Origin of the sequence: Bradyrhizobium sp. B124 (assembly GCF_038967635.1) — a bacterium.
In the GTDB taxonomy this organism is placed as follows: Bacteria; Pseudomonadota; Alphaproteobacteria; order Rhizobiales; family Xanthobacteraceae; genus Bradyrhizobium.
Map to the genome: position 1 here is coordinate 6792286 of NZ_CP152413.1, position 223981 is coordinate 7016266.

Below are 223981 nucleotides of genomic sequence, written 5' to 3' on the forward strand. Positions count from 1 at the left end.
TCATGCCCGGGCTTGTCCCGGGCATCCACGTCTTGCTTTGCTGCAGAAAAGACGTGGATGGCCGGGACAAGCCCGGCCATGACCGGAGAGTATTTATTGCGTAATATGCAATAATGAAGTGCTGCTGTCAGTGATTATAATGTGAGGTGCAATGGGCCACCTTGAGGTCGCGGCCGGGATGAACCCGTCCAGGACATCAGGAACGGCACCATGAAGCTCTATCACTTTGCTCTCTCCGGTCACGCGCATCGCGCGCGCCTGTTCATTTCCCTGCTCGGAATTCCGCACGAACTGGTCGACGTCGACCTCAAATCCGCGGCGCAGAAGACGCCGGAATTCCTCGCGCTCAATCCGTTCGGTCAGGTGCCGGTGCTCGACGATGACGGCACCATCATTGCCGATTCCAACGCGATCCTGGTCTATCTCGCGACCAAGCTCGGCCGCACCGACTGGCTGCCACAGGATGCGAAGGGCGCCGCCATGGTGCAGCGCTGGCTGTCGGTTGCCGCCGGCGATCTCGCGTTCGGGCCTGCCGCGGCGCGGCTCATCACGGTCTTCGGCGCGAAGCACAATCCGGACGACGTGATCGCGCGCGCCCGTGTGCTGCTGAAGCGGCTCGAAGCCCATCTCGCCGATCGTGACTGGCTGGTCGGCGCGCAGCCGACGATCGCTGATGTGGCGCTCTACAGCTATCTGTCGAGCGCGCCCGAAGGCAATGTCGATCTCTCCGCCTATCCGCGCGTCAACGCGTTCCTGCGCCGGATCGAGGCGCTGCCGGGCTTCGTGCCCTTTGCCAAGACGCGCGCCGGTCTGGTGGCAGCTGCGTGACGTGCTGACCGGGCGTGCCCGCGGGCGCGCCCGTCCAACCCCGAAGGGGAGGGCGATGCGATGAGCGACAGGCGAACCAAGAGCAAGCTCGCGACCTGGCATGCCGGCGAGATGGCGATCCAGCAGAAGGTTGGCGTCGCCGAGAAGATGGCGGGTGTCGGCCAGCGCGCGGTGCGGGACTTCATGCCCGACCAGCATCGCGATTTCTTCGCGCAGATTCCCTTCATCGTGGTCGGCAGCGTGGACCGGAGCGGCGACGCGTGGGCCTCGTTGTTGGCCGGCCGGCCCGGCTTTATCTCGTCGCCGACGCCGCGCAGCCTCGAGATCGATGCGCGGCCTGAGCCCAGCGATCCCGCAAGCGAGGGCATGCTTGACGGCGATGCGATCGGACTGTTGGGGATCGAATTGCACACGCGGCGCCGCAACCGTGCCAACGGGCTGCTCCGTGCATCGTCGGGCAAGGTGCTCAGCTTCGAACTCGACCAGAGTTTTGGCAATTGTCCGCAATACATGCAGCTCCGCGATTTTGCCTTCGTGCGCGAGCCGGACGCAGCTTTCACCGGAGACGTCGAGCAAGGCACGACGCTCGATCAGGCGGCGCGCGACACGATCGCGGCGGCGGATACGTTCTTCGTGGCGTCCTATGCCGAGCGCGAGGACCGTCGCCAGGTCGATGTCTCGCATCGCGGCGGCAGAGCGGGTTTCGTTCGTGTTGGCGATGACGGCACGCTGACTGTCCCCGATTTCGCCGGCAATTTGTTCTTCAACACGCTCGGCAACATCCTCGTCAACGGCAAGGCCGGGCTGGTGTTCGTCGATTTCGAAACCGGCGACATGCTGCAACTGACGGGCGATGCCGAGGTGATCCTGGACTCGCCGGAGATCGCGGCGTTCCAGGGCGCCGAACGGCTCTGGCGCTTCCGCGCCCGCCGCGTGGTGCGCAGGCGCGGCGCGCTGCCGCTGCGCTGGGCGTTCCAGAACGCGGGCTGGTCGCCGAATGCACTGATGACCGGCGACTGGGCGCAGGCCGCCGACCGGCTCCGCGCGGCCGAGCGCGCCACGCAGTGGCGCCCGTTCAAGGTCACCGGGATCGTCGACGAGAGCCGTTCGATCCGCTCGTTTCATCTGCAGCCGGACGATGGCGCCGGGCTGCTGCCGCACCAGGCCGGACAGCATCTGCCGATCCGCCTCACATTGCCCGGCTCCGGCAAGCCGGTCATTCGCACCTACACACTGTCGGTCGCACCGTCGGACGGCATGTACCGCATCAGCGTGAAGCGCGACGGCCTGGTGTCGCGACATCTCCACGACACGATCCATGTCGGCGACATCATCGAGGCGCGGGCGCCGAGCGGCGGCTTCACGATCGATGCGCGCGAGAAGCGGCCCGCCGTGCTGCTTGCCGGCGGCGTCGGCATCACGCCGATGCTCGCGATGTTGCATCACGTGGTCTATGAAGGGCTGCGCACCCGCGGCATCCGGCCGACCTTCCTGTTCCAGGCCGCGCATGCCAAGGCGGAGCGCGCGTTCGGCGGCGAGTTGCAGCAATTGGCCGATGCCGCCGGTGGCGCAGTCCGGATCGTCCGCGTCCTCGGTGACGTCGATGGCGCCGAGCAGGGCACGGACTACGACGCCGCGGGACGGATCGACATGGCACTGCTGTCGCGCATCCTGCCGTTCAACGATTACGATTTCTATCTGTGCGGGCCGCCGCAGTTCACCCAATCGCTCTATGACGCCCTGCGCGGCTACAACATTGCCGACGGCAGGATTCACGCCGAGGCATTTGGTCCGTCGTCGCTGGTGCGGAAGCCGGACGTGGTCACAACAGTGCCGCCGCGCCGGCCGGCTGCGACCACGCCGGTTCCGGTTGCCTTCATCGCATCGATGAAGGAAGCACGCTGGACGCCGGAATCCGGAACGCTGCTCGAACTGGCGGAGCAGCGCGGTCTCAGCCCGGCGTTCAGTTGCCGGGAAGGCAATTGCGGAAGCTGTCGAACCAGGTTGCTGGCAGGCGCCGTAACCTATCTGAAGGAGCCGACTGCCGAGGTCGCTGACGACGAGGTGCTGATCTGCTGCGCTGTCCCGGCGGAGCCGGATGGCGACGGCGAGGATCGAATCCAGCTGGATCTTTGATCAACCGAGTTCGTCGACCCGCGCGGCGTCTTCGCTGACGTTCAGCCCATGCTGCCCGGCATGAAGCAGCGCGGCCGCGGGTGGCCATCGAGGTAATACGGCCAGACCATGGTGCGGCCGGCGCGGTTTGGTCCGGCGACGACGGCGTCCTCGGGAACGTCGACCCACTCACCCTCGAGGCGGACGCGATAGTGGCCGTCCTTGGTGTCCCAATCGGCATCATCCACGCGCTGCGCGTCGCTGCCGTCGCAGCAGGGTCCCTTGCCGCTGTGCAGGCTCTCATACCAGCCGTTCAATTCGGGATGCTGGTGATCATGGGCTTGCACCGGGCCGATCGCCGGCAGCGCCAACAGGCCGGTGATGGCAAAAAGCGTCGCACGCCAAAACGGTTTGTTCATCTGATCCCCAGATCCGGAAAGGCCCAGCAGCCAAATCCGGACATGGTCATCACGCACGCGACATCAATAACATGACGATCGTAATATATTCACATTCTTGCGAGGCACTGTGTGCCGTCGGGCCAGGGCCGGGTGCCGGCAAAATCAGGCGAGCAGGCCCATCACCTGGTCGATCACGGCTTTCACCCGCTTCGAATCCGGCCTTTGGTGCGCGAGCGCCAGCAGTCCGGCATGCACCACCATGATGGTGTGCGCGGTGACGTCGGGATCAAAACCCTTCCTGAACTCGGCGCGGTCGGCGCGCAGCCGCGCGCGCAACAGCTCTTCGAGCCGCCGGTTGTAGCGTTCGATGCTCTTGCGAAGCTCGGCCTGATCGAGCGAGCCGTCGGTCGCGGAATTGATCGACAGGCAGCCGCGCTGTCCCTTCTCGCCCGAGCAGTAGGGGATGAAGCCGGTGAGCCACTGCCTGATCGCCTCACGGGCCGGCCCCGGCTGCGTCAGCACGCGCTCGGCCCAGCCCAGGATGCCGTCGTGATAGCGGTCCAGCACCTTGAGGAACAACGCGTTCTTGTCGCCGAACGCCGCATAGAGGCTGGGCTTCGCGACGCCGCTCGCCGCCGTGATCTCGTCGAGCGAGGTCGCCTGAAAACCCTTCTGCCAGAACACCTGACGGGCGATTTCCAGGACGTCGTCCGGATCGAAGCTGCGCGGCCTTGCCATACCGCCCTTTTATGTACTCCCGCGTCGGATGTGAAGCCTTCACCTTGCTGTGAAGGCGATCGGGGCCATTGACGTCATCCACATTCTGTACTTACTGGTACATAACGAAACCGGGAGATCGTGCCATGAAGGCTGTTCAGGTCGTTGCGTTCGGACGTGCTCAGGATGTGGTCAAGCTCAATGAGGTGCCCGACGTGGGCAGCCCCGGCCCCGACGAGGTCGTGGTCGCCGTCGAGGCTGCGCCGATCAACAACTCGGATTTCATGATCATCGCCGGGCGTTACGGCTATCTGCCGACGCCGCCGGCGACGCTCGGGATCGAGGGTGTCGGGCGGGTGGTCGCCGCGGGATCGCAGGTCAAGAACCTGAAGGTCGACGATCGCACGCTGATTCCGTTCACGGTCCCGACCTGGACCGAACGCGTCAAGTTCACGGCGTCGTGGCAGCGGCCGTTGCCTGAGAAAGCGGACGTCCAGCAACTCTCGATGATCGGGGTCAACCCGGCGACCGCCTATCTGCTGCTGACCGATTTCGTGAAGATCCCGCACGGCGGCTGGGTGATCCAGAACGGCGCCAATTCAGCGACGGCGCGGGCGGTGATCGCCGTCGCCAAATCGCTCGGACTCAAGACGGTCAACGTCGTCCGGCGCGAGGAGGTCGTCGACGAGGTCAAGTCGGTCGGCGGCGATGTCGTGCTGGTCGACGGACCGGATCTCGCCAAGCGTGTCGCCAAGGAGACCGGCGGGGCGCCGATCCTGCTGGCGCTCGACGTCGTCGGCGGCGCGTCCACGTTGAACCTGATGAACTGCCTGGCGCCGAAGGCGGTGCTCGTCATCTACAGCGCGATGAGCGGACAGCCGTTCTCCGGCTCGGCCTTGAGCGTGATTTTCAATGAGGTGTCCGTGCGCGGCTTCTGGCTCGGCCATTGGGGCAAGACTGCAACCGACGAAGCCCTGGCCAGGATGTACGATCATCTCGTGCCGATGGTCGCATCCGGCGCGATCAGCGCACCGGTGGTCGGGAGCTATGGCCTGGCGGATTTCTCGCAGGCGATCGCGCAGGCGTCGGCGTTCAAGGGCAAGGTCATCTTCACGCCAAGCTAGGCCGTGTGCCTGGGCAGCTCGTGGCGTGACACGGCAATGCCATGTCCGCCGCCGGATCGCGACAGGCAGCTAGACGATGGTCGTGAGCACGAATGCGTGCCACGCGCCCCAGTCGATGCCGTCGAACGCGCGCACATACATCGGCTCGGCGCCGGTGGCGGCGCCACCGCGGACCCAGACGTCATCGACGGCCGCGGCGCTGACGTCGATGACGGTGCTGGCCGCCCAATGGGAATTCGCGGAGGTCCAGAAGTAGCCGCTGTCGGCGGTGTTGCCGCCGTCGAAGAACTGATACTCGGTCGCGGGATTTCCGTCGACATCAGAGTAGGACAACAGGTTGCTGACCTGGCTCCACTCATTGACGTGCAAGGTCTGATCGTTGATCGAGGCGACGGGCGCGTGGTTGGGGAGCGAGGTCAGGGTAAAGCTGTCCCAATTGCTCCAGGCGGTACCGTCGAAGGCCCGCACATACATGGTCTCGGAACCGCCGGCGGTGCCGCCTTGCACCCAGACACTGGCCAGATCGGACGCGGCAACGTCGATCACCGTGTTGGCTGCCCAATGTGAATTGGCGGGCGTCCAGAAATAGGCGCTGTTGGCGGCCGAGCCGCCGTCCCAGAACTGGTATTTGGTGATCGCATCGCCGTCGGCGTCGGATGCCGTCGTCCAGTTGACGAGCTGTGCCCACTGCGCGGCGTTCAGCGAATGATCGCCGATCGCAACCGTCGGGGCCGTGTTCGTCGACGTCAGGTTAAAGCTGTCCCAATTGCCCCAGGCGGTACCGTCGAACGCCCTGACCCACATGGTCTCGGAGCTGGTCGCCGAGCCGCCCTGAATCCAGAGATTGTCCAGATCGGACGCCGAAACGTCGATCACGGTGTTGGCATCCCAGTGCGAATTGGTCGGAGTCCAGAAGTAGGCGCTGGTCGCGGCCGTGCCGCTGTCCCAGAACTGATACTTCGTGATCGTATCGCCCTCGGCATCGCTGGTGCTGAGCCAGCCCTCGGGCTTGACCCATTGATTGACGTGAACCGACTGGTCGTTGATGGTCGCGACCGGCGGCGTGTTGACCGTCGACGTCAGCGTGAAAGTATCCCAATTGCTCCACGTGGTGCCGTCGAAGCCCCTGACCCACATCGTCTCCGAACCGGTCGCCGAGCCGCCCTGGATCCAGACATTGGCGAGATCAGCGGCCGAAACGTCGATCACGGTGTTGGCGTCCCAGTGGGAATTGGTCGGCGTCCAGAAATAGGCGCTGGTCGCGGCCGTGCCGCTGTCCCAGAACTGGTACTTCGTGATCGCATCGTTGTCGGCATCCGACGCCGTCAACCAGTTGCCGACGGTCACCCACTGGCCCACGTGGATGGAATGATCACCGATCGTCACGACGGGGGCCGAATTCGTCGACGTCAACGTGAAGGTATCCCAGTTGCTCCAGTCCGTTCCGTCGAACGCCCTGACCCACATGGTCTCGGAGCCGGTCGTGGAGCCGCCCTGGACCCAGACATTGGCGAGATCAGCGGCCGAAACGTCGATCACGGTGTTGGCAGCCCAGTGGGAATTGGTGGGAGTCCAGAAATACGCGCTGGTGGCGGCTGTTCCGCTGTCCCAGAACTGGTACTTGGTCGCGGCATCGCCGTTGGCGTCGGAGTAGTTCAGCCAGTTCGTGACCTGCGCCCATGTGTTGGTGTGCAGCTGCTGGTCGTTGATCGTCGCGACGGGCGGCGTGTTTGGAATCGTCGTGAAGGTGAACGAGGTCCAGGTGCTCCAGTCCGTCCCGTCGAAGGCACGTGCCCAGAGCGTCTCGGAGCCGCCGACCGAACCGGCACGCAGCCAAACATCGGAGAGATCAGACGCTGCAACATCGATGGCGGTGCCGGCATCCCAATGGCTATTGCTGGGAGTCCAGAAATAGCCGCTGGTCGCGGCGGTGCCACCGTCAAAGAACTGAAAGCTCTGCGCGGGATTGCCGTCGGCGTCGAAATAAGTCAGCCATGGCTGCATCTTCTGCCACTGATTGTACAACAGGCTGTGGTTGCCAATCGTGACGACCGGTGCGGTATTGGCCATGGTTTGCGTCCTCGTGGTGCGCCGGTCGAAGCCGGCTAATGTCCAAGGTGCAAGGCAATCAATTTGTGCTCGCGAAACGGGCTGGTGCTGAACCAGCGTCATTGGGCCGAGAGCAGCGCGTCAAAAAAGCAGACAGTATCAAGATCAGGTTCGCAGAATATGCGCGCGGCATCTATGACGGGCGTCACACCCGCTGGCCAAACGAACTGCGGCAAAACGTCCTAGACCTCGCTTTGAACCACCTCACATCGAGGGGCTCCGTTCATGCAGTTCGCGACGGACCATCGACCGCGAACGGATCAATCGCGAGACGATGATCGCGACGCGCCAACCTGCCCGCACTCAGAGAACGATGTCCGGTGCGGCCAGAGGCTTGACGTTCACGCGTGCTCCCCCGCGCGCTGCGGCAGGATGAAGACCAGGGCGGCGATCGCAACGGCGAGAGCGATCGATGCCGTGTAGCGGCTGAGCGCAAGGCCGCCGTGATCCAGCGGCTTGTCAAGGAAATCGCCGACAGTCGCGCCGAGCGGCCTGGTCAGGACGAAGGCGATCCAGAACAGCACCGTGCGCGACACCCTGGTCCAGAGATAGGCGGCGGCAACGATGGCGATGCCGGCGGCGAACACGATGGCGCCGCCGCGATAGCCGAGGCCGGTGGAGTCGGCCATCCAGTCGCCGAGCGCGGTGCCCAGCGTCTGCGAGAACAGGATCGTGATCCAGTAGAAGGTTTCGGCCGCCTTGTTGTCGATCGACGCGATCGAGACCGTTCCCATGGTACGATGCCACGCGGCAAGGGACACAACGAGCAGTCCGGCGAGCAGCGATGAGCCGCCGAGATATCCGATTCCGAGCGAGCGGTCGACGAAGTCGGCAAAGGTCGTGCCGACGGTCGTGGTCGCGATGATCACCGTCCAGTAGAGCAGCGGATGAAAGCGCTTCGCCGCCATCTGCGCCGCGACGGCAACAGCGAAGATGACCGCGAAGATCGCGGTGCCGACGAGATAGCCGAGATTCATCGACATCGTGACGGCGTCGCCGCCGGTCTCGCCGAGCGTCGTGGCGAGAATCTTGATGACCCAGAAGCCGAGCGTGACGGCGGGGACCTTTCCCGCGCGCTCGTCCGCGGCGGTGTCGTGCAACAATAATTCCATGGGTTCTTCGCTCCGGGAGGCCGGTCGCCGGCGGACGATGCCGCCGGCGGTGGTCGAAATGATGGATGGAGAGATCAGGCCTTCATCGAGTCCATGATCGACAGCAGTTCGGCGAGCGCCTTCTTGCATTTGGCGGCATCCGGATTGGTCTCACGCACCGCCTCGAGCGCGCGATCGATCGCCTTGTCGACCGTGTGCCAGTCCGCGGCCGCGCGTGGCTTCAATCCGGCTTCCGCTTCGTCCCATTTGGTCTCGAGATCCTTGATCCGCGTCTTGGCGCCGGCCAGGTCGCCCTTGTCGACCAGTGCCGCGACATCGGCGGCGATGCTGCGAAATGGCATCAGGTCGCCGAGCCTGGCGGCGGCCGTCTGCGTGTGCGGCAGCAGCTTGAGGCCTGCGTTGGCATCGGGGAGCGGCTGGATGACTGCGAGCGCAACGATCGCCGTCGCAAGGCCGAGTGTCGTCTTGTTCATGGGTGGTTCTCCTGTGTGAGGGGCTTCGATGGGTGTCCGTTGGGGCGCGTGTCGCATTCACGCGCCGGGCGACGCCTCGGGCTTTCCGCCGGCGTCGCCTTCGAACGACAGCCAGGCGACCAGCGCGACGATCACCGTCAGGAAGGCGAGGCTGGTGTAGATCGTGCCGAAGCCGAGGCCGCCATACTCGCGGGCCTGGGACAGCAGGTCGCCGAACGATGCTCCGAGCGGACGCGTCAGGATGTAGGCGAGCCAGAAGGTCAGCACCGCATTGGCGCCGAGTGCGTAAGCTGCGGCGATGACCGCGATCAGTGCCGTGAACGCGACCACCCCGACGTTGAAGCCAAGGCCCAGCGCTTCGGTCGCAAGATCGCCCGCAGCCGTGCCGAGCGCGAATGTGAAGAGGATCGCGGCCCAGTAGAACAATTCGCGCCGTTGGGTCACGATGCTGTGGATCGACAGCGTCCGCTCGACCGAAAACCAGATCGCAAAGGTCGCGGCCAGGGCGATCGCGAAGGCGGCCGTGCTGACGTAGAGGCTGATCTCGAGCTTGTCGGTCAGTGCATCGGTGATCTGCGTCCCGACGATGCTGACGAGTACGACCGTCAGCCAGTAGACCCATGGCACGTAACGGTCCATCCGCAGCTGGATGGCCAGCACTGCGGCAAGCAGCGTGATCATCAGCAGCCCGGTCACGCTGGTGCCAAGGCCGACATGGACGGCAAGGTAATCGGCGCCGGTCTCGCCGACCGTGGTCGACATGATCTTGATCAGCCAGAAGACGAGGGTGACTTCGGGGACCTTGTTCAGCATGCTGCGGCCGATGGGTCTGATATCCAGCACGGTGTGAAGCTCCGCTTTGACAGGGTCGGCGGTTCCGCCGAGTTCGAAACGGAGCGTGCCCTGCGAGACTTAGCCCCGGCTTAGGTGGGCGGAGCGGCCGCCATCTGGGCGCCGAAAGCCCCTAAGCCGCGGCTAAGTCGAAACTGATATGATCGCGCAGGCGTCGCGGGTTGTTCGGTGCGACGGAGTTTCGCCGGGCCTACTCCCGGCGCGGATCGGGATGGATTGCCAGGCGATGCGGGTGCTCGTGGTGGAGGACGACAGGATGATCGGCGCCGCCGTCGTCGAGGCGCTGAGGGATGCCGCCTATGCGGTCGACTGGGTGCGCAACGGTGATCTCGCCATCGAAGCCAGCCGCAGCGAGACCTACGACATTGCGCTGCTCGATCTCGGCCTGCCGTTGACTGACGGTCTCGACGTTCTCAAGGCGATCCGGGAGCGCGCCTCGCGGCTTCCCGTGATCATTCTCACCGCACGCGATGCGCTGAATGATCGCATCCGGGGGCTCGATCTCGGCGCCGACGATTACCTGGTCAAGCCGTTCGAGATCGCCGAGTTGCTGGCGCGCATGCGCGCGGTGCTGCGGCGCGAGGGCAGCGGAGCGCCGCCGGTGCTGACGAACGGTGAGCTTCATCTCGACCCGGCCACGCGGGAAGCCACCTTCTGCGGAGAAAAAGCCGTGCTCAGCGCACGCGAGTTCGCCCTGCTGCAGGCGCTGCTGGCGCGGCCGGGGACGATCCTGTCCCGTGCCGAGCTCGAACGCCAGATCTATGGCTGGCGCGAGGAGGTCGAGAGCAACGCGGTCGAGTTCCTGATCCACGCCGTGCGCAGAAAACTCGGCGCCGCGGCGATCAGGAACGTGCGCGGCGTCGGGTGGATGGTGGATCGTTCGAGATGATGAGATCGCTGCGCGGACGCCTGTTCGTCGGACTCACTGCGATCATCCTGTTGACGGGCGCCGTCGGCGGACTCCTGGCCTACCGATGGGCCTACAGCGAAGCGATCGAGATGCAGGACTCGGTCCTGATCCAGATCGGCAGCTTCGCGCTCAGCGCTCCGATCCGGCAAAGCCGTCCGGTCACCGGCGTCGACGCGGAAGCCGAGGTCGCCGTCGTCGAGCTCGGTGAGGCGCCGCGCGGCGCTGCCGACGATCGCCGGCTCTGGGGACTGACGGATGGGCTGCACAATGATGTCTATCACAGCCAGCCGATCCGCGTGCTGCTTCGGACCCGGCCGGACGGCAGCCGCTTTGCGGTGACGCAGCAGACCGAGATTCGCACCGAGATCGCGGGCGATATGGCGGTGCGCACGCTGTTACCCATTGCCGCGCTGGTGCCGTGTCTGCTGCTGATGACAGCATTCGTGATCGCCCGATCGTTCCGGCCGATGTTGCGCCTCGCCGGCGATCTCGATGCGAGCAGGGTGGATGACGTCGGTGCCTTGCCGGCGACGGGCGCGCCGAGCGAGCTGCAGCCGTTCCTTGGCTCGATCAACGGGTTGCTGCGACGGGTGCGCGTCATGATGGACCAGCAGCGGCGTTTCATCGCCGACGCGGCCCATGAACTTCGAACGCCAGTCACCGCGCTCAGCCTGCAGGCGGAAAATCTCGCCTCCCTCGACATGCCGGCGGAGACGCGCGACCGGCTCGATGCGCTGAAGAGCGGCATGCGGCGCACCAAGCATCTGCTCGAGCAACTCCTCGCGCTGGCGCGTCAGGACGCTGCGCCGGCCATCGCGCGTGGACCAGTGGAGCTGGACAAGATCGCAAAAGGCGTCGTCGCCGATCTGCTGCCTGAGGCGGCAGCGCGCAACATCGATCTCGGTTTCACGACGGTCGAGGAGGTCGCGGTGAACGCCGACGAGCTGTCCCTGATCTCGGCGGTCCGGAACCTGGTCGAGAACGCAATCAAGTTCACGCCCAACGGAGGGGCTGTCGATCTTGCCGTCGGTCGGGAGGACGGAATGGCCGTCATCCAGATCGAGGACACCGGGCCGGGGATTCCGCCGCAGGATTTGGCGCGGATCGGCGAGCCGTTCTTTCGCGGCGGTCAGCCGAGCGGCGAGGGCGCCGGGCTCGGGCTCTCGATCGTGAAGCGCATCGTCGATCATGCCGCCGGTTCGGTTCTGTTCGAAAATGTGACCGGTGCCGGACGTTCAGGCCTGCGCGTGACCGTCAAGCTGCCGGCGACCGATCGGTGAGGTCAGGTGGCCAGAAAAATGGCTGCCAGCCGCGCGGCATCATCGCCGTTGCATCTTGAGACCCGCCCGGACTATCGCTACCAGTGCGGTTCGGATGCGGGCTTTGCGAGCCGCCGGTGGCGACCGGTTCGGATGTCGCGGGCCGACGAAAGCAATGCCAGGCGCATTGGAGAAAGGACGTTTCTCATGACAAGCACGACGGCGGAGCTCGAGGCGCTCCTGATGCAGCGGTCGCTGACCGATCCGCAGCTCCTGGCGACGGCGGAGGCGGCATCGAGCTTCCGGATCCTGCCGGATGCCGCGGTGATCAAGATCGGCGGCCAGAGCGTCATCGACCGTGGCCGCGCCGCCGTCTATCCGCTGGTCGACGAGATCGTCGCCGCCCGCAAGGCGCACAAGCTGCTGATCGGGACCGGCGCGGGCACCCGCGCCCGCCATCTCTATTCGATCGCGGCCGGGCTTCGGCTGCCGGCCGGCGTGCTCTCGCAGCTCGGCGCCTCCGTCGCCGATCAGAACGCCGTGATGCTGGGCCAGCTTTTGGCCAAGCACGGCATCTCCGCGGTCAGCGGCGCCGGGCTTTCGGCGGTGCCGCTCTATCTCGCCGAGGTGAACGCGGTGATCTTCAGCGGCATGCCGCCTTACGGGCTGTGGATGCGGCCCGCAGCCGAGGGCATGATCCCGCCCTACCGCACCGACGCCGGATGCTTCCTGGTCGCCGAGCAGTTCGGCTGCAAGTCGATGATCTATGTGAAGGACGAAAACGGCCTCTACACCGCGAACCCGAAGACGTCGAAGGGCGCCACCTTCATTCCGAAGATCTCGGTCGCCGAGATGAAGGCGAAGGGATTGCAGGATTCGATCCTCGAATTTCCGGTGCTCGATCTGCTCGCCACCGCGCGCCATGTCCGCCAGGTGCAGGTCGTCAATGGCCTCGTCCCCGGCAATCTCACCCGCGCGCTCGCGGGCGAGCATGTCGGCACCATCATCACCGCGAACTGAGCAGGGACACGACCATGGATGACACCATCAAGCACGTCGCTTCGCCGCTCGCTCGCCAGACCCTGCTCGACAGCGATCTCACCCGTCCCGTTGCCGGCGGACGCCCGATCCCGCTGCTGCCCTGGGTGCAGGTGGTGAAGATCGGCGGCCGCTCCATCATGGATCGCGGCCATCAAGCGATCCTGCCGATCGTCGACGAGCTGCGCGCGCTGCTGCCAGAGCACCGCATGCTGATCCTGACCGGCGCCGGCATCCGCGCCCGCCATCTCTACAGCGTCGGCCTCGACCTCGGACTGCCGGTCGGCTCGCTCGCGCCGCTCGCCGCAAGCGAGGCCGGCCAGAATGGCCACATTCTGGGTTGCCTGCTCGCGCCGGAGGGCGTGTCCTATATCGAGCATCCGACCATCGCGAGCCAGCTCGCGATCCATCTCTCCGCGGCCCGCGCGGTGGTGGGCAGCGCCTTCCCGCCGTATCACCATCATGAATTCCCGGTCTCGCGCATCCCGTTGCACCGCGCCGACACTGGTGCGTTCCTGATCGCCGATGCGCTCGGCGCCGCCGGCCTCACCATCGTCGAGGACGTCGACGGCTTGTACAGCGACGATCCGAATGGTCCCGACGGCAAGAAGGCCCAGCTGCTGCGCGAGACCAGCTTCGCCGATCTTGCCAAGCTGAAGGGGACGCTGCCGTTCGATCCCGCGCTGCTCGAGGTGATGGCGAACGCACGGCACATCGAACGCGTGCAGGTCGTGAACGGCCTGGTTCCCGGCCGGCTCACCGCGGCGCTGCGCGGCCAGCACGTCGGATCGATCATCCGCACCGGCGCACGGCCGGCGTAGATCGCGCCGCGGACTCCACTTCACCTCGCCCCGCTTGCGGGGAGAGGCATAGGCCGCCCTTGGCGGCCGTCCCCAAGAACGCCGGAGCGGAGCTTCGGCTATGACGCATCGCTAGATGCGTTCCGGGTGAGGGGGAGTCTCTACGGACCCAGCTATCACCATATGTGCGGAGGCAGCCCCTCACCCCAACCCTCTCCCCGTAAGAACGGGGCGAGGGAGCACATCGCCGTTGCGATTACTTGATCGTGGCGCGCACGGTGATGACCGAGGTGCCGGAGGCCTTCGGTCCCTGACCTGTGGCCTTGATGGCAAACGTATCGCTGCCCTTGTACTTGGCCTTCGCCCTGTATTCGAAGGTCGATGCGTTGATCTTCTTCAATTTGCCATAGGCCGGCTTTTGCGAGATCGACGAGTCCGTCACCGTGCCGCGGATCCCGATCGGGATCTGGCAGCTTTCGCCTGCTGCGACGTCGATATCGCCGGTCGAATTCTCGCCCCAATCCGCCAACGTCACCGACATCGAGCATTCCGGCACGGCCGGCGCCGACGACGCCGGCGTGACACTTGATGCCGCAAGGATGAGCGCCAGGAAGGCTGCTCCCGACAATCGCGTCGTAACGATGCTCGTTCTCATGCAAGGCCCACTGCTGAAGGTTTTCGGCAACGGAATCCTGCAACGCCGGAGCAGGGGTGGCAAGGACTTCGGCTCGGATGTGTTGCACGGATTGAAATGGCCCGGGCACCTTGTTGCGCCGTTGCAGCGCGCCCATAGTTATCGCTTTGCGATGCGATCCGAACACAAGCGTTCGCGAGACGAGAAAGGGTTCCAATGGCTGAAGGCAACGAGGGGCAGTCGAACGCCCGGCAAGCCGGGTTTGCCGGCGTCACGCGCAAGACCCTCGAGCGACTGCAACTGCCCGGCGATCAGCGCGAGCTTGTCGTTGCCGAGGTGACCTATCCGCCCGGCGGGGTTGCTCCGCTGCACCGGCATCCTGTCGGCGGCGTGATCTTCATCGTCGAAGGTGTTGCCGAGTCCGCCTATGGCGACGAGGCGCCACGGCAATATCGGGCAGGCGAGACCTTGCAGGATCGGGCCGATGTTCCGCACACGCTATTTCGCAATTGCGACCCGGAACGGCCGCTGCGCTTTCTGACGATCTACGCGCTCGAACCCGGGCGCGCCTACACGATGGAGCCGTAAAGACTAGGCGCTTCCGTCGGCTGTTCAGATCATCGCGAGCTTGATCCGGCCGCCTTCAATGGTTCCCGCCGCAAGGGCATCGCGAGCCATCTTTTCGAAGGTCGGCCAATTCGCGAGAAGATATTTGTGCGCCTGCATCTTCGTCGGGAATGTGGTTTGCAGGATGCAGTCCTGCCGCGCGTTTCCGTTCGCAATCTGAAAGGACACCGCTTGCGGTCCCTCATTGATCTCTTGTTCGGTGGGCTTGGGAAGCTTGCGCATGCTGCTCCTTCACGAAGATTCTCGCGTTCGTCGCGAATGGAATTCGGTCGCATCCCGGGCGGGCGATCCGGTCGCGTGGCGCGCGACTTAATCGACGTCGGCGGCCCCGGCCTCAGCCTTTTTGGCTTTTGCCGGGCGCGGCTTCGACGCCTGGTCCGGGCTCGGCGTGTTACGCACGGCCTCGGTCAGCATCTCGCGCAATTCGGCCTTGGTCTTGGGTGCTTCGCGCTTGCTCGGTTTTTGCCAGTTGGTCATTGACTCTATATGGGGATGCCCGAGGCAAAATGCTACCGCTCTCTCAAGCTTTCGGGTTTACCCCGGCCACCGGCGGCGGAACGGCCAGAAGGAAGCAGACCGATTCCACCAGCAGCTCATGTGCACGGTCGACGATGTCGTCCAGCGACGGCGTCTTCGCGAACATGGCCTGGGCTTCAGCCAACAACTGCTCGCGCGTTGGCATGCTGGGCAGATGCAAATCGGCACGATGCTGCAACAGAAAAAGCGCGTCCCGCACCGACAATCCGGTTTCGTGGATTGAGGATTTGATCGCCTGCGCAATGTGTTCGGGGTTGAAACGGCCGGCAAGCTGCTCAGCCGTCCGCTTGATCACACGCGATCCCAGGCGCTGCTCGTTGCGGAGAACCTGCGCGGGCGGCGCCTTGAGATCCCAGACGACACCGAACCAGGACAAGGCCACCAGGACATAATAGGTCGCGTCGATCTCCCACCGGCGGAAGCCTTGCCGCGCGCTGCTTTGATAGGCGTGGTGATTGTTGTGCCAACCCTCACCCATCGTAACCAGCGCCAGCAGCCAATTGTTGCGGGAGTCATCGCCCGTCACGTATCGCTTGCGTCCGTGAACATGTGCGAGGGAGTTGATGCAAAACGTTGCGTGATACACCAGCACGGTGCTCCAGAAGAAACCGGCCAGGAGCCCCGGCCACCCGGCAATGAGGAAGCACAGGACTGCGACCACGACCGCCGGCAAAACCTCGAATTTGTGCAGCCACATCAACTCCGGATACGCGGCAAAATCCGCAACTTTCGTCAGATCAGTCGCATCGTGCTGTCGATAGAAGATCCAGCCGAGATGACTGTACACGAAGCCTTTGTGCCGGGGTGAATGCACATCCTGCTCGGTATCCGAATGAAGGTGGTGATGTCGATGTTTCGCAGCCCACCAAAGGATACTTTTCTGGGCGCTGCTTTGGGCAAGGAATGCAAGGATGAATTGAAACGCCCGGCTGGTCGAATAAGCCCGGTGCGAGAAGTAGCGATGATACCCGGCCGTGATCGCAAACATGCGCAGCCAATACAGCGCGACGCAAATTGCAATCGCCGGCCATGAGACGCCCGACCAGATCGCCGCCAGACACCCCAAATGGACCAGCACGAACGGCAGGACCTGCGGGTACATGATGTCGTCGTGCTGCGGCGCCGGATCGATACTGGTGGACACGCTCGCGACCTCAGCTGCTTCGATGCGCAGGCCGGTTCGCCGGCAGACGGTTCAAGTCCTGATCCTGGCGGGCATTGCGCGCGGTGTTGATAAAAGAGAACCCCGCGGCCGGGTGACCAGTCGCGGGGTCGCGTAACCAGAGGCTCTGCCAGTTCATCCGTGGTCAAAGCAGCATGGCTAATTGCCGCAGCTTACACCGCGCGCAGATTGTCCGCAGCAGATTTGCCGGTCCGGCGGTCTGCAACGATTTCAAAAGACACCTTCTGACCCTCGTTGAGGGAGCTCATGCCGGCGCGTTCGACGGCGCTGATATGAACGAAAACGTCTTGGCCGCCGTCGTCCGGCTGAATGAAGCCGAAACCCTTCTGGCCGTTAAACCACTTCACAGTTCCCAAGCTCATGGAACATCGTCCTTTAGTATAGATGCGTGTTTGGAGCGGCACCCGAGAGCGCAGCAGGCTAATTCGAAGTTCAGGGGGTGAGGGTCGTCAGTCAGGCACGCTATCAGCGGCGAGGCCAAGTCGTTCGGCCGAAACTCGATCTGAAGTAGATAGCTACGGTTCGGCCATTCCGCAAGTGGCTTGCCCCTTTTCTGACCTCGACCGCTGCGCCCCGCTGGGGCCAGGCGGCCTACCTAATCCTTCTTCGCCGTCAGGCCGTCGACCATCGCCCGCGTCAAAGTGGAGATCTCGCTGCGCAGCGCCCCGATCGGCACCGCGATCAGCTTGTGCTCCAGCCCGAGCGCGACCATGCCGTGGACAGCTGAGAACAGGCTGCGCGCGGTGACGCCGAGCTGCGCCGGCGAGCGCTGCGGAAACAGTGCCGCGAGCGGCTTGTAGATGTGGCGGAACAGTTCCATCTGCTCGGTGATCGCCCATTCCGGCACCGGCTTGCCGGGCTGCATCCGGTGCTCGAACAGCGCGCGCCACAGTTCGAGATTGTCGGCCGCGAAGTCGCAATAGGCGACCGCGATCCGGACCAGCATCTCGCGCGGCGCGGCCGCGCCGCGGATCTCGGCCAGCGACAGCGAAGCATCGAGCCGGGCCAGCGTACGCGAGCCGACGCGCAGGATCAGCTCATCGACATCCTCGACCAGATTGTAGACGCCGCCATTGGCGACGCCGATTTCCTGGGCCAGTTCGCGGGTTTTCAGGCCACCGAGACCCTTTGCCGCAATTGCCCGTTCCGCCGCCTCGATCAGCGCTTCGCGCAGTTTTGCACGTCGTTCCAATGCTTTGGACATGTTTCACCCATCACAGTTGTGAGCGTCGCTCAAATAAATCTTGAGCAGCGCTCATTATATGGTACAAGAGATTCATGAGCGATGCTCATAACAGGGAGTGGCCAAATGTTCAAAACTGTTTTGACGATTTTCCGCGGCAGCGTGGCGGCAGCCGAGGAGGAACTGCAAGATCGGACCGCGCTGGTCGTCCTCGACCAGCAGATGCGCGATGCCGCCGCCGCGGTCGACCGCTCGAAACGGACCCTGGCGCTCGCCATTGCCGGCGACCAGCAGGAGGGCCGGCGGCTCGAGGCGACCAATGCCCGGATCACCGATCTCGAGGTGCGCGCCTCGGCGGCGCTCGAAGGCGGCCGGGACGATCTCGCCCGCGAAGCCGCGCAGGCGATCGCCAACCTGGAAGCCGAACGCGACGCCGCGATGACCGCGCGCACGCTGTTCGCCACCGAGATCACCCGGCTGAAGCGCCACGTCGCCAATGCCGAGGCGCGCATTGCCGAGCTCGATCGCGGCCGGCGCCTTGCCCGTGCCTCGGAAGCGGTGCGTTCGCTGCGCCGAAGCGGCATCGAGGCGGCGCGGCCCTACGAGTCGACGCTGCCGGAAGCGGAAGCCACGCTGAAGCGGTTGCGCGAGCGGCAGATGGAGACCCAGGCGGCCGACGACGCGCTGTTCGAGATCGACACCGCCTCGGGCCCATCAGCCACCGCCGAGAAGCTCGCCGAGCAGGGCTTTGGCCCGCGGATGAAATCGACCGCCGACGACGTGCTGGCGCGCTTGAGAGCCAAGCGCCCGCCTGCCGCCTGAGAACGCAAGCCTGAAACCTCGAGCCTGAAACCGAGCCAACTTCAAATCACCCATTATCAAGGAGACGACCATGAACCAGACCATCCAACCCCACAGCGGCAGCTGGGTTACCTTCACCTACGCGTCCTTCGCAGCCTCTGCCTTCCTCGTCGCCGTCGGCGTGTTCTTTCTGCCGATCGACCTTTGGATGAAGGGCTATCTCACGATGGGCATCGTGATGCTGGTCCAGACCTGCGTCACGCTGACCAAGACGGTGCGCGACAATTACGAGAGCAGCAAGTTCGTGAACCGGATCGAGGACGCCAAGGCCGAGCGCCTGCTGATGGAAGTCTCCAAGGCGGCGTGAGCCGGAGTCAACGGGACGCGGCGGGTGCTTGCACCCGCCGCTTTTAGGACGCTTTGCGCCGATCGGGTCCCGTCATCCCCGCGCAAAGGCTTCGCCTTTGTCGCTGGAGGTGCGAGCCTCTTCGACGAGCCTCGAAGGATGCACGGCCCGGCTGGTGGCCGTCGACCCTTCGAGGCTCGCTCCGCTCGCACCTCAGGGTGACGGAGAAGGAGCACGCACTCTGCCGCTACGAGCTGCGCTCGCAATGACGGTGGATAGGTCGCAGGCCTCTTACGACCAACTTGTTCCGTTTCCGGAAGGCCTTGTTTACCCTGCGGCAAACCGCGCCAGGTTGCGCTCATGGCTCCTTAACAGGCCAAAGTGCAGAGATCGCCCCGAGGGACAGAGAAATGGCGTCCACGGACAATCGCACCCCCGCTTCGCGTGGCAGCAGGAGCCTTGCCAAAGCGCGCGCGGCCTTTGACGGCCTGCGCAGCCATGGCGGCTTCTGGCTGAAGGCGCTGTCGCAACCGACCATCGATCTCACCTTGCGCACCCAGGCCGGCCAGCGCACCCGCATCGTCGAGGCGCCCGGCCTGTCGCTGCCGAAGGACGAGCTCGACGCGCTGGTCGGGCAGCTCCGCGTCGTCGCCGCCAAGACGCTGCCCGAGGAGAGCCTGACTTATGGCATCTTCTCCGGTGAGCCCGAGCGGCTGTCGCGCGCCATCATCACTCTGATCTCCGAGGAAGACACCGGACGGCCGATCGCGTTCAACGCCCTGTCGGTGATGGACGTGCCGCTCGACGGCGAGCCCGCTGAAGTGACCCATCTCGGCCTCGTCATGGTCGATCCTGATGTGCGCGGGCAGGGGCTGTCCTGGGTGCTCTACGGCCTGACCGCGCTGGTGCTGTTCGCCCGCGATGGCTTGCGGCCGAAATGGATCTCCAATGTCACCCAGGTGCCGGCGGTGGTCGGCATGGTCAGCGACACCTTCTCGGACGTGTTTCCGTCGCCGCAGCCGGGGGCGCGGCAGAGCTTTGCGCATCTGCAGCTCGCGCGCGGCATCATGGCGCGGCATCGCGCGGTGTTCGGCGTCGGCGAGGAGGCCGGCTTCGACGAAGCGCGCTCGGTGATCACCAATGCCTATACCGGCGGCTCGGATGCGCTGAAGAAGACTTTCGAGATCGCGCCGAAGCATCGCGATGCCGTCTACAACGAATTTTGCGAGCGCGAGCTGGATTACGGCCGCGGCGACGATGTGCTGCAGATCGGCCGCGTCGATCTTGCCGGCGCGCGCCGCTATCTGATGAGCGAGGTGCCCTCGGGCTCGCTGCCGGCGCTGCTCGCGGCGTCCGCAATGCTGGCATTGCAGCGGCTGGTGCTGCCGGTGGTCTACTGGATGGACGACACCCGCGCCTTCGGCACCTTGCGGCCGCGCAAGCAGGAGAGCGGGACCGCGCGATGAATTTCGATTACTACTCCTTCACCGGCCGCAACATCGGCTTCATCGACGAGCACGAGCAGCAGCTCTTGCGCCAGGCGCGGGTGTTCGTGTGCGGCGTCGGCGGCATGGGCGGCGCGGCCTTCATGGCGCTGGCGCGCGCCGGCGTCGGCAAGTTCGTGATCGCCGACATCGATCGCTTCGAGGTCTCCAACCTCAATCGCCAGGTATTCGCCTTCGCCGACGAGGTCGGCCGCGAGAAGGCCGCCGTCGCCGCCGAAGCCGCCAAACGCATCAACCCGACCATCGAGGTCGAGGTGCTCGGCGAGAACTGGACCAGTGAGCTCGCCGGCATTGCCGAACGCTGCCCGGTGATCGTCAACGGCATGGACGATATCGCCGCCGGCGTGCATCTGTACCGGACCGCCAAGCGCGCCGGTTCAACCGTGATCGACGCCTATATGTCGCCGTTGCCGTCGGTGATCGTGGTGCGCCCGCACGATCCGCGGCCCGAGGAGCGCCTCGGCTTTCCCACGCTGGCCAAGGACTGGACTGATATCACCGAGGACGACCGTCGCGCCGCGATGCGTGCCGAGATCGAGCACGTCATGCTGCATTCCTCGTCGCGCAACTATGTCGACCTCGCGATCGCCGGTGAAGTCGCGGCCGGCCGCCGCAGCCGGATGTCGTTCGCGCCGATGGTGATCTCGACCGGCATGCTGATGGCCTATGAGGCGGTCGCGCTGATCCTCGGCCGCACCTCCGGCACCGACTGCCGCGGCTGGTTCCTCAATCCGCACCGGCCCGCGATCGAGAAGCCGCGCAATGCGCTGATCGCGGCCCTGATGCGCCCGCTGGTGCGGCGGGCGATCGATCAATTGACGGGCGTCGCATGACCTCGGGGGTGATCGCCGATTCCATCGTCAATCTCTGCGGCGCCATCGGCGTCGCGGTGGCGATGATGACGTTCTACCGGCGCGATCCCCGAAGCCCGCTGACGCGCCGCCTGCTGCTCGCGCTCGGCGTGATCGCGACCCTGTTCCTCGATCGTGGCCTCGCGTGGTGGAGCGGAAGCTGGCTGCTCGATCGTCTCTCGGTGATCCCGGCCGCGCTGATTCCGCTCGGCGCGCTGATCGTCACCGAAGGCATCCTGCGCCGCCACGCGCCGCGCGCGGTCAAGATCGCGGCGCTCGCAGGCGGCATCGTGCTCGGCCTCGGCGGCACGTTCGGGCTGCAACGCCTGGTGATGCCCTATGCAATCACGCTGGCGCTGTTCCAGCTGGTTGGCTTTGCGACCTGCGCGCTGCTGCTGGCGACGCGCGACCGCGCCTCGCTGATGGCGTCGGAGAACCGCAGCATCGGCCGCATGGCGGTCGGCGCGCTGGTGGTGATCCCGTTCATCCTGACCGATTTCCGCACGCTGTTTCCCGATATTCCGGTCCGGCTCGGTGCGCTGGGGGCGCTGCTCACGGTCACCGTGATGCTGATCGCCGGTGGCGGCGCCGAGACACGGCGGCATGGGCTTGCGATGATGGCGCTGCGGCTGATTTCTTCGGGTCTGCTCGGCCTCGCCGCCGCCTTCATGGCGCCCGATGTCGATGCCGCGCAGATGATCCGGTTCGTCGCGGTCGCGATTGCCGGCGTGCTGACCATCGGGCTGATGACGGATGCTCTGCGCGCGCTGTTCGAATCGCAGGAGCCCGGCGTGCTCAACTCGGTCGCGGCGTCGCCGGCGCAGACGCGGGAGCAGCTGATCGCCGAGCTCGCACGGCATCCGATCTTTGAGAGCGCGCGGCGCTTCCGCGAAGACGAGCTTGCACCCTACGATCCGCCGCTGCTCCGCGACTTCCTGTCGACGAGGCGCGTGCTGCGCCGCTCCGAGGCGCCGTGGGGACTGGCGCCGACCGACCCCGCCGCCGAGCGCATGGCCTCGCTGATGACTGCGAACAGCGCCTCCCATGTCATCGTGCTCGCGCATGATCCGCTCGACCTGATCGTGCTCGCGGTGCCGGTCACCGCGGCCGATCCCGCCACCGAAACCGCGTTGGCGCTGGTGCGGCGGCTGCTGGCGCTGACCCCGGAGGCCAAATGACGCTGGAGATCCGGGAAGGCGACCGCAAGGCGGCCTTCGACGCCGCGCTCAATGCCTATGGGCCCGACAGCCTCTACGTGCCGCCGCTGTGGAGCGATTTCGACCGGATGTTCGATGCTGCGGAGAACCCGTTCATCACCGAAGGCCATGGCCGCTATGCGCTGTTCTCGGCGCATCGCGACGGCCGCCCGGTCGGCCGCATCGCCGCCTCGATCCACGACGCCTCCAACCGCAAGCACGGCACACGTCACGGCGCGTTCGGTTTCTTCGACTGTATCGACGAGCCTGATGTTGCCGATCTGTTGTTGCGCACTGCCGAGCAGTGGCTGTCCGCGCGCGGCATGACCCGTATCGCCGGCAATTTCAATCTGACGGCGATGCAGCAGATCGGCGTGATGACCGACGGCTTCGACCATGCGCCGTTCACCGACATGATGTGGTCGCCGCCGCATATCGCGCGTCACCTCGAACGCGCCGGTTATGCCGCGACCTTCCCGATGACGACGTTCGAGATCGCGCTCGACGGCGGCAAGCCGGAGCAGCTGCTCGGCGACAAGCAGCGCGCGGTGCTGGCCGACAAGGACTTCGTCTGGCAGCCGATCAAGCGCTCCGCCTTCAAGGTCCGGCTGGAAGATGCGCGCCTGATCCTGAACGACGGCTTTGCCGACAACCCGATGTTCGTGCCGCCGACCGCGGCCGAATATCTGTTCCAGGCCGGCGACATGATGTGGATCATCGACAAGCGGATTTCGACCGTGGTCTATCACCGCGGCCGGCCCGCCGGCGCGATCATCGCGATCCCCGATCTCAACCCGCTGATCAAGGCGATCGGCGGCCGGGTCGGGCTGACCGCGCCGTTCAAATTCGTGCAGCACCGCATGATGAACACCCGCGCCGTGCTGATCTATCAGTCGGTCTGCCGCGACCTGCACAATCGCGGCCTCAACGGCGCGATGCTCTACCGCACCGCGCTGGCGTTGCAGGAGGCCGGCTACCGCACGCTCGGCGGCACCTGGATCGCCGACATCAACGCGCCGTCGCTGCGCCAGGTCGAGAAGGCGGGCGCCACGCCGCTGCACCGGCTGCATCTGTTCACCAAGAGGCTGGCCGCGGCATGAGCGAGCTGACGCCGGACTTGCTGCGCGAGCTGGTCGCCGAGGCGCGGCTGGCGCCGAGCGTCCACAACATCCAGCCGACCCGCTGGCGTTTGCTCGGCGACGGGCGGTTGGCGCTGGTCGACGCGACCTGGGTCCGCGCGCCGGTCGCCGATCCCGCCGGACACGACGTGCTTGTCTCGCACGGCGCGGCGCTGGAGGGCATGAGCCTTGCCCTCAACCGCCGCGGCCTCGCCATCACGGCGATGACCACGATCGAGCAGCCGCTGTCGCCGCAATTTACTGCGCTCTGCAGCTTTGCGATCAGGCAAGGTGTCGCGCCCGATCCGTTGGCCGGCCATGTGGCGCACCGGATGTCGTGGCGCGGCAAGTTCGCGGCGTCGCCGGATGAGCCCGCGCCGCTGGTGCAGCTCGCCGTCGCGTGTGACGATCTGGTCTGCATCGGGGGTCGCCAGGCAATTGCCGATATCGCCGGCTGGGCCGACCAGGCTGAATTCTCCATCGTGCACGGCGACGACTATCGGGCCGAACTGCTCGAATGGATGCGGCTGTCGCCCGACCATCCGCACTATCTGCTCGACGGCCTCAATCGCGAAGCGCTTGCCATGAGCGCGGTCGAGGCCACCGCCGCCCGCTTCGTGCTCGGCAGCCTGTTCAAGCCGCTCGATCGTCTCGGCCTCGCCGCATCGCTGCTCTCAGACAGCGCCAAGACCGCCTCGGCCGCGGCGATCGTGCTGTTCTGTCGTCCGGTCGGTGAGGATCCACTCACGACGGGGCGGCATTTCTACCGGTGCTGGCTGGAGATCGATCGCGCCGGGCTCGTGGCATGCCCGATCTCGGCGCTGGCCGATCACCCTGATTTCAACGACCGGCTGCGCAAGCTCGGCGGGATCGGCACCGATCTGCGCCTCGTCAACGTGTTCCGCATAGGTCGGCCGGCAAAACCACTGGAACCGCGGCATTTCCGGCTGCCGGTCGATCGGCTCATCGTCTAGAGCGTTTTCGAGCGAAGTGGACACCGGTTCGCGTGAAGAAAACGCGTCAAAACAAGAATCTAGAGCTTCGGTTCTGATTCAATCAGAACCGAAAATGCTCTAGGCGCTGACAGATCAGGTGCGATATCCGCTGTCAAAGCTTCATGCGGTCGTGCTATGACGCCGCCCGCTAACCAAAGACCGGTGGAGATGATGTCGAAGCAATCGCTGCGCGAGGAGGCCGAGCGCCTGATCCGCGAGACCATGGAAAAGCGGAACCTGGTCATCAAGCAGGGCACGACCCGGATCGAGGCCGTTTGCGGCAAATGCGGCGCGCCGAACCGGGTGCAGGCGGAAAAGGGCCAGTCCCGCGTCAAGTTCACCTGCAAGAACTGCGACCACAAGCAGGAAACGCTCTGAGCGAGCCTCGCTTCCGTCATCCTGAGAGAATGCGAATGTATTCGGCGTCGTCCTGGCGAAAGCCAGGACCCATTACCCCAACTGCTTATTGTTGTGCGACGCTGGGGCCACTATCGCACTCTCAATCGAATTCGGTGGTTATGGGTCCTGGCTTTCGCCAGGACGACGGCGTGGGAAGGCCGCTCGCTACAATTCTCACACCGTGATCCCCGCGCAAAGGTGAAGCCTTTGCGCGGGGATGACGGTGATGGTCCGCAGGTGGGGTGGCAGAGCGTTACCCCACAAAGCGCCTCTACTTGAACGCTTCGCAGACCGTGGTTGTGATCCGGCGCGATCCGGGCCGCGGTCCGCAGCGAGACGTTGCGCCACCTGGCGTCCAGCGCGTGGCGGTCGCAGGCGAGCTTCACGCTCATGCCGCCGGCGAACTTGATCCAGTCGACAAAGCTTTGGCGTGAGACCGCGATCACGACGGGAATGTCGGCGTCGAGCGCGCGTTCGATCACGAAGCCAAGGCCCTTGCCGTCGCGTTCCCGCTTGCCGAAGCGGTTGACGATGACGAGATCGGCGCCTTCAGCGAGCGCATCGGCGACGCGGACGCCGGCGTCCTGCAGCCGTGACAGATCGAGCTTGCAGCCGGTCGCACCAGAACTTGTCGTACCCGGAGCCGGCGGCTGCGCCAGCAGCAGCGTCTCGCCGCTGTGGACCAGCACTGCCGACAGGCTGGAATCCGCGCATTGGCCTGATTGCACCATGCCGACGACGCGCGCGCCGAGCGCCTTCAGGTCGCCGGCGAAGTCGCGCAGGATGGCGTCGGGATCGTCCTTGTCGTCATAGACCAGGGCGGCAAGGTCGCATTGGGCATCGAACATGATGGGCTCTGTTCGTTGTGGAGGAGAGCGGCGGCCGCGGCGCCAAGGGGAGCCAAGGCGTCGCGGCCGCATGTCTTTCGGATCAGGCGGCCGGCGGGCCGTTGATGATCTGCAGCTGGGTGAATTCAGCGAGACCTTCCTCGGCGAATTCGGTGCCGATGCCCGACTGCTTGGCGCCGCCGAACGGGATGTTCGGGGCCATGTCGAGGTGCTTGTTGATCCACACCGTGCCGGCCTCGATCTGGGTCGCGATCTCATGCGCCCGCTTGATGTCGGACGACCACACCGACGCGCCGAGGCCGTAGGTGGTGGCGTTGGCGCGGCGGATCGCGTCATCCTTGTCGGAGTATTTGATCACGGGCAGCACCGGGCCGAACTGCTCCTCGTCGACCAGCTTGGAGCCTTCCTTGATGTCGCGCACGATGGTCGGCTCGATGAAGTAGCCGGGACGGTCCATCGCGGCGCCGCCGGCGATCACATTGCCGTTCTTGCGGGCGTCGTCGAGGAACGCCTTCACCTTCTCGTACTGCATCTTGTTCTGCAGCGGGCCGAGCTTGGTGCCCTGCTTGGAGCCGTCGTCGACGACGGTGTTCTTCGCAATCGCGACCAGCTCGTTGCAGATCTCGTCATAGACGGATTCGTGCACATAGAGCCGCTTGATGGCGAGGCAGACCTGGCCGGAGTTCTGGAACGCGCCCTCGAAGATGCCGGGCGCCACCTTCTTCGGATCGACGTCGTCGAGCACGATGCCGGCGTCGTTGCCGCCGAGCTCGAGCGTGATCCGCTTTAACGTCTGCGATGCGCTCGCCATCACCTTCTGGCCGGTCGCCGTCGAGCCGGTGAAGGAGATCTTGCGGATGTCAGGGTGCTTGGTCATGTGATCGCCGAGATCGTTGGCGTCGGCGATGAAGTTGAGCACGCCCTTCGGCAGGATGTCCTTGACCAGTTCGGCAAAGCGCAGCGAAGCCAGCGGCGTGGTGGGCGCAGGCTTCACCACCAGGGTGTTGCCGGCGAGCAGCGCCGACGGCAGCTTGAACGCCAGGATCAAGAGTGGATAGTTCCAGGGAATGATCGCGCCGACCACGCCGAGCGGGCGGCGATAGGCCTCGACCTTGCGGTCGCCGGAATTCTCGACCACGCGCATCGGCAGATCGAGCGAGCCGAGGTAGCGGAAGAAGCCCGCCATGCCCATGACTTCGCCGGTGGCATCCGCGAGCGGCTTGCCCTGTTCGCTGGTCAGGATGTGCGCGAGCTCGTTGGTGTTGGCCTCGATCGCCTCGGCCATCTTGATGATGAGCTTGCGGCGCTCTTCCATCGGCGTGGCGGCCCATGCCGGGTAGGCGGCCTTCGCGGCGGCGACGGCCTTGTCGAGCTGGTCCTTGGAGGCGCGGGGGCATTGCGCCACCACCTCTTCGGTCGCCGGATTGAGCACCGGCATGGTCTGGTCGCCGGGTACCATCTTGCCGTCGATGAGAAGCTTGTAATCACTCATAGGCTTTGCTCTCCCTGGTCAAACGGGCCCTTCGCGGGCCTCGCTATATCCTGTCATATATCACGATTGCAGCGGGCGGGCCACGGCCAAAGATGGTCCGCGAATAACGGCTGGACGGCGGCAGGCCGAGAGATATATCTTTACGAATATAACGAAGAAATGATCCGGAGTGCCGATATGCAGATCGAAACCCAGGAGCTCACCACCTGCGAAGTCGCGCCCGACGGCCGCGCGATTTCGCTGGGATTCGTCGACGGCAAGGGTGAGCCCGCAACCATCCGCCTGTCGATCAATCAGGTCGGCGCGCTGGTCATGACGCTGCCCGGGTTGATCAGCAAGGCGCTGCAGACGCGTTTCGGCGACCAGAGCTTGCGCTACGCCTATCCGCTGGATTCATGGGTGCTCGAGCAGTCGACCGATCCGAGCCATGGCATGATGACGCTCAAAACATCGGACGGCTTCAGCGTCTGCTTCTCGATCCCGCGCGCCCAGCAGAGCGAGCTCGGTGAGGCGCTGGTGGCGCAGCCGGCGACGCCGGTGCGGGTGCGGGCGAATTGAGAGTTCGTAGGATGGGTGGAGCGAAGCGATACCCATCAAACAGCGGGCCGCAGGAGAGATGATGGGTTTCGCTTCGCTCTACCCATCCTACGATTCTATTGGCCGCATATACTCCGCTGTCATGCCCCGCTTCATGCGGGGCATCCAGTACGCCGCGGCCCCTCGACTCAAGCACTGCGGCCTCTGGAATACTGGATCGCCCGGTCAAGCCGGGCGATGACAGCACGAATGGGGAAAGGGGTAGCCTATCCTACGTAGCCTACTTCCCCTTCACGAACGCCGCGAATGCGTCGCCGAAATCCGGGTGCCAGCGCGACAACGGCGGGCGGTTCTCGACGATGTCGCCGGCGGCCCACAGGATGCGGCGCTCGTCGAGCGCGCGCGGCACGTCATTGTCGGGGCAGAGGATGTAGAAATCGCCGGCCGTGAGGTGCTCGATCATGAAGTCGACGGTCTGCTCCGATGTCCAGGCGCCGGCCGGCTTCTCGGTGCGGCCGCGCGCGGTCAGCCCGGTGAAGACAAAACCCGGGATCAGGAGATGCGCCGTGATCTTGCAGCCGTCGGTGTTGCGCAGCTCGTGCTGCAGCGCCTCGGTGAACGCCTTCACGCCGGCCTTGGAGACGTTGTAGGCGGGATCGCCGGGTGGCGTGGTGATGCCCTGCTTGGAGCCGGTGTTGATGATCAGCCCGGGCCGGCCGCGCTTGATCATGTTCGGCGCAAACGCCTGCGTGCCGTTGATCACGCCCCACAGATTGACGCCAAGGATGCGCTGCCAATTGTCCGCGGGCCCGAACATCGCGCTGCCGGGCTGGATGCCGGCATTGTTCATCAGGATGTCGGTGCCGCCGAACTTTTTCGCCACGGCGGCCTCAAGGCTTGCGACCTCATCGGCGCGGCTGACGTCGACCGCAGCCGTCATGATGTCGGCGGCGCCGCCGGGTGCGGCAGATGACAGTTTTGCCGCCGCCGCCTTCAGCCTGTCATCGCCGAGATCGGCGATGCAGAGCTTCATGCCGGCTTCGGCAAACCGCGTCGCTGCGGCAAGCCCGATGCCGGATGCGCCTCCGGTGATCACGGCAACATGATTGGCTGATATCACGGGGTGGGGCATCGTCGCTCTCCGGACACATCTGTGGCTGAGGTTAGCATAGCGTTTTCAAGCGAAGTGGTTCCCGGTTCGCGTGAAGAAAACGCGTCAAACAACAAACTCCATTCTAGCATATCGCACCCGGCATGCACGCAGGTGCATGGGAGGTTTTCATGCGCGCCACCCTCGACAACGCTTGCATCGCTTTACGGTTTCGCGGCCGCGCTGTAGAATCACCGATATAACGCTTCCAAAACACCTCAGCCGACATTTTACAGGGAGTGCAACCATGGCTGTTTCGCAGGCTATTCCGATCACGCGCCATCCTTATGCCGATGGCTCCTACAAGAAGATGCTGATCGACGGCAAATGGGTCGACGCCGCCTCCGGCAAGAAATTCGAAACCCACAACCCCGCTACCGGCGAATTGCTCGCATCCGTCGCCGAGGGCGATGCCGAGGACATTAACCGTGCGGTTGCAGCAGCGCGCCGCGCCTTCGAAGGGCCGTGGAGCAAGGTGAAGCCGTTCGAGCGGCAGAACATGCTGCTCAAGCTCGCCGAGCTCGTCGAAGCCAATTTCGAGGAACTGTCCCAGCTCGACACGCTCGACATGGGCGCGCCGATCAGCCGCACCCGCGGCAACCGGCTGCGCGCGCTCGGCATGCTGCGCTACTATGCCGGTCAGGCGACCGCGATCCATGGTGAGACCATCGAGAATTCGCTGCCCGGCGAGATCTTCTCCTACACGCTGAAGGAGCCGATCGGCGTGGTCGGCGCCATCATCCCCTGGAACGGCCCGCTGACCGCATCGATCTGGAAGATCGGCCCGGCGATCGCGACCGGCTGCACCGTGGTGCTGAAGCCGGCCGAGGAATCGCCGCTGACCTCGCTGCGCATCGGCGAGCTCTGCATGGAGGCCGGCATTCCGCCCGGCGTCGTCAACGTCGTGCCGGGCTATGGCGAGACCGCGGGCGCGGCGCTCGCCTCGCATCCCGATGTCGACAAGGTCGCCTTCACCGGCTCGCACGTCACGGGCCAGTCGATCATCCGTGCGTCGGCCGGCAACCTCAAGCGCGTCTCGCTCGAGCTCGGCGGCAAGTCGCCGGACATCGTGTTCGCCGACGCCGACCTCGACGCCGCGGTCCCGGGCGCTGCGATGGCGGTGTTCGCCAATTCCGGCCAGATCTGCAGCGCCGGCACGCGGCTGTTCGTCGAGCAGCAGCTCTATGACGAATTCGTCGGCCGCGTCGCCGAGTTCGGCAAGAAGCTGCAGGTCGGCAACGGCCTCGACCCCAACACCCAGATCGGGCCGTTGGTATCACAGCAGCAGATGGACCGCGTCTCCGGCTATCTCGACATCGGCCAGAAGGAAGGCGCCAAGGCGCTGGCCGGCGGCGGCCGCCTCACCGAGGGCGCGCTGTCGAAGGGCTATTTCGTGCAGCCGACCGTATTCGCGAATGTGCAGGACAATATGCGCATCGCGCAGGAGGAGATCTTCGGCCCGGTGATCTCGGCGATCTCCTTCAAGGATCCGGACGAGCTGATCAAGCGCGCCAATGCCACGACCTTCGGTCTCGGCTCGGGCGTGTGGACCACCAATGTCAGCAAGGCGCACCAGGTCGCCAAGGCGCTGCGCGCCGGCTCGGTCTGGGTCAATTGCTACCAGGCGATGGATCCGGCGGTGCCGTTCGGCGGCTACAAGATGAGCGGCTACGGCCGCGAGTCCGGCAAGCAGCACGTCGAGGAGTATCTCAACGTCAAGGCGGTCTGGATCAAGACGGGCTAGCGCTTGCTTCTTCTCACCTCTCCCCGCCTGCGGGGAGAGGTCGGATTGCATCGACAGATGCAATCCGGGTGAGGGGGGCAGGTCTCAATGTTCGGCGTGCCCGCGGTGGGAAGTCCTCACCCCAATGCTTGCATGATTTCGGAATATTAGAAGAATATCCCTGATTTGCCCGACGCGTCAAGTTGCCTTGTCGAAGGCCGGCCGCCCCCGGCTACTTTGCATGGGGTTGTTTTCGATATTTTCGTAAGCGCCCCTGCGACGGCCGCCGGTTCTTGCTTCTACCGCCCCGCGGCCTTCTTCGGCTTGCCGATGTCGCTGCGCAGGGCCTCGAGGTCCTTGCGCACGGCGGTCGCCGCATCGCGCTCGATCTTGCGGTAGCGCGCCACCAGGGAGAGACCGAACGGGGTCAGCACCGCGCCGCCGCCGTTCTTGCCGCCGGTCTGCCGTTCCACCGCCGCCTGGCGGCAGATGCGGTTGATCTCGTCGACCAGGTCCCAGGCGCGCTTGTAGCTCATGTCCATGGCGCGGCCGGCGGCCGAGATCGAGCCGCATTCCTTGATCTGCTCGAGCAGCAGGATCTTGCCCGGTCCGATGCGGTCTTCGGCATCGAGATCGATGCGGACGCTCAACGAGGGGAGCGATGTGGCGCTCGTTTTCGACATGGCAAGCCTGCTTGTCTGTTCGCTAGATTGCCACTACCTGCTTTTGCGAACAAGATGAACCCGTGACATAACGGGCATGGTCCGGAAAAGTGGTAACCGGCTTTCCGGGGCGGATCATGCCCACTCTATGACGGAAACCACACAAGAATATTTGGGGTAGGCATGAGTTCTCCATCGCTGTTTTCGCCGCTCAAGGTCGGTCCCTATGAGCTGAAGCATCGTGTCGTGATGGCGCCGCTGACGCGGATGCGGGCGGCGCGGCCGAGCCTCGCGCCGCGGCCGATGAACGCGGAATATTACGCGCAGCGCGCCACGCCCGGCGGCCTGCTGATCGCGGAGGCCTCGCCGGTGGTCGCCACCGGCTTCGGCAATCCCGGCGTCCCCGGCATCTATAGCGATACCCAGATCGCGGGCTGGCGCGAGGTGGTGGATGCCGTGCACGCCAAGGGCGGCTTGATCTTCCTGCAGCTCTGGCACGTCGGCCGCGTCTCGCATTCCTCGTTCCAGCCGGATGGCGCGCTTCCGGTGGCGCCGTCGGCAGTCGCGATCCCGCCCGAGTTCAAGTGCATGACGGCGGACGGCAAGGTGGTCGACTACGAGACGCCGCGTGCGCTCGAGACCGGTGAAGTCGCCCTGATGGTCGAGGCGTATCGGCAGGGGGCGAAGAACGCGCTCGCCGCCGGCTTCGACGGCGTCGAGATCCACGGCGCCAATGGCTATTTGATCGAGCAGTTCCTGCAATCGCGCAGCAATCTACGGACCGACCAATATGGCGGCTCGATCGAGAACCGCGTCCGCTTCCTGCTGGAAGTGACGCAGGCGGTGACCGAGGTCTGGGGCGCCAACCGCGTCGGCGTGCGGCTCTCGCCTTACGGCATTGCCAATGGCAGCGGCGAGGCCGACCCGATGCCGCTCTACAGCCACGCCATCAAGGCGCTGGACAAGTTCGGGCTCGCCTATCTGCATTTCATCGAGCCGCGTGCCTCGGGCACCGGTCGCGCCGAGGTCGACTGGCAGAACGTGCCGTCCGCGATGGTGCTGTACCGCCCGATGTGGAGCGGCGTGCTGATCACCGCCGGCAATTTCGTCGGTGACAGCGCGCAGAGCGCGGTCGCGGAAGGTCATGCCGATGCGATCGCGTTCGGCCGCTATTTCATCTCCAACCCGGACCTGCCGCGCCGCCTGCAGCGCGGCTATCCGCTGACCAAGTACAACCGTGCCACCTTCTATGCCGGCGAGGAGAAGGGCTACACGGATTATCCCGCCCACGATGAGATGGCGCAGGCGTGACTTCGTAGCCCGGATGGAGCGCAGCGCAATCCGGGGCCTCTTGTCGGCGGATCAACCGTCCCCGGATTTCGCTTCGCTGCATCCGGGCTACAATGCTTCCTTCCTCGTCATTGCGAGGAGCGGAGCGACGAAGCAATCCATCGCTCCTCACGCGTTGATAGATGGATTGCTTCGCTTCGCTCGCAATGACGGCGGGCAAAGCCGGAGAGCTCCCGATGTTTCCGGACGACGAATTCGAGCCGACGAAGAAGCCGAAGCCGGTGGCGCTGGCGAAGCCCGCGGCCGGCCAATGCCTGTGCGGCAAGGTCCGGTTCGAGATCGATGTGCCGGCGCGCTGGGCCTGGCACGATCACACCGCCGCGAGCCGCCGCGCCCATGGCGCGGTTTATGCGACCTATGTCGGCAGCTGGAAGAAGCGCTTCCGCATCACGCAAGGCGAAAGCGAGCTCTCGCGTTACGAGGACGCGAAAAGCAAGACCGCGCGCAGCTTCTGCGCCAATTGCGGCACGCCTATCATCTACGAGCGCGCACGGTCGCCGCACATGGTGAACATTCCACGCGCACTGTTCTCGGGGCGCACCGGCCGGCAGCCGCTCTACCATATCGCGATCGAGGAATTGCAGGAGTGGGCCTACACCGGCGAGCCGCTGGTGCCGCTGAAGGGCTATCCCGGCGTGGTCTGGCAACGTTCGAAAAAGAAGAAGCGCAGCGAGCGCGAGGGGATGTTCTAGGGCATTTTCGGTGCTGATTGAATCAGGACCGATGCTCTGGCTGCGTCAGCGCTTTGCGTAGATGACCTCTTCCGACCCTACGTATTCCTCGGTCCACCCTCTCTTGTCCACGAGGAACCGCTTCAGAGGTTCGTGCGCCTTCACCCAGAGCACCGTATCGATCTTGTACTTGGTGAGGACGGTGTCCCAGGCGGTCTCGTCGATCTCCCATTTGATCAGGCTGAAATAGTCGCGCAGCAGCTCATCGGGATAGGCGGTGGCCGATCGGCCGTCGACGAACACCGGCACCGCGCCACGTGTGTAGAAGATCAGGAGCCCGCCGACGTTCCAGTGGTTCAGCAGCCGTGCATGCGGAAAATGGGTTTGAAGATAGCGCGCATCCTGCTCCGAGAGCAGCTGCGGAAGCGCGAGAGCCAGTCTGACGTACATCAAGGTCGGCGGCAGCGCGCACATTGCGACGATGCCGGCAACCAAGAGCGAGCTCTGGACCTTGAGGTCGTTCAGCTGCTTGGGCAGCACCCGGTCGATGTGAAGCGCCAGCGGCACCGTTGCGAACATGAAGAAGAACGACATGTACCGGTATTGGTAGAATCCCAGCAGCAGGAACAGCCAGGACAGCAGCCGCGACTCCAGAGGAGCCGGCGAAGCAGCCGGGTGGCGCAGCTCGAACGCGGCAAATATCGCGATATAGACGATGCCGGGAATGCTCCCGGGCACGGTGAAGTTCGCGGAGTAAGACCACCACTCGGTGATGTTCGCCTGCGCAAAATGGCCCAGCGTGGTGGTGACGCCGTCGTAGATGTGCCAGCCGAGCGGATTGATCAGGATCGCGACAAGGCAGCCGGCTGCCGCGAAACTGTAGAGCTTAAGACCCGCCCAGTCCCGCCTGAGCACGGACGTGGCGCCAAAGAGGCCGATGATGAAAAGCCCAAGCACAAAGCCGCCGTGCAGATTGGCCCAAAGCACCATCATCACCGGCAGCAGGAACCATCTGGTTCGCCTCAGGCACTCTGCGTAGAAGACGACGCAGAACAACATGGTGGGGGTGTTTGGCGAAGCGGCGAGATAGGAATTCGGCGCGGTCACGAACGCAGGGTAAAGCAGGCACGCGGCGAGAACGGAAATGCCAACCGCAAGTGTCGAGGCGCCGCTGCGCAGGCAGATCGATGCAAGATATCCGGTGATGACGGCGCCACATGCAACGACTGACAGTGTGAGACCGATATACCCCGTGTATTGAAACACCACGCTGGCAATCACGTCCCAGAGCCAGGACAGATTGTACCATTGCCTGTCGCCGAGGGTGAATGACCATGGATCCTGGAAGGGGACCTTGCCGCGCTCCCTGATCATATCTCCGGCGGCGAGGTGCCATCCGAGATCAAGGTGGCCGAGCAGGAGCGGCCCGTTCGACAGGTAGTACACGGACGTGACTGCGATCAGGAAGACATAGAGACCCGGCTTCTCGAGCCCGATCGTTCCCGGTCCTCTATCGAGCCTGGTTCCGTTCCAGGCCGCCAGCGCGTCCATGACTGAACCCCCGCGATCGAAGCGAGCCAACTGCGGGCCCTGCATGCTTTTCTGTGTGCTTGATGAAGGCAAACCATCGTCGCTTTAGGGCACTCTGGCTAAAGTAGCGTTAAAGTCGGCCGCGCAATTCGATGGCTCCCGTTGAGGTTCACGTCTGCCCCAGCGCCGGCTTTCGCGGGGCTGGCCGACGGAGTGAATGACGAGCGCGTGCCCTGGAGGGCCAGGCGCGCGCCGGCGGAATGCGGCCATGACCGGCCGCTCGATTGCTCCCCAGGCGCAAGTTTGGTCATCTCCACCGGTGCCGTCGGCCAATGCGCCGGCAGGCCTGGAGGGAACATGAAGAATCGCATCACCGGCCGCTCCGCGTTCCTGGCGCTGCTGAAGGACGAGGGCGTCACGCATCTGTTCGGCAATCCCGGCACCACCGAATTGCCGATCATGCATGCGCTGAAGGACCATCCCGACCTCACCTATGTGATGGCGATGCAGGAGAGCCTGGTCGTCGCGATGGCCGACGGCTTCAGCCGCGCCTCCGGCAAGCTCGTCGCCTGCAACGTCCATGTCGCGCCCGGTCTCGGCAATGCGATGGGCTCGCTCTACAATGCGAGCTTCACCGGCACACCGCTGATCCTCACCGCCGGCCAGCAGGAACAGGGCCACGGCTTGACCGAGCCGGTGCTCTATGGCCCGCTGGTGCAGATGGCCACTCCTTTGGTGAAATGGGCCGTCGAGGTGACGCGGCTGGAGGACCTGCCGCGCATCGTGCGCCGCGCCGCCAAGATCGCGACCACGCCGCCCACGGGACCAGTGTTCATCTCGCTGCCCGGCGACATTCTCAACGCTGAGGCCGGCATCGAGCTCGGCCGCTCCACCCGGGTCGACACGCGCGTCCGGCCGTCGGAGGAGTCCTTGAAGGTGCTGGCCGCGCGGATCCTGAAAGCCGAGCGTCCGGTGATCGTCGTCGGCGACGAACTCGTCAAGAGCGACGCGTTGCGCGAGGCGGCCGACCTTGCCGAGGCGCTGGGCTGCCCGGCCTGGCAATCGCCGACGCCCTACGGTTCGCATTTCCTCTCCGAAAGCCTGAGCTTCATGGGCGCCATCGCGCGGCTGCAGAAGGTCGCCCGCGATGTGCTGGCGCCACATGATCTGCTGATCGCGCTCGGCGGCGATCCGCTGCGGATGTCGGTCTATAGCGAGGTCGATCCGCTGCCGGATGGGCTCTCGATCGTGCAGGTCGGCCTGGTCGACAGCGATCTCGCCAGGAACTATGGCGCCGAGATTGTAGTGAAGGCCGACGTCAAGGAGACGCTGCGCGCATTGGTCCCGGCATTGAAGGAGCTCGGCGGCAGCGCGCTGGAGACGCGCGCGAAGCAGGGCCTCGCGGCGCTGTCGACGAAAAACTGGGCGGCGAAGCGCAAGGCGCTGGTCGAGCAGATCTCGAAGGCGAGCCTGAAATCGCCGATCGATCCGGACTGGCTGGCGCTGCAGGTCGTGGAGACGATGCCGGATAACGCGATCCTGGTCGACGAAGGCCTGACCTCGTCGCGGCAGATCCTCGGCTTACGCGCGCATCGCGACCGCTACGGCTATCACGCGCTCGCTTCCGGCGGCATCGGCTGGGGCCTGCCGGCCGCGGTCGGCGTCAGCCTCGCCAATCCGCAGCGCCCGGTGGTGTGCTATTCCGGCGACGGCTCGTCGATGTATTCGATCCAGTCGCTGTGGACCGCGGCCAATCACAAGCTGCCGCTGACCTTCGTCATCGTCAACAATGGCGGCTACCGTATCATCAAGCAGCGCCTGCTCGCCTTCCACGGCGACGACAATTATGTCGGCATGGACTTCATCGATCCGCCGGTTGATTTCACCGGCGTCGCGCGCTCGCTCGGGCTCGAGGCGATCAAGGTCACCGACCCGCAGGAGCTGAAGGGCGTGATGAAGTCGGCATTCAGCCGTCCCGGTGCGAAGCTGATCGAGGTGATGGTGAGCAATTCGGTGAATTGAGCGCACGGCGCGCGCTCCGTCCCGTCATCCTGAGGTGCGAGCGGAGCGAGCCTCGAAGGATGCACGGCCCGGCAGGTGGCCGTCGATCCTTCGAGACGCGCGCAAGAGCGCGCTCCTCAGGATGACGGGAAACGAATCGTAGGGTGGGTTAGCCGAAGGCGTAACCCACCACCGGCCTCTCATCAGCACCGGTGTTTGTTGGACCAAGATGGTGGGTTACGCTTTGCTAACCCACCCTACGCAGGTCACTCCGCCGCCGCGCTCTTCACCCGATACCGCCCCGCCGGATGCGTCGCGTCGAGCCTTGCGCGGCCCGCGCCGAACAGCTTCTCGCGCAAGGTGCCCTTGGCATACTCCCGCTTGTAGCGGCCGCGCTTGACGAGCTCCGGCACCAGCATGTCGGCGATATCCTCGAAATCGCCGGGCGAGATCGCAAAGGCGACGTTGAGGCCGTCGACGTCGGTGTCCTCGAACCATTGCTCGATCTTGTCGGCGACCTGCTCGGGCGAGCCGACCACCACGGGGCCAGCGCCGCCGATGCCGACATGCTCGGCGACCTCGCGCACGGTCCAGACCCGATTGGGGTCGGCGCGGGTGACGTTGTCCATCGCGGAGCGGCCGGCGTCGTTCTGCACGTGCCGCACTTCCTGGTCGAGCGAATAGGTCGAGAAGTCGACACCGGTCCAGCCCGACATCAGCGCCAGCGCGCCCTCGTGGCTGATATGGCTGCGATACTCGGCGTATTTCGCCTTGGCCTCGGCTTCGGTCGGTGCCACGACGACGCACATCATCGAGAACATCAGGATCTCGGCCGCGTTGCGGCCTTTCTCGGCGGCAAGCTCCCGGATTGCCGACACCCGCGGGCCGATCACCTTCGCCGACGGCCCCGACATGAACACGCATTCGGCATGCTCGGCGGCGAACTGCCGGCCGCGCGGCGAGGTGCCGGCCTGGTAGAGCACCGGCGTGCGCTGCGGCGACGGCTCCGACAGATGGATCGCGTTGAGCCGGTAGTTGCTGCCCTCGTGCTGCACACGATGCACCTTCTTTGGATCCGTGAAGATGCCGCGCGCGACGTCGCGGATCGCGGCGTCGTCCTCCCAGCTGCCTTCCCAGAGCTTGTAGACCAGCTCCATATATTCGTCGGCGAGCTCGTAGCGGTCGTCATGCGCGGTCTGCTTGTCCTTGCCGGCCCCGCGCGCCGCGGAATCGAGATAGCCGGTCACCACGTTCCAGCCGACCCGGCCGCCGGTGAGGTGATCGAGCGTCGACATCCGCCGCGCGAACGGGTAGGGCGGTTCAAAGGAGAGGTTGCTGGTGACGCCGAAGCCGAGATTTTCGGTCACCGCGGCCATCGCCGGGATCAGCATCAAGGGCTCATTGGCCGGGGTCTGCGCCGCGTTGCGCAGCGCCGCATCCGGATTGCCCGCATAGACGTCGTAGACGCCGAGCACGTCGGCAAGGAACAGCCCGTCGAACCGGCCGCGCTCCAGCGTCTTCGCCAGATCGGTCCAGTAGGACAGTCTGTTGTAGTCCTTGGTGCGGTCGCGCGGATGGGTCCACAGCCCCGGCGACTGATGCGCCACGCAGTTCATGGCAAAGGCGTTGAGCCGGATTTGTTTTGTCATTGTCGAAACCTTGGTCGAAACCTTGAGCGCCGCTTCGAATGCTGCCCGGTCGAATGCCGGGCGTCCCACGTCAACTTTGTTGCGACTTCCCACGTTTTGGCAAGGCCCCCTTCGCGATTCACACCCTTCCGGTGGCGCGCCGATCCCGATAGGTTGCCGGCCTCCAGAAGCATGATCCGGGCGCAAAGCGTCGCGTTCCGGCGGGGTCATGCCAAGACGCGACCGGACGAAGGAACAATCATGGCGACACGGGCCGACGCAATCGCAAATGTGCGAGAGCATTTTCAATCGGGACAGTTCTTGCAGGAGCTGGACCGCAGGGTCGGCTACCAGACCGAGAGCCTGAATGCCGACAAGGCCGATGCGCTGCGCGCCTATCTGGTCGAGAATCTGCAGCCGGCCTTCGCCGAGCTCGATTTCACGACCCGGCTGATCGAATCGCCGACCGGCCGCGGGCCCTATCTGATCGCCGACTACCAGGAGGATGCGGCGCGGCCGACCGTGCTGACTTATGGCCATGGCGACGTCGTCGACGGCATGGTCGGCGAATGGCGCGACGGGCTCAATCCCTGGCAGACCACGGTCAAGGGCGATCGCGTCTATGGCCGCGGCACCGCCGACAATAAGGGCCAGCATTCGATCAACATGGCCGCGCTGCGCGCGGTGAAGCAGGCGCGCGGCGGCAAGCTCGGCTTCAACGCCAAGTTCATCATCGAGACCGGTGAGGAGATCGGCTCGCCCGATCTGCGCGAGGTCTGCGAGGCGCATCGCGAGGAGCTGAAGGCCGATCTGTTCATTGCCTCGGACGGGCCGCGGCTGTCCGCGGAACGGCCGACCATCTTCCTCGGCTGCCGCGGCGGCAACCGCATCCATCTCGACGTCAATCTGCGCGACGGCGGCAACCATTCCGGCAATTGGGGCGGCGTGCTCGCCAATCCGGCGACGATTCTGGTCAACGCGATCGCGAGCCTGGTCGACGGCAAGGGCCGCATGAAGCTCGAGATCCTCAAACCACCGCCGATCTCCAACCGCGTCCGCGCCGCGCTCGCCGACGTCGAAATCAAGCCGACGGCGGACGAGCCGGCATTGGCGGAGGATTGGGGCGAGGAGGGCCTGACCGCGGCCGAGCGGCTCTATGCCTGGAACACGCTGGAAGTGCTGGCGATGTCATCGGGCAATATCGACAAGCCCGCCAATGCGATCCCCGGCAAGGCGAACGCGGTGCTGCAGCTCCGCTTCGTGGTCGGCACCAGATATCTCGAAGTGATCGATGGGGTGCGCGATTATCTGCACAAGAACGGCTTTCCGATGGTCGAGGTCTCGGGCGCGCAGCGTTTTGGTGCCTCGCGCACCGACATGGACAGCCCGTGGATCGAGTGGGCGGCGAATTCGATCCGCACCACCACCGGCAAGGCGCCGGCGGTGCTGCCGAACTTCGGCGGCTCGCTGCCGAACGACGTGTTCTCCGAGGGCCTCGGCCTGCCGACGATCTGGGTGCCGCATTCCTATCCGGGCTGCTCGCAGCACGCGCCCGACGAGCACATCCTGCTGCCGGTGACCGAGGAGGCGCTGACCATCATGGCCGGGCTGTTCTGGGATCTCGGCGAGGCACAGCTTTAAGATAGAAGGACGGGCTCGCTTTTTCCCCGTCATCCTGAGGCGCGAGCGGAGCGAGCCTCGAAGGATGCACGGCCCCGCTGGTGGCCGTCGATCCTTCGAGGCTCGCCGAAGAGGCTCGCACCTCAGGATGACGGGGAAGATGCGGGTTGCCGGGACAAGCTCGGCCACCGACGCGTTGAGAGAAGAGTGCCGACACGGCCAAGGAAACCTGATGACACTATCGACAGCAACGCCGCTTACCTCCGAAGTCGACGCCACCACCAAGAAAAACATCACCCGCCTGATCGTCGCGACCTCGGTCGGCAATGCGCTCGAATGGTACGACATCTCGGTCTACGCCTATTTCGCGGTCTACCTCTCCAAGGCGTTCTTCCCGGCCAATGATCCGACCACCTCGCTGCTGCTGACCTTCGGCAGCTTCGGCCTGTCGTTCCTGATCCGACCGATCGGCGGCATCGTGCTCGGCGCCTATGCCGATCGTCACGGCCGTAAGGCTTCGCTGATGCTGTCGATCGTGCTGATGACGTTGGGCACGCTGGTGCTGGCCTTGATGCCGACCTATCAGACGATCGGTATCCTGGCGCCGATCGCGGTGATGCTGGCGCGGCTGGTGCAGGGCTTTTCCGCCGGCGGCGAGTTCGGCTCCTCGACCGCGTTCCTGGTCGAGCATATGCCGGAGCGGCGCGGCTTCGTGGCGAGCTGGCAGTTCGCGAGCCAGGGCGTCAGCGGCTTGCTCGGTGCAGGCTTCGGCGCGCTGTTGACCTCGCTGATGAGCCCCGAGGATTTGCAATCCTGGGGCTGGCGGCTGCCGTTCCTGTTCGGCGTGCTGATCGGCCCGGTCGGCATTTATATCCGCAACCATGTCGACGATGCGACGCCGCCGCCGGCGGCCGGGAAGCAGGACTCACCGGTCAAGGAGGTGTTCGCGCGGCAGATGCTCCCCACCATCCTCGCCATCGGTGCGCTCGCGGTGTCGACCGCGGTGAACTATCTGATCGTCTACATGCCGACCTATGTGGTGAAGACGCTGAACCTCGCGCCGTCGGTCGGCTTCATCGCCGCATTCGCCGCGCAGACGGCGGTCGCGCTGCTGGCGCCGATCGCGGGCCTCGTCTCCGACAAGATCGGGCGCACCACGCACATGATCCTGTTTGCGCTGCTGCTCCTGGTCTCGATCTTCCCGGCCTTCCTGCTGCTCACGGGCAGACCGACGCCGACCATCATCCTGATCGGCGTGCTGTGGCTCGGTGTCCTCAAGTCGCTGTATTACGGGCCGCTCGCCGCGCTGATGTCGGAGCTGTTTCCGGCGGCGACGCGTGCGACCGGGCTCGGCCTCAGCTACAATATCGGCGTCACATTGTTCGGCGGCATGGGCCCGGCGATCATGACCTGGATGGGCGGCTTCGCGCCGATCGGTGAGCTCGCACCGGGCTACTACCTCACCGGCGTCTGCCTGCTCAGCCTGTCGGCGCTGTTCACCATCCGCCGGCTGCGGCTGGCTTGATTTCGTGAAGCGAAATTCAAATATCCCTGTTGCTGCACAGCAGCGTAGATAGTCGCAATCAAAGTTTCATCTGACGAAAGTATACGATGTCCGGCGCGCGTCATCCGTTTTAGGATGATGTCCGCCGGCACATCCCTCGTCATGCGCGGCTCAGGATTTGCAATTGAAGGCAAGGAAGACCAGGGCATGAACGCCTCCACGACTGCGACCGCACGGACCAGCCGCAAGAGGCCACCGCCGGAGCCGGGCCAACCCGACAAGTTCAACGCGATCCAGAAGGTCTGCGCGATCCTGCGCGTGCTGGCGCAGCGCTCGCCGCTGCGGCTGACCGATATCGCCGACACCACCTCGCTGAACAAGGCGACCGCGCTGCGCATCCTCAACTCGCTGATCGAAGAGGGGTTCGTCAGCCGGGTCGCCGGCGCCAAGACCTATGAGCTCGGCCAGGAGGCGCGGGTGATGGCGGTCGGCGCGCGCCGCTCGGTCGACATCGCCGAACTGGCGCAGCCGAGCCTGTTGCGGCTGTCGGAGCGCTCCGCCGATACAGCATTGTTGTCGGTGCGCTCCGGCGTCGAGGCGCTGTATCTGGCGCGCTCGGTCGGCAGCCATCCGCTGCAGCCGAACTATCTGCAGATCGGCAGCCGCCGTCCGCTCGGCGTCGGCGCCGGTGCGCTGGCGCTTTTGGTCTGGCTGCCGGACGCCGAGATCGAGGCCGTGATCGAGGTGATCGTGCCGCGGCTGGCGAAATCGCCGCGCATCACGCCGAAATTCCTGCGCGAGCGGATCGCCGTGGCGCGCAAGGCCGGCCACACCGTGCTGCTCGACGCCGCATTCCCCGGCATGGGCGGCGTCGGCGTTCCCGTCCGCGACGATGCCGGCGAGGTGGTCGCCGCGCTCTCGATCGGCGCGGCCACCGACCGCATCCGCCGCCGCGAAAGCGAGCTCGCCGACATGCTGAAGAAGGAAGCCCAGGTGCTGGCCCGCGCGATGGCCCAGGCGCCGAAGAACGGGCGTCCGGCGAAGGCAGGTTGAAATGCTGCCGCGGTCTTCCTCGCCTCTCCCCGCGTGCGGGTGAGGGGGAGCCTCCGCGAACACAGCTATCACCGCTTCCGCGGAGACGGCCCCTCACCCCAACCCTCTCCCCGTAAGAACGGGGAGAGGGAGCGCAGCTTCGACGCGGCCGCAGCTCAACCTCGCCCAATCACCTACTAAGCCCCCTCGTCCAGCGCCACGAGCTCGCGCTTCCTGCGCAGCGACGGCAGTAGCGGGCCGACCAGCAGCACCAGCGCGAAGGCGAGGCAGATCGCCGAGATCGGCCGCTCCACGAAGGTCATGAGATCGCCCTGCGACAGGATCAGCGACTTGCGCAGATTGTTCTCCAGCATCGGCCCGAGCACGAAGGCCAGCACCAGCGGCGCCGGCTCGTAGCCGAGCTTGCGCATGAAATAGCCGATCACGCCGAACGCGATCATGACATGGACGTCGAACACGTTGTTGCTGGAGCAGTAGACGCCGATGATCGTGAACAGGATGATCAGCGGGAACAGCACGTTGTAGGGCAACCGCAGCAGCTGCACCCACATGCCGATCATCGGCAGATTGAGCACGAGCAGCATCAGATTGCCGATATACATGCTGGCGACGATGCCCCAGAACAGCGTCGGGTTCTGCGAGATCATCAGCGGTCCCGGCTGCAGGCCGTGGATCACGAAGGCGCCGAGCAGCAGCGCCATCACCACGTTCGGCGGGATGCCGAGCGTCATCAGCGGAATGAAGGCGCCGCCGGCCGCGGAATTGTTGGCCGATTCCGGCCCCGCGACGCCCTCGATCGCGCCGTGGCCGAACCGCTCCGGATGCTTCGAGAGCCGCTTCTCCAGCGCATAAGAGGCGAACGACGCCACCACGGCGCCGCCGCCGGGCAGGATGCCGAGGAAGAAGCCGAGCACGGTGCCGCGCGCCACCGGCCCGCTGCTGGCCTTCCAGTCCTCCTTGCTCGGCAGCAGCTGGGTGATCCTGGTCTTGATGATGTCGCGCTTGATCGCCTGCTCGGTGTTGAGCAGCACCTCGGCGACGCCGAACAGGCCCATCACCACGGGCACGAGGCCGATGCCGTCGATCAGCTCGATGCGGCCGAAGGTCAGCCGCGGCTGCGCGGTGATGCTGTCGAGCCCGACCAGGCCGAGCACGACGCCGATACAGGCCATCAGCAGCGCCTTGGCCATCGAGCCCTGCGTCAGGAAGGTCAGCACGACGAGGCCGAGCACCATCAGGCTGAAATATTCGGCGGGTCCGAACGCGATCGCGACGCTGGCGAGCGAGGGCGCCACCAGCATCAGGGCGACCAGCGAGAAGGTGCCGGCGATGAACGAGCCGAACGCCGAGATGCCGAGCGCGGGGCCGGCGCGGCCCTGCTTGGCCATCTGGTGGCCGTCGATGCAGGTGACGACGGAGGCGGCTTCACCGGGAATGTTGACCAGGATCGAGGTGGTCGAGCCGCCATACATCGAGCCGTAATAGATGCCGGCCATCATGATGATGCCGGACTCCGGCGTGCCGGACAGCGTGACCGGCAGCAATAGCGACATTGCCGAGATCGGGCCGATGCCGGGCAGCACGCCGACCAGCGTGCCGATGAACACGCCGATGAAGCAATAGAGCAAATTGACCGGCAGCAGCGCGACGCCGAGGCCGTGGGCGACATTGACGAGAGTATCCATGGGCGCTCAACCGATCTCGAAGATGCCGCTCGGCAACTGGATCGCGAGCAGGTGCTTCAGCACCCACCACATCCCGAGCGGAGCAAGGATGGACAGCGGGATCGCCAGCGACCAGCGCACCGGATCGATCACGCGCAGCAGAAACAGCATCAGCGGGATCGCCGACGGCAGGAAGCCCAGGGACTCCAGCGCAAAGGCGAACGCGGCGAGGCAGACGATGACCAGGACCGGCTTGCCCCAGCGCGCATTCTCCCAGCGCGAGGCAAAGGTCGGACCGCCCTCGGTGACCGCCGCGACCATGATCGAGATCGCGAACACGCACATCAGGATGCCGGTGTAGAACAGCACGTAGCCGGAGCCGGGATCGTTGATGGTGCCGAGCTTGAGCTTGAGCCCCGACCAGATCACGAAGGCGCCGAGCCCGAGCCCGATCAGGCCGCCCCAGAGCTCGGAGTTGTTGAGACGGAGTTTGACGTTGGTCTGGTCGCTCATGAAGAATGCCCTTGGAGGTCGCCGATATCGTCATCTTGAGGTAGCGGCGCGGAGCGACGCCCTCGAAGGGTGACGGTGCCTTGGTCCATCCTTCGAGGCGAGCCGCAAGCGCGGCTCGTACCTCAGGATGACGCCGGCGTATGTGGCGGACTTAAACTTTACTTCTTCGCCAGCCCGAGGGTGTTGATCACCTTGCGTTCGGACTCGGTGACCTCGACGACGAACTTCCTGTAGTCCTCGGTGTTCTTGTAGTTCGGCACCATGTCGTATTTGGCCAGCGTTGCGATCACGGCGGGGTCCTCGATCGCCTTCTTGAAGGCGTCGTGCAGCTTGGCGACGATCTTGGGATCCATGCCCTTGGGGCCGGCGATGCCGAACGGCGAGTCATAGATCATGGGATAGCCGAGCTCCTTCAGCGTCGGCACGTCGGGATAGTTCGGCGAGCGTGCGCCGGTCCACACCATCAGCAGGCGGAGCTTGCCGGCGTCGACCAGCGGCCGCCAGCCGGTGGAATCGGCCTGCAGCATGGTGTGCTGGCCGAGCACCGCGGCGTTGGTCTCGGCGCCGCCCTTGAACGGCACCTGGGTCAGCTTGATCCCGCCGGCCATCAAGGCGATCTGCTCCATGCCGATATGCAGCGAGGTGCCGGTGCCCGGCGTCGCATAGGTCACCTTGCCGGGATTCTTCTTGGCGAAGGCGACCACGTCCTGCCAGGTCTTGAACTGCGACTCCGCATTGGTGGTGACGCCGAAGGTGTAGCCGGTGAGGTGGACGATGTAGGAGAAATCCTTCGCCGGATCCCACGACACGTCCTGCATCAAGGGCAGGCGGAACACGGTGATCGGAATCTGCGCGATGGTGTAGCCATCGGGCTTGGCGCCGGCCGCCATGGTCGCGGGGCCCACGGTGCCGCCGCCGCCCGCCTTGTTATCGACCGCGATCGGCTGGCCCAGCACCTTCGAGGCGCTCTCGGCGATCGCGCGCATCGAGATATCGGTCGAGCCGCCCGCCGGCCACGGCACGATCAGCGTGATCGGCTTGGTCGGATAATCCTGCGCCTGCGCCGCTGTCGACAGCAGCATGCCGGCGGCGGCGAGCAGGACCATCAAGGAATTGCGCTGCGACATCTCGATCTCTCCCCGTGTGGCCGCGTTCGCTCGCGGCCGCGTCTTGTTCGGTGTTGGCAATGATCGTCCCTGTCGTCGCAGGGACACGCTGCGCATTGGACAGAACAGGGCGGGCAACGGAAGAGCGAAGGCGCCGACTGCGACAATTGGCCTGCCGCGAGTTGTCGCGACCTGCCGAGCTGCGGAATTCAATCGGCCTTTGGTCTGACGGAGTGGCAGCTCCTGGCAGCATGCGGGGAGGGCGCGCCGCCCCGCGCCCTGACCGGCAAGCGGCGTTTGGTCAAGCGTATAATCCAGGGAACCCAAGGGCATCGGCGTCTTGCGGGATCGTGCCCTTCCGGTCATCATGGGGCGTCCGCCGCAGGAAAACTTCCCCGACAGATGACGCTATCGCCCGACGCCACCGACGACGCTGTGACGACGGCGTTTGCCGGCATTCCCGCATTGCTCGACCAGGCACCGCTCTTGGTCTCGCGCGGGCGGCTGCTCGATTGCGACTGCCTGCTCGGACCAATGGCGCGACCGTTTCACGCCGCGATCCGGGCCGGCCGCATCGTCGAGTTCGTGCCCTCGCCGGTCCTGATGCGCTCGTGGCGCTTTGCCTATCGCGCGACGCCGCAGGCCTGGGCCGCCTATTGGCAGATCGAGCCGAGACCCGGCTGGCACGATCTGCTGGCGCTGACCAAGCGCGGCGAGGCGGTGCTGGAAGGCGATCTGCATCCCTTCATGGCGCACCTGCAATACTTCAAGGACCTGCTGGCGCTGCCGCGGCAGCATTTCGCGGCGGCCGTATCATGAGCGGCGCGATCATGAACGGCCATATCGAGCCGATGGTCGGCCGCTACGTTCACGTCGAGATCGGCGGCGAGCTGCACCGGATCTATTTCGAGGAGAACGGCAAGGGCATTCCGCTGGTCTGCCTGCACACCGCCGGATCAGACGCGCGGCAGTGGCGGCATCTGCTCGCAGATAGCGCGTTTGCCGAAAATTTCCGCGTCATTGCCTTCGATATGCCCTGGCATGGCAAGTCGAATCCGCCGAAAAGCTGGGCCGGCGATGAATACCAACTCACCACCAACAGCTACACCGAGACCATCCGCGCCTTCTGCCGTGCATTGCGGCTGGAGAAGCCTGTCGTGATGGGCTGCTCGATCGGCGGCCGCATCGTGCTCAACCTTGCGATCGAATATGCCGCCGAGTTCCGCGCGCTGATCGGGCTCGAGGCTGCCGATTTCCAGGCGCCGTGGTATGACACCGATTGGCTCAATCGGGCGGACGTTCACGGCGGCGAGGTCTGCGCCGCGCTAGTGTCGGGGCTCGTTGCGCCGCAGAGCCCGGCGCCTGCGCGGATGGAAACGCTGTGGGCCTACAAGCAGGGCGGTCCCGGCGTGTTCAAGGGCGACCTGTATTTCTATCGTGTCGACGGCGACCTGCGCGGCCGGGTCGCGTCAATCGATACTAAAGTATGCAGGCTCTATCTCCTCACGGGCGAGTATGATTTCTCCTGCACGCCTGAGGACACGAGGCGGACGGCAGCGGCAATAGGGGGCGCCAGCGTCACGATCATGGAAAAGCTCGGTCATTTTCCGATGAGCGAGAATCCGGACCAGTTTCGCCGCTACATCGCACCCGTCCTCGCCGACATTCTCACGCAGTAAATCGACGTTTCCACGAAGGAGTAGACGTATGACATCCAAATATCTGATCGGCCTCGCGCTCGCCGCCGCGCTCGGCGCGAGCCAGGCGCAGGCCGAGGAGCTGACGGGAACCCTGAAGAACATCAAGGACACCGGCGCGATCACGCTCGGCTACCGCGATTCCTCGATCCCGTTCTCCTATCTCGACGACAACCAGAAGCCCGTCGGTTATGCGATGGACATCTGCTACAAGATCGTCGATGCCATCAAGAAGGAGCTGAAGCTCGACAAGCTCGAGGTGAAGCTCAACCCGGTGACCTCGGCGACGCGTATTCCGCTGATGGCCAACGGCACCGTCGACCTCGAATGCGGCTCGACCACCAACAATGCCGAGCGTCAGAAGCAGGTCTCCTTCACCAACTCGCACTTCCTGACCGCGAGCCGCTACGTCACCAAGAAGGCGAGCAAGATTAATTCGATCGACGACCTGAAGGGCAAGACGGTGGTCTCGACCGCCGGCACTACCAACATCAAGCAGCTCACCGAGGCCAACCTCGCACGCGGGCTGAGCATCAACATCATCCCGGCCAAGGATCATGCCGAGGCCTTCCTGATGGTCGAGACCGACCGCGCGGTCGCCTTCGTGATGGACGACATCCTGCTCGCGAGCCTCGTCGCCGGCTCGAAGTCGCCGGACGATTACGTGATCTCCAAGGATGCGTTCTCCAAGCCCGAGCCCTACGGCATCATGCTGCGCAAGGATGACGCGCCGTTCAAGAAGGTCGTCGACGCCGCCACCGCGGCGCTCTACACCAGCCCTGAGGGCCAGAAGATCTACGACAAGTGGTTCAACCAGAAGATCCCGCCGAAGGGCCTGAACCTCAATGTGCCGCTCGGGCCGGAGATGAAGAAGCAGCTTGCCAAGCCGTCGGATTCACCCGATCCGGATGCCTATCTGGTGAACTGATTGCAGTGTTGCGCATGACCCGTCGCCGTTCGGCGGCGGGTCCTGAAAATGAACGTGTCCGGCCATTTTGGAGGAGAATGGCCGGACATTTGCATAGACGCCGCCCGTGATGTCGGCGTAATGCGTGATCGGTGCGATGGCGCGGGGGACCCGTGAACTACAATTGGAACTGGCACATCTTTCTTGAGCCGAACCCGATGGGGACCGGCACCTATCTCGACATGTTGCTGGCGGGACTGGTGGTCACCATCAAGGTGTCGGTGCTCGCCTGGATCATCGCGCTGGTCTCCGGCACGGTGATCGGCGTGCTGCGCACGCTGCCGTCGCGGACGGCGTCGTGGATCGGCTTCTGCTGGGTCGAGTTCTTCCGCAACATGCCGCTGCTGGTGCAGCTCTTCCTGTGGTTCTTCGTGCTGCCCGAGCTGCTGCCGAAATCCGCCGGGCTGTGGATGAAGCAGTTGCCGAACGCGCCGTTCTGGACCGCCGCGGTCGGCGTCGGCCTCTTCATGTCGGCGCGCGTCGCCGTGCAATTGCAGGCCGGCATCGGCTCGCTGCCGCGTGGCCAGAAGCAGGCTTCGACCGCGCTCGGCCTCACCACGGTGCAGACCTATCGCTACGTCCTGCTGCCGATGGCGTTCCGCATCATCCTGCCGCCGCTGACCTCCGAATTCCTCAACACCATCAAGAACAGCGCGGTCGCCATCACCATCGGGCTGATCGAATTGACCGGCCAGGCGCGCTCGATGCAGGAGTTCTCGTTCCAGGTGTTCGAGGCGTTCACCGCGGCAACCGTGCTCTATCTTCTCCTCAATTTCGTCGTGGTCACCGCGATGCGCTTGCTCGAGCGCTATGTCGCGATCCCCGGCTACATCACGGGCAAATGACGATGCTCGGCAATCTCGATTTCGACGTCATCCGCCGCTCGCTGCCCTATCTGTTCTTCGAGGGTATGCGCTTCACGCTGACCTTGACGGCGCTCGCCGCGTTCGGCGGCCTCGTGTTCGGCACCCTGATCGCCCTGATGCGGTTGTCGAGCTACAAGGTGCTCGGGCGCATCGCGGGCTTCTATGTCGACTTCATCCGCTCGCTGCCGCTGGTGCTGGTGATCTTCTGGTTCTACTTCCTGGTGCCTTACATCGGGCAGTGGGTGACCGGCGCGTCGCGGCCGATCTCGGTCGGCGCCTTCGCCTCCTCACTGATCACCTTCGTCGCATTCGAGGCGGCCTATTTCTCCGAGATCATGCGCGCCGGCATCCAGTCGATCTCGCGCGGCCAGCCGGCCGCGGCCAGCGCGCTCGGCCTGACCTACGCACAGTCGATGCGCTACGTCGTGCTGCCGCAGGCGTTCCGCAACATGCTGCCGGTGCTGCTGACGCAGACCATCGTGCTGTTCCAGGACACCTCGCTGGTCTACGTGCTGTCGATCCCGGATTTCCTCGGCGCCGCCAGCAAGGTCGCACAACGCGACGGCCGCCTGGTCGAAATGTACCTGTTCGCCGCGCTGGTCTACTTCGTCATTTCCTGTGTCGCGTCCTTTGGCGTGCGTCGCCTGCAGGCGCGAATCGCCATTGTTCGCTGAACAACAAGCTGAGCCATCATGATCGAGATCAATCACGTCAACAAATGGTACGGGCCGAGCTTCCAGGCGCTGAAGGACTGCACCACCAGCGTCGCCAAGGGCGAGGTGGTCGTGGTCTGCGGCCCGTCCGGTTCGGGCAAGTCGACCCTGATCAAATGCGTCAACGCGCTGGAGCCGATCCAGGGCGGTGACATCATCCTCGACGGCATCAAGGTCAACGATCCCAAGACCGATCTGCCGAAGCTGCGCTCCCGCGTCGGCATGGTGTTCCAGCACTTCGAATTGTTTCCGCATCTGCGGATCATCGACAACCTCTGCCTCGCGCAGGAGAAGGTGCTGGGCCGCAAGCATGACGATGCCGTGGTCACGGCCATGAAGCTGCTTGATCGCGTCGGGCTGACGGATCACGCTAAGAAATTCCCGGCCGAATTGTCGGGCGGCCAGCAGCAGCGCGTCGCGATTGCTCGCGCGCTCGCGATGAACCCGATCGCGATCCTGTTCGACGAGCCGACCTCGGCGCTCGACCCCGAGATGATCAGCGAGGTGCTCGACGTGATGGTCGACCTCGCCCGCGAGGGCATGACCATGATGGTGGTCACCCACGAGATGGGCTTTGCCAACAAGGTCGCCGACCGCGTCATCTTCATGGACCGCGGCGAGATCGTCGAGGACGCCAAGAAGGCCGACTTCTTCGGCACGCCGCGCAGCGACCGCGCGCAGAAGTTCCTGTCGAAGATCCTGCAGCATTGAGGCTGGGGCGTCTCTCGGCCTGTCATTCCCCGGTGCGCAATTGCGCACCTGAGGGCGCGCGCAGCGCGAGCCCGGTATCCATCAGGCCGCATCCTCCATGGTGAAATGGATTCCGGGCTCGCGCCAAGCGGCGCGCCCCGGAATGACGGCGGCTTTAGGGTTTTCCCCCGTTAACAATTTGCGTATACGAAGGCCTGAAACTCCCCTTCGTCCGCAGGAGAACTCGCGTGGAAAAGATCGCTTACGTCAACGGCTCGTTCGTGCCGCACTCCGAGGCCAAGGTCTCGGTGTTCGACCGCGGATTCCTGTTCGCCGACGGCATCTACGAGGTGGCGGCGGTGCTCGAGGGCAAGCTGATCGACAACGCTTCGCATCTGGCGCGGCTGAAGCGCTCGGTCGGCGAGATCCAGCTCGCGCTCCCCGAGACGCTGGAGCGGATCGAGGAGATCCAGAAGGAGCTGGTCAAGCGCAACGACCTCGTCAACGGCATGGTCTATCTCGAGGTTACCCGCGGTGCCGACAAGGGACGCGACTTCGCCTTCCCGAAGGCCGACGTCAAGCCGACCCTTGTGATGTTCACCTCGGAAAAGGACATCATCAACGCGCCGTCGGCCAAGACCGGCATCAACGTCATCACGGTGCCCGACATCCGCTGGGAGCGGCGCGACATCAAGAGCGTGGCGCTGCTGGCGCAGGTGCTGGCCAAGCAGGCCGCGGCCGCGGCCGGCGCCGGCGAAGCCTGGATGATCGAGGACGGCAAGGTCACCGAGGGCGGCTCGTCCTCGTCCTTCATCGTCACCCAGGACGACGTCATCGTAACCCGGCAGAACGGCAACGAGATCCTGCCCGGCTGCACCCGCAAGGCCGTCGTCAAACTCGCCGAGGAGCGTCAGCTTCGCATCGAGGAGCGCGCCTTCACGGTCGAGGAAGCGCTCGCCGCCAAGGAAGCCTTCATCACCAGCGCCTCGGTGTTCGTGCAGGGCGTGGTCGCGATCGACGGCAAGAAGGTCGGCAGCGGCAAGGTCGGCCCGATCACCGACCGCCTGCGCGAAATCTATGTCGAGTTCGCCCGCGCGACGGCGGTTTGACACTGCGTAGGGTGGGTTAGCGTAGCGTAACCCACCGACTTTGCTCGCCGCGGATAGAATGGTGGGTTGCGCCTTCGGCTAACCCACCCTACGGTCCGTCATCAAGCCGGGCGATCCAGTATTCCAGAGAGACTGCGGTGCTTGAGCCGAGAAGTCGCGGCGTACTGGATGCCCCGCATGAAGCGGGGCATGACAGCGGAGTATATGGCGGACAGTATCGCCCTCACGCCGCGACCTTCACCTTCACCGGGTGCACCGCGCGGAAGCCGATCGCGATCCGGTTCCAGGCGTTGATGGCGCCGATCAGCGTGGTCAGGTTGACGAGCTCGCTGTCCGTGAACTGCGCGCGCACCGCCTCGTAGTCGGCGTCGGGCGCATGCGTCTCTGCAACTAGCGTCAGCGCTTCGGTCCAGGCCAGCGCCGCGCGCTCGCGCTCGCTGTACAGCGGTGACTCGCGCCAGGCGTTGAGCAGATAGAGCCGCTGCTCGGTCTCGCCATGCTTGCGGGCGTCCTCGGTGTGCATGTTGATGCAGTAGGCGCAGCCGTTGATCTGCGAGGCGCGGGTCTTGACCAGTTCGATCAGCGATTGCTCGAGGCCGCTCGCCGTGATCTGGCTTTCGACCGCAACCAGCGCTTTGATGGTCTCGGGGGCCGCCTGGTAGAAATTCATGCGGGGTTTCATGGTCGTTCTCCTTGGTTATGGGGTTAGTAGAAAGGGTTAGTGTGCACCGCCGCCGCCAGCGAGCTGGCCCGGCTTCTTCAGGAAGAGTGCCGCCACCAGCGCCACGATCAGCGCCACACCGAGCAGATAGAACGTGTCGCTGAAGGCGAGGATGTAGGCCTGCTTCTGCACGACCCTGCCGACCGCCGCGATCGCGCGGTGGGTGGCGTCGGCGTGATCGGCAACGCCGTGGTTCAGGAAATACCGGGTCAATCCCTCAATCCGCGTACGGGTCGCCTGTTCCAGCATGGAGACCGACTGCATCAGCACGTTGGAGTGATATTGCTCGCGCTTGGTCAGCAGTGTCTGCAGCGCGGCAATGCCGATGGCGCCGCCGAGGTTGCGCATCATGTTGAACAACGCTGACGCCGATCCGGCATTCTCCGCCTCAATTCCCGCCGTCGCAACTGCCGACAGCGGAGCGAATGCCAGCGCCTGACCGACGGCACGGACGACGTTCGGCCAAAGCAGTTGATCGGCCGCATAGTCGTTGGTCATGTAGATGTTCATGAAGTTGGAGCCGGCGAACAGCGCAAACCCGACGCCGATGACGATGCGGGGGTCGAAGCGCTGCATCAGCCGCGGCACCAGCGGGATCAGCACGAGCTGCGGCAGGCCGGTCCAGGCCAGCACCATGCCGATCTGCTCGGCGTTGTAACCCTGAATGCGCGACAGATATTGCGGCAGGATGAACACCGAGCCGTACAGCGCGATGCCGAGCAGGAAGTTGGCCAGCATGCCGAAGCCGAAATTGCGGCGGGCGAGCAGGCGCAGATTGAGCAGCGGCTTCTCGACGGTGAATTCGACGATGAGGAAGGCGACCAGCGCCACGGCTGCGATCACCGACAGGCGGACGATGAAGGGCGAGCCGAACCAGTCGTCCTTGTTGCCCTCTTCCAGCACGGTCTGCAGCGCGGCGAGGCCGATCGCCATGGTGATGATGCCGAGCCAGTCGCCCTGACGGATCAGCGACAGCTTCATTGGGCTCGGATCGAGTGAGACGTACAGCATCGCGATCATCACGGCGCCCGGCACCAGATTGACATAGAAGATGTACTGCCAGCCCCAGTTCTCGGTGAGATAGCCGCCGATGGTCGGGCCGATCGCCGGCGCGAACGTCGCCGACAGCGCGAACAGCGCAAGTCCGATCGGCTGCTTCGCCTTCGGCAGCAGCGTGATGATCAGCGTGAATGCCATCGGGATCAGCACGCCGCCGGTGAAGCCTTGCACGGCGCGCAGCGCGATCATCTGCGGCAGGTCCTGCGCCAGCGCGCAGGCGCCAGAGAACACCAGGAACAGGAACGCGTTGGTGAGCAGATAGATGCGCACCGAGAACACCTGCGCGAGCCAGCCGGAGAGCGGGATCACCACGATCTCGGCGATCAAATAGGAGGTCGAGATCCAGCCGCCGTCATCGATGCCCGCGCCGATGCCGCCTTGAATGTCGGCAAGCGAGGCATTGACGATCTGGATGTTGAGCACCGCCATGAACGCGCCGAGCGTGGCGCCGATCACCGTGATCCAGGTCTTGGTCGGGATCGCAGGCGTGGCAGGTGCTGCGGGCGACGGGAGGGCGGCGGCGTTGGCTGTGGGCTGGAGTGCGGTCATCGGGGGGCGTCCTTGCTGCCCCACAACATGGATTAGGCGGCCGGTTTCGATAATCCGGGAAAGACTGGAAGGATTGTCCGGTCGTGCTTGATAATCGTCGCTGAGGACCACGACACGTTCACCGACGCCCGCGGAGAATCTCCGTTTGTACGGCGAGCAGGTCTCGTCGGCTGCGCGGGTAACAAGGATTGCGTCCGACGACCCGCAGTCCACATCATAGTGGACTACGTGACTGATTGCGCAGGAAGCGGAGCGTCGAAAGGCAAATCGATGAACTCGGCGGATTTCGGTAAACTGTCTTTGGCTGACCGCGCCAGATTGGGCATGGCTTACTTTTTTGGCGAATCCATTTTTTGGATTGGCCTTTTTCTGACCGCATGGGCCGCCAGCTACAATATCTACTTGGGAGGGGGCTTATGTTTGAGTTGGGTGCTCATTTTTATCCTGATTGTACGACGAGCACTCCAACGAGACATCGAAGCCCTCAACGATCCTAACGATAATCCCCGTGCGAACCGATTGATACGCGGCGAGCGCTGGTCATACGACCATCGGAGCAACGGGAAAGCCCTTCGATTTACAGTCGAGTTTTTCACATCCGTCGCAATCATCATTGGTGTGACGCTGGCGCTAGGCCTATCGGCCGAATTCACCGCGTTCGCTCTATCTGATCGGGACGTGAACGGCGCATTTGGTTCAGGGGTCGCGGGATTTGTTGGCGGCATGCTTGGCTTGGTCATCGGCATCGTGATCGCGCTTAGGCGAATTGCCGATGGTGGCTCCGACTAACCGGCTTGTGGCATTTGCGCCAAATAGCGCGCGATCGACCTTTCGATCGATCGCGCCAGCCCCTGTCTCTAGCCGCCGCTTGCCCGCGTCGCGGACGCCAGGCGGCGCTTCTCCTCACGCTCGGCCAGCACGGTCGCCTTGGTGTTGACGGTCGGGATCGCCGACATGCCCGGCCGCAGCAGGCCGGTGAGGCTGTGATTGTCGAGCACGATCTTCACCGGCACGCGCTGCACGATCTTGGTGAAGTTGCCGGTGGCGTTGTCGGGCGGCAGCAGCGCGAATTCGAGGCCGCTGGCCGGCGACAGGCTGTCGACATGGCCCTTCAACGTGGTGCCGTGAAAGCTGTCGACGGTGAGCTCGACCGGCTGGCCGTTGCGCACATGGGTCAGCTGGGTCTCCTTGAAATTCGCGACCACATAGACCGCATCGAGCGGCACCACCGCCATCAGCTGGGTGCCGGCCTGCACATATTGGCCGACGCGGAGCGTGCGGGCGCCGACCGTGCCATCGACCGGCGCAGTGATCCGTGCGTAGGACAGGTTCAGTTCGGCCTGCTGCTCGACCGCGCGGGCCCGGTCGGCCTGCGCGACAGCCTGGGCGCGCTGCGTGGTCAGCACGTTGACCTTGCGCTGCGCCGCCGACAACGCCGACTTCGCGTGCTGCAACTGCGCCGTATTGCTGCGCAGCGCCGCGTCGGTCTGCTGCGCGCGTTGAATGGTGCCGGAGCCGGACTTCATCAGCCCGTCGTAGCGGCTCTGCTCTTCCTGGGCGAATTTCAGATTGGCCTCGGCGGCTTCGACGTCGGCGGTGCTCTGGTCGATGATCGGCTGCTGCAGCTCGAGCTGGGCATCGAGGTTGCGTACCGAGGCGTCGGCGGCGTCGACATCGGCCTTGGCCTGGCTGAGCGCCGTGCGGTAGTCGCGGTCGTCGATCTCGGCCAGCAGCTGGCCGGCCTTCACCGGCTGGTTGTCGGTCACCAGCACGCGGGCGATGTAGCCCGACACTTTCGGGGCGATGATCGTGGAGTCCGCCTTCACATAGGCGTCGTCGGTGGATTCGAGGTAGCGGCCGGTGGTGAGGTAGTCGTAGCCAAAGTCGCTGGCCACGGCGATGCCGAGCAGGGCGGCGAGCCCGAGCGCCACCCGCTTGACCGTCCGCCGCGACGGGCGGAGGCCGATTTTTGCCGATTCTTCAGGGATATAGGTCGTAGTCGACATGATTGTCTCCTGGCCGAACATTCGCGTCCTTCCAGAAAGGGCGCCGGATACGGCCCTTAGATGCAATGTCCTCCCCGCTGTGATAATCCCGATAAAATTGGAAGCATTATCAAGCCAGCGCTGATAATCCGGACCTTGTTACATGGATCGCCTGACCAGTTTGACCGCCTTCGTCCGGGTCGTGGATTCCGGCGGCTTTTCCGCCGCCGGCCGAAAGCTCAACATGTCCACGACCATGGTGAGCAATCACGTCCAGTCGCTGGAAGACCGGCTCGGTGCCCGGCTGCTCAACCGCACCACGCGCAAGGTCAGCCTCACCGAAGTCGGCCAGGCCTATTACGAGCGCTGCATCCAGATCCTCGCCGACATCGAGCAGGCCGATGAGGTTGCGGGCGCGCAGCAGTCGGTGCCGCGCGGCACCCTGCGCATCTTCACCAACACCCATCTGGTCCAGTTCCTGTCGTCGACGGTCACCGAGTTCCTGGCGACCTATCCCGAGGTCAAGATTGATCTGATGATCGGCGAACGCTCGGCCGACCTGCTCGACGAAAATTTCGATCTCGCCGTGCAGATGATCCAGCCGCGCGATTCCGCGCTGATCGTGCGCCGGATCGCCACCTGGCGGCACGTGCTGTGCTGCTCGCACGACTACGTCGAGGCGCACGGCAAGCCGGAGCGGCTCGACGACCTCACGACCCTCAACTGCGTTCGCCATATCAACTACCCGTTCGGGGACGAGTGGCACTTCGTCGACCGCAAAGGCGCGCCGGCCGCGGTGAAGGTGGCCGGCAATCTCGTCTCCAACAGCGGCGAGACGCTGAAACTCGCCGCGCTCGCCGGCGTCGGCGTGTTCCTCGCGGCGGGCTTCCTGGTCCGGGACGAACTCGAATCGGGGAAGCTGGTGCGGCTGCTGCCCGAATACCGGCCGGTCGAGCTCACCATGAACGCGATCTACCCGCACCGTCATCACCTCTCGGCGAAGGTGCGTGTCTTCATCGATCTCCTGGTGCATCACGCCACCGAGCAGCAGAAGCTGATCAATCCGTATTCGTGAGGCAGTGCGCAGGATGCGCAATGGCGCGCATGCTTGCGCTCGGCTAACGCCACGCTCCCAATTCTATTCCCGTCATCCTGAGGTGCGAGCTCTCGCGAGCCTCGAAGGATGAATCGGCCCGGCTGCTGGCCGTCCATCCTTCGAGGCTCGCTCCGCTCGCGCCTCAGGATGACGGGACTGGCAGCCCGTAGCGCTTCTGCCACTTGTCATGACCGCCCGGCACTCCACGCATGGCGTTCGCGTGTATGAGAAGAACACCTCATCTGCCGGGGCCTGCCATGCCGCTTCGCGTCCTGACCTCCATCCTGTTCGCGATCGCCGCAAACGTGCTGCTGCACGCGCCGGCGCGCGCCGCCTATCCCGACCATATCGTGAAGATCGTGGTGCCGTTCGCGCCGGGCGGCGGCACCGATGTCGTCGCGCGCACGCTGGCGCAGGAGATGCAGAAGGATCTCGGCGTCACCGTCATCATCGAGAACAAGCCGGGGGCGGGCACCATCATCGGCACGCAGAGCGTCGCCGCCAGCCCGGCCGACGGCTACACGCTGCTGATGGCGACCTTCGCCAACGCCGTCAATCCGAGCCTCTACAGCAAGCTGCCCTACGACGCGCACAAGGATTTTGCCGCGGTGGCGCTGGTGGCGCGCTCGTTCAATGTCGTCGTGGTCAACCCCGCTTCGCCGATCAAGTCGATCGCCGATCTGATCGCGGCTGCGAAGGCCGATCCGGAAAAACTGTCCTACGGGACCTATGGCACTGGCACCTCGGCGCATCTGGCCGGCGAATTGTTCAAGCACATGGCGGGCGTCAATCTGACCACCGTGCCCTACAAGGGCGCGGCGCCCGCCATCACCGACCTCTTGGGCGGCCAGATCCAGGTGATGTTCACGACGGTGGCAAGCTGCGCCTCGCCGGTCGAGGCCGGGCAGCTGCGCGCGATCGGCGTGACCTCGGCCGAGCGTTCGGAGTCGTTCCCGCAATTGCCGACGGTGTCCGAAGCCGGTGTGCCGGGCTACGCCGCGGAATCCTGGTACGGCCTTTACGCACCTGCGAACACGCCGCCCGAGATCATCGACCGGCTCAACAAGTCCGCGGCCAAGGCCGTGCAGGCCGAGGCTTTCAGGAAGCTCAGCATCAATGAGGGCCTCGTGATGGTGGCATCACCCCCGGCCGAACTCGACCGTTACTTCACGGCTGAGGAGGCTCGTTGGCGCAAGGTGGTCCAAGACGCTGGCATCAAGCCGGAGTAGGCTGCCCGCGCGGCACGGCGATCACATCTTTTTGCATCGCCATGCCGCAACCGTGATTCTAGACGCAACAAATGGTTCCTGGGGTCGTCGACGACGGGACGCCGGCAACACCGCCGGTTTTGATCGGACCCTGGGCTGGGGAGTGAGCCATGTGGATTCTGTTGCTGCTGCCGTTCATCGGCTTGCTGTGGGTGCCGTTCTACAATTTCGCCGAGCCCTCGCTGTTCGGCTTTCCCTTCTTCTACTGGTACCAGCTCGCGTGGGTGCCGATCTCCTCGCTGCTGATCTGGCTGGTCTATCGCAGCCGGCGGCCTGACGCCGACGAGCAGCGGTGAGGGGGCAGCCATGACCGACCATATCGCTTGGGTTGCGCTCTCCGTCTTCATCTTCTTCTTCGCCCTCGTCACCGTGATGGGCTTCTTCGCCGCGCGCTGGAAATCCGGCCCGGTCAGCGAGCATCTCGACGAGTGGGGTCTCGGCGGCCGTCAGTTCGGCACCTGGATCACCTGGTTCCTGGTCGGCGGCGATTTCTACACCGCCTACACCGTGATCGCGGTGCCGGCGCTGGTCTACGCGGTCGGCGCTTACGGCTTCTTCGCGCTGCCCTACACCATCATCGTCTATCCCTTCGTATTCGCCGTGATGCCGGTGCTGTGGAAGAAGGCGCATGCCAACGGCTATGTCACCGCCGCGGACGTGGTTCACGGCGCCTATGGCTCGCGCAGTCTCGAACTCGCGGTGGCGCTGACCGGCCTGGTCGCGACCATGCCCTATATCGCGCTGCAGCTGATCGGCATGGAGGTGGTGATCAAGGCGATGGGCCTGACCGGCGAACTGCCGATCATCGCCGCCTTCGTGATCCTCGCGCTGTACACCTATAGCTCCGGCCTGCGCGCGCCGGCGCTGATCGCCTTCGTCAAGGACATCATGATCTACATCGTGGTGCTGACGGCCGTGGTCGTGGTGCCCTCGAAGCTCGGTGGCTATGGCGCGGTGTTCTCCGCCGCCAACGACGCGTTCACGGCGAAGGGCGGCGCCACCGGACTGACGCTGAAGCCCGCTCAGTATCTGCCCTATGCGACGCTGGCGCTCGGCTCGGCGCTCGCCGCCTTCATGTATCCGCACACGCTGACCGGCATCTTCGCCTCGAAGTCGGCGGATACCATTCGCAAGAATGCGATCCTGCTGCCGGCCTATACGCTCTTGCTCGGGCTGATCGCGCTGCTCGGCTACATGGCCTATGCCGCCGGCATCAAGGTGACGTCGCCGAATGACGTGGTGCCGCTGCTGTTCAAGACCTTGTTCCCGGAATGGTTCGCTGGCTTCGCGTTCTCGGCGATCGCAATCGGCGCGCTGGTGCCGGCCGCGGTGATGAGCATCGGCGCCGCCAATTTGTTCACCCGCAATGTCTGGAAGTCCTATGTCGATCCGGACATCTCGCATGCCGGCGAGGCGTCGGTCGCGAAGATCACCTCGCTGGTGGTCAAGGTCGGCGCGCTCGCCTTCATCCTGTTCCTGCCGACGCAATATGCGCTCGACCTGCAACTGCTCGGCGGCCTCTGGATCGTGCAGACGCTGCCGGCGCTGGTGTTCGGCCTGTTCACCGTCTGGTTCCGCGCCGAAGCGCTATTGCTCGGCTGGGCGGTCGGCATCGGCTGGGGCACCTACACGGCGTGGAGCAACGGGCTGAAGCCGCTCGCCAGCATCTCGCTCGGCGATGCCACCTACACCTTCTATGTCGGGCTCGGCGCGCTCCTGCTCAACATCGTGGTGGCCGTGATTGCGACCGTCGTGGTCGGCTTGATCTCACCCGCCAAGCGCGGCGCGGCGGCCTGAGCCGTCGCCTGAATCTGACGGGGCGGAGGTGAGAAGCGCGGTCAGCCGCGCCACCTCCGCCTTGGTCTTCTCGATCGCTTCATCCTTCACCGGGCCATAGCCGCGGATTTCCATCGGCGCCTTTGCAAGTGCGACGAGATCGGGCAGGTGCGTGGCATCGAGCTTGCCGAGCATGGTCTCGATCAGCGCCTCGTACCAGCCGATCAACTCGCGCTCGGCGAGACGCTCCGCGGTGTAGCCGAACACGTCGAACGGCGTGCCGCGCAGTCCCTTGAGCCGCGCCAGCAAGCGGAGTGGCGTCTGGATCCACTGGCCGAACGCGCGCTTGCGTGGCCGGCCGCGTGCATCCAGCCGTGCCGGCAACAGCGGCGGCGCGAGATGGTACTGCACCGTGAAGTCGCCATCGAATTCGTGCTTGAGGGTCTCAAGGAAGCCGGTCTGCATGTGCAACCGCGCCACCTCATACTCGTCCTTGTAGGCCATCAGCTTGAACAGTGAGCGGGCGACGGCGTCGGTCAACGTCTCGCTTCCGAGCGCGGCCTCGGCGCGACGGACGCGGTCGACCGTGGTCCGGTAGCGGGCTGCATAGGCCTCATCCTGATAATCCCGGAGGAAATCCGCGCGCCGCGCGATCATCTGCTCCAGCGTTTCCGGTGCATTGGCCGCTGCACCGTCGGCCTTCAAAAACTCCGGATCGGCGAACGCAATCCGCCCCCAGGCCAGCGCCTGCTTGTTGCGCTCGACCGCGACGCCGTTGAGCTCGATCGCGCGGGTCAATGCATCCAGCGACACCGGCACCAGGCCCTGCTGCCAGGCAAAGCCGAGCATCATGACGTTGGCATAGACGCTGTCGCCGAGCAGCCGCTCGGCCAGCGCGTTGGCGTCGATCGCGGTGAGGTTGCCTGATCCGATCACCCGCTCGATCGCGCGCAAGCGAACCGGCGAGGCGAGGTCGGCGTCGCGGAAGCGCACCACGTCGCCGGTCGGCATCTCAGCGATGTTGACCGCCGCGCGCATGCCCTTGCGGTAGGTGCCGGAGGCCTTGGCCGACGAGCTCACCACGAGGTCGCAGCCGATCAGCGCATCCGCTGCGCCCTGGTCGATCCGCACCTGGTGCAGCGCCTCGGGCGCTGCCGCCAGCCGCAGATAGCTCAGCACCGGGCCGAATTTCTGGGCGAAGCCGGTGAAGTCGAGCACCGAGACGCCGCGGCCCTCGAGATGCGCGGCCATCGCGATCAGCGCGCCGACCGTGATGACGCCGGTGCCGCCGACGCCGGTGACCAGCAGATCGTAGGGCTTGTCCAGTGCCGCAAGCTCCGGCGCCGGAAGCGCGGCGGCGCGTGCCAGCGGGTCGATCGCGCTCGCGCCCTTCGCCCGCCGCGTACCGCCCTCAATGGTGACGAAGCTTGGGCAGAAACCGTTGAGGCAGGAAAAATCCTTGTTGCAGGTCGAGAGGTTGATCTTGCGCTTGCGGCCGAACGGCGTCTCCTTCGGCTCGACGCTGAGGCAGTTCGATTCCACCGAGCAGTCGCCGCAGCCCTCGCAGACGAGGTCGTTGATGTAAGCAAAACGCGCGGGATCCTTGATCGTGCCGCGCTTGCGCCGCCGCCGCTTCTCGGTGGCGCAGGTCTGCTGATAGATCAGCACGGTGACGCCTGAAATCGTGCGCAGCTCGCGCTGCACGGCGTCCATCTCTTCGCGCGGGTGTATGGTGACGCCGGCGGGCAAATCCGCCGGCGAGAACTGCGCGGGATCATCCGACACCAGCGCGATCCGCGCGACGCCCTCGGCGCGGACAGAGTGCGCGATCGCCTGCACGCTGACCGGGCCGTCGACCGGCTGGCCGCCGGTCATCGCCACCGCGTCATTGAACAGGATCTTGTAGGTGATGTTGGCTTTTGCTGCGATCGCCTGGCGGATCGCCATCGAGCCGGAGTGATAATAGGTGCCTTCGCCGAGATTCTGGAACACATGGCTGTTGCCGGTGAATCTTGACGAGGCCGCCCAGTTGACGCCTTCGCCGCCCATCTGGATCAGCGACGAGGTCTCGCGGTCCATCCAGCTCGCCATGAAGTGGCAGCCGATGCCGGCCAGCGCCTTGGAGCCCTCGGGCACTTTGGTCGATGTGTTGTGCGGGCAGCCCGAGCAGAAATATGGCGTGCGTGTCGCGCCCGGCACCACGATCATGCGGTCCTGTTCCGGCCTGAGCGCGGCGACGCGGCGAGCGAGCTGCAATTCCGGAAACATCGGATCGAGCCGCCGGGCCAGCACGTCGGCCAGCATCAGCGGCGATAGTTCACCGGTCCACGAGATCAGCCGCGCGCCGGTTTCGTCGTGCTTGCCGACCATCCGTTCCGGCTTGGAGCCGGGATAGTCGTAGAAATACTCCTTGAACTGGCTCTCGATGATGCCGCGCTTCTCCTCGACCACCAGGATCTCGCGCTTGCCCTTCACGAACTCCATCGCGTCGTGCAGCGCGAGCGGCCACACCATGCCGACCTTGTAGATGTCGATGCCGAAGCGGCGGCATGCGGCCTCGTCGAGCCCTATCAGCCGCAGCGCCTCCATCAGATCGAGATGCGCTTTGCCCGTGGTGACGATGCCGTAGGTGGCGTCTTTGATGTCGTAGATGCGGCGGTCGATCGGATTGGCTTTTGCGAAAGCGTAGACCGCGTGCTTCTTGGCCTCCAGCCGCTCCTCGATCTGCGGGCCCGGCAGATCCGGCCAGCGATAATGCAGGCCGCCCGGCGGCGGCACGAAATCCGGCTGCGCGAAGATCCGCGGCGGCGCAAGCTCGACCGAGGCGCCGGATTCCACGATCTCCGAGATCGCCTTGAAGCCGACCCACATGCCGGAAAATCGACTGAGCGCGTAGCCATATTCGCCGAACGCGAGATATTCGCCGACATCGGCCGGATGCAGCGTCGGCATGAACCAGCTCATGAACGCGACGTCGGATTGGTGCGGCATCGAGGACGACACGCAGCCATGATCGTCGCCCGCCGCGACCAGCACGCCGCCATGCGGCGAGGAGCCATAGGCATTGCCGTGCTTCAGCGCATCGCCGGAGCGGTCGACGCCGGGGCCCTTGCCGTACCACAGCCCGAATACGCCATCGACCTTTCGATCCCTCTGCGTCTCGACCTGCTGCGAGCCGAGCACGGCGGTCGCCGCGAGGTCTTCGTTCACAGCGGGCAGGAATTCGATGCGGCTCTCCTTCAGCCGCTCGCCGATCTTCCACAATTCGAGATCGACGCCGCCGAGCGGCGAGCCGCGATAGCCGGAGATGAAGCCCGCGGTGTTGAGCCCGGCGGCGCGGTCGCGCCTGATCTGGTCGAGCGCGATGCGCACGATCGCCTGCGTGCCGGTGAGGAAGACGCGGCCACGTTCGCGGCTATAGCGCTCGGACAGCTGGTAGGCGTCGAGTTGCGGCATCTGGCCCATGACTGACCCCTCCCGGGAATCGCAATGTCCGATGGGGGCAAGGCTATGCCTGTGTGTCTGGTAGGTCCTACCTATCTGTTCTCCAGAGACCTAAATTTCGGTAGTTTTTTGCGTAAAATGTCGTATTTTGGCATAATCTACCAGACTGGAGCTCTGCGATGATCGAAGAGCAAGACGAAAAAATCCTTGCCGAGCTGCAGAAGGACGGCCGCGCCACCAACCAGCAGCTGGCGGAAACCGTCGGGATGTCGACGTCGGCATGCTGGCGGCGGGTCCGCGCGCTGGAGGAGTCCGGCGTCATTTCAGGTTATTCGGCGCTGGTCGCGCGCGAGCGCGCCGGCTTTGCGACCTCGGCGATTCTGCACGTCTCGCTGGAGCGGCACGACACGAAATTCGTCGACGAGTTCGTCGCGCGGGTGATGCAGCGCCGCGAGGTGCTGGAATGTTTCGCGACGACGGGCGATGCCGACTATCATCTGCGCGTCGTCGTCCGCGACATGGACGCCTACAACAGATTCCTCGACGAGTTCATGTTCCGCATCCCCGGCATCCGCCACGTCCGCACCAACGTGATCCTGAAGGAGATCAAGACCGGCGTGGCGCTGCCGTTTTGATGGAAATGCCGCCGCGATGGCCGCGCGCTCAACTTCTTGTCCCGTCACCCTGAGGAGGCCGCGGAGCGGCCGTCTCGAAGGGCGAACGGCCACCAGCCGGGCCGCGCATCCTTCGAGGCTCGCTGCGCTCGCACCTCCAGCGACAAAGGCGAAGCCTTTGCGCGGGGATGACGGTCGAAGCAATCCGTAGGATGGGTAGAGCGCAGCGAAACCCATCATCGTGCCGCAGATGAATTGATGGGTTTCGCTGCGCTCTACCCATCCTACGGTCACGATGTCGCTTCCGCCGACTTGGCCCGCATCAAGATCATGAACACCATGACATGGCTGACCAGCAGCAGCGGCACGTAGAGCGCCGGGATATAGATGCCGGCGCCGAACAGGCCGGGATCCGCGTTCTTTGTCGCGCCCATGAAGTAGGCGTTGAGAAGATCCAGCGCGCCCCAGATGTTGAAGAACCAGACGATCGGAATGGCCACCGGCCAGCGCCAAGACAGTGCCGCCATCGAGAGCAGCGCGAGAGCTGCGGCGATCAGATCGCCCCAGCCGACCGCGCTGGCAAACACCGGGTTCACCTCCGGCGACACGAAGCCTGTGACCATGAAGTTCATCCCGAGAAACCGGAAAGCATGGAACGCCGCAAGCAGCCGGAGCGCCTCATGGCGCGGCCAGGTGCGGAGCGCCGGCCAGACATAGGTCGCGGCCACCACGGCACTCGTCAGAAATGCTCCGGCGACGCTGAGCAAGAATGGAATGTTGAGACTTACCGGCACGGTCGGCTCCCGTCTGACTGTCGATCCGGAGAGGCCGGACCCGGCGATCGGGTCCGGCCTCGGCGGGGTGCTCAGGGCCCGACGCTTAAGGCTTGCCGACCAGCAGGCGCAGCGGCAGCAGCGGGCCGACCGCGATGTAGTCGTGGTCCATGATATCCAGCTTGGAGAGCGGCAGCCCCTCCATGATCGCGTGCGCCTCGGATGTATCCCTGGCGTCGAGCAGGAGGATGACCCCGCGCCCGTCGGACCGCGAATACCATTCGCGAACCTTGCCGCTGAGATAGAGCTGCACGGTCTGCCGGATTTCATCCGGCATCACGGCCATCACTTGTTCGCGGGTGACGCCCGCCTTGACGGTCAGGATCACCATCACGCCGGTGGTGATGGTGGAGGCGGCTTGCGCCTGTGTTTGGCCTTGGGCCTGGGTTTGGGCGAGGGAGGGAGCGGTCATGGAGGTTAAGCCTGTCGAAGTGAGGGTGAGGGCAAGGAGGGTGTGACGGATTGCTTTCATCGGTCGCAGGTCTCCGTTCACGACTGATGTCGTGATGTCGCGTGGAGCAGCGCGCGTCGCGGTGCTGCTGCCTGTGGCTCCGATGTAGGGCGGCTTCCCGCGCGCGACTATTCGCGATAATGTTGACGGGCCATGAAGCAGAACTTCACAGTCAGGCAGGGGGCGCTCGACGGCGTGGAAGCGTTCCTCAGCGTCGCCCAGCACCGCAGCTTTCGTCGCGCGGCGACCGAGCTCGCGGTGACGCCGTCGGCGATCAGCCAGGCGGTGCGCGCGCTCGAGGCGCGCCTCGGCGCCGTGCTGTTCATCCGCACCACCCGCAGCGTCGGCCTCACCGAAGCCGGCGAACGATTCCTGGCGCGTGCCAGGCCCGCGTTCGAGGAGCTGGTCGCCGCAAGTGGCGCGGCGCGCGAGCTTGGGCAGAAGCCGGCGGGGCTGTTGCGTCTCACCGTGCCGCGCTCGGTGGTGCCGATCCTGCTGGAGCCGCTGATCGCCTCATTCTGCAAGGCCTATCCCGAGATCGAGGTCGAGCTCGCCGCCAGCGAGGAGCTGGTCGACCTCGCGGCCGGAGGTTTTGATGCAGGCATCCGGATGGGCCAGTTCATCAACCCGGACATGATCGCGGTGCGTCTGACCAAGCCGTTCCCTTTCGCTATCGTCGGCAGCCCGGACTATCTCGCGCGCCGCGGCCGGCCCAAGCGCCCGGACGATCTGCGCGAGCACACGTGCCTCAGGTTGCGGCGATCGAATGGCGGGCTGGCGCCGTGGTCGCTCAACGATAACGGCCGTTCGATCGAGCTTGCCGTCTCCGGCTCCTTCATCGGCCATGATTTCCCGACGCTGGTCGGCGCGGCCATCGAAGGCGTCGGATTGGCGCAAGTGCCCGCGCCGCTGGTCGCCGGCGCCGTGAAGGAGAAAAAGCTGGTTCGCGTGCTGGAGCCATTCGCGACGACAACGCCCGGCGTATTTCTCTACTATCCCGGCCACCGCCAGATCATGCCGAAGCTGCGCGCCTTCATCGATCACGTGAAGAGCAGGCCAGCGGCGGCACGCTGAGCTTGATGCGGAATGACGGTGAGGCCTACGCGCGCTTCTGCGGCTGCCAGTCCGGCACCGTCTTGACCATGTGCCAGACCAGCAAATCGAGGGCGCGGGTCATGCTGTCGCGCGACCTGGTATTGGTGAACGCGGACCAGCAGAAGTCTCCATCGGTTCGGACCGAGATCGTCGTCGTTCCGTCGAGCAGCCCGCTGTGCCACCAATTGTTGTTCGCGGTGATGAACAGGCCCTTGGCATAGCGGGGATTGACGGCGCTGGGCGTGCTCATGACGCGGAGGCTGTCGTCGGTGAGCAGCTGCTCGGTGTCCTTGAAGCCGTCGATATGGACGAACAGCGTCGTCAGATCGCTCGGCGTCGCAATCCAGCCGCCGTGCGAATCCATCCGGGCGACGTTCATCCGGTACGGATCGCCGCCGGTCTGGCTGTAGTATTTGACCTCGTTGCTGGCCCGCTCGTGCAGCGTATTGCCGGCAATCTGCATGTCGGTGATGCCGCATCGCCTCAGGACCGCGTCCTTGATGTATTGCTCGTAGCTTTGGCCGTTGAGCTTCTCGATGACGCGCCCGAGGATGCAGTAGCCGAAGTTGGAATAGGCATAGGACTGGCCCGGCGGACTGGTGAGCGGCATGTGCTCCAGCGTCCAGTTGATCAGCTCGCGATGCTTCAAGTCCTGGTTCATGAACATCGGGTCGCGGGACTGGTTGCCCCAGGTCCCGGTGGTGTGGGTCAGCAGATGCTCGATCGTGATCTGCTCGACGAGCGAGCGGGATGCGCCTGACGGCATCAGGCTCTGCAAGGTTGGCGTCGTCGGGTAATCCTTGCCGAGAATGGAGCTTGTGCCGAACACGTAATCGCCGAGCCGCAATTTGCCGGCTTCGACGAGGGTGAAGATCCCGGTCGAGGTCACCGGCTTCGATATGCTCGCGATGCGGAAGCGGTGCTGCGGGGTCAATGCCTCGCCGCTCTCCCGATCCGCAACGCCGAATGCCTCCACATAAGCCGGCTTTCCCTTGATCGAAACCGCGATGGAAAGACCGGGGACGTCGTACTCCGTCATGAAGTCGGCGGCGAGGCCCGCCATCTGTTTGCGTTGCTCCGATGTCGGAAGCTCCGCGGTCGCGTCGGCAAGGGCCGGCCACGGCCTGTAGGCGATCCCGGCAGCGGTGAAGAGCGAACCCTGAAGCAACGTTCGGCGCGAAAGCGGCATGGCTGCCTTGCCTGTGTTGGAGCGAGCGGCCCGCACGGTATTGCGGTTCTCTTGTTTCTGTCACGTTACGAAGTGGTTGTGTGATGACGTCACGATGGCCCGATGGGCAATGTCGCGAGAATGCAGGAGTATGACTCGCAGTTCGCGCAACCTACTCCGCGTCGTCCTGGCGAAAGCCAGGACCCATTACCCCAAATCTCAATTGTTGCGCGACGCTGGGGCCGCGATCCCGTTCATCTCCGAATGCGGTGGTTATGGGTCCTGGCTTTCGCCAGGACGACGATTGGGGAGATCATCCCCTCGTGTCCATCACCGTCATGGTAAGGAGGCCGCGCAGCGGCCGTCTCGGAGCACGACGGCCCGACTGTGGCCGTGCATCCTTCGAGGCTCGCTTCGCTCGCACCTCCAGGATGACGGGTCTGGCAGTGTGCCAGCCCTCACACCCTCTCCTTCACGAACCTGTTCCGCAATGTCCCGATGCCGGTGATGTCGATCTCCACCACGTCACCGTCCTTCAGGTCCGGCGAGGCGCCGTCGGTGCCCATCCAGATCACGTCGCCGGGCGACAGCGTGAAGTATTTCGAAAGCTCGACGAGGAAGGGCACGATGCCGAAGATCATCTCGTTGGTACGGAAGCGGCCGGTCTCCTTGCCGTTGACGCGGATCGCGGTCTCCATGCGGTCGAGATCGACATCGGTCTCGATCCACGGGCCCATCGGCTTGAACGTGTCGGCGTTCTTGGCGCGCCACAGCCCGCGGTCGGCCTTCTGCCAGCTGCGCTCGGAGACGTCGTTGCCGATCGTGTATCCGAACACGCAGTCCAGCGCATTGGCTTCGGTGAGGTGCTTGGCGGTCTTGCCGATCACGACGACCAGTTCGCCCTCGTAATGGATATTCTCGGTCGCACTCGCCGGGATCACGACATCCTCGTCATGGGCGATCAGCGCGTTCTGCGCGCGGTAGCCGATCTCGGGACGATCAGGAACGTTCGGCACGGTGCCGGCCTTGTCGGCGGCCTCCTTGAGATGCTTCAGATAGTTCAGCCCGACGCAGTAGAAGGTGCGCGGGATCAGCGGCAGCTCGATCTTGACGTCCTTCAAGGCGTGGGTCTTCGCCGTCTTGCTCCATTCACCGAATGGATCGCCGTTCACGGTGGTGACGGTGTCGCCCTCGACGAGGCCCCAAGACGTAGTACCCGCGGCGGTGAATTTCAGCCAGCGCATGATGATGTCCCTCTATTCCGCGGCCTGCGCGCGGGTCTTCCAGGCACCCGCGGCGGGGCGCTTCAGCCCGAGATTCTCGCGCAGCGTGGTTCCGGTGTAGTCCTTGTGGAACAGGCCGCGCTTCTGCAACTCGGGTACCACGTGATCGACGAAGTCCGCGTAGGAGCCCGGCACATAGCTCGCCGCGATGACGAAGCCGTCGCAGCCGCGGCCTTCGAACATTTCCTCCAGCCGGTCGGCGATCTCCTTCGGGCCGCCGACCATCGCGTCCTGCACCTGGCCGCGGCCGGAGAAGGTGATGAAGTCGCGGGTCGAGGGATTGGTCTTGCCGGAGGTGCGCAGCACGCCGTCGCGGATGCCGAGCATGCCTTGCATGCCCTGCAGCTCTTCCGTGGTCAGCGGCTCGTCGATCGGTTTGGCGCCGAAATCGAAGTTGAGGCCTTCGGCGAGCAGCGACAGCGCGTCGATCTCGAGCGGCAGCTTCTGGATCACCGCCATCCGGTCCTCGGCCTCGGCCTTGGTCGCGCCGGTGACCGGCGTGATCAGATTGCAGAGGAACATCTGGTCGGGATCGCGGCCGGCCTTGGCGGCTTCGCCCCGGATCGCGTCATAGCCCTGCTTGGCATTGGCCAGGTTGCGCGCCGCGGTGAAGATCACCTCGCCCCAACGTCCCGCAAAGCGCTGGCCGCGCCCGGAGGCGCCGGCCTGGATCACGACGGGATGGCCCTGCGCCGAGCGCGGCACCGTGAACGGGCCGCGCGAGGTGAAGAACGCGCCCTTGTGATCGAGCCGTTTCACCTTGGCCGGATCGGCGAACCGTCCGCTCTTCTTGTCGATCACCAGCGAGCCGTCTTCCCAGGCGTCCCAGTGGCCGAGCACAACCTCCATGAACTCGTCGGCGCGGTCGTAGCGGAGGTCATGCTCGAGATGCTGCGCGCGGCCCATATTGAGCGCCTCGCCGTCATTGACCGACGTCACCACGTTCCAGGCGGCGCGGCCACCCGTCATCAAGTCGAGCGTGGCGAAGCGGCGGGCGACGTCGAACGGCTCGAAATAGGTGGTGGACGCGGTCGAGGCGAGGCCGAGCCTGGTCGTGACCATACCCATCGTGGTCAGCACCACGATCGGGTCCATCTTCACGCAGCGGATGCCGTATTCGACGGTGTGGGCGTGATCGTTGCCGTAACGGTCGGGCATTGCGAGGCGATCGTCGAAGAACGCCATGTGGAACTTGCCGCGCTCCAGGATGCGCGCGATCTCCTGGTAGTAGTCCGCCGACATCGAATCGTCGCGCGACTCCGGGTGGCGCCAGGAGCTCGGCAGGTTGGTGCAGTTCTGCGCCTGCAAAAAGCCAACCAGCGCCATTTGCCGTGTCATGTCGTTCTCCTGTACCTGAATGCGTCAGCGAAGATCGAGGTCGTCGGTGAGCTTGTAGTCGGCTGCGAGCGCCTTCAGCTTGTCCCAGGTCGCATCCTCGATCTCGATGCCGTTCTTGCGCCGTTCGACTTCGCGCAGATGTTCGATCTCGCCGGGATAGAACACGCCGCGGCTCCCTTCCGAGGGCGGCGTCGATTTCAGGTAGCGGGCGAAGTCGGCGACTTCGCGTCTGAAGTCCTGCAAGGGACGGAACGCGGCGACGTTGAACACCGCCATGAAGCAGCCGTCGTTATGCCGGCCGGTCGGCTCGACCCCGAAGCCGAGGCCGGTCAGCAGGCCGCACAGCACCTCGACCATCGCGGCAAGGCCCGAGCCCTTGTAGCCTTCGCTGCCGCCGAGCGGCAGCAGCGCGCCGCCCTTGCGGTAGTCCTTTGGATCAGTGGTGTCGCGCCCTTCGGCGTCGATGATCCAGCCCTTCGGGATGCTTTCGCCACGCGCCACCGCGAGCTGGATCTTGCCGGCCGCGACCGCAGAGGTCGCCATATCAAGATAGAACGGCGCCTCGAGATCGGACGGCACCGCGATCGAGAGCGGATTGGTGCCGAGCCGGGCCTCGCGGCCGCCGAACGGCGCGACATGTTTCGGCGAGCGGCCGGAATCGGCCGCCGCAATCCCGATCATGCCTTCGCGCATCGCCATCAGCGGGTAATGCGCCAGCCGGCCGACATGGCTCTGCCGGAACACGGTGCAGGCCGCGACATTGGCGGTCTTCGCCTTGTTGATGGTCATCTCCATCGCCTTGGCGTTGACGTGGAAGCCGAACCCCCAATGACCGTCGATCACGGTCGTGGTCGGCGTCTCCTGCACCACGGTCCATTTCGCGCCGGGGACGATATGGCCGACCTTGATGCGGTCGATATAGGTCGGGATCGCGATCACGCCGTGGGAGTCGTGGCCGGCGAGGTTGGCGTTGACGCAGCCGGAGGCGACCGCGTTGGCCTCCTCCTCCGATGCGCCGGCGCCCCGGAGCAGCGCCGCGCCGATGCGCGTGAGACGGTCGGCCTGGACGATCGGCATGGGATTTTCCTCGCGGTCCGCCCGCGTGATGCGCGGGTCTTGCTTGCTGTTGTCGGCGTCATGCTCTCAAAGCGCAGCCCGCCGAGCAAGGGGCGGAAAATCCGGTCCGCCATACCGCCAGCAGGGTGCTCCCGGCCGGGATTTCACTGAATGGAACGTGCGCGGTCGCGTTGCGGAATTTGGCTGCGCCCGCGGGGCAAGCCGGGCGGCTATCCGGGTGCCTCGGCCCTCCGCCTCAGCGTGGCACACTGGCGTCCGTAATATCCCGGAAAACGGCCTCCGGCATTCGTCAGCCGTTTACTTTGTCTCACAACTTGCCGGATACACTAACCATCACTTAGGCCTCTCGCGGGCAATGTTCCTCGGCAGATTGAAGGGGGTGGCCCTGGGGCCTTCAGGGATCGTGCAGTCGAGCATCGGGCGTACATTCGCGGCGTTGAATGCCACCAACGAAGCGATCCTGTACGCGAAATCACCAGAAGAATTGTACGGAAAGGTCTGCGAAGCCGCGTTCTCGAGCGGGAGCTTCCTGGCTACAACCGTCTTTTTGCTGGAGCCGGATACCGGCCGGCTGACATTCGCCGCCGGTTGCGGCGACGATGTCGCGCGTCTGCGCAGCATCAGCATCTCCACCCTCGCCAACATTCCGGAAGGCGACGGCGTCGCCGGGCGGGCGTTCCGCGATCAGAGCGCCAGCGTCAGCAACGACTATGTCAACGATGTCCGTTCGGCGGCCTGGCGCAGCGGCCTCGCGGCGGCCGGCGTCGGCGCGGCGGCGGCAATGCCGCTGGTCTGCAACGGGCGCAGCGTCGGCGTCTTCATGGTGACCCGGCGCGAGATCGACTCGCTCGGCGAGGAGATCGTGTCGCTGCTGGAGCGCATTGCGGCGAACGTGTCCTTTGCGCTCGACAATTTCGACCACGAGGCGTCGCGCAAGAGCGGCGAGCGGGCGATGCGCCGGCTCAACCGCATGTTCGGCGCCATCAGCGCAACCAACGAGGCGATCCTTCGCGCCAAGACCGAGCACGATCTCTATCAGCGGGTGTGCGACGCCGCGGTGTTCAGCGGCAAATCCTTCGCCACGGTGGTGCTGCTCGCCGAGCCCGACACGCACTGGCTCGAGCCCGTCGCCGGCACCGGCGAGGCGCTCGACCTGATCACGCAGACGCGCTTTTCGACCGACCCGGACAATCTCTACGGCAAGGGAATCTGCGGCGAGGCGTTCCGGACCAAACGGCCGTGCATCGAGCACGACATTCCGATATCGACGGGCGCGTCGCAGGCGCAAGCCGGTGAGAGCGGTCTGATGGCCTGCGTCGCGCTGCCGCTCACCCGGTTCGGCAGGAGCATCGGCGTCCTGATCTTCTTCATCGGCAATTCCTGGGCCCGCGACGAAGAGATCATCGCGCTGCTGGCAGGCATCGCCGAGAACGTCTCGGTTGCGCTCGATACGTTCGGCCGCGCCACCGAGAAGGCCAAGGCCGATGCCGAACGCGAGCGGCTGTCGCGGATGTTCGCGGCGCTGAGCGCGACCAACGAGGCGATCATGCGCGCGCGGTCGCGGCTCGAGATGTTCGAGCTGGTCTGCGCCGCGGCGGCGCATGGCGGCGGGTTCAACTCCACCAGCATCCTGATCGCGAAACCCGGCGACGATTTTCTGGAGATGATGGCGGTGGCGGGGCCGACCGCCGAGAATGCGCGCCGTCTCAACGTCTCGCGCAGCGAGGCGCGTCCCGAAGGGCGCGGCGTTTGCGGCAGGGCGTTCCGCTCCCGGCGCGCCTGCATCGACAACGATTTTCTCGGCGACGTCGCCAACAACCCGTTCCGCGATATCATCGACCGCGAGGACGCGCGATCGGGCGCGGCGTTTCCGTTGATCGTCGACGACGAGCCGGTCGGCGTGATGCTGTTCATCTCGGCCAAGCGCAACACCTTCTCGGCCGAGTTCGCCGAGCTGCTGCAGCGGCTCGCCGACAACGTCGCCTATGCGCTCGGCAGTTTCGATCGCGCCGACGAGAAGGCGCGCACCGAGGAGCAGAAGGAGCGGCTCAGGCGCATGTTCGCGGCGCTGAGCGCGACCAACGAGGCCATCATGCGGGCGAAGTCCCGTGGCGAGCTGTTCGATCTGGTCTGCGATGCCGCTGCGGTCGGCGGGCAGTTTATTTCGGCCACCATCAGGCTGGTGCGGCCGGGCGAGGCCTTCCTGGAGAACGTGGCTGCTTCCGGCCCCGACCGGGTACGGGCCCGCGAAGTCCAGTTGTCGGCCGATGCGACGCGTCCGGAAGGACAGACGCTGACCGGTGTTGCGATCCGCACCCGCAGACCCTGCATCAGCAACGATTATCTCAGCGACTTCGGCCCCGAGTCGCATGTCTATCCGGCCGTGCGCGACAGCGGCAGCAAGTCCGGCGCGGCCCTGCCGCTGCTCAAGAACGGCGAGGCGATCGGTGCGCTGGTTTTCCTCTCCGGCGAGTTCAACACCTTCAGTCCGGAGATGATGGCGCTGTTGCAGCGGCTCACCGAGAACGTATCGTTCGCGCTGGCCAATTTCGACCGCGCCGACGAGAAGGCCCGGGCCGACGCGCAGAAGGAGCGGCTGTCGCGGATGTTTGCGGCGCTGAGCGCGACCAACGAGGCGATCATGCGGGCGAAGTCCCGCGCCGAGCTCTACCAACTGGTCTGCGAGGCGGCAGCGACCGGCGGCAAGTTCACCTCGACCACCATCGCGCTGGCGCAGCCCGGCAGCGACTATCTCCGCATCGTCGCGATCGCAGGCCCGGCCGCCGACGGCGCGAGCCAGGTGACGCTCTCGACCAGCGAGGCGCACCCCGAGGGACGGGGCGCCTGCGGCAGGGCGTTCCGGTCGGGCAAGGCCTGCATCATCAACGACTATTTCGCCGATACCGGTACCGCGGCGTTCCATGAGCGCGCGCGCCGCGATGGAACGCAGTCCGGTGCCTCGTTTCCGCTGATCGTCAGCGGGGAGGTCGTCGGCGTCATGATCTTCGTCGCGATCGAGAAGGATACGTTCACGCCTGAGTTCGCCGAGCTGCTGCAGCGGCTCGCCGACAATCTTGCGTTCGCGCTCGAAAGCTTCGATCGCGCTGACGAGAAGCACAAGGCCGATGAGCGGATCGAATACCTTGCCTCGCATGACAGCCTGACCAATCTGCCGAACCGCGAAACCTTCAACGAGATGCTGCGTCACGCGATCTCGGCGGCGGACCGCCATCGCCGGCAGCTCGCGGTGCTGTTCATCGATCTCGACCGCTTCAAGGTGATCAACGATTCGCTCGGCCACGACGCCGGCGACATGCTGCTGGTGGCGATCGCCGAGCGGCTGCGCGGTTCGTTGCGGGCGAGCGACGTGGTGGCGCGGCTCGGCGGCGACGAGTTCGTGGTCATCCTGGAGGACACCGCCGAACGTCACGACGTCGAGCGCATCGCCGGCGAACTCCTGATCGCACTGAGCCAGCCGATGCAGCTCAGCGGGCACGAGTGCCACACCACGGCCTCGATCGGGATTGCGACCTATCCCACCGACGGCTCCGACGTGCAGACGCTCACCAAGAATGCCGACATGGCGATGTATCTCGCCAAGGAGGACGGCAAGAACGGCTTCCGCTTCTTCTCCAACGAGGTGAGGGCGCAGTCGATCGAGCGCCTGACGATGGAAAGCGCACTGCGCCGCGCGCTGGAGCGCGACCAGTTCTCGCTCGAGTATCAGCCCAAGGTCGACATGGCGAGCGGTCAGATCAGCGGCGTCGAGGCGCTGTTGCGCTGGACCCATCCCGAGCTCGGCAAGGTCTCGCCGGGGCAGTTCATTCCGCTCGCCGAGGAGATCGGTCTGATCGTGCCGATCGGCCGCTGGGTGCTGAAGGAAGCCTGCGCGCAGAACATGGCGTGGCAGCACCGCGGCCTCAAGGCGGTGACGATGGCGGTCAACCTCTCGCCGCGGCAGTTCGGCGATCCGAACCTGCTCGACGACATCGACGAGGCGCTGGCGGCGAGCGGCATGTCGCCGGCGCTGCTGCAGCTCGAGGTCACCGAGAGCATGGTGATGCGCAACGTGACGCGTGCGGTCCGCGTGCTCGACGCGATCCAGCACCGGGGCATTCGGCTGGCGATCGACGATTTCGGCACCGGCTATTCGTCGATGTCGCTGATGAAGCAGTTCCCGATCGACACCATCAAGATCGATCGCTCCTTCGTGCGCGATCTGCCTGATGATTCCGAGGACGTCGCGATTGCGCAGGCGATCATCAGCATGGGCAAGGCGCTCGGCATGACTATCGTGGCCGAGGGCGTCGAGACCTCCGAGCAGCAGGAGTTCCTGCGCGCCCATGCCTGCGACGAGATGCAGGGTTTCCTGTTCAGCCGGCCGCTGCCGCCGCGCGATCTCGCCGAATTGTTGAAGACGTCGCCGGTGCTGACGTCGCCACCGTTGCAGCCGTCGCTGGACGACGAGGCGATCGGTGAGGCCGGGCCGGATCTAGGGCGGAAACGCGCTGTCGTCTGACGGTTGCACGGGCAGGTCGCGGACATCGGAATCGGTGGATGCGATCACGCGCGAGAAATCATAGGGCCAGGACGGTGTCGCCTGGCCGGCCAAGGTCTGGCGCAGCGCCGCCGACGCCTCCGCAAAACTCGCCCCGTCGGGCAGGCGGAACCGGCGGCACCAATTGGACGGCAGCGGTTCGGCGGCATTGCGCATCTCGAATGCCGGTCCCCACCACCACGCCGGCGCCGGCGGCCGTTCCGGTTCGGCAATGGCGCGCCAGCGCGCGAACTCGTCGGCGATGCGGGCAAATTGCAGCTTGGCGGCGGGATGCATCGGAAGCCCTTCGTTGGGCCGTGATGATAGCATCGCCCCCACTTCGCGCAACGCGGCTACTTCTGTTCCACCTCGGTCGCGGTGGCCGGGCCTTCGCCCATGATCAGCAACACGGCGTCTTCGTCCTTGGCGCCGTCCCAATGCACCTGCTTGCCGAAATGGGTGACGAAGCTTCCGGCCGGCATTGCCACTGTGCCGTGATCGGGATCGAATTTCGGGCCCGAGCCGACCCACCAGGTGCCCTTCAGCACCACGATGTAGCGGTCGTTGGGATGGAAGTGCGGACGGCTGAAGTGATTGCCCTTGGTCCATTTGGTGTAGACCATGTAGAAGCCGGGCTTCGAGGGATCGCCGACCACCACGGCATTCTGCGCGCCGCGCGCGTCGACCGGGCTCCAGGGAATCTGGTCCGGCAGCTTGTAGGTGACGGCGGCCGGATTGAGTTCTGCCGCGGAGCTGACGCTCAGCGTGGCGGCAAGGGCCAGCGGCATCATCAGGTATCGCCAGGACCGGTTCGACGCCGTCATCATATCCTCCCAGGTCAATTCGTTCGGGCGACTGCCGCGCCCGTATGTCGCGTGATGCTAGTCGCTCTCGCTTGCGCCGGACAAGACGCGCTCGCGCATGTCTGCTCTCAAGATTGCGGCATCGGGCCGTGACACAACGCAGTTGCAATATGAAAAACGCATTTACGACGCTGCAGACGATGATAGGTTGCGCGCCAACCAAAAGACGGGAGGATAACCTTGAAGAAGCAACTGTCGATACTGGCGGCGGGACTTGTGATCGGTGCGGCCGCGCTGCAATTTTCCACCGCCGCATCCGGCGATGACGGTTGGGTCACGCTGCTCGACAGCTCCAAGCAGGGCGACTGGGACGAGGTCGGCAAGGCCAATTGGGCGATGAAGGACGGCGCGCTGGTCGCCGACAAGCTCGACGGCAAGGATCTCTCCTATCTCGTCAGCAAGACCCAATACAAGGATTTCCAGATCAGGGCGGAGTTCTGGACCGACGAGGATGCCAACAGCGGCGTCTTCATCCGCTGCGAAGGCAACAAGGTGATCGATTCGAAGGTCTGCTACGAGGTCAACATCTTCGACAAGCGGCCCGATCCGACCTACGGCACCGGCGCGATCGTCGACGTCGGCAAGGTCGATCCGATGCCAAAGGCGGCCGGCAAGTGGAACGTCTACGAGATCACGGCGCAGGGACCGCATTTCGTCGTGACGCTGAACGGTCAGAAGACCGTCGACGCGCAGGATTCCAAGCACGCCAGCGGCTACGTCGCGCTCCAGTATGGTTCCGGCGTGGTCAAGTTCCGCAAGGTGCAGATCAAGCCGCTCTGACAGCGCATGCGGAGGAGAGCCCGGTCGCGGCGCGGCCGGGCTTGATCGCGTGTCATGTGCTATCCGCTGGAGGCCTTCAGATCGTGGCCTTGCGTGCGCAAATGATGACCGATCACGAGCCCGGTCAGACACAGCAACAGCCCGAGCGCCGGCGGCGCAAACAGCGCCTCCTCCTGGAAGATGCCGTTCACCAGCACGACCATCGTGCCGAACGCAGCGAGCCCCTGGATGAGGATTCCGGACGCGGCGTAAAGGCGCCAGGCCTTCAGCGCCACGGCAAAGAAGAAGCCGAGCGGCACCACTGCACCGATGCCCATCTGGTAGAGCAGGACGCCGACGGCGCTCTCCACCGCGCCGTCCATCGTGCCGGCCGCTTGCGCGGCGTTCCAGTCGATCGAGAAGTAACCTTCGGAGAGATTGCCGCCGACGCCGAGGCCGCGGCCGATCGGGTTGTGCAGGAATCCGTCCCAGCCGCCCATGAAGCCGATCACGTGAAAGTCGCCGATCTGGAGTCCGATGTAGATCGCCGCGATGGCATACAGCACGAGTCCGACGAGTGCGACGGCAAGGGTGATGGTGGCGCCGAGCAGCCAGGTCGCCGTCCAGGCCAGGGCCACGAAGATGACCAGGATGAGCGCGCCCTTCACGCTGCAGAGGATCAGCAGCGGGATCGCGGCCAGCGCGAGCCAGCGATACCCGACCGCGAACAGGAACAGGATGGAGAAGGCGATCCCGTAACCGAAGCTGATCGGGCTCATGTTCGGTCCGAAGATGCGCAAGATCGACGACAGTCCGAGATCCTCGAACAGCGGGCTGTTGAGAAAGCTGAAGCGGAAGCGGTCGATCAGATCGACCGGGACATTGCCGGTTTGGCGCATCTCGGCCTCCCAGGCTCCGGAGCGGGTCGCCTTCAGCTCGTCGAAGTGCCAGAACGTGTAGCCATTGGTGATTTCGAGCCAGAAATCGCGAAACAGCAGTTCGACATAGCCGCAGACGATCAGCAGTGTGGCGACGGCCACCAGGAACGGCGTGATGCGGATCTCGAAGGTTGCGGCGGTCAGCAGCGAGAGCTGAAACAGGAACAGCGGAAACGCGATGTTGCGCAGATAGACGAGGGCCGCATGCGCGTCCTGCGTGGCGCCGAGCAGAAAATACGCCCCCACGACTGCGAGGGTCATCAGCCCCCAATTCATGATCCGGTCGATCTCGGGTGAATGCTTGCGCTCGCGCAGCATGTACAGCGCCAGCGTGACCAGCCACATGACCGCGCAGATCAGGAAATTGTAGCCCTTGACGAAATCCATCTCCTGCTCGGTCGTGATGTAAGACGACAGGATCGAGACGAACAGATTCTGGAAGAAGATGATGAAGACGGCGATCGACGGCGCATAGGCCGGCGCCGCGAGCACGATGGCGCAGCCGATCAAGCCTTCGACGACGATCGCGAGCCCTGCATTGGCCGCCTGCATGATCGGCACGAAAGCGATCGATGCCACGGCGATGCCGAGCGCAGGAACGAGGTCGCCGGCCAACAGCGGCCGCGGGGCTATGTCTGCTCGCACAGGCTCTGACCTAAATGACCGGATGGGTGGCGTGCCACACCCGCATCGTCGATCTAGCCGCGCATTGTGTAAGAACCGGTTAACCAGATCGGTCAGCGCGTCCCGAGCAGCGCCCTCAGCACGTCGCGGTCGGCCTTGCCGGTGACGGCGTCGGCCAGGCCAAAGCCCTGCGACAGCTCCCAATGGGTCCAGCCCCAGCACTGCTGCCGGGCGTAGGCCGTGACGCCGGCGAGCCAGCGCAACCGGCTGTCGCGCGGTGCGCCGGCCTTGAGCACGCCAAACTCATTGATGATGATCGGACGGGAGTATTGCCGCTGCCAGGCAGCCGCGGGCTCCAGCCATTGGTCGATGCCGCGGTCGGGGATGGCGCGGTCGACCATCGCAAGCGCCTTGGACTTGTTCAGCGCGGTCAGCTGCTCCCGCAATTGTTGAACCTTCGGATCGTCGGCGCGGATCGGATAGGGCAATCCGACGACGTCGTGGAGCGACTCGTTCCGATCCCAATGGGCCTGATGGGTGAATACCATCGGATCGTAGAAGTGGATGGCATAGACGACATTCGGATCGTCGAGCGGCGTGAAGCCCGGCAGCGAGTCCGCGCGCTGCCAGTTGACCGGACCTGTGATCAGCGTGGTCTGCGGCAGCAATTGGCGAATGAAGCCGGCCAGTTCCCGGACCTCGCCTTGCCATTGCGCGGCATCGACCTCCGGCTCGTTCAGCAGTTCCGCAAACACCCGATCGGAGGGATAGCGCTGCATGACCCGCGCGAGCGCGGTCCAGGCGCTCTTCATTTCAGCCATCGCGCCGGGCGGATCGTCCTTGTGCAGCGCGTTGAAGTGCTGACCCGAATGCAGGTCGATCGATACCGCATAGCCGAGTGCGAGCAGGGTCCTCAGTGCGGCATCGACGGTCTGCAGCCGGCCGTCGATCTCCGCCTTCGTCGCGAAGCGCGGCATGACGAAGTCGGCAGGCACCGGCAGCCGGATGTGGGTCAGGCCGGCCTTGCGCAATTCGAGCAGCAGGCCGCGCGGCGGCGCCGATCGCGGATCGACAATCCAGCCATCGGCATTGACGCCGCGCGACAAGGCCTTGATCCGGTCCGCCGGGACGCCTTCGATCAGGGCAGGGCAGGCCCGCGCGGCGACGGACAGCAGAATGGATGCGGCGAAGACGATGGCGGGGATCGATAGCCGGGCCATCGGAAGATCAGCTCGCGATCGCTGCCGCAGCAGCGAGCCAAAACGCGGCGCGGCTGGCGCGCGGCTCACGCATACTGCCTGTCGTGCTGCTGACCTGCGAAGGTGGACAGCAGTTCGTTGAGCACGACACCGGCAAGCTTGCGCTCAGCGCCACCGAGCGCGGTGATGATGTCTTCCATTGACGCGTTGATGTCGCGATCCACCGGCAGCGCCGCGATCAGCCCGTCGGCCATGTCGAACAGCCGCCGTTCGTCCGCGCCCCACGGCATTGGCGGGCCGTCGAGGATCACGAGATCGTGGCCGCCGGCGGAACGCGCCTGCGCGATCGCCTTCTGGATCGCCTCGCTGGCCTTGGCGGAACTGCCCTGGATCGCCGGCAGGATGGCAATGCCGTTTGCGGTGTTGATGGCGCGGGACGCCTTGCTGCCGATCGTGAGCCAGTCGAGCCGGCTCGGCCTGCTCTGGACGGGATGCGCGACCCTGTCGGTCAGAGCGTGGACGGCAGCGTCGGCGTCGATCAGCAGGACACGCGCGCCGTCGCGCGCGGCGACCAGCGCGATGTTGAGTGCGACAACGCTGCGATCGGGATCGTCGGCGGTGCCGATCACGGCCAGCACCGGAACGGCTTCCGGGGCGGCGCCCGTCGCCAGCGCCGCATGGATCTGCCGCATCGTGTTGGAGAACGGCCCCAGCGCCGAACTGGTCCGCAGCGTCGGCCAGCCGAACCGTGTGACGTCGGCGGGATTGTCGCCGGTCAGGATGCCACCAAGCGTGCGTATGACATCGGATTCCTGCAGCTCGGCGATCAGCGGCTTCTCGATCACGGGCTTGTCGATGAGAGCGGCTGCCGGCTGGATCGCAGGCGGTGCCTGCACCGGCGGCTTGGCCTTGGCGATGACGGGCTGCCGCTCCGGTGCGGCGTCCTGCTTCGGCTGGATCCGGGGACGGATCGGATCGGCGCCGGGCGCCAGCTGGCCGGCCGCAACGATCCAGGCCGCGGCGGCGAGCCCGCCGAACATGAACCCGATCATCGCGAGCAGGGTCATCGGCGGCGGGAAAGTGCGCTGCTGCGGGATCGTCGCATCGCCGATCACGCGCGCGCTCGAGGTGTTGAGGCTCTCCTGCTCCTCGGTCTCGCGCGAGCGCTTGAGGAAGGACTGATAGACGTCGCGGCTGGCATCGACCTCGCGCTCGAGCTCGCGCAGCCGCACCGACGCCTGGCTCATCTGCACGCTCTGGTGCTTCTGAACGTCGAGCGCCTTGTTGAGCGACGCCTCATAGTCGCGCGCCCGGGTCAGATCGTTCTTGGCGGATACCGCAAAGCGGTCGATCTCTTCCTTGATGGTCCGGCGCAGGTCCTCGACCTGCTGCTCGACCTGGCGCAGCGCCGGATGACGCGGCCCGAGCTCGCCCTGCAGTTCGGCCTGGCGCTTCTTGGCATCGGCATATTGCGAGCGCAGATTGGCGATGGTCGGCGACTGCAGCGCTTCGGCGGTCGCGCCCGCGTCCATCGACCCGCGGCGGCTGGCTTCGATCTGGTCATACTTGGCCTGCGCATCGAGCGTGAGCGCCCGCGCCGCCGCCAGCCGCTGGTTGCCGACCGAGAGCTGCTGGTCGGTGAGCAGATTGTCCTGCGAGCCGACGAAGTTGTTCTGCGCCTTGTAGGTCGCGAGCACCTCCTCGGCATTGCGCAGGCGCTGCTGCAGCTCCTTCAGCCGGCCCGACAGGTCGCGGGTGGCGCGCCGCGCGGCCTCGGCCTGCGACTGCTTGGACTCGGTGAGATAGGCCTTGGCGATCGCGTTGGCGAGCATCGCCGCCTTGACCGGATCATGCGACCACACGTCGATGTCGACGATGAAGGTGCGATCGGTCTTCTTGACGTTGATATGCCGGTTCAGCGTGTCGAGCGTCGTCATCTCGATCTGCTGTTGCTGCTCCGCCGTCGTGCGCGGCTCGATGCCGAACAGGCCGAGCAGCGGGGCGAGCAGGCCCGTGCTCGCGGCGCCACCGCCGAACTCGGGATCTTTCACCAGGCTGGTGTCGCGGATCACCTGCAGCAGCACATTGTTTGACGTGATCAGGCGCGACTGGCTCTCGACCACCATCGCGAGGCCGGAGACGTCCTGGGCGCGCGGGGTCAGCTCGCGTTCGACCAGCTGCAGCTCGCGCGGGTCGACATAGAGCTGGGCGCCGGCGGTATATTTCGGTGTCAGGCTCTTGCCGATCACGACCGCGATGCAGGCGCAGAGCAGCGCGACCGAGACGATCGCGACCTTGTGCACCCACAACAGCCGGACCAGCTCGAGCACGTTGAAGCCGGCCGGGATTGCGCCCCGGCGCGGCTCCGGCTTGGCCCGGTTGATCGGCTGGTCATAGCTAAGCATCGACCCCAGCTTCCGTCTGAATGGCCGCACGCATCGGCTGAGGAGCACTCTTTCGGGCCACGCAACGCGCACGAGGCGACGCGAAGGCGCAACACGAAAAATTAACCATACTCATTCGCCGACTATTCACCAGAAAGGCAAACAAAGGGTTTAAGCGCGGGCGCATCGGAACGCCTCCGCCATCGTCAGCACCGGGACATTGCGCCGCGCCGCTGCCTCCAGCGCGTAGGTCATCAGCTCAGGCGTGCAGCCATAAAGGCTCGGCGCGTCGGCGACGTCGTGGCTGTAGAAAATTAACCAGCCGTTGATGTTTGCCGTCTCGGCGAAGGCCATGTCGATCCGGTCGCGGGACATCTGGCGGTCGATGAGCGGCATGGCGCGGAGGAACTGCAGGTCGACCTCGCCGCTGTTCACGCCGGGCACGATGCTGCGGCAGGTGCGAAATTCCGACCTCAACTGGTGCTTCCGCGCGTAGGAGCCGTAGCCGAACGGGTAGGCGAAGCTCTCGACCGGCATGGTCGGATCGAGCGAATGGAAATAGGTCCGGTTGCGCGCGATCTCCGCGGCCAGCGAGGTCTCGTCGAGATCGCAGGCGCGGCGGTGCGAGAACGTGTGGCAGCCGACCTCATGGCCACGGCGATGCAGCGAGACGACGTCGTCGGCGCTGCCGGTAGTCCAGCCCGGGGCGTCCAGTCCAACCAGTCCGCCCGACACGTAGAACGTACCGCGGGCGCCGTAGGATTCCAGGATGTCGGCGCCGAATGTCGCCGCGCTCTTCGGCAGATCGTCAAAGGTGAAGGACACCATCGGCGTGGTATTGTTCAGGCGAAAACGTTCGACCTGCACATGCATCGCCAGCCGGTGGCTGACCTTGACCCTGGCTTCCGACCACAATGCGTTCATGAGCCAAGCTTCCGCAAGATCACGTGGTAGTCGCCGTGCCGGACGTCGATCTTGCCCGGTAGCAACGCGTTCATCGTCTTCGCTACCGCGTCGATCAGCGTGGCCAGCAGCGGCTTGCGCCGGCGCATCTCGGGATAGCGCGGGCTCTCGTATTTCTTGCGGTAGATCACCTGCAGTCCGCGGCCGGCCACGAACGCCTCGAGGTTGCCGAGGGTCACCAGCGGATGGAAATGGGTCGGGAACGGCGCCTCGCCCGGCAGCCCGGCGTGCTTCTCGCCGCGCACATGGCGGTAGAACCAGACGTGAAACCAGTGCGGGGAGTATTTCGTGACGATGCCCGACAGCGACTTCGGGTTCGGTGCGCCGATCAGCAACAGGCCGTTCGGCTTCAGCGCCTCGCAGAACCCGCTCAGCACGGCCTCCACATCGGGGATGTGCTCGATGACGTTGTAGCAGATGATCAGGTCGAAACGCTGCTGCGGCGGGAAGCGATAGGTCTGGATGTCGCCGAGAACGGCTTCCTGCGCATAGCTGTTGTTGCGGATCTGATCGGCGTCGATGTCGACGACGGTCACATGCGAACGGCGCAGCACGCCGAGCGGCAGATAGCTGGTCGAGCCGCCGCCGGCCTCGTAAATCGAGAGCGGACCGGCCGGCAGCCGGGCCTCGAGGATGCTGTGAACCGTGAGCAGGCTCTGCTTGGCCTCGCCGGGCGGCAAGGCCAGCAGCGATTCCGGATGGATTTCAGCGGGGATGGGCATCGAGAGTTCGGTGAGCGGGGCGGGACGCGTAGCAAGCGCGAGGGATCTGTTCATCGGCTCATCCAACGTTGCTGTTTGCGGATCTGGTGTGAAACATGACAAGGCCCCGCTTCAGCCGGCCGCGCAGCCGCGCGATGTCGAACAACCAGCAGAGCGCGGCGTAGACGGCCAACCCCGCTCCAATCAGCACGATGCTGGCGGGGAGATCGGCGAGATCGAGAGCGCGGTCGAGCGCGCCGACGGTGAGCGCCATCGCGAGCGCGGCGATCGCGATCAGCGCGAGCCGGCCGAGCGGGATCGGAATCCGGAAAGCGAAGCGGCTCAGGATCAGAGCACAGACAAAGCCCGTGACGTCGGCGCCGAGCCGCGCCCAGGCCGCGCCGATGGTGCCGTAAAGGCTGACCAGCACGTAGGACAGGATCACATTCGCGGCGATGATCGAGGCGGTGTTGATCAGGTAGAAGGAGTTGCGTCCCGACAGGAGGAAGCTCGCATGCAGATATTGCTGCGTCAGCACCTGGAACAGCACGGCGATCGCGACGATAGGCATGATCTCGCTGGCAACCGCGCGGAAGTCGGCGCCGAGGATGATGTTGGCGACGTGCGGGGCGATCAGCGCGAAGCCGAGACAGGCCGGCAACGTGACGCCGGCAAGCAGCTCGAGGCAATCGGCGAGATGGGTCTTGACCGCGGCGTCGCCTTGCCGGGCATGGATCTGCACGGCCATCGGAAAGAACGCCGCGGCCATGCTCATCGCCGGCATCATCAGGGTCTGGCGCACCAGGTCGAGCGCGGCGACATATTTGCCGGCGTCGGCCGCGCCGACCAGGTTCGCGATCATGAAACGGTCGGTCACGCTCGAGATCGCGAGCAGTGTCAGCGACAGGGTCAGCGGCAGGCCGGTGCGGGCGAGCGAGCGCAGGTCGGCACGGTCGAAATTGACGATGGTGCCGCGCCATGCGCTGCGCGATTGCACGAGCACCGCGACGAGATAGGCCGAGGCGGCCGCGAGCAGCAGCAGCACGCCGGTCGGGCTGGCCAGCGCAACCACGACGCCAAGGCCGAGCAGGGCGGCCGCGCGGACCAGCGTGGCCTTCATGACCGAGAGCGCCTTCAGCCGTGCACGCAGCAGATCCTGCGTCAGCTCGAACAGGCCGATTGCAACAGCGAGGACCACGGCCGCGAGCGCGGCGGCGCCATCGAGGCCGACGAGGCAGGCCAGCAGATAGGCGATCGGCGCGGTGAGGCAGCAGATCAGGTAACCCGACACGACCAGCCCGCGGACGTCGGTGCCGTCGTTGCGGGCGTGGCCGCTCAGGATCAGGTTGCGAAACCAGCCGACCTGGAAGACCGATATGACCGAGGCGAAACCAACGCCAAGCAGAAAGACGCCATAGTCATGCGGTGCGAACAGCCGCGTGAAGGTGAATACGCTGAGCAGTCCAAGCAGTGCCGAGAGCACGTTGGCCGTCAGATTGATGCTGGCCTGTCCGATCAGCATGACGCGGCGAGCTCCGAAAGCCTTGTGGCCGCCGACGACGCCAGGATGGCGTCGCTCTCGGCCACGACCTCACGAATCGTCGCGACCGGCGTCCCCGAGAACGATGCGATCGAGAACGCGACGTCATCCCTGTTGGCGCGCAGCAGCAGCCGGGTGAGCTCGTCCTTGCTCAGGGTCGGATCGTCCCAGTAGCTGACGCATTGCGTTTTCGGCACGTCGGAGTGACGCAATGCGGCGGGCTCGTCGTTCTCGACGAAGAAGCCGTACAGCAAATATTCGGAGAACTCGCGGGTCCGGCACAGCGCCTCGATCCAGCTCATCCCGGTGACGGCCTCGATGCGTTCGGCGAGCGCGCGGGTGGTCTGCTTGTCCCAGAAGATGATGTGTCCGATGAAGTCCGGCGCCGGGAAGGGCGGCGTCGGCAGCCCGATCAGCTGATGGCTGGTCTTGAGCCAGCGTGAATGGCGCGGCTGGTCGGCGGTGACGGCATCGGCCATTTTCAGCAGCGGGATCGTGTTCGGGTACTGGAAGCGCGAAAGGTCGAAATCGCGGAAGAACACGATGTCGGAATCCAGGATGCAGAACCGCTCATAGGGCAACGCGATCGTCGCCGCGATCTTCAGGATCTGTTGCACATGCCAGCCGTTCACCGGCTTGGCGCGCAGCGACCACCAGAACTGGCGGCGCTTGCGCTGGATCATGCGCGGCAGCGGCCGCAGCCAGTCGGGCAGGAAGGAGGAGGCCGGAATGATGATGCGGCGTTCGCTTGCCAGCGGCGCGAACAGCGGCAGGTCGCAATCCGGGACCAGCAGATAATGCCTGGAGAACGACGTGACGTGACGATCCACGCTCTCGCAGAGCAGCGTGCAAATTTCCAGATCGCGCCCATAGGTCGGGGTCAGCAACGCGACAGGGTTCATCTCGTAACTCTCTCCGGCGACACCGTGTCAGGGCGGAACATCGTGGCCGCCAGACTTGTCCTGAACCTCAGTTCAGCAAGATCGGTGCCGAAGCGCTTTGACGGCCCTGCCGGCGGCGGCAATGGTTAAGCATTGGTAAAACAACGGCCCGCCGCGGCCGTTAACGGATCGCAAATCATCGTTCGGCCGCGCGATTTTGACGCTGGACCGGGATGTTGCCCGGATATTGCAGTGCTGGCGTCTCGAATGCCGATGTGGTCGGCGCAGGCGAGTGCACATGCAGATTCGATGGTATTTCCGGCGGGTAAGCGGCGCGGCTGAACGGCGAGCCGCACCATCAGCCCATTTCGAGACATCCGCACTGTCGGCGCTGTGTGCTTTTGGCACGCGCGCTTTGAGCGAGCCGGCCGGAGCGCACGATGCCGACTGATCGCGGAATCACGCGGCGCGGTGCCCTCGCAGTCGCGGCGCTTGCCCTGAGCGGACTGTCGACCGCGCGAGCCGTGCCGTCAGCCCGATCGCAACTGGGTGCGGATTCGGCGCGGTTTGCCGGCGCCTTCGTCAACTGGGGCGAGACCGGCCGCGAGCAAGTGCTGCAGACCTGGGAGAAATGGCTCAATCGGCCGCGGTCGTCGGTGCTCGGCGTCGACTTCTATGGCCAGAACAGCTGGGACGACTTTCACAAGCTCGATTGGGTGCCGGGGCTCTGGAAGAAGCTCAATCCGGCGCGCAATCTGGTGTGGTCGGTGCCGCTCACCATGTCAGGCACACCGCTCGCCGATGTCGCGGGCGGCCCGCACGATGCCGAGTTCGAGGCGGCCGCGCGCGCCATCGGAGCAGCGCATCCCAAGGCGATCATCCGCCTCGGCTGGGAGATGAACATCTCCAACTCGGGCTGGTTCGCCAAGGGCAATGAGGCCGATTACATCAAGGCGTTCCGTCGCGTGGTTGGAATCTTCCGTCGCCATTCCCGCGGTTTCAAATTCGACTGGTGTCCAGGCTGGGGAGCTCAGGACATGCCGGCCGACGCCGCCTATCCCGGCGACGACGTGGTCGATTTCATCGGCCTCGACGTCTACGACTTCAAATCGGACGGCAGCGCCGCGGAGCGCTGGACCAATTCCTGTTTGAAGGCGCCCTTCGGTCTCGAATGGCAGCGCACGTTTGCAGCGAAGCACGGCAAGCTGATGAGCTATCCGGAATGGGGCGTCGGCCAGTCCGGCGACAACGCGTTTTTCGTGCAGCAGATGCACGACTGGTTCGCCGCAAATCAGGCCGCGATCGCCTATGCAGCCTATTTCGATGTCGACGGCCTGTGGCCGACGCAGATCGATAACGGCCAGTTTCCGGAGTCCACGAGCCTGTTCCGCAAGTTGTTCGCGGGCTGAGCCCAACGCGATCAAGCAAAAGCCCGATCGGTCCCGCGGACCGATCGGGCTTTGCTGTTCCTCTCTTGCTGCGTCAGGCGGCCTTGGTGTTGGTCAACAGCGTCAGGCCCATCTTCAGCTTGTCCTGCAGCGTGCGCTGCGCAAGGCAGGTGAACAGGCAGAGCTTGTCGCAGGCGATGGTCTCCTTGCGGCGGGCCTGCGCTTCCTCGCTGTACCAGATCTCGCGCGCCGTCTGGGTACGCACGTTGCCGATCGGTTTGAAGAACCAGCACACTTCGAGACGGCCGTCGGAGCGGATGAAATAATTCCGCATGCCGACGCGGCAGGGCATCACTTCCTTCGGCGCCTTCTCGCGGCGGAAATGGTTCGGCCAGGCGCGCAGCACGGCCTCGCCGTTGAGGATCGGCGCGCCCTCGCGCTTCATCCGCAGCAACTCGTCGCGGACCTTGATGAGATCGTCCAGCTCGTTCTCGCCGATCCATAGCTCGTCCTCGACCTCCTGCGTGCCCTGCTCGACCGGCTGGAAGCTCAGCGCGGTGGCGCCGATCTGCTGGATCCAGTCGACCATTTCGGGCAGGCGGCGGAAGTTCAGTCTGTGCACGACCGGCTTGATGATGATCGGGAAATCCAGACCTTCGGCACGGCGCTGCTCGGCGACGTTGCGGATGCCCTGGACGATGTCGCTCAGCGAGTTCTCAACGCCGCGCGAGTAGTTGTGAATCTTGGGATCGGTGGAATCGATAGAGATGTTGATGTTGAACGGGTGCGCCTCGACGGTTTGCGCCACGATCTTCTTGTTGAGATAGGCGCCGCCGTTGGTGGTGACGCCCCAGTGGATGTCGTTGTCGCGGCAGAACCGCAACAGGTCGAGAAAGCCCTTCTTGATGTAGGGCTCGCCGCCGGCGAATTCGACGTGATAGGCGCCGATGAATTCCTTCAGGCTCGCGAGCGCGCGCTGCCATTCGACGATCGACATCTCGTCGCGATAGTTCGGGCGGCGCCAGTAGTCGCAGTAGCGGCACTTGTAATTGCAGCGTTCGACCACCTCGGCGAAGATCGCGGCCGGGCGGGTGACGTCGCGGCCGGTACGCAAATAGAGCTCTTCCGAGAGGGCGTTGCGGACGTGTTTGGTGCCGAGCGAGACGAGGTCGAGCGCTTTCAAGGTGAACCTCAGGCAGTGTTTTGCGTTGTTGCGATCGGATCGATCGAGGATTTATGGGTTGATCAGCAAATTGAATGCCAACTGCAACGCAAGACGCACAGCACGCGCGCGTGACGGCTCTTAACCCTAAGGATTGGCTAACAGCGTGGCGCCGATCGTGAGGCCGCGCCCCACGCGGCCGTCAATTCCTGCAAATCGCTTTGTTCGACTTCGAATTAACCTTGCGGCGAAGTTGCGGTAACGCGCGGCGCGTCTGGAGCGGATTTTGCCATGAGGTCGCCGTAACGTGTGTTTCGCGTCCGTATTGCCGCCTGTGCCGGTCACTTTGGGACGGCCATGTCCCATTCCGATCCGTGCCGGGATGATGCGTCGCGGATCGCGATTGCCAGGAGGGCATGGAGATGTCGACCGAGCTTGCTGTAGCGGACCGCGCCTGGGTAACCATCTCGCCCGCGCTGGATTGCTCCGTCGAGACCGTCATCTGCATTCCGAGCTTCCGCCGGCCCCAACACTTGCGGCTGACGTTGGAGTCGGTGGCGGCTCAGCGCACCGAGCGCAGCTTTGCGATCGTCGTGGTCGAGAACGATGCCGCGCGCTGCGAGAGCGCGCCGGTCGCGGCCGAGTTTCTCAATTCCGGCAAGCTTCGCGGGATCTGCATCGTCGAGCCGCGGCAGGGCAATTGCCAGGCGATCAACGCGGCGTTCGAGACCGCGCTCGAGACCTTTCCGAACGCGCAGAACTTCCTGATGATCGACGACGACGAGGTCGCCTCGCCGGACTGGCTGGAGCGGATGGTGCAGGCGGCGGAGAGCTCCGGCGCCGAGATCGTCGGCGGCCCGGTGTGGCCGAATTTCGATGACAAGCACAAAGGCAGCCTCAGGCGCCATCCGGCGTTCGCACCGGCCTATCATGCCAGCGGTCCCGTCCCGGTGATCTATGGTTGCGGCAACTGCCTGATCCGGCGCGCGGTGTTCGACAAGCTTGGACAGCCCGCCTTCGACCTGCGCTTCAACTTCCTCGGCGGCGGCGACCACGACTTCTTCGCGCGGGCGCGCCGCGCCGGCTTTCGCTTCTTCTGGGTCACGGACGCCGTCATCAGCGAGACCGTTCCCTCGACCCGGACCAATCTCGGCTGGATCGTGCGGCGCGGATTGCGGATCGGCGCGATCAACTATCACATCGAGCGCAAGGCGGCGCAGACAATGTGGTCGCGCGCGGTCGTCAAGGCCAAGATGTTCGGTCTGGTGCCGTTCTCGCTGTATCGCTTCACGCGCATCGTGCTGCGCGAACATCAGGCGGTGATTGCGATGCACCCGATGGTGGTCGCGGTCGGCAGCGCGCTTGCCGTGCTCGGTATCGAGCCGCAGCCCTACGCAGCTTCCAAGATCGCGTCGTGAGTGAGTTGTCCGTCACCGCGGAAAGCCGGGCGCTGATCGCCGACATTGCGCGCCGGCCGGTGATGGATATCGTCCGCGGCGCATTCTTTGTCGGCATTCTCCTGCTGGTCTGGATATCGCTGCGTCCGTTCGCGGATCTGAGCGGCTTCTATGTCGGTGACGTGGTCACCGGCAAGGATGCGGTGCTTTACGCCCTGTTCGGCGTGTTGACGGTCGCGATGCTGGCGCTGACCTTGCGCGACAATCTGCCGGCGCTGAAATCATTGCTGACGCCAGCTTTCCTGCTGTTCGCGGGCTGGATCTGCGTCACCGTCGTGCTGTCGACCGATCCCGCCACCTCGCTGCGCCGCCTGGCGCTGTCGGTGTTCGTGATCGTGGTGACCGCGACGCTGCTGCTGCTGCCGAAATCGCAGGGCGAATTGATGCGCTGGTTCGGCATTGCCGCACTGGTCCTGCTCGTGACCTGCTATCTCGGCGTCTTCCTGGCGCCGCATCTGTCGATCCACCAGGCCACCGATCCGCAGGAACCGGCGCTTGCCGGCAACTGGCGCGGCGCGTTCGGCCACAAGAACGTCGCGGCCGCGATGATGGCGATGCTGATCTTCCTCGGCATCTATCTGATGCGGGCCGGCGGCTGGCTGTCGGGCATCGCCGTGACCGGGCTCGCCGCGGTGTTCCTGTTCTTCGCCGCCGGCAAGAGCGCGATCGTGCTCTGTGTCGCCGTGCTGATGCTGACCGCGCTGATGCCGATGATCCGCTCGTTTTGGGGCCGCGCGCTGCTGCTGCTGACGCCGCTGCTGCTGCTCAATCTGCTCAGCGTCGGCACCGTGATGAGCGACACGCTCGCCGCGATCGCCGACCGGATGCCGATCGACACCTCCTTCACCGGCCGCGCCGACATCTGGGCCTTCGCGCTGGAATCGCTGCACCAGCGGCTATGGACCGGCTACGGCTTCGAGTCGTTCTGGGGCACCAGCGCGATTCAGAACCTGCAGGAAGGCAAGGAGTGGGCGGGCTACGCCTCGCATAGCCACAATGGCTATCTCGATACCGCGCTCGGGACCGGCCTGCCCGGTCTCGTGCTGCTGATCGCGGCTGTTGTCGTCAAGCCGTTGCGCGACTTCCAGGCTGCGGATGGTGGCGGCAATGATGCGCCGCTGACGATGCTGTTCCTGCGCATCTGGCTGTTCGGCCTCTATCTGTCGTCGATGGAGAGCTTCTTCCTGGATCGCGCCGACACGATCTGGGTGACGTTCCTGATCGCGGTACTCGGGCTGCATTATCTGGCCCGGTTCCGGATGCGCAGCGAGATCTAGAGCTGTGCGCGGACAGCGTTGGCAACGTCCGTCCACCAGCCGTCGAAATCGAACGGCACGGGCACGGTCGGCCGCTTCAGCGCCGTGACGATCCGGTCGGCATAGGCCGCACTGTCGGCGTCGCGCGGCACCAGCAGGATGGCGCCGCGATCGATCAATTCCTTGAAGCGCGGATGGTGGTCGAATTCATCCGGCAGCGCCGGGCCGGTGACGATCAGCGGGCGGCCTGACTGCACGCAGGCCAGGATGCTGGAGCGCCGCGCGGTCAGGCCCTCGGCCAGCGAGTAGCAGAACACGTCGATCTCGCCGAGCAGGCCGAACACCTCGTGATCGGAGGCGACATAGCCGGAAACGATCACATCGCCCTTCAGCCCCAGCTCGGCGACGCGGGCATAGAACTTCTGCTCGATGTTGTCGGTGCCGCGAATGAAGGAGCCGACATAGACGATCAAGGGCTCCAGGCCCCGCTGCTTCAGGATCGCGCCGATCTCGAGCAGCCCGTTCGGCTGCTTGCCCGGATAGATCGAGCCGAAATGCCCGACGATGAGCTGGCCGTTGCTGCGTGCCGCGACGAGCCGCTGCAACAGCATCGAATCCGAAAAGCCGGCCGGCGCCGCGATGTTCGGCGGCAGCGGCGCCAGCACGCATTTCCGCACCATGCCGCGCATGATGCGATCGTCGGCGAGTTCGCGGCGCACCAGCGGCGAGAACATCACGATGGTATTGGCGAGCCACAAAGCGGGGATATAGGTCAGCCGGCGGATGCCGTTGAGGCCGGCCCATTCGTGCTGAATCAAGACAACCTTGCGACGCCGCAGCCGGGCGAACAGCAGCGCGAGCAGCGGGCGTGCGATCACGCGCTTCCAGGCCACGATCGGGAAGTTGCAGACCACGCTGTCCGCGCTGCCGACCGCGCGCCAGATCTCGCCGATCGTGCCGTCGGTCTGGGTCAGGGTTAACGCCGTGCTAGCGCCGGGCTCGAGCTTGTCGATCGCCTCCTGCAGCAGGCGGGTGAATTGCCCGACGCCGCAGTGCATCCGCGGCCCGGCGCCGAGAAACAGCGCGCGATATCGGGGTGGTTCAGTCATTCAGTCCTGTCGGCCACGGCGGCCGGCTCCGGAAACGTCGCGGTTAGCCATATCGGCGAGACTAGCTTTGCGTAACCCGCGCGCATACGCGACGGCACCGTTCTTGCCAATCCCTGCCCAAGAGCTGCCAGCTCGTCCCGGAACGGGACATCGGATGAAGCGAAACGGCGCAGCCAGGAGCGCGACCATGACGACGGGCAAGATCTTTGCGAATTGGGATGACAACCATTCCAGGCTCTGGAGCCGTCAGCCGATCCGGCTCGAGCACACCATGCACAAGCAGCCGGCGTTCTCGATGGACGATCTCGCCAAGCTGATCGAGCACTATCCGCGCGAGCATTACAGCCTGGTCAAGACCGGCGCCAAGGGGTCGAGCCGGGTTTGGCGCGAGGGCGAGATCGGCAGGCTGCGCGGCCATCAGGTGATCGAGGCGATTTCGCGCGGCGGCCTGTGGCTGAACCTGCGCAACGTCACCGCGATCGATCGCCGCTACCGCGACATGATCGAGCGGATGTTCGGCGAGATCGCCACCAAGGTTCCCGGTTTCGATGCGCCGGCCCATCAGGCCGGCATCCTGATTTCGTCGCCCGATGCACAGGTCTATTACCACGCCGATCTGCCGGGGCAGGGCTTGGTCCAGATCGCCGGCCGCAAGCGGGTCTACATCTATCCCAGCACGCAGCCGTTCATCCGGCCCGAGCATCTCGAGAACATCGCGCTGTTCGACGTCGAGGTCGATATCCCCTACGAGCCCTGGTACGATTGGCATGCGCAGGTGATCGATCTCGAACCCGGCCAGATGCTGAACTGGCCGCTCAATGCGCCGCACCGCGTCGAGAACCTCGACACCGTCAACATCTCGATGACGATCTCCTATGTGAACGACGACATCCGCCGCGCCCAGATCCTGCATCTCGCCAACGGCATGCTGCGTCATCGCTTCGGCTACACGCCGCGCAGCCGCAGTATCCGCGGCCCGACCTTCTTCGCCAAGCAGGTGATGCAGAAGCTGCTGCGCGACGGCAAATGGGTGAAGCGCGAACGCGCCGTGCGGCGCGCGATCGACTTCCGCCTCGACGAGAGCGATCTCGGCAAGATCGTCGACCTGCCCAAGGACCCGCCCAAGGCGGCGTTGGAGGCGGCCTAAGCGGGCTTGCCGGTAGCAGGTGCTGGAATGACGGTCTTGACGACAGCGGTTGAGAAATTCGGGGCGCGGGTCGCTTCCTATGCGGTCGGCTATCGCGTCGAATTGGTTTCCGATTGGGCGTATGCCGCCGCCCGCTGGGGGACCTTCGAGCCGCTCACGGCGTTCCAGCATCCGCAATGGTATGCGTCATGGTACCGGGCCTTCGCGTCGACCGACGGTGTCGAGCCGCTGATCGCAATCGTCAGCGATGCCGCGACCGGCGAGCGGGCTGCACTGTTGCCGCTGATCTGTCACCGGCAAGGCAGCCTCCGCGTTGTCGAATTCGCCGACCTCAACCTCACCGACTTCAACGCGCCGATCCTCGGCCCCGCCGCACCGCGCGACGACGTCGCCGCATGGCAGTTTTGGCGTGATTTGCAGGCCGCGCTGCGCAAAGCGCCCGGCGGAGCCGATCTGATCCGTTTTCGCAAGATGCCGGTCAAGCTCGCGACGCGATCCAACCCGCTGGCGCTGCTCGATGGCATCGGACCATCGGTCGTCAACGGCAATCTGCTGACCATCGGTGACGACCACAACGCCTGGCGCTACGAGCTGAACCGGAAGGTTCGCAAGGAATTGGGACGGAGCTGGCGCGTGTTCACGCGTGAGCCGTCCGCGGCGTTCAGGGTCGCCACAGATACCGGCGAGGCGCTGGACCTTCTGTCCATCACGGAAGTGCAGCAGGGCGCGCGGCTGAACGGTCTTGGGCTCAACTACGTACTCGACAATGCGGACTGCGCCGCCTTCTATCGCGACCTGGTGCGCGAAGGCACCGCGCGCGGCTATGCGGTCATGACCGCACTTGCGACCAGCGACGAAGTGGTGGCGACGCTGCTCGGCGTCCGCACCGGCTCGCGCTACGTCATGATCCGCATCAGCAATGCGGGCGAGAAATGGTCGGCCTGTTCGCCGGGCCGGCTGATCATCGATCGCACCATCGAAGCGCTGCACAAGGACGGTGTGCGGGAGTTCGATTTCTCGATCGGCAATTACACCTACAAGCGGCGGTTCAGACCGCAGCGCACGCCGCTGGTCGATCTCAGCGCACCCTTGAGCTGGCGCGGGCAGCCCTACGCGCTGCGGGACCGCGCCGTGCTGGCGCTGCGTCACTATCCGGAGCTCACCGCGCGGCTGAAGCAGGCGCTCGGCAAGTCGATGCCCTCGCGCGAGGACGACTGAGCAAAGGGCGGCATTCCCGAATGAGAATGCCGCCCTGATCGCATTTGCTTCGTAGCAAGCCGCGAAGCTTAGCCGTGCAGCTTTCTGGCAGCCTCCGCGATTGCGCGGCCCTGATAGCGCGCGCCGGCGAGCTCGTTCTCGCTGGGCTGGCGGCTGCCGTCGCCGCCGGTGATCGTGGTGGCGCCGTAGGGCGCGCCGCCGGTGACCTCGTCGAGCTTCATCTGTCCGGCAAAGCCGTAGTTCAGTCCGATCACCGTCATGCCGAAATGCAACAGGTTCGTGATGATCGAGAACAGCGTGGTCTCCTGGCCGCCATGCTGGGTCGCGCTCGAGGTGAAGGCGCCGCCGACCTTGCCGTTCAGCGCGCCACGGGCCCAGAGCCCGCCGGCCTGGTCGAGGAAGTTGGCCATCTGCGAAGCCATGCGGCCGAACCGGGTGCCGGTGCCGACGATGATCGCGTCGTAATTGGGGAGGTCGTTGATCTCTGCGATCGGTGCGGGCTGGTCGAGCTTGTAGTACGAGGCTTTCGCGACTTCGGCCGGCACGAGCTCGGGCACGCGCTTGATATCGACGGTGGCGCCGGCTTCGCGCGCGCCTTCCGCAACGGCATTCGCCATCGCTTCGATGTGACCGTAGGCGGAGTAATAGAGAACGAGAACCTTGGCCATGATGGCCTCCTTTGGGGGTTGAGGTAGGGGAAGATGATTTGGGGGAGGAGCATGCGCGGACGTTCGTCCGCGCATGCAGGGTGAGTGGTGATCAGGCGGCGTCGACGAGCACGAGCTCGGCATCCTCGAGCGCGGTGATCTTCAGCTTGGCTTCATCGCGGATCGCGGCGCCGTCGCGCGCATTGACGCGCACGCCGTTGACCTCGATGCTGCCGGCCGCCGGCACCAGATAGAGGTGGCGGGCCTTGTCGGCGGCGTATTCCGCGCTCTCGCCGGCCCTCAGCGTGGTGGCGAGCACCCGCGCATCGGCGCGGATCGGCAGCGCGTCGTTGTCGCCGTCGATGCCGGAGGCGATGGTGACGAGCTTGCCCGAGCGGTCCGCCTTCGGGAACGGCTTCGAGCCCCAGGTCGGGTGGCCGCCCTTCGTCGTCGGCTCGATCCAGATCTGGAAGATCTTGGTCTTGGACGGTTCCAGATTGTACTCGGAGTGACGGATGCCGCTACCGGCGCTCATCACCTGCACGTCGCCGGCTTCGGTGCGTCCCTTGTTGCCGAGCGAGTCCTGGTGCGTGATCGCACCTTCGCGAACATAGGTGATGATCTCCATGTTGGCATGCGGATGCGCCGGGAAGCCGGAGTTGGGCGCGATCTCGTCGTCGTTCCACACGCGCAGCGCGCCATGGCTGACATTGGCGGGATCGTAGTAGCTCGCGAACGAGAAGTGGTGCTTGGCCTTCAGCCAGCCGTGGTCGGCGCCGCCAAGCTCTGCGAATGGTCTGAGTTCGATCATGTGTTACTCCGCTTGATAGGTTGATTTCGATCTCGTTGACCCTTGGATATGCCTCCGGCTGTGGTATAGAAATAGAAACTATTGAAACTCATTGTTTCCAAATTGAACGATCAGGACAGCGGCCCATGTCGAAACTGCCGGACTTCGAGGCGCTCGCGATCTTCGCAAAAGTCATGGAATTACGGTCGTTTGCGGCGGCCGCGACCGAGCTCTCGCTGTCCAAGGCGACGGTCTCGAAGGCGGTCAGCCGGCTCGAGGAGCGGCTCGGCGCGCGGCTGTTCAACCGCACCTCGCGGCGGCTGGCGCTGACCGATGCCGGCCAGAAATTGTCGGAGCGCGCCGCGCGGCTGCTGGCCGACGGCGAGGCCGCCGAAAGCGAGGCGCTGGCGCAATCGACCACGCCACGTGGCCTGGTGCGGTTCGCGGTGCCCATGACCTTCGGCGTCAAGACGGTGGCGCCGCTGCTGCCGGAATTCATGGAGGCCTATCCGGAGGTCGCGATCGATCTGCACCTGAGCGACGCCACGGTCGATCTGATCGGCGAAGGCTTTGATGCCGGCCTGCGCATCGCGCGGCTGCCGGATTCCTCGCTGATCGCGCGGCGGCTGTGCGGCATGCCGCGCTACACGGTGGCAGCGCCGTCCTATTTGAAGCGCCACGGCCGGCCGACCCATCCGATGCATCTCGCCGAGCACAAATGCTTCGGCTACGCCTATCTCTCGACCCAGGGCGTCTGGCACTACACCAATGCGTCGGGTGAACAGGCGAGCGTGCGTCCCGCCGGCCAGTTGCGCGTCAACAATGGCGAGGCCGTGATGCCCGCGCTGCTCGCCGGTCTCGGCATCGCCGACCTGCCCGACTTCATCGTCGGCGACGCGATCGCACGCGGCGAGGTCGAGGTGATCCTGAAAGGCTGGAAGCAGCCCGAAGGCGCGGTGCATCTCGTCACGCCGCCCGGCGGCCCGCGGCCCGCCCGCGTCGAGGTGCTGGCGGATTTCCTCGCCAGCCATTTCGCCAAAGGCCGCGCCCAGCGGAAGTAAAAGGCCGCGCCCTGCGGAAATAGAGAGCCGCGCTCACCGGAAGTAGTCGGCACCGCACACGCGGCTGAAGGCCGCGCGACCCGTCACATTCGTGTCATCCCTTTTAAATTGTATAAGTTGTGTGAACTAACCCATGATCGTGGGCCGCCGCGATCGTCTATTTCTGCGTCCTGAACCTGTTGCCGCAAAGCGCATTTTCGGAGGAACCAGATGATTGACCTGACCAAGCACGATTTCACGTCATTGTCGGTGAAGGATCTGCTCGATGCCCGCGAGGCCTATCACGTGCATCTGGCCCATCTGCAATCGGTCTACGCCACGGCGATCGGCCGCTATCTGATCCGCGACAGCGACCGCAACGCGACCGAACGGCGGCACCATTCCAAGCCGCAGGCGCTCGGACCGCGCACGCTGTTCAATTCGTCGGTCAAGGACTGGTCGTGGCCCTGCATCCTCGTCTTTGTCCGGGACTGGATGAAGCGCTCCGAGTTGAAGAACCATCCGGAGAAGCAGGACCAGCTGGTGCCGCCATTCCTGTATCTGCCTGACGGGCGCGTCGTGCCGACCTGCGTCGTCAAGGTCGACCCGAACGAGGACAGCCCCGGCGTCGTCGATCCGCCGGTGTTCAAGAGCGATCTGGTTGGCGGCGGCTTTCCGGTCCAGACCATGATCCAGGGCAAGATCCATCGCGGCTCGATCGGCTGTCTCGTCACCAATGGCGAGACCGTGTTTGCGCTCTCCAACCGCCACGTGGTCGGCGCGGCCGGGCGCGAGATCTTCGCCGGCTTCAAGAACACGGAACGGCGTCTCGGCGTCAGCGATGCGCTGCAACTCGGCAAGCGCGCCTTCAGCGACGTCTATCCCGGCTGGCCCGGCGCGCGGGTGGTGGCCAATCTCGATGCCGGATTGATCCGCGTCGATGACGTCAAGGGCTGGACCGCGCAGGTCTACGGCGTCGGACAGGTCGGCGACGTCGTCGATCTCAATGTCGGTACCTTCCGCCTCGAGATCATCGACCAGCCGCTGATCGCCTTCGGTGCGACCAGCGGATTGATGAAGGGCAAGATCATCGGCCTGTTCTATCGCTACAAGACCGTCGGCGGCATGGAATATGTCAGCGATTTCGTGATCGGTCCGCGCGACAGCGACACGCCGCTCAACAACTACCCCGGCGATTCCGGCACGATCTGGTTTCTCGACGATCCGGATGCGAAGAAGAACGCCAGCGGCGCGCGCATCCTAAGTCCCCTGGCGCTGGAATGGGGCGGCCAGGAATTGTTCGGATCGGGCGGCAAGATTCCGATGCAGGTCGCGCTCGGCATCTGCATGGCGACGCTGTGCCGCGAGCTCGATGTCGAGCTGATCGGCGACTGGAATGCCGGCCACACCGAGTATTGGGGCGAATGGGGACACGTCAAGATCGGCGCCTATGCGACCGGCCTGATCGATGCGAAGCTTCCCAAGCTCTCGAGCATGATGGACGCCAACTCCGACAATATCGGCCTCGACGACAAGCTGCTTGCCGACCTCAAGCCATATCAGCGCGGCGCATTCGCGCCGCTGGCCGACGTCGCCGACCTGGTCTGGCGCTTCACCCGGCACACCGACGAGAGCAACCATTTCGCCGACATGGACAAGCCGGGCAAGGATGGCAAGACGCTGCTGGATCTGTGCGCCGAGTCCACGCGCAACGTCGATCCGAAAGTCTGGAATGACTATTACGAAGGGATCGGCGAGGACCGCCGCGGCGCGTTGCCGTTCCGGGTCTGGCAGATCTTCGACGAGATGGTCGAATATGCCGCCGCCAACAAGAAGCTCGAGTTCGTCTGCGCCGCGGGAATCGTCGCCCATTACATCGGTGATGCCTGCCAGCCGCTGCACATCTCGCAATTCCACCATGGCCTCGATCTGAACGACAAGGCACACGCCAAGGTGCACAGCGTGTACGAGACCACGATGATCGGCCGCCACGGCAAGGATCTCATCAAGATGATCCCCGACGCCCGGACCAGCGACGTCGCGGAGATCGTTGCGGGCGGCACGCCGACCGGCCGCGACGCTGCGGTCGCCGTGGTCGCGCTGATGCAGCGAACCGTGAAGCGGCTGCCGCCGATGACGATCGTGAATCTGTTCAACTCGCATATGGGCAACGGCCAGGTCGACGTGATGTGGTCGAAGCTGAAGGATGCTACGGCGGCCTGCATGCAGGACGGCGCCAAGACGCTGGCCCGGGTCTGGGAAGCGGCCTGGCGCGCCGGTGCGGGTGAAGATCGCGGGCAGGGCGGCAAGTTCGATCAGGGCAGTCTGAGCAAGCTCTACAACGATCCGAGTTTCCTTCCTGCGTATCCGCTCCAGCAGCTCACACTCGATGCGGACGACCACATCGTTCCCGTCGGGGGAGGCGGAGCGCGGCGCCGGAGTGTGTCGACGGCGCGGCGCGCGCGCCCGCAAGCCGCGAAGAAGGCAGCCAAGAAAGCGGCCAAGAGTTCGGCGAGGAAGGCGGTCAAGAAGGCCGTGCCGCGCAAGCGTCCCGCAGCCGCCGCCCCGGTCCGCCGCGCAGCCGCCAGCAAGAAGACCGCGACCAAGCGCGGCGCGGCCAGGAAGCGGTCGGTCGGAAAGACGCGTAAGGCGGCGCGCAAGCACTAAAGCATACCGAGATTAGGTCGACCGCGCCGGCACTGCGCTCCCTCTCTCCGCACGCGGGGCGAGGTAAAGCGCATCGGCTGCGACACGCGGGAGCTAGAGTTCAGCATCCCGCTCCTGCATCATGCGGACGGGAACTTGGGCTTATTGGCCTTCACATTTTGTTGTCTGCGCGAACGATCCTTGGCCGCATTCATTTGCCATTTTTGAAGCAAGTCGCCGCGCGGAACCCATGCGCGCGGACGAAATCGAACTCAACGAACCGAACTCAACGAACAAGGGCACTGGGCATGCAGACGGAGCGAATTGTCCTGAGCTTAGCGATCGCGATCAGCGGCCTCGGCACTGCCGCGCCTGCGTTGTCGCAGGAGTATCGCGGCACCTGGGAACAGCAGATGGCATGTACGCCGGACGTGATGCGACTGTGCAGCGATCAAATACCCGACACCAACCGGATCGTCGCCTGCCTGCGGCAGAACACGGCGCTGCTTGGCAGTTCCTGCCGTGCCGTGTTCGAGTCGAATGCGCAACAACAGGCACAGACGCAGGGGCGCGCACCGCAGCCGCAGACGATGCAGCGGCCGCACGCGCCGCAGCAGATGCAGCCGGCCCCGGTTGCGCCGCTGCGGCCCGACAATGATGAGGATTAGTGTCTACGCACTGACTTCTGTCCGAGACCTGACTTCGCAGACATCGACCCATTCGGCCGCGGTCAGTTCGGCCATCCGCTCGGGCGTGATGCGGACCGCGCTGTGGGTCGAGCCCGCGGCCGGCACCACGACGTCGAATGCTTTCAGCGACACATCGCAATACACCGGCAGCGGCGTCTTCAGCCCGAACGGGCAGACGCCGCCGACCTCGTGGCCGGTGATGTCGGCAACCTCGTCGAGGCCGAGCATCTTCGGCTTGCCGCCGAACGCCGCCTTCACCTTCTTGTTGTCCATCCGCGACGTGCCGGCGGCGACGATCAGCACCACGCGGTCGCCGACCCGCAGGCTCAGCGTCTTGGCGATCCGCGCCGGCTCGACGCCATAGGCCTCCGCCGCCAAGGCGACGGTCGCGGAGCTGACGGCGGATTCGATCACGGTGATGTCGGGCGCCTTCTCGGCGAAGAAGGCGCGGACGGAGGCGAGGCTCATACTATTCAGGACCTTGCTAGTCAGGATCTGGCAGACACCAGGGCAGGAAGTTCGGACAGATCGTGGATCCGGTGATCGGGCACCACGCCGAGCTCGTCCATCTGGGTACGCAGGGCCTTGAACATCGTCAATGGGGCGACCGTCTCGCTCTCAACGCAGGCGAGCGCCATCGCCTCCGGCGTCACCCGCTCGATCCAGGCGACATTGAGTCCGAACGCCTTGGCGCCGCAGGCGTCCCACGGATTGGAGGAGATGAACAGGACCTCCGCGGGCGGCACGTTCAGCACCTCCTCGATCAGCGTGTAGGCCTCGGGCGCCGGCTTGAACACCTTGTGGGCATCGACGCTGATGGTCGCATCGAGCAGGCGGTCGAGGCCGGAATTGCGCACCAGCGCATTCAGCATGTCAGGGCTGCCGTTGGAGAGGATCGCGAGCTTCTTGTCCTTCATCGCCTCGAGCGCGGCGACGGCATCCGGATACAGCGCAAGATGCTGATACTTGTCGATGATGCGCCCAAAGGTCGCTTCGTCATATTGCAGGCCGAGGCAGCGCAGCGTGTAGGCGAGGGAATCGCGGGTCGCTGTGGCGAAATCCTGGTAGCGCCGCATCAGCGTGCGCAGCCAGGAGTATTCGAGCTGCTTGATGCGCCAGACCTGGGTGATGATGTCGCCATAGCCAGGGAATGCATCCTCGGTGATTTCGGCCACCGACTGGACATCGTAGAGCGTGCCGTAGGCGTCGAAGACGATCGCTTTGATTGTCATTGTGGTCTCTCTTGCCCGCCGATCGTCGCATACAGGAATTTCCTGAGTGCGTCGATGGACTGATCCCGGGCCGCCGCGTTGAATTCTAGGTGATGGCCGAGCAACTCACCCGGCGTGCTGTAATGCGGTACGTCGAAATCATGGTAGGCGCCGGGATAGACGATCAGTTCGATCGGATAGCCAAGGCCCTGCTGCCGCGAGATGCCGTCATCGTCGCGGCCTTCCGCCAGGTTCCGGCACTCTTGCGCCGGCGTCCAGTCGTCGAGTTCGCCGACCATGATCAGGGTCGGCACGGTCATGTTGCCCTTGATGCCGAGGCAGCGCGGATAGAAGGCGACGGCGGCGCGGAATTTTTCCGTCGCGTTGACCTCGATCGCGCCGTGCTCGACCGAGAACAATGCGAGCCATCCGCCTTGCGAGAAGCCGATCACGGCAATGCGTGTCGGATCGACCATGGATTGTCGGCTCAGGAAGCTCAGCGCGCGGTAGGCGTCGTGAACCGTTGCCGCAGGGACATCGCCGGTGCAGGTGTTGCTGATGCCACGCGGGCCGAACCGGTCCACGGTCAGCGTAACATAGCCCCAGGCCGCGAACCGTTTACCCCAGCGCTCGTCGAGTTCTCGCCACTGCCCGCTGCAGCCATGCAGCAACACCACGGCGGGCAGGAGACCCGGTCGCTCAGGCCGCCGCAACAGGCCCTGCAGTGGCTGCGCGTTGTTGAGCGGGCTTTCGAACTCGACCAGCACAGAGGGCGCTTCGGCTGCCGCCGCAGGCTTGCCGCCCGCGCTCCCGACCAGGAGCACGGCGAGGAGGGTGGCAAGTCCGGCCCGGTTCGTCATCGGCCGCCCCGCAAGCGTGCGGCCGACGATACTCCCTTAAATCATGATGCGCTTCCACGGAATCGCATCATGATCTCATCTCCTTGTTTGAGCATGATCTTTTCGGAAAACCGCTTCGCACTTTTCCGGATCATGCTCTAAATCCCCAAAATCTTGCGCGCGTTGGCCTTCAGGACTTTGGGCCGGATCTCCTCGCGGATGTCGAGCTTGGCGAAGTCGGCGAGCCAGCGGTCCGGCGTGATGACAGGCCAGTCCGAGCCGAACAGCATCTTGTCCTGCAAAATCGAGTTGATGTAGCGCACCAGGATCGGCGGGAAATATTTCGGCGACCAGCCGGACAGGTCGATATAGACGTTCGGCTTGTGGGTCGCGACTGAGAGCGCCTCTTCCTGCCAGGGGAAGGAGGGATGCGCGAGGATGATCTTGAGGTCGGGAAAGTCGGCCGCGACGTCGTCCATGTACATCGGGTTGGAATATTTCAGCCGCATCCCCATGCCGCCGGGCATGCCCGAGCCGACGCCGGTCTGGCCGGTGTGGAACAGCGCGATCGCGCCGCCCTCGTTGATCGCCTCATAGAGCGGATAGGCCATGCGGTCGTTGGCGTAGAAGCCCTGCATGGTCGGATGGAATTTGAAGCCGCGCACGCCGTAGTCCTCGATCAGCTTGCGCGCCTCGCGGACGCCGAGCTTGCCCTTGTGCGGGTCGATCGAGACGAACGGGATCAGCACGTCGAGATGATCGGAGGCGATCTCCAGCATCTCCTCATTTTTGTAGCGGCGGAAACCGGTCTCGCGTTCGGCGTCGACCGGGAAGATCACCGCGGCGATGTTCTTGGCGCGGTAATAGGCCGCGGTCTCCGGCACGGTCGGCGGATGCTTGTGCGGCGACTTGAAATAGTCGGCCATCTGCGCCTGGAAATCGTCGTAGCCGTCGTCGCCATGCATGCCGCACGGCTCCTCGGCATGGGTGTGGATGTCGATCGCTGTGACCTTTTCGATGTCGGGCAGTTTGAGCTTGGGCATTCGGCTTCCCCGGGGGCGTGTTTGTTAGTGATGGAAAATGATTATATGATATAACAATTTTCGCAAGCGGTCTGAGTTGATCGAAGGCGATGGCGGTGCGGGCTCAGTGCGGCCGTGAAGTCGTCCTTCGGTGGGGCGAGCCTACTGCGTGCGAGCACGATTCGGCGGCCGTGAGGCCACCGTCGGGGCGTTGTGGCCGGACGGTGCCTTGGCGCGGATATCGCGGCGGTGGCCGTTTCTGATGTGATCTCAATGGCGTGGCGGGATGACCGACACGGGTTTCACGTCGGGATATGGCCGAAAATCGGCCCATCTCGGTTGACATTTAACGGTCTGATGGCTTAGAACCCGGCCGTCCCGCGCGGTAGGCCGCTTGTCGGGATAATCCCATTTTGCCATCTATTGGCATTGATCAGGTACGGCCTCCAACACGGGCCTTTCGAAGTAACAGGATTGTCCCATGAAGGTCCGTAACTCGCTGAAGTCGCTGCGCGGCCGCCATCGCAACAACCGTCTGGTCCGCCGCAAGGGCCGCGTCTACGTGATCAACAAGGTCCAGCGCCGCTTCAAGGCGCGCCAGGGTTGATCCGGCGCGGGTCGGCCGATTGCGCCGATCCCAACACATCTCTTTCACAGGTCTTTGACGCCGTGCTGCTTTGCAGCGCGGCGTTGTGCGTCTAGACTTCGGGCCATGGGATTCAACTTCCTTGGGCCTACCAACCGCCGCCGGCTGGCGATCCTGATCGCCGCGCTGCTTGCCGTGCCGGTCCTGGCCATGCCTGTCGCGGCCGCCGCGCAGGACGATCCGCGGGTGGTCCCGCCGCCGAAGGCCCAGAAGAAACTGCCCGAAGCCCCGACCAAGCTGCCGAAGGTTCCGGCCGACCGTACCCGAGGGCTGGATTTCCTGTTCGGTGCGCTGAAGGCTGCGCCCGATGAGGACAGCGCCCGCCACGTCGAGGCGCGGATCTGGGCGCTGTGGCTGCAAACCCCGAGCGATACCGCGGCGCTGTTGATGGTGCGCGCCAAGGCCGCGCTCGATGCCCAGAATATCGATGTGGCGCTGAAGCTTCTGGACGCGGTGATCAAGCTCCGGCCCGACTATGTCGAGGCCTGGAACCGGCGCGCGACGATCTATTATCTCAAGAACGACTATGTCCGTTCGCTGGGAGACCTGCAGCAGGTGTTGACCCGTGAGCCCCGCCATTTCGGCGCGCTGGCGGGTGTCGGCATGATCATGCAGGACATGGGCGACGACAAGCGCGCGCTGGACGCCTTCCGCAAGGCGCTGGCTGTCGATCCCTACCTCGAGAAGGTGCCGCAGATCGTCAAGCAACTGACCGAGAAGGTCGAAGGCCGCGACATCTGATTGCGTCCGATTGACGCGAGGGGACGCGTTGCTCGCGAGCTCGATGCTTGCTCGCGATACGGTCCGGCGCAGGAGACTAGTGCAGGAACTTGCCGCGGGATGCGCTGTCCTGGGCGACAGCCGCATAGAATTGCTGAAGCTCCGCCTCCAGGTGCTCATTCACGAGCAACAGTGCCTTCAAGGCGCCGCGCAGGTCGCCATTGCAGCTTGCCACGATCTGATCGATGGCCGCATCGTTAGGGTCGGAAATCATGGTACTCCTCCGATTACTTCCCGTTGAACTCGTCGTGCGGACGCAGGTTCCTGTGGATACAGTGCACAAGCCAAGAAGGATCCCGGGTGCGTCCCGGTTTCGATGAAGCCTCGCCTCTGATGGCGAAATTGCCACCGGCAATCTATGGAATTACTAATGACGGTGGGATGAACCCGCTATCCACAGGCTGGGCGGATTGTGGACAACTGCGCCTTGGGCGCGAACCGGACAACCGAAAATTGGCTTTCCGAACAAGGGCATCCCAGGGCTGCGGGCAAATCGACGCGAAACCTGACTTCGGCTTCGTCGTAATTTTCAGGTGCCCAAGACGCTCCAATTACCCAAGATCTTCCGGATCCCCTCGATGTTAACCGCGATCATCGCGCTGGTGGCCGCCGGGCTGGCGCTGGCCCTGGCGACGCAAATCGGCGCCATCCTCATTCAGGGCGCCTTTCCGCCTCGGGGCCGCATGATCGAGGTATCCGGCGCGCGGCTGCACGTGGTCGAACTCGGCCCGCGCGATGCCGCGGGGCCGCCGGTCGTGATGCTGCACGGCGCAAGCTCCAATCTCCGCGCAATGCAGCCGCTCGGCGAGCGCATTGCCAAAGCACGCCGGGTGATCCTGATCGACCGGCCGGGCCATGGCTGGAGCACGCGCGCGCGCGTCGCGGATTCGACGCCGGCAATCCAGAGCCGGATGATCGCGGAGGCGCTGACGAGGCTCGGTGTCATCAGGGCGATCGTGGTGGCGCATTCCTGGGCCGGCGCGCTCGCCCTGCGCATCGTGCTGGATCATCCGGACCGCGTCGCGGGCCTCGTGCTGCTCGCCCCGGTCGCCTATCCCTGGCGCGGCGGTGCCGGCCGCTACAATGATGTGATCTCGACGCCGCTGATCGGGCCGTTGCTGGCGCACACAATCACGCTGCCGCTCGGCTATCTCGTCACGACATCAGGCGTGCGCGGCGTGTTCGCGCCGCAGCCGATGCCGGCCGACTTCGTCCGCGGCAGCGAGACATTGCTCCTGCTGCGCCCGCGCGAATTCATCGCCAATGCGCGCGACCTCGTCACGCTGAAGGCCGCCGTCGTCGAGCAGGCGCCGCGCTATGCAGAGATCAAGGCGCCGCTGTCAATCATTTCGGGCGACGTCGACAAGACGGTCTCGACCGGAATCCATTCGCGGCCGCTCGCTGCGTCAGCGCCGAACGCGAAGCTCATCGTGCTGCCGGGTGTCGGCCACATGGTGCAGTACGCGGCGCCCGATCTCGTCGCATCCGAGATCGAGGCGATGGCCGACCGGTTGGTCCAACCGGCAGCAACAGCGGACAAGACTGTCCCCGCGAATCTGTGATCCGGTGAGGCTTGCGCGGTTGCAGCCTGCCGAACATCATGCGGCTGCGCGGCTCGACAGATATCACCCAAAGGACAAGCCCCATGCGGATCGACAACATCGCCGACCTCATCGCTGAAACCCTCGCCCAGGCGGGCGTGAAGCGCATCTACGGTGTCGTCGGCGACAGTCTCAACGGCTTGACCGAGGCGCTGCGCAAGCGCGGTACGATCGACTGGCTGCATGTGCGCCATGAGGAGGTCGCGGCCCTCGCGGCCGCGGCCGAATCCCAGATCACGGGCGACCTTGCGGTGTGCGCGGGCTCCTGCGGCCCGGGCAATCTCCATCTCATCAACGGCCTGTTCGACGCGCATCGCAGCCGCACGCCGGTGCTGGCGATCGCGGCACAGATTCCATCGGCCGAGATCGGCGGCGGCTATTTCCAGGAGACCCATCCGCAGGACCTGTTCCGCGAATGCAGCCATTATTGCGAGCTGGTGTCGGATCCGGCGCAGCTGCCCTACATGCTGGAGAATGCGATCCGCGCCGCGGTCGGCAAGCGCGGCGTTGCCGTCCTGGTGCTGCCGGGCGACGTTGCGATGCGGCCGGCGCCGAAGCGCGACATCGCGCCGAACGCCGGCCTGCTGCCGCCTGTGCCGGTGGTGCGCCCGGCCGAGGCCGAATTGAACGCGCTGGCCGCGCTGCTCAATGGCGCAAAGCGCATCACGTTGTTCTGCGGCCGCGGCTGCGCCGGGGCGCATGACGGCCTGATCGAGCTCGCCGAGATGCTGAAGAGCCCGATCGTGCATGCGCTCGGCGGCAAGGAATATGTCGAGTACGACAATCCCTACGATGTCGGCATGACCGGCTTCATCGGCTTTTCCTCCGGCTATGCCGCGATGCACGGTTGCGACGTGCTGCTGATGCTAGGCACCGATTTTCCCTACAAGCAGTTCTTCCCGACCGGCATCAGCATCGCCCAGGTCGATCTCCGTCCGGAAAATCTCGGCCGCCGCTGCAAGCTCGATCTCGGCATCGTCGGCGACGTCGGCGAGACCATCGCCGCGCTGCTGCCGAAGCTCACGGTCAAGACCGAGCGCAAGTTTCTCGACGCCAGCCTCGCGCATTACAAGGACGCCCGCGCCGGGCTCGACGATCTTGCCCGCGGCAAGCCCGGGCAAAAGCCGATCCATCCGCAATATCTGGCGCGCCTGCTCAGCGAGCAGGCCACCGAGGATGCGGTGTTCACCGCCGACGTCGGCACGCCGACGATCTGGGCCGCGCGCTATCTGAAAATGAATGGCCGCCGCCGTCTGGTCGGCTCCTGGGTGCACGGCTCGATGGCCAATGCGATGGCGCATGCGATCGGCGCGCAGGCGGCGCAGCCGGGGCGTCAGGTGGTGTCGATGTCCGGCGACGGCGGCTTTGCGATGCTGATGGGCGATTTGATCACGCTGACGCAGGCGAAGCTGCCGGTGAAGGTCGTGATCTTCAACAACAGCGTGCTCGGCTTCGTCGCGCTGGAGATGAAGGCCGCCGGCTTCATCGAGACCGGCGTCGATCTGAAGAATCCCGATTTCGCGGCGATGGCCCGCGCCATGGGCATTCACGGCGTCAGGGTGGAGGATCCCGGCGAGCTCGAGGGCGCGATCCGCAACGTCTTCGCGCATGACGGCCCGGCCGTGCTCGACGTCGTGACCGCGACGCAGGAATTGTCGATGCCGCCGACCATCACGCTGGAGCAGGTGAAGGGCTTCAGCCTGTGGGTGCTGCGCGCCGTGATGAGCGGCCGCGGCGACGAGGTGGTCGATCTCGCCAAGACCAATCTGTTGCCGCGCTGATCGCGGTAGCAGAGCATGATCCGGAAAAGTGCGCAGCGGTTTTCCGAAAAGATCATGCTCAAATCAGAAAGCCAGAAGGGGATGGCGATTCGAAGAAAGCCATCCCCGTCCGCCCTGGCATTTGGCGCAGGGCGGACGACGTCCGATACCGCCGATTACTTCTGCTTGCCGTCCTTGTCGAACGACGACACGTAGGCCCACAGATTGTTGGCCTCGGTCTCGTTCTTGATGCCGGCGAAGGCCATCTTGGTGCCGGGAATCTTGGCCTTCGGATCCTTGATGTATTCGAGGAAGGTTTCCTTGTTCCAGGTGATGCCGGAATTCTTGTTGGCATCGGAATAACTGTAGTCCGGCGCGGTGCCGGAATGGCGGCCGTCGAGGCCGTTGAGCTCGGGGCCGACCTTGTTCTTGGCGCCTTCGCCGATCGCGTGGCAGGCGAGGCATTTGTTGAACGAGGTCTTGCCGGCGGCGGCATCCTGCGCCAGCGCGGAGGATGCGGTGGCCAGCGATGTGACGACCGCCAGCGCGCTCAAGGTCTTTAGGTTCATGGGGTTCTCTTCGTTTCGTCCCGGGGGGTAGCGTTTGGTTTGTGGCATGTCCGGCTTGGACAGGACAAGCCACGAAACTTTGACAGGTTTCATGGCCGTCCGCTTGTCCGAGAGAGAACTCGGCAATGCGGGGCGGGGCAATCCGACCTTCGGCCGGGTGACTGAAACAGGGCGGCTGAAACAGGATGCAGACGTGCTTGATTTGTCGTAACAAATCCGCAAAGCGCCGAGCGCGCCGAGGGAACACCGATGTCCATCATGATGCCGGCGGCCGATCAAGCCGTCCTTGCCCGCCGCGCCGAAATCGTCGCCGCCTTGCGCGCCATCGTCCCGGGCGAGGGCGTGATCGACAGCGCAGCCGAAATGCTGGCCTATGAATCCGACGGCCTGACCGCCTATCGGCAGCCGCCGATGGTCGTGGTGTTGCCCGATACCACCGAGCAGGTCGCAAAGGTCCTCAAATATTGCCAGCAGCAGGGCATCAAGGTGGTGCCGCGCGGCTCCGGCACCTCGCTGTCCGGCGGCGCGCTGCCGCTGGCTGACGGCGTATTGCTCGGGCTCGGCAAGTTCAAGCGCATTCGCGAGATTGACTTCGACAACCGCGTGGTGGTCACCGAGCCCGGCGTCACCAACCTTGCGATCAGCCAGGCGGTCGCCCATGCCGGCTTCTACTACGCGCCCGATCCGTCGTCGCAGATCGCCTGTTCGATCGGCGGCAATGTCGCGGAGAATTCCGGCGGCGTGCACTGCCTGAAATACGGCATGACCACCAACAACGTGCTGGGCTGCGAGATCGTGCTGATGAGTGGCGAGATCCTGCGCATCGGCGGCAAGTCGGCCGAGAATGCCGGCTACGATCTGATGGGGATCATCACCGGCTCGGAGGGGCTGCTCGGCGTCATCACCGAGATCACGGTGCGCATTTTGCAGAAGCCCGAAACCGCCCGCGCGCTGATGGTCGGTTTCGCCGAGGTCGAGGCGGCCGGCGAATGCGTGGCTGCCATCATCGGCGCCGGCATCATCCCGGGCGGCATGGAGATGATGGATAAGCCGGCGATCCACGCCGCGGAAGCCTTCGTCCATGCCGGCTATCCGCTCGACGTCGAGGCGCTCCTGATCATCGAGCTCGACGGTCCCCAGGTCGAGGTCGACGAGCTGATCAAGCGGGTCGAGGCGATCGCGCAAGGCTGCGGCTCGACCTCCTGCCAGATCTCGACCTCGGAGGCCGAGCGCAATCTGTTCTGGGCCGGCCGCAAGGCGGCATTCCCCGCGGTCGGGCGGATTTCGCCGGACTATCTCTGCATGGACGGCACCATCCCGCGCGGCGCGTTGCCGAAGGCGTTGGCACGGATCCGCGAACTCTCGGAGAAATATGGCCTCGGCGTCGCCAACGTGTTCCACGCCGGCGACGGCAATCTGCACCCGTTGATCCTCTACGACGCCAACAAGCCGGGCGAGATCGAGAAGGCGGAGGCGTTCGGTGCCGATATCCTGCGTTGCTGCGTCGAGCTCGGCGGCGTGCTCACCGGCGAGCATGGCGTCGGCATCGAGAAGCGCGACCTGATGCCGGAAATGTTCACCGAGATCGACCTCAACCAGCAGCAGCGGCTGAAATGCGCCTTCGATGCCCAGGGCCTGCTCAACCCCGGCAAGGTGTTTCCCACCCTGCACCGCTGCGCCGAGCTCGGCCGCGTCCATGTCCATGCCGGCAAGCTGGCTTTCCCGGATATCCCGCGGTTTTAGGGCGATCGATACATTTCGATCGATCGCGCTAGCCAGCCGATAACCTTAACCGATGCTTGCCGCGATGGCTGTGGCAGGTCGTCACGGCTGCCTTTGCGCGTAGCTGCAATTGCGGGCGGCCACCGTTTACACGACCTTCAACTGTTCCTCGGTATTTTCCCAAGATGCATGTCTTCGGGACCACATCGATGCCCAGCCTGGCCGATCAGTTGGCGGTTTCGCGGAATCGGCCCGCAGGTTTCGACTACATGCGGATTGCGCTGGCGGTATCGATCATCTGCCTGCACGGCCTGAACGTGACGCTCGGGCTTGGCCGGGCGCTGGAAATATTGGGCTCGTTCCGCATCGGCATCGCGATGATCCTCGCGCTGTTCTTTGCGCTCAGCGGCTTCCTGGTGACGGCGAGCCTGCAGCGGTGCAAGAGTCTGATCTCCTTCCTCGGCCTGCGCGTGCTTCGGATCGGGCCCGCGCTCGCGGTCGAGACGACGCTGTCGGCCGTCATCATCGGCTCGGTGTTCACCGAACTGCCGTTGGCGCAGTATGTCGCCGACCCGACATTCCACGCCTATTTTCTCAACATGGTCGGCGACATCCATTACGAGCTGCCGGGCGTCTTCCAGCACAATCCGCTGCCGGACGTGGTGAATGCCCAGCTGTGGACGGTGCCGTACGAATTGTGGTGCTACGTCATCCTGGCGCTGCTCGCGGTGACCACGATCTGCTTCAACAGGGTGGCGTACCTTGTGTTCCTGGTGATCGTTCAGGTCGGGCTGGCCAGCTACGACATCTACCGCTGGGAAGAGGTGCCGATCCAGCTTCGCCCGCATCTTCTGGTGTTCTGCTTCCTTGCCGGTGTCGGCTTCTACCTGTGGCGCGACAAGGTGCCGTTCAACCGCACGGCGTGCCTGGTTGCGCTGTTGCTGTGCGCCGCCGGCATGGCCACGGGACGCGGCGACGCGCTGGCTCCGGTGCCGGCCGCCTATGTCGCGTGCTATCTCGGCCTGATGAACCCGCGACGGAGCTGGATCGTGTCGTCAGGCGATTACTCCTACGGGCTCTATCTCTATGGGTTCGTCATCCAGCAGTGCGTTGCCGCGATCGGCCCGCCGGTTCAGCACTGGTATCTGAACATCCTGATCAGCCTGCCGCTTGCCTTCGGCGTCGCCGTCGCGTCCTGGCATCTCGTCGAGAAACATGCGCTGCGGCTCAGAGATGCCGTCGAACGGTTGGAAGCAGCGATGCTCTCCAGGATTTCGATCCTCGGATTCGGGCGCCAGGCCGAGCAGGCCGAACGAGAGGCTGTCGTCCAGCCGGGGCCGATCAATCCGGCTCGACCGATCGTCCTTTCCGGCCGATAACCCTTAACCATTGCTTGCTGCGAATTCGGAGACGCGACGCCTAGATTGCGTCCGTTCCGACATACACGCTATGCGTTCATATCTTGTTAGTTTGTTGCTGGATAGTTTCTGATGATGTAGTTGTCTCGGAAGCGCAATGCAACCTATGTTCAGCCTGGCCGATCAGTTGGCTCTTTCGCGCCATCGGCCCACAGGCTTCGACTATCTGCGGCTCGCGCTGGCGGCCACCATCATCTGCCTGCACAGTGTGAACGTCGTCTTTGGGATCGACCGGGCGATGGAGGTCTTGGGCCACATCCGCATCGGGTGCGCAATGGTCCTTGCGCTCTTCTTCGCCTTGAGCGGGTTTCTGGTGACGGCGAGTTTGCTGAGGTGCAAGAGCCTGATTTCATTTCTCGGCCTGCGCGTGCTTCGCATTGTGCCCGCGCTTGCGGTCGAGACGACACTCTCGGCCATCATCATCGGCCCGATCTTCACTGCGCTTCCCCTCGCGCAGTATTTCGCGGACCCGAAATTTTACGCCTATTTCCACAATATCGTCGGCGACATCCACTATGAGCTTCCGGGCGTGTTTCTCCACAATCCGGTACCTTTTGCGGTGAATGCGCAGCTTTGGACGGTCCCATATGAGCTGTGGTGCTACGTGATCCTGGCGCTGCTTGCCGTGACCACGATCTGCTTCAACAGGGTGCTGTATCTGGCGTTTCTGGTGTTCGCCCAGATCGGTTTCGCCTGGCACGATATCTACCATTCGGACCTACAATTTCTTCACCTTCGTCCGCCGCTGCTCGTGTTCTGCTTCCTTGCAGGTGTCGGCTTCTATCTCTGGCGCGACAAGGTCCCGTTCAACCGTACCGCGTTCCTGCTCGCGCTGATGCTTTGCGCGGCCGGGATGGCCACTGGATACACCGATGCGATTATTGTTGGACCCGCCGCGTATGTCGCGAGCTATCTGGGGCTCATGAACCAGCCGCGAAGCTGGATCGTGTCATCCGGCGACTACTCGTACGGGATGTATCTTTACGGAGTGGTCGTCCAGCAGTGCGTTGCGGCGTTGGGCCCCCCGGTTCAGCATTGGTATCTGAACATCCTGATCAGCCTGCCGATTGCCTTCGGCGTCGCGTTCGTGTCCTGGCATCTCGTCGAGAAGCATGCGCTTCGGCTCAGGGCGCAGGTCGAACAGATCGAGGCGGCGGTGCTCTCCCGGATTTCGATCGCAGCCTTCTGGCGCAAATCGCCCGAGCGGATCGAGTTGGGTGCGACGCTCGACGGCAGCCGCGCGTCGGTCTGATATTGCATCGGAGGGGGAGGACCTGCATCGCAAGCCCTCCCGCGGCACCGTCTTACAGCAGCACGTATTGCGTCCGTTCGCGCTTGGCGAGCAGCGGCAGCGCCTGCTCCGCGATGTAGGTCTTGAAGTAGGCGCTCTCCGCATGCGCCTTGAACGCCGCTTCGTCCTGGAACAATTCGTAGAACAGGAATTGCGCCGGATTGTCCTTGCCGCGGCCGATCAGGAACAGCTTGGTGCCGGGGTCGTTCTGCGCCTCGGGCAGGAAGCCGTCGAGGATTGCCGCGACCTTGTCCGCCTGGCCTTCCTTGGCTTCCCATTGCGCCACCACCAGCAGGCCTGATGTGTTGATCGCATCGCTGATGGTTCTCGTGCTCATAGCATAGTGCTTCATTTGCATTCCTCCGTTGCTTTGCTCCGATCGCGCTTGCGATCCGGTCCATGGCGAGACGCCGGCGATCGTCATGATCGCGGCGAGCGAGCCGATGGCCGATCGTCGGGTGAGCATCATCGTCGTGGTCGTGACATCCGAACGTTTCATGATCGCCTCCAGATGAAGTGCGCCAACCGTCTTGCCGGCCGAACCGCAATGCGACGGATAGGGGATCGCGTTGCGCACTCGGTTAGGTGACGGTCGAAATGTCGATGTCGTGAAAATGGTTCGACGTCGGCCGAAGTGTTACGTCTCCGCCAGCGCAGGAGGCACGATGTGGCCAAAACCTCGAGCAGGGTGGCCCGACCGCCGTTCCCACCATTGTCGGGCGGCAAGCCCCGCTCCCGGGCCATTCCGTCGGCATTGCGACGGTGGGGTTCGTCGCATTTGATTTCGGCGCCGAATTTCGTTACCGCCTAGCGGGTGGAAACGCTGAAAGTCAGAGACGTCCAGGACGTCGAAGAGGTGGTGCGCGCCGCTGTCGCCAGCGAACAGCCGCTCGAGGTCATTGGTCATGGATCGAAACGCGCCGTCGGCCATCCGATGGCGACCAATGCGGTGCTCGACGTCTCGGTGCTGAACGCGGTCAGCTCCTATGAGCCGAACGAGCTGATCATCACCGTGCAGGCCGGCGCGCCGCTCGCCGACGTGCAATCCCTGATCGACGCCAAGAACCAGCAATTCGCCTTCGAGCCGATGGACATGTCCGTGCTGCTCGGCAGCGCGGGAGCCGGCACGATCGGCGGCATGATCGGCGCCGGCCTTGCCGGTCCGCGCCGTATCAAGGCCGGCGGCGCCCGGGATCACCTGCTCGGGGCGCACGCGGTGTCCGGATTCGGCGACAGTTTCAAGACCGGCGGGCGGGTGGTGAAGAACGTCACCGGCTACGATCTCTGCAAGCTGCTCACCGGTTCCTGGGGCACGCTGGCGGTCATGACCGAAGTGACACTCAAGGTCATGCCGAAGCCGGAAGCCGAGCGGACGCTGGTGCTACGCGGGCTCGACGACGTCACCGCCAACAAGGCGATGACGGCAGCGCTGGGTTCGCCCTTCGACGTATCGGGCGCCGCGCACCTGCCCGGTTCGGCGCTGCGGTCGGGGACCGGCGCGCTCGCCGGCCTGGCAGCCTCCGGCCAGCCGGTCACGCTGGTGCGGCTTGAGGGCATTTCGGCGTCGGCGGCGCACCGGGCGGCCTCGCTGAGCCAGACACTGTCGTCCTATGGAACGGTCGACAGCCTCGCTGACGACGCCTCAGCTGCGATCTGGAGCGCGCTGCGCGACGTGCTGCCGTTCGCGGCGAACGGCGCGCTCGGGGCCTGGCCGGTGTGGCGCATCGTTTGCCCGCCGGCTTCAGGCGGCGCGCTGGGCCAGGCGCTGTCGCGCGCCACCGGCGCTGATGTGATCTACGATTGGGGCGGCGGGTTGATCTGGGCCGCGGTGCCGCCCAATGGCGACGCGCAGGCCGCGCTGGTCCGCGGCCAGGTCGAGGCGGTCGCCGGGCACGCGACCCTGATCCGCGCCGTCGAGGATGTGCGCCGTGCGGTCGACGTGTTCCAGCCGCAGCCGGCCGGGCTTGCCGCACTCGGCGAGCGGGTCCGGGCGAGTTTCGATCCGAGATCGGTCCTCAACCGCGGCCGGATGATTCGAGGCGGGGGGGCATGAAGACCGAGTTTACCCTGGCGCAGCTCGCCGATCCCGACATCAAGGAAGCCGACAAGATCCTGCGCGCCTGCGTGCATTGCGGCTTCTGCACCGCGACCTGTCCGACCTATGTGCTGCTCGGCGACGAGCTCGATAGCCCGCGCGGCCGCATCTACCTGATCAAGGAGATGCTGGAGAAGGACAAGCCGCCGACGGCGGACGTGGTCAAGCATATCGACCGCTGCCTGTCGTGCCTCGCCTGCATGACCACCTGTCCCTCGGGCGTGAACTACATGCACCTCGTCGACCAGGCCCGGGTCAGGATCGAGCGGGATTACGAGCGGCCGCTGACCGAGCGGCTGCTGCGGTCGGTACTCGCCTTCGTGCTGCCGCGGCCGGGCCTGTTCCGGATCAGCATGATCCTGGCCGGGCTCGCCCGTCCGTTCACAGCGCTGCTGCCAACGCCTTCGGTTGGTGCGGCGAGCCCGGGCCTGCTGCGGCGGATCAAGGCGATGCTGGCGCTGGCGCCGCACGGCCTGCCGCCGCCGGGTCCGGCTGCCGGAACCGTGTTTGCGGCGACCGGCCGTCGGCGTGGCCGGGTCGCGCTGCTGCAGGGCTGCGCCCAGCAGGTGCTGGCGCCACGCATCAATCAGGCTGCGATCAACGTGCTGACCCGGCACGGCGTCGAGGTGGTGCTGGTCAAGGACGAGCAATGCTGCGGCGCGTTGACCCATCACATGGGACAGGACGCCGACGCGCTGGCGCGCGCGCGGGCCAACGTCACGGTGTGGCAAAGGGAAGCGGATCAGAACGGGCTCGACGCCATTCTGGTGACGACCTCGGGCTGTGGGACAGTCGTCAAGGACTACGGCTACCTGCTGCGCGAGGACAAAACATTCGCCGAGCCGGCCGAGCGAATCTCGGCGCTGGCAAAGGATATCACCGAGTATCTCGCTGGCCTCGAGCTCGCGCCTTCAACGCAGAAAGGCGACATCACCGTCGCCTATCACTCGGCTTGTTCGTTGCAGCATGGACAGAAAATCACTCAACTTCCGAAAGAATTGCTTTCCAAGAATGGATTCGTGGTGAAAGATGTGCCTGAGAGCCATTTGTGTTGCGGTTCGGCGGGGACCTACAACATTCTCCAGCCCGACATTGCGAGCAGATTGCGCGATCGCAAGGTCGCCAATATTGCGCTTGTCAAACCGGACATGATCGCTGCGGGCAATATTGGTTGCATGGTTCAGATTGCCGGCGGTACGTCAGTTCCTGTGGTGCACACGATTGAGCTTCTCGATTGGGCGACAGGAGGTCCCCGGCCAGGATTGAATTGATCGACTGCCATTCGAGCATGATCCGGACCCCAGCCTTGCCCTGACGCAAACTGAAGGACCGGCGCTTCCCTGCCACAGACGCGAAGCGATCGCGCGGCCATCATGCCCGACAAGCGAAGTGGAAGGTGCCTCTCCTCGAGGTGCAGCTGCTGACCGGCAAGCGATCACTTCAATACGCGGTGGACTCAAATCAGCGGCAACAGGAGGACCACGATGGCGAAGTCGAAGAAGGCGAAGAAAAGCAAGAAGGCCAAAAAGGCCAAGAAGGCGGTAGCGGCGAAGAAGAAGTCCGCGAAGAAGTCGGCCAAGAAGACTGCGAAGAAGTCTGCGAAGAAATCGGCGAAGAAGTCAGCCAAGAAGAGCGCCAAGAAGACAGCTAAGAAAGCTGCGAAGAAGGCTGCTCCGAAGAAGGCCGCGCCCGCGAAGCCGGCTGCGAAGAAGGCCGCCAAGAAGAGCGCTCCGAAGAAGGCCGCCGCGCCGAAGCCGGCTGCCCCGGTTGCAGCGTCCCCGGCGCCCGAGCCCGCGCCGCAACCGGCCGCGAGCTGGGCCACGCCGAGCCACGAGCCGGCGCCGAGCTGGGGCACCGACAGCGAGCACCACTAGCCGAACCTGCACCGGTTCACCTGATCGAAGCCGCAGCGGACGCCGCTGCGGCTTTTTCCGTATCGGCCGTCCGTAGTTTTGCGGGGGCGCGATTCGCGTCGATACCGACCGCAGCATGTCGAACTGTTGCTCGAATCCGATTTTGCGTGCCGCTCAACCGGGGCGGGAGCCTTGAGTCTTGTGGTGCAAATGCAACACCCGCCAACCAACGTGTGGCGAGGCGGCCAGAACGCCTAAAAAGTCGGCAGATGCATGTCTTTTCGCCTTCACGGTACCGTGCACCGGCCTCAGATTGATCCCACGCGATTGAGTTGCAGTCCGTTATCGCGCGCCCTGGGGGCCACCGGAGCTGGGCTGTCTTGAAAAGTAGATGGGGATCGTCATGAAGAAACTGGCTTTGTTAGCAACGGCGCTAGCAATGATTTCGAGCTCGGCAATGGCAGCTGACATGGCGGTGAAGGCCGTCAAGGCGCCGCCGCCGGCTCCCTTCGATCCGTGGGATGTCGCCTTCGGCGCCGGCATCATGAGCGACTACATCTTCCGCGGCGTCACCCAGTCCAACCACAATCCGTCGGTCACCGCCTATTTCGAGCCGCGCTACAACGTCAACAAGGACCTGCAGCTCTACATCGGCACCTCGACCGAAAGCATCTCCTTCGCCAACCGCGCTGCGGCCGAAGTCGACGTCTACGGCGGTATCCGCCCGACCTTCGGCGCCTTCGCCTTCGACATCGGTGTCTGGGGTTACCTGTATCCGGGTGGAACCTGCTACTTCGGCGCACCGACCGACACCGCCGGCAAGCTGCTCAGCCCGGAGTGCGCAGCCAACGCCCTGCTGAACGGCAACGTGATGAAGAAGGACGTCTCGTTCTTCGAAGTCTACGGCAAGGCGACCTGGACCATCAACGACAACTGGGCGTTCACCATCAACGAGTACTACTCGCCGAACTTCCTCAACACCGGCGCCTGGGGCAACTACTCCTCGATCATCGGCAAGTACACCGCGCCGAGCACCGTGTTCGGCACCAGCGGCGTCGGCATGTATGTGTCGGGTGAGTTCGGCCGGCAGTGGCTCGGCACCTCGGACAGCTTCTACGGCGTTCCGGCGTTCCCGAACGGCATCAAGTATGCCGACTACAACACCTGGAACATCGGCATCGGCTTCACCTACAAGGTGTTCACGCTCGATCTGCGCTACTCCGACACCGACCTGTCGAAGGGCAATTGCAGCGCCTTCACCAGCGATTTCACCGCGGGCGGAACCACCAACGTCACCCCGATCAATCCGGGCGGCACGGGCTCCAACTGGTGCGGCGCGGCTGGTATCGCCAAGCTCTCGGTCGACCTGACCGCGATGTCCAACCTGAAGTAATTTCCTCTTCCGAGGATCGCGGGGGCGGCAGAGCAATCTGCCGCCCCTTTGTTTTGCGGACTCGGTGATGACGAGGCTGGAGCGGCGGATTGGCTCATCTCTCCCGCTTGCGGGAAGAGGGAGCCGAGTGCCCGCAGCTTGATCCGCTCGCCTACGACGCGGCGGCCTCGACCTTGTCACGCAAGGTGAAGCGGTCGCCGTCGCGGATCAGCGACACGTTGCGCTGGTGGAAGGCGTCGAGCGTCGCGCGGTGGCCGATCGAGACCACCGTGGTGTCGGGCAGCTTCTCGGCGATCAGCCTGTAGAGCGCGGCTTCCGACGGCTCGTCGAGCGAGGCCGTCGCCTCGTCCAGGAACAGGAATTGCGGCGCATGCAACAACGCGCGGGCGATGCCGAGCCGCTGCTGCTCGCCGAGCGACAGCATCCGGTTCCAGTGCGCTTCTTCCTCGAGCCGCGTCGCGAGCTGCGGCAGTCCGACGGCAGCGAGGACCTCGCGGACCCGTGCCGCATCGTAGCTCGCAGCCTGGCCCGGATAGACCACCGCGTCATGCAGCGAGCCGATCGGCAGATAGGGACGTTGCGGCAGCATCATCAGGCTGGCGTTGGCGGGGACCTGGACTGCGCCGCGGCCGAACGGCCAGATGCCGGCCATCGCGCGGAACAGCGTGGACTTGCCGGCGCCCGAGGGACCGGTGACCAGGGTGCGCTCATTGTCGCGAAGGCTGAAGCCGTCCGCGGCGAGCAGCGGCTTGCCGTCGGGCAGCGTGACCAGGAGATCGTCGAGATCGATCGTGTCGCCGGCTGTGGGCTTGACGTGGATGATGTCCTGCCTCTGCGCGAGCGCATCGCCACCGCGGATCGAGTTCTCGAAGCCATCGAGACGCGCGACCACCGATTGCCATTCAGCCAGCGTCCGGTAGGCCGAGATGAAGAACGACAGTGAATCCTGCACGCTGCTGAAGGCGGACGCGGTCTGCATCATGCCACCGAGCTGGATCTTGTTGGCGAAATAGGCCGGTGCGATCAGCACGTAGGGGAAGATCACGGCGGCCTGCGAATAGGTCGCGGTGAACGCGGTCAGCTTCTTGGTTCGTTGCATGATGTCGAGCCAGTTCCCGACCACGAAGCCGAAGCGATCGAGCAATCGCGTGCGCTCGGCCGGTTCACCGTGGAGCAGTGCAATCTGCTCGGCGTTCTCGCGGGTCCGCACCAGGTTGAAGCGAAAATCGGCCTCGAACCGTTGCTGCCGGAAGTTGAGGTCGACCAGCGGCCTGCCGATCAGATGGGTCAAGAGCGTTCCGAGGATCGCGTACACCAGCGCGCCCAGCACCAGATAGCCGGGAATCGCGAGGTCCTGGCCGAACAGATGCAGCGGCGCCTGATTGGAAAGGCCCCACAGGATGAAGACGAAGGAGGCAAGCGTCACGACGGCGCTCAGCAATCCGATCCCGAGCGTCAGGGTCTGTTCGACGAAGCGCTGGGTGTCGTCGGCGATACGCTGGTCCGGGTTATCAGCGGCGTCGCCGAGCAACTGCATGCGGTAGTGGTTGGCATCCTGCAGCCAGCCGCCGAGATAACGCGTGGTCATCCAGCGCCGCCAGCGGATCTGCAGCCATTGATTGAGATAGAGCTGGTAGACTTTCAGGCCGATCCAGAAAGCTGCGAGCACGCAGAAATAGCCGATCTGATAGGTGAAGACCGCTTGATCGCGCTCCTGCAGCGCGTTGTAGAAAACATTGTTCCAGCGGTTGAACAACACGGTCAGAAAGACGGCGGCGAGCTCGAGTATCACCACCGCGGCCAACAGCCCGCGGCCTGCCCATTTGTCGTCGGAGTTGAAATAGGGCGAGGCGATGCGCCACACCGTCGCGAGCGTCGAGCGAATGTTGTTCACAGATTATCGTCTCCGGGGAAGCGGCCGCAACGGCCTGAAGAATCGGGACAATCGCAGTGCACCTCGACTAAAGTCGTAGGTCTGGCATGCAAGCGTTGGCTTGTCCCGGCGATCGAGTCAACCCTAGCATGACGACAACGGCGAGGGGCGGGGGACCTTCGATTTTTCGCGAGGATGTGAGTGATCCTTACCGATCGTTCATTCGCGAGCCGGGGCTGCAATTCTTCCGACGGACTCCCGCAATCGCACCAGCGCGCCTGCCTGCACCGAGGCCGGGGCGCTGCATAAGAATGTGGGAAGGACCCCGAGATGAGCACCTGGAATCAAATCTACAATCCGCTGGGCAATGCGGGGCTGTCGACGCTGGCGGCCGCCATTCCCGTGGTCACGCTGCTGGTGCTGATCGCCAGCGGCAAGGTGAAGGCACATATCGCCGCCATCGTCGCCGTGATCGTGACCAACCTGATCACGATCTTCGTCTTCACGATGCCGGCCGGCATGTCGATCCGCGCATCGATCCTCGGCATCGTCACCGGGTTCTTTCCGATCGGCTGGATCGTGCTCAACGTCATCTTCCTCTACCAGGTCACGGTGAGGTGCGGGAAGTTCGAGCTGCTCAAGCGCGCGGTCGGCGGCGTCACCGAGGATCGCCGCCTGCAGTTGCTCCTGATCGCGTTCTCGTTCGGCGCCTTCTTCGAGGGCGCCTCGGGCTTCGGCACGCCGGTCGCCATCACCGGTGCGGTGCTGATCGGGCTCGGCTTCTCGCCGCTCGCAGCCTCCGGCCTGTCGCTGATCGCCAACACCGCCCCGGTCGCCTTCGGCGCGCTGGGCACGCCGATCCAGGGCCTTGCCTCGGTCACCGGGCTCGATCCCTACCTCCTCGGCGCCATGGTCGGCCGGCAGCTGCCGCTGTTCTCGCTGATCGTGCCGTTCTGGGTGGTATGGGCATTCGCGGGCTGGCGCGGCATGAAGGAAGTGTGGCCGGCGATCCTGGTCACCGGCGTGTCGTTTGCGGTCCCGCAATTCGTGATCTCGAACTACATCAATCCCTGGATCGTCGATATCGGCGCCTCGCTGATCTCGATGGGCGCGCTGATCCTGTTCCTCAAGGTCTGGCAGCCGCGTCAGCTCTGGCTGTCGCCCGCGCTGCGCGGCCGCGATGAATCGGCGGCGACGATGGCGGCCGCCAAGCCGCTCGACAAGACGCCGCTGACCCAGGGCGAATTGTGGAGCGCGCTGCTGCCATGGATCATCGTCTGCATCCTGATGCTGATCTGGGGCAACGGCGCCTTCAAGGCCTGGGCGAATGCCAACTTTGTCTGGAACTATCCGGTGCCCGACCTCGACAAGCTGATCTTCAAGGTGCCGCCGGTGGTGGCCAAGCCGACGCCGGAAGGTGCGGTGTTCGGCTTCACCTATTTGTCGTTCACCGGCACCGGATTGCTGATCGCCGCGATCATCTCGGGTCTCCTGATGGGCTTCTCGCCGCTCAAGCTGATCGCCGAATATGGCCGCACCATCCGCCTGTGCGCGATCTCGCTGATCACGATCTCGGCGATGCTGGCGATCGGTACGCTGACCCGGCTCTCCGGCGTCGACGCCACCCTCGGCCTCGCCTTCGCCGCGACCGGCGTGCTCTACCCGTTCTTCGGCACGCTGCTTGGCTGGCTCGGCGTGGCGCTGACCGGATCGGACACCTCGTCCAACATCCTGTTCGGCAATCTGCAGAAGATCACCTCCGAGCAGCTCGGCCTGCCGCCGATCCTGATGGCGGCCGCGAACTCCTCGGGCGGCGTGATGGGCAAGATGATCGACGCGCAATCGATCGTGGTCGCCTCCACCGCGACCAACTGGTACGGCCACGAGGGTTCGATCCTGCGCTACGTGTTCCTGCACTCGATCGTGCTGGCGTGCCTGGTCGGTCTGTTCGTGACCCTGCAGGCCTATGTCTACCCGTTCACCGCGATGGTTCTGAAATAAAGAGGCGAGGCGTCGCCCAAACGGAGATCCCCGCGGGTGCGAGCCCGCGGGGATTTTGCTTTTCAAGCGCTTTTTCTCGCGCCGCCATTCTGGCCAATCGCAGCCTCGTCCCATACAAGGGCGGCGTCGCAATTCCTGGGAATGGCATGATCTCGATGAAGCGGATTCTGAACGGCGGCATGGCCGCGTTGGTGGTCGTTGCAGCGGCGCTTAGCGCGGGGCCAGTGCAGGCCCAGGAAGAATTCCCGTTCGGCTTCGTGATGACGCTCGATGCCGCGCGCATGCCGGGCTCCAAGCGGATTCCCTCGATCGAGGTCGGCGACAATGGCGAGGTGATCCTCGAGCTGTGGTGCGACGGCGGCAAGGGCCAGTTCTCGGTTGCCGGCAACACCATCGTGTTCGTTCCCGGCACGATGGAGAACCGCAACTGCACGCCGGACCGGGCGCAGGCCGACAAGGATTTGCTCACCGCGCTCGGCGACACGACGAGCTGGCGGCGGCAGGGTGATCAGGTCACGTTCATCGGAAGCAAGTCGCTGCGTTTCGTGATCAACAGCAACTAGGGCATGATCCGGAAAAGTGCGAAGCGGTTTTCCGAAAAGATCATGCCCAAGCAAAAAGTGACGAACTCATCGCGCTGCTGCGTCGAACGCGGGCTCAGGGCGTTGCGACCAATCCGCTTGCGGTGGCAACGATCCAGCGATTGCCCCAGCGCACGATGGAATCGACCCGGCCGAGGCCTGGGACGACGTCGCCGCGTGCGGCCATCTTGACGCCCTCCGGCCCCTCGAGCACGGCGGTGCCGTCGCGGACTTCGACCACCGACCATCCGGGAATGGTGCTCGGCCGGGTCTCCGCCGCCGCTGCGACGGGCGGCTTCGTTCCGAGCGCCGCGGCCTGCGCGTTCAGGGTGGTGGGCGCGGCGCCCAGTGCGAGCGGGCGCGGGCTGGCAGGGGTGTTCTTCGGAATGCTGCCGGTGACAACGGGGTCGGCGTTGGACGCGGTCCGGCGCTCGCCCCTCGATTCGCTTCTTGGGCTCGGCCGCGTCTCGGCAACATGCGGGACAGGCGCTTCCTTCTGGGCCACCGGGACCGGGGCGGGAGTCGCAAAATCGTGCCAGTTGGCGCCGCCGGTCCATCCCAGCACGAAGCTTGCGGCCAGTGCGGTGGCTGCCAGCAGCGCGGTGCCGATGCGGTCGGCGAACGGCTCCCGCAGCAGCAGGGCGGCGTCGTGGTTTTCGCCTGAGACGTCCCAGAGGTCCGCCGTCTGCGCCGGCGAATGACCCTCCGTCACATCCGTTGGCCAGATGCTCCCAGGACTGATCGGCTCGCGGTCTTGCATGGCGTGACCCGTGTTCGGTGACGCAAAGGATGATCCTCGAAACTAAATCGAGCCTTAATTTTCGGTGACCGAACTGCGGCAGCACGAAGTCTTTTGGTCCCAGGGCTCCGTAAATTGACGGGACGGCGAGGGCGGCCGACAATCGCGACGACGACCCTGCATTGGCCGGAGATGCACACGCCTGACATCAGCATCGCCCCCGAAGACCCGCGGCAGCCCGACGTGCGGCAGCTGATCGATCTGTCGGACGCCCACATGCAGGCGCTGTATCCGCCTGATAGCAATCACCGCGCCCCCGTCGAGACGCTAGCCGCCCCGGATACGGTCTTCCTCGTCGCGCGGCGCCATGGCGAGGTGCTCGGGTCGATCGCCTTCCGCCTCATCGCGCCCGGTCATGCCGAGATGAAGCGGATGTTCGTGCGCGCCGATGCGCGCGGACACGGGCTCGGCCGCCGGCTGCTCGACGCGCTGGAGGACGCCGCGCGCGACCGGCAGATCGCGCGCATCAGCCTGGAGACCGGAATCCGGCAGCCGGAGGCGATCGGGCTCTATCGCGCCGCAGGCTATCAGGAGTGCCCGCCGTTCGGCGGCTACGCACCCGATCCGCTCAGCCTGTTCATGACCAAGCGTCTTTAGCTCCAAGCGGTCGTTTCCGGACGCCGTCACCGCAAAGCGGGTCGTCGCGGCGCTTAGGCGTCGCTATAGCGATGGCATGCTCGATTTCGCCGCCCAATATGCAGCCTTCCAGCGCCGCGATCCGGCCTGGGACGGCATCGTGTTCGTCGCGGTCAGGACGACGGGCGTGTATTGCCGTCCGGTGTGCCGGGCGCGCACGCCGCTCGCCCGCAATGTGCGGTTCTACGGCAGCGCCGCGTCGGCCGAGCGCGCCGGCTTCCGGCCCTGCCTGCGCTGCCGTCCCGAGGCGGCGCCGTTCTGCCCGGCATGGAAGGGCACCAGGACCACGGTCGAGCGCGCGCTGGCGCTGATCGAAGCGGGCGCACTCGACCGCGGCAATGTCGCTGCGCTGGCCGATCGGCTCGGCATCGGGGCGCGGCATCTGTCGCGGCTGTTCGCCGAACATCTCGATGCCTCGCCGCTGCAGGTCGCGCTCTCGCTGCGCGTGCAGCGCGCCAAGCGCCTGATCGACGAGAGCGATATTCCGCTCTCCTTGGTGGCGCAGCAAGCCGGCTTCTCCAGCGCAAGGCGCATGAACGCCGCATTCGCAAAACTCTATGGCCGTTCGCCCGTCTCGCTGCGACGGAATCGGCTGCCAAACATCACGATGCAATAATGGAGATCAGCAATGGCCAAGAGCTACGGCACCGTCAGTGCCGAACAGAAACTCAGGATGAGCGGCCTCGAATTCGTGCAAGGGCTCGCCTCGGGCGCCTTGCCGCTCAACACCATCGCGCGGACCCTCGGCTATGACGTCACTGAAGCCGAGCATGGCCGCGTCGTCGTCACGCTGCTGCCGACGGATGCGCATCTCAATCCGGCAGGCACCGTGCATGGCGGGCTCACCGCCACGCTGCTCGACAGCTGCATGGGGCTTGCGGTGCAGTCGACGCTCGATGCCGGAACGAGCCAGACCACGCTCGAATTCAAGATCTCGCTGGTGTGGCCGATCACGCCCGACACCGGCCCGATCCGGGCCGAAGGCCAGGTGCTCAATTGCGGTCGCCGCATCGGGACCGCGGAAGGCAGGGTCACCGACGAGAAAGGGCGGCTGCTCGCGCATGGCACGACGACGTGCCTGATCTTTCCGGCTTGATGAAGAGCCGCTGCGGAGAGACTGCGCCGGCACTGCATCAGGCGATGCGATGCCGGCGCGGTAACATTGGAATACGTCCAGCGAGCCTGCGGATTAGAGCGCTTCGATTTCACCGAGCCGATCGATTGGTCTAACCCGAACGCACGGAAAGTGCGTTCGGGTAGCTGCGATGCGATCGTCGATGAAGCGCCGGTTCACCCGGCGTAGCCACTCTGTTCAGGCAAGCGAATGAGGCCGAGCTGCAGCATGGCGGTGAGCGCATCCTCCTGTCCGAGCTCCTCGGCGATCCGTCCGTCCCGCACGCGCAGCACGGTCGTGCCGGCGAACGTCATCTTGCGGCCGGAGGCCGCAGGTAGCGAGCCGAGGCGGAAGTCGCTGAAGGCAGGCCCAGTGTGCGTGCCGCCACCTTCCCAGCGGCCGACGACGAGATCACCTTCCGCGACGAGATCGCCGACGCCCCAGAACTTGAGATCCGGAAACGCTTCACGAAACTCGGTGATGAATTGCGTGACCGCAGCGCGGCCCATCTTCGCTTCGTGCATCGGGTAGTGCACGACAATGTCCGGTGTCGCGAGCTCATCGATGATGCGCGGATTCCATGGGTTTCCCCAAAAACCCTCGAACCACCGGCCTACGACGCTCTTGTTTTCCTCTGACATCGGATCGTCTCCATTTGCATGTTGCCGGTATCGCGACCGGCGCTGTGTCGATGCACGCATTAGGCATTTTGAGGCGGGTGTCGTGCCACCCGATTCCGGATCGGGCGTGCTGCCGGTGCTCAGGCGAGATTCCGCTTTGTCGATATGGCGCTTAGCGCCGCTTCTCGAACGTCATCGCGCAAACGGGAAGCGGGTGGTTCGCGCAACATCAGCACGAAATCGTTTGCGTCAACACACAGGAGAAAACATCGTGCGCAACTTCGATGCGATCGCCGCGCTGCGCGGCGACGGACTTCGCCTCGAGCTGCGGGCGCTGCTCGATCGCGCTGCGGTCGAGCCTCGTTCCGAATTGTTCGCCAGAAACGACGGGATGCTTCAATCCGGCCCGGACGCAGCTCCCGAGATGGCGCGCGACAACGTCGTGCCGTTGAAGCGCAGGACAGCCTGAATCAGGAGAGCGCCGGCTTCAGCGCCACACCGACTTGTCGGCGTCCCAGCGCTGGCCTTTGAGCTCCTTGACCAGCGCGTCGATCGCGCCGTTGTCGTCCTTGGCCTCGCTGCCTTCCTCGTCGCTGCTGGAATCGTCGGAGAGATTGAGCTTGGCGCCGGCGCTGTCATCCGACGTCGAGACGGTGGGGCTCGAGACCCACAGCATCAGTTTGTCGGAGCTGCCGGGCTTGTCGGGCGCGACGAGGGCGGTGACCTCGTAATTCTGGGTGAGGCCGAGCGCAGGGTAGATCGCGCTCGGCCGCTTCAGCACCAGCTTGAGCTTGCCGGTGTTCGCGTTCCAAGTCGCCGAGGCGGGCTTTGCCGAAAGCGTCTTCGCCAGCACGCCCGCGATCGCGGTTGCGAGCTTGTCCTTGTTGATCTTGTCGCCGCTGGTCCAGTCCGCGGCGGCGAAGCGGATGGTGCGGTCCATCTCGACCACGCCGCTGGTCCAGCCGGCCGCCGTCACGCCGGGCGCTGATTTCGCCTTCGCAAGCAGCGCGCTGGCGTGCTCGGGATCGACGGTGAGGTTGATGGTCTGCTCGCCGGAGCGCATCGCATCGCAGGTCACCGCGAGGCTGGAGGTGCCGATCTCGGCGGCCTCGCCCTTCAGGCTCTTGAGGAATTCGGCCGCCGCATCGAGCTTCACCCGCACCCCGATCGATTCCGGCGAGACGTCGGTGAAGTCCTTTGGCTGTGGCGTGATGCCGTCCTCGGTGGCCTGGTTGTCCTGGAATTCCTTCTCGCTGAGATCGGAATTGTCCGTCGAGGCGACCTCGGTCACGGTCTGGCCGATCGTGATCTGGCCGCGGAACTCAAAGCTGTCGCCGGTCTGCTTGCGGTTCAGCTTGACCGTGATCGGCTGCTTGTCGGCGACGCTCTGGGTGGTGCCGGACAGCGTCTGGCCGTTGACGGCGAGGTTGGCGACGAAGCGGTCCTTGCGGTCGGAGCTCTTGTCGGCGGGATAGCAGACGTCGAGCACGGCCGCGGTCACGGTCTTGCCCTGGCGGGTTTCCTTCAGCACGACGTCGGCATTGCCGTCCATCAGGCCGTCGATCGAGGTGAAATAGCGCGTCTCGGGGCCATTCGACGGTGCCGGCTTCGTTTGCAGCTTCATCTGGGCGAGGGCAGGTGCCGACACGACGGCAAGACCGAGCAGCAGGAGCGGGAGCGCGCGCATACGATGAGTCCTCGAAGGGCAGAATCGGTTCCGTCGTAACTAGCAAACCTCCGTCTCATTGGCCAAAAAAGAAGGCCGCCTAACGGCGGCCGGCTATCGCATACGAGATGATCGGACCTTTTTGGCACCGTCATGGCCGGGCTCGTCCCGGCCATCCACGTCTTTCTTTACGTGGGACCGAAGGCGTGGATGCCCGGGACAAGCCCGGGCATGACGAATGCGGAGACGGCACCGCTTCGATTATGCGTTTTGCGACGAACTTACGCCTGCTCGCGTCATGCGCGGTCGTCGGGTTCCTGTCCGCTCTCCAGCCTGGCGCGCAGCGTGCTGACGACGCGACTCACGGTTTCGATGTCCTTCATCGACAATCCGTCGGAAAGGCCGTTCACCCAAGGTAGCTGCAGGCGCATGGCCGCCTCGAAGGCGTGCCGTCCCTTCTCGGTCAGCACGACGAGCTGGGCCCGGCGATGATGCGGATTGGTCTCGAATGTGACGAGCCCGTCCCGTTGCAGGTCATTGACGATCCGCTGCACGTTCTGTCTGGCAGCGCCGAGGTCGCGCGCCAGCCACGCGACCGGTTGCGGGCGTTCGGCGGTGACGATGGCGCCGAGAATCTGCCAGCGTGCGCTGGTCAGGCCAAGTCCAGCCACCATCCGGTCGCCGGCGGTGAACAGCAGGCTGTTGAGCCTGAACAAGTCGAGAATCAAGTCGCTCAGGGCCTCGCCGGCCGGAGTTCGCTTGGTCTGCGGCATTTGTCACCATAAGTTGATATTGACATCATGATGTCAAATACGTATGTATCCATCTGATCGAAATGACATCATAGCACCATATCAACGGAGCCAGCCATGCCGCAGATGCGCCCCCTCGACCCCGCATTCCCGATCGACCGCCAGCTCGCGGTCGATGCCAGCAACGTCGTGCTCGTCAATCTCTTCACGCTCGACAAGGCGGACGAGGAGATCTTTCTGAAAGCCTGGCAGGGCGACGCCGCCATCATGAAGCGGCAGCCCGGCTTCATCTCGACCCAGCTGCACCGCGCGCTCGGCGACAGCCCGGCCTATCTGAATTATGCGGTGTGGGAGTCGACCGCGGCTTTCCGGGCGGCGTTCGCCAATCCCGAGTTCAGGGTCAAGCTCGCGGCCTATCCGGCCTCGGCGGTGGCGTCGCCGCATCTGTTCCAGAAGGTGGCGGTAGCTGACATCTGCGTCGCGTAGGCAGCCGGTACGGCGGATTAGCCGACTACGTCCGCCGTAGCTCAACGAGCGAAGGCGGAAGGCGAAATCCGTCGATCACGCGCGAGATATCGGCGGATTGCGCTTCGCTAATCCGCCCTACGATCTGCTGGACGTTGGACGTCGCGTCAAACGCTCAACTGTGCACCAGCATGCCAACACCGAGCGTGGCAGCGGCAGCCAGAAAGGCAATGTCCAGAAACCGCAGCGGCGCTGTTGGACGGCGGCCGGCCGAACCGGACATGACGTAATAGATGCAATAACCTGCGCCGAGGACCACAAACGTCAACGTTTGCTTGAACCAGAACGTCAGGACGACCGCAAGATCATCGGTGTTGTCCAGGGCATAGGCACCCAACGCAAGCACCGCGCCGATCGCGTAGAACAGCGCCAGCGTTGACGTCAGGGATTTGGCGTCGCGGGACATCAGATGATCCTTACGGCTCCACCGTAATCAAATCGCAAAAAAGAAGGCCGCCCGGAGGCGGCCTTCGATCTCGGTGCGGATGTGGCGAGGGCTTAGAAGCCGCCCATGCCGCCCATTCCACCCATGCCGCCGCCGCCCGGCATCGCCGGCGCCGCGTCCTTCGGCAGTTCGGCGACCATGGCTTCGGTGGTCACCAAGAGGCCGGCCACGGAGGAGGCGTCCTGCAGCGCGGTGCGCACCACCTTGGCGGGGTCGATGATGCCCTTGTCGACCATGTCGACATACTCCTCGGTCTGGGCGTCGAAGCCGAAGGTCTCCGACTTGTTCTCGAGGATCTTGCCGACCACGATCGAGCCCTCGACACCGGCGTTCTCCGAGATCTGGCGAACCGGAGCTTCGAGCGCCTTGAGCACGATGTTGATGCCGGCCTGGACGTCGGCATTCGGGTTGGTGAGACGGCCGACCGCCTTCTTGGCGCGGAGCAGCGCGACGCCGCCACCGGGCACGATGCCTTCCTGCACCGCGGCGCGGGTCGCGTTCAGCGCGTCCTCGACACGGTCCTTCTTCTCCTTGACCTCGACCTCGGTCGCGCCGCCGACCTTGATCACCGCAACGCCGCCGGCGAGCTTGGCAAGGCGCTCCTGCAGCTTCTCACGGTCGTAGTCCGAGGTGGTCTCCTCGATCTGCGCCTTGATCTGGCCAACGCGGGCGTCGATGTCCTTTTTCTTGCCGGCGCCCTTGACGATCGTGGTGTTCTCCTTGTCGATCACGATCTTGCCGGCGCGGCCGAGCATGTTGACCGTGACGTTCTCGAGCTTCATGCCGAGGTCGTCGGAGATCAGCTGACCGCCGGTCAGGATCGCGATGTCCTCCAGCATCGCCTTGCGGCGATCGCCGAAGCCCGGCGCCTTGACGGCGGCGACCTTGAGGCCGCCGCGCAGGCGGTTGACCACCAGCGTCGCCAGCGCCTCGCCCTCGACGTCCTCGGCGAGGATCAACAGCGGACGGCCCGACTGCACCACGGCTTCCAGCACCGGCAGCATGGACTGCAGGCCGGTCAGCTTCTTCTCGTGCAGCAGGATGTAGGCATCCTCGAGCTCGGCGGTCATCTTCTCGGCATTGGTGATGAAGTAGGGGCTGAGATAGCCGCGGTCGAACTTCATGCCCTCGACGATGTCGACCTCGGTATCGAGCGACTTGTTCTCCTCGACGGTGATGACGCCCTCGTTGCCGACCTTCTGCATCGCCTGCGCGATCATCTTGCCGATCGCGGCATCGCCATTGGCCGAGATGGTGCCGACCTGGGCGACTTCCGAAGAGGAGGCGACCGGCTTGGCGCGCTTCTCGATGTCCTTGATGACGGCGGCGACCGCGGTGTCGATGCCGCGCTTGAGGTCCATCGGGTTCATGCCGGCGGCGACCGCCTTGGCGCCCTCGCGGACGATGGCCTGCGCCAGCACGGTCGCGGTGGTGGTGCCGTCACCGGCGGTGTCGTTGGTCTTGGAAGCGACCTCGCGCAGCATCTGCGCGCCCATGTTCTCGAACTTGTCCTCGAGCTCGATCTCCTTGGCGACGGTGACGCCGTCCTTGGTGATGCGGGGAGCGCCGAAGCTCTTCTCGATGACGACGTTGCGGCCCTTCGGGCCGAGCGTCACCTTCACGGCATTGGCGAGCACGTCGACACCGCGCAACATGCGGTCGCGGGCGTCTCCGGCGAATTTTACGTCCTTGGCAGCCATTGATTTGAACTCCTGGAATGTCTGTGAATTGCTTGCCGCTCGCTTCGCGCGTCATTGCCGGGCAAAAGCACGAAGTGCGTCTTCGTGCTGGGTGACCCGGCAATCCATCGCCCTAGTAAGAGTCTTGGGAAGCGTGATGGATGCCCGGATCAAGTCCGGGCATGACAGCGGAGCGAGCGCCGCGTTTCTCGAATTGGGTCGTGGCCTTACGCCAGCACGCCCATGATGTCGGACTCCTTCATGATCAGGAGCTCCTGGTTGTCGAGCTTGACCTCGGTGCCCGACCACTTGCCGAACAGCACGCGGTCGCCGACCTTGAGGTCGATCGGGATCAGCTTGCCGGCCTCGTCGCGGCCACCCGGGCCGACGGCGACGATCTCGCCCTGGGACGGCTTTTCCTTGGCCGAGTCCGGAATGATGATGCCGCCCTTGGACTTCTCCTCGGCATCGATACGCTTGACCACGACGCGGTCATGCAGTGGGCGGAAGGTGGATTTAGCCATGACGTTCCCTCTTGGAGGCTCGGTTTCAGGTCCGGTTCATCGAGACCGGCGTTGAATGCCGGTCCGGTCGGCGCCAGGCAGGACGCCCGGCGCATTTAGCAATCGTGGTGCGAGAGTGCTAATTGTGCGCCGGGAAATATGGCTTGGCGCAGTTTCTGTCAAGCAAACGGGTTAAGGCCTTGGTGAGGCCAATATAGGATGGTGGACCGGAAACCAAATCGTAGCGATGACGTAATTTTGTCAGACGTCATTGCTCCGCCTTAAGTTTTACGCTTGGCTGCATGACGGGTGCGGCCGGGAGATAGTTCGGGGGATGCATATGATCAGGTCACTCAACGCGCGATTGGTCGCACGGTTCGCGGCTGTCTCGGCGCTGACGACACTTTTGGGGGCATGCGGCAGCATGAGCCTGCCGTCGTTGTCGTCGAACCCCGAGCCGGGGCCGGTCGAACCGGGAGTGGCTCCGGAGATGCCGGCGAGCATCCGCCCCGACGAGATCGTCGGCCGCTGGGGCCTCGCCTCGTTCCAGAATCCCGCCGACCGCGCCCGCACTGAGGCCGCCGCGCGCGGCCAGTGCAAGCAGCCTTACGTGATCGGTGCCGGCCAGAGCGGCGGTGTCATCATGCATCTCGCCGACCAGGCCACCCCGCAGGAACTGCGGCTGAAGGGTTCCCCGAGCGGCAAGAACTATATCGGCCCGCCCGGACCTGTGCCCGGCGAGCAGGACCGCGAGATCATCTCGTTCGACGGCCGGGTCTTGATCACCCGTTTCGTCGACAAGGACGCCGCCACCCGCTACGGCAACATGGTCTACGTCCGCTGCGCCCCGAGGGCGTGACGCGGCTGGCACGTCATTCGGGGTCGATGCGACGCATCGAACCTCAGGTGCGCAACTGCGCACCGGGGAATCTCGACGTCATGGCCTCGCCGTAGGTCAAAACAAAACCGCCGGCCCCGAGGGCCGGCGTTTTTCGTCTGTCCATGAACGAACCGCTGGGAGCACGAACCTTGCCGTGTCGCCCTGGGTTGTGACTTGCAAAGACCTGCTTTATCGCCGGACCCCAACCCGATTGACGCCACCATTCAGGTTGCCGCCCGCGTGATGACGAACCGTAGCCCGCGCCACCGGACGAGGCCTTAGCACGACGCCTGCCCTCGCTACGCAACCGTTCGGATAGCCGACATACTGGCAGTAGACGACCGCCTTGGCCGGTGCCGGATTGAGCGCGACACCTGCTGCCCCCAACAGGAGGCTCGCCACGATCCCGGTAACCGTAACCGACCTGGTCGAAAAAAAGTTCGTCCGATGCATGGTGATCCTCTCCATCGCAAGCGAACCGACGATGATTGCGGCGGTTCAGGCGCGGCTGAAGATTTGGCTGGCAAAGGACAGGCGATGTTGACGTAGATCAACGCTGGGCGCGGCCCGCCACGATGTGCATCGATCTCTTCACATGAAAGAGGGCGGCTCACTGAGCCCGCCCTCTTGTCGTGTGTCGTTGCGCGGATCTCACTGACAGATGTAACTGTGGCCGTCGGCCATCTTCGTCATCGTGCCAGGTTCGCAGGTAATTCCATTGGCTGCCTTGTAGTCTGCCCATCCGGCATAACCGTAATACGGGCTGCCACCATAGTAGGCTCGTGCCGGATAGTAGGGCTGGCCAAAGTGGGGATCCGTCTGGGCGGCGTATGCATCGGTCCAGTTATTTGTGCCCCAGCCAGCATAGACCGGCGCAGTGGCGGCTGCCGTGGCGACCGCGGCCGTGGCGGCAATTCCCGCGCCGACTCCGTACCCGTACGCAGCGCGCCGGGTGTGACGACGTGCAACGCCCGCGACGCTCACGGGCGTCAGCGGTCGGCCCACGCGCGCCTGGGCGCTTTCGACTGACGCCGAAATGCCGCCCTGCTCAGACCATGTGATGGAGAACAGTGTCGCACAAGCGAAAGTCGAGAGCGCAATTGCAGTATTCCTGACATTTCTTCGCGTCATGTTCGATCTCCAGTGTTGAGTAGTCCAGTGGCTCCCCCCAATCAGTGATTCCTCAACAAGCCGCAGGTATCAGCGCCCAAGAAACCCGCCGTGCATCGTCATGGTTTCAATGACGGCCGCGCCCAGGCGAAGCCTGTTCGCCCTTGGATGCGCGCAACGAGTGGCCGGCAAAGCTGTACTGTGTGTTGTGTGAAAGTGCGAAGCCCCGCTCGGGGCGACCGGATTCACTCCGGAAGTCCGGCACCCAATGTTGGCTCCCGGCACACGCATGACAATTTCCTCACATACAGTATGCGCCTGCGACAGCGGACCTGCCAGTAAATTTGCAGGTGTCACAATTGGCACAAACTGCATGCGGTCGAGACAGAGGTTCTGACCGATGTGTCACTTGACGTGCATGCAAGGAAAGCTGCCGTACAGAATTACTCACGCCTTGCAACGCGGCGAGCGATGATCTGGCAACTTTATCTGGTGATCCCTCTCGGGCTCGACCACCGCTCAAACAAAAACGCCGGCCCGAGGGGCCGGCGCTTTTCGTTTTGATCCGACAAATCTCAGTTGAACGTCGCGTCAGTTGAACATAGCGTCGATGTCGTCCTGCGAGGCGTGGCCCGCGTCGCCGTCGAGCTTCGGGCCGTTGAGCAGGCGGGCATCGCCCTCGCGGGTGTCGACGATCGGCGGGACGTGGGTCTTGATGGCGTCGACGCCGCCCCAGATGTTCATCATCTCGTTGATGTGCTGTTCGATGAACTTCATCGTCTGCATCACCTTGCTGATGCGCTGGCCGGTGAGGTCCTGGAAGTTGCAGGCCTCGAAGATCGAGACCACGCGCTCCTGAATATCTTCGCTGAGCCGTTTCTGCTGGTCGGGCGTCACGTTGTTCGCGAGCGCGGTCGCGGCCTGGTCGATCGCTTCCACCGCCTCGAGGATCTGCTGGGTGGCCTGTTCGGTGCCGCCGACCACGGCGCCGAGCTCGCCATTGACCTTGGCCATCTCCTCGCCGTTGAAGCTCTTGCCGTGCAGCACGGCGATCTCGCGCTTGGTGCGGCTGATCGCGTCGTGGATCAGGTCGAGCTCGACCTTGAGCTTCTCGCACTGTTCGACCTGCGCGCGGTAGGTCTCGAGCAGCGCTTGCGTCTCGGCGACTTCGCGGGCGACGGCGGCATCGACGCTGTCGCCGGTGCGCTGCGCCGGTGCCGCGGCCATCTGGGCGCGGATCGAGCGAAGCTCCGCCATGATTTCCCGATGCATCGGACCGAGCTCGCCGCTGCCGGCAACTTCCGGCTCCGGCATCACGACTTCACCCATGGCCTGCTCGACACGAAAACGCTTACGCTTCACTGACATGATTTCATTCCCGCCCCTTCACTGCAGTTCGTTCTAGCGAAAGGTGATTTAACGTCAGGTTCACGCGGGAACAGTTTGCGCCGAGTGCGCGCAACCGCTGCGATACCGGCGATTAACCATGTCGCCGCGGCATTCACGCAAAATAAACGCTGTCAGGCAAAACCGCGCTGCATTGTCGAGATGGTGAATCCAAACCGCGATTCCGTTTACCAAACCGATGCGGTTTTCATTGCTTATTGACCACGTGCAACGGGGCTTGTGCGCTCCGTCCACGTCACACGTCACGACGAAACCAGTACAGAGTACGTCGATGTTCAGGAAAACCACGCTTGCGCTGCTCGCCGGCGCCTCTTCGCTTATCGCCGTTCCCCATCATGCGATGGCGATCGACGCGTCGGCTCAGCCCGAGCCCACCGTGATCTACGCCAACCAGGGCGCACCGCAGCCGCCGATGCGCACCGCCTATGTGCAGCCGCAGCGCTCCAACATGGGCGGCGGCTTCATCGAATTCCTGTTCGGCGATGCGCCGTCGTCGCAGGGTTATTCGCCGCAGCCGATGTATCAGCAGCAGCCTGGTTATTACGGCAACCGCCAGGGGCTGCCGCCGATGGATCCGCAGCAGCAGATGATCCGCCAGCAGGAAGAGGCGGCGGGCGATCCAACGCAGCGTCCGTTCGATTCCAGATATGAAAAGCAGCTGGTCGATTACAGCGGCAAGGAAGGCGTCGGCACCATCGTCGTCGATACGCCGAACAAGTTCCTCTATCTGGTGCAGGGCGACGGCCGCGCGCTGCGCTACGGCATCGGCGTCGGCCGGCCCGGCTTCACCTGGGCCGGCGTCAAGACGATCTCGGCGAAGAAGGAATGGCCGGCCTGGACGCCGCCGCCGGAAATGCTGGCGCGCCGTCCCGACCTGCCGCGGCACATGGAAGGCGGCCCGGAGAATCCGCTCGGCGCCCGCGCGATGTATCTCGGCTCCTCGCTCTATCGTATCCATGGCTCCAACGAGCCCTGGACGATCGGCACCAACGTCTCGTCCGGCTGCATCCGGATGCGCAACGAGGACGTGATCGACCTCTACGGCCGCGTCAATGTCGGCGCCAAGGTCGTCGTGATGTAAGTGTGGTTTTGAAGCAGCTGCTCTAAAGATGGTGTCGCCCCGGCTTTCGCCGGGACGACGGAATCAAAACGGCCGCTCGATTGGAGCGGCCGTTGTCGTTTCAGCGATCGCGCTTACGCGTAATCGCTGTTGTCGTCGCCGCCGTTGTCGTCGAAATCGTCGGCGTCTTGATCATCGTCGCTGTCCTGGTCGGCCTGCGCCTGGTCGAACGCGCCGGCGCGCGAGCCGGAATCACTGTCGCGACCGGACGAACTGACATCGTTGATCCCGGCGTCACGGGCAAGGTTGCTCGACGACTGGTCGCCGCCCCAGGGACGCGAACCACCGCCGAGGCCGCCGGCGTCGGCCAGCGATTGATGGCTTCCGCCACCCATCATGCCGCGAATGCTGGAGAGCAGCAGTCCGCCGCCGACCACGCCGGCCGCGGCCGCAGCCGCAGTGCCGAGGAACGAGCCGCCACCGCCGCCGGGCGCGCCGCCGCCGAAGGGCGGGGGCTGCTGGCCGCCGTAGGGCTGGCCGTATTGGGGCTGGCCGTATTGCTGCGGCGGTTGGCCATAGCCGCCCGCCTGCTGCATCGCCTGGCCCGAGTTCCAGACCGGGCGGCTGCCGCCGACATCCGGCGGGCGCACCGGCGGCACCGAGCCGTGCGGCTGCTGCTGGCCCTGTCCGAAGATCGCATCGCGCATCGAATCGAGGAAGCCGCCGCCCTGCTGCTGTGCCGGCTGTTGCTGGCCGACCGCGGCCTCGAGCTCCTGGATCCGGTCATGGGCGCGCTTCAGCGCCTCGTCCTGCACCAGCGCGGTCTGCACCAGCGTGTAAACCGCATTCGGCGCGCTGCGCAGGCCCTGCATGATCGCGGACATGGCCTCGCCGTCGCGCGGGGCATTCTCCAGCTTGGCGAGCCGGTCGAAGAGATCGTCAATCAGTTGGCGTTCTTGCGGTGTCATGGCGTTCTCCATCGCGTCGATCGAATCGGCGCGCGGCTGATGTAGGACGGGCTTTGTGGCGCAAGGAGTGGGGGCCAGAATTAAATTTCTGTATGCGACAATACGACCGGCGGCTTTTCGTGAACCCAAAGCGTTTTCGAGCGAGGCCTGCCCCGCACTTGATGCGGGGTGGGTCCCGGTTCGCGTGAAGAAAGCGCGTCAAAACAAGGGTCAGCCGAGTGTAACTTTATTCAGGGCCAGCAGCGCGGGGAAATGCTCGCCTGCGAGATAGGCATGCTCGGTCTCGCGCTGCGTCGTCAGCGGGTCGAGGTTCTGTAGTGTTTCATCGACGAAACCGGGATGGCACATCACGAGCCCGTCCTCGGGCAGGCCGTCGAGGAAGCCCTGCATCAGCGCTCCGAATTCGCTGCCACGCGTAAAATCGTAGGCGCCGGCGAAAGCCGGATTGAAGCGCAGGCCCGATCGCTGGGCCTTGATCCGGAATTGGGTGCTGAGCACGTTCAGCACTAAAGCCTTCGGCGCCGTCAGTTGGCGTGCCAGCGGACCTTCGCGTCCGCACTGCCGCACCCAGGCGCCTGGCGCGCGCTCCTTCACGGCGCGCAGGAAGCCGTCGCGGACCTGCGGGAACAGCTGCGCGTGCTGATGGCCGTCGACGAAATCGGGCGCGCGGCCGAACAGATCGTGGAAGGCATCGAGCTGCGCCAGCACCTCGGCATGGACCAGATCGGCGTCGAGCCGGTGCATCAGTCCGGCGCGAAGCAGCCGCGGGAACGGCAGGAACATGTCGCCGTCGAGTGGACGGAAATGCATCGTCAGCGGTCGGAACGGCGCAGTCAGCGTCACATGCAGCCCGATCGCGCAGCGCGGGCTTTTCGCTACCGAAGCCTGCAGCGCGGCCGCAGCCTCGCGGCCGATCGCCGGCGTCACCATCATCACCGACGTCGCATTGAGGCGGCCGCGCTCGATCAGGTCGCGGATCGCGCGGTTGACGCCATCGCTCAAGCCATAATCGTCAGCACACAGCCAGATCCGGCGCGGCAAAACTTCGCTCATTCGGCGGCGGTCCGCTCGGTGGCGCTCTGCGCCGTTCCGCCGTCGGCGTGCTTCTCGGTATGCTCGGCGACGAAGTAGATCGGCCGTGCCTTCAATTCGGAGAGGATCTTGCCGATATATTCGCCGACGATGCCGATCATGATCAGCTGCACGCCGCCGATCGTCATCACGCCGATCATCAGCGAGGGATAGCCGGGGACCTGCTTGCCGGTGGTCAGCACTTCCCACAGGATCGAGAGGCCGAACAGGAAGGCCGCGCCTGCGAGCAGCGCGCCGAGCAGGCTGGCGAAGCGCAGCGGCGCCACCGAGAACGAGGTCAGGCCCTCGATCGACAGGCCGATCAGCCGGCCGGCATTGAAGGTGGTGACGCCATGCGCACGCGGCGCCGGCTCGTAGTCGACGCGGATCTGCCTGAAGCCGATCCAGCTGGCGAGGCCCTTGAAGAAGCGGTTGCGCTCCGGCAATTGCCGCAAGGCCGCGGCCGCGCGCGGCGACAGCAGGCGGAAGTCGCCGGCATCCTCGGGAATCCGCTGCCGCGCGCCCCAGTTGATCAGCGCGTAGAAGCCGCGCACGGAAAGCCGCCGCAACGCCGATTCATTGTCGCGGTGCGCCTTCGCCGTGTAGACCACGTCGTAGCCGTCATCGATCCAGTGCGCGACCAGTTGCTCGACCAGGGTCGGCGGATGCTGGCCGTCGCCGTCCATGAACAGCACCGCGCCGCGGCGGGCGTGGTCGAGGCCGGCCATCAGCGCCGCCTCCTTGCCGAAATTGCGCGACAGCGACACCACCTGGAGGTCGAGCCCGTCGGCGGGCAGGCCGCGCGCGATCGCAAGCGTGTTGTCCTCGCTGCCGTCGTCGACATAGACCACTTCGCAGTTAAGGCCGTAACGGGCGCGCAGTGAGCTGGCGAGGTCGATCAGCCGTTGGTGCAGCGCCACAAGCCCGTCGGCCTCGTTGTAGACGGGCACGACGATGGACAGACCCTGCGCGGCGGCGGTCTTGGCGGTTGTGGTCAGGCTGGAAACGTCAGAGCCCAGCATCATCGGTCAGGTTCCAGAACTAGAGCGTTTTCCAGCGAAATCGGGTTCCGTTCGCGTGAAAGAAAACGCGTCGCAACGAGAGATCATGAACACAATATGGTACCGACGGCCGGCTGTCGCCAACATGAACGGCCCCGCCTGCTCATTGTCGCAGGAATGCCTCGAGCTTGGCGAACAGCGGGTTCTCGCGGTCGAACACGTAGTCCAGCGACACCACCGACACGGTTTCGGCGCCGTGCTCGCGCAGGAAGCTGCCGAGCGCGTAAAGCTTGCCCGGTGGGCAGTGCAGCGTCAGCATGCCCGACGAGGTCGGGCTGCCGAACGGGGCGACCACGCCGAAGCGGGTATGCGCTTCGGACAGCAGCGCGTCGTTGCAGCCGGCGAACCGGGTTCGCACCTCGCGGTACTTGCTGGCGCGAGCGCGCGCGGCGATGTGGTCGAGGATGACGCGCGCGGTCTCGCGGGCGCCGGTCGACCAGTCGGCATCGCGGGAGGCGACGAGGTTGGCCTGGCTGCGCAGCATCACGCCGTCGTCGAGCACCTTGAGGCCGTTGGCCGCGAGCGTCGCGCCGGTCGTCGTGATGTCGACGATCAGCTCGGCGGTGCCGGCCGCGGGTGCGCCTTCGGTGGCGCCGGCGCTCTCCACGATGCGGTAGTCGCCGACGCCGTGCTTGGCAAAGAAGCCGCGCGTCAGGTTGATGTATTTGGTCGCAACCCGCATGCGGTGATTGTGCTGCTCGCGGAAGCCGCTTGCGACGTCGTCGAGATCGGCCATGGTGCGAACGTCGATCCAGGCCTGCGGCACCGCGACCACGACATTGGCATAGCCGAAGCCGAGGCCTTCGATCATCAGCACGCGCTTGTCGGCATCCGGAATGCTCTCGCGCACCAGATCCTCGCCGGTGACGCCGAGATGCACCGAGCCGCGCGCCAGGTTGGCCGCGATCTCGCTGGCCGACAGATAGGCGATCTCGACATTGTCGACGCCGGCGATGGTGCCGCGATAGTCGCGCGCGCCGCCGGCTTTCGACAAGGTCAGCCCGGCGCGGGCGAAGAAGCTCTCCGCGTTTTCCTGCAAGCGCCCCTTGGAGGGAACGGCAACGACGAACGGCGTGCTCATCGGGCGCCTCCGTTGGCGCCGGCCTTGCCATGCCGGGTCATCGCCTCGATCCAGACCGAGAAGCCGACCGCGGGGATCGGACTGGCCGAGCCGAGCTGCGTCATCAGCCCGTCATAGCGGCCGCCCGCGACCAGCGGCTCGGCGCCGTTGCCCTTCGCGTGCAGCTCGAACTCGAAGCCGGTGTAGTAGTCGAGGCCGCGGCCGAACGCGGTCGCGAACCGCGTCTTTTTGAGGTCGATGCCGCGCGCGGCCATGAAGCCGACCCGGCTCTCGAACTGGTCGATTGCCGCGGCAAGGTCGAGCCTGGCGTCGGACGCCAGCGCGCGCAGCTGCGCGATTGCGTCGTCGGGATCGCCCGATATGGCGAGGAAGCGCTTGATGGTGGCGAGCGCATCGCGCGGCAGCGCGCCGCCCTTCAGCGTCGATTGCTCGAGGAAGCGGTCGGCGATCTCGGCGACGGTGCGGCCGCCGACATTGGTGGTGCCGGCGATCGACATCAAATCGGTGACCAGCGCCAGCGCCGCCTTGCGGTCGGATCCGGCCAGCGCTGCGAGCACGCCTTCGTATTCGTTGCGGCCCGGCGCGGTCGCCAAGGTCAGCTGCTCGATGTCGTCGGTCAGCGAAACCTTGCGGTTGAAATCCTTGATCAGCCGGCGCCGCCACACCGGATAGAGCTCGAGAGCATCGATCAGCGCGTTGAACAGCGCGACGTCGCCCGTGCGGATCTCGACATCGGTCAACCCGAAGGCCGTGGTTGCCTCCAACGCCAGCGCCAGCATCTCGGCGTCGGCCGCGGCGCGATCCTGCCGCCCGAAGGATTCGATGCCGGCCTGCAGGAACTGGCTCGGCTGGCCGTCGCGATAGCGGAACACCGGGCCGAGATAGCTGAAGCCGGCCGGCTGGCCGGCGCGGGGCGAGGCGAGGTAGTCGCGCGCCACCGGGATCGTGAGATCCGGCCGCAGGCAGAGTTCCTCGCCGCTCGGGTCGGTCGTCAGATACAGGCTCTTGCGGATGTCCTCGCCGGATAGGTCGAGGAACGGCTCGGCCGGCTGCAGGATCGCGGGTTCGGACCTGAGATAACCGGCCTGCGCGAACGAGGCCAGCAGCGCATCCGCCCAGGAAGCCGCTCCTGGGGCGGATCCGGCGGCGGGTCGTGGTGCGGCAGCTTCGCTCATCTCGACGTCCAAAGGTCCGGATTCGGGTACCGGCACTGGTTCCAAGGGTGGTTCGGGGCAGCCCTTACCATGGCCGTATCACGGTTTCGACAGCGATCGACCAAGTGGCTTAATGATTGCGTGCGTTAACGATTTTACGACGGCTTGGCTAGGTGGAACCGGAACGTTCGATGGCTTATGGCAAACATTGCTAAAGCCTGTGGTCGCTCCCATAATTGGGGAGAGGGTCCCATCATGAATATGAACGTGTCGTTGACCGACGAGTTGAGCGAGTTCGTCAAAACCAAGGTTGCGAGCGGCCGTTACACCTCGGCAAGCGAGGTCGTGCGAGAGGCGCTGCGGATCATGGAGCAGACCGAAGAGGCGCGATTGGCATTCCTCCGCAATGCCTGGGCGGCGGGACAGGCGAGCGGCGACGCGGGTCCGGCTGACTTCGCTGAAATCAAGGCGCAGGGACGAGCCCGGTTGAAGGCAGCGGGCAAGTAAATTGGGAAAGGTTCGCCTTTCTCGGCTCGCGCAAAGCGACCTCGCCGAAATCTGGTTTCTCATCGCATCCGACAAAGGACCCGCGACGGCAGACCATTGGATCGATCGCATTGAAGCGCGCTGCGGCCAGTTGGCGCAATTCCCTGAATCGGGCCCGGCGCGTCCCGACGTTGCCGATGGTGCGAGGATGCTGGTGATTTCGCGGTGGCTGGCGCTTTACGAGATTATCCCAGGCGGCGTGCGCATCATGCGCGTCATCGATGCCGCGCGCTCTCTTGGAGAGCTGGATTTGTCAGGCGAATAGACCGCCGGCCCGCGGGCCGCCGTTCCGGCTAGCCCTTTGCTCCCCAATCCCCCAGCGCCGCCTGCACCAGCGCCAGCGCCGCGACGGCGGCGGTGTCGGCCCGCAGGATGCGCGGCCCGAGTGCGAGACGGAGGATGTTGGGCTGGCGCAGCAGCAGCGCGCGCTCCTCCTCGGCAAAGCCGCCCTCGGGGCCGATCAGCACGTCGATCCCGCCGTTTGCGGCGGTCGTTGCCTGCAGCGCCTGCACCGGGTTCGCCACTTCGGCCGCCTCGTCGCAGAACACCAGGAGCCGTGCCGGATCGCGCCCCGCCAGGAAACGTTCGAGCGGAAGGGGATCGGCGACCTCGGCAAGCGAGATGATCCCGCATTGCTCGGCGGCTTCAACCACATTGGCGCGCATCCGCTCGCTGTTGACCCGCGATACCTGGGTGAAGCGTGTCAGCACCGGCACGAGCCGTGCGGCGCCCATCTCGACCGCCTTCTGCACCATGTAGTCGAGCCGCGCATGTTTCAGCGGCGCGAATACGTAGATGACATCGGGCAGGCGGTCCTGCGGGCGGGTCTGCGCCGTGATCGTCAGCGTGTCGGCCCGCTTGCGGCCGGAAATCTCGGCGCGCCATTCGCCGTCGCGGCCGTTGAACACCAGCACGGTGTCGCCGGCGCCAAGCCGCAGCACGTTGCCGAGATAGTTGCTCTGGTCGCGTTCGAGCGAAACGGTCGCGCCGGCTCCGAGCGGGGCATCGACAAACAGGCGGGGGCTACGAAAATCGAGTTCAGGCATGTCCTAGGTTCCTGAGCCGCGTTCTAGCCCAAAGGTGCTGCCAAGTATTGCCCGCTGCCGTTGATTGCGATCGGAGAGGATCGGCAGACACCGTAATAGGCGTCGGGCGCCGGCGCTAAGGCCGCTTCCATGCGGCGAGGCAAGTTAACCAAGCCGGGCGACACCGTAGTCCCGCGGACTCGTCAGGACCGCTCCGGCCAACTACTACAGGGGTGTCGATATATTGCTTCTGTCACCAAGTCATTTTTGAAGTCCGAGGGGTCGCTTGCACGCGGCCCCTTTTGCGTTTCGGTCGGTGTGGGCCCGCAAATTCGAGCTGAGGCATGACCGAAAATCTCGTTCAGGCACATTTGATGGCCCGGATTTACCGCCGTTCGCGGCCTAAAGGCTTAAAATCGGGGAACAATTTAATGTGGCCGGTGTGGCCCTACGCCGCGCTGTCGCCCAAATCCACGGGTTGTTAAGGGCTCACAGGAATCGTAAAACGCCCCCAAATTTCGTTGCTTCGTTTTGTTGCGCTGGGGTTGCCTGGACCTTTTGCCGGAGAAACACCCTCGATGATCCGCCGACTGATCGTGCTGACCGTTGCCGCGACCGCCCTGTCCGCGGGGTACGCCGCTGCCCAGAGCGCCTTTCCGGCACCGCTGCCCAATCAACAAGGGAAGGCCGGCACCGCCTCGGATCCCGCTTTCCCGCCTGTCAATGGCATGCGTCCAAGCCAGGCCGGCAGCGCTTCGGATCCTGCGTTCCCGCCGGTCAACGGCGCGCCGGCGGCCAGGGTCGGCGCCACGCCGTCGGCATTTCCAACCAATGGTGCGGCTCCCATCGCCGGTGGCGGCCTGTCGTCTCCGCCGCCCCCGCCCGGCGCCGGTGGCGGCGCCGCCGGTGACGCCTGCATGAAGGATTTCGTTCCGCTGCGCGAGGAGACCGAGAAGCGCGGCAAGGCGATCAAGGCGGCGAGCGACCGGCACGCCAGCCCCCAGGAGGCCTGCAAGCTGATCGGCAATTATAGCCAGGCCGAAGTCAGGATGATCAAATACGTCGACACCAACGCGGCGAAGTGCGGGATCCCGCCGCAGATCTCCGATCAGCTCAAGAACGGCCACAAGAATACCGAAGCGCTGCTGAAGAAGGTCTGCAACGTCGCGGAGCAGGCGGCGGCGCAGCCGCGCGGGCCCGCGGGGCCGTCGCTGAGCGACGTGCTCGGCTCGTCCGCCTCGCTGCCGGAAGCGACGCCGACCAAGAAGGGCGGCAGCACCTTCGACACGCTGAACGGCAACGTTCTCACCCGATGATCGAGCGCCCGATGATTGACCGCGCATGAGTGACGTCTCCGCCCGCGTTGCCGACTCCACAGGCAACTGGGTGGATACCCATGCGCCGGTCTGGTCGCGGCCCTATCTGCGGCTTGCGCGCTACGACCGGCCCATCGGCTCCTGGCTGTTGCTGATGCCGTGCTGGTGGTCGGCGGCGCTGGCCGCCGGCGTCGCACATGATGTTCGCTCGCTCCCGCTCGTCGTCCTGCTGTTCTTCATCGGCGCCTTCGTGATGCGCGGCGCGGGCTGCACCTGGAACGACATCACCGATCGCGATCTCGACGCCAGGGTCGAGCGCACGCGGTCGCGGCCGATCCCCGCCGGGCAGGTCACGGTGACGCAGGCGGTGATCTTCATGGTCCTGCAGGCGCTGATCGGGCTCGCGGTGCTTTTGCAGTTCAACCGCTTTGCGATCATGACCGGCATCGCCTCGCTCGTGATCGTCGCGATCTACCCGTTCATGAAGCGGATCACCTGGTGGCCGCAGGTCGTGCTCGGTCTCGCCTTTTCCTACGGCGCCCTGATGGGATTTGCGGTGACGCTCGAGCGCATCGATGCGGCTGCGATCGCGCTTTACGCCGGATCGATCGCCTGGGTGATCGCCTACGACACCATCTACGCCCATCAGGATGCCGAGGATGATGCGCTGATCGGCGTCAAATCCACCGCGCGCCTGTTCGGCGCACGCACCCATCGCGCGCTGGTGATTTTCTATGGTCTCGCCGTGCTGCTGATCGGCGCGGCGTTCGCGCTTGCGGGCGCACGCTGGCCGGCGTGGATCGGCCTTGCGGCGTTCGCGCTGCATCTCGCCTGGCAGGTCCGCCGGCTCGACACCAGCGACCCCGCGCTCTGCCTGCGCATCTTCAAGTCCAACCGCGACGCCGGCTTCATCCTGTTCGCGAGCCTGGTCGTCGATGCGATGCTGCGCGCGGCTTAGGTCGCGAGAATGCGAAGCTGCGTCCCCATCCTCAGCTGTCATCGCCCGGCCTGTGCGCAATTGCGCACATTGACCGGGCGATCCAGTACGCCGCGGCCTCTCGGCTTAAGCACAGCCGTCTCTGGAATACTGGATCACCCGCATGCGCGGGTGATGACACCGCGTGGTGTGGCAACTTGAATCGACAACCATCCTCATCGTCGTCCTGGCGAAAGCCAGGACCCATTACCCAAATCTCGATTGTTGCGCGTCGCCGGGGCCACGATCCCGTTCATCACCGAATGCGGTGGTTATGGGTGCTGGCTTTCACCAGGACGACCATGAGGTGAGAGTCGTGGAGCGGCGAAACGTACTCAATCCCGCGCGATGATCTCGCGCTCGTCGCGATGCACGCTGGTGCCGTTGAGGCTGACGCCGGCGCGGCGGCGGACCAGGAATTTCGGGCGGCGCGCGCGGATTGCGTTGCGGCGGCGGCGGCGCGGGGCAGGCTGGCGCGGCGCCGGCTCGGTCAGTTGCGGGAGATGGAAGATGTCGCTCCACATCTGCCAGGCGGAGCTGATCTCTTCGGCATCCGAACTGGTGCCGAGCGGAATGGAGAGCGCGGGATCGCGGTGAACCAGCACCAGCATCTGCGCGTCGTCGATGCCGCGCAGCGCGACACCGAGGAAATCGCTGACGCGAACATTGACCGCCATCCGCATCCCGAGAACGGCACGGCGCAGCACGACATGTTCGCGATGAAGCTCGACCTGCCGCATGCCGCCATCCGCGCGCGCATCCTGCGCGTGGAAGCTGAGCGGAAGGGAAAGTGGGTCGAGCCGCAGTGCGCGGCTCGACCCGGCGGAATTGATTCCGCTTGTTGGTGTTTGACGCCTCAAAGCCCTAGTCTCCCCGCCGGGATTATGTTCCCGGTCGATGTGTGAGAGCCTAGCCGAGCGATGGCCGTTTCGGCTTAAAAAGCCTGGTTAACCGCTCCTCACCTGGCGCCATGATTGACAAGAGGTTGGCCCGCATGATTGACGAAGCCTTGCGCCGATCACTCAAATCTTTGTTGCCCGCCGGTGCAAAGTGCTTGAATTCCCTGTGAAACCGGCACATCTGGTTAGGTCTGTCGACGCCATTCCGGGCCCCCCTCAATCCGCAGGAATTCGTTCGTGAACTCTTCACCATCTGCATCGCGACACGGCGATACCTCCGATCTGTTCGATCAGTCCGGCCTGAGCGACCTTGCGCAGCGTCTGGTCGAGGCCGCAAAGCGCGCCGGCGCCGATGCGGCCGATGCCATCGCGGTGCGGGGCGTCTCGCAAGGCGTCGAAGTCCGCGACGGCCGCGTCGAGGAAACCGAGCGCTCCGAAGGCGATGATGTCGGCCTTCGGGTGTTCGTCGGCCAGCGCCAAGCGGTGGTCTCGACCAATGACGTCAGCGGCGACGGGATCGCAAAGCTCGCCGAGCGTGCGGTCGCGATGGCGCGCGTCGCGCCCGACGACAAATATGTCGGCCTGGCCGATCCCGCGCTCCATGCGCATGATTTCCCCGATCTCGATCTGCTCGACCGCACCGTCCCGACCACGGCCGAGCTCGAGCAGCGCGCCATCGAAGCGGAGGCCGCGGCACTCGCGGTCAAGGGTGTCACCAAGTCCGGCGGTGCATCGGCCTCGACCGGGATCGGCGGCATGGTGCTGGTGACGTCGACCGGCTTCCACGGTTCTTATCTTCGCTCCAGTCACGGCATCTCGACGACGGCGATTTCCGGTGAGGGCACCGGCATGGAGCGCGATTACGATTTCACCAGCGCGCCGCATGCGTCCGATCTCGATTCACCCACGGCCGTTGGCCGCAAGGCCGGTGAGCGCGCGGTGGCGCGGTCGAATCCGCGCAAGGTCGAGACTTGCAAGGTGCCTGTGGTGTTCGACCCGCGGGTTGCGGGCTCGATCGTCGGCCATCTGGTCGGCGCCATCAACGGCGCCTCGATCGCGCGCAAGACCAGCTTCCTGAAGGACAAGCTCGGCGAGCAGTTGTTCTCCAGGGATATCCGTATCATCGACGATCCCCTGCGCGTGCGCGGCCTGCGTTCGCAGACCTTCGACGCCGAGGGCGTCGAGGTGAAAAAGATCGCGCTGATCGACGAAGGCGTGCTGACCACCTGGGTGCTGGACTCCGCGACCGCGCGGGAGCTCGGCTTGGTCACGACCGGGCATGCGCATCGCGGCGTGTCGTCCTCGCCATCGCCCGGAACCTATAATCTGCATCTCGAGCCGGGTGCGGTGACGCCGAAGGAGCTGATCTCCGACATCAAGCAGGGTTTCTATGTCACCGACCTGATCGGCTCCGGCGTCAACGGCGTGACCGGCGATTACAGCCGCGGCGCGTCCGGCTTCTGGATCGAGAACGGCGAGATCACCTATCCGGTCAGCGAAGTGACCATCGCCGGCCATCTGCTGCCGATGTTCAAGTCGCTGGTCGCTGCCAACGATCTGGAATTCCGCTACGGCGTCAATTCGCCGACGCTGCGCATCGAGGGCCTGACGCTTGGCGGACGCTGATACGGACGACTGGACCAAGGCGCGCGACGCCGCCTTGCTGACCAGATCGGTGCAGGAGGCGGGCCGGCTCGCATCGTCGCTATTCCGCACCGAGTTGAAGAACTGGATCAAGGGCGCGTCCTCGCCGGTCTCCGAGGCCGACATCGCCGTCAACGACCTCCTGGAGCAGCAGCTGCGTTCGGCGACGCCGGGTTACGGCTGGCTGTCGGAGGAAAGCGCCGACAACGCGACCCGGCTCGACAGGCGCTTCACCTGGATCGTCGATCCGATCGACGGCACCCGCGCCTATCTCGCCGGCCGCGAGGACTGGTGCGTCAGTGTGGCGCTGGTTGAAAATGCATCGCCGGTGCTCGCGGCGGTGTATGCGCCGGTGACCGAGGAATTCTTCTTCGCCGCCCGCGGCCAGGGCGCCACCCTGAACGACAGCGGCGTGCACGCGACCGCGGGCACCGAGTTCGATTTTCCCCGCATGGCCGGACCGAAACCGCTGGTGCAGCGGCTCAGCCCGACGTCGGACGAGATCACGCTGTTTCCGCGGATCGGATCGCTGGCCTTGCGGTTGTGCCGCGTAGCACAAGGTCGACTTGACGCCGCCTTTGCGGGCGGGCAAAGCCGCGACTGGGATCTTGCCGCCGCGAATTTGATCGTGCAGGAAGCGGGTGGTAAGATGACCGCGCTCTCGGGGGATGCGATTGAGTACAATCGCCGGGAGGTGACGCATGGGGTGCTGGTGGCAGCAGGACGCGAACGTCATGCACGCATTGTCGAGCATTTTCGCAACCGTCCATTGCCGTGAGGCCCCGCCGATCCGCACCGCGTTTCCGATTGTGACGACCAGACTTGTTACGACAAACCTGTGACGATCAGACTTGTAACGATCAGACTTGTAACGACCAGACTCGTGACGACCAGACCTGTGACGACCACGACTTCATTTGCTTGCCGGGCATCTCGTTAGGAAAACCATCATGTCAGACAATGCCCAGCCACAGCTGCTCCACCTCGTGATCGGCGGCGAGTTGACCGATCTCGAGCACAACACCTTCAAGAATCTGGACGAAGTCGAGATCGTCGGCGTCTACCCGAACTATGCGACCGCCTATGCGGCCTGGAAGGCGAAGGCGCAAGCGACCGTGGACAACGCCCAGATGCGCTATTTCGTCGTCCATCTCCACCGGTTGCTCGATCCTGAGCAGGACACGAAGCACTCCCATTGAAACGACTTCTTCGCGATCTGCTGCGCAGCGGCTTCGTGCAGCGCGCGCTGGGTGTGCTTGCGGCCGAGTACCTGCGGCTGGTGTGGTACACCAACCGCTTCATCTATCAGCCGCATGACGTATACGGGATCGTCGAGCCCTTGATGCCGGCGATCTTCGTGTTCTGGCACGGCCAGCACTTCATGACGCCGTTCATCAAGACCAAGGACAGCTACCGCGCCAAGGTCCTGATCTCCCGCCACCGCGACGGCGAGTTCAACGCGCTGGCGGTCGAGCGGCTCGGCATCGGCACGATCAGGGGTTCCGGCGACCATTCCGGCGCGTTCCATCGCAAGGGCGGCGTCGGCGCCTTCCTGGAGATGGTTCGGACGCTGGAAGACGGCTGCAACATGGCTACGACGGCCGACGTGCCGAAGCGGGCGCGGGTGGCGGGTCTCGGGGCCATCATGCTGGCGCGGGAAACCGGCCGGCCGATCATCCCCTTTGCGATGGTCACCAGCCGATTCATCCGGTTGAAAAACTGGGATTCCACGACCATCAATTTGCCATTCGGGCGCGGCGCAGTGGTAGGTATTGAGCCGGTCTATGTGCCGCCCGATGCCGATGCCGCGACGATGGAAAGGCTTCGGCAGCACGTGGAGAATCTTCTCAACGAAGCGACCCGGCGCGCCTATGCAGCCGTCGGGCGGCCGGAGGCAACGCTTGGCTAGCTCGCTACCGATGACGTTGCGCATCTACCGCAAGCTGTCGTCCGCGATAGTGCCGCTCGCGCCTGCGCTGATCAAGCGGCGGCTCAAGTTCGGCAAGGAAGATCCCGAACGCGTCGGCGAGCGGCGCGGCGTCAGCGCCGATACCAGGCCGCAGGGACCGCTGGTGTGGATCCACGGCGCGAGCGTCGGCGAGGTGCTGGCGGCGGTCGGGCTGATCGAGCGGCTGCGCGCGCTCAATCTGCGCATCCTGCTCACGTCAGGGACGGTGACCTCGGCCGCGATCGTGGCCAAGCGCTTTCCACCCGACGTGATCCATCAATACGTGCCGTATGACTCGCCGCGCTATGTCGCGCGCTTCCTCGATCATTGGCGTCCGTCGCTGGCGCTGTTCATCGAATCCGATCTGTGGCCGAACCTGATCCTGTCGAGCGCCGCGCGGCGGCTGCCGATGGTGCTGATCAACGGGCGGATGTCGCAGCGCTCGTTTCCGCGCTGGCGCCGGGTCTCCAACACCATCGGGGCGCTGCTCGGACGGTTCGACATCTGCCTCGCGCAGTCGAAGACCGACGCCGAACGTTTTGCCGCGCTCGGCAGCCCCAACGTCATGGTCACCGGCAACCTCAAGCTCGACGTCGCGGCGCCGCCGGCCGATCCAGCCAAGCTGGAGCGGCTGATGTCGGTGACGCGCGGCCGCGCGATCGTGGTTGCCGCGTCCACCCATCCCGGCGAGGAAGAGCTCCTGATCGAGGCGCACAAATCGCTCGCCGGCTTCTTCCCCGGGCTGCTCACGGTGATCGTGCCGCGGCATGCCGCGCGCGGCGAGGCAGTGGCGCGGCTGGTGACGGAAGCAGGCCTGCGCCCCGGGCTGCGCTCGCATGAGGATCTGCCGGTCGCGACCACCGATATTTATGTCGCCGATACGATGGGCGAGCTCGGCCTGTTCTACCGGCTGGCGCCGATCGTGTTCATGGGCGGCTCGCTGGTCGCGCATGGCGGCCAGAACCCGATCGAGGCGATCAAGCTCGGCGCTGCGATCGTGCACGGCCCCCACGTCTTCAATTTCACCGAAGTCTATGACACGCTCGATCGTGCCGGCGGCGCGCGGCGCGCCGACGATCTGGAAGCGCTGGTCAAGCAGCTCGGCCAGTTCCTCGCCGACCCCGCGGCACGCGATACGTCGCTTGCGGCCTCCGAGCGCGTCGTCGAACAGCTCGGCGGTGCGCTGGAGCGCACGGTGACCGCTCTCGAGCCCTATCTGTTGCAGCTGCAGCTCGAGATGGGAGCCGCCAATGCGTGAGCCGGCCTTCTGGCACCGGCCATCGTCTTGGACATCGCAATTGTTGAGACCGCTTGCCGCGCTGTACGGTGCGGTGGCCGCGCGGCGGATGCAGGGCTCCGGCGTCGATGCCGGCATTCCCGTGATCTGCGTCGGCAACTACCACGTCGGCGGCGCCGGCAAGACGCCGACCGTGCTGGCGCTGGCAAAGCTGCTACGTCAGCTCGAGGAGCGGCCGGTGGTGCTCAGCCGCGGCTATGGCGGCAGGCTTGCCGGGCCGGTCAAGGTCGATCGTGACCACCACACGGCGGCCGATATCGGCGACGAGCCGCTGATGATGGCGGCGACCTTGCCGGTCGTGGTCTCGCGCGACCGTGCCGCTGGCCTGGCGCTGGCGCGCGCGCAGGACGCAAGCGTGATCCTGATGGATGACGGCTTCCAGAATCCGAGCGTGATCAAGGACACCTGCCTGATCGTGATCGACGGCACGCGTGGCGTCGGCAATGGCCGCGTCATTCCGGCCGGACCGTTACGCGCGCCGCTGTTGCCGCAGCTGGAACGCACCGACGCGCTGATCGTGGTCGGCGAGGGGGGTGCAGCGAAAACGATTGCGGCCGATCTCGCGTCCCGTGGCAAGCCGGTATTGTCGGCGCATCTGAAGCCGGATGAGGCCTCGTTGAGTGCGTTGCGCGGTCAGCGCGTACTCGCCTTCGCCGGCATCGGCGATCCCGCGCGCTTCTTCAACACGCTGCGCGCCAGTGGCGTCGACGTCGTGCGCAACACGGCCTTCGCCGATCATCATGCCTTCACCAAGGACGAGATCGCGCAGCTCGTTGCCGATGCGAGAGCTGACGCCTTGACGCTGGTGACGACGGAAAAGGATCTGGCGCGGTTGCGCGGACCGGCCGGGATGCCGGCCTGGGCACAGGCGATCGTGCCGTTCGCGGTGACGCTGCAATTCGAGGATGCTGCCGCGCTGCGGCGCCTGGTGAGCGATCAGCTGTTCAAGGCACGGAACAGGAGGCTGCGCGCGTGAGCCCCGTCTTGAGCTTAAGCCTGCGACTTGAGCACGCCGGGATGGTGGCGCTGCAGCACGGCGGTCGGGGTGGCGTAGGCTTCCTGCAGGTCGACGCTCCAGTACTTCAGCTCGTCGAGCGGAATCCGGACGTCGGTGATGGCACAACGCACAAAGGTGCCAGGCGAGATCACGCGGAAATCGCCGTCGAGATATTGCACTTGCGCTTCGCCATGGCCCGAGGGACCGAACTTGTTCAGCACGTTTGAGCTCTCCGCCTTGCCTCCGATGAGGCAGCCCTAATGTTCATGAAGCCGTCTATCACAGATAGGGGGTCATGTCCGCCCGTTAAACCACCGACTTGTGATGATTTGGCGGCAGACGTGCATGGTAGCGTTGCAGCTGTGGTCCGCTGTGTTGGCAGCGCCATAACGAGCCGGCCGGATCGGATGCGCTTCACGTCAGTTTTCATGTGCCTCGCGATGCTTGCCGTGCCGGCCGCGGCCGCGGCGCCGCTTCCGGCGCCGCATCAGGTCGAAATTCCCGAAGGCAATATCACGCTGCACGCGCAGCTCTACCGGCCCGACGGCGATGGCCCGTTCCCGACGGTCATCGCGCTGCACGCCTGCGGCGGTCTCGCCGGCCGTTCCGAGGCGGTGCTGCCGCGCTATCGCGACTGGGCCGAGCAACTGCTCACATCAGGCCATGCGGTGCTGCTGCCGGACAGCTACGGCTCGCGCGAGCTCGGGCCGCAGTGCCGCATAAGGGAGCATCAGGTCCAGACCCGCCGTGCGCGGGTCGCCGATATCAACGCCGCGCGGCAGTGGCTGGTGCAGCAGAAATGGGTTGCGAAGAGCCGCATCAGCCTGATCGGCTGGGGCAATGGCGCGGCCGCCTTGCTGTGGGCGGTGCGGCCGCAGATGTGGTCGCGCAACGTCGAGCCGGACTTCCGCTCGGCGGTCGCGTTCTATCCGGATTGCCGCACCTCGTCAGGCCTTGGCTGGAGCGCGCGGGTGCCGACGCTGGTCCTGATCGGCGCGCGCGACGATGTGACGTCATCGTCGGCCTGCCACCAGATGGTCGACGGCGCGCGCGGCCGCAGCGCGCTGGCGCGGATCGTGGTCTATCCCGAGGCCTATCACGATTTCGACCGCGCCAACCTGCCGCTGCACGCGGTCGCGGCCTCGTCCGATGTCGACATCACGGAGCCCGGTCACATCGGCACCGATGCGAGCGCACGCAAGGACGCGCAAAAGCAAGTCGCCGAGTGGCTGGCGCGCTAGAACAGGCTGCCCTGATCGACCGGCTTGGTGACGCGCTTCGGCGCCGCCGGCTTCGCCTCACGCGGCTTCGGCGGGCTCTCCGGCGTCGCCGTCGCCGCGGGCTGATCGGCATTCGTCGTGGCCGCGACGCGGCCGTCGGCGAACTCGATCGACAAATTGGCGTTCGGGCCGACCGCCGCGGCTGAATGCAGTGCGTGTCCCTGCGCGTCGCGCACCAGTGCAAAGCCGCGCGCCAGCACGCCGCGATAGGACAGCGCCGACAGCAACTGGCTGCGATGGGCGACCCGCGCCTCGAGCCGCTGCAGCGTCGTCAGCAGCGCGCGGCGGGCACGCTCGGCGAGGCGGTGGGTGCGCTCGAGATCGCGCGCGATCGCGTTGCGCTGGGCCTTGGCGTTGGCGAGCTTCGAGGCCTTGAGCCGGATCTCGAGCCCGCTGAAGCGTTCGCGCCGGCGATGCAGCAGCGAGCGCGCCGACAGCGTGATGCGTTCGCCCGAGACGGTCAGCCGCTGCCTTGCATGCGCGACCTGGCCGCGCAGCACACCGATGGTGAGGCGCGAGCTCGACGCGGCAAAGCGGCGGAAATGCGCGTGCGTATTGGCCTTCAGTCCGCGCGGCAGCCCGGCTGCGAGATGATCGAGCCGCTGCCGCGGGATCGCCAGCAGTTCGTTCGCCGCCGGCAGCGCGCGCGTCGCGGCACGCAGTTCGTTGCGGCGGGCCTCCTGGCCGCGCTGCCAGCACACCATGGTGCGGCGGGCGAGCGCTGCGACCTCGACGAACAGTTCGCTGCGCACCGGCACCGCCATCTCGGCGGCCGCGGTCGGCGTCGGCGCGCGCTTGTCGGCGACGAAGTCGATCAGCGTGATGTCGGTCTCGTGGCCCACCGCCGAGATCAGCGGGATATGGCTCTCGGCCGCAGCGCGGACCACGATCTCCTCGTTGAACGACCACAGGTCCTCCAGCGAGCCGCCGCCGCGCGCGACGATCAAGAGATCGGGCCGCGGGATCCTGCCGCCCTCCGGCAGCGCGTTGAAGCCGCGGATCGCGGCCGCGACCTGCTCGGCCGAGCCGTCGCCCTGCACCTTGACCGGCCAGACCAGCACCCGGCGGGGGAAGCGGTCCTCCAGCCGATGCAGGATGTCGCGGATCACGGCGCCGGTCGGCGAGGTGACGACGCCGATCACCTCGGGCAGCCAAGGCAAGAGCTGCTTGCGGGCCTCGTCGAACAGGCCCTCGGCCGCGAGCTTCTTCTTGCGCTCCTCCATCAGCGCCATCAGCGCGCCGACGCCGGCCGGCTCCAGCGAGTCGATGACGATCTGGTACTTCGAGGAGTTCGGATAGGTGGTCAGCTTGCCGGTGGCGATGACCTCGAGGCCCTCCTGGGGCTTGAAGCGCATCCGGGCGTGGGCGAACTTCCAGATCACCGCCTCGATCTTGGCGCTCTCGTCCTTCAGGGCGAAATAGCAGTGGCCGGAGGAGTGCGGGCCGCGGAAGCCGGAGATCTCGCCGCGGACGCGGACATGGCCGAAGCGGTCCTCCACCGTCCGCTTCAGCGCGGAGGAGAGTTCCGAGACGGTGAATTCAGGCGCGTTGACGAGATTTGGCGCGGCAGCAGTCATTTGCAGGTGATTCGGCTGTTTGTGAGCTTCAGCGCAACGTAGGGACTTTTGCCCGCCATCGCCAATGCGCGGGCTTGTTTGTCCATATACTCTGTAGTACAGAGTTCTCTGTATTGAGGGTGATGGTGACCTGGCTGGAGGGCTGACCGATGATCCCGCAGTTGACGTTGGCAGGTTTCGTCCATTCCGCGGCAGGCGCTGTTCATGCCGTCGTGGCGGTGCTGTGCATCGGTGTCGGGCTGATCCAGTTCCTGCGTCCAAAGCGCGGCGCGGGCCACCGGGCGCGTGGCTATTTCTACGTCTACGCCATGCTGGTCGCCGACGGGACCGCGATGCTGGTCTATCGGTTCACCGGCACTCTCAACCTGTTCCATGTCGGCGCGATCGTGAACTTCGCCTGCATCGTGGCCGCGATTGTTCCGCTGCTGCGTAGCCCGCGCCCGGCGAACTGGCGACTGAAGCACTACTACTTCATCTCCTGGTCCTACGTGTCGCTGACGTCAGCGGCGGCAACGGAAATCATGGCGCGTCTGCTGCCGCTGACGACGCGCGGGCAGGTCGGGCTGGTGGCATTGGTGCTGTCGATCATGACCATGACGGTCGCCTACGTCCTGATCGCCAAATATCGTCCGCCGGCGGAGGCGCCACCGGTGTCCGCCAAGCTCGCGGAGCAGAGTGGGGTGCCGTCATGATCGACAGCCAGCAGGCCAGCGCGGCGCTGAACGACATCAACCACGTCGTGCAGCGCGTCCGCCAATCGCAGATCTATCAGACGGCCAGCCTCATCATCATCATGTGGGGCGTGTTGGTGTTCCTGGGCTACATCGCCAACTACACATGGCCGCCTCAGGGCTACGCGATCTGGGCCGTCGTCGATCTCATCGGGATCGCAGGCTCGATCGGGATTGCTGCGTTCAGCGGTGTCGGTCCGGGGGCGGGCGCCTTCGCCATCCGATTGCTGATGGCGTTCCTGCTGTTCATCGCATTCGGCATTTTCTGCTCGGTCGTGCTGGGCCATTTTGGACCGCGCCAGATGCTGGTGTTCTGGCCGCTCTTCACGATGCTGTTCTACGCGCTCGCCGGCTTGTGGTTCGGCTATGCCTTCATCGTGATCGCGCTCGGCACCAGTGCCCTGATCGCGATCGGCTATTTCCACGCCGGCCCGGCACTGCTGCTGTGGATGGCGGTCGTGCATGGCGGCGCGCTGGTGCTCGGCGGCCTCTGGATGCGCCGGATCTGATCGATGGCGGAGCTCGACGAGATCATCCACCAGCCGTTGCGGCTGCGGATCATGGCGGCGCTCAATGCGCTGCCGGTTTCGACCGGGCTCGAATTCGCCCGGCTGAAGAAGCTGACGGGCGCCACCGACGGCAATCTCGGCGCCCATATCGAGACGCTGGCGCGGGCCGGCTATGTGGCGGTCGACAAGGCCTTCGTCGGCAAGAAGCCGCAGACCACCGTGACCGCGACCGCGGCCGGCCGCGGCGCCTTCGCCCGCCATGTCGCGACCTTGCAGGAGATCATCGCCGGCAAGCAGCCGTGAGCCGGAATGACGGGGGAATCGGCCCCGTCGCCCCTTGCAGGCCGGCCGGGATTCGTGCGACCGACACAGCTCTTGCACCCTTTTGGGCCTGTGTCTGATGAACATCCTCCTGCTCGGTTCCGGCGGCCGCGAACATGCGCTGGCGTGGAAGATCGCCGCATCTCCGCTGGTGACGAAACTCTGGTGCGCGCCGGGCAATGCCGGGATCGCGCGCGAGGCCGAGTGCGTTGCGCTCAATGTGGCCGACCATGCCGCGGTGATCGAATTCTGCCGGCGCAGCGCGGTCGATCTGGTGGTGGTCGGGCCGGAGACGCCGCTCGCAGCCGGCATCGTCGATGATCTCGCCGCCGTCGGCATCAAGGCGTTCGGGCCGAGCAAGCAGGCTGCGCAGCTCGAGGGCTCCAAGGGCTTTACGAAGGACCTCTGCAGCGAGTTCAACATTCCGACCGGTGCCTATCGCCGCTTCGACAATGCGAAGGACGCGGTGGCCTATGTCCGCGCCCAGGGCGCCCCGATCGTGGTCAAGGCCGATGGGCTCGCTGCCGGCAAGGGCGTCGTGGTGGCGCAGACCTTGCTCGAGGCGGAAGCCGCTGTTGCGATGATGTTCGAGGGCGCATTCGGCTCGGCCGGCGCCGAGGTCGTGATCGAGGAGTTCTTGTCGGGCCGCGAGATCAGCTTCTTCGCGCTGTGCGATGGCGAGACCGCTATTCCGCTGGCGTCCGCGCAGGACCACAAGCGGGTGTTCGATCACGACAAGGGGCCGAACACCGGCGGCATGGGCGCCTATTCGCCGACGCCGTTCGTGACGCCTGAGGTGCACGACCAGATCATGGCGCGGATCATCCTGCCGACGGTCGCCGGGATGAAGCGCCGCGGCACGCCGTTCAAGGGCGTGCTCTATGCCGGCGTGATGCTGACCGCGCAGGGCCCAAAGCTGTTCGAATACAACGTCCGTTTCGGCGATCCCGAGTGCCAGGTGCTGATGCTGCGGATGATGTCGGACATCGTGCCGGCGTTTCTCGCCTCCATCGATGGGCAGTTGAAGAATTTCGATCTGCGCTGGTACCCGGACCTGGCGCTGACGGTGGTGATGGCGGCCAAGGGCTATCCCGGCGACTACATCAAGGGCACGCGGATCGACGGCTTCGATGACGCCGCCAAGGTCGAGGGCGTCGAGATCTTCCACGCCGGCACGGTGGCGAAGGATGGCGCCATCCTCGCCAATGGCGGCCGTGTGCTGAACGTCTGCGCGATGGGCAAGACGGTCACCGAAGCGCGCGACCGCGCCTATCAGGCCGTCGATCGCATCAAATGGCCCGAGGGATTCTGCCGCCGCGACATCGCCTGGCAGGCGGTGGAGGCGGAAAAGCCGACGGGCTAGCGCGCGCCGCACTTTTCGCTCGTCATGCGCGGGCTTGACCCGCGCATCCATCGCCTTCGAGAAAGTCTCTTCGTGAGATGGATTGCCGGGTCAAGCCCGGCAATGACGATGGGTGTGTGGGACGCTGCTGCCGACTACAGCAAATCCCCACCCGCCGCGCTCGCGGTGGTGCCGTGCTCGCGGAACGCCTTGATGACGTTCTTGCCAATCTTCCACTTGTGCACCTCGTCGGGGCCGTCGACCAGCCGCTGCGAACGCACCTGGGTGTACCATTTCGCCAGCGGCGTATCCTGGCTGAAGCCGAGCGCGCCGTGGAGCTGGATCGCGGTGTCGATCACCTTGTGCACCATGTGGGCGTGGAAGATCTTGGCGATCGAGTTCTCCTGGCGAATATCGAGGCCCTTCTCCGCCTTGTAGGCGATGTGCAGCAGCATCAGCCGGCCGATATAGAGCTCGCTCGCGCAGTCGGCGAGCATGAACTGAACCGCTTGGCGGTCGGCCAGCAGCTGGCCGAAGGTCGAGCGCTTGGTGACGTGGGCGGCCGCCATGTCGAGCGCGCGCTGCGCCTTGGCGACGTTGTGCATGCCGTGGCGCAGCCGGCCGTAGGCGAGGCGGTGCTGGCCCATGTTGAAGCCATTGCCCTCGCCGCCGAGCAGATTGTCGGCGGGCACCTTCAGATCCTTGATCTCGATCTCGGAGTGGCCGCCATGGATCACGTCGTCATGCGGGCCCTCGATCGCCATGTTGGCGACGTTGCGCTTGATGCGGTAGCCCGGGTTGGGCAGCTCCACGATGAAGGTCGAGTATTGCTTGTGGCGTGGTGCGTTCGGATCGGTCTTCGCCATCACAAGCGCCATGTCGGCGACGCTCGCCGACGAGGAGAACCATTTCTCGCCGTTGAGGATGTAGTTCTCGTTGCCGTCCTTGACCGCCGTGGTCTGCATGCCGGTGGCGTCGGCGCCGGCAGCCTTCTCGGTCATCGAGAAGCAGATCCGCTTCTCGCCGTTCAGGAGGGGCTTGAGGAATTTCTCCTTCTGGTACTCGGTGCCGTGCGCCAGGATCGTCATCATCGAGGCGTCGTCCGGCCCCTGCGTGTTCATCGAGAGCGCGCCGAGCATGCTCTCGCCGAGCTCCATCTGCACCAGCGCGTTGGCGAGCGGGCCGAGGCCCATACCGCCATACTCCTTCGGCACGAAGGGGCACCACAGGCCCTGTGCGCGGGCTTTCTTGCGCAGCGGTCCCAGCACCTCGGCAAGCGGCTTGGTGTCGAGTTCCTTTTCCGCCGGAATGCACTCGTCGTGCACGAATTTGCGGACCTTCTCGCGGATCGCCTTGGCTTCAGCGGGAATCTCGAAATCGATCGACATGGCACTTCCTCATTTCGTGTTGTTGTTGCTTGGGCTTGAGAATGGCATAAACCTCACTTGGACCAGCGGCAACGCCGAACAAAGTTTGAAGCACGGCGCACGCGACCGGGGGAGCCACCGATGCCTGATCTCGCTGATCTTTTTCCCGGCTATGAATCGAAATGGATCAACACCGCGCAGGGCCGCATCTTCGCCCGCGTCGGCGGCAAGGGCCCGCCGCTGCTGTTGCTGCACGGGTTTTCCTCAACGCATGTGATGTGGCACACGGTCGCGCCGAAGCTTGATGACAAGTTCACGCTGATCATCGCCGATCTGCCGGGCTACGGCTGGTCCGACATGCCTGATAGCGACAAGGACCATACGCCCTACACCAAGCGGGCCTGGGCCAAGACCATGGTCGAGGCGATGGAGCAGCTCGGCCATGTGCATTTCGCACTCGCCGGCCACGACCGCGGCGGCCGCGTCTCATACCGGCTCGCGCTCGATCATCCCGGCCGGCTGTCGAAGCTCGCGGTGCTCGATATCGCGCCGAACTATGATTACTGGCAGAAGCTCAATCGCCTCTCGGCGCTGAAGATCTACCACTGGGCGTTCCTGGCCCAGCCCTATCCGCTGCCGGAGACGCTGATCACGAGCAATGGCGAATTCTTCCTCAAGGAGAAGATGGCGAGCCAGACCAGGACCAAGACGCTGGACGCCATCGATCCGCGTGCGCTCGCGCATTACCTTGCGCCGTTCCGCGATCCCGCCCGCATCCACGCGATGTGCGAGGATTATCGCGCTGGCGCCTATGCCGACTTTGAGATCGACAAGGCCGACGTCGACGCCGGCAACAAGATCACGATCCCGATGCTGGCGTTGTGGGGCGATGCCGGGGTTGCCAGCGCCGCAACGACGCCGCTCGACACGTGGAAGAACTGGGCGACCAATGTCGTCGGCGCGCCGGTGGCGTCGGGGCATTTCCTGCCCGAGGAAAATCCGGACGCGACGGCGAAGCTGCTGCGGGGGTTTTTCCTGGCGGAGTGACTCCGCTCTCGCACCGTCATCCTGAGAGCCTGACCGAAAAAGCAGTGAGTGATTTCAGTCGGCTGTGATTCCTTCGGATTTGCGAAGATTCGAGGGAGTGCACCATGCCATGGACCAAAATCACTCGTGCTCAGTATCTGCGGAACGGACTGCGCTATGCAAGCGACATGACCGACGCGGAGTGGCGTCTGATAGCCAGGAAGTTGCCAGGTCGGCGTCGATTGGGCCGACCGCGGAAGGTTGATCTGCGCAAGGTGGTCGAGGCGATTTTGTTCATTCTGTCCACCGGCTGCCAATGGCGCGCTCTGCCGCGGGAGTTCCCGCCGTACTCGACGGTGCAAGGTTATTTCTATACTTGGCGCGATACTCGCCGATGGCACAGGATCGTGAAGGCTCTGGTCCGACAGGCACGGCGCAAACTCGGCCGCAAGCCGACACCGACGGCGGCCGTCATCGACAGTCAGAGCGCTTCGACGACACAAGCCGGCGGCCCGCGCGGCTTCGATCCGGGCAAACGTGTTAACGGACGTAAGCGGCACATCGTCACCGATACCAACGGTCTCTTGCTGGCCGTCCACGTTCACCCAGCCAATGTTCAGGACGTGCATGGTGCAGTCCCCTTACTGGAGCGCGTGCGAGAGCGCTTTCCGAAGCTGCGTCATGTCTTTGCTGACCGGGTTTATCGCGGAAAGCAGCTTGTTGGCGCGCTCTCCCATTGCGGGCCATGGACCATTGAGATCGTTCAGCGGCCGCCTGGGGTCAAAGGCTTCCAGCTCTTACCACGACGCTGGGTCGTCGAGCGCACCTTCGCGTGGTTCGGCAGGTGTCGCCGCCTCTCCAGAGATTTCGAGGGCTCCGCCTCAACTGAGGTCGCCTGGCTCCTCGTAGCCCATCTCAGGCTCTTGACCAGACGCCTCGCTATGCCCTGAAAATACTCAGCTCATTTGGAGTCAGACTCTGAGGCGCGAGCCTCTTCGGCGAGCCTCGAAGGATGAATCGGCCCGGCCGGTGGCCGTCGATCCTTCGAGGCTCGCTCTGCTCGCGCCTCAGGATGACGGGATCAACAGCGGAGAACTTAGTAGCCCGGATGAAGCGAAGCGAAATCCGGGATGGTCTCCGCGGAGAAAGCTCCCCGGATTGCGCTGCGCTTCATCCGGGCTACGGAAGCGTCAGCGCCGCTCCCTGAAGAACTCGCGCAGGAGGCGCGCGGACTCGGTCTCGCCGACTGCGCCGTAGACCTCCGGCACGTGGTGGCAGGTCGGCTGTGCGAAGAACCGCACGCCTGACTCGACCGCGCCGCCCTTGGGGTCGGCGGCGCCGTAATACAGCCGGCGGATACGGGCCAAGGAGATCGCGCCGGCGCACATGGTGCAGGGCTCCAGCGTCACGTAGAGGTCGCAATCGACCAGCCGCTCGGTGCCGATGGCCTCGGCGGCCTGCCGGATCGCCAGGACTTCCGCATGGGCGGTCGGATCGCGGTCGGTGAGGGTGCGATTGCTGGCGGTGGCGATGATCTCGTAACCCCGGACAATCACGCATCCGATCGGAACTTCGCCGGCTTTTCCGGCGTTTTCGGCCGTTTTCAGCGCCAAATCCATGAAAGAAGGGGCTGACATGCCTCGTATCATCGGAAGAAACCTGCTAGTAGCTTCGCCTTCAGCAAAAGTGGATGCCGGTTTTGCGTCAAATGCGCTGCCAACAGGGCGCGTACGCCCGGCTGCCCTTGCACCCCAATTGAACGTCCAGCGAGATTATTCATGCCCCGCGACAGCGACAAAAACAACGATTCCCGCGGCCGGCGTGATCGGCCCGGCGGTGGCCAGGGCCGCGCCGGCGACGGAAGGGGCCGCGCCGGCGACGGAAGGGGCCGCGCCGGCGGTGGCAAGGGCCGCTCCGGCGCCGCCCGTGGACCGGACAAGAAATTTGCCAAGCGCAGCTTTGGCGACAAGAAGTTTGCCGGCAAGGGCGATGGCGAGAAGCGGCCCTATCGCGGCGATCGCGAGGACCGTCCGCCGCGCCGCGAGTTCGGCGACAAGCCGAGGTTCAACCGCGATGACGCCCGTGGCGATCGGCCATTCCGCGATCGCCCGGCCCGCGACGGCGATGGCGAGAAGCGCACGTTCAAGCCGCGCGGCGACCGGCCGAGATTTGATCGCGGCGGCGATGGCGAAAAGCGTTCGTTCAAGCCGCGCGAAGATCGCGGCGGCGAAAAGCGGCCCTACACGCCCCGCGGCGACCGTCCGAACTTCAATCGCGACGATCGCCCGCCGCGGCGTGATCGCGATGATGCGCGCCCGGCGGGGCGGTCTTCTGATCGGAAGTTCGGCGACCGGAAGCCTTACGCGCCGCGCGAGCGTGACGGCGAGAAGCGGCCCTATACGCCGCGTGGCGAGCGATCGTTCGGCGACCGTCCTTCGCGCGATGGCGACCGGCCCGCGCGGAAATTCGGCGGCGACAGCAAGTTCAAGCGCGGCGGCGATCGTGATCGCGGGGGCGATCGCGGCCCGCGCAAGGACTTTGGCGACCGGCCGCCGCGCGGCGAATCCAAGCCGTGGCAGAAGCGCGAAGGCGGTTCCGATCGTCCAGAGCGTGGTTCGCGTCCGTTCCGCGACGGCCCGCGCAATTTCGACAGGCCGCGCGATGATCGCGGCGGCGGCGAGCGGCCGCGGTTCTCGCGCTCCCGCGACGATCGCGAGCAGGGCGATCGCCACGAGCGGCCGAAGTTCAGCCGGCCGCGCTGGGAGCGCGACGAGGCTGGTGGCGACAACCGCCGGCGCGAGCGCCCCGAAGGCCGCACCGACTGGCAGGAGCATCCGCGCAGCGAAGGCCGTTTCGGCGATCGGCCGCGCCGCGAGAATGAGGACGACAGCAAGGTCTTTGCCAAGCGCCCGGCCTTCGGCGGCCGCGGTGCCTATCGCGAACGTGCCTTTGATGATCGCCGCGAGCGTCCCGAGCCGAAGCCGAAGAAGGCGGGCGAGCGCATCGCCAAGGTGCTGGCGCGCGCCGGCCTCGCCTCGCGCCGCGATGCCGAGGAGATCGTCACCCAGGGCCGGGTCACCGTCAACGGACGCGTGATCAACTCGCCGGCGCTCGACATCACCGAGAACGATGTCGTGGCGGTCGACGGCAAGCCGTTGCCGCCGCGCGAGCGGACGCGGCTGTTCATGTATCACAAGCCGCGCGGGCTGATGACGACGCATGCCGATCCCGAGGGACGGCCGACCGTGTTCGACAATCTGCCCGAGGGCCTGCCGCGGCTGATCTCGATCGGCCGGCTCGATTTCAACACCGAGGGCCTGCTGCTCCTGACCAATGACGGCGGGCTGGCGCGGACGCTGGAGCATCCCGACACCGGATGGCTGCGCCGCTACCGCGTGCGTGCGCATGGCGAGGTGACGCAGGGCCAGCTCGACCAGCTCAAGGACGGCGTCGAGGTCGACGGCGTCAAATACGGGCCGATCGATGCGACGCTGGAGCGCGACCAGAGCGCCAACGTCTGGGTGGTGTTCGCGATCCGCGAGGGCAAGAACCGCGAAGTGCGCAACGTGATGGCGCATCTCGGGCTCGAGGTGAACCGGCTGATCCGGATCTCCTACGGCCCGTTCCAGCTCGGCGAGCTCGAGGAGGGCAAGGTCGAGGAGGTCAAGACGCGGGTGCTGCGCGAGCAGCTCGGCGAGAAGATCGCCAAGGTCGCAGGTGCGGACTTCACGCGGCCGGAGCAGCGCGAAGCTGACGCCGGCGACGATGCGCCCGCCAGGAAGCCGAAGCCCAGCAAGCGCGAAACGATCAACGATCGCAAGGGCCGCCGCGTGCTGGTGCAACGCACCGGCAGCGAGGAAGCGCGCGCCCGTAACGAGGACGAGGCCAACGGCTACGGCCCGCCGCGCCGTCCCAAACGCGGTTATCACGGCAAGCGTGATCTCACGCCGAAGGACGAGTAAGGGTCGATGCGCGTCGTCGGGGGCAGGCTGAAAGGCCGCAATCTCGCGTCGCCGTCGGGCCGCGACATCCGTCCGACCGCGGACCGCCTGCGCGAGTCCGTGTTCAATATCCTGATCCACGCCTACGACAATCCGATCGAGGATGCCCGTGTGCTCGATCTGTTTGCCGGCACCGGTGCGCTCGGTATCGAGGCGGTTTCGCGCGGCGCGAAGTTCACACTGTTCGTCGACAATGGCGCCGAGGCGCGGGCGCTGCTGCGCAACAATGTCGAGTCGCTCGGCCTTGGCGGGACGACCAAGGTCTATCGCCGCGATGCCACCGATCTCGGACCTGCGCATCCGGTCGAGCCGTTCTCGCTGGTGTTCCTTGATCCGCCCTACGGCAAGGGGCTCGCCGACAAGGCGCTCGCCTCGCTGCGCGACGGCGGTTGGCTGACGCCGGGCGCGCTGCTCGTCGTCGAGGAGGCGAAGGCCGCGGCGTTCGCGGCGCCCGAAGGGTTCGAGGAGCTCGAGCGGCGCGCCTATGACGACACGGAGTTCGTGTTCCTTCGCGAAAAAGTGTAGGGCGCATGGGTGTCCGCGTCATCCGCTGACTCTATGGTGGTTGCGCCTTCTCCACCCCGAGACTGATTCAACGCCGTTTGCGGAGCGCGAACCATGGCCGACACTCTTGCCGGACTGGCCGGTCAGTTGGAGACGCAGGTCAAGGCGTTGCGCGGCGGGGGTGATGACGCAGCGCTGCTCGCAGCCGCACGCGACGCCGCCGACCAGATCGAGCGCCATCGCGGCGCGCAGGATGGTGACGCGCGTGAAGCGCTCATGATGGTTCAGCGGTGGACGTTCAACGCGGCGGCCGATTGCTGGCCGGGCTGGAGTGTTTCCGACAAGCCGGTCAATCAGGACAATCTGCTCGCCGCGCGCGAACTCGCGGAGCGCTCGCTGCGCCTTGTCGAGAAGCTCGAGCTAGGGCCTCTGCGCGTGGCAACGGGCATCTGGCTGGTCGGGGCCTTTGACCTGGCGCTTGGTCGGTACGACGACGCGTCCCAGCTGTTTGGTGATGCGCGCGGACAGTATGGCGCGGCGAACGCGCCCGGTCTCGTGCTGCTGGTGGACGGCTATGCCGCGATCGTGCGGCAGGTCGGCAAGCGCGCTGCCGAAGGCGATGATCTCGATCAGGTCTGTACGCGGATCGCGGCAGGTGGCTTCAAGGATGGCGACGAATGGATCGCGCAGCTTCGGACGGCGCAGGACGTGTTCGCCCGCAAGTATTCGTAGGATGGGTAGAGCGAAGCGAAACCCATCCTGCGGCTATGGCGACACCGAGTTCGTGTTCTGTCGCGATGCGTGACATTGCCACTTGTTCTGCTGTCATCACCCGCGCATGCGGGTGATCCAGTACGCCGAGGCCTCTCGTTCGATCACAACAGCCGCGGCGTACTGGATCGCCCGGTCAAGCCGGGCGATGACAGTTGCCTCACCTCCGCCCGAACAGCTTCTCGATATCGCTCAGCTTCAATTCCACATAGGTCGGCCGGCCGTGGTTGCACTGGCCGGAGTTCGGCGTGTCTTCCATCTCGCGCAGCAGCGCGTTCATCTCTTCCGGCTTGAGGCGTCTGCCGGCGCGGACCGAGCCGTGGCAGGCCATGGTGGCGGCGACGTGCATCAGCCGGCGCTCCAGCGGCAGCGCCTCGTCCCACTCGGCCATGTGTTCTGCGAGGTCGCGGAGCAGCCCGGCCGCATTGGCCTTGCCGAGCAGCGAGGGCGTCTCGCGCACGGCAACCGCGCCGGGACCGAACGATTCGATCGCGAGCCCGAACGACGCCAGCTCCTCGGCGCGATCGAGCAGCTTCTCGACGGTCGCCTCATCGAGCTCGACGATCACCGGGATCAAGAGGATCTGCCGCTGCACACCGTTCTTCGCCAGCGAGGCCTTCAGTCTCTCATAGACGATGCGCTCATGCGCCGCGTGCTGGTCCACCACGATCAGGCCGTCGCGGGTCTGCGAGACGATATATGTCTCGTGGATCTGGGTCCGCGCGGCGCCGAGCGGCCGGTCGAGCAGATCGGGCGCGGCCGCGGCCTCGAAGCGGACATCGGCGGTCGGCGTGCCGACGTCGAAGGCGGCCTGTCCGGGCTCGGCGAAAGCGGGCGCCGCCGCGCCGTCGAATGCGCGCATCGGATTGACCGGATAGGACGGCGAAGCACGCCAGTCCCAATTGCCCGGGCGCGGTGGCGTGAAGGCGGGGCGGAACGCCTGTAACGTCGCGCCGTCGGCGGTGTTGGCGGCGGTGCGTCTGCCCTCGCGCGCCAGGCCGTCCTTCAACGCGTGCACGATCAGCGCGCGCACCAGGCCGGCGTTGCGGAAGCGCACCTCGGTCTTGGCCGGATGCACATTGGCGTCGACCTCCTGCGGGTCACAGGTGACGAACAGCGCCACGACGGGATGGCGGTCGCGCGGCAGATAGTCGGAATAGGCCGCACGCACCGCGCCGAGGATCAGCTTGTCGCGCACCGGGCGGCCGTTGACGAACAGATATTGCCCGAGCGCATTGGCGCGGGTCAGCGACGGCGCGGCGGCAAAGCCCTCGACCACGACGCCCTCGCGCTCGGCGCGCACCTCGATCGCGCTGGCGCGGAAGTCTGCGCCCAGGATATCGCCGAGCCGCGTCAGCCGGCCGGCCGCGCCGGGCAGTGCGGCGGCCCAGGTCACCGGCGCGCGCTCTTCGCCGGCCAGCGTGAAGGCGATGTCGGGCCGCGCCATGCCGAGGCGCCGCACCACCTCGCGGATCGCCTCCGCCTCGGTGCGATCGGTCTTGAGGAACTTCAGCCGCGCCGGCGTCGCGTAGAAGAGTTCGTTGACCTCGACGCGGGTGCCCTGGCCGAGCGCGGCCGGCATGACCTCCGACTTCTCACCGCCCTCGACCGACAGTGACCAGGCATGCGGTTCGCTGGCATGACGCGTGGTGATGCCGAGCTTTGCGACCGCGCCAATCGACGGCAGCGCCTCGCCGCGGAACCCGAGCGTGCGGATGCGCAAGAGGTCCTCGTCGTCGAGCTTGGAGGTGGCGTGGCGGTCGACCGCAAGCGCGAGGTCTGACCGCGTCATGCCGCCGCCGTCGTCGGTGATGCCGATCCGGCGCCGCCCGCCGCCATCGGTGAAAACGTCGATCCGGCTGGCGCCGGCGTCGATCGCGTTCTCGACCAGTTCCTTGACCACGCTCGCAGGGCGTTCGACCACTTCGCCGGCGGCGATGCGGTTGACGAGCTGTTCGGGAAGCTGGCGGACGGGCATGGATTGAACGTCGGAAAAAGCGATTCGAGGCTTGCCGTTACTATAAGTCACCGCCCCGGCAAATGCATGGGAGCGCTGGGGCCATCAGCTGCGCGTTGGGGATGATTCCGGCCTATCGCCTTGAAGACGCTCGTCTTCGGCGCCCGGCCCGTTACGCCCTACGTCGCGATTGTGGGGCCGCACACACAGGTATATCGTTTAGAAAAATTATAAGTTCTCGCCGGAGGAACGCCATGTGCCATCTTTTCGCGCACCAGCCGCAGCGTGACTATGAATCGCAGACCAGATCGCTGCGGATCGACGGCCACTGCACCTCGATCCGGCTGGAAATGTCGTTCTGGGACACGCTGGAGGAGATCGCGGCCAAGGAAGGCATGAGCCTGGCCAAGTTCCTCACCACCTTGCACAACGAGGTGCTCGACCATCACGGTGAGGTGAACAATTTCGCGTCGCTGCTGCGCTGCTCCTGCCTGATCTACCGTGCCAGGGCGAATGCGCCGGCGGTCGTTTCGGATTATCGCGAGACGGCGGCGATCATGGATGCCGCGGAATAGCGTCGCTCCGACCCATCACACAGGAAGAAAAAGCGGCCTTGTCCTGTTGGGCAAGGCCGCTTCAGTGAGAGAGGAACTGGATTTTCTTGCTAGACCGAGATGAGTTTACTTCGAATCGAGCAGCGCACTCCGTTTCACCTCGCCCCGCGTGCGGGAGAGGCATAGGCCGCCTTCGGCGGCCGTTCTCAAGAACGCCGAAGCGGAGCTCCGGCTATGACGCATCGTTAGATGCGTTCCGGGTGAGAGGGAGCCTCCGCAAACGCAGCCATCGCCGAGTGCGCGGAGATAGCCCCTCACCCCAACCCTCTCCCCATAAGAACGGGGCGAGGGAGCGCAGCACCGTCGCGGCCGCTATTCGACCTGATCTCATCACGCTCTAGATCTCCTTGCGCTGCATCGCGCCGGCGATGTGATCGGCCTGCCGGATCGCCAGCGACACGATCGTCAGCGTCGGGTTGCACGCCGCTCCGCTCGTGAACTGGCTGCCATCGGAGACGAACAGGTTCTTGACGTCGTGGGTCTGGCCGAACTTGTTGACCACGCCGTCGCGCGGCTTCTCGCTCATCCGGTTGGTGCCCATGTTGTGGGTCGAGGGATAGGGCGGCGTCGGGTAGGTCACGGTGGCGCCGACCGCTTCATAGACCGCGGAGCCCTGCTTGTAGGCGTGATCGCGCATCGCGACGTCGTTCGGATGATCGTCGAAATGCACGCTGGCGACCGGCAGACCGAACTTGTCCTTGATCTTTGGATCCAGCGTGACGCGGTTGGTCTCCTGCGGCATGTCCTCGCCGACCAGCCACATGCCGGCCATCCGCGGATAGCCCTCGATCGCGCTGGTGAAGCTGCGTCCCCAGGCGCCGGGATTGAGGAACGCCGCCATGAAGGGCAGGCCGAGCGACAGCGTCTCCATCTCGTAGCCGCCGACGAAGCCGCGGCTCGGATTGTTCTTGGCCTCGTCACGGATGATGCCGGCCATCGTGGTGCCGCGATACATGTGCACCGACTTCTCGAAGCTCGCATACACGCTGCCGGTCATGTGCCGCATGTAGTTGCGACCGACCTGGCCCGATGAATTGGCGAGGCCGTCCGGGAACATGCTGGAGGCGCTGTTGAGCAACAGACGCGGGCTCTCGATCGAGTTGCCGGCGACCGCGACCACGCGGGCCTTCTGACGCTGCATCGCGCCGGTCGCATCGGCATAGACCACGCCGGTGACCTTGCCGGACTGGTCGTGCTCGATCTTGATCACCATGCTGCCGGGACGCACTTCGAGATTGCCGGTGGCTTCGCCCTTCGGGATCTCGGTGTAGAGCGTCGACCATTTGGCGCCCGACTTGCAGCCCTGGAAGCAGAAGCCGATCTGCTGGCAGGAGCCGCGGCCGTCGCGCGGCTCGCTGTTGATCGCCATCCGCCCGGTGTGCACTTCCTTGTAGCCGAGCTTCTTGGCGCCGGCTTCCATCACCTTGAAGTTATTGTTGCCGGGAAGCCCGGGAATGCCGTTGGTGCGGGTGACGCCCATCTTGTCCTCGGCCTTCGCGTACCACGGCTCCATCTCGGCGAGCGTGATCGGCCAGTCCAGCAGATTGGCGCCGGGGATGCCGCCATAGGCCGACTTGATCTTGAACTCGTGCTCGTCGAAGCGCAGCGAGGCGCCGGCCCAATGCGTGGTCGAGCCGCCGACCGCCTTCACGATCCAGGCCGGCAGGCCCGCAAAATCCTGGTGGACGCGCCAGCTGCCCGAGGTCGAGCGCGCGTCGGACCAGGCGAGCTGCGTGAAGCTGTCCCATTCGTCGTTGATGAAGTCCTGGTTCTCGATGCGCGGTCCGGCTTCCAGGATCACGACCTTGACGCCCTTCTGCGCCAGTTCATTGCCGAGCGTTCCGCCGCCGGCACCGGAGCCGACGATCACGACAACGCCGCTGTCATTCAGATCAAATTTTGCCATTGTTTCCTCCTGGGCGTTATCAGTTCAAGCCTTCGGCAGCCAGTCGATGTCAGCGAAGCCGCGCTTGATGTAACCACCATGCTCGGCGGAGGAGCCCTCGTAGCCGAACCGCGGCCAGACCTCCTTGTTGTTGTAGAGCGAGACGATGAGGTCGCCGCGGATCTTCTGGAAGAACGCGCTCTGTTCGATCTGCTGCAGCAGCGCGACGCGATCGTTCTCCCAGGCGATCTGGGCATAAGGCATCTTGTGGCGGTCGTTGGCTGCCTGATCCAGCCTTGCGACACCGTCATTGATCAGCGATTTGACAGCCGGATCCTTGGCGGCCTTGTCATCCCACGGCTTGACCGCAGTGATGTAGTAGCTGTCGCCGAGGAAATCGTGCGGATAGATATCGCGCGCCACCTTCAGCAGCGTCTTCATCGTGGCCGGCGTCAGCGTGCCCGCCTCGTCGGCCCACGCATCGGTGATGCCAAGCCCGGTGGACGTCGCGATCGCGACTGCGGGTGCGGTGGCAGCCGCGCCCTTGAGAAACACACGCCGGTCATATTTGCTGCGTCGATCGATTTCTCTCATGGGTTTCCTCCGTAGTTTATTTTCTGATTGGATTAGCCGAAGCGCCCGCCGCGCTGGATCACCTCGATCTTGTAGCCGTCGGGATCCGAGACGAAGAAGAAGCGCGCCAGCGTCTTGCCGTCATGCTTGAAGTCGCGCAGCGGCCCGGGCGACAGCTTCTCTTTATCGAAGCGCGCGTGCTCGGCATCGACGTCATCGACTACGACGGCGAGATGGCCGTAGCCGTCGCCGAGCGCATAGGGTTCCTTGCGGTCGAAATTGACCGTGAGCTCGACCTCGAAAGGCGAGGAGGGATGGCGCAGATAGATCAGCGCGAAATCGCCAAATCGCAGATTGTCCGCGATCTCGAGCCCGAACGCGCGCTTGTAGAAGTCGAGCGCTTTAGCCTCGTCGAACACGCGGATCATCGAATGCACGGGTTTCGCCATTCAATTCAGCTCCTTCAGATAGGCGATGATCATGGCGCGGGTTTCCGGCTTGGCCTGTCGGTAGGCCATCACGGTGCCTGGGATCACCTCTTGTGGATTGGTCAGCCAGGCATCGAGCCTGGAGTCGTCCCAGACGAAGTCAGCCTTGGCGAAGCCCGCGGAATATTTGAATCCGTCAGCCTTGCCGGCATGGCGGCCGACGATCTTGTAGAGCGACGGCCCTTGCCGGACGGGATCCGACATGTTGGTAGCGTGGCAGGTCGCGCATTGCTGCTTGAACAGAGTCGCCCCATCGGGCGGCTTGGCGGCAGGCAACGGCATTTGCGCAGCCGCCATTTGCACTGCAAACATCGCGCTGCAAAATCCCAGCGCCAACGTCCACCTCGCACGCAGCTTTGTCATATACATTACCGCCTCTGTGCGGTGACTGTAGGAGGCTGAATTCGGCCGTTGGTAGTAGCGGGCTGTTTCACGGCAGAACAAAGCTGGGCGCTGATCTGGCGCGGAACCGATGGTTGCCGCATATGCGGACGACAAATCCGCAAAATGACCGCGAAATCCCTGCACGATCACCACACGCCGCCGCTTGCATTGCGCGTGCGCCGTTTGCGGAAAATTCAGTCTCGCACGATGGGGTTCAGGGTCGGCGTTGCAAACGGCGCACACCCGCGCCGCTCCGTCCATCGTCAATCAAAGTCCTGGAGAAATAGATGACGTTTGCAAGAACCAGCGTGCTCGCCCTTGCCATCACGGCCGCGATGGCCGGTCCCGTCCTGGCACAGGGCGCGACGACGCCGGACACCCAGCTTCGCGGCGGTGCACAGGGCAGAGGTACCATGCAGCAGGGCGGCGGCATGTCCGGCAGCGGCGATGAGGAAATGGCGGCGCAACCGACTTCGCCGACGCAAAAGAGCGGCACCAGCGCCAAGTCGGGCAACAAGGGAACGGTCGGCAGCGGCCACGCCACACCGAAGTCTGGCGGTTCCGAGATGGCGCCTGCAACCAAGAAGTATTGATCCCGCGATGATCGGATCCCGGATGCAGCGCCGCGCCTGCGCTGCGTCCGGTGCTCCCTGGAGCCTTTTCCGTTCCGATTGAATCGAAACGGGGCTCTGGATTCTAGTTTTGACGGGTTTTCTTCACGCGAACCGGGTATCCACTTCGCTCGAAAACGCTCTAAAGCGCGATGAGATCAGGTTGAATCGTCATCGCGCTTTAGCTCCTTGTTTGAGCATGATCTTTTCGGAAAACCGCTTCGCACTTTTCCGGGCCAAGCTTCAATCGTCGAGCCGTTGACTGCCGCGGCCGGCCTTGATGTCGCTGCGGCGCTTCTTGCCTTCGAGCCGGCGCTTCTTTGAGCCGAGCGTCGGCCTGGTCGGCCGCCGTGGTGTCGGCCGCACCATCGCTTCCTTCAGCATCTCGAAGAGCCGCTCGATCGCGTCCGCGCGATTGCGCTCCTGGGTGCGGAAGCGGAACGCCTGGATCACGATCACGCCGTCCTTGGTCATGCGGCTGCCGGCGAGCCGCGCCAGCCGCTGTGCCGCGTCCGGCGGCAGCGCGATCTTGTGCGTGTCGAAGCGAAGCTGGGCTGCGGTCGAGACCTTGTTGACATTCTGTCCGCCCGGACCGGAGGCACGGACAAAGACGATCTCAATGTCGTTCTCGTCGATCGTAAGGTCGCGGGACAGCCGCAGCATGACATCACCCGTGGAGGGAAGAATCGGCGGCCGCAGGATAGCGGGTTTGCGCTGGGCGTGCTTGGGCGGTGTTGATGCGGGGTTCGCTACATCGGCGATCGGAGCGCGGGGCCCCCCCTCTCCCCAACCCTCCCCCGCAAGGGGGGAGGGAGCCCATCCGCCTGCGCGTCCCTAACGATCGAAGCGTCAATCGAAGCATCGGCACCATGTTGGCACCGTGTGAGGTGAGCACGCCTCTCAGGCTCCCTCCCCCCTTGCGGGGGAGGGGCGGGGAGAGGGGTGGCCACAACGGTGGTGAGTACGAAGATGCGGGTGCGCGCCGAACCGCGTCAGTTCGCTTTCGGCGGCGCCGATGCCGGCTGCGCTGCGGCTTGCGGGGCGCGGCCGACGATCACGGTGAGCAAGCCGTTGCCCCACAGCCTCTTGGAGACCCGCTTGACGTCGTCGAGCGTCACCGCATCGACGATGGCGCTGCGCTTCTCGATGTAATCGATCGGCAGCTTGTCGAGCTGGTATTGCAGCATTGCCTGCGCGAGCTTGGAGGAGGTGTCGAGCGCCAGCATCTGCGAGCCCTTCAGATAGGACTTCGCCTCGTCGAGCTCCTGCTGCGTCGGACCTTGCTCGGCGATGCGGCGGATCTCCGCCTCGATCGCATCGACGGTCTCGCCGGCGCGGTCGGCCCGGGTGCCGGTGTTGCCGATGAACAGCGCGGAGTGATCCATCCAGAGCAGCGCTTCATAGATCGAATAGGCGAGGCCGCGCTTCTCGCGCACTTCCTTGTAGAGCCGCGACGACAGCCCGCCGCCGCCGAGAATGTGGTTCACCACATAGGCGGCCATGAAGTCCGGGTCGTGCCTGTTGATGCCGGGACCGCCGAAGGTGACGACGGTCTGCGGCACGTCGAGCGGGACGAAGGCGCGCTGCGGCGGCTTGGTCGCCACGACGTCGGGAATCGCCGTCAACTCGGCCTTGGCCGGCAAGCCGCCAAAGGTGTTGTCCAGGAGCTTGCCGAGCGTATCGGGATCGACGTCGCCGACCACGGCGATCCGCAGCGTATCCTTGGCGATGATGCGGCGGACATAGTCCTTCAGATCGGCGATCTCGATGGTCGGCGCGCTCTCCAGTGTGCCGGTCGCCGTCCTCCCATAAGGATGATCGCCGAAAGCGAGCTCGAGGAACTTGCGGCCGGACAGCGAGGACGGATTGGTCGATTCGCGGCGCAGGTTCGAGATCACCTGGGCGCGGATGCGTTCGACGTCCTTGGGCTCGAACCGCGGCGAGGTCAGCGCCATCCGCAACAGGTCGTAGGCTTCGTCCTTGTTGTCCTTGAGCATGCGCAGCGAGCCGCGGAACTGATCGCGGTTGGACTGGAAGCTGAGCTCGATGGCGCGGCGCTCGAGCCGCTCGTGATAGGTCTTGGAATCGAGATCGCCGGAGCCCTCGTCGAGCAGGTCGGCGACCAGATTGCCGACGCCGGGCTTGCCGGGCGGATCCTGGCTGGCGCCGCCGCCGAAGGAATATTCCATCGCGATCAGCGGCACGGTGGCGTCCTGCACGAACCATGCTTCGATGCCGCCGGGCGACACCAGCCGCTGGATCTTGGCCGCGGCCTGCGAGGGCACTGACGTCAGCGTCAGCATCGCGGCACAGGCGCCGCCGATCAGCGCCGCGCGGCGGGTGATGGAATAGGTCACGAGCGCTTCTCCTCGCGTTTCGGCGCAGTATCCTTGATCAGATAGCCGGTCACCGACCGCTTCTTGTCGAGCCAGGTGGCTGCCGCTGCGCGCACCTGCTCGGCGGTGACGGCGCGAATGCGATCCGGCCAGCTCCTGATGTCGTCGATGCTGAGCCCGGTGGTCAGCGCGCCGCCATACCAGCGCGCCAGCGTCGCCTGGTTGTCCTGGGCGTAGATCGCCTCCGCGATCAGCTGGGTCTTGACCCGTTCGAGATCCTCGGCGCGCGCGGGGTTCTGCGCGAGATCGGCGATCACCTTGTCGATCGCGTCCTCGATCTGCGCGAACTCGACGCCGGCCTTGGGCGTTACCGCGATCGAGAATTGCGACGGATCGAGCGCGGTGCCCTGATAGCCGGCGCCGGCCGAGATCGCGAGGCCCTTGTCGATCACCAGAGAGCGATAGAGGTAGGAGTTGGCGCCGCCGCCCATCAATTGCGCCAGCACATCGAGCGCCTGGCTCTCGCCCGCCGCCGCCGTGGTCGCGGACGGCACCAGATAGTAGCGGCGCAGGTTCGGTTGTTCGACGCGGGGATCAGACAGCGTCACGGTGCGCGGTGCAGCCGGCGTCGGCTCCTGCGGCCGGACGCGCTTCTCGGCGATCGCGCGTTGCGCCGGGATCGGGCCGAAATTCTTCTCGACCAGCGGGCGGATGTCCTTGACGTCGACGTCGCCGGCGATGACCAGGATCGCGTTGTTCGGCGCATAGAAGCGGCGGTAGAAGGCGAGCGCATCCTCGCGGTCGAGCTTCTCGATCTCCTGGTGCCAGCCGATCACCGGCCGGCCGTAGGGATGGTTGAGATAGAGCGCGGCCATGATCTGCTCGGTGAGCCGGGCATCCGGGTTGTTGGCAACCCGCATGTTGAACTCCTCGAGCACGACGTCACGTTCGGGCAGCACATTCTCGTCCTTCAGGATCAGGCCGGTCATGCGGTCGGCCTCGAACTCCATCATGGTGGGCAGCTGCTCGCGCGGCACGCGCTGGAAGTAGCCGGTGTAGTCGTTGGAGGTGAAGGCGTTCTCGTTGCCGCCGACGCGCAGCACGGTCTGCGAGAACTCGCCGGCCGGGTGCTTGGCGGTGCCCTTGAACATCAGATGTTCGAGGAAATGCGCGAGGCCCGATTTGCCCGGCGTCTCGTCGGCGGAGCCGACCTTGTACCAGATCATCTGCGTGACGACCGGCGTGCGGTGATCGGGGATCACCACGACCTGCAGGCCGTTGTCGAGCGTGAAGCTCGCAGGGCGTTCCGAGGTGACGGTGGTCTGGGCACGGAGGCTGGTGCCCGACAGCGGGACGGTTGAAACGAAGGCAGCAGCGAACAGGGCAATCGATCGGCGTGAGGGCATCATGGTCCTTATGGAAGCCTGAACAGATGGCCGGGCATGAAAGACGCCATCGTACACGGTGCAGTCCGTGCCAGTCGTCACGAAGCGGAGAGACGGATGTCCCTCCGCATTAAGCTTTGCTCATGTCAGCCTTCGCCCAAACAGGCCAAGCGTCACTGGATCGGTTTTCCGGTCATGACGTCGTACTGGCCCTCGTTCACCTTCGGCTTCATCGGGCCTGTGCCATAGGCAAAGCCTGAAGACGGCGTCTGGTAGCCCGGAGGGGGCTCGGTCAGGGATTCGCGCGTCGGCTCGCCCGGGAACGGCTTGGACTCGCTGCTGTTCCCCTTGAACATGCCGAGCAGACCGCCGGTGTAGCCGAGCTGGCTCGGCATCAGCGACGGATTGGTGTTGGTGCCCGGCTCGAGCGGCTCCTTGCGGCCCTCGGTGGCCGTCTGCTGCTTGCGGCCTGCCTCGATCTCGGCCGGCGTCAACGCCACCGCTGACTGCCACGGCTCCTTCTTGACTTCCTTCTTGCGCGCCGCGATCGCAGCCTTGCGCGCCGCGATATCGGGGTCCTTCGGCCAGTTCGGCGCGTTGACCTGGGCGGCTGTGGCAGGCGGCGGCAGGTCGAGCTTCGGCGGCACCACCAGCGGCGAGCGCTCGCGATAATCGATGCCCTTGCTGGCGGCGCTCTTGGCGCCGAGCCCGGTCATCAGATTGTCGATGATCCGCTCTTCGAAGGTCAGGCCGTCATCGCCGTCATCTTCATCGTCACCGGCACGCACCGGGCCGGCCGTCATCGCAAGGCCGATCCCGGCCGCAACGAACGCCAGACGCAGGCCGCGCATCAGCGGCAGCCGGGACGTCTCGATCAGATAACCGCGGACTTTGGTGTTGCGCATCGCGCTATTCCCATCTCAAAATTCACCAAAGCGATCACTGGCTTAGCGCTCAGTTCCGCTAGGTGCAGGTCGGCCGCCGACCGGTTCGTATCGGCCGGGATCAGGGCGCTTTTACGGCGGGGGTCCCCATGACGGAATCATACAATAGGGCCGCCACGCCAGCAACGATCGCCACATCGGCGAGGTTGAATACGTACCAATTGAAGGTTTTTCCCCCGATCTCGACATGAAACAGGGCAAAATCGACCACGGCGCCGTAGGCGAAGCGGTCGATCCCGTTCCCGATCGCACCGCCGATGATCAGGCCGAGCGACACCGTCGCGAGCCAGGTCCGCGACCGCGCCATCCAGATCGCGAGCGCGATCACGGCGGCGGCCTTGATTACCATCAGCAGGATCTGGGCCGCCGGGGTCTCGCTCTGAAACCAGCCAAAGCTGATGCCGGGATTCCAGGCCAGCACCAGGTCGAAGAACGGCGTCACCTCGACCGCGCCGCGGTGGGCAATGCCGAAGACATAAAGCAGCCAGAGCTTGGAGGCCTGGTCGGCGATCAGGGTGATGACCGCCACCAGCACACCGGCGCGAACCGGCGAGCTCAAGCCGTGACCCCCAGCGCCTTCCATTCGCGCAGCGCTTGCGCGTCGCGCGGCGAGACGTCGGGATACTCGGGATCCTCGCCGATATCAGGCAGGATCTTCCACGAGCGCGCGCATTTGGTGCCGATCGCCTTCTCGACCACCACGGCGACGCCGGGCACGGCATCGAGGCGGAAGGCATTGGCCGGCGCCTCGCCCTCGCGCACCTCGTAGTTCGAGGTGATGCAGACCTCGGCGAGATCGATGTCGAACAACGTGGCCAGCATCTCGCGGTCGGCGATGTAGATCACCGGCGAGGCCTCGAGCGACGAGCCGATCCGCTTGGCGGCGCGCTCGAGCTCGAGCGCACCGGTGACGACGCGGCGGACGTTGCGGATCGTCTCCCACTTCGCGGCGAGGGCGTCGTCGCGGAACTGCTCGAGACCTTCGGGGAACAGCGTGAGATGCACCGAGGGCTCGGCGTTCGGCCGGTACATCCGCCAGGCTTCGTCGGTGGTGAAGCTCAGGATCGGCGCCAGCCATTTCAGGATCGCGTCGCAGAGCAGGTCGATCGTGGTCAGTGCCGCCTTGCGCGCCACCGAGGACGGCGGGTCGCAATACAGCGTGTCCTTGCGGATGTCGAAGTAGAACGCCGACAGCTCGGAGTTCATGAAGGCCGCGAGGCTTGCGACCACGGTCTTGTAGTCGAACGCCGCATAGGCCTTGCGGATCGTCTCGGTGTGGCCGGCTAGTTCGTGCAGCATCAGCCGTTCGAGTTCGGGCATCTCGGCGAAGGCGACCTTCTCGCTCGGCTTGAAATGGTGCAGCGTGCCGAGCATCCAGCGGATCGAGTTGCGCAGCTTGCGGTAGGTCTCGATGGTGTTCTTCAGGATCTCCGGGCCGATGCGCTGGTCGTCGGCATAGTCGGTGGCGCAGACCCAGAGGCGCAGGATATCCGCCCCGGAATCCTTGATCACCTTCTGCGGCTCGACCGTGTTGCCGAGCGACTTCGACATCTTGCGGCCGTTCTCGTCGAGCGTGAAGCCGTGGGTCAGCACGATGTCGTAAGGCGCGCGCCCGCGCGTGCCGGCGCTCTCCAGCAGCGACGAGTGGAACCAGCCGCGATGCTGGTCGCTTCCTTCCAGATACATCACGGTGTCATTGCCGCCGTCGATCTTGCGGACGATGTTGCCGAGCTGCGGGAAGTTCTGGCGGTCTTCCAGCACGAAAGCGTGCGTGGAGCCGGAATCGAACCAGACGTCGCAGATGTCGTCGACCTTCTTCCAGTTTTCCGACGCGCGGCTCCCGAGGAAGCGCTCGCGGGCGCCGTCCATGTACCAGGCGTCGGCGCCTTCCTCCATGAATGCCTCGGTGATGCGCTGGTTGACGACCTCGTCCTGCAGGATCTCGGCCGAACCGTCGCTGTTCTCGCGCACGAACACGGCGATCGGCACGCCCCAGGCGCGCTGGCGCGAGATCACCCAGTCGGGGCGGTTGGCGATCATGCCGTTGATGCGGTTCTCGCCGGCCGGCGGCACCCATTGCGTGACCGAGATCGCCTGCAGCGCGCGGGCGCGCAGCGTGTCGCCCTTCTTGGCATGGCCATTCTCCGCGATGTCCATAGCCCCGGGCTTGCCCGGGGCGTCCACGATGGGTTTGTCCATCGCGATGAACCATTGCGGCGTGTTGCGGAAGATCACTGGCTTCTTGGAGCGCCAGGAATGCGGGTACTGGTGCTTGAGGCGGCCGCGCGCCAGCAGCTTGCCGGCCTCGATCAGCGCCTTGATCACCGCCTCGTTGGCATCGCCCTTCTCGCCCTTGTCGTTGAGCACGCGTTTGCCGGTGAAGCCCGGCGCCTGCGCGGTGTAGGCGCCGTTCTCGTCGACCGTGTAGGGGATCGCCGTCGGGATGCCGCGGGCATCGAGCTCGCGGGTGTTGGCCGTCCAGACGTCGAAGTCCTCGCGGCCGTGGCTCGGTGCGGTGTGCACGAAGCCGGTGCCGGTGTCGTCGGTGACATGCTCGCCGGCGAGCAGCGGCACGGTGAATTCGTAGCCGCCGCCAAAGCCGCGCAGCGGATGGGCGCATTCCACCGCGTCCAGCGTGTCGCCGGGAATATCGCGGACCTTCTCAAAGGACGTGACGCGCGCCTGCTTGAACACTTCCGCGGCGAGCGCATCGGCCAGGATCAGGAGATCGCCGGTCTTCGCCCAATTGTCGGCGGGCGCATCCGTGACCTTGTAAAGGCCGTAGGCGATCTTCGGCGAGAACGAGATCGCCCGGTTGCCGGGCAGCGTCCACGGCGTGGTGGTCCAGATCACCACCGAGGCATTGGCCAGCGCGCCATGCGCCGGCGAGGTGACCGGGAATTTCACCCACACCATGTCGGAGGTGTAGTCCTCGTATTCGACCTCGGCTTCGGCAAGCGCGGTCTTCTCGACCACGCTCCACATCACCGGCTTGGAGCCGCGATACAGCGTGCCGTTGGCGGCAAACTTCATCAGCTCGCGGGCGATCTGCGCCTCGGCCGGATAGCTCATGGTCTGATAGGGATGGTCCCAGTCGCCGATGATGCCGAGCCGCTTGAACTCCTCGCGCTGCACGTTGATCCAGTGCGTCGCATAGGCGCGGCATTCCCTGCGGAACGCGACCATCGCGGCGGAGTCGCGGAAGTCGGGCTTCTGCTTGCCCTTGGAGCGGTAGTTCTCCTCCTCGATCTTCCATTCGATCGGCAGGCCGTGGCAATCCCAGCCCGGCACGTAGTTGGAGTCGAAGCCGAGCATCTGCTGGCTCTTGGTCACGACGTCCTTGAGGATCTTGTTCAGCGCGTGGCCGATATGGATGTTGCCGTTGGCGTAGGGCGGGCCGTCGTGCAGCACGAATTTGGCGCGGCCCTCGGCTTCCCGGCGGAGCCTGTCGTAGAGGCCGATGTCGTTCCAGTATTTCAGGATTTCCGGCTCGCGCTGGGGCAGGCCGGCGCGCATCGGGAATTCCGTCTGCGGCAGGTAAAGGGTCTTGGAATAGTCCCTAACGTTAGTCTTTTGGGCGTCGGTCTTTTGCGGCTTGTCGGACATAAAAGCTCTGATTTGGCAGGTGCGGGCGCGGAAACGCGATCAATCGCGGGTGAAACGACGAAGTCCCGGTCTTGCGCCGAGCCTTCAAGCTCAGGCGGAAGCCGGGCCGCTAATCCGTATGATGCGCCGCGAAAACATGGGGTTTCCATAGCAGCCGGACGGGGAAATCGCAAAGCCCCCGCCGTCGGCAAATCCAGCCCCGCCGGGCCGCCCTAAGCCTGCCGCGGCCGGGCCGGATTTCCCGCCACAGTGGCGCCGGGGGCGACGTCCCGCGTTACCACGCTGCCGGCCCCGACCAGGGCGCCGTCGCCTATCGTGACGCCGGGCAGGATGATGGCACCGCCGCCAATCCAGACGTCGCTGCCGATCCGGATCGGGCGGCCGAACTCGAGCCCGGCGCGCCGGGTCGCAGCGTCGCGCGGGTGGTCGGCGGTATAGATCTGCACCGCGGGTCCGATCTGGGTACGATCGCCGATCGTGACCTCGACGACGTCGAGGATCACGCAATTGAAGTTGAGGAACACGCCGTCGCCGAGGCTGATATTGCTGCCGTAGTCGCAGAAGAACGGCGGCCGGATCACGGCGTCCTTGCCGACCTTTCGGAAGCGCGCGGAAAGCAGCGCGTGCAACTCGGCTGCGGACGATGCGCCTGAGGCGTTGTAGCGCGCCATCCAATGTTCCGCCGCGGTATGGTCGGCGGCGAGCTCTGCATCCGGGCGATAGAGCTCGCCCGCCAGCATTTTCTCTTTCTCTGTCTTCAATCAATCACTCCGAGCTGCGGGAACGCGTCCGGCGCTGCGGCCAATGCCGCGCGCGCCCTGGCGCTGTCGTCATCCATCTGGCGTATCAACGCCTCGATGGTGTCGAATTTCAGCTCTTCGCGAATGAAACTGATGAAGGCGACATCGAGCACCGTGTCGTAGAGATCGCCCTTGAAGTCGAACAGGAACACTTCGAGCAGCGGCGCGCCGTTGTCGAAGGTCGGCCGGCGTCCGAAGCTTGCGACGCCATCGAACCGCACCTTGTCGTTTCCTTTGTCCTTGCTCTGGGCCTTGCCGACCCGCACCGCGTAGATGCCGTGCTTCAAGCCGCAATGCTTGTCGAGGCGGATGTTGGCCGTGGGGTAACCGAGGTCGCGGCCGCGCTTCTCGCCATGGATCACCTTGCCGGTCGCAAACCACGGCCCGCCCAGCATCGTGGTGGCGTCGTCGACCTGGCCTTCGGCGAGCGCCATGCGGATGGCGCTGGAGGAGACCGGGCGCTCCTCGATGTCGACATGGGCCTGCACATCGACCTCGATGCCGAGCCGCGGCGCTTCGCTGACGAGCAGGCTCGGCGAGCCGACCCGGCCCTTGCCGAAATGGAAGTCGTAGCCGACCGCGATCCCGCTGATGCCGAGCCGGCCGATCAGGTCATGGTGAATGAAGTCCTGCGCCGTGGTCCCGGCGCGCGACTTGTCGAAGGTCATCACGACGGCGCCGGCGAGCCCGGTGGCCGCGAGCAGCCGCAGCTTGTTGGTCTCGTCCGTGAGACGGAATTGCGGGGTGTTCGGGCTGAAGAAACTGCGCGGATGCGGTTCGAAGGTCACGGCGAGCGCGGGCACGCCGTGCGTCTTGCCCATCGCTAGCGCCGCGCCGATCACGGCGCGGTGACCGAGATGGACGCCGTCGAAATTTCCCATCGCGACCACGGCGCCCTTCGGAATTGCGCTTTCGGGCGTGTTGTCGCGGATAACGGTAAAGCCGGTGCTCATGTCAGGTATTCTTCAAGGATTCTTAAGCATGATTGGTGCGGGCCGGACCGTGACGCGGCGGCGGCGTGGAAGTCAAGCATAGCGAAAATCGCGTCAAATCCGTAACAATCCGGATTCAGCCGGTTAACGCGCTGTTTAACGCCTGCTGTTAGTCGTTGGCGGAAAGCTGCGTTTGTGCAGAAGCCAAGTTGCGTTAGTGGTTTTGGGGGGAAAGATGGCGGTTGATTTGTCCATGCCGGTTCTGGTGGTTGATGATTACAGCACCATGATCCGCATCATCCGGAATCTTCTCAAGCAGCTTGGATTCGAGAATATCGACGACGCCTCCGATGGCTCTGCGGCGCTCAACAAGATGCGCGGCAAGAAGTATGGCCTGGTGATTTCCGACTGGAACATGGAGCCGATGACCGGCTACGACTTGCTCAAGGAAGTCCGCGCCGATCCCAATCTCGCGACCACGCCCTTCATCATGATCACGGCGGAATCCAAGACCGAGAACGTGATCGCGGCCAAGAAGGCCGGCGTGAACAACTACATCGTCAAGCCGTTCAACGCGGCGACGCTGAAGACCAAGATCGAGGCGGTCTTCCCGGACATGGCGACGGCGTAAGACGCTCGTCCGTCGCATCACAATTCATCCTCATCTCATTGCGCGTCAGCGAATGCCCAGCGTCGCCTCACCGTCACCCCCGCGCAACGGCTTTGCCGTTGTCGCTGGAGGAGCCGCGAAGCGGCGTCTCGAAGGGTCGACGGCCCGGCTGGTGGCCGTGCATCCTTCGAGACGCGCGCTAGAGCGCGCTCCTCAGGATGACGGACTGAAGCATTGCATAATTTCGGAATATTAGAAGAATATCCCTGAGTTGCCCGACGAGTCAAGTCGGCTGGTCGAACGTCGGCCGCCGCCGGCTACTTTGCATGGGGTTGTTTTCGATATTTTGGCAGCGCGCCCCTTCACCTCGCCCCGCTTGCGGGGAGAGGCATAGGCCGCCTGCGGCGGCCGTGCCTAAGAACGCCGAAGCAGAGCTTCGGCTATGTCGCATGCAGCGTAGCGAAATGCGATCCGGGTGAGGGGGTACAGGTCTCACGGCGTTCAGAGTTCGCGGAAGCGGCCCCTCACCCCAACCCTCTCCCCGCAAGGGCGGGGCGAGGGAGCGCAGCAGCGCTAGCCGCTACCACTTCAGCTCGCGCATCAGCGCGCGGGGCGGATGGCCGAACAATTCCTTCACCGAGGCGGGGTCGAGCTGCTCGATGCCCTCGAACTGCTCAGAATGGATGCCGCGGGTGACGAACAGGAGATCGATGCCGAAGCCGTGGGCGCCGGTGAGATCGGTGCGCACGGAATCGCCGATCGCGAGCACGCGGCTGAGTTCGGTCGGACGCCCGCGACGTTCCGCGGCCAGCGCCATGGCGCGCTCGTAGATCGGCCGGTGCGGCTTGCCGTAGAACACCGACTCGCCGCCGAGCTCGCGATAGAGTTCGGCAACCGCGCCGGCGCAATAGATCAGCCGGTCGCCGCGCTCGACCACGATGTCCGGATTGGCGCAGACCAGCGTCAGCTTGCGTTCGAGCGCCTTCAGCAGCGTGTCGCGATAATCCTCGGCGGATTCGGTTTCGTCGTCGAACAGGCCTGTGCAGATGATGTAGTCGGCCTGCTCCAGCGGCACCAATGTGGCGTCGAGGCCGCGATGGATCGAGCTGTCGCGCTCCGGGCCGATCCAGAATATTTTCTGACCGGGATGATCGGCCACGAAGTGGCGCGTCAGATCGCCCGAGGAGACGATCGCATCATAGGTCTCGTCGGCGACGCCGAGCTTGCGCAGCTGGCGCTGTACTGAGTCAGCTGGACGCGGCGCGTTGGTGATCAGGATGACGGTGCCGCCCTGCTGGCGGAACGTGTGCAGCGCTTCACAGGCCTCGGGAAAGGATTCGAGCCCGTTGTGCACGACGCCCCAGATGTCCGACAGCACGACGTCGACGTCGCCAGTGAGGTCGCGCAGCCGCTCCACGAAACGCAGCGATGTCATGATGCGAACTGCCGGTCAGTTGGGCCCGAGCGCGCGGCGCGCCAGCGCGGCGCTGCCGGTTGCGCGCGGTGGCGCTGCGGGGCTGGAGACGGGTGCGGAAGTGCCGGCGCCATTGAGGTCCTGGGGCTTGGTCTGCGGTGCCTCGGCGGTAGCAGATGCCCCTTCCGGCCGCAACGGTCGCGGGGGGGCGAACAGGAAGCCCTGGCCGAACCGAACATCGTAGTCGAGCAGGTCGACCACCGAGCGCTCGCCCTCGATCCGTTCGGCGATCAGGTCGATGCCGAAGCGGCCGAGCAGGTCGGACAGATCGGAGGGATCGATGTCGCTGGTCGCGCTCTGCCTGGCGTCGAGCAGCAGCGCGGCCGGCACCTTGATGAAGCGGACGCCGCGATCGGCGAGCTCGCGCGGCTCGAGGCGGAGGTCGCTGACGTGGTCGATCGAGAACCGGTAGCCGCGCTGCGACAGCGCCGCGAGATTCTCGCTTTCGACCGGGCCGAGATTGCGGAAGGTCGCCTGCTTGAACTCGAGCACGAAGGAGGGTGCCAGCGCGCGGTTGGCCTCGAGGAAGTCGAGACACTGGGTGAAGTGCTGGGGGCTCGACAGCGTCGCCGCCGAGACGTTGCAGAACACGCCGACATCCTTGCTGCGGATCATCAGGCGGCGCAGCACCTGGACGCAGCGAAGCATCACCATGTGGTCGATGCGGCCGATCAGGCCGCCGATCTCGGCCGCCTCGATGAAATCGTCGGCGGCAAGCACCTGGTCGCGCTCGTCGCGCAGCCGCGTCACCGCCTCGTAGTAGCGCACCTTGCGCTGCGGCAGCGTCACCATCGGCTGCAGGTAGATGTCGAGGCGGTTCTCGTCGATGGCGTGCCTGACCGCGGCAATGAGCTGGGTCTGGCTGCGTGAGATCGGCGATGGGGGCGCAACCGGCGGCGCGGGCGCAAACACGACGGTCGGAGCCGGCGGGACCGGTTGCAGCAGATCGTCGCGCGGCGCGGCGACCGGCGGCGCTACGGGAGCTGCCGCCAGCAAATCCTCATGATGGGCGACGGACGCCGCAAGCTGCCGGACCAGGCCGCCAAGTTCGTTGATCTCGCCGGCCATGCCCTGGATCCGGTCGGCGCCGGTGGAGTTCGCCGAGGCGACGCGGCCTTCGACCGCGGCCAGCCGGCGGCCGAATTCGGCGACCTGGCGGGCGAGGTCGGCGGTGCCGCGCGACAGATCCGCAATCTGGCCGCCGACGTCGCTGCGGTCGCGGAGCCGCATCGAGACGGCGTTGTAGAGGATCAGGCAGGTGAGGGCGGTGAGCGCCACGATCGCCGATTCCGATCCGCTGATGCCCGCCACCGAATACAGCACGAAGCCGAGCGAGGCTGCGACCAGCACCATGCAGATGGCGATGAAGATCGTCGAAATGCGAATCATGTCGCGCGCCCGCGCCCTCTCTCCGAACGTCCCCGGAGCGCAAGTTTAGCACCATTGTTGATTCGACGGGCCAGCGATCTTCCGAACCGGCTGGAACTGCACACGATTTTCGCTTCGTCTTGGTCGGCCTCGAAGTCGGGCTCCGTAATAGACCGGAGCCGGCCGCGGCGTGCCGGTCAGAGGTCGGCGGCCGCGATCCAGAACACCTCGCCCTCGGAGTCCTCGGTGTCGAGCCAGAGCAGCGGCAGGTTGGGATAGGCGGCCTCGAGATTGTCGCGGCCGCGGCCGATCTCGCAGAGCAGCCCGCCTTGCGGGGTCAGATGCTGCTTGGCCTCATCGAGCAGGCGGCGGACGATGTCGAGCCCGTCAGCACCGCCGTCGAACGCGATCTTCGGCTCGGCGCGGCACTCGCGCGGCAGCGCGGCCATGCCCTCGGCATCGACATAGGGCGGGTTCGAAATGATGAGATCGTAGCTGACGTCGCCGAGCGGCTTGAACAGGTCGCCGCGATGGAGTGTGAGGCGGTCGTCGAGGCCGTAGTCGGCGACATTGCGCGCGGCGACTTCGAGCGCATCCTTTGAGATATCCACCGCGTCGACAGCGGCGTTGGCGAAATGCCGGGCGGCGAGGATCGCAAGGCAGCCGGAGCCGGTGCAGAGATCGAGCACGCCCTCGACCTGCTCGGGATCGCCGATCAGCGAGGTGCCGTCCTCGTCGCCGCCGAAATGCGAATCCAGCAATTCGCCGATGAAGGAGCGCGGCACGATGGTGCGCTCGTCGACATAGAACGGCAGGCCGCGCATATAGACCTTGTTGACGAGATAGGCGGCCGGCTTTCGCGTCGCGATCCGTCGTTCGATCAGGTCGAGGATCTGCTTGCCTTCGGCGACGGTGACGCGCGCGGTCGCGAAGGTCTCGAACTGGTCGGGATGCAAATGCAGCGTCTCGCAGATCAGGAACGCGGCTTCGGCCACCGGATCGGTGGTGCCGTGCGCGAACACGAGTTTTGCCGCGTTGAAGCGGCTGACCGCGTAGCGCAGGAAATCGAACAGGGTGTGAAGCTCGCCGGCGCCGACCTTGGGCGCTTTCGGCACGGCGGGGCTGCGCCTGGCCGGCACTTTGCTGCGCTTCGCCATCAGGATTTGGTCCAGCGCGCGGCCGCCGCGTCGTCATGGCCCTGCGCCTCGATCCAGCTCGCGCCGCGCGCGCTCTCCTCACGCTTCCAGAACGGTGCGTTGGTCTTGAGATAGTCCATCAGGAACTCGGCTGCCTCGAACGCGGCCTGCCGGTGCGCCGAGGCGGTCACGACCAGCACGATGTTCTCGCCCGGCGCGATGCGGCCGAAGCGGTGGATGATGGTGAGGCCCTGCAACGGCCAGCGCGCCAGCGCCTCGTCGGCGTGGCGTGCAATCTCGGCTTCCGCCATGCCGGGGTAATGTTCGAGCGTCAGCGCGGCGATCGGCTCGCCCTGCTCGCTGCCGCGGCAAATGCCACTGAAGCTGACGACCGCGCCGACATCGGTGCGGCCCTTGCTTAAGGCGGCAATCTCCTGCGCGACGTCGAAGTCGGCTTGCTGGATGCGGATGGTCGCTGCGATAGCCATGAGAAGATTCAGCCGCCGGTCATCGGCGGAAAAAACGCGATCTCGCGGGCGCCGGAAATCGCGGCGTCCGGTTTGACATGGGCGTGGTCGATCGCGGCGCGGATCACCGTGGGCTTCTCGAAGGCGTGGGCGTAGCCGTCGTCGCGCGCGGCAAGCCAGCCGATCAGCTCGCCAACGGTACGCACCTCGGCCGGCGGCTCGACGATCTCTTCGGTCTTGCCGATGCGTTCACGCACCCAGGCGAAATATTTCAGCTTCATCCCTCATCCTCCTTGATGAGGTGATGGATGCCGGCACGGAAGTAATCCCAGCCGGTGTAGATCGTGAAGATCGCCGACATCCAGAGCAGCACGATGCCGATCAGGGTAGTGGCCGGAAACACCTGCTCGCCGGCTTCGCCGGCGATCAAGAAGCCGATCGCCACCAGCTGGATCGTGGTCTTCCATTTCGCAAGCTTGGTGACGGGAACGCTGACCCGCAGTCCCGCGAGATATTCGCGCAGGCCCGAGACCAGGATCTCGCGGCACAGGATCACGATCGCCGCCCACAGCGTCCAGCCATGGATCGAATTGTCGGCGGCCAGCATCAGCAGGCTGGAGGCCACCAAGAGCTTGTCGGCGATCGGATCGAGCATCCGGCCGAAGGCGGACTGCTGGTCCCACATCCGGGCGTAATAGCCGTCGAGATAGTCGGTGATCCCGGCCGCAATGAACACGGCCAGTGCCACCCAGCGCAGCCACAACGGGCCGTCCAGGATCGACTGCCAGTAGACGCAGCCGATCACCACCGGGATCGCGGCGATCCGGGCGTAGGTCAGGATATTCGGGAGGGACATGGTCTTGGTCTGTCCCCGGGTCGTCGCGATGTTCATCCGTTCTACCAATACCGCTGAAGCCAGAAGGTCAACCGTGCGGGCGCCAAAGCACGGCGAGATTAGGCTGAATCGTCATGGCACCTTAGCCCCTTGTTTATGCATGTTCTTTTCGGAACGTTGCTTGCCGCTTTTCCGCATCATGCCCTAGATGCCCTGTCGCAGGCGACGCCCTGATGACTCGCCTTTGGTTTAACCCGGCTGGGCGTGGAAAAACTCGAAAATCTTGCGGGCACTCTCGGCGCTGACGCCGGGAACCTTGCCGAGGTCGGCGATCGAGGCCCGCTCGATCTCCTTGAGCGTTCCGAAGTGGTGCAGCAAGGCACGTTTGCGCGACGGGCCGATGCCCGGGATCTCCTGCAACCCGGCCTCGCGGATGTCCTTTTTGCGCAGCTTGCGGTGCGAGCCGATCACGAAGCGGTGGGCCTCGTCGCGCAGCCGCTGGATGAAATAGAGCACCGGGTCGCGCGGCTCCAGCTTGATGGCCTCGCGGTCCGGCATGAACAGGGTTTCCCGCCCCGCATCGCGCTCCGGCCCCTTCGCCACCGCCATCAGCGAGACCTGGGTCAGCCCGAGATTCTCGAAAATCTCCCGGACCGCGTTGAGCTGGCCGCGGCCGCCGTCGATGATGACGAGATCGGGCCATTGCGGGAACGACTCGTCGTCCGCCTTGTCTTTTGGCTTTGCAGTGTCCTTGGCAGCCTCGCCCTCCGGCGGCTTCAGCAGCCGCTTGAAGCGGCGCTCCAGCACCTCGCGCATCATCCCGTAATCGTCGCCGGGCGTCAGCCCTTCGGACTTGATGTTGAACTTGCGGTACTGGTTTTTCATGAACCCGTCGGGTCCCGCCACGATCATCGCGCCGACTGCGTTGGTGCCCTGGATGTGGCTATTGTCGTAGACCTCGATGCGCTTGGGCGTATGCGGCAGGCCGAGCGTCGTGACCATGCCGTCCAGCAGCCGGCTTTGCGTCGCGGTATCGGCGAGCTTGCGGCCGAGCGCCTCGCGCGCGTTGGTGAGCGCGTGGCCGATCAATTCCTTCTTCTCGCCGCGCTTGGGCACGGAGACCTCGACCTTGGATCCGGCCTTCACCGACAGCGCGTCGGCGAGCAAAGCGCTTTCCTCGATCTCGTGCGACAGCAGGATCAGCTTCGGCGGCGGTTTGTCGTCGTAGAATTGCGCGAGGAATGAGGACAGCACCTCCTCGGGCGTGAAGCTCTTTTCCGCGCGCGGGAAATAGGCGCGATTGCCCCAGTTCTGGCCGGTGCGGAAGAAGAACACCTCGACGCAGGAATAGCCGCCCTCCTGGTGGATCGCGAACACATCGGCCTCTTCGACCGTGCGCGGGTTGATGCCCTGCTGCGACTGGATCGCCGACAGTGCCGCGAGGCGGTCGCGGTACAGCGCCGCGGTCTCGAACTCGAGCTCGCCGGAGGCCTTCTCCATCTCGGCCGCGAGCAATTGCTTCACGGCGTGGCTGCGGCCGGAAAGGAATTCGGTCGCCTCGCGCACCAGTTCGGTATAGCCGGGAAAATCGATCTCGCGCGTGCAGGGGCCGGCGCAGCGCTTGATCTGATAGAGCAGGCAGGGCCGGCTGCGGCTTTCGAAGAAGCCGTCGGTGCAGGAGCGGATCAGGAACGCGCGCTGCAGCGCCGTAATTGTGCGGTTGACCGCGCCCGCATTGGCGAACGGGCCGAAATAGCGCCCGGGCCGCGACTGCGCGCCGCGATGCTTGAGGATCTGCGGCGCCCAGTGATCGCCCGAGATCAAAATATATGGAAACGATTTGTCATCGCGCAGCTGCACATTGAAACGTGGGCGGAGCTGCTTGATCAGATTGGCTTCGAGCAGCAGCGCCTCGGTCTCGGTCGTGGTCGAGACGATCTCGACATGTGTGGTCGCCGCGATCATGCGCAGGATGCGCGCCGGCAGCGGCGCGTTGGCCCGCGCATAGGACGACAGCCGCTTTTTGACGTTCTTCGCCTTGCCGACATAGAGCACGTCGTTGGCGGCGTTGAGCATGCGGTAGACGCCGGGCGAGGTCGGGGCGAGGCGCACTGCGTTCTCGATCGCCTCATGCCCGATCGAGAGCGTTCCCTCGGCGATTGTCTCGGTGGCGTCCTCCGATGCCTCGGGGAGACGTGCGTCATCCTCCTCCTCGGTGCCGGAGGTTTCCGGATCGACGTCGCTCGTGTCGAGCGTCAGGTCGTCCTGAGGCAGATCGGACTTTGCACTGCGCCGCGCCTTGGGGGCAGCCTTGGGATCAGCCTTGGGGTCGGTCTTGGGGGCCGGCGTCGGTCGCTCGGGAGAATCGTGAACCATGGGCCGTAAATTAAGCGCTTGGGCGACTGGTCGCCAGCGCTGGCGGCGCAGGAAAAAGAACCCGATTGCAGGGCGTTACTGGCCCAGCGCGGCCGGTCAGGGCGGGTCGGTAACACATTGTTAAGACTGATGAGCGGGCCGCTAACCGGGCTTAACAACCCTTTAACTTAAAACTCTCGATAAACCTTAGCGAAAAAAGTGGAATTCCGTAACCACGCCGGCCCTGGGCCTGCGGGCTGCGGCAGTTGCGTGTGGAGAGTACCCATGACCCGGTTTGTTGCGCGTGCGCTGGCACTGATCGTCGCAGGCTGGACGACTTCGGCGGCGTCGGCCGACCTCAACTACGGCTCGCCCTATACCGTCTATCAGCCGCTCAATGCCTACAGTTGGGCCGGCCCCTATCTCGGCGGCAACGTCGGCTACGGCTGGGGTTCGGTCGAGAACAACCCGACCAAGCCGTCCGGTTTCGTCGGCGGCGTGCAGGCCGGCTACAATTTCCAGAACGGCTCGCCTTGGGTGTTCGGCATCGAGGCCGATATCCAGGGCACCACCGCCGACGATCGGTTCGCGCCCTGGAAGTTCTCCAACCCGTGGTTCGGCACCGTACGCGGCCGCGCCGGCTATGCGGTCAACAATGTGCTATTCTACGCGACCGGTGGTCTCGCCTTCGGTGAACTGCGCGGCGAGACGTTTGGCATATCGGAGTCGCATACCAATGCGGGCTTCACCGTCGGCGCCGGCGCCGAAATGGGCTTTGCCCCGAACTGGAGTGCCAAGATCGAATATCTCTACGTCGATCTCGCCAACAGCAACTTCACGATCACCGGCGGCGCGCCGAACGGCTACAGCTTCAGCCTGGTTCGCGCCGGCATCAACTATCACTTCTGAGAACAAGAAAACGTCTGACATCAACTCCCGGCTGCGCCTCGCGCGGCCGGGTTTTTCTTTGTGCTGAGCACGCCGACATCACGCGCAACTGCATGAACGCCGCGGCGTCCGCGAAACCAGTCGGACGGCCGCACGCACCGGATATGCGGGCACCGTCAATCGCGTCCGCATCATGCAGGTGGTCGTGCAGCGAGCGCGAGCCACGCGCCCGGCAGTCAACTCACACGCAACGCTTCATTCGCCGTTCACGACGAGTCGCGCACCGCGCGCTCATCATGAAACCACCAGGTTGACCGCCTTCGGGCCCTTGCCCTTCTTGTCGGGTTCAACCTCGAACGTAATGCGCTGTCCTTCAGTCAGGTCCTTCAATCCTGCACGCTCGACAGCTGTGATGTGAACGAACACATCGCGGCCGCCATCATCAGGCTTGATGAAGCCGTAGCCACGCTCTCCGTTGAAGAACTTGACTGTCCCAGTCATGGCCATCGGGAAACTCCTCCCCCGTATTGCTCCACCGCTACGCGCACGCCGCGTAGCGGTTGACCGACATTCGCTTGTCGGAAGCTTGGCCACCTGAACAGGCCGGCGTCACGCCACCGGTCTGCCTGGATTTATTTCGGCCTTGTCACTCCGCCGCAACCATTCGCGGAAGCGGAACGTAAAGCCAGTCGTAACAGGATGAGCATAATACGGTTCCGCGCGCGTTGCCTATGCTCAAATAGAACTTTTCAGTGGGTGCTACCGATCAAGGTTTAGGCGTTTCGAGTCTGAAGCGTCCGGCGCCGCCTTGACCAAGCGGTCTCTCGAGTTCGGACAAGATGATCTTCAGCTCGCCCGCCAGCGTCCACGGCGGATTCACTATCAAAAGGCCGGTGGAAACGAGGCCTGCGCCGGTTTCTTGCGGCGCCACACTGAATTCCAAACGCAAGCATTTGCCCGCGGGCCGACTGCTCGCTGTTGCTGCAGCCACGCTGCGCGCGAGCTCGTCGGTAGCTCTCCGGGTTTTTACGGGGTACCACAAAAGATACGTGCCGGTCGGCCACTTCGCAAACGCTTCGGTGAAGGCACTCGCCAGCCGCTCGAACTCGTCCTTCGCTTCGAAAGGCGGATCGATCAGCACCAGGCCGCGCCGTTCGTTCGGCGGCACGAATGCGGGCAGCGCCACCCAGCCGTCGAGATCGACGACGCGCGCCTGCACATCGCGTCGCAATGCATCGATCAATTGCTTGCGCGCAACGGGCTCGATCTCGCAGGCCGTCATACGGTCTTGCGGACGCAGCAGCGCCCGCGCGATCAACGGCGAGCCGGGATAGGCTTTCAGCTCGCCTCGCGGGTTGAATGCTCTGACGATGTCGAGATAGGGCGCGATCAGCGGCAACGCCTTGTCGGACAGCCGCGCCTGCATCAGTCGCGCGATGCCGGTCAGCCATTCGCCGCCGCGCTGCGCTTCGCTCGACGTCAAATCATACAGGCCGGCGCCGGCATGGGTGTCGATGACGCGGAACGGCGCCTGCTTCTCCTGCAGGTAGGTGAGCATGCGCACCAGCACGATGTGCTTGATGACGTCGGCAAAGCTGCCGGCATGAAAGGCGTGACGATAGTTCATGCGATGACGCTGCGCTCCAGAGGGTGCGCATGTTGTACTGCGTCATGCCCGGCCTGTCCCGGGCATCTATGCCTTATCTCGTTAGTTTCGTGATGGCGTCCATGGCCGGGACACTCGGCGCGACAACGCGCGTTTGCGCGGCCGTGACGCGGACGAGACTTCAGCCGCCGCGAACCGGCGGCATCAGCACCTGATCGCGGCGGCAGGCGCGGCGATCGATTTCCTCGCAGGAACGGAATTGCAGATCCTTGCTGAGGCAGATCCGCACCTCGCTGAGCCGCTTGCTGTCGCAGGTCACCGAGATCGCGGAGTTGCTGAGCCCCGGATTGGCCTTGATGAACGCCGTCTCCAGCTCGTCGGGCGCGATCGTCTTCGGCTCCGTCAATTGCAGGAATTCCTCGGGGATCTTCACCGCGGCGCGGGCCTTGCGGATGGCTTCGAAATAGGCCCGTTCGCCGAGGCCGGAGCAGGTGCCGTGCTTGTCCCACTCGTTGTAGATCAGCCCGGGCGCCGGCATCAGGTCGAGCATCGAGGTCATGATGTTGCGGGCGAGGCGGGGCGAAGGGCGCTGGCAGTATTCCGGAAAGCCCCGCTCATATTGTGGCCACAGCCCGTGCACCACGAATGAGTATGGCCGTCCGCCGCATTGCGCCTGCGTGCCGCGGCCGTTGTTGCCGCGCTCGCTCGCCGCCTCGCAGAACGAGGGCGACCACGACAGCGACAGCACATAGAAATCGAACTCGCCGGGCGCATTCTGCCGGCGATCCTGGGCCGAGGCCCCCATCGCACCACACAGAACAAAGGCAACTGAAATCAGAAATCGGGAAATTGTGACCAACCGAGGCATCAAACGCTCCCCTCACGCGACCATTCAGAGCCTAGCAGGCCGCTAGAACATTTCAAGAACAAAAAGCCGCCGGCTGGATGGCGGCGGCTTCCGTTTTGACCGAACTGGTCGGAGATCAGGGCCGGGCGGCCTTGCAGGACGGGTTATAGGCCCAGTTGCGGTCGAGCCCGGCGACGCACCATTCGACGCCCGGAGCGATGCTGATCCAGTCGCTGACGCCGGCAAAACCGCCGTCCTCGATGATCGAATAGTGCACCTTGCGCACCTTGCCGTCGCTCAGCATCGCGTCGCCCGAGCAATAGCGGCGCGGAATATTGTCTGACTGCCAGGGGCGGAAGGCGGTTTCGTGAATCCGGTTGAAACCGGTGATCACGAGCGGCGAATTCCAGAAGGTGGCTTCCTTTTCCTGGAATTGTGAGCTGATGACCGGCAGCGCCCGTTCGCAGGGGGCCACATTGCCGTCATAGCGCGGGCCGGATAGGCCGAAATTCAGTTCGAACGGATTGGCGGCCTGAGCCGTGCCCCCGAACGCCAGAAGGCCGACCACGAGCGCGGCGCCGAGGCCGAGCTTATGGTTGAGTTTATTGCGGGAGTTGAACAGGTTGCGCATGGGAATCCACCCGATGATCAGATGCGGCGAACGGTGCCGTGAAGCCCCGGCAAGGTCAAGTGCAGCGCGGCAACACCTGCGGAGAAGTCCACCTCCAGCAGCCGGCTCGTTCTTTCCATGGTCGCCGGCGCACTCTATGTTGGTCGCCAGCGAAATGGAGTCTGCGATGCGAACGAAATTGGCCGCGTGCCTGGTTGCCGTTAGCGGGATGCTGGCCGTTGGTCCGGCGCAAGCCGACTGGATGCAGCCGGTGCCGCCGTTCAAGGGCAATGATACCGGCGGTATCATCGCCTATTCGCTGGCGGCCCAGACCGACGCGCGGCAGCTCGCCGTCGATCACTGCGCTTCCTACGGCAAGGTGGTCAAGTTCCTTGCGATGCAGCGCTATCCGGGCGGCTACATCTCCTTTGCCTGCCGCTGGGTACCCTATGGTTCGGCCCAGAGGCCGGTGCGCACGCTCTACTGAGCGCGCTCCAAATCCTTCGATCGTTCAGCCGGGAGCTCACCGCATGACCCGACAGCTTGCCTTGCTTGGTTCTGCTGTTTGCCTTGTCCTGTCCACCGGTGCTGCGAGCGCCCTCGACCTGCCGACCCGCAAGGCGGGTCTGTGGGAGATGAAGATGGTGCGCACCGGCGGGCCGATGCCCGAAATCACCATGCAGCACTGCACCGACGAGACCACCGACAAGGAGATGAGCGCGGCGGCCTCGCCGATGGCCAAGGAAGTCTGCTCCAAGCAGGACATCCAGAAGACCGCGACCGGCTATGTCAGCGACAGCGTGTGCAGCGTCGCCGGCATGTCGATGAAGAGCCATGCCGAGATCGTCGGCGATTTCAATTCCGCCTACACGGTCAAGAGCAGCTCGCACGCGGAGGGCGGCGCGGCCGGCTCCCGCGACACCACGATGACCATCGAGGCGAAATGGCTCGGCGCCTGCAAGAGCGACCAGAAGCCCGGTGACATCATCATGCCCGGCGGCATGAAGATGAACGTCAAGGATATGGAAAAGCTGAAGGGCCTCCTGCCCAAGCAGAAGTAGGCGCAGCGCCTTCGATTGTCGCCGCGCGCCCTGAGCACGTCCTCTTTCATGTTGAGAGGACGTGCCGTTTTGCACCACCATCATTGCGAGCAGCCCGTGACAAGATTGCCAAGCGGTTTTGCGCTGCCTGTCATCGGGCGTGCGTTCTGGCGACCTTTCTTGCAATGATGCCGTTGGACCGTGTGCGCCAACTCCGTCACGTAGGCGTATTCGCTTAACCATTGTCGCCGACCGTTGACGTCAAGCGCGCGTCTCGGCGCACGGCGGCCTCTCACCTTCAATGGATTGGATGTCAAACATGATGTCCGGTGTTGGTCGCGGCCGCGCCCAATGCACGACGGCATTGCGGGGCGACATCAACATCATTGAATGATCGCTGCGTGCCTCGCACGTGAGACTCTCTGAGAGAGCGAGGACGTGCAGCGAATTCCTCGTGCTGAAAAGCTTGCTGCGACAACATGTCTTTTTGAATCGCTCCAGTGTCGCGCATCTTGAATCGTTCCAGTGTCGTGCATCGCGCGCTTCAATGGATTCTATTTTGCGCGTGTGGAATTTCGCGCATCCCGTCGATAGAAGTCCGCCCCAATCGAGCCCGCTCAATGACGAGCACGCGGCTCGATCGGCCTGGGGAAATGTGGGATTGCTTGGTGGGAATGGCTTCGTCGCGGAGCAAGCGCAGCTTGCTTGCATCAACGGCTGCGATCAACGCAGCGTTTCTCGGTTCGGTCATGCTTGTGCCGATGGATGCAAACGTCGCCAGCGCTCAGGCACAAGCGAGCTCTCCGCAGAACAATGTCAGCGTGCTTCCAGCCGTAACCGTGGATGAACCTGGCGCTGCAAGGAAGCGTAGCGCCGTCGCTTCAAGTCGGAACACCAGGTCTTCGCGCACCACCGTGGTGAGCCGACGCCGCACTGCTGCGGCGCCCGCTCAGAACCAGGCTCCGCGGTCGCAAGGCGCGGCCGGCACGATCGGTACGACGACCGGCTACGTTGCGACCGGCAGCACGGCCGGCACCAAGACCAACACCGCGCTGATCGAGACGCCGCAGTCGCTTTCGGTGGTCACGCAAAAGGAGCTCAGGGATCGTAACGTTCAGACGCTTAAGGACGCCGTCAATTACACGCCCGGCGTCACGACCACCGCGTTCGGCTATGATCCCCGGTTCGATAGTTTCTACATCCGCGGCTTCGATGCGACCTATACTGGGATCTATCGCGACGGCCTGCGCCAGGGCGGCGGCAACTTCGCCATTCCCAAGATCGAACCTTACGGTCTCGACAGCGTGTCGATCCTCCGTGGCCCGGCCTCGGGTCTTTACGGCCTTGGCTCTCCGGGCGGCATCGTGGACGTCACCACCAAGCGGCCGCCGTTGACCACATTCGGTGAGATACAGCTGCAGGGTGGCACCTACGACCGTTACCAGGGCAGCTTCGATGTCGGTGGTCCGGTGCCCGGCAGCGATCAGCTGTACTACCGGCTGACGGGTTTGCTCCGTGACGCGAAGACCTGGTATCCCGGCAACGACGACGATCGCGCCTATATCGCGCCTGCGCTGACCTGGCGGCCGGACGTCGATACGTCCTTCACGATCCTCAGCGAGTATCAAAGCAGCCGAACCGCCGCGAGCATCGGCAACTTCCGCGCGCCCGACGGACGATTGACCAACATCTACTCGAATGATCCGGCCTTCAGCGCCATGGATCAGAAGCAATATCGCATCGGTTACGCGTTCGAGCACAATGTCGACGACGTCTGGACGGTGCGGCAGAGCTTCCGCTTCTATCAGGTCGACACCGACGCGAAATACACCCAGATCGACTCCATCGACAGCAGCACCAATCTCGCGTCGCGCTCCGCCTGGCGGATCCTGGATAGCTTCAATACCGTGACGCTCGACAATCAGGCCGAAGCCAAGTTCATGCTCGGCGCGATCAAGAACACGGCGCTGTTCGGCGTCGACTACGGCCACTCCTACTACAACGACAAGATCGGCTACGGGCCGGCTCCCGATCTCAATCTCCTGACGATGAACTACGGTGCCCAGGCGATCGCGTCGCCGGCATTCTCGATCTTCAACAAGCAGTCGACCGACGAGGTAGGGGTCTATGCGCAGGAGCAGGCCAGGCTCGGCGGCTTCATCCTGACGCTCAATGGCCGCCAGAGCTGGGTCCCGCAGACGACGACCGCAGGCCTGGACGGCATGCCGTCAACGCAGAAGGCGACCGCCTTCACGGGCCGCGCGGGCCTCGCTTACGTCTTCGACAACGGCATTGCGCCTTATGTCAGCTACGCGACGGCATTCGCCCCGCAGGTCGGCGTCGACGCATCGGGATCGCCGTTCAAGCCGACCACCGGCGAGCAGAAGGAAATCGGCATCAAGTATCAGATGCCGCAGGTGCCGGTGCTGTTGACCGCCGCGGTGTTCGACATCACGCAGGACAATGTGCTGCGCACCGATCCGAGCAACATGGCGTTCCAGGCGGCAACCGGGCAGGTCGAATCGAAGGGCGTGGAGCTCGAGGCGAAGCTGGCGCTCAAGCAGGGATTTGATTTCACTGCCGCCTACACCCATCTCAACGTCGTGATCACGCAGGGCAACCCGGATACGACCGGCAACGAGCTCTCCGGCATTCCGAGGAATTCCTTCGCCGCCTTCGGCAAATACACGTTCCAGTCCGGCGTCCCCGTCGAAGGGCTCGGGCTTGGCCTCGGTGTCCGTTATATCGGGACCAACTTCGGCAACGACCAGAATACGTTCCAGAATGCGGCGAGAACGTTGTTCGATGCCGTGATCGACTACGATCTCGGCAAGCTGGATCGGCGATTGCTCGGCGCCACCGCGCGCTTGAACGCGACCAATCTGTTCGACACGCGCTACCAGACCTGCCAGTCCGGCTACTGCTATGCCGGCGAACGGCGTCAGGTGATCGGCACCCTGTCTTACCGCTGGTAGCTATACCGGTATCCGCACCGCCGCGCGCAGGCCGCCCATCGGGCTTTCGCCGAGCATGATGTCGCCGCCATGCGAGCGGGCGATGTCGCGCGCGATCGCAAGTCCGAGGCCGCTGCCGCCTTCGTCCTGGTTGCGGGCGTCGTCGAGCCGCAGGAAGGGCTTGAACACTTCCTCGCGCATGTCGGCGGGGATGCCGGGGCCGTCGTCGTCGACCGTGATGTTGAGATAGCGATGGTCGCGCTGGCCGGTGATCGAGATCGTGTTGGCGTGGCGCGCCGCGTTGGAAACGAGGTTGGCGAGGCAGCGCTTGAACGAGGCCGGCTTCACCGTGACGACGGGCAGGCCGTGGAATGCGACGGTCGCGGTGTGGCCGTGACGTTCGGCGTCACTGCGCAATTCCTCCAGCGCCATCGCCATGTCGGTCGGCTGCGCGACCTCGCCGGAATCGCCGCGCGCGAAGGCAAGGTAGTCCTCCAGCATCATCGACATCTCGTCGACGTCCTTGCGCATCGCGTCGATCTCGGGGCCTTCGCCGATCAAGGCGAGTTCGAGCTTGAAGCGCGTCAGGATGGTGCGCAAATCATGCGACACGCCGGCGAGCATCGCGGTGCGCTGCTCGATCGAACGCTCGACGCGCGCCTTCATCTCGATGAAGGCCTGTGCCGCGCGTCGCACCTCGCGCGCGCCGCGCGGCCGGAAGTTTGGCGCCTCGCGGCCCTTGCCGAAGCTTTCGGCGGCGTCGGCGAGCCGCAGGATCGGCTTGATCTGATTGCGCAGGAACAGCACGGCGACGATCAGCAGGATCGACGAGGTGCCGACCATCCAGAAGATGAAGATCTCCGAGTTGGAGGCGTAGGCCGCGCTGCGCTGGGCGAAGATCCGCATCACCGAATCGTCGAGCGAAACGCGGATCTCGACCAGGTTGGACTTGCCGACGGTGTCGATCCAGAACGGACGGCTGATCTGGCGGCCGAGCTGCACCGACAGGGTCTGGTCGAGCAGCGAGAAGAACGGCTTCGGCCCCGGCGGCGGCATGTCGCCGGCGGGTAGGAAGTCGACCACGAGCTGCAGCTTCTGGGCGATGCGGCGCAGCTGCGCGCGGTCCTTGTCCTGCGGATAATTCTTGTAGACGTCGATCAGCGCGGCGATGTCGGAGACCACCGCGGCCGACAGGCGCCGCGTCACCGTGTTCCAGTGCCGCTCCATGAACACGAACGCGACCACGGTCTGCAGAATCACCATCGGCACGATCATGATCAGCAGTGCGCGGGCGTAGAGGCCGGTCGGCATCCAGCTCTTGAACGCATTGCCCATCCAGCCGTTCGCCTTCGAGACGCGCTGCGAAGCGTTCTTGATCAGGGTCAGGCCGGTGTCGAGCGTGCTCATGGCTGCATCTTACGGCGAGGCGACCAGGCGATAGCCGATGCCGCGTACCGCCTGCAGGAATAGCGGATTGGCGGGATCGTGCTCGATCTTGCGGCGCAGGCGGTTGATCTGCACGTCGACCGCGCGCTCGTTGACGGTGCCGCCGCTGGTCAGCTCGCCGCGCGGCACGGTCTCGCCGGGGGCACTTGCGAGGATACGCAGCATCTCGCGCTCGCGGTCGGTGAGATGGATGATCTCCTCGCCCTGGCGCAGCTCGCTGCGTTCGATGTGGAAGATGTAGGGGCCGAACGCGATCTGCTCGACGACAGTGACTTGCGGCGGCGCGGTGCGCTTGAGGATATTGCCGATGCGCAGCACCAGCTCGCGCGGCTCGAACGGCTTGGCGACATAGTCGTCGGCGCCGATCTGCAGGCCCTCGATGCGGGCTTCCGCCTCATGGCGGGCGGTCAGCATGATGATCGGCACCGTCGAGGAGGTGCGGATGAAGCGGGCGAGGTCGAAGCCGTTCTCGCCGGGCATCATCACGTCGAGGATGAGCAGGTCGAAATGCAGCCCGAGCAGCTTGGCGCGCGCATCGGTGGCGCTCATGGCCGTCGTGACGCGATAGCCTTCGCCGGAGAGAAAGCGCGACAGCAGGTCGCGAATGCGCCGGTCGTCGTCGACCAGCAGGAGATGCGGCGCATCGTCGGCCGGCTCGACCGGCGTGCGCACCAGGGTTGCAGCCTGCACCAGGTTCACTCCCTTGTTTTTCTGCCGCCGCCGAAGATCGCTTCGAGCACCTTGTCGGGATCGTCGCGGTCGATCATCGCGCGCAGGAATTGGCGAACCGTCTCGACGCCGGCCGGATCGATGCCGGCGATGGCGCGGTTGATGCGGTCGGTCTGCAGCCCTGCGAGCTTGGCGACCAGCGCCTCGCCCTTCGGCGTTGCGTAGAGCAGGCGTTGCCGGCGGTCGTTGTTGCCGGTCTTCTGCACGATGTAGCCTTCATCCAGCAGTTGCTTGAGCACGCGTCCGAGCGACTGCTTGGTGATGCGCAGGACGTCGAGCAGGTCGGCGACCTTCAGGCCGGGATAGCGGGTGACGAAGTGGATGACGCGGTGGTGGGCGCGGCCGAAGCCGAACGCCTCCAGTTCCTGGTCGGCGTCGCCGACAAAGTCGCGGTAGGCGAAGAACAAGAGCTCGATGATGTCCCAGCGCAGGTCGCGGCCGCCCGCCGCAGGAGCATGATCATCTCCCTGCGAATCGGGCTTGGCAGCCATGCCTGAGATATTTATGTCAGTCATATTGACGTATCTTGGGTTCAATGTTACAAAACTGCCTGTCACGACGAAACATTAGATCGTTCCGTCCCCGACAGCGTTTGAGGCGGCCTGAAAAAGCCTGTGAGGCGGTTTGGGCCGCAAATTGGACTACCGTGCGATTGTCGAGCGGCATTTCGGCAAACATACTGGACTTCAGCACTCCGCAAAAGCATGTCTAAACGGCATGTTGGCGATGGAAACCGGCCGGGTTGCCGGCGGTGGTGAAGTTCGCACCAGCCGAGCCTGATGGCTCCGGGGGAAACAGGCCGTCGCCCGGTATGGCGCCGGTTCCGACAGCGGAAAGCAAGAAAAATGACTTTGAAATTCGACATCCAGCCTTCGCCGAATCCTACGTCCGACAAGGATCGCGCGGCGAAGCTCGTGGACCCGGGCTTCGGCCGCGTCTTTACCGACCACATGGCGATCGTCCGCTACAGCCAGGGCAAGGGGTGGCACAGCGCCCGCGTCGAAGCACGCGCGAATTTTCCGCTCGATCCGGCCGGCGCGGTGCTGCACTACGCCCAGGAGATTTTCGAAGGTCTCAAGGCCTACAGGCGCGACGATGGCGGTGTGAACCTGTTCCGTCCCGACGCCAATGCCCGGCGCTTTCACGATTCGGCCGAGCGCATGGCGATGGCGCCGCTGCCCGAGGACGTCTTCATCGAGGCGGTCGAGCAGTTGGTGCGGATCGATCGCGCCTGGATCCCGGGCGGCGAGGGCAGCCTCTATCTGCGGCCGTTCATGATCGCGAGCGAGGTCTTCCTCGGCGTGAAGCCGTCGGCGGAATACATCTTCTCCGTCATCGCATCGCCGGTCGGCTCCTATTTCAAAGGCGGTCCCGCACCGGTGTCGATCTGGGTGTCGGAGAATTACACGCGCGCCGCGATCGGCGGCACCGGCGCCGTCAAGTGCGGCGGCAACTATGCCGCAAGCCTGCGCGCGCAGGCCGAAGCGATCGAGCGCGGCTGCGACCAGGTCGTGTTCCTTGATGCGGTCGAGCGCCGCTACATCGAAGAGCTCGGCGGCATGAACATCTTCTTCGCGTTCGACGACGGCTCGCTCTCGACGCCGCCGCTCGGCACCATCCTGCCCGGCATCACCCGCGACTCGATCATCGCGCTTGCCAAGGATACCGGCACGCGCGTGCGCGAGGAGCCCTACACGATCCAGCAGTGGCGTGCCGACGCCGCCAGCGGCAAGCTGAAGGAAGCCTTCGCCTGCGGCACCGCGGCCGTGATCTCGCCGATCGGCAAGGTGTGCTCGGCGAGCGGCGACTTCCAGATCAGCGGCGGCGCGGCCGGCCCGGTCGCGATGGGCCTGCGCAAGAAGCTGGTCGACATCCAGTACGGTCGCACCAACGACCCGCATAACTGGATCAGGAACGTCGCCTGACACCGCGGTTCCACCGCTGACCTGCTTCGATCTCGCGCCTCTTCCTGTGCAAGGGAGAGGCGCTCTCGCTTTGGAATACGGCAAGCTGACGCTTCGCCTCGGTCGTCATTTTTCCGTGTTGTCGGCCGTCTCCGCATGAACGGCCTGCTGCGAGCGCGCGACCAAGTCTCGCCTTCCGCTTCAATCAATCCCCATTTGCGTGATGACATGACCAAAACTCCCGTAACACGTCTGACCTGTGCCGTGCTGATTGCGGCTGCGTTCGCGCTCACCGGAACCGACTCGGTGCGCGCCGAGGACCGCTCGCCGGTGATCGATGTCCGTACGGCTGACCCGGAGATGAACGCCGCGATCAGCCATGCGCGCGAGACGCTTCCGGCGTTCTGGGCCTCCTATGAGGCGCCCAAGCCGTCGGAGACCCAGCACTCGCTCAAGGTCCGCTTTCCGACCCATCGCAACGAGGGCGAGCACATCTGGATGCGCGAGGTGAAGAAGCTGCCGAGCGGCGGCTATTCCGGCCGGTTCGCCAACCAGCCGCGCGACCTGCCGGGCAAGCGGGCCGGCGACCTCGCCGAGTTCAAGCAGGCCGATATCTCCGACTGGATGTTCATGCGCAACGGCAAGATCGTCGGCGGCGAGACCATCAAGCCGCTGCTGAAATCGATGTCGAAGGCCGACGCCGACGCGCTTCGCGCGCGGATGGAGCAGCCCTGAGGACCGGTGTTCGGCGGCGGCTGAGGCGCAGAGCCGGGTTGCCGCCTTGCGCGTCCGCTGGTAAACGCCGCCAATGGCCGAGAAACCCAAAAAACCCCAGAAACTGAAGGCGCGCCTGCCGCGCGGGCTGGAAGATCGTGGCCCGGCCGCGATCAATGCCACGCGGGCGATGGTCGAGAAGATCCGCGCCGTCTACGAGCTCTACGGCTTCGAGCCGGTGGAGACGCCGGCGATGGAATATACCGATGCGCTCGGCAAATTCCTGCCCGACCAGGACCGTCCCAACGAGGGCGTGTTCTCGTTCCAGGACGATGACGAGCAGTGGATCTCGCTGCGCTACGACCTGACCGCGCCGCTCGCGCGCTATGTCGCGGAGAACTTCGACGCGCTGCCGAAGCCTTATCGGTCGTATCGGTTCGGCTATGTCTTCCGCAACGAGAAGCCGGGTCCCGGCCGCTTCCGCCAGTTCATGCAGTTCGATGCCGACACCGTCGGCTCGGCGACGCCGGCGGCCGACGCCGAGATCTGCATGATGGCGGCCGACACGATGGAAGCGCTGGGGATTCCGCGCGGCTCCTATGTCGTGAAGGTGAACAACCGCAAGGTGCTCGATGGCGTGCTCGAGGCGATCGGTCTCGGCGGCGACGACAATGCAGGTCGCAGGCTCACGGTGCTGCGCGCGATCGACAAGCTCGACAAGTTTCCTGCCGATGAGGTTCGCAAGCTGCTCGGTCCCGGGCGATGGGATGGCGGCGAAGAGGGCAAGGGCGACTTTACCAAGGGCGCCGAGCTGAGCCCGGCGGATGCCGATATCGTTCTGGCCGTCACGCAGAAGCGCGACGATTGGAAAGACGCCATCGCTGCGGCCGAGACCTACCTTGCGAAGAGTGAAGTCGGTCAGGCTGGCGTGAGCGAGCTCGAAGAGATCGCGAAACTGGTCGCGGCGTCCGGCTATGGCGCAGATCGCATCCGCATCGATCCCACCGTCGTTCGCGGCCTCGAATACTACACCGGCCCGGTCTACGAGGTTGAGCTGCTGCTCGATACCAAGGACGAGAAGGGCCGCCCGGTGCGGTTCGGCTCGGTTGGTGGCGGCGGCCGCTACGACGGTCTCGTCTCGCGCTTCCGCGGCGAGCCGGTGCCGGCGACCGGCTTCTCGATCGGTGTCTCGCGCCTGCAGGCCGCGCTGACGATGCTCGGCCAGCTCGACACGCAGGCCGAGTTCGGGCCCGTCGTCGTCACCGTTTTCGATCGCGACCGCGTCGCCGACTACCAGAAGATGGTCGCAGAGCTGCGCCAGGCCGGCATCCGCGCCGAGCTCTACCTCGGCAACCCGAAGAACATGGGCAACCAGCTCAAATATGCCGACCGCCGCCACTCGCCCTGCGTGATCATCCAGGGCTCGGATGAGAAGGCGCGCGGCGAGGTGCAGATCAAGGATTTGATCGAGGGCGCCAAGGCGGCGGCTGCGATCGCGTCCAATCAGGAATGGCGCGAAACGCGCCCCGCGCAGTTCTCCTGCGCCGAGGCCGATCTGGTCGCCAAGGTACGCGAGGTGCTCGCGCGCCACGACGTGAACTGGGGATAGCTGGTTTGTCGTGCGCGGGCTTGACCCGCGCATCCATCTTCAAAAAGATGGCGCGCCAGCCAGACCGGCAGACGCACGTCAACAACAACAAGGGAGTTATTCCGATGCCCGAGATCACCGTGAGCATGGCCGCCGGCCGCACCGACGAGCAGAAGGCCGGCATGATGCGCGACATCACCCAGGCGCTGGTGAAGAACCTCGGCGTCGACGCCGATGCCGTCGTGATCCAGATCAATGAAGCGCCGCTGCATCACAAGATGAAGGGTGGCAAGACCTTCGTCGAGCGCGCCGCCGCCGCGAAGAAGTAATCACATTCACTTCGTCGTCCCTGCGAAAGCAGGGACCCATAACCACCGATGCCGGTGATTGGCAAAGGCTGCGGCCCCAGCCATCGACCAACTGAAATTCGTGGTTATGGGTCCCGGGTCGCGCTTCGCTTGCCCGGGACGACGTCTGTTTTGAGGCACCGATGGACGCACGCGACTTCATCAGGATCGGCATGAGCGCCGAGCGCATGCTCGTGGTGCCGCCGGAGCGCACGGTCGGGCATTTCGTGCCCGGCATGCCGATGGTCTATGCGACGCCGATGATGATCCTCGAAATGGAGATGGCGTCGGGCGATGCCATCCGCGGTGCGTTGCAGCCCGGCTGGGTCACGGTTGGGACCGAGGTCGATATCCGCCATCTCGCCGCCGCTCTTGTCGGCGCCACGGTACGGACCACCGCAAGGGTGATCGCGGTCGAGCGCCGCGTGATCCGCTTCGCGGTCGAGGCCTTTGAGGGCACGCGCAAGCTCGGCGAAGGCCGCCACGCCCGCGGCCTGATCAATGTCGAGAGTTTCAACAAGCGGCTCGCCGGGACCTCGGGGCAAGCGCAGTAGGCGAAAGACTACTTCGCCAATTCCTTCGAGCGCCGGGTCGCGGCGGCGATGGCGCGGGTCATCAGCGGCTGTAGGCCGTCACTCGCCATCAGCACCTCGAGCGCGGCCGCGGTGGTGCCGCCGGGTGAGGTGACATTCTGCCGCAGTGTCGCCGACGGCAGATCCGAGCGATGCAGCAACTCACCGGAGCCGGCGACGGTCGCGCGCGCCAGCGTGGTCGCGAGCTGCTCGGGCAGGCCGGCCGCGACGCCGGCGCGGGCGAGCTCCTCGGCGAGCAGGAAGACATAGGCCGGGCCGGAGCCCGAGACCGCGGTCACCGCATCCATCAGGCTCTCATCGTCGACCCATTCGACCAGCCCGGTCGCTTTCAGCAGCGCATCGGTCATGGCGCGCTGCGCGGCGGTGACGCGCTTTGAGGGCACCGCGACCGTGATGCCGCGGCCGATCGCCGCCGGTGTGTTCGGCATCGCGCGCACCACTGCGCCGCCGACCACGTCTTCCAGCGCTGACATCGTCGTGCCGGCCATGATCGAGACCACGAGTGTCGACGGACCGACCAGCGCCTTCAGCGCGGCGCCGGCGTCGCGGAATGATTGCGGCTTCACCGCGACGACAAGCGTGTCGACCGTGCCGAGCTCCATCGCCTGCGGATTGAGCCTTACCCCCTTCGCGGCAAGCGCGGAGATCTCAGGCGAAAGATGCGGATCGATCACCGCGACCTGCTTGGGCGAGAGGCCCTGCGCGAGCCAGCCGGTCAGCATTGCACCGCCCATCTTGCCCGCGCCTGCGAGCGCGATGGTGCCGGAAGTGTTCGTCAATGCGCTGCTTGTGTTCACAGGTGTCACCGCTCGTCGTCCCGGCGAAGGCCGGGACCCATAACCACATGTGGTTCTAGTGAAGCGAGGAAGGAGCCACAAGCAGTTTGCTCAGGCCCCGCGGCCGCGGAGTATGGGTCCCGGCCTTCGCCGGGACGACACTGAGGATGCGCTTACGCCTCGCCCTCGGTATCGAACATCGCGGCGGCCATCGCCTCGGCGGTCGACTTGCCGGCCCACACCACAAACTGGAACGCAGGATAGTAGCGCTCGCAGGCATGGATCGCGTTGACCACCATGGCCTCGCATTGCGCGGTGGACGCGGTGAGGCCGCCGGGCAGCACCAGCGCCTGACGATGCATGACCATGCCGGTGTGGGTCCACAGGTCGAAATGGCCGACCCATAATTGCTCGTTGATCGCGGCGACCAGCCGCTGCACCTCGGCGCGGCGCGCCTGCGGCATCTTCATATCGAAGGCGCAGGCGAGATGCAGCGCCTCGATCTCTCCCATCCAGGTGAAGGAGAGCTGATAGTCGATCCAGTCTCCCTTGGAGACGATCGTCACCTCGTCTTCGCCGGAACGCTCGAACGCCCAGTTGTTGTCGGTGGCGATATCCTCGACCACCGCAAGCGGGTTGTTCCGGGAATCGATAATGCTTTCGAGGAGGGACATGCCGTCTCGGACCTTGTTCTTATGATCGCTTGATACGCACACGGAAGCCGGCACTTGCGACATACTGCGTCGTGGCCGAGTGCAGTTCCTTGACCGGGCTTCCGGATGCCCCTGGACCTGACGCCGATGAAGTGATGTGATTTGCGGAATCCGCGCAACCGCACGCCGAGTCCGTCCACAGCCAAAGCGCGCATCGTCCACAGCTGATCTCCGCCACACTTGTGATTTTGCGAACAAATCGGAATCTAGGCGTTCGCGTAACGATTTATTAACCATTGGCAGGCGCTTCGCCGCACGCGTGAATCAGCCTTTCGGGCACTCACATCACTCTGCAAGAGCCGCGGCGCGCTCATGGGGACATGCCGTTTCCCCATGCCAAAGGTGCTTGCCCCGCTGTCGCGGTTTGGTCATATTTCGCCTCAGGCACGTCCATCCCGGGCGTGCCGATGTTCTCAGGGCGGGGTGAAAATCCCCACCGGCGGTAAAGGGTGACGAGCCCAAGCCCGCGAGCGCCTTCTTCCGCGAAGCCGGAGGAAGGGTCAGCAGATTCGGTGCAATTCCGAAGCCGACGGTTACAGTCCGGATGAAAGAGAACGGTTGCGGCAGCCAACGCGATTTTCGCGTGGGCTTGTGTCGTTGTCCGTGTGCCCTGATTCTGGTCCTGAAAGAGGAAAGCCATGAATCAGATGTTGCAAGACCAAGACGTTCAAGCTTCTCAAGTCCAGACCTCCCAAGCAGAAAGCCTTCCCGATACGCCGGCTAGTCCGCCGGCGCCGGAGCATCCGCACTTCGCAAAGCCGCAGCGCGTTGCCTTCGTGCAGTCGTCCTGGCATCGCGATGTGGTGGAAGAGTGCCGCATCTCCTTCCTGAAGGAGATCGAGGCGCGCCACATCACCAATGTCGATGTGTTCGAAGTGCCGGGCTCGTTCGAGATCCCGCTGCATGCGCAACTGCTGGCGAAGACCCGCCGCTACACCGCGATCGTCGCGGCCGGGCTCGTTGTCGATGGCGGCATCTACCGCCACGAATTCGTCGCCGATACCGTGATCAAGGCGCTGATGGATGTGCAGTTGCGCACCGAGGTGCCGGTGTTCTCGGCGGTGCTGACGCCGCAGCAATTCCACGAGACCGAGGTGCATTACGACTTCTTCCGCAAGCACTTCGTGATCAAGGGGATCGAGGTCGCGGAGGCCTGCGCCAACACGCTGCTCAGCCTCGAACGGCTGCGCGGCCAGGTCGCGGCGGGAATACCTGGCTAGTTCAAGGCCCGGCGCAAAAGCGATTCCGGCATGCGTGCCGGGATCGCTGTCGCAGCCAGCGCGTTCGGTTATGCTTGCCGGCATAATCAGAACGCGCGGGAGGCGCCCATGACCGAACAACAATCTTCCGACTGGCTCGGCCTGTCGGGCCGCGTTGCCGTCGTCACCGGCGGAGGCGGCGGCATCGGCCGCGCCACCGCGGTCAGTTTCGCGCGCGCCGGCGTCAGGGTCGCCGCGCTCGATCGCGACGAGCGTGGGTTGGCCGAGACCAAGGCAAAGCTTCGCGAGTTCGGCGACGGTCATCTCGTCGCGAGCTGCGACACGACCAGCGAGGACAACGTCGCGGCTGCCGCCGATGCGGTCGCGCGCACGCTTGGTTCTTGCGACATCCTCGTCAACACCGCGGCGGTGCTGCGCCCCGGCGGGCTCGATACGCTGCCGCTCGCCGAATGGAATGCGGTGCTGGCGATCAATCTCACCGGCTACTTCATCTGCGCGCAGGCGTTCGGCCGCCAGATGCGCAAGACCGGACGCGGCAGCCTCATCCACGTCGCCTCGATCGCCGCCAGCAATGCGCAGGGGCAGAGCGGCGCCTACAGCGTCAGCAAGGCCGCCGTCGTGATGCTCTCGCAGCAACTCGCCGCCGAATGGGGGCCGCACGGCATCCGCAGCAATGTGGTCAGCCCGGGCCTCGTCGTCACGCCGATGAGCCAGGCCTTCTATGATACGCCAGGGGTCACCGAGCGGCGCACCGCCGTGGTGCCGATGCGCCGGATCGGCGCGCCACAGGACATGGCCGACGCGACCCTGTTCCTGGCGAGCGACCGCGCGTCCTACGTCAATGGTGAGGAGATCATCGTCGACGGCGGCTATGCGCGGACGCTGATGAGCCACGTGCCGCGGCCGGGGTTTTGAGGTGGTGGGGCCGCATATTCAGTGTCGTCCCGGCCTTGAGCCGGGACCCATAACCACGATGTTTGTTATTGCGAAGGGCTGTGGCTACAGGTTTGCTCCGTAACGGAGTCCTGTGGTTATGGGTCCCGGCTTTCGCCGGGACGACGGTGGGCCTCAATCGAACAGGCTGGAAACCGACTCTTCCGCCGCGGTGCGGCCGATCGCTTCGGCGATCAGGCCGGCGATCGAGATCTGGCGGATGTTCGGCGCCTTGTTGACGGCTTCGGTCGGCAGGATCGAGTCGGTGATGACCAGTTCCTTCAGCCGCGACGAGGCGATTCGCGCGGCGGCGCCGCCGGACAGCACGCCGTGGGTGATGTAGGCCGAGACTTCCTTGGCGCCGTGCGCGATCAGCGCCTCGGCCGCGTTCACCAGCGTGCCGCCGGAGTCCACGATGTCGTCGACCAGGATGCAATTGTAGCCGGCGACGTCGCCGATCACGTTCATCACCTCGGACTCACCGGGGCGCTCGCGGCGCTTGTCGACGATCGCCAGCGGGGTGTTGATGCGCTTGGCGAGGCCGCGGGCACGCGCCACGCCGCCGACGTCGGGCGACACCACCATCACCTTGGCGAGGTCGAACTTCTCTCGGATATCGCGCACCATCAGGGGCGCCGCGAACAGATTGTCGGTCGGGATGTCGAAGAAGCCCTGGATCTGGCCGGCGTGCAGATCGAGCGTCATGACGCGATCGACGCCGGAGTGCGAGATCAGGTTGGCGACGAGCTTGGCCGAGATCGGCGTACGCGAGCCGGACCTGCGATCCTGCCTGGCGTAGCCGAAATAGGGCACCACCGCCGTGATGCGGCGCGCCGAGGAACGGCGCAACGCGTCGGTGATGATCAAAAGCTCCATCAGATTGTCGTTGGCCGGATACGACGTCGACTGAATGATGAACATGTCCGAACCGCGGACGTTCTCCTGGATCTCGACGAAGATCTCCATGTCGGCGAAGCGCCGGACCACGGCCTTGGTCAGTTCGATGCCAAGTCCCTTGGCAATGTCCTGCGCCAGCGCAGGATTGGAGTTGCCGGCGACGAGCTTGATTGATCCGTTCTTTGCCGACATCGATGCTTCCCCCCGCGCCTTGCTGGATACGACGTTCAGCATCTCAAGTCCTTACAGAACCGGCGGGTTTTCGGTGCGCGAGGGAATATCAGGCAGGCGGCTCCGATGGCAACCCATTAGGCGCTTCGGCCCACGTTTTCCTGGGCAAAAAGCGCCTTTCCCCGGGAGATTCCGGGGGTTAGTTGGCGGAATAGCTGAGTGCCACGGTTTCGGGCGCGGCGGGGGCCGGGGCACTGACCATCGCTGGCCCACGGAGCTCCGGTGCCGGGCCGGGCGCCGGGCCGCCATTGATCATGCCGGAGAGGCCGCTGAGGCCGGCCTGGGCGATCTTGCGCAGCACCAGATCGTCGGCGGCGGCCCAGGCGTCGCGGCCGGCCTTGCCGGCGGGCTCTTCGCCGGACAGCCGGAGCGCCCGTTGCTGGTTGCTGTCGTAGACGTCCCACACCCACGCGATCATGGTGCGGCCGCGCACCACCTGCGCCGAGAGATAGCTGCGCACGCGATAGGCCGCCGTGGCCTGGCGCGACACGATCGACAGGCTGCGCAGCTTGGATTCGCTGTCGAGCACGCCCACCATGCGGTCGAATACCTGGGGCGGCGGACCGTCGATCGATTCGAAGGCGACGGTTGCGCCGCCGCTCGCGGGCGTCGCCATCGCGTAGGAGTCGGCCACGTTGCCGCCGGCCGCGCATCCGCCGAGCGCGGACCCAATCGCCAGCCATGTGGCTGCGATCGCGGCACGCACGACTGTCCCAGTTTGAAACTGGTGGTTTGACGCTTCCCTCATTGCGTCCTGCGATATCGTTAAAACGGCTTAACGTCTAGGGCAGGACGGCCACAGCACTTAACGATCCGGGGAGAGGACCGAATTCCTTTCTCGATATTTCCAGCTCAGTCGGCCAGATGATGCCGCATGGCTTCGGTGATCCAAGCCCACTCGCGGTTCGGGCTTGCGTCCGGCGACTGCCCGCGCATGATGGCGACGAGTTCCCAGTAGCGGGCCGCACGGGCGTCGTGCAGCGCGTACTTGCCGCGAATCCAGTTGCGGAATTCGAGGTCGGCTTCTCGCTTCAGCAATCGCGCCGACGTCGCCAGCCAGTCGCGTGCCAGCACCTGGCCCGCCTCCGACGCCGGCCCGAGGTCGCGCGCGATGATCTCCTTGGCCTTGGCCAGCACGGTTTCGTTGGCCGCTTGCCAGGCAGCGAGATCCAGCACGTGGTGATTCCAGACATCCTCCGCGTTGGCGCGGAGGTTGGCGACGAGGGAGGGATCATTGAGCATCTCCGAAAGCTCGATCCACGCATCGCATTGCTCTGGCGTCGGCTCGTCGGGCAATTCGGGTACGCTGGTCTCGATCATCTGCCGGATCCACGTCCGGTCGATGTTGATGCCGTCGGACACTCTCTCGAAAAAGCGTTCGACGACGTTGCGGCGCTCAGTGCGGGACAGCTGCGTCATGGTCAGGAATCTCCTCAGATCTGCTTCGGTGAGTTGCGGTGAACGCAACGCAGCCCGCAGGGCCGAGGCGACGCGGCGCTGTGCCGCGATCTCCGCTTCGAGCGTCTCGAGGCGAAGCTTCAGCGCCTCGACCAGCGAGAGTTCCTTGCTCAGGACCTCACGAATGGAGTCGAGCCCGAGCCCCGCATCGCGCAGGCAACGGATCAGGTCGAGGCGAACCAGTTCATCGTCGGTGAAGACGCGATAGCCGCTCGCGGTGCGGCCGGCCGGCGGCAGCAACCCCTGGTCCGAATAGAAGCGGAGCTTCCGGACCGAAATTCCGCTGAGCCGCGCCGCCTCGCCGATGCTGTAGGTGCGTTGTGTCATGCGCCGCTTGTCCGGTCTCCAGCAGGTGGAGAGTCAAGGCGCTTGTCGCACAAAAACGGTAGAGTCGCCCGGCGTCAGCCTTCCAGCGTGATGGCGTGAACGTGCCGGCCGTAATCGGCTTCCTTGCGGTGCACGGAGCGGCGGTAGCTGAAACAGCGCTCGTCGGAATAGGTGTCGATGCCGAGATCGTCGATCATCAGCACGCCGGCATTTTCCAGCCGCATCCGGATGAAGCCGGCGAGATCGAACATCGCGTGGCCGTCGCGTTCGGCGGGCATGAAGAACATGCCGTTCTCGGCATCGGCCTCGATGAAGCGTTCGATGAATTCGTTTCCGACCTCGTAGGATTCCTTGCGGATCAGCGGACCGATGGCGGCGACGATGCCGCCGCGCTCGGCGCCGAGTTTCTCCATCGCATCGATGGTCGATTCCAGCACGCCGGTCAGCGCGCCCTTCCAGCCGGCATGCGCCGCGCCGATCACCCGCGCATGGGGATCGACGAACAGGATCGGGCCGCAGTCGGCCGTCGTGACCGAGATCGCGAGGCCTTCGGTGCGCGTGACGAGCGCGTCCGCCCTCGGGCGCGCAGCGCCATTCCATGGACCAGTCACGGTCACGACGTCAGGCGAGTGCACCTGATGCACGCTGATGAAGTGATCGAGCGGCACGCCGAGCTGCTCCGCCATCCGCCGCCGATTCTCGGCGACCTTGGCCGGATCGTCGTGCGAGCCAAGCCCGCCATTGAGGCCGGCATAGATACCCTCGGAGACGCCGCCCTCGCGCGAGAAGAAGGCGTGGCGCAGGCCCGGAATGGCCGACAGCAGCGGTGATCCCAATGTCATTGTTCGGTCTCGTCAGGCTGATCGCTGAGGCCAGCGATCGAGGTGAGGTGCGGATCGGAGATGGCCATGACCTTGAACATCGAGCCCATCCCGCCGCGTCCGGAATCGGTCAGGCGTTTCAGCGCACCGGCAATATCGGCGGAGACCTCGGGTGAAGCTTTCGCCATCAGTCCGGCGGCACGGGCCTCGACGCCGAGGCGCTTGAGGAAGTCGCCCTGCGTCGCCGGCCCGTGGACGCGCGCGCCGACATCCTCGGCGGCCCGCGCCAGGGCCTGAAAATCGACATGCGCCGTCACGTCGGCCTGTCCCGGGTTCTTCAGCGGGTCGGCGAAGCTGTGGCGCGCGATCGCCTGGAAGGTGTCGCCGGCGTCGCTGCGTAGATGGCCGTAATCGATGATCAGCGCGGCGCCGTCCTGGTCGCGCAGGCGCGTTGCGAGCTTCATGATCTCGCTGTCAGGCCGCCATTCGAACACCGCGCCGAGCGGGGCGGCGCGCACCAGCGGCGGCAGCAGCACCTCGAAATGCGGTGTCGGCTCGGCGGCGGGCGCGAAATACAGGTTGCCATTGGCATCCATCCCGACCGTGCGCTCGTGCCAGCCGGTCTCGCGGCGGACCATCTGGTGGATCGGCAGCACGTCGAAATATTCGTTGGCGAGGATCACCGCCGGTCCCTCCGGCACGTCGTCGATACTGTCGTGCCAGGTGATGTTGCGCACGCCGGTCAGCGTGGCGTGCTGCTTTTCGCGCAGCACCGGATTGACCTCGACGAGGTGGATGCTGAGCGACTGGTACAGCGGCGGCAGCACGCGCAACGCGCGCAGCGCATCCGACATCATGGTGCCGCGGCCGGGCCCGAGTTCGATCAGGCGGAGCGTGTCCGGCGAGCCGATCGCGCGCCAGATCGAGGCGCTCCACAGCCCGAGCAGTTCGCCGAACATCTGGCTGACCTCGGGCGCCGTGGTGAAATCGCCCTCGCGGCCGAGCGGATCGCGCGACAAATAGTAGCCGTAGCGCGGATGCATCAGGCACAATTCCATGTAGCGCCAGACCGGCATCGGCCCGGACAGCTTGATCAGCTTCCTGATCTCATCCAGCAGTGGGGTGGGTTCGCTCACAGCCTTCCTTGGATTGCACTTGCTTTATGTTGAACTCGGCGCCGGCCCGTTCGCCCTGCGGCGAATGGCGGCCGTGATGATGATAGCGCCCACAATGATCATTGGCACCGACAGCAGCATGCCCATGGTTAATCCGCCCCACAGGAATCCGAGCTGCGGATCGGGCTCCCTGAAATGCTCGCCGATAATCCGGGCGATGCCGTAGATCGCAATGAAGCTGCCGAGGATCAGGCCGGGCCGCTTGAGCGCGCCCATCCGGATCATGATCGCCAGCGCCGTGAACAGCACGATGCCCTCGAGCCCGGCTTCGTAGAGCTGGCTCGGATGGCGCGGCAGCGGTCCGCCATTGGGGAAGATCATGGCCCAGGGCAGGCTTGGATCGGCGTGACGGCCCCACAATTCGCTGTTGATGAAATTGGCGAGCCGGCCGAGGAACAGCCCGATCGGCGCGACCGCGGTGGTGATGTCGCCGAGTGACAGGATCGGGATGTTGTTGCGGCGGGCAAACAGCATCACCGCGGCGACGCAGCCGAGGAAGCCGCCGTGGAACGACATGCCGCCTTTCCACAATTCCAGGATCTCGGACGGGTGCGCGATGAAGAAGGGCAGGTTGTAGAACAGCACGTAGCCGGTGCGGCCGCCGACGATGATACCGATGGTGACCCAGAGGATGAAATCGTCGAGCTGCGGCAGCGTGATCGGCGCCGGGCCGCCCCACAGCCGCTGCTTCTTGATCAGCGAGCGCGCATAGATCCAGCCCAGCACGATGCCGACGATATAGGCTAGCGCATACCAGCGGATCACGATCGGCCCGAACGCGAGCGCGACGGGGTTGAACACCGGAAAGTCGATCAGCAGGAACGGCATCGGGATCAGAGCGCTTTCGTGTAGACGGCGTAGGGCACGCCATGAATGGGCGGAGCGTCATGCACCTTGCTGAAGCCCATCCTGAGATACATCGGCAAGGCGACCGTCATGATGGGGCTCGTGTGAAGCGCAATGGTCCGGCACCGGTCGCGCCGCGCCCTGGCGAGGCATTCCGATGTCAACGCATGCCCGAGTCCCTTGCCCCTGTCGACCGGGTCCACCACCAGCATACGAATGATCGGCCATGCCTGATCGAAGAATGCGGCCTTTTTGACGCCGGGCCCAAAATAGCCGACCGCGCCGGTCAGCCGGTTACCGAGCTCGGCGACGATGATCTCGCCGCCGGAACTCAATTCAGAAGTTTTTGACAGGCCGGCTCGCATCGCCGGCCAGTCGTCGAAGGCGTCGCGGAATTGCTCGAAGGCTGTCACCGCAAGCCGGTTCACCTCGTCGGCGTCGGAGCTACGGTAGTCTCGAATGCGCGCTGCCTCCGCCATCCGTTTTCTTTGGGCCTCAGACCAGGTTGCGGCGATAGAGCGCGAGCAGCCGCTCCCAATGGCGTTCGGCGGCGTCGCGGTCGTAGACCGGGCGCTTGGGGAAGGCGAAGCCATGATGGGTGCCGGGATAGATCTCGACCTCGTTGGTCGAGCCCTTCATGCCCGTCTTCACCTGCTCGATGATCTCCGCCGGGGCGTAGATGTCGGTCTCGGCGCAGGCGAAATAGAGCTCGGCCTTGGTCTTCTGCGCTGCGAGGTGCGGGCTGTCGGGCTGGTCGGTCGCCAGATGCGTGCCGTAGACCGAGGCGGCGGCCTTGACGCGATCGCTGAAATGCGTCGCCGCGTTCACCGCATAGCGGCCGCTCATGCAGTAGCCGACGGTGCCGATGATCCTGGTGTTGGCGGCCTTCTGCGTCTCGGCGTAGGCGAGCAGGCCCTTGGTATCTTCCATGACCAGCGGAATGTTGAGCGAGTGCATCAGCTCGAACATGCGCTTGCGCTCGGGCGATTCCGGATCGGGATTGATCGGGCCGAGCTCCATCGCGCCGGCGCGGTAATACATGTTGGGCAGCATCACATAGTAGCCTGACGTGCCGAGCCGGCGCGCCATGTCGCGCAGCTCCTCGCGGATACCGGGCGCGTCCATGTAGAAGATGACGACAGGGAAGGGGCCGCCGCGCTCGGGATGGGCGATGAAGGTGGTGGTCTTGCCGTCCTTGGTCGGGATCTCGACGGTCTGCTCGATCATGGCGCTTCTGCTCGCGTTATGTGTGCGATTTCTGTTGTGAGTTCATACGATTGCAAGGAAACCGGAGCATGACAAGGCAAGCGCCCGTAAGGTCTGCCATTCGCGGCGGACTTGAACCGGATGGCGGGGATCGCCATTGTCTTCTGGCGATTCAGTGAACGCGGAGAGTTTTGCCAGATGACCCAGACCAGCAACCGGTTTTTCGATGAGATCGGCCGTCTGATGAACGACGCCGCGGGCGCAGCCCAAGGCGTCAAGCGCGAGGTCGACACGGTCATGCGCAACCAGGCCGAACGGATCCTGCGCGACCTCGATGTGGTCAAGCGCGAGGAATTCGACGCGGTCAAGGACATGGCCCGTCTGGCGCGCGAGGAGAACGAGGCGCTGAAGGCGAGGATCGCCGCGCTGGAAGCCAAGCTGGGCGGTTCAGCCGGTTGACGGACGCCGCGTAGCCCGGATGGAGCGAGGCGCAATCCGGGGGCTGGCCCCGTTGAGGTGATAGCCCCGGATTTCGCTTCGCTCCATCCGGGCTACGATCCTCCCTCGGTAACCCAAGAAAAATCCCTTCATTTCCTTGTCATTTCGGCCCTTTGGGGCTAAAAGCCCGCCACGTCCGCGGCCCCCGCACCCCTGGAGGCTTGCTGTGGACCTGAGCATGGGCCGCGCTGCGGCCTTTAACTTTTTAAATACAAGGACTTAACGCTATGGCGACCGTCAAGGAATTGAAGGCGACCGCGCGTCCGAAGAGCGGCAAGGGGGCCGCCCGGGCAGAGCGTCGCGCCGGGAGAGTTCCCGGAGTGATCTACGGAGACAATCAACCCCCTGTCACCATCTCGGTCGACGATCGTGAACTGCGCCAGCGCATCCTGGCGGGCCGGTTCCTGACCACGATCTATGACATCGACCTCGAGGGCAAGAAGCACCGCGTGATTCCGCGCGACTTCCACCTCGACCCGGTGAAGGACTTCCCGCTCCATGTCGACTTCATGCGGCTCGGCGAAGGCGCGACCATCCGCGTCAGCGTGCCGCTGCACGTCGTGAACGCGGAAACCGCCCCCGGCATCAAGCGCGGCGGCACCGTGAACATCGTCACCCACGCGCTCGACCTTGAGTGCGCGGTCGACAACATTCCGCAATACATCGAAGTCGACGTCGGCAGCCTCGAGATCAGCTACTCGCTGCATCTCTCCGAGGTCACGCTGCCCAAGGGCGTGAAGTCGCTGACCCGCGAGGACGCGACGCTGGTCACCATCGTGCCGCCGTCCGGCTACGCCGAAGAGCAGAAGGCCGCAGCTGCGGCGGCTGCTGGTGGCGCGGCTCCGGCCGCGGGTGCTGCAGCTCCGGCCGCTGCGGCGGCTCCGGCTGCGGGTGCTGCGGCTCCGGCCGCGGGTGCCAAGGCTCCCGCCGGCGGTGGCGACAAGAAGAAGTAATCGATCATGTCGGCGCGCGATCGTGTGATGGCGCGCCGACGCGGGATGCCGCGCCATGCGCCTTTTTGTCGGTCTCGGTAATCCTGGCGCGAAATACGCCAGCAACCGGCACAATATCGGTTTTCTGGCGGTCGACGAGATTGCACGGCGTCATGGTTTCGCACCATGGCGCCGTCGCTTTCAGGGCGAGACCTCCGAAGGCGTGGTCGATCGTGAGAAGGTCGTGCTGCTGAAGCCGACCACCTACATGAACGAGTCCGGGCGCGCGGTGCAGGAAGCGGCGAACTTCTTCAAGCTTGCCTCCGCCGACATCACCGTGTTCCAGGACGAGCTCGAACTGCCGCCCGCCAAGGTGCGGGTCAAGATCGGCGGCGGCATCGCCGGCCATAACGGGCTGCGCTCGATCTCCGCGCATATCGGCAACGAATATCGCCGGGTGCGGCTCGGGATCGGTCATCCCGGCGTCAAGGAGCTCGTGCACAGCCACGTGCTGTCGGACTTCGCCAAGAGCGACCGGGCGTGGGTGGAGGCCTTGTGCCAGGCCGTCGCCGACAATGCCGGCCTGCTGGCTGCGGGGCATGACGCCTCGTTCGCCAACAAGGTGCATCTGACGATGCAGGCCAAGGGATTTTTCGACACCAAGGACGAGGAGCCGTAGACCCTCGTCGTCGCCGGGCGCCTGTCCCCGACCTGATCGGGGATGACCCGGCGATCCACTCTTTCCAGTGGGATGGATACGCGGGTCAAGCCCGCGTATGACGACCCCACTCAGTTTCAGCCGCGCAACGTGAGCGCGAGAGATCGGGACGAACATGGGATTCAAATGCGGGATCGTCGGGCTGCCTAACGTCGGCAAGTCGACGCTGTTCAATGCGCTGACCGAGACGGCGGCCGCCCAGGCGGCGAACTATCCGTTCTGCACTATCGAGCCGAATGTCGGCGAAGTGGCGGTGCCCGATCCGCGGCTTGAGAAGCTGTCGGCAATCGCGAAGTCCGCGCAGATCATCCCGACCCGGCTGACCTTCGTCGATATCGCAGGTCTGGTGCGCGGCGCGTCGCAGGGCGAAGGCCTCGGCAACCAGTTCCTCGCCAACATCCGCGAGGTCGATGCGATCGCCCATGTGGTGCGCTGCTTCGAGGACTCCGACATCACCCATGTCGAGGGCAAGATCGCGCCGCTCGCCGACATCGAGACCATCGAGACCGAGCTGATGCTGTCCGACCTCGACAGCCTGGAGAAGCGCGTCGACAACCTCTCGAAGAAGGCCAAGGGCAACGACAAGGAAGCCAAGGAGCAGCTCGAGCTCGTCAACCGTGCGCTGGTGCTGCTGCGCGACGGCAAGCCGGCGCGTGCGCTCGAGCGCAAGCCGGAGGAGGAACGTGCGTTCCGCATGCTCGGGCTCCTGACCTCGAAGCCCGTGCTCTATGTCTGCAATGTCGAGGAAGGCTCGGCCAAGGACGGCAACAATTTCTCCAAGGCGGTGTTCGAGCGCGCGAAGGAAGAGGGCGCGGTCGCGGTCGTGATCTCGGCCAAGATCGAATCCGAGATCGCAACGCTGTCGCGCGAGGAGCGTGTCGACTTCCTGGAGACGCTGGGCCTTGAAGAGGCCGGGCTCGACCGGCTGATCCGCGCCGGCTACCAGCTGCTCGACCTCATCACCTATTTCACGGTCGGCCCGAAGGAAGCGCGCGCCTGGACCATCGATCGCGGCACCAAGGCGCCCGCCGCCGCCGGCGTGATCCACACCGATTTCGAGAAGGGCTTCATCCGCGCCGAGACCATCGCGTATGAGGATTACATCGCCGGCAACGGCGAAGCCGGCGCACGCGATGCCGGCAAGCTGCGGCTCGAAGGCAAGGACTACGTCGTCGCCGACGGCGACGTCATGCATTTCAGGTTCAATACCTGATCGCGGTCTAGCGTCGGTTTCTCCATTCGTCGTCCCGGGCAAGCGAAGCGCGACCCGGGACCCATAACCACAGGGCACCGTTGTTGCGCGATGCTGTGGCCCCAGCTCGCTTCATCCCCACGTCCTGTGGTTATGGGTCCCTGCCTTCGCAGGGACGACACCGAGTGTGCGGCGGGCAAAGCCAAAGAGCGCTCACCGGTCCGCGCGGCCGATCACATCCATCAGCTCGGCGATCTTGCGCCGCTGGTCGGCCTTGTCGCCGGACGAGATCGCATGCTCGACGCAATGGGCGACATGATCGCGCAGGACCTCTTCCTCGACGCGGCGCAGCGCCGCGCGCGCGGCAGCGATCTGCGTCACCACGTCGATGCAATAGCGGTCTTCCTCGACCATGGCGGCCAACCCGCGGATCTGACCCTCGATCCGTTTGAGCCGTTTTAAACAGGATGTCTTGACCTCGTCTCTCATAGGTCTCATATACCCCCCTAGGGTATATAAATCAAGAGGCCGGAATAGCGGCCGGGAAGAGTCTCGTGGCACACGCAGAGCACGATCATTCGCACGCGGATCATCACCATCATGGCGCGGCTGCGCATTCCTGCTGCGGCGGCAAGCACGATCACCACATGACGCCGGCCGAGGCGACGTTCGCGATCGATCCGGTCTGCGGCATGAAGGTCAACCCGGCGACCGCCAAGCATCGTTTCAGCTACAAGGGCGAGGAGTACCTGTTCTGCAGCGGGCGTTGCCGCGAGCGTTTCGAGGCCGAGCCGGACAAGTACCTCAAGCCGCGCGAGGCGGAGCCGCCGATGCCGGCCGGCACGATCTACACCTGCCCGATGCATCCCGAGGTGCGCCAGGTCGGTCCCGGGAGCTGCCCGATCTGCGGTATGGCGCTCGAGCCGGAGCAGATCTCGCTCGACGATGGGCCGGGTCCCGAATTGATCGACATGACGAGGCGGTTCTGGATCGCGCTGGCGCTGACGCTGCCTGTGTTCGTGCTCGAGATGGGCAGCCATCTCGGGCTGATGCATCTGGTGCCGCAGGGCTGGTCGAACTGGATCTCGTTCGTGCTGGCGACGCCCGTCGTGCTGTGGGCCGGCGCGCCGTTCTTCGTGCGCGGCTGGCAGTCGGTGGTCACGCGTAACCTCAACATGTTCACGCTGATCGCCATGGGCGTCGGCGTCGCCTATCTCTACAGCGTGGTCGCGACGCTGGCGCCGCAGCTGTTCCCACCGGCGTTCCGCGACATGCATGGTGCGGTCGCGGTCTATTTCGAGGCGGCGGCCGTGATCACGGTGCTGGTGCTGCTCGGTCAGGTGCTGGAATTGCGCGCCCGCGCGCAGACTTCGGGCGCGATCCGCGCGTTGCTTGGTCTCGCGCCCAAGACCGCGCGGCGCATTACCGATCATGGCGACGAGGACATCGACATCGACGCGATCAAGGTCGGCGACCGCCTGCGCGTGCGCCCGGGCGAGAAGGTGCCGGTCGACGGCGTCGTCATCGAGGGCAGCGCGGTCATCGACGAATCCATGGTCACGGGTGAATCGATGCCGGTCACGAAGGCGGAAGGCGAGAGGGTGATCGGCGGCACCGTCAACCAGAGCGGTGGCCTCGTGATGCGTGCCGAGAAGGTCGGCCGCGACACCATGCTGTCGCGGATCGTCGACATGGTGGCGAAGGCGCAGCGCTCGCGCGCGCCGATTCAGCGGCTCGCCGACCGTGTCGCCGGCTGGTTCGTGCCGGCGGTGATCGCAGCTGCCGTGCTGGCCTTCATCGCCTGGACGGTATTCGGCCCCGAGCCGCGCCTGACCTTCGCGCTGGTCGCCGCGGTGACGGTGCTGATCATCGCCTGTCCCTGCGCGCTGGGGCTGGCAACGCCGATGTCGATCATGGTTGGTGTCGGCCGCGGCGCGCATTCCGGCATCCTGATTCGCGACGCGCAGGCGCTGGAGCGGATGGAAGCGATCGACACGCTTGTCATCGACAAGACCGGCACGCTCACCGAGGGCAAGCCGAAGGTCGTGCGCATCATCGCCGCCGAAGGGTTCGACGAGAATGACGTGCTCCGTCTTGCCGCCAGTGTCGAGCAGGGCAGCGAGCATCCACTGGCGCGGGCCATCATCGCTTCCGCCGGGGAACGCAAGCTGGCATCGGCGACCGTCAGCAATTTTGCCTCGCCCTCCGGCAAGGGCGCGACCGGTACGGTCGAGGGCAGGCAGGTTGCGCTCGGCAATGCGGTGCTGATGGGTGAGTTGAAGATCATAACGTCAACGCTGGACCAGGCTGCCGAGGCCGCGCGGCGCGATGGCGCGACGGCGATCTATGTCGCGGTCGATGGGCGCGTCGCCGGCGTGATCGCGATCGCCGATCCGGTCAAGCCGTCGGCGGCGAATGCGCTGCAGGCGCTGCGTGCCGAAGGCCTGCGCATCGTGATGCTGACCGGCGACAATGAGACCACCGCGCGCGCGGTGGCGAAAACGCTCGGCATCGACGAGGTCGAGGCCGGCGTGCTGCCGGAGCGCAAGAGCGAGGTCGTGCAGCGGCTGCGCGGCGAGGGCCGCACCGTCGCGATGGCGGGCGATGGCGTCAACGATGCGCCGGCGCTCGCCGCGGCCGATGTCGGCATCGCGATGGGCGGCGGCACCGATGTCGCGATCGAGAGCGCCGGCATCACGCTGCTCACCGGCGACCTGATGGGCCTCGTCCGGGCGCGGCGATTGTCGGTCGCAACCATGCGCAACATCCGCCAGAACCTGGCGTTCGCCTTCGTCTACAACGCCGCCGGCGTGCCGATCGCGGCCGGCGTGCTGTATCCGCTTTTCG

Annotated in this window: 219 protein-coding genes and 1 riboswitch (1 of these 220 cut by a window edge); of the genes, 108 read left to right on the forward strand and 111 right to left on the reverse strand. The window is 65.0% G+C overall.

Going from position 1 to position 223981, the window contains the following annotated elements; translation table 11 throughout:
- The first annotated feature begins 210 nt into the window (after positions 1-210).
- Positions 211-828 carry a glutathione S-transferase gene (locus tag AAFG13_RS32365; RefSeq protein ID WP_342709317.1) on the forward strand — a complete coding sequence of 206 codons (618 nt, stop codon included), beginning with the start codon at positions 211-213 and terminating at the stop codon, positions 826-828.
- A 60-nt stretch (positions 829-888) separates the two neighbouring features.
- Positions 889-2964 carry a pyridoxamine 5'-phosphate oxidase family protein gene (locus AAFG13_RS32370; protein ID WP_342709318.1) on the forward strand — a complete coding sequence of 692 codons (2076 nt, stop codon included), beginning with the start codon at positions 889-891 and terminating at the stop codon, positions 2962-2964.
- A 41-nt stretch (positions 2965-3005) separates the two neighbouring features.
- Here the strand turns inward: AAFG13_RS32370 and AAFG13_RS32375 are convergent, their stop codons facing one another.
- Both AAFG13_RS32375 and AAFG13_RS32380 read right to left on the reverse strand, forming a co-directional pair.
- A complete protein-coding gene (locus AAFG13_RS32375; RefSeq protein WP_092123892.1) occupies positions 3006-3362 on the reverse strand; it encodes a hypothetical protein in 357 nt (118 codons plus the stop codon).
- Between the two features lie 144 nt (positions 3363-3506).
- Positions 3507-4082, reverse strand: coding sequence for a TetR/AcrR family transcriptional regulator (locus tag AAFG13_RS32380; RefSeq protein WP_342709319.1), 576 nt, complete (start codon positions 4080-4082; stop codon positions 3507-3509).
- 125 nt (positions 4083-4207) lie between these two features.
- On the opposite strand from AAFG13_RS32380, the gene AAFG13_RS32385 reads away from it, so the two are divergent.
- On the forward strand, positions 4208-5185 hold the full coding sequence (locus AAFG13_RS32385) for a 2-enoyl thioester reductase domain-containing protein (protein WP_212313786.1): 978 nt from the start codon (positions 4208-4210) through the stop codon (positions 5183-5185).
- Positions 5186-5254: 69 nt separating this feature from the next.
- Here AAFG13_RS32385 and AAFG13_RS32390 read toward each other — a convergent pair whose 3' ends face one another.
- The 4 genes from AAFG13_RS32390 to AAFG13_RS32405 form a co-directional block, all read right to left on the reverse strand.
- The gene (locus AAFG13_RS32390) at positions 5255-7255 is read right to left on the reverse strand and encodes a hypothetical protein (RefSeq protein ID WP_342709320.1); all 2001 of its coding nucleotides are present in this window, start codon (positions 7253-7255) and stop codon (positions 5255-5257) included.
- Between the two features lie 380 nt (positions 7256-7635).
- Positions 7636-8406, reverse strand: a complete 771-nt coding sequence (locus AAFG13_RS32395; RefSeq protein ID WP_212313784.1) for a hypothetical protein — start codon at positions 8404-8406, stop codon at positions 7636-7638.
- A 74-nt stretch (positions 8407-8480) separates the two neighbouring features.
- Positions 8481-8879, reverse strand: coding sequence for a hypothetical protein (locus AAFG13_RS32400; RefSeq protein WP_212313782.1), 399 nt, complete (start codon positions 8877-8879; stop codon positions 8481-8483).
- A gap of 57 nt (positions 8880-8936) precedes the next feature.
- On the reverse strand, positions 8937-9713 hold the full coding sequence (locus AAFG13_RS32405) for a hypothetical protein (RefSeq protein ID WP_212314329.1): 777 nt from the start codon (positions 9711-9713) through the stop codon (positions 8937-8939).
- Between the two features lie 244 nt (positions 9714-9957).
- Here AAFG13_RS32405 and AAFG13_RS32410 point away from each other — a divergent pair, with 244 nt between their 5' ends.
- The 4 genes from AAFG13_RS32410 to AAFG13_RS32425 all read left to right on the forward strand — a co-directional run bounded on the left by AAFG13_RS32410 (position 9958) and on the right by AAFG13_RS32425 (position 13759).
- Positions 9958-10620 carry a response regulator transcription factor gene (locus AAFG13_RS32410; RefSeq protein ID WP_212313780.1) on the forward strand — a complete coding sequence of 221 codons (663 nt, stop codon included), beginning with the start codon at positions 9958-9960 and terminating at the stop codon, positions 10618-10620.
- Positions 10617-11921: an ATP-binding protein gene (locus AAFG13_RS32415; RefSeq protein ID WP_342709321.1), complete on the forward strand. Its 1305-nt coding sequence runs from the start codon at positions 10617-10619 to the stop codon at positions 11919-11921. Before AAFG13_RS32410 ends, AAFG13_RS32415 begins: the two co-directional genes overlap by 4 nt.
- Before the next feature lie 186 nt (positions 11922-12107).
- On the forward strand, positions 12108-12920 hold the full coding sequence (locus AAFG13_RS32420) for a uridine kinase (RefSeq protein WP_212313772.1): 813 nt from the start codon (positions 12108-12110) through the stop codon (positions 12918-12920).
- 14 nt (positions 12921-12934) lie between these two features.
- The gene (locus AAFG13_RS32425) at positions 12935-13759 is read left to right on the forward strand and encodes a molybdenum storage protein subunit alpha (RefSeq protein ID WP_342709322.1); all 825 of its coding nucleotides are present in this window, start codon (positions 12935-12937) and stop codon (positions 13757-13759) included.
- Positions 13760-13994: 235 nt separating this feature from the next.
- Here the strand turns inward: AAFG13_RS32425 and AAFG13_RS32430 are convergent, their stop codons facing one another.
- Positions 13995-14393, reverse strand: coding sequence for a hypothetical protein (locus AAFG13_RS32430; protein WP_249131914.1), 399 nt, complete (start codon positions 14391-14393; stop codon positions 13995-13997).
- 195 nt (positions 14394-14588) lie between these two features.
- Here AAFG13_RS32430 and AAFG13_RS32435 point away from each other — a divergent pair, with 195 nt between their 5' ends.
- Complete coding sequence (locus AAFG13_RS32435; protein WP_212313762.1) at positions 14589-14960, forward strand: cupin domain-containing protein; 372 nt, start codon at positions 14589-14591, stop codon at positions 14958-14960.
- 24 nt (positions 14961-14984) lie between these two features.
- Here the strand turns inward: AAFG13_RS32435 and AAFG13_RS32440 are convergent, their stop codons facing one another.
- From AAFG13_RS32440 to AAFG13_RS32460, 5 genes are all read right to left on the reverse strand, one after another.
- A complete protein-coding gene (locus AAFG13_RS32440; RefSeq protein WP_176529167.1) occupies positions 14985-15221 on the reverse strand; it encodes a hypothetical protein in 237 nt (78 codons plus the stop codon).
- Positions 15222-15308: 87 nt separating this feature from the next.
- Complete coding sequence (locus AAFG13_RS32445) at positions 15309-15476, reverse strand: hypothetical protein (RefSeq protein ID WP_212313761.1); 168 nt, start codon at positions 15474-15476, stop codon at positions 15309-15311.
- Positions 15477-15519: 43 nt separating this feature from the next.
- On the reverse strand, positions 15520-16638 hold the full coding sequence (locus AAFG13_RS32450) for an acyl-CoA desaturase (RefSeq protein ID WP_212314325.1): 1119 nt from the start codon (positions 16636-16638) through the stop codon (positions 15520-15522).
- A 233-nt stretch (positions 16639-16871) separates the two neighbouring features.
- Complete coding sequence (locus tag AAFG13_RS32455; protein WP_092123914.1) at positions 16872-17081, reverse strand: cold-shock protein; 210 nt, start codon at positions 17079-17081, stop codon at positions 16872-16874.
- A gap of 233 nt (positions 17082-17314) precedes the next feature.
- Entirely contained in the window at positions 17315-17923 is a 609-nt protein-coding gene (locus AAFG13_RS32460) for a TetR-like C-terminal domain-containing protein (RefSeq protein ID WP_097671726.1), read from the reverse strand.
- A gap of 105 nt (positions 17924-18028) precedes the next feature.
- Here AAFG13_RS32460 and AAFG13_RS32465 point away from each other — a divergent pair, with 105 nt between their 5' ends.
- The 8 genes from AAFG13_RS32465 (at position 18029) to AAFG13_RS32500 (ending at position 25092) form a co-directional block, all read left to right on the forward strand.
- Entirely contained in the window at positions 18029-18724 is a 696-nt protein-coding gene (locus AAFG13_RS32465) for a PspA/IM30 family protein (RefSeq protein WP_342709324.1), read from the forward strand.
- A gap of 70 nt (positions 18725-18794) precedes the next feature.
- Positions 18795-19070: a YiaA/YiaB family inner membrane protein gene (locus tag AAFG13_RS32470; RefSeq protein WP_016846457.1), complete on the forward strand. Its 276-nt coding sequence runs from the start codon at positions 18795-18797 to the stop codon at positions 19068-19070.
- A gap of 389 nt (positions 19071-19459) precedes the next feature.
- On the forward strand, positions 19460-20515 hold the full coding sequence (locus AAFG13_RS32475; protein ID WP_342709326.1) for a hypothetical protein: 1056 nt from the start codon (positions 19460-19462) through the stop codon (positions 20513-20515).
- Positions 20512-21387: a ThiF family adenylyltransferase gene (locus AAFG13_RS32480; protein WP_342709328.1), complete on the forward strand. Its 876-nt coding sequence runs from the start codon at positions 20512-20514 to the stop codon at positions 21385-21387. Before AAFG13_RS32475 ends, AAFG13_RS32480 begins: the two co-directional genes overlap by 4 nt.
- Positions 21384-22583 carry a hypothetical protein gene (locus AAFG13_RS32485; RefSeq protein WP_342709329.1) on the forward strand — a complete coding sequence of 400 codons (1200 nt, stop codon included), beginning with the start codon at positions 21384-21386 and terminating at the stop codon, positions 22581-22583. Before AAFG13_RS32480 ends, AAFG13_RS32485 begins: the two co-directional genes overlap by 4 nt.
- Positions 22580-23701 (forward strand): GNAT family N-acetyltransferase, encoded by a 1122-nt coding sequence (locus tag AAFG13_RS32490; RefSeq protein ID WP_342709330.1) that lies wholly within the window; start codon positions 22580-22582, stop codon positions 23699-23701. The genes AAFG13_RS32485 and AAFG13_RS32490 overlap by 4 nt, the downstream gene beginning before the upstream one ends.
- Complete coding sequence (locus AAFG13_RS32495) at positions 23698-24693, forward strand: hypothetical protein (protein ID WP_342709332.1); 996 nt, start codon at positions 23698-23700, stop codon at positions 24691-24693. The genes AAFG13_RS32490 and AAFG13_RS32495 overlap by 4 nt, the downstream gene beginning before the upstream one ends.
- A 192-nt stretch (positions 24694-24885) precedes the next feature.
- Positions 24886-25092 carry a hypothetical protein gene (locus AAFG13_RS32500; protein ID WP_024581255.1) on the forward strand — a complete coding sequence of 69 codons (207 nt, stop codon included), beginning with the start codon at positions 24886-24888 and terminating at the stop codon, positions 25090-25092.
- Between the two features lie 110 nt (positions 25093-25202).
- On the opposite strand, the gene AAFG13_RS32505 is transcribed toward AAFG13_RS32500, so the two are convergent.
- Entirely contained in the window at positions 25203-25961 is a 759-nt protein-coding gene (locus tag AAFG13_RS32505; RefSeq protein WP_342709333.1) for a DUF2478 domain-containing protein, read from the reverse strand.
- Between the two features lie 82 nt (positions 25962-26043).
- Entirely contained in the window at positions 26044-27453 is a 1410-nt protein-coding gene (locus AAFG13_RS32510) for an aldehyde dehydrogenase family protein (RefSeq protein ID WP_212313737.1), read from the reverse strand.
- Positions 27454-27630: 177 nt separating this feature from the next.
- On the opposite strand from AAFG13_RS32510, the gene AAFG13_RS32515 reads away from it, so the two are divergent.
- A complete protein-coding gene (locus AAFG13_RS32515) occupies positions 27631-28011 on the forward strand; it encodes a hypothetical protein (protein ID WP_342709334.1) in 381 nt (126 codons plus the stop codon).
- A 259-nt stretch (positions 28012-28270) separates the two neighbouring features.
- Here AAFG13_RS32515 and AAFG13_RS32520 read toward each other — a convergent pair whose 3' ends face one another.
- Positions 28271-29122: an SDR family NAD(P)-dependent oxidoreductase gene (locus AAFG13_RS32520; protein WP_342709335.1), complete on the reverse strand. Its 852-nt coding sequence runs from the start codon at positions 29120-29122 to the stop codon at positions 28271-28273.
- Between the two features lie 265 nt (positions 29123-29387).
- Between AAFG13_RS32520 and AAFG13_RS32525 the strand changes: the two genes are divergently transcribed.
- Positions 29388-30884: an aldehyde dehydrogenase family protein gene (locus AAFG13_RS32525; protein WP_342709336.1), complete on the forward strand. Its 1497-nt coding sequence runs from the start codon at positions 29388-29390 to the stop codon at positions 30882-30884.
- Positions 30885-31162: 278 nt separating this feature from the next.
- On the opposite strand, the gene AAFG13_RS32530 is transcribed toward AAFG13_RS32525, so the two are convergent.
- Positions 31163-31546, reverse strand: a complete 384-nt coding sequence (locus AAFG13_RS32530; protein WP_244069480.1) for a winged helix-turn-helix domain-containing protein — start codon at positions 31544-31546, stop codon at positions 31163-31165.
- Positions 31547-31708: 162 nt separating this feature from the next.
- Here AAFG13_RS32530 and AAFG13_RS32535 point away from each other — a divergent pair, with 162 nt between their 5' ends.
- Both AAFG13_RS32535 and AAFG13_RS32540 read left to right on the forward strand, forming a co-directional pair.
- On the forward strand, positions 31709-32836 hold the full coding sequence (locus tag AAFG13_RS32535) for an alkene reductase (protein ID WP_342709337.1): 1128 nt from the start codon (positions 31709-31711) through the stop codon (positions 32834-32836).
- A 215-nt stretch (positions 32837-33051) separates the two neighbouring features.
- Positions 33052-33567: a GFA family protein gene (locus AAFG13_RS32540; RefSeq protein WP_246667498.1), complete on the forward strand. Its 516-nt coding sequence runs from the start codon at positions 33052-33054 to the stop codon at positions 33565-33567.
- A 45-nt stretch (positions 33568-33612) separates the two neighbouring features.
- Here AAFG13_RS32540 and AAFG13_RS32545 read toward each other — a convergent pair whose 3' ends face one another.
- Positions 33613-35097 carry a hypothetical protein gene (locus tag AAFG13_RS32545; protein WP_342709338.1) on the reverse strand — a complete coding sequence of 495 codons (1485 nt, stop codon included), beginning with the start codon at positions 35095-35097 and terminating at the stop codon, positions 33613-33615.
- Positions 35098-35433: 336 nt separating this feature from the next.
- Here AAFG13_RS32545 and AAFG13_RS32550 point away from each other — a divergent pair, with 336 nt between their 5' ends.
- Complete coding sequence (locus AAFG13_RS32550; RefSeq protein ID WP_342709339.1) at positions 35434-37098, forward strand: thiamine pyrophosphate-binding protein; 1665 nt, start codon at positions 35434-35436, stop codon at positions 37096-37098.
- Positions 37099-37343: 245 nt separating this feature from the next.
- Here AAFG13_RS32550 and AAFG13_RS32555 read toward each other — a convergent pair whose 3' ends face one another.
- Positions 37344-38726, reverse strand: a complete 1383-nt coding sequence (locus AAFG13_RS32555) for an LLM class flavin-dependent oxidoreductase (protein ID WP_212313718.1) — start codon at positions 38724-38726, stop codon at positions 37344-37346.
- A gap of 240 nt (positions 38727-38966) precedes the next feature.
- On the opposite strand from AAFG13_RS32555, the gene AAFG13_RS32560 reads away from it, so the two are divergent.
- The 3 genes from AAFG13_RS32560 (at position 38967) to AAFG13_RS32570 (ending at position 42882) form a co-directional block, all read left to right on the forward strand.
- On the forward strand, positions 38967-40346 hold the full coding sequence (locus tag AAFG13_RS32560; protein ID WP_212313716.1) for a M20 family metallopeptidase: 1380 nt from the start codon (positions 38967-38969) through the stop codon (positions 40344-40346).
- Between the two features lie 211 nt (positions 40347-40557).
- Positions 40558-41850 carry an MFS transporter gene (locus AAFG13_RS32565; protein WP_342709340.1) on the forward strand — a complete coding sequence of 431 codons (1293 nt, stop codon included), beginning with the start codon at positions 40558-40560 and terminating at the stop codon, positions 41848-41850.
- A gap of 186 nt (positions 41851-42036) precedes the next feature.
- Positions 42037-42882 carry an IclR family transcriptional regulator gene (locus tag AAFG13_RS32570; RefSeq protein WP_212313712.1) on the forward strand — a complete coding sequence of 282 codons (846 nt, stop codon included), beginning with the start codon at positions 42037-42039 and terminating at the stop codon, positions 42880-42882.
- A 176-nt stretch (positions 42883-43058) separates the two neighbouring features.
- On the opposite strand, the gene AAFG13_RS32575 is transcribed toward AAFG13_RS32570, so the two are convergent.
- The 3 genes from AAFG13_RS32575 to AAFG13_RS32585 all read right to left on the reverse strand — a co-directional run bounded on the left by AAFG13_RS32575 (position 43059) and on the right by AAFG13_RS32585 (position 46165).
- The gene (locus AAFG13_RS32575; RefSeq protein WP_212313710.1) at positions 43059-44567 is read right to left on the reverse strand and encodes a tripartite tricarboxylate transporter permease; all 1509 of its coding nucleotides are present in this window, start codon (positions 44565-44567) and stop codon (positions 43059-43061) included.
- Between the two features lie 6 nt (positions 44568-44573).
- The gene (locus AAFG13_RS32580; protein WP_342709341.1) at positions 44574-45059 is read right to left on the reverse strand and encodes a tripartite tricarboxylate transporter TctB family protein; all 486 of its coding nucleotides are present in this window, start codon (positions 45057-45059) and stop codon (positions 44574-44576) included.
- 158 nt (positions 45060-45217) lie between these two features.
- Positions 45218-46165: a tripartite tricarboxylate transporter substrate binding protein gene (locus AAFG13_RS32585; protein WP_342713437.1), complete on the reverse strand. Its 948-nt coding sequence runs from the start codon at positions 46163-46165 to the stop codon at positions 45218-45220.
- A 402-nt stretch (positions 46166-46567) separates the two neighbouring features.
- Between AAFG13_RS32585 and AAFG13_RS32590 the strand changes: the two genes are divergently transcribed.
- From AAFG13_RS32590 to AAFG13_RS32620, 7 genes are all read left to right on the forward strand, one after another.
- On the forward strand, positions 46568-46984 hold the full coding sequence (locus AAFG13_RS32590; protein ID WP_342709342.1) for a hypothetical protein: 417 nt from the start codon (positions 46568-46570) through the stop codon (positions 46982-46984).
- Entirely contained in the window at positions 46981-47844 is an 864-nt protein-coding gene (locus tag AAFG13_RS32595; RefSeq protein ID WP_342709343.1) for an alpha/beta hydrolase, read from the forward strand. The genes AAFG13_RS32590 and AAFG13_RS32595 overlap by 4 nt, the downstream gene beginning before the upstream one ends.
- 28 nt (positions 47845-47872) lie before the next feature.
- Positions 47873-48790 (forward strand): amino acid ABC transporter substrate-binding protein, encoded by a 918-nt coding sequence (locus AAFG13_RS32600; RefSeq protein WP_212313700.1) that lies wholly within the window; start codon positions 47873-47875, stop codon positions 48788-48790.
- 152 nt (positions 48791-48942) lie between these two features.
- Positions 48943-49674 (forward strand): amino acid ABC transporter permease, encoded by a 732-nt coding sequence (locus AAFG13_RS32605; RefSeq protein WP_092123970.1) that lies wholly within the window; start codon positions 48943-48945, stop codon positions 49672-49674.
- A gap of 2 nt (positions 49675-49676) precedes the next feature.
- Positions 49677-50369, forward strand: a complete 693-nt coding sequence (locus AAFG13_RS32610; RefSeq protein ID WP_212313693.1) for an ABC transporter permease subunit — start codon at positions 49677-49679, stop codon at positions 50367-50369.
- An 18-nt stretch (positions 50370-50387) separates the two neighbouring features.
- Positions 50388-51119 (forward strand): amino acid ABC transporter ATP-binding protein, encoded by a 732-nt coding sequence (locus tag AAFG13_RS32615; RefSeq protein WP_342709344.1) that lies wholly within the window; start codon positions 50388-50390, stop codon positions 51117-51119.
- A gap of 227 nt (positions 51120-51346) precedes the next feature.
- On the forward strand, positions 51347-52207 hold the full coding sequence (locus AAFG13_RS32620) for a D-amino-acid transaminase (protein ID WP_097671702.1): 861 nt from the start codon (positions 51347-51349) through the stop codon (positions 52205-52207).
- A gap of 223 nt (positions 52208-52430) precedes the next feature.
- On the opposite strand, the gene AAFG13_RS32625 is transcribed toward AAFG13_RS32620, so the two are convergent.
- Together AAFG13_RS32625 and AAFG13_RS32630 are read right to left on the reverse strand one after the other, a co-directional pair.
- Complete coding sequence (locus AAFG13_RS32625; protein ID WP_244069464.1) at positions 52431-52889, reverse strand: carboxymuconolactone decarboxylase family protein; 459 nt, start codon at positions 52887-52889, stop codon at positions 52431-52433.
- 36 nt (positions 52890-52925) lie between these two features.
- The gene (locus AAFG13_RS32630) at positions 52926-54536 is read right to left on the reverse strand and encodes an MDR family MFS transporter (protein WP_342709345.1); all 1611 of its coding nucleotides are present in this window, start codon (positions 54534-54536) and stop codon (positions 52926-52928) included.
- Positions 54537-54806: 270 nt separating this feature from the next.
- Here AAFG13_RS32630 and AAFG13_RS32635 point away from each other — a divergent pair, with 270 nt between their 5' ends.
- Positions 54807-55325 carry a hypothetical protein gene (locus tag AAFG13_RS32635; RefSeq protein WP_342709346.1) on the forward strand — a complete coding sequence of 173 codons (519 nt, stop codon included), beginning with the start codon at positions 54807-54809 and terminating at the stop codon, positions 55323-55325.
- A gap of 68 nt (positions 55326-55393) precedes the next feature.
- On the opposite strand, the gene AAFG13_RS32640 is transcribed toward AAFG13_RS32635, so the two are convergent.
- Positions 55394-56542 (reverse strand): HlyD family secretion protein, encoded by a 1149-nt coding sequence (locus AAFG13_RS32640; RefSeq protein ID WP_342709347.1) that lies wholly within the window; start codon positions 56540-56542, stop codon positions 55394-55396.
- A 142-nt stretch (positions 56543-56684) separates the two neighbouring features.
- On the opposite strand from AAFG13_RS32640, the gene AAFG13_RS32645 reads away from it, so the two are divergent.
- The 4 genes from AAFG13_RS32645 to AAFG13_RS32660 all read left to right on the forward strand — a co-directional run bounded on the left by AAFG13_RS32645 (position 56685) and on the right by AAFG13_RS32660 (position 60682).
- Entirely contained in the window at positions 56685-57596 is a 912-nt protein-coding gene (locus AAFG13_RS32645) for a LysR family transcriptional regulator (protein ID WP_212313681.1), read from the forward strand.
- A gap of 278 nt (positions 57597-57874) precedes the next feature.
- On the forward strand, positions 57875-58846 hold the full coding sequence (locus AAFG13_RS32650) for a tripartite tricarboxylate transporter substrate binding protein (protein WP_342709349.1): 972 nt from the start codon (positions 57875-57877) through the stop codon (positions 58844-58846).
- A 149-nt stretch (positions 58847-58995) separates the two neighbouring features.
- The gene (locus AAFG13_RS32655) at positions 58996-59181 is read left to right on the forward strand and encodes a DUF3311 domain-containing protein (protein ID WP_050628491.1); all 186 of its coding nucleotides are present in this window, start codon (positions 58996-58998) and stop codon (positions 59179-59181) included.
- A gap of 10 nt (positions 59182-59191) precedes the next feature.
- Positions 59192-60682 carry a sodium:solute symporter family protein gene (locus AAFG13_RS32660; protein WP_342709350.1) on the forward strand — a complete coding sequence of 497 codons (1491 nt, stop codon included), beginning with the start codon at positions 59192-59194 and terminating at the stop codon, positions 60680-60682.
- On the opposite strand, the gene AAFG13_RS32665 is transcribed toward AAFG13_RS32660, so the two are convergent.
- Positions 60653-64126, reverse strand: a complete 3474-nt coding sequence (locus AAFG13_RS32665; RefSeq protein ID WP_342709351.1) for an indolepyruvate ferredoxin oxidoreductase family protein — start codon at positions 64124-64126, stop codon at positions 60653-60655. The two genes, AAFG13_RS32660 and AAFG13_RS32665, sit on opposite strands and share 30 nt — an antisense overlap.
- Positions 64127-64284: 158 nt before the next feature.
- On the opposite strand from AAFG13_RS32665, the gene AAFG13_RS32670 reads away from it, so the two are divergent.
- Positions 64285-64740, forward strand: coding sequence for an Lrp/AsnC family transcriptional regulator (locus tag AAFG13_RS32670; RefSeq protein ID WP_176529195.1), 456 nt, complete (start codon positions 64285-64287; stop codon positions 64738-64740).
- Between the two features lie 269 nt (positions 64741-65009).
- On the opposite strand, the gene AAFG13_RS32675 is transcribed toward AAFG13_RS32670, so the two are convergent.
- Positions 65010-65513: a hypothetical protein gene (locus AAFG13_RS32675; RefSeq protein ID WP_212313673.1), complete on the reverse strand. Its 504-nt coding sequence runs from the start codon at positions 65511-65513 to the stop codon at positions 65010-65012.
- An 85-nt stretch (positions 65514-65598) separates the two neighbouring features.
- On the reverse strand, positions 65599-65964 hold the full coding sequence (locus AAFG13_RS32680; protein WP_249131910.1) for a muconolactone Delta-isomerase family protein: 366 nt from the start codon (positions 65962-65964) through the stop codon (positions 65599-65601).
- 192 nt (positions 65965-66156) lie between these two features.
- Between AAFG13_RS32680 and AAFG13_RS32685 the strand changes: the two genes are divergently transcribed.
- Positions 66157-67077: a LysR family transcriptional regulator gene (locus tag AAFG13_RS32685; RefSeq protein WP_342709352.1), complete on the forward strand. Its 921-nt coding sequence runs from the start codon at positions 66157-66159 to the stop codon at positions 67075-67077.
- A 25-nt stretch (positions 67078-67102) separates the two neighbouring features.
- Here the strand turns inward: AAFG13_RS32685 and AAFG13_RS32690 are convergent, their stop codons facing one another.
- The 4 genes from AAFG13_RS32690 to AAFG13_RS32705 all read right to left on the reverse strand — a co-directional run bounded on the left by AAFG13_RS32690 (position 67103) and on the right by AAFG13_RS32705 (position 71964).
- On the reverse strand, positions 67103-68287 hold the full coding sequence (locus tag AAFG13_RS32690; protein WP_342709353.1) for a serine hydrolase domain-containing protein: 1185 nt from the start codon (positions 68285-68287) through the stop codon (positions 67103-67105).
- 437 nt (positions 68288-68724) lie between these two features.
- A complete protein-coding gene (locus tag AAFG13_RS32695) occupies positions 68725-69510 on the reverse strand; it encodes a fumarylacetoacetate hydrolase family protein (protein ID WP_342709354.1) in 786 nt (261 codons plus the stop codon).
- A gap of 12 nt (positions 69511-69522) precedes the next feature.
- Positions 69523-70887, reverse strand: coding sequence for an LLM class flavin-dependent oxidoreductase (locus tag AAFG13_RS32700; RefSeq protein ID WP_092123998.1), 1365 nt, complete (start codon positions 70885-70887; stop codon positions 69523-69525).
- A 24-nt stretch (positions 70888-70911) separates the two neighbouring features.
- Entirely contained in the window at positions 70912-71964 is a 1053-nt protein-coding gene (locus AAFG13_RS32705; protein WP_342709355.1) for an Ldh family oxidoreductase, read from the reverse strand.
- A 403-nt stretch (positions 71965-72367) separates the two neighbouring features.
- On the opposite strand from AAFG13_RS32705, the gene AAFG13_RS32710 reads away from it, so the two are divergent.
- On the forward strand, positions 72368-76483 hold the full coding sequence (locus AAFG13_RS32710) for a GAF domain-containing protein (RefSeq protein ID WP_342709356.1): 4116 nt from the start codon (positions 72368-72370) through the stop codon (positions 76481-76483).
- Here AAFG13_RS32710 and AAFG13_RS32715 read toward each other — a convergent pair.
- The gene (locus tag AAFG13_RS32715) at positions 76457-76798 is read right to left on the reverse strand and encodes a hypothetical protein (protein WP_342709357.1); all 342 of its coding nucleotides are present in this window, start codon (positions 76796-76798) and stop codon (positions 76457-76459) included. The two genes, AAFG13_RS32710 and AAFG13_RS32715, sit on opposite strands and share 27 nt — an antisense overlap.
- 56 nt (positions 76799-76854) lie before the next feature.
- Positions 76855-77325, reverse strand: coding sequence for a cupin domain-containing protein (locus AAFG13_RS32720; protein ID WP_342709358.1), 471 nt, complete (start codon positions 77323-77325; stop codon positions 76855-76857).
- Between the two features lie 219 nt (positions 77326-77544).
- Here AAFG13_RS32720 and AAFG13_RS32725 point away from each other — a divergent pair, with 219 nt between their 5' ends.
- Positions 77545-78144, forward strand: coding sequence for a DUF1080 domain-containing protein (locus tag AAFG13_RS32725; protein WP_229168215.1), 600 nt, complete (start codon positions 77545-77547; stop codon positions 78142-78144).
- A 59-nt stretch (positions 78145-78203) separates the two neighbouring features.
- Here the strand turns inward: AAFG13_RS32725 and AAFG13_RS32730 are convergent, their stop codons facing one another.
- From AAFG13_RS32730 to AAFG13_RS32760, 7 genes are all read right to left on the reverse strand, one after another.
- Positions 78204-79706: a hypothetical protein gene (locus AAFG13_RS32730; protein ID WP_342709359.1), complete on the reverse strand. Its 1503-nt coding sequence runs from the start codon at positions 79704-79706 to the stop codon at positions 78204-78206.
- A 92-nt stretch (positions 79707-79798) separates the two neighbouring features.
- On the reverse strand, positions 79799-80905 hold the full coding sequence (locus tag AAFG13_RS32735) for a cellulase family glycosylhydrolase (protein WP_212313662.1): 1107 nt from the start codon (positions 80903-80905) through the stop codon (positions 79799-79801).
- A gap of 65 nt (positions 80906-80970) precedes the next feature.
- A complete protein-coding gene (locus AAFG13_RS32740) occupies positions 80971-83289 on the reverse strand; it encodes an exopolysaccharide transport family protein (protein ID WP_342709360.1) in 2319 nt (772 codons plus the stop codon).
- A 150-nt stretch (positions 83290-83439) separates the two neighbouring features.
- Positions 83440-84192, reverse strand: a complete 753-nt coding sequence (locus AAFG13_RS32745) for a polysaccharide deacetylase family protein (protein WP_342709361.1) — start codon at positions 84190-84192, stop codon at positions 83440-83442.
- Positions 84189-85007 (reverse strand): class I SAM-dependent methyltransferase, encoded by an 819-nt coding sequence (locus tag AAFG13_RS32750; RefSeq protein WP_342709362.1) that lies wholly within the window; start codon positions 85005-85007, stop codon positions 84189-84191. Before AAFG13_RS32750 ends, AAFG13_RS32745 begins: the two co-directional genes overlap by 4 nt.
- A gap of 4 nt (positions 85008-85011) precedes the next feature.
- Positions 85012-86454, reverse strand: a complete 1443-nt coding sequence (locus AAFG13_RS32755; protein WP_342709363.1) for an oligosaccharide flippase family protein — start codon at positions 86452-86454, stop codon at positions 85012-85014.
- Positions 86448-87374: a DUF6492 family protein gene (locus AAFG13_RS32760; protein ID WP_212313657.1), complete on the reverse strand. Its 927-nt coding sequence runs from the start codon at positions 87372-87374 to the stop codon at positions 86448-86450. Before AAFG13_RS32760 ends, AAFG13_RS32755 begins: the two co-directional genes overlap by 7 nt.
- A gap of 419 nt (positions 87375-87793) precedes the next feature.
- Here AAFG13_RS32760 and AAFG13_RS32765 point away from each other — a divergent pair, with 419 nt between their 5' ends.
- Positions 87794-88762 (forward strand): hypothetical protein, encoded by a 969-nt coding sequence (locus AAFG13_RS32765; RefSeq protein ID WP_342709364.1) that lies wholly within the window; start codon positions 87794-87796, stop codon positions 88760-88762.
- 73 nt (positions 88763-88835) lie between these two features.
- Here the strand turns inward: AAFG13_RS32765 and AAFG13_RS32770 are convergent, their stop codons facing one another.
- A complete protein-coding gene (locus AAFG13_RS32770; protein WP_342709365.1) occupies positions 88836-89924 on the reverse strand; it encodes a radical SAM protein in 1089 nt (362 codons plus the stop codon).
- Between the two features lie 401 nt (positions 89925-90325).
- Between AAFG13_RS32770 and AAFG13_RS32775 the strand changes: the two genes are divergently transcribed.
- Positions 90326-91321, forward strand: coding sequence for a glycosyltransferase (locus tag AAFG13_RS32775; RefSeq protein ID WP_249131902.1), 996 nt, complete (start codon positions 90326-90328; stop codon positions 91319-91321).
- Positions 91318-92637, forward strand: a complete 1320-nt coding sequence (locus AAFG13_RS32780) for an O-antigen ligase (RefSeq protein WP_342709366.1) — start codon at positions 91318-91320, stop codon at positions 92635-92637. Before AAFG13_RS32775 ends, AAFG13_RS32780 begins: the two co-directional genes overlap by 4 nt.
- Here AAFG13_RS32780 and AAFG13_RS32785 read toward each other — a convergent pair.
- Positions 92634-93725 carry a hypothetical protein gene (locus AAFG13_RS32785; protein ID WP_342709367.1) on the reverse strand — a complete coding sequence of 364 codons (1092 nt, stop codon included), beginning with the start codon at positions 93723-93725 and terminating at the stop codon, positions 92634-92636. The genes AAFG13_RS32780 and AAFG13_RS32785 overlap by 4 nt on opposite strands.
- Positions 93726-93912: 187 nt before the next feature.
- On the opposite strand from AAFG13_RS32785, the gene AAFG13_RS32790 reads away from it, so the two are divergent.
- A complete protein-coding gene (locus AAFG13_RS32790) occupies positions 93913-94872 on the forward strand; it encodes a cupin-like domain-containing protein (RefSeq protein WP_212313649.1) in 960 nt (319 codons plus the stop codon).
- 36 nt (positions 94873-94908) lie between these two features.
- A complete protein-coding gene (locus AAFG13_RS32795) occupies positions 94909-96090 on the forward strand; it encodes a GNAT family N-acetyltransferase (protein WP_342709368.1) in 1182 nt (393 codons plus the stop codon).
- A 68-nt stretch (positions 96091-96158) separates the two neighbouring features.
- Here the strand turns inward: AAFG13_RS32795 and wrbA are convergent, their stop codons facing one another.
- Positions 96159-96758, reverse strand: a complete 600-nt coding sequence (gene wrbA / locus AAFG13_RS32800) for an NAD(P)H:quinone oxidoreductase (RefSeq protein WP_212313645.1) — start codon at positions 96756-96758, stop codon at positions 96159-96161.
- 91 nt (positions 96759-96849) lie between these two features.
- Positions 96850-97548 (reverse strand): pirin family protein, encoded by a 699-nt coding sequence (locus tag AAFG13_RS32805; RefSeq protein ID WP_342709370.1) that lies wholly within the window; start codon positions 97546-97548, stop codon positions 96850-96852.
- Positions 97549-97673: 125 nt separating this feature from the next.
- On the opposite strand from AAFG13_RS32805, the gene AAFG13_RS32810 reads away from it, so the two are divergent.
- From AAFG13_RS32810 to AAFG13_RS32820, 3 genes are all read left to right on the forward strand, one after another.
- The gene (locus tag AAFG13_RS32810; protein WP_212313641.1) at positions 97674-98588 is read left to right on the forward strand and encodes a LysR family transcriptional regulator; all 915 of its coding nucleotides are present in this window, start codon (positions 97674-97676) and stop codon (positions 98586-98588) included.
- 210 nt (positions 98589-98798) lie between these two features.
- Complete coding sequence (locus AAFG13_RS32815; protein ID WP_342709371.1) at positions 98799-101234, forward strand: hypothetical protein; 2436 nt, start codon at positions 98799-98801, stop codon at positions 101232-101234.
- A 287-nt stretch (positions 101235-101521) separates the two neighbouring features.
- Entirely contained in the window at positions 101522-101881 is a 360-nt protein-coding gene (locus tag AAFG13_RS32820) for a hypothetical protein (protein ID WP_212313631.1), read from the forward strand.
- Positions 101882-101884: 3 nt separating this feature from the next.
- On the opposite strand, the gene AAFG13_RS32825 is transcribed toward AAFG13_RS32820, so the two are convergent.
- The 4 genes from AAFG13_RS32825 to AAFG13_RS32840 all read right to left on the reverse strand — a co-directional run bounded on the left by AAFG13_RS32825 (position 101885) and on the right by AAFG13_RS32840 (position 104995).
- Entirely contained in the window at positions 101885-102370 is a 486-nt protein-coding gene (locus AAFG13_RS32825) for a YbaK/EbsC family protein (protein ID WP_212313629.1), read from the reverse strand.
- A 20-nt stretch (positions 102371-102390) separates the two neighbouring features.
- Positions 102391-103134 carry a haloacid dehalogenase type II gene (locus AAFG13_RS32830; protein ID WP_342709372.1) on the reverse strand — a complete coding sequence of 248 codons (744 nt, stop codon included), beginning with the start codon at positions 103132-103134 and terminating at the stop codon, positions 102391-102393.
- A complete protein-coding gene (locus AAFG13_RS32835; RefSeq protein ID WP_342709373.1) occupies positions 103131-103973 on the reverse strand; it encodes a dienelactone hydrolase family protein in 843 nt (280 codons plus the stop codon). Before AAFG13_RS32835 ends, AAFG13_RS32830 begins: the two co-directional genes overlap by 4 nt.
- 137 nt (positions 103974-104110) lie before the next feature.
- Positions 104111-104995, reverse strand: a complete 885-nt coding sequence (locus tag AAFG13_RS32840) for an amidohydrolase family protein (RefSeq protein WP_097671664.1) — start codon at positions 104993-104995, stop codon at positions 104111-104113.
- Positions 104996-105455: 460 nt separating this feature from the next.
- Between AAFG13_RS32840 and ykgO the strand changes: the two genes are divergently transcribed.
- Together ykgO and AAFG13_RS32850 are read left to right on the forward strand one after the other, a co-directional pair.
- A complete protein-coding gene (gene ykgO, locus AAFG13_RS32845) occupies positions 105456-105581 on the forward strand; it encodes a type B 50S ribosomal protein L36 (protein WP_002718645.1) in 126 nt (41 codons plus the stop codon).
- 189 nt (positions 105582-105770) lie between these two features.
- A complete protein-coding gene (locus AAFG13_RS32850; RefSeq protein ID WP_173640588.1) occupies positions 105771-106361 on the forward strand; it encodes a tetratricopeptide repeat protein in 591 nt (196 codons plus the stop codon).
- A gap of 76 nt (positions 106362-106437) precedes the next feature.
- Here the strand turns inward: AAFG13_RS32850 and AAFG13_RS32855 are convergent, their stop codons facing one another.
- The gene (locus AAFG13_RS32855; protein WP_212313616.1) at positions 106438-106614 is read right to left on the reverse strand and encodes a hypothetical protein; all 177 of its coding nucleotides are present in this window, start codon (positions 106612-106614) and stop codon (positions 106438-106440) included.
- 364 nt (positions 106615-106978) lie between these two features.
- Between AAFG13_RS32855 and AAFG13_RS32860 the strand changes: the two genes are divergently transcribed.
- Both AAFG13_RS32860 and poxB read left to right on the forward strand, forming a co-directional pair.
- Positions 106979-107962, forward strand: a complete 984-nt coding sequence (locus tag AAFG13_RS32860) for an alpha/beta hydrolase (protein WP_342709374.1) — start codon at positions 106979-106981, stop codon at positions 107960-107962.
- An 83-nt stretch (positions 107963-108045) separates the two neighbouring features.
- Positions 108046-109782, forward strand: a complete 1737-nt coding sequence (gene poxB, locus AAFG13_RS32865) for a ubiquinone-dependent pyruvate dehydrogenase (protein ID WP_342709375.1) — start codon at positions 108046-108048, stop codon at positions 109780-109782.
- Positions 109783-109937: 155 nt separating this feature from the next.
- Here the strand turns inward: poxB and cycA are convergent, their stop codons facing one another.
- Positions 109938-110330, reverse strand: coding sequence for a cytochrome c-550 CycA (gene cycA / locus AAFG13_RS32870; protein WP_092124037.1), 393 nt, complete (start codon positions 110328-110330; stop codon positions 109938-109940).
- A gap of 249 nt (positions 110331-110579) precedes the next feature.
- On the opposite strand from cycA, the gene AAFG13_RS32875 reads away from it, so the two are divergent.
- From AAFG13_RS32875 to AAFG13_RS32885, 3 genes are all read left to right on the forward strand, one after another.
- Entirely contained in the window at positions 110580-112073 is a 1494-nt protein-coding gene (locus tag AAFG13_RS32875; protein WP_342709376.1) for an FAD-linked oxidase C-terminal domain-containing protein, read from the forward strand.
- A 188-nt stretch (positions 112074-112261) separates the two neighbouring features.
- Positions 112262-113431 carry an acyltransferase gene (locus AAFG13_RS32880; protein WP_249131899.1) on the forward strand — a complete coding sequence of 390 codons (1170 nt, stop codon included), beginning with the start codon at positions 112262-112264 and terminating at the stop codon, positions 113429-113431.
- A gap of 145 nt (positions 113432-113576) precedes the next feature.
- On the forward strand, positions 113577-114722 hold the full coding sequence (locus AAFG13_RS32885; protein WP_342709377.1) for an acyltransferase: 1146 nt from the start codon (positions 113577-113579) through the stop codon (positions 114720-114722).
- Between the two features lie 52 nt (positions 114723-114774).
- On the opposite strand, the gene AAFG13_RS32890 is transcribed toward AAFG13_RS32885, so the two are convergent.
- The gene (locus tag AAFG13_RS32890; RefSeq protein ID WP_342709378.1) at positions 114775-115260 is read right to left on the reverse strand and encodes an antibiotic biosynthesis monooxygenase family protein; all 486 of its coding nucleotides are present in this window, start codon (positions 115258-115260) and stop codon (positions 114775-114777) included.
- Positions 115261-115575: 315 nt separating this feature from the next.
- Here AAFG13_RS32890 and AAFG13_RS32895 point away from each other — a divergent pair, with 315 nt between their 5' ends.
- From AAFG13_RS32895 to AAFG13_RS32910, 4 genes are all read left to right on the forward strand, one after another.
- Entirely contained in the window at positions 115576-116814 is a 1239-nt protein-coding gene (locus tag AAFG13_RS32895; protein ID WP_342709379.1) for an FAD-binding protein, read from the forward strand.
- Entirely contained in the window at positions 116811-118127 is a 1317-nt protein-coding gene (gene glcF, locus AAFG13_RS32900) for a glycolate oxidase subunit GlcF (protein ID WP_342709380.1), read from the forward strand. Before AAFG13_RS32895 ends, glcF begins: the two co-directional genes overlap by 4 nt.
- A gap of 213 nt (positions 118128-118340) precedes the next feature.
- The gene (locus AAFG13_RS32905; protein WP_212313588.1) at positions 118341-118730 is read left to right on the forward strand and encodes a histone; all 390 of its coding nucleotides are present in this window, start codon (positions 118341-118343) and stop codon (positions 118728-118730) included.
- Positions 118731-119112: 382 nt separating this feature from the next.
- A complete protein-coding gene (locus AAFG13_RS32910; RefSeq protein ID WP_092124043.1) occupies positions 119113-120102 on the forward strand; it encodes a TorF family putative porin in 990 nt (329 codons plus the stop codon).
- 151 nt (positions 120103-120253) lie between these two features.
- On the opposite strand, the gene AAFG13_RS32915 is transcribed toward AAFG13_RS32910, so the two are convergent.
- Positions 120254-121996, reverse strand: a complete 1743-nt coding sequence (locus tag AAFG13_RS32915; RefSeq protein ID WP_212313586.1) for an ABC transporter ATP-binding protein/permease — start codon at positions 121994-121996, stop codon at positions 120254-120256.
- A 309-nt stretch (positions 121997-122305) separates the two neighbouring features.
- On the opposite strand from AAFG13_RS32915, the gene AAFG13_RS32920 reads away from it, so the two are divergent.
- Positions 122306-123976, forward strand: coding sequence for an L-lactate permease (locus AAFG13_RS32920; protein ID WP_342709381.1), 1671 nt, complete (start codon positions 122306-122308; stop codon positions 123974-123976).
- A gap of 179 nt (positions 123977-124155) precedes the next feature.
- Positions 124156-124539, forward strand: coding sequence for an META domain-containing protein (locus AAFG13_RS32925; RefSeq protein WP_249131969.1), 384 nt, complete (start codon positions 124156-124158; stop codon positions 124537-124539).
- 94 nt (positions 124540-124633) lie between these two features.
- Here AAFG13_RS32925 and AAFG13_RS32930 read toward each other — a convergent pair whose 3' ends face one another.
- On the reverse strand, positions 124634-125269 hold the full coding sequence (locus AAFG13_RS32930; protein ID WP_212313580.1) for a hypothetical protein: 636 nt from the start codon (positions 125267-125269) through the stop codon (positions 124634-124636).
- Positions 125270-125488: 219 nt separating this feature from the next.
- Here AAFG13_RS32930 and AAFG13_RS32935 point away from each other — a divergent pair, with 219 nt between their 5' ends.
- From AAFG13_RS32935 to AAFG13_RS32945, 3 genes are all read left to right on the forward strand, one after another.
- Positions 125489-125953 carry a GNAT family N-acetyltransferase gene (locus tag AAFG13_RS32935; protein ID WP_342709382.1) on the forward strand — a complete coding sequence of 155 codons (465 nt, stop codon included), beginning with the start codon at positions 125489-125491 and terminating at the stop codon, positions 125951-125953.
- A 76-nt stretch (positions 125954-126029) separates the two neighbouring features.
- Positions 126030-126608: an Ada metal-binding domain-containing protein gene (locus AAFG13_RS32940; protein ID WP_212313576.1), complete on the forward strand. Its 579-nt coding sequence runs from the start codon at positions 126030-126032 to the stop codon at positions 126606-126608.
- Positions 126609-126620: 12 nt separating this feature from the next.
- Entirely contained in the window at positions 126621-127088 is a 468-nt protein-coding gene (locus AAFG13_RS32945; RefSeq protein WP_342709383.1) for a PaaI family thioesterase, read from the forward strand.
- A gap of 194 nt (positions 127089-127282) precedes the next feature.
- On the opposite strand, the gene AAFG13_RS32950 is transcribed toward AAFG13_RS32945, so the two are convergent.
- Complete coding sequence (locus AAFG13_RS32950; RefSeq protein ID WP_212313572.1) at positions 127283-127747, reverse strand: ester cyclase; 465 nt, start codon at positions 127745-127747, stop codon at positions 127283-127285.
- A gap of 82 nt (positions 127748-127829) precedes the next feature.
- On the opposite strand from AAFG13_RS32950, the gene AAFG13_RS32955 reads away from it, so the two are divergent.
- Complete coding sequence (locus AAFG13_RS32955) at positions 127830-128195, forward strand: hypothetical protein (RefSeq protein WP_212313570.1); 366 nt, start codon at positions 127830-127832, stop codon at positions 128193-128195.
- Between the two features lie 18 nt (positions 128196-128213).
- On the opposite strand, the gene AAFG13_RS32960 is transcribed toward AAFG13_RS32955, so the two are convergent.
- Both AAFG13_RS32960 and AAFG13_RS32965 read right to left on the reverse strand, forming a co-directional pair.
- Positions 128214-129413 carry a hypothetical protein gene (locus AAFG13_RS32960; protein WP_212313568.1) on the reverse strand — a complete coding sequence of 400 codons (1200 nt, stop codon included), beginning with the start codon at positions 129411-129413 and terminating at the stop codon, positions 128214-128216.
- A gap of 275 nt (positions 129414-129688) precedes the next feature.
- Positions 129689-130165, reverse strand: coding sequence for a MarR family winged helix-turn-helix transcriptional regulator (locus AAFG13_RS32965; protein WP_342709384.1), 477 nt, complete (start codon positions 130163-130165; stop codon positions 129689-129691).
- A 96-nt stretch (positions 130166-130261) separates the two neighbouring features.
- Between AAFG13_RS32965 and AAFG13_RS32970 the strand changes: the two genes are divergently transcribed.
- Positions 130262-130630 carry an antibiotic biosynthesis monooxygenase family protein gene (locus AAFG13_RS32970; RefSeq protein WP_342709385.1) on the forward strand — a complete coding sequence of 123 codons (369 nt, stop codon included), beginning with the start codon at positions 130262-130264 and terminating at the stop codon, positions 130628-130630.
- Positions 130631-130784: 154 nt separating this feature from the next.
- Here AAFG13_RS32970 and AAFG13_RS32975 read toward each other — a convergent pair whose 3' ends face one another.
- From AAFG13_RS32975 to AAFG13_RS32985, 3 genes are all read right to left on the reverse strand, one after another.
- Positions 130785-131075: a hypothetical protein gene (locus AAFG13_RS32975; protein WP_342709386.1), complete on the reverse strand. Its 291-nt coding sequence runs from the start codon at positions 131073-131075 to the stop codon at positions 130785-130787.
- 92 nt (positions 131076-131167) lie between these two features.
- Complete coding sequence (gene groL, locus AAFG13_RS32980; RefSeq protein WP_092126735.1) at positions 131168-132814, reverse strand: chaperonin GroEL; 1647 nt, start codon at positions 132812-132814, stop codon at positions 131168-131170.
- A 206-nt stretch (positions 132815-133020) separates the two neighbouring features.
- Positions 133021-133317 carry a co-chaperone GroES gene (locus AAFG13_RS32985; RefSeq protein WP_018269780.1) on the reverse strand — a complete coding sequence of 99 codons (297 nt, stop codon included), beginning with the start codon at positions 133315-133317 and terminating at the stop codon, positions 133021-133023.
- 319 nt (positions 133318-133636) lie between these two features.
- Here AAFG13_RS32985 and AAFG13_RS32990 point away from each other — a divergent pair, with 319 nt between their 5' ends.
- Positions 133637-134155 carry a hypothetical protein gene (locus AAFG13_RS32990; protein WP_212313560.1) on the forward strand — a complete coding sequence of 173 codons (519 nt, stop codon included), beginning with the start codon at positions 133637-133639 and terminating at the stop codon, positions 134153-134155.
- A gap of 210 nt (positions 134156-134365) precedes the next feature.
- Here the strand turns inward: AAFG13_RS32990 and AAFG13_RS32995 are convergent, their stop codons facing one another.
- Positions 134366-134578 carry a hypothetical protein gene (locus AAFG13_RS32995; RefSeq protein WP_342713438.1) on the reverse strand — a complete coding sequence of 71 codons (213 nt, stop codon included), beginning with the start codon at positions 134576-134578 and terminating at the stop codon, positions 134366-134368.
- Between AAFG13_RS32995 and AAFG13_RS33000 the strand changes: the two genes are divergently transcribed.
- Positions 134523-134720, forward strand: coding sequence for a hypothetical protein (locus tag AAFG13_RS33000; RefSeq protein WP_342713579.1), 198 nt, complete (start codon positions 134523-134525; stop codon positions 134718-134720). The genes AAFG13_RS32995 and AAFG13_RS33000 overlap by 56 nt on opposite strands.
- A 107-nt stretch (positions 134721-134827) precedes the next feature.
- On the opposite strand, the gene AAFG13_RS33005 is transcribed toward AAFG13_RS33000, so the two are convergent.
- Positions 134828-135307 (reverse strand): hypothetical protein, encoded by a 480-nt coding sequence (locus AAFG13_RS33005; RefSeq protein ID WP_249131893.1) that lies wholly within the window; start codon positions 135305-135307, stop codon positions 134828-134830.
- Between the two features lie 570 nt (positions 135308-135877).
- Positions 135878-136654 carry a protein phosphatase CheZ gene (locus AAFG13_RS33010; protein WP_212313558.1) on the reverse strand — a complete coding sequence of 259 codons (777 nt, stop codon included), beginning with the start codon at positions 136652-136654 and terminating at the stop codon, positions 135878-135880.
- Between the two features lie 310 nt (positions 136655-136964).
- Here AAFG13_RS33010 and AAFG13_RS33015 point away from each other — a divergent pair, with 310 nt between their 5' ends.
- Positions 136965-137774, forward strand: coding sequence for a L,D-transpeptidase (locus AAFG13_RS33015; RefSeq protein WP_212313556.1), 810 nt, complete (start codon positions 136965-136967; stop codon positions 137772-137774).
- A 113-nt stretch (positions 137775-137887) separates the two neighbouring features.
- On the opposite strand, the gene AAFG13_RS33020 is transcribed toward AAFG13_RS33015, so the two are convergent.
- From AAFG13_RS33020 to AAFG13_RS33040, 5 genes are all read right to left on the reverse strand, one after another.
- Positions 137888-138721 carry a DUF2076 domain-containing protein gene (locus AAFG13_RS33020; protein ID WP_212313554.1) on the reverse strand — a complete coding sequence of 278 codons (834 nt, stop codon included), beginning with the start codon at positions 138719-138721 and terminating at the stop codon, positions 137888-137890.
- Between the two features lie 210 nt (positions 138722-138931).
- Entirely contained in the window at positions 138932-139774 is an 843-nt protein-coding gene (locus tag AAFG13_RS33025; protein WP_212313552.1) for a ChbG/HpnK family deacetylase, read from the reverse strand.
- Entirely contained in the window at positions 139771-140817 is a 1047-nt protein-coding gene (locus AAFG13_RS33030; protein ID WP_342709387.1) for a glycosyltransferase family 2 protein, read from the reverse strand. The genes AAFG13_RS33025 and AAFG13_RS33030 overlap by 4 nt, the downstream gene beginning before the upstream one ends.
- Positions 140818-140956: 139 nt before the next feature.
- Entirely contained in the window at positions 140957-141934 is a 978-nt protein-coding gene (hisG, locus tag AAFG13_RS33035) for an ATP phosphoribosyltransferase (protein ID WP_092124061.1), read from the reverse strand.
- Positions 141931-143109 (reverse strand): ATP phosphoribosyltransferase regulatory subunit, encoded by a 1179-nt coding sequence (locus AAFG13_RS33040; RefSeq protein ID WP_342709388.1) that lies wholly within the window; start codon positions 143107-143109, stop codon positions 141931-141933. Before AAFG13_RS33040 ends, hisG begins: the two co-directional genes overlap by 4 nt.
- 240 nt (positions 143110-143349) lie before the next feature.
- On the opposite strand from AAFG13_RS33040, the gene AAFG13_RS33045 reads away from it, so the two are divergent.
- Both AAFG13_RS33045 and AAFG13_RS33050 read left to right on the forward strand, forming a co-directional pair.
- A complete protein-coding gene (locus AAFG13_RS33045) occupies positions 143350-143595 on the forward strand; it encodes a type II toxin-antitoxin system ParD family antitoxin (protein WP_342713439.1) in 246 nt (81 codons plus the stop codon).
- Position 143596: 1 nt separating this feature from the next.
- On the forward strand, positions 143597-143899 hold the full coding sequence (locus AAFG13_RS33050) for a type II toxin-antitoxin system RelE/ParE family toxin (protein WP_212313546.1): 303 nt from the start codon (positions 143597-143599) through the stop codon (positions 143897-143899).
- 28 nt (positions 143900-143927) lie between these two features.
- Here the strand turns inward: AAFG13_RS33050 and AAFG13_RS33055 are convergent, their stop codons facing one another.
- Positions 143928-144680: a 16S rRNA (uracil(1498)-N(3))-methyltransferase gene (locus AAFG13_RS33055; RefSeq protein ID WP_342709389.1), complete on the reverse strand. Its 753-nt coding sequence runs from the start codon at positions 144678-144680 to the stop codon at positions 143928-143930.
- 557 nt (positions 144681-145237) lie between these two features.
- Between AAFG13_RS33055 and AAFG13_RS33060 the strand changes: the two genes are divergently transcribed.
- Both AAFG13_RS33060 and ubiA read left to right on the forward strand, forming a co-directional pair.
- Positions 145238-145975: a hypothetical protein gene (locus AAFG13_RS33060; RefSeq protein WP_212313543.1), complete on the forward strand. Its 738-nt coding sequence runs from the start codon at positions 145238-145240 to the stop codon at positions 145973-145975.
- Positions 145976-146000: 25 nt separating this feature from the next.
- The gene (gene ubiA, locus AAFG13_RS33065) at positions 146001-146933 is read left to right on the forward strand and encodes a 4-hydroxybenzoate octaprenyltransferase (RefSeq protein WP_342709390.1); all 933 of its coding nucleotides are present in this window, start codon (positions 146001-146003) and stop codon (positions 146931-146933) included.
- 353 nt (positions 146934-147286) lie between these two features.
- Here ubiA and AAFG13_RS33070 read toward each other — a convergent pair whose 3' ends face one another.
- Positions 147287-147811, reverse strand: coding sequence for a DUF6101 family protein (locus tag AAFG13_RS33070; protein ID WP_342709391.1), 525 nt, complete (start codon positions 147809-147811; stop codon positions 147287-147289).
- A 276-nt stretch (positions 147812-148087) separates the two neighbouring features.
- Here AAFG13_RS33070 and AAFG13_RS33075 point away from each other — a divergent pair, with 276 nt between their 5' ends.
- The 6 genes from AAFG13_RS33075 (at position 148088) to lpxK (ending at position 153715) form a co-directional block, all read left to right on the forward strand.
- Entirely contained in the window at positions 148088-149476 is a 1389-nt protein-coding gene (locus AAFG13_RS33075) for a TldD/PmbA family protein (protein ID WP_342709392.1), read from the forward strand.
- Positions 149463-150272 carry a 3'(2'),5'-bisphosphate nucleotidase CysQ gene (locus tag AAFG13_RS33080; protein ID WP_342709393.1) on the forward strand — a complete coding sequence of 270 codons (810 nt, stop codon included), beginning with the start codon at positions 149463-149465 and terminating at the stop codon, positions 150270-150272. The genes AAFG13_RS33075 and AAFG13_RS33080 overlap by 14 nt, the downstream gene beginning before the upstream one ends.
- A gap of 172 nt (positions 150273-150444) precedes the next feature.
- Positions 150445-150693 carry a DUF4170 domain-containing protein gene (locus AAFG13_RS33085; protein ID WP_050628541.1) on the forward strand — a complete coding sequence of 83 codons (249 nt, stop codon included), beginning with the start codon at positions 150445-150447 and terminating at the stop codon, positions 150691-150693.
- Positions 150690-151403, forward strand: a complete 714-nt coding sequence (locus AAFG13_RS33090; protein WP_342709394.1) for a lysophospholipid acyltransferase family protein — start codon at positions 150690-150692, stop codon at positions 151401-151403. The genes AAFG13_RS33085 and AAFG13_RS33090 overlap by 4 nt, the downstream gene beginning before the upstream one ends.
- Entirely contained in the window at positions 151366-152700 is a 1335-nt protein-coding gene (locus AAFG13_RS33095) for a 3-deoxy-D-manno-octulosonic acid transferase (protein ID WP_342709395.1), read from the forward strand. The genes AAFG13_RS33090 and AAFG13_RS33095 overlap by 38 nt, the downstream gene beginning before the upstream one ends.
- Entirely contained in the window at positions 152693-153715 is a 1023-nt protein-coding gene (gene lpxK, locus AAFG13_RS33100; protein ID WP_342709396.1) for a tetraacyldisaccharide 4'-kinase, read from the forward strand. Before AAFG13_RS33095 ends, lpxK begins: the two co-directional genes overlap by 8 nt.
- A 14-nt stretch (positions 153716-153729) precedes the next feature.
- On the opposite strand, the gene AAFG13_RS33105 is transcribed toward lpxK, so the two are convergent.
- Complete coding sequence (locus AAFG13_RS33105) at positions 153730-153957, reverse strand: DUF2093 domain-containing protein (RefSeq protein WP_029079217.1); 228 nt, start codon at positions 153955-153957, stop codon at positions 153730-153732.
- A 186-nt stretch (positions 153958-154143) separates the two neighbouring features.
- Between AAFG13_RS33105 and AAFG13_RS33110 the strand changes: the two genes are divergently transcribed.
- Positions 154144-154977 carry a dienelactone hydrolase family protein gene (locus AAFG13_RS33110; protein WP_342709397.1) on the forward strand — a complete coding sequence of 278 codons (834 nt, stop codon included), beginning with the start codon at positions 154144-154146 and terminating at the stop codon, positions 154975-154977.
- Here the strand turns inward: AAFG13_RS33110 and xseA are convergent.
- Positions 154974-156593 carry an exodeoxyribonuclease VII large subunit gene (xseA, locus tag AAFG13_RS33115; RefSeq protein WP_212313525.1) on the reverse strand — a complete coding sequence of 540 codons (1620 nt, stop codon included), beginning with the start codon at positions 156591-156593 and terminating at the stop codon, positions 154974-154976. The genes AAFG13_RS33110 and xseA overlap by 4 nt on opposite strands.
- 149 nt (positions 156594-156742) lie before the next feature.
- Between xseA and AAFG13_RS33120 the strand changes: the two genes are divergently transcribed.
- The 4 genes from AAFG13_RS33120 to purD all read left to right on the forward strand — a co-directional run bounded on the left by AAFG13_RS33120 (position 156743) and on the right by purD (position 159517).
- Complete coding sequence (locus AAFG13_RS33120; RefSeq protein ID WP_212313522.1) at positions 156743-157285, forward strand: DUF2306 domain-containing protein; 543 nt, start codon at positions 156743-156745, stop codon at positions 157283-157285.
- Positions 157282-157833, forward strand: a complete 552-nt coding sequence (locus AAFG13_RS33125) for a hypothetical protein (RefSeq protein WP_342709398.1) — start codon at positions 157282-157284, stop codon at positions 157831-157833. The genes AAFG13_RS33120 and AAFG13_RS33125 overlap by 4 nt, the downstream gene beginning before the upstream one ends.
- 3 nt (positions 157834-157836) lie before the next feature.
- On the forward strand, positions 157837-158136 hold the full coding sequence (locus AAFG13_RS33130) for a transcriptional regulator (RefSeq protein ID WP_021077293.1): 300 nt from the start codon (positions 157837-157839) through the stop codon (positions 158134-158136).
- A 97-nt stretch (positions 158137-158233) separates the two neighbouring features.
- Entirely contained in the window at positions 158234-159517 is a 1284-nt protein-coding gene (gene purD / locus AAFG13_RS33135) for a phosphoribosylamine--glycine ligase (RefSeq protein ID WP_342709399.1), read from the forward strand.
- 134 nt (positions 159518-159651) lie between these two features.
- Here purD and AAFG13_RS33140 read toward each other — a convergent pair whose 3' ends face one another.
- Complete coding sequence (locus tag AAFG13_RS33140) at positions 159652-160884, reverse strand: acyl-CoA dehydrogenase family protein (protein WP_076864913.1); 1233 nt, start codon at positions 160882-160884, stop codon at positions 159652-159654.
- A gap of 120 nt (positions 160885-161004) precedes the next feature.
- Between AAFG13_RS33140 and AAFG13_RS33145 the strand changes: the two genes are divergently transcribed.
- The gene (locus tag AAFG13_RS33145; protein WP_342709400.1) at positions 161005-161910 is read left to right on the forward strand and encodes an alpha/beta hydrolase; all 906 of its coding nucleotides are present in this window, start codon (positions 161005-161007) and stop codon (positions 161908-161910) included.
- Positions 161911-162014: 104 nt separating this feature from the next.
- Positions 162015-162839, forward strand: a complete 825-nt coding sequence (locus AAFG13_RS33150; protein ID WP_342708452.1) for an IS5 family transposase — start codon at positions 162015-162017, stop codon at positions 162837-162839.
- A gap of 240 nt (positions 162840-163079) precedes the next feature.
- Here the strand turns inward: AAFG13_RS33150 and AAFG13_RS33155 are convergent, their stop codons facing one another.
- Positions 163080-163526 (reverse strand): nucleoside deaminase, encoded by a 447-nt coding sequence (locus AAFG13_RS33155; RefSeq protein WP_224943568.1) that lies wholly within the window; start codon positions 163524-163526, stop codon positions 163080-163082.
- Between the two features lie 141 nt (positions 163527-163667).
- Here AAFG13_RS33155 and AAFG13_RS33160 point away from each other — a divergent pair, with 141 nt between their 5' ends.
- The 3 genes from AAFG13_RS33160 to AAFG13_RS33170 all read left to right on the forward strand — a co-directional run bounded on the left by AAFG13_RS33160 (position 163668) and on the right by AAFG13_RS33170 (position 167126).
- Positions 163668-165851, forward strand: a complete 2184-nt coding sequence (locus AAFG13_RS33160) for a pseudouridine synthase (protein WP_342709401.1) — start codon at positions 163668-163670, stop codon at positions 165849-165851.
- Positions 165852-165857: 6 nt separating this feature from the next.
- On the forward strand, positions 165858-166415 hold the full coding sequence (gene rsmD / locus AAFG13_RS33165) for a 16S rRNA (guanine(966)-N(2))-methyltransferase RsmD (RefSeq protein WP_229172295.1): 558 nt from the start codon (positions 165858-165860) through the stop codon (positions 166413-166415).
- Between the two features lie 93 nt (positions 166416-166508).
- Positions 166509-167126 (forward strand): hypothetical protein, encoded by a 618-nt coding sequence (locus AAFG13_RS33170; RefSeq protein WP_212313499.1) that lies wholly within the window; start codon positions 166509-166511, stop codon positions 167124-167126.
- 199 nt (positions 167127-167325) lie between these two features.
- Here the strand turns inward: AAFG13_RS33170 and mutL are convergent, their stop codons facing one another.
- The gene (mutL, locus tag AAFG13_RS33175; protein WP_342709402.1) at positions 167326-169143 is read right to left on the reverse strand and encodes a DNA mismatch repair endonuclease MutL; all 1818 of its coding nucleotides are present in this window, start codon (positions 169141-169143) and stop codon (positions 167326-167328) included.
- A 233-nt stretch (positions 169144-169376) separates the two neighbouring features.
- On the opposite strand from mutL, the gene AAFG13_RS33180 reads away from it, so the two are divergent.
- Positions 169377-169697, forward strand: coding sequence for a ribbon-helix-helix domain-containing protein (locus tag AAFG13_RS33180; RefSeq protein WP_342709403.1), 321 nt, complete (start codon positions 169377-169379; stop codon positions 169695-169697).
- A 376-nt stretch (positions 169698-170073) separates the two neighbouring features.
- Here the strand turns inward: AAFG13_RS33180 and AAFG13_RS33185 are convergent, their stop codons facing one another.
- Genes AAFG13_RS33185 through AAFG13_RS33200 form a run of 4 tightly spaced genes read right to left on the reverse strand, consistent with a single transcriptional unit; the run spans position 170074 to position 172964 of the window.
- Positions 170074-171642: a GMC family oxidoreductase gene (locus AAFG13_RS33185; RefSeq protein ID WP_342709404.1), complete on the reverse strand. Its 1569-nt coding sequence runs from the start codon at positions 171640-171642 to the stop codon at positions 170074-170076.
- 24 nt (positions 171643-171666) lie between these two features.
- Complete coding sequence (locus AAFG13_RS33190; RefSeq protein WP_212313491.1) at positions 171667-172215, reverse strand: gluconate 2-dehydrogenase subunit 3 family protein; 549 nt, start codon at positions 172213-172215, stop codon at positions 171667-171669.
- Positions 172216-172247: 32 nt separating this feature from the next.
- Positions 172248-172643: a VOC family protein gene (locus AAFG13_RS33195; protein WP_342709405.1), complete on the reverse strand. Its 396-nt coding sequence runs from the start codon at positions 172641-172643 to the stop codon at positions 172248-172250.
- Positions 172644-172964, reverse strand: coding sequence for a c-type cytochrome (locus tag AAFG13_RS33200; protein WP_342713440.1), 321 nt, complete (start codon positions 172962-172964; stop codon positions 172644-172646).
- Between the two features lie 389 nt (positions 172965-173353).
- On the opposite strand from AAFG13_RS33200, the gene AAFG13_RS33205 reads away from it, so the two are divergent.
- On the forward strand, positions 173354-173659 hold the full coding sequence (locus AAFG13_RS33205) for a hypothetical protein (protein WP_212313488.1): 306 nt from the start codon (positions 173354-173356) through the stop codon (positions 173657-173659).
- Positions 173660-173920: 261 nt separating this feature from the next.
- On the opposite strand, the gene arfB is transcribed toward AAFG13_RS33205, so the two are convergent.
- From arfB to AAFG13_RS33245, 8 genes are all read right to left on the reverse strand, one after another.
- Positions 173921-174340, reverse strand: coding sequence for an alternative ribosome rescue aminoacyl-tRNA hydrolase ArfB (gene arfB, locus AAFG13_RS33210; protein ID WP_212313486.1), 420 nt, complete (start codon positions 174338-174340; stop codon positions 173921-173923).
- A gap of 329 nt (positions 174341-174669) precedes the next feature.
- A complete protein-coding gene (locus AAFG13_RS33215) occupies positions 174670-175980 on the reverse strand; it encodes a pitrilysin family protein (RefSeq protein WP_342713441.1) in 1311 nt (436 codons plus the stop codon).
- A 50-nt stretch (positions 175981-176030) separates the two neighbouring features.
- Positions 176031-177422, reverse strand: coding sequence for a pitrilysin family protein (locus tag AAFG13_RS33220; RefSeq protein ID WP_342709406.1), 1392 nt, complete (start codon positions 177420-177422; stop codon positions 176031-176033).
- A 149-nt stretch (positions 177423-177571) separates the two neighbouring features.
- Complete coding sequence (locus AAFG13_RS33225; RefSeq protein ID WP_212313475.1) at positions 177572-178303, reverse strand: hypothetical protein; 732 nt, start codon at positions 178301-178303, stop codon at positions 177572-177574.
- A 100-nt stretch (positions 178304-178403) separates the two neighbouring features.
- Positions 178404-178925, reverse strand: a complete 522-nt coding sequence (gene lspA / locus AAFG13_RS33230; RefSeq protein WP_342709407.1) for a signal peptidase II — start codon at positions 178923-178925, stop codon at positions 178404-178406.
- The gene (gene ileS, locus AAFG13_RS33235) at positions 178898-181948 is read right to left on the reverse strand and encodes an isoleucine--tRNA ligase (RefSeq protein ID WP_342709409.1); all 3051 of its coding nucleotides are present in this window, start codon (positions 181946-181948) and stop codon (positions 178898-178900) included. The genes lspA and ileS overlap by 28 nt, the downstream gene beginning before the upstream one ends.
- Positions 181949-182160: 212 nt before the next feature.
- Entirely contained in the window at positions 182161-182688 is a 528-nt protein-coding gene (locus AAFG13_RS33240) for a sugar O-acetyltransferase (protein WP_342713442.1), read from the reverse strand.
- Between the two features lie 17 nt (positions 182689-182705).
- The gene (locus AAFG13_RS33245; RefSeq protein WP_212313470.1) at positions 182706-183701 is read right to left on the reverse strand and encodes a bifunctional riboflavin kinase/FAD synthetase; all 996 of its coding nucleotides are present in this window, start codon (positions 183699-183701) and stop codon (positions 182706-182708) included.
- Positions 183702-183915: 214 nt separating this feature from the next.
- Here AAFG13_RS33245 and AAFG13_RS33250 point away from each other — a divergent pair, with 214 nt between their 5' ends.
- Positions 183916-184311, forward strand: coding sequence for a response regulator (locus AAFG13_RS33250; protein WP_016844467.1), 396 nt, complete (start codon positions 183916-183918; stop codon positions 184309-184311).
- A 559-nt stretch (positions 184312-184870) separates the two neighbouring features.
- Here the strand turns inward: AAFG13_RS33250 and AAFG13_RS33255 are convergent.
- The 7 genes from AAFG13_RS33255 to uvrC form a co-directional block, all read right to left on the reverse strand.
- The gene (locus tag AAFG13_RS33255; protein ID WP_342709410.1) at positions 184871-185725 is read right to left on the reverse strand and encodes a TIGR01459 family HAD-type hydrolase; all 855 of its coding nucleotides are present in this window, start codon (positions 185723-185725) and stop codon (positions 184871-184873) included.
- A 15-nt stretch (positions 185726-185740) separates the two neighbouring features.
- Positions 185741-187153: an EAL domain-containing protein gene (locus tag AAFG13_RS33260; protein ID WP_342709411.1), complete on the reverse strand. Its 1413-nt coding sequence runs from the start codon at positions 187151-187153 to the stop codon at positions 185741-185743.
- A gap of 176 nt (positions 187154-187329) precedes the next feature.
- Positions 187330-188289 carry a 50S ribosomal protein L3 N(5)-glutamine methyltransferase gene (prmB, locus tag AAFG13_RS33265; RefSeq protein ID WP_212313459.1) on the reverse strand — a complete coding sequence of 320 codons (960 nt, stop codon included), beginning with the start codon at positions 188287-188289 and terminating at the stop codon, positions 187330-187332.
- Positions 188289-188756 carry a molybdenum cofactor biosynthesis protein MoaE gene (locus tag AAFG13_RS33270; protein ID WP_212313452.1) on the reverse strand — a complete coding sequence of 156 codons (468 nt, stop codon included), beginning with the start codon at positions 188754-188756 and terminating at the stop codon, positions 188289-188291. The genes prmB and AAFG13_RS33270 overlap by 1 nt, the downstream gene beginning before the upstream one ends.
- A gap of 8 nt (positions 188757-188764) precedes the next feature.
- Positions 188765-189016: a molybdopterin converting factor subunit 1 gene (gene moaD, locus AAFG13_RS33275; RefSeq protein WP_212313445.1), complete on the reverse strand. Its 252-nt coding sequence runs from the start codon at positions 189014-189016 to the stop codon at positions 188765-188767.
- Positions 189013-189627, reverse strand: coding sequence for a CDP-diacylglycerol--glycerol-3-phosphate 3-phosphatidyltransferase (pgsA, locus tag AAFG13_RS33280; RefSeq protein WP_016844474.1), 615 nt, complete (start codon positions 189625-189627; stop codon positions 189013-189015). The genes moaD and pgsA overlap by 4 nt, the downstream gene beginning before the upstream one ends.
- Positions 189628-189819: 192 nt before the next feature.
- Positions 189820-191946, reverse strand: coding sequence for an excinuclease ABC subunit UvrC (uvrC, locus tag AAFG13_RS33285; RefSeq protein WP_342709412.1), 2127 nt, complete (start codon positions 191944-191946; stop codon positions 189820-189822).
- 264 nt (positions 191947-192210) lie between these two features.
- Here uvrC and AAFG13_RS33290 point away from each other — a divergent pair, with 264 nt between their 5' ends.
- Positions 192211-192834, forward strand: a complete 624-nt coding sequence (locus tag AAFG13_RS33290) for an outer membrane protein (RefSeq protein WP_212313441.1) — start codon at positions 192211-192213, stop codon at positions 192832-192834.
- A gap of 273 nt (positions 192835-193107) precedes the next feature.
- Here the strand turns inward: AAFG13_RS33290 and AAFG13_RS33295 are convergent, their stop codons facing one another.
- From AAFG13_RS33295 to AAFG13_RS33310, 4 genes are all read right to left on the reverse strand, one after another.
- Entirely contained in the window at positions 193108-193320 is a 213-nt protein-coding gene (locus AAFG13_RS33295) for a cold-shock protein (RefSeq protein ID WP_016844477.1), read from the reverse strand.
- Positions 193321-193579: 259 nt separating this feature from the next.
- Positions 193580-194440, reverse strand: a complete 861-nt coding sequence (gene rlmJ / locus AAFG13_RS33300) for a 23S rRNA (adenine(2030)-N(6))-methyltransferase RlmJ (RefSeq protein ID WP_342709413.1) — start codon at positions 194438-194440, stop codon at positions 193580-193582.
- Between the two features lie 160 nt (positions 194441-194600).
- Positions 194601-195224: a ribonuclease T2 gene (locus tag AAFG13_RS33305; protein ID WP_229170475.1), complete on the reverse strand. Its 624-nt coding sequence runs from the start codon at positions 195222-195224 to the stop codon at positions 194601-194603.
- A 178-nt stretch (positions 195225-195402) separates the two neighbouring features.
- Complete coding sequence (locus AAFG13_RS33310; protein ID WP_342709414.1) at positions 195403-195897, reverse strand: hypothetical protein; 495 nt, start codon at positions 195895-195897, stop codon at positions 195403-195405.
- Between the two features lie 166 nt (positions 195898-196063).
- On the opposite strand from AAFG13_RS33310, the gene AAFG13_RS33315 reads away from it, so the two are divergent.
- The 3 genes from AAFG13_RS33315 to AAFG13_RS33325 all read left to right on the forward strand — a co-directional run bounded on the left by AAFG13_RS33315 (position 196064) and on the right by AAFG13_RS33325 (position 199891).
- Positions 196064-196363 carry a hypothetical protein gene (locus tag AAFG13_RS33315; protein ID WP_342709415.1) on the forward strand — a complete coding sequence of 100 codons (300 nt, stop codon included), beginning with the start codon at positions 196064-196066 and terminating at the stop codon, positions 196361-196363.
- A 43-nt stretch (positions 196364-196406) separates the two neighbouring features.
- Positions 196407-196937 (forward strand): DUF3617 family protein, encoded by a 531-nt coding sequence (locus tag AAFG13_RS33320; RefSeq protein WP_212313426.1) that lies wholly within the window; start codon positions 196407-196409, stop codon positions 196935-196937.
- Between the two features lie 896 nt (positions 196938-197833).
- A complete protein-coding gene (locus tag AAFG13_RS33325) occupies positions 197834-199891 on the forward strand; it encodes a TonB-dependent siderophore receptor (protein ID WP_342709416.1) in 2058 nt (685 codons plus the stop codon).
- Here the strand turns inward: AAFG13_RS33325 and AAFG13_RS33330 are convergent, their stop codons facing one another.
- From AAFG13_RS33330 to AAFG13_RS33340, 3 genes are read right to left on the reverse strand one after another with little or no spacing between them, the layout of a single operon-like run.
- Positions 199892-201277, reverse strand: a complete 1386-nt coding sequence (locus AAFG13_RS33330; protein ID WP_212313422.1) for an ATP-binding protein — start codon at positions 201275-201277, stop codon at positions 199892-199894.
- Between the two features lie 9 nt (positions 201278-201286).
- Complete coding sequence (locus tag AAFG13_RS33335; protein ID WP_171948219.1) at positions 201287-202009, reverse strand: response regulator transcription factor; 723 nt, start codon at positions 202007-202009, stop codon at positions 201287-201289.
- Positions 202010-202011: 2 nt separating this feature from the next.
- Complete coding sequence (locus tag AAFG13_RS33340; RefSeq protein ID WP_171948220.1) at positions 202012-202536, reverse strand: MarR family transcriptional regulator; 525 nt, start codon at positions 202534-202536, stop codon at positions 202012-202014.
- Between the two features lie 354 nt (positions 202537-202890).
- Between AAFG13_RS33340 and AAFG13_RS33345 the strand changes: the two genes are divergently transcribed.
- The 5 genes from AAFG13_RS33345 (at position 202891) to AAFG13_RS33365 (ending at position 207152) form a co-directional block, all read left to right on the forward strand.
- Positions 202891-203970 carry a branched-chain amino acid aminotransferase gene (locus tag AAFG13_RS33345; RefSeq protein ID WP_212313420.1) on the forward strand — a complete coding sequence of 360 codons (1080 nt, stop codon included), beginning with the start codon at positions 202891-202893 and terminating at the stop codon, positions 203968-203970.
- 207 nt (positions 203971-204177) lie between these two features.
- Positions 204178-204684, forward strand: a complete 507-nt coding sequence (locus AAFG13_RS33350) for a DUF2314 domain-containing protein (protein ID WP_212313418.1) — start codon at positions 204178-204180, stop codon at positions 204682-204684.
- A gap of 73 nt (positions 204685-204757) precedes the next feature.
- Complete coding sequence (gene hisS / locus AAFG13_RS33355) at positions 204758-206272, forward strand: histidine--tRNA ligase (RefSeq protein ID WP_342709417.1); 1515 nt, start codon at positions 204758-204760, stop codon at positions 206270-206272.
- A 104-nt stretch (positions 206273-206376) separates the two neighbouring features.
- Positions 206377-206580: a tautomerase family protein gene (locus AAFG13_RS33360; protein WP_044538952.1), complete on the forward strand. Its 204-nt coding sequence runs from the start codon at positions 206377-206379 to the stop codon at positions 206578-206580.
- Between the two features lie 161 nt (positions 206581-206741).
- Positions 206742-207152, forward strand: coding sequence for a thioesterase family protein (locus AAFG13_RS33365; protein ID WP_342709418.1), 411 nt, complete (start codon positions 206742-206744; stop codon positions 207150-207152).
- Positions 207153-207160: 8 nt separating this feature from the next.
- Here the strand turns inward: AAFG13_RS33365 and proC are convergent, their stop codons facing one another.
- The gene (proC, locus tag AAFG13_RS33370) at positions 207161-207925 is read right to left on the reverse strand and encodes a pyrroline-5-carboxylate reductase (protein ID WP_342713443.1); all 765 of its coding nucleotides are present in this window, start codon (positions 207923-207925) and stop codon (positions 207161-207163) included.
- Between the two features lie 215 nt (positions 207926-208140).
- Positions 208141-208641 carry a YbjN domain-containing protein gene (locus tag AAFG13_RS33375; RefSeq protein WP_016844492.1) on the reverse strand — a complete coding sequence of 167 codons (501 nt, stop codon included), beginning with the start codon at positions 208639-208641 and terminating at the stop codon, positions 208141-208143.
- A 444-nt stretch (positions 208642-209085) separates the two neighbouring features.
- A riboswitch (FMN riboswitch) is annotated at positions 209086-209240 on the forward strand.
- 78 nt (positions 209241-209318) lie between these two features.
- Here AAFG13_RS33375 and AAFG13_RS33380 point away from each other — a divergent pair.
- Together AAFG13_RS33380 and AAFG13_RS33385 are read left to right on the forward strand one after the other, a co-directional pair.
- On the forward strand, positions 209319-209900 hold the full coding sequence (locus AAFG13_RS33380; protein ID WP_212313411.1) for a 6,7-dimethyl-8-ribityllumazine synthase: 582 nt from the start codon (positions 209319-209321) through the stop codon (positions 209898-209900).
- A 108-nt stretch (positions 209901-210008) separates the two neighbouring features.
- Positions 210009-210815: an SDR family oxidoreductase gene (locus tag AAFG13_RS33385; protein WP_212313409.1), complete on the forward strand. Its 807-nt coding sequence runs from the start codon at positions 210009-210011 to the stop codon at positions 210813-210815.
- A gap of 153 nt (positions 210816-210968) precedes the next feature.
- Here the strand turns inward: AAFG13_RS33385 and AAFG13_RS33390 are convergent, their stop codons facing one another.
- The 8 genes from AAFG13_RS33390 to AAFG13_RS33425 form a co-directional block, all read right to left on the reverse strand.
- On the reverse strand, positions 210969-211922 hold the full coding sequence (locus AAFG13_RS33390; RefSeq protein WP_171948021.1) for a ribose-phosphate pyrophosphokinase: 954 nt from the start codon (positions 211920-211922) through the stop codon (positions 210969-210971).
- Positions 211923-212100: 178 nt separating this feature from the next.
- A complete protein-coding gene (locus AAFG13_RS33395) occupies positions 212101-212709 on the reverse strand; it encodes a hypothetical protein (RefSeq protein ID WP_212313407.1) in 609 nt (202 codons plus the stop codon).
- A 104-nt stretch (positions 212710-212813) separates the two neighbouring features.
- On the reverse strand, positions 212814-213746 hold the full coding sequence (locus AAFG13_RS33400) for a MerR family transcriptional regulator (protein ID WP_342709419.1): 933 nt from the start codon (positions 213744-213746) through the stop codon (positions 212814-212816).
- Between the two features lie 74 nt (positions 213747-213820).
- Positions 213821-214588: a peptidoglycan editing factor PgeF gene (gene pgeF, locus AAFG13_RS33405; protein WP_342709420.1), complete on the reverse strand. Its 768-nt coding sequence runs from the start codon at positions 214586-214588 to the stop codon at positions 213821-213823.
- Positions 214585-215643 carry an SAM-dependent methyltransferase gene (locus AAFG13_RS33410; RefSeq protein WP_212314312.1) on the reverse strand — a complete coding sequence of 353 codons (1059 nt, stop codon included), beginning with the start codon at positions 215641-215643 and terminating at the stop codon, positions 214585-214587. The genes pgeF and AAFG13_RS33410 overlap by 4 nt, the downstream gene beginning before the upstream one ends.
- 84 nt (positions 215644-215727) lie before the next feature.
- Positions 215728-216570 (reverse strand): prolipoprotein diacylglyceryl transferase, encoded by an 843-nt coding sequence (lgt, locus tag AAFG13_RS33415; RefSeq protein WP_342709421.1) that lies wholly within the window; start codon positions 216568-216570, stop codon positions 215728-215730.
- Between the two features lie 5 nt (positions 216571-216575).
- Positions 216576-217067 (reverse strand): GNAT family N-acetyltransferase, encoded by a 492-nt coding sequence (locus AAFG13_RS33420; protein WP_212313399.1) that lies wholly within the window; start codon positions 217065-217067, stop codon positions 216576-216578.
- Positions 217068-217083: 16 nt separating this feature from the next.
- A complete protein-coding gene (locus tag AAFG13_RS33425) occupies positions 217084-217815 on the reverse strand; it encodes a dienelactone hydrolase family protein (protein WP_342709422.1) in 732 nt (243 codons plus the stop codon).
- Positions 217816-217992: 177 nt separating this feature from the next.
- On the opposite strand from AAFG13_RS33425, the gene AAFG13_RS33430 reads away from it, so the two are divergent.
- The 4 genes from AAFG13_RS33430 to ychF all read left to right on the forward strand — a co-directional run bounded on the left by AAFG13_RS33430 (position 217993) and on the right by ychF (position 221155).
- Positions 217993-218253, forward strand: coding sequence for an accessory factor UbiK family protein (locus tag AAFG13_RS33430; protein ID WP_038388183.1), 261 nt, complete (start codon positions 217993-217995; stop codon positions 218251-218253).
- A 266-nt stretch (positions 218254-218519) separates the two neighbouring features.
- Complete coding sequence (locus tag AAFG13_RS33435) at positions 218520-219245, forward strand: 50S ribosomal protein L25/general stress protein Ctc (RefSeq protein WP_176529303.1); 726 nt, start codon at positions 218520-218522, stop codon at positions 219243-219245.
- Positions 219246-219300: 55 nt separating this feature from the next.
- Complete coding sequence (gene pth, locus AAFG13_RS33440; RefSeq protein ID WP_212313395.1) at positions 219301-219903, forward strand: aminoacyl-tRNA hydrolase; 603 nt, start codon at positions 219301-219303, stop codon at positions 219901-219903.
- A 154-nt stretch (positions 219904-220057) separates the two neighbouring features.
- The gene (gene ychF / locus AAFG13_RS33445; RefSeq protein ID WP_212313393.1) at positions 220058-221155 is read left to right on the forward strand and encodes a redox-regulated ATPase YchF; all 1098 of its coding nucleotides are present in this window, start codon (positions 220058-220060) and stop codon (positions 221153-221155) included.
- A gap of 192 nt (positions 221156-221347) precedes the next feature.
- Here the strand turns inward: ychF and AAFG13_RS33450 are convergent, their stop codons facing one another.
- Positions 221348-221623 (reverse strand): metal-sensitive transcriptional regulator, encoded by a 276-nt coding sequence (locus AAFG13_RS33450; protein WP_092124125.1) that lies wholly within the window; start codon positions 221621-221623, stop codon positions 221348-221350.
- A 158-nt stretch (positions 221624-221781) separates the two neighbouring features.
- Between AAFG13_RS33450 and AAFG13_RS33455 the strand changes: the two genes are divergently transcribed.
- A protein-coding gene (locus AAFG13_RS33455) for a heavy metal translocating P-type ATPase (RefSeq protein WP_342713444.1) crosses the window boundary here: on the forward strand, positions 221782-223981 show its 5' portion. 101 nt of this gene lie beyond the right edge of the window; only the first 2200 of its 2301 coding nucleotides appear in the window; it begins with the start codon at positions 221782-221784; its stop codon lies beyond the right edge, outside the window.

Coding starts and splice junctions, on each gene's coding strand:
- AAFG13_RS32830 (WP_342709372.1), bottom strand. CDS start 103,134: ATGACAATCAAAGCGATCGTCTTCGACGCCTACGGCACGCTCTACGAT.
- AAFG13_RS32785 (WP_342709367.1), bottom strand. CDS start 93,725: ATGACTGAACCACCCCGATATCGCGCGCTGTTTCTCGGCGCCGGGCCG.
- AAFG13_RS32790 (WP_212313649.1), top strand. CDS start 93,913: ATGACGACGGGCAAGATCTTTGCGAATTGGGATGACAACCATTCCAGG.
- AAFG13_RS33015 (WP_212313556.1), top strand. CDS start 136,965: ATGTTCAGGAAAACCACGCTTGCGCTGCTCGCCGGCGCCTCTTCGCTT.
- AAFG13_RS32690 (WP_342709353.1), bottom strand. CDS start 68,287: ATGCCGCTTTCGCGCCGAACGTTGCTTCAGGGTTCGCTCTTCACCGCT.
- AAFG13_RS32465 (WP_342709324.1), top strand. CDS start 18,029: ATGTTCAAAACTGTTTTGACGATTTTCCGCGGCAGCGTGGCGGCAGCC.
- lgt (WP_342709421.1), bottom strand. CDS start 216,570: ATGCCGTTCCTGCTGATCGACTTTCCGGTGTTCAACCCCGTCGCGCTC.
- AAFG13_RS32520 (WP_342709335.1), bottom strand. CDS start 29,122: ATGCCCCACCCCGTGATATCAGCCAATCATGTTGCCGTGATCACCGGA.
- AAFG13_RS32385 (WP_212313786.1), top strand. CDS start 4,208: ATGAAGGCTGTTCAGGTCGTTGCGTTCGGACGTGCTCAGGATGTGGTC.
- AAFG13_RS32745 (WP_342709361.1), bottom strand. CDS start 84,192: ATGAACGCATTGTGGTCGGAAGCCAGGGTCAAGGTCAGCCACCGGCTG.
- AAFG13_RS32505 (WP_342709333.1), bottom strand. CDS start 25,961: ATGTTCGATGCCCAATGCGACCTTGCCGCCCTGGTCTATGACGACAAG.
- AAFG13_RS32720 (WP_342709358.1), bottom strand. CDS start 77,325: ATGACGGCGTCGAACCGGTCCTGGCGATACCTGATGATGCCGCTGGCC.
- AAFG13_RS32775 (WP_249131902.1), top strand. CDS start 90,326: ATGTCGACCGAGCTTGCTGTAGCGGACCGCGCCTGGGTAACCATCTCG.
- AAFG13_RS32580 (WP_342709341.1), bottom strand. CDS start 45,059: ATGAGCGACCAGACCAACGTCAAACTCCGTCTCAACAACTCCGAGCTC.
- AAFG13_RS33055 (WP_342709389.1), bottom strand. CDS start 144,680: ATGCCTGAACTCGATTTTCGTAGCCCCCGCCTGTTTGTCGATGCCCCG.
- AAFG13_RS32850 (WP_173640588.1), top strand. CDS start 105,771: ATGCCTGTCGCGGCCGCCGCGCAGGACGATCCGCGGGTGGTCCCGCCG.
- mutL (WP_342709402.1), bottom strand. CDS start 169,143: ATGCCCGTCCGCCAGCTTCCCGAACAGCTCGTCAACCGCATCGCCGCC.
- AAFG13_RS32945 (WP_342709383.1), top strand. CDS start 126,621: ATGGCCAAGAGCTACGGCACCGTCAGTGCCGAACAGAAACTCAGGATG.
- cycA (WP_092124037.1), bottom strand. CDS start 110,330: ATGAACCTAAAGACCTTGAGCGCGCTGGCGGTCGTCACATCGCTGGCC.
- AAFG13_RS33240 (WP_342713442.1), bottom strand. CDS start 182,688: ATGCTGGCGGGCGAGCTCTATCGCCCGGATGCAGAGCTCGCCGCCGAC.
- AAFG13_RS32525 (WP_342709336.1), top strand. CDS start 29,388: ATGGCTGTTTCGCAGGCTATTCCGATCACGCGCCATCCTTATGCCGAT.
- AAFG13_RS32880 (WP_249131899.1), top strand. CDS start 112,262: ATGCCCAGCCTGGCCGATCAGTTGGCGGTTTCGCGGAATCGGCCCGCA.
- AAFG13_RS32365 (WP_342709317.1), top strand. CDS start 211: ATGAAGCTCTATCACTTTGCTCTCTCCGGTCACGCGCATCGCGCGCGC.
- AAFG13_RS33220 (WP_342709406.1), bottom strand. CDS start 177,422: ATGATGCCCTCACGCCGATCGATTGCCCTGTTCGCTGCTGCCTTCGTT.
- AAFG13_RS33110 (WP_342709397.1), top strand. CDS start 154,144: ATGCGCTTCACGTCAGTTTTCATGTGCCTCGCGATGCTTGCCGTGCCG.
- AAFG13_RS32395 (WP_212313784.1), bottom strand. CDS start 8,406: ATGGAATTATTGTTGCACGACACCGCCGCGGACGAGCGCGCGGGAAAG.
- AAFG13_RS32390 (WP_342709320.1), bottom strand. CDS start 7,255: ATGGCCAATACCGCACCGGTCGTCACGATTGGCAACCACAGCCTGTTG.
- rsmD (WP_229172295.1), top strand. CDS start 165,858: ATGCGCGTCGTCGGGGGCAGGCTGAAAGGCCGCAATCTCGCGTCGCCG.
- AAFG13_RS32380 (WP_342709319.1), bottom strand. CDS start 4,082: ATGGCAAGGCCGCGCAGCTTCGATCCGGACGACGTCCTGGAAATCGCC.
- AAFG13_RS32835 (WP_342709373.1), bottom strand. CDS start 103,973: ATGACGAACCGGGCCGGACTTGCCACCCTCCTCGCCGTGCTCCTGGTC.
- AAFG13_RS33420 (WP_212313399.1), bottom strand. CDS start 217,067: ATGGCGGAGGCAGCGCGCATTCGAGACTACCGTAGCTCCGACGCCGAC.
- prmB (WP_212313459.1), bottom strand. CDS start 188,289: ATGGCGAAGCGCAGCAAAGTGCCGGCCAGGCGCAGCCCCGCCGTGCCG.
- rlmJ (WP_342709413.1), bottom strand. CDS start 194,440: ATGAACTATCGTCACGCCTTTCATGCCGGCAGCTTTGCCGACGTCATC.
- AAFG13_RS32460 (WP_097671726.1), bottom strand. CDS start 17,923: ATGTCCAAAGCATTGGAACGACGTGCAAAACTGCGCGAAGCGCTGATC.
- moaD (WP_212313445.1), bottom strand. CDS start 189,016: ATGAAGCTGAAATATTTCGCCTGGGTGCGTGAACGCATCGGCAAGACC.
- AAFG13_RS32430 (WP_249131914.1), bottom strand. CDS start 14,393: ATGAGAACGAGCATCGTTACGACGCGATTGTCGGGAGCAGCCTTCCTG.
- AAFG13_RS32940 (WP_212313576.1), top strand. CDS start 126,030: ATGCTCGATTTCGCCGCCCAATATGCAGCCTTCCAGCGCCGCGATCCG.
- hisG (WP_092124061.1), bottom strand. CDS start 141,934: ATGAGCACGCCGTTCGTCGTTGCCGTTCCCTCCAAGGGGCGCTTGCAG.
- ileS (WP_342709409.1), bottom strand. CDS start 181,948: ATGTCCGACAAGCCGCAAAAGACCGACGCCCAAAAGACTAACGTTAGG.
- AAFG13_RS32815 (WP_342709371.1), top strand. CDS start 98,799: ATGATTGACCTGACCAAGCACGATTTCACGTCATTGTCGGTGAAGGAT.
- AAFG13_RS32500 (WP_024581255.1), top strand. CDS start 24,886: ATGTCGAAGCAATCGCTGCGCGAGGAGGCCGAGCGCCTGATCCGCGAG.
- AAFG13_RS32615 (WP_342709344.1), top strand. CDS start 50,388: ATGATCGAGATCAATCACGTCAACAAATGGTACGGGCCGAGCTTCCAG.
- proC (WP_342713443.1), bottom strand. CDS start 207,925: ATGGGCGGTGCAATGCTGACCGGCTGGCTCGCGCAGGGCCTCTCGCCC.
- AAFG13_RS32445 (WP_212313761.1), bottom strand. CDS start 15,476: ATGACCAACTGGCAAAAACCGAGCAAGCGCGAAGCACCCAAGACCAAG.
- AAFG13_RS32475 (WP_342709326.1), top strand. CDS start 19,460: ATGGCGTCCACGGACAATCGCACCCCCGCTTCGCGTGGCAGCAGGAGC.
- AAFG13_RS32890 (WP_342709378.1), bottom strand. CDS start 115,260: ATGAAACGTTCGGATGTCACGACCACGACGATGATGCTCACCCGACGA.
- AAFG13_RS32670 (WP_176529195.1), top strand. CDS start 64,285: ATGATCGAAGAGCAAGACGAAAAAATCCTTGCCGAGCTGCAGAAGGAC.
- AAFG13_RS33410 (WP_212314312.1), bottom strand. CDS start 215,643: ATGCCGGTCTGGCGCTACATGGAATTGTGCCTGATGCATCCGCGCTAC.
- AAFG13_RS33030 (WP_342709387.1), bottom strand. CDS start 140,817: ATGATGCTGGGCTCTGACGTTTCCAGCCTGACCACAACCGCCAAGACC.
- AAFG13_RS32970 (WP_342709385.1), top strand. CDS start 130,262: ATGCCGCAGATGCGCCCCCTCGACCCCGCATTCCCGATCGACCGCCAG.
- poxB (WP_342709375.1), top strand. CDS start 108,046: ATGCGGATCGACAACATCGCCGACCTCATCGCTGAAACCCTCGCCCAG.
- AAFG13_RS32750 (WP_342709362.1), bottom strand. CDS start 85,007: ATGAACAGATCCCTCGCGCTTGCTACGCGTCCCGCCCCGCTCACCGAA.
- AAFG13_RS33345 (WP_212313420.1), top strand. CDS start 202,891: ATGACTTTGAAATTCGACATCCAGCCTTCGCCGAATCCTACGTCCGAC.
- pth (WP_212313395.1), top strand. CDS start 219,301: ATGCGCCTTTTTGTCGGTCTCGGTAATCCTGGCGCGAAATACGCCAGC.
- AAFG13_RS32840 (WP_097671664.1), bottom strand. CDS start 104,995: ATGCCCAAGCTCAAACTGCCCGACATCGAAAAGGTCACAGCGATCGAC.
- AAFG13_RS33060 (WP_212313543.1), top strand. CDS start 145,238: ATGATCCGCCGACTGATCGTGCTGACCGTTGCCGCGACCGCCCTGTCC.
- AAFG13_RS32855 (WP_212313616.1), bottom strand. CDS start 106,614: ATGATTTCCGACCCTAACGATGCGGCCATCGATCAGATCGTGGCAAGC.
- AAFG13_RS32400 (WP_212313782.1), bottom strand. CDS start 8,879: ATGAACAAGACGACACTCGGCCTTGCGACGGCGATCGTTGCGCTCGCA.
- AAFG13_RS33180 (WP_342709403.1), top strand. CDS start 169,377: ATGTGCCATCTTTTCGCGCACCAGCCGCAGCGTGACTATGAATCGCAG.
- AAFG13_RS33315 (WP_342709415.1), top strand. CDS start 196,064: ATGCGAACGAAATTGGCCGCGTGCCTGGTTGCCGTTAGCGGGATGCTG.
- AAFG13_RS32585 (WP_342713437.1), bottom strand. CDS start 46,165: ATGGTCCTGCTCGCCGCCGCCGGCATGCTGCTGTCGACAGCGGCGCAG.
- AAFG13_RS32415 (WP_342709321.1), top strand. CDS start 10,617: ATGATGAGATCGCTGCGCGGACGCCTGTTCGTCGGACTCACTGCGATC.
- AAFG13_RS33305 (WP_229170475.1), bottom strand. CDS start 195,224: ATGGGGGCCTCGGCCCAGGATCGCCGGCAGAATGCGCCCGGCGAGTTC.
- AAFG13_RS33185 (WP_342709404.1), bottom strand. CDS start 171,642: ATGGCAAAATTTGATCTGAATGACAGCGGCGTTGTCGTGATCGTCGGC.
- glcF (WP_342709380.1), top strand. CDS start 116,811: ATGAAGACCGAGTTTACCCTGGCGCAGCTCGCCGATCCCGACATCAAG.
- AAFG13_RS32950 (WP_212313572.1), bottom strand. CDS start 127,747: ATGTCAGAGGAAAACAAGAGCGTCGTAGGCCGGTGGTTCGAGGGTTTT.
- AAFG13_RS32375 (WP_092123892.1), bottom strand. CDS start 3,362: ATGAACAAACCGTTTTGGCGTGCGACGCTTTTTGCCATCACCGGCCTG.
- AAFG13_RS33145 (WP_342709400.1), top strand. CDS start 161,005: ATGCCTGATCTCGCTGATCTTTTTCCCGGCTATGAATCGAAATGGATC.
- groL (WP_092126735.1), bottom strand. CDS start 132,814: ATGGCTGCCAAGGACGTAAAATTCGCCGGAGACGCCCGCGACCGCATG.
- AAFG13_RS32655 (WP_050628491.1), top strand. CDS start 58,996: ATGTGGATTCTGTTGCTGCTGCCGTTCATCGGCTTGCTGTGGGTGCCG.
- AAFG13_RS32755 (WP_342709363.1), bottom strand. CDS start 86,454: ATGCTGATCGGACAGGCCAGCATCAATCTGACGGCCAACGTGCTCTCG.
- AAFG13_RS32705 (WP_342709355.1), bottom strand. CDS start 71,964: ATGCCGATCGTCCAGGCCGACCGTCTCACGCGCATCGGCGCGGCGCTG.
- ychF (WP_212313393.1), top strand. CDS start 220,058: ATGGGATTCAAATGCGGGATCGTCGGGCTGCCTAACGTCGGCAAGTCG.
- AAFG13_RS33395 (WP_212313407.1), bottom strand. CDS start 212,709: ATGAGGGAAGCGTCAAACCACCAGTTTCAAACTGGGACAGTCGTGCGT.
- xseA (WP_212313525.1), bottom strand. CDS start 156,593: ATGACTGCTGCCGCGCCAAATCTCGTCAACGCGCCTGAATTCACCGTC.
- AAFG13_RS33195 (WP_342709405.1), bottom strand. CDS start 172,643: ATGGCGAAACCCGTGCATTCGATGATCCGCGTGTTCGACGAGGCTAAA.
- AAFG13_RS33005 (WP_249131893.1), bottom strand. CDS start 135,307: ATGACGCGAAGAAATGTCAGGAATACTGCAATTGCGCTCTCGACTTTC.
- AAFG13_RS32975 (WP_342709386.1), bottom strand. CDS start 131,075: ATGTCCCGCGACGCCAAATCCCTGACGTCAACGCTGGCGCTGTTCTAC.
- AAFG13_RS32410 (WP_212313780.1), top strand. CDS start 9,958: ATGCGGGTGCTCGTGGTGGAGGACGACAGGATGATCGGCGCCGCCGTC.
- AAFG13_RS32685 (WP_342709352.1), top strand. CDS start 66,157: ATGAAGCAGAACTTCACAGTCAGGCAGGGGGCGCTCGACGGCGTGGAA.
- AAFG13_RS32805 (WP_342709370.1), bottom strand. CDS start 97,548: ATGATCGAACTCAGACCATTCGCAGAGCTTGGCGGCGCCGACCACGGC.
- AAFG13_RS33205 (WP_212313488.1), top strand. CDS start 173,354: ATGACGTTTGCAAGAACCAGCGTGCTCGCCCTTGCCATCACGGCCGCG.
- AAFG13_RS32960 (WP_212313568.1), bottom strand. CDS start 129,413: ATGCGCGCGCTCCCGCTCCTGCTGCTCGGTCTTGCCGTCGTGTCGGCA.
- AAFG13_RS32565 (WP_342709340.1), top strand. CDS start 40,558: ATGACACTATCGACAGCAACGCCGCTTACCTCCGAAGTCGACGCCACC.
- AAFG13_RS33450 (WP_092124125.1), bottom strand. CDS start 221,623: ATGAGAGACGAGGTCAAGACATCCTGTTTAAAACGGCTCAAACGGATC.
- AAFG13_RS32590 (WP_342709342.1), top strand. CDS start 46,568: ATGACGCTATCGCCCGACGCCACCGACGACGCTGTGACGACGGCGTTT.
- AAFG13_RS32530 (WP_244069480.1), bottom strand. CDS start 31,546: ATGTCGAAAACGAGCGCCACATCGCTCCCCTCGTTGAGCGTCCGCATC.
- AAFG13_RS32650 (WP_342709349.1), top strand. CDS start 57,875: ATGCCGCTTCGCGTCCTGACCTCCATCCTGTTCGCGATCGCCGCAAAC.
- AAFG13_RS32540 (WP_246667498.1), top strand. CDS start 33,052: ATGTTTCCGGACGACGAATTCGAGCCGACGAAGAAGCCGAAGCCGGTG.
- AAFG13_RS32925 (WP_249131969.1), top strand. CDS start 124,156: ATGGCCGCGTTGGTGGTCGTTGCAGCGGCGCTTAGCGCGGGGCCAGTG.
- pgeF (WP_342709420.1), bottom strand. CDS start 214,588: ATGACATTGGGATCACCGCTGCTGTCGGCCATTCCGGGCCTGCGCCAC.
- AAFG13_RS33255 (WP_342709410.1), bottom strand. CDS start 185,725: ATGACATCGCTGCGTTTCGTGGAGCGGCTGCGCGACCTCACTGGCGAC.
- AAFG13_RS32490 (WP_342709330.1), top strand. CDS start 22,580: ATGACGCTGGAGATCCGGGAAGGCGACCGCAAGGCGGCCTTCGACGCC.
- AAFG13_RS32595 (WP_342709343.1), top strand. CDS start 46,981: ATGAGCGGCGCGATCATGAACGGCCATATCGAGCCGATGGTCGGCCGC.
- AAFG13_RS32645 (WP_212313681.1), top strand. CDS start 56,685: ATGGATCGCCTGACCAGTTTGACCGCCTTCGTCCGGGTCGTGGATTCC.
- AAFG13_RS32495 (WP_342709332.1), top strand. CDS start 23,698: ATGAGCGAGCTGACGCCGGACTTGCTGCGCGAGCTGGTCGCCGAGGCG.
- ubiA (WP_342709390.1), top strand. CDS start 146,001: ATGAGTGACGTCTCCGCCCGCGTTGCCGACTCCACAGGCAACTGGGTG.
- AAFG13_RS32820 (WP_212313631.1), top strand. CDS start 101,522: ATGCAGACGGAGCGAATTGTCCTGAGCTTAGCGATCGCGATCAGCGGC.
- AAFG13_RS32665 (WP_342709351.1), bottom strand. CDS start 64,126: ATGGGCCAGATGCCGCAACTCGACGCCTACCAGCTGTCCGAGCGCTAT.
- wrbA (WP_212313645.1), bottom strand. CDS start 96,758: ATGGCCAAGGTTCTCGTTCTCTATTACTCCGCCTACGGTCACATCGAA.
- AAFG13_RS32470 (WP_016846457.1), top strand. CDS start 18,795: ATGAACCAGACCATCCAACCCCACAGCGGCAGCTGGGTTACCTTCACC.
- AAFG13_RS32965 (WP_342709384.1), bottom strand. CDS start 130,165: ATGCCGCAGACCAAGCGAACTCCGGCCGGCGAGGCCCTGAGCGACTTG.
- AAFG13_RS33295 (WP_016844477.1), bottom strand. CDS start 193,320: ATGGCCATGACTGGGACAGTCAAGTTCTTCAACGGAGAGCGTGGCTAC.
- AAFG13_RS32420 (WP_212313772.1), top strand. CDS start 12,108: ATGACAAGCACGACGGCGGAGCTCGAGGCGCTCCTGATGCAGCGGTCG.
- AAFG13_RS33375 (WP_016844492.1), bottom strand. CDS start 208,641: ATGTCCCTCCTCGAAAGCATTATCGATTCCCGGAACAACCCGCTTGCG.
- AAFG13_RS32550 (WP_342709339.1), top strand. CDS start 35,434: ATGAAGAATCGCATCACCGGCCGCTCCGCGTTCCTGGCGCTGCTGAAG.
- purD (WP_342709399.1), top strand. CDS start 158,234: ATGAACATCCTCCTGCTCGGTTCCGGCGGCCGCGAACATGCGCTGGCG.
- AAFG13_RS32760 (WP_212313657.1), bottom strand. CDS start 87,374: ATGAACCCTGTCGCGTTGCTGACCCCGACCTATGGGCGCGATCTGGAA.
- AAFG13_RS33155 (WP_224943568.1), bottom strand. CDS start 163,526: ATGTCAGCCCCTTCTTTCATGGATTTGGCGCTGAAAACGGCCGAAAAC.
- AAFG13_RS33400 (WP_342709419.1), bottom strand. CDS start 213,746: ATGACACAACGCACCTACAGCATCGGCGAGGCGGCGCGGCTCAGCGGA.
- AAFG13_RS33215 (WP_342713441.1), bottom strand. CDS start 175,980: ATGCTGACGCTGACGTCAGTGCCCTCGCAGGCCGCGGCCAAGATCCAG.
- AAFG13_RS33040 (WP_342709388.1), bottom strand. CDS start 143,109: ATGAGCGAAGCTGCCGCACCACGACCCGCCGCCGGATCCGCCCCAGGA.
- AAFG13_RS33130 (WP_021077293.1), top strand. CDS start 157,837: ATGGCGGAGCTCGACGAGATCATCCACCAGCCGTTGCGGCTGCGGATC.
- AAFG13_RS33340 (WP_171948220.1), bottom strand. CDS start 202,536: ATGGCTGCCAAGCCCGATTCGCAGGGAGATGATCATGCTCCTGCGGCG.
- AAFG13_RS32425 (WP_342709322.1), top strand. CDS start 12,935: ATGGATGACACCATCAAGCACGTCGCTTCGCCGCTCGCTCGCCAGACC.
- AAFG13_RS32545 (WP_342709338.1), bottom strand. CDS start 35,097: ATGGACGCGCTGGCGGCCTGGAACGGAACCAGGCTCGATAGAGGACCG.
- AAFG13_RS33025 (WP_212313552.1), bottom strand. CDS start 139,774: ATGAGCGAAGTTTTGCCGCGCCGGATCTGGCTGTGTGCTGACGATTAT.
- AAFG13_RS32990 (WP_212313560.1), top strand. CDS start 133,637: ATGATCAGGTCACTCAACGCGCGATTGGTCGCACGGTTCGCGGCTGTC.
- AAFG13_RS33435 (WP_176529303.1), top strand. CDS start 218,520: ATGGCGACCGTCAAGGAATTGAAGGCGACCGCGCGTCCGAAGAGCGGC.
- AAFG13_RS33190 (WP_212313491.1), bottom strand. CDS start 172,215: ATGAGAGAAATCGATCGACGCAGCAAATATGACCGGCGTGTGTTTCTC.
- AAFG13_RS32910 (WP_092124043.1), top strand. CDS start 119,113: ATGAAGAAACTGGCTTTGTTAGCAACGGCGCTAGCAATGATTTCGAGC.
- AAFG13_RS32740 (WP_342709360.1), bottom strand. CDS start 83,289: ATGCTTAGCTATGACCAGCCGATCAACCGGGCCAAGCCGGAGCCGCGC.
- AAFG13_RS32600 (WP_212313700.1), top strand. CDS start 47,873: ATGACATCCAAATATCTGATCGGCCTCGCGCTCGCCGCCGCGCTCGGC.
- AAFG13_RS32885 (WP_342709377.1), top strand. CDS start 113,577: ATGTTCAGCCTGGCCGATCAGTTGGCTCTTTCGCGCCATCGGCCCACA.
- AAFG13_RS33020 (WP_212313554.1), bottom strand. CDS start 138,721: ATGACACCGCAAGAACGCCAACTGATTGACGATCTCTTCGACCGGCTC.
- AAFG13_RS32765 (WP_342709364.1), top strand. CDS start 87,794: ATGCCGACTGATCGCGGAATCACGCGGCGCGGTGCCCTCGCAGTCGCG.
- AAFG13_RS32370 (WP_342709318.1), top strand. CDS start 889: ATGAGCGACAGGCGAACCAAGAGCAAGCTCGCGACCTGGCATGCCGGC.
- AAFG13_RS32610 (WP_212313693.1), top strand. CDS start 49,677: ATGCTCGGCAATCTCGATTTCGACGTCATCCGCCGCTCGCTGCCCTAT.
- AAFG13_RS33260 (WP_342709411.1), bottom strand. CDS start 187,153: ATGATTCGCATTTCGACGATCTTCATCGCCATCTGCATGGTGCTGGTC.
- AAFG13_RS32575 (WP_212313710.1), bottom strand. CDS start 44,567: ATGGATACTCTCGTCAATGTCGCCCACGGCCTCGGCGTCGCGCTGCTG.
- AAFG13_RS33380 (WP_212313411.1), top strand. CDS start 209,319: ATGAATCAGATGTTGCAAGACCAAGACGTTCAAGCTTCTCAAGTCCAG.
- AAFG13_RS32630 (WP_342709345.1), bottom strand. CDS start 54,536: ATGACCGCACTCCAGCCCACAGCCAACGCCGCCGCCCTCCCGTCGCCC.
- AAFG13_RS32985 (WP_018269780.1), bottom strand. CDS start 133,317: ATGGCTAAATCCACCTTCCGCCCACTGCATGACCGCGTCGTGGTCAAG.
- AAFG13_RS32480 (WP_342709328.1), top strand. CDS start 20,512: ATGAATTTCGATTACTACTCCTTCACCGGCCGCAACATCGGCTTCATC.
- arfB (WP_212313486.1), bottom strand. CDS start 174,340: ATGCTGCGGCTGTCCCGCGACCTTACGATCGACGAGAACGACATTGAG.
- AAFG13_RS33125 (WP_342709398.1), top strand. CDS start 157,282: ATGATCGACAGCCAGCAGGCCAGCGCGGCGCTGAACGACATCAACCAC.
- AAFG13_RS32560 (WP_212313716.1), top strand. CDS start 38,967: ATGGCGACACGGGCCGACGCAATCGCAAATGTGCGAGAGCATTTTCAA.
- AAFG13_RS32635 (WP_342709346.1), top strand. CDS start 54,807: ATGAACTCGGCGGATTTCGGTAAACTGTCTTTGGCTGACCGCGCCAGA.
- AAFG13_RS33085 (WP_050628541.1), top strand. CDS start 150,445: ATGTCAGACAATGCCCAGCCACAGCTGCTCCACCTCGTGATCGGCGGC.
- AAFG13_RS32905 (WP_212313588.1), top strand. CDS start 118,341: ATGGCGAAGTCGAAGAAGGCGAAGAAAAGCAAGAAGGCCAAAAAGGCC.
- AAFG13_RS32555 (WP_212313718.1), bottom strand. CDS start 38,726: ATGACAAAACAAATCCGGCTCAACGCCTTTGCCATGAACTGCGTGGCG.
- AAFG13_RS32625 (WP_244069464.1), bottom strand. CDS start 52,889: ATGAAACCCCGCATGAATTTCTACCAGGCGGCCCCCGAGACCATCAAA.
- AAFG13_RS33160 (WP_342709401.1), top strand. CDS start 163,668: ATGCCCCGCGACAGCGACAAAAACAACGATTCCCGCGGCCGGCGTGAT.
- pgsA (WP_016844474.1), bottom strand. CDS start 189,627: ATGAACATCGCGACGACCCGGGGACAGACCAAGACCATGTCCCTCCCG.
- AAFG13_RS32920 (WP_342709381.1), top strand. CDS start 122,306: ATGAGCACCTGGAATCAAATCTACAATCCGCTGGGCAATGCGGGGCTG.
- AAFG13_RS32825 (WP_212313629.1), bottom strand. CDS start 102,370: ATGAGCCTCGCCTCCGTCCGCGCCTTCTTCGCCGAGAAGGCGCCCGAC.
- AAFG13_RS32735 (WP_212313662.1), bottom strand. CDS start 80,905: ATGGCCCGGCTATCGATCCCCGCCATCGTCTTCGCCGCATCCATTCTG.
- AAFG13_RS32860 (WP_342709374.1), top strand. CDS start 106,979: ATGTTAACCGCGATCATCGCGCTGGTGGCCGCCGGGCTGGCGCTGGCC.
- AAFG13_RS32680 (WP_249131910.1), bottom strand. CDS start 65,964: ATGACCGCTCCCTCCCTCGCCCAAACCCAGGCCCAAGGCCAAACACAG.
- AAFG13_RS32440 (WP_176529167.1), bottom strand. CDS start 15,221: ATGCGCAAGCTTCCCAAGCCCACCGAACAAGAGATCAATGAGGGACCG.
- AAFG13_RS33330 (WP_212313422.1), bottom strand. CDS start 201,277: ATGAGCACGCTCGACACCGGCCTGACCCTGATCAAGAACGCTTCGCAG.
- AAFG13_RS32535 (WP_342709337.1), top strand. CDS start 31,709: ATGAGTTCTCCATCGCTGTTTTCGCCGCTCAAGGTCGGTCCCTATGAG.
- AAFG13_RS33425 (WP_342709422.1), bottom strand. CDS start 217,815: ATGATCGAGCAGACCGTCGAGATCCCGACCAAGGACGGCAAGACCACC.
- AAFG13_RS32640 (WP_342709347.1), bottom strand. CDS start 56,542: ATGTCGACTACGACCTATATCCCTGAAGAATCGGCAAAAATCGGCCTC.
- AAFG13_RS32515 (WP_342709334.1), top strand. CDS start 27,631: ATGCAGATCGAAACCCAGGAGCTCACCACCTGCGAAGTCGCGCCCGAC.
- AAFG13_RS32435 (WP_212313762.1), top strand. CDS start 14,589: ATGGCTGAAGGCAACGAGGGGCAGTCGAACGCCCGGCAAGCCGGGTTT.
- hisS (WP_342709417.1), top strand. CDS start 204,758: ATGGCCGAGAAACCCAAAAAACCCCAGAAACTGAAGGCGCGCCTGCCG.
- ykgO (WP_002718645.1), top strand. CDS start 105,456: ATGAAGGTCCGTAACTCGCTGAAGTCGCTGCGCGGCCGCCATCGCAAC.
- AAFG13_RS32810 (WP_212313641.1), top strand. CDS start 97,674: ATGTCGAAACTGCCGGACTTCGAGGCGCTCGCGATCTTCGCAAAAGTC.
- AAFG13_RS33270 (WP_212313452.1), bottom strand. CDS start 188,756: ATGGCTATCGCAGCGACCATCCGCATCCAGCAAGCCGACTTCGACGTC.
- AAFG13_RS33225 (WP_212313475.1), bottom strand. CDS start 178,303: ATGCGCAACACCAAAGTCCGCGGTTATCTGATCGAGACGTCCCGGCTG.
- AAFG13_RS33320 (WP_212313426.1), top strand. CDS start 196,407: ATGACCCGACAGCTTGCCTTGCTTGGTTCTGCTGTTTGCCTTGTCCTG.
- AAFG13_RS32935 (WP_342709382.1), top strand. CDS start 125,489: ATGCACACGCCTGACATCAGCATCGCCCCCGAAGACCCGCGGCAGCCC.
- lpxK (WP_342709396.1), top strand. CDS start 152,693: ATGCGTGAGCCGGCCTTCTGGCACCGGCCATCGTCTTGGACATCGCAA.
- AAFG13_RS33170 (WP_212313499.1), top strand. CDS start 166,509: ATGGCCGACACTCTTGCCGGACTGGCCGGTCAGTTGGAGACGCAGGTC.
- AAFG13_RS33120 (WP_212313522.1), top strand. CDS start 156,743: ATGATCCCGCAGTTGACGTTGGCAGGTTTCGTCCATTCCGCGGCAGGC.
- AAFG13_RS33350 (WP_212313418.1), top strand. CDS start 204,178: ATGACCAAAACTCCCGTAACACGTCTGACCTGTGCCGTGCTGATTGCG.
- AAFG13_RS33010 (WP_212313558.1), bottom strand. CDS start 136,654: ATGTCAGTGAAGCGTAAGCGTTTTCGTGTCGAGCAGGCCATGGGTGAA.
- AAFG13_RS33365 (WP_342709418.1), top strand. CDS start 206,742: ATGGACGCACGCGACTTCATCAGGATCGGCATGAGCGCCGAGCGCATG.
- AAFG13_RS33095 (WP_342709395.1), top strand. CDS start 151,366: ATGCAGCCGTCGGGCGGCCGGAGGCAACGCTTGGCTAGCTCGCTACCG.
- AAFG13_RS33045 (WP_342713439.1), top strand. CDS start 143,350: ATGAACGTGTCGTTGACCGACGAGTTGAGCGAGTTCGTCAAAACCAAG.
- uvrC (WP_342709412.1), bottom strand. CDS start 191,946: ATGGTTCACGATTCTCCCGAGCGACCGACGCCGGCCCCCAAGACCGAC.
- AAFG13_RS33250 (WP_016844467.1), top strand. CDS start 183,916: ATGGCGGTTGATTTGTCCATGCCGGTTCTGGTGGTTGATGATTACAGC.
- AAFG13_RS32510 (WP_212313737.1), bottom strand. CDS start 27,453: ATGAGTGATTACAAGCTTCTCATCGACGGCAAGATGGTACCCGGCGAC.
- AAFG13_RS33385 (WP_212313409.1), top strand. CDS start 210,009: ATGACCGAACAACAATCTTCCGACTGGCTCGGCCTGTCGGGCCGCGTT.
- AAFG13_RS32485 (WP_342709329.1), top strand. CDS start 21,384: ATGACCTCGGGGGTGATCGCCGATTCCATCGTCAATCTCTGCGGCGCC.
- AAFG13_RS32875 (WP_342709376.1), top strand. CDS start 110,580: ATGTCCATCATGATGCCGGCGGCCGATCAAGCCGTCCTTGCCCGCCGC.
- AAFG13_RS33360 (WP_044538952.1), top strand. CDS start 206,377: ATGCCCGAGATCACCGTGAGCATGGCCGCCGGCCGCACCGACGAGCAG.
- AAFG13_RS33310 (WP_342709414.1), bottom strand. CDS start 195,897: ATGCGCAACCTGTTCAACTCCCGCAATAAACTCAACCATAAGCTCGGC.
- AAFG13_RS33245 (WP_212313470.1), bottom strand. CDS start 183,701: ATGAGCACCGGCTTTACCGTTATCCGCGACAACACGCCCGAAAGCGCA.
- AAFG13_RS33290 (WP_212313441.1), top strand. CDS start 192,211: ATGACCCGGTTTGTTGCGCGTGCGCTGGCACTGATCGTCGCAGGCTGG.
- AAFG13_RS32570 (WP_212313712.1), top strand. CDS start 42,037: ATGAACGCCTCCACGACTGCGACCGCACGGACCAGCCGCAAGAGGCCA.
- AAFG13_RS33150 (WP_342708452.1), top strand. CDS start 162,015: ATGCCATGGACCAAAATCACTCGTGCTCAGTATCTGCGGAACGGACTG.
- AAFG13_RS33140 (WP_076864913.1), bottom strand. CDS start 160,884: ATGTCGATCGATTTCGAGATTCCCGCTGAAGCCAAGGCGATCCGCGAG.
- AAFG13_RS33390 (WP_171948021.1), bottom strand. CDS start 211,922: ATGTCGGCAAAGAACGGATCAATCAAGCTCGTCGCCGGCAACTCCAAT.
- AAFG13_RS32455 (WP_092123914.1), bottom strand. CDS start 17,081: ATGAGCTTGGGAACTGTGAAGTGGTTTAACGGCCAGAAGGGTTTCGGC.
- AAFG13_RS32715 (WP_342709357.1), bottom strand. CDS start 76,798: ATGCATCCCGCCGCCAAGCTGCAATTTGCCCGCATCGCCGACGAGTTC.
- AAFG13_RS32695 (WP_342709354.1), bottom strand. CDS start 69,510: ATGCGCTGGCTGAAATTCACCGCCGCGGGTACTACGTCTTGGGGCCTC.
- AAFG13_RS32450 (WP_212314325.1), bottom strand. CDS start 16,638: ATGTACCCGCAGGTCCTGCCGTTCGTGCTGGTCCATTTGGGGTGTCTG.
- AAFG13_RS32660 (WP_342709350.1), top strand. CDS start 59,192: ATGACCGACCATATCGCTTGGGTTGCGCTCTCCGTCTTCATCTTCTTC.
- AAFG13_RS32700 (WP_092123998.1), bottom strand. CDS start 70,887: ATGACACGGCAAATGGCGCTGGTTGGCTTTTTGCAGGCGCAGAACTGC.
- AAFG13_RS33430 (WP_038388183.1), top strand. CDS start 217,993: ATGACCCAGACCAGCAACCGGTTTTTCGATGAGATCGGCCGTCTGATG.
- AAFG13_RS33200 (WP_342713440.1), bottom strand. CDS start 172,964: ATGCCGTTGCCTGCCGCCAAGCCGCCCGATGGGGCGACTCTGTTCAAG.
- lspA (WP_342709407.1), bottom strand. CDS start 178,925: ATGGAAGGCGCTGGGGGTCACGGCTTGAGCTCGCCGGTTCGCGCCGGT.